The organism is Arthrobacter sp. N199823, assembly GCF_002929705.1.
Taxonomy (GTDB): Bacteria; Actinomycetota; Actinomycetes; order Actinomycetales; family Micrococcaceae; genus Specibacter.
This window is the reverse complement of sequence record NZ_PJIN01000006.1, coordinates 1-209,606: the sequence shown is the minus strand read 5'-3', so window position 1 is coordinate 209,606 and position 209,606 is coordinate 1. Positions and strand designations below refer to the sequence as shown.

The 209,606-nt window shown below is 60.9% G+C and carries 188 protein-coding genes, 1 tRNA gene and 2 riboswitches; of the genes, 93 read left to right on the top strand and 96 right to left on the bottom strand.

Annotated features, from left to right (window positions below; genetic code table 11):
* Positions 1 to 245: 245 nt before the first annotated feature.
* The 3 genes from CXQ93_RS14550 to CXQ93_RS14540 are packed head-to-tail and all read right to left on the bottom strand — an operon-like array spanning position 246 to position 5,657.
* The gene (locus CXQ93_RS14550) at positions 246 to 3,539 is read right to left on the bottom strand and encodes an ATP-binding protein (protein ID WP_104111141.1); all 3,294 of its coding nucleotides are present in this window, start codon (positions 3,537 to 3,539) and stop codon (positions 246 to 248) included.
* Entirely contained in the window at positions 3,540 to 4,202 is a 663-nt protein-coding gene (locus tag CXQ93_RS14545) for a DUF4194 domain-containing protein (protein WP_104111140.1), read from the bottom strand.
* Positions 4,203 to 4,208: 6 nt separating this feature from the next.
* The gene (locus CXQ93_RS14540) at positions 4,209 to 5,657 is read right to left on the bottom strand and encodes a DUF3375 domain-containing protein (protein WP_104111139.1); all 1,449 of its coding nucleotides are present in this window, start codon (positions 5,655 to 5,657) and stop codon (positions 4,209 to 4,211) included.
* A gap of 384 nt (positions 5,658 to 6,041) precedes the next feature.
* Here CXQ93_RS14540 and rpsF point away from each other — a divergent pair, with 384 nt between their 5' ends.
* The 4 genes from rpsF (at position 6,042) to rplI (ending at position 7,893) form a co-directional block, all read left to right on the top strand.
* A complete protein-coding gene (rpsF, locus tag CXQ93_RS14535) occupies positions 6,042 to 6,347 on the top strand; it encodes a 30S ribosomal protein S6 (protein ID WP_062286061.1) in 306 nt (101 codons plus the stop codon).
* A gap of 62 nt (positions 6,348 to 6,409) precedes the next feature.
* A complete protein-coding gene (locus CXQ93_RS14530) occupies positions 6,410 to 7,036 on the top strand; it encodes a single-stranded DNA-binding protein (protein ID WP_104111138.1) in 627 nt (208 codons plus the stop codon).
* Between the two features lie 152 nt (positions 7,037 to 7,188).
* The gene (rpsR, locus tag CXQ93_RS14525; protein ID WP_005273147.1) at positions 7,189 to 7,428 is read left to right on the top strand and encodes a 30S ribosomal protein S18; all 240 of its coding nucleotides are present in this window, start codon (positions 7,189 to 7,191) and stop codon (positions 7,426 to 7,428) included.
* Positions 7,429 to 7,443: 15 nt separating this feature from the next.
* A complete protein-coding gene (gene rplI, locus CXQ93_RS14520; RefSeq protein WP_104111137.1) occupies positions 7,444 to 7,893 on the top strand; it encodes a 50S ribosomal protein L9 in 450 nt (149 codons plus the stop codon).
* Positions 7,894 to 8,003: 110 nt separating this feature from the next.
* Here rplI and CXQ93_RS14515 read toward each other — a convergent pair whose 3' ends face one another.
* Complete coding sequence (locus CXQ93_RS14515; protein ID WP_104111136.1) at positions 8,004 to 8,471, bottom strand: DUF1801 domain-containing protein; 468 nt, start codon at positions 8,469 to 8,471, stop codon at positions 8,004 to 8,006.
* A gap of 1,081 nt (positions 8,472 to 9,552) precedes the next feature.
* On the opposite strand from CXQ93_RS14515, the gene dnaB reads away from it, so the two are divergent.
* Positions 9,553 to 10,917: a replicative DNA helicase gene (gene dnaB / locus CXQ93_RS14510; RefSeq protein WP_374953414.1), complete on the top strand. Its 1,365-nt coding sequence runs from the start codon at positions 9,553 to 9,555 to the stop codon at positions 10,915 to 10,917.
* Here the strand turns inward: dnaB and CXQ93_RS14505 are convergent.
* Positions 10,914 to 11,870, bottom strand: a complete 957-nt coding sequence (locus CXQ93_RS14505) for a DMT family transporter (RefSeq protein WP_258069016.1) — start codon at positions 11,868 to 11,870, stop codon at positions 10,914 to 10,916. The two genes, dnaB and CXQ93_RS14505, sit on opposite strands and share 4 nt — an antisense overlap.
* A 71-nt stretch (positions 11,871 to 11,941) precedes the next feature.
* On the opposite strand from CXQ93_RS14505, the gene CXQ93_RS14500 reads away from it, so the two are divergent.
* The 4 genes from CXQ93_RS14500 to CXQ93_RS14485 all read left to right on the top strand — a co-directional run bounded on the left by CXQ93_RS14500 (position 11,942) and on the right by CXQ93_RS14485 (position 15,325).
* Positions 11,942 to 12,889: a LysR family transcriptional regulator gene (locus CXQ93_RS14500; protein ID WP_104111135.1), complete on the top strand. Its 948-nt coding sequence runs from the start codon at positions 11,942 to 11,944 to the stop codon at positions 12,887 to 12,889.
* Positions 12,876 to 14,249: an MATE family efflux transporter gene (locus CXQ93_RS14495; protein WP_374953413.1), complete on the top strand. Its 1,374-nt coding sequence runs from the start codon at positions 12,876 to 12,878 to the stop codon at positions 14,247 to 14,249. Before CXQ93_RS14500 ends, CXQ93_RS14495 begins: the two co-directional genes overlap by 14 nt.
* 9 nt (positions 14,250 to 14,258) lie before the next feature.
* Positions 14,259 to 14,867: a hypothetical protein gene (locus tag CXQ93_RS14490; RefSeq protein ID WP_146073230.1), complete on the top strand. Its 609-nt coding sequence runs from the start codon at positions 14,259 to 14,261 to the stop codon at positions 14,865 to 14,867.
* A 74-nt stretch (positions 14,868 to 14,941) separates the two neighbouring features.
* Complete coding sequence (locus CXQ93_RS14485) at positions 14,942 to 15,325, top strand: hypothetical protein (protein WP_104111132.1); 384 nt, start codon at positions 14,942 to 14,944, stop codon at positions 15,323 to 15,325.
* Positions 15,326 to 15,362: 37 nt separating this feature from the next.
* Here the strand turns inward: CXQ93_RS14485 and CXQ93_RS14480 are convergent, their stop codons facing one another.
* Positions 15,363 to 16,454 carry an N-acetylglucosamine kinase gene (locus CXQ93_RS14480; RefSeq protein WP_181036172.1) on the bottom strand — a complete coding sequence of 364 codons (1,092 nt, stop codon included), beginning with the start codon at positions 16,452 to 16,454 and terminating at the stop codon, positions 15,363 to 15,365.
* A 92-nt stretch (positions 16,455 to 16,546) separates the two neighbouring features.
* Here CXQ93_RS14480 and CXQ93_RS14475 point away from each other — a divergent pair, with 92 nt between their 5' ends.
* From CXQ93_RS14475 to CXQ93_RS14455, 5 genes are all read left to right on the top strand, one after another.
* Positions 16,547 to 17,518, top strand: a complete 972-nt coding sequence (locus tag CXQ93_RS14475) for a MurR/RpiR family transcriptional regulator (protein WP_104111130.1) — start codon at positions 16,547 to 16,549, stop codon at positions 17,516 to 17,518.
* The gene (locus CXQ93_RS14470; protein WP_104111129.1) at positions 17,505 to 18,275 is read left to right on the top strand and encodes a sugar isomerase domain-containing protein; all 771 of its coding nucleotides are present in this window, start codon (positions 17,505 to 17,507) and stop codon (positions 18,273 to 18,275) included. Before CXQ93_RS14475 ends, CXQ93_RS14470 begins: the two co-directional genes overlap by 14 nt.
* A 142-nt stretch (positions 18,276 to 18,417) precedes the next feature.
* Positions 18,418 to 19,833: an N-acetylglucosamine/diacetylchitobiose ABC transporter substrate-binding protein gene (ngcE, locus tag CXQ93_RS14465; RefSeq protein ID WP_104111128.1), complete on the top strand. Its 1,416-nt coding sequence runs from the start codon at positions 18,418 to 18,420 to the stop codon at positions 19,831 to 19,833.
* 92 nt (positions 19,834 to 19,925) lie between these two features.
* Entirely contained in the window at positions 19,926 to 20,825 is a 900-nt protein-coding gene (locus CXQ93_RS14460) for a carbohydrate ABC transporter permease (protein WP_104111163.1), read from the top strand.
* The gene (locus CXQ93_RS14455) at positions 20,825 to 21,715 is read left to right on the top strand and encodes a carbohydrate ABC transporter permease (protein ID WP_258069019.1); all 891 of its coding nucleotides are present in this window, start codon (positions 20,825 to 20,827) and stop codon (positions 21,713 to 21,715) included. The genes CXQ93_RS14460 and CXQ93_RS14455 overlap by 1 nt, the downstream gene beginning before the upstream one ends.
* Positions 21,716 to 21,787: 72 nt before the next feature.
* On the opposite strand, the gene CXQ93_RS14450 is transcribed toward CXQ93_RS14455, so the two are convergent.
* Complete coding sequence (locus CXQ93_RS14450) at positions 21,788 to 22,360, bottom strand: CGNR zinc finger domain-containing protein (protein WP_104111126.1); 573 nt, start codon at positions 22,358 to 22,360, stop codon at positions 21,788 to 21,790.
* 72 nt (positions 22,361 to 22,432) lie between these two features.
* Here CXQ93_RS14450 and CXQ93_RS14445 point away from each other — a divergent pair, with 72 nt between their 5' ends.
* Positions 22,433 to 23,452 carry a DMT family transporter gene (locus CXQ93_RS14445; RefSeq protein ID WP_258069014.1) on the top strand — a complete coding sequence of 340 codons (1,020 nt, stop codon included), beginning with the start codon at positions 22,433 to 22,435 and terminating at the stop codon, positions 23,450 to 23,452.
* On the opposite strand, the gene CXQ93_RS14440 is transcribed toward CXQ93_RS14445, so the two are convergent.
* Genes CXQ93_RS14440 through CXQ93_RS14430 form a run of 3 tightly spaced genes read right to left on the bottom strand, consistent with a single transcriptional unit; the run spans position 23,426 to position 26,349 of the window.
* Positions 23,426 to 25,777, bottom strand: a complete 2,352-nt coding sequence (locus tag CXQ93_RS14440; protein WP_104111125.1) for a cation-translocating P-type ATPase — start codon at positions 25,775 to 25,777, stop codon at positions 23,426 to 23,428. The two genes, CXQ93_RS14445 and CXQ93_RS14440, sit on opposite strands and share 27 nt — an antisense overlap.
* Before the next feature lie 24 nt (positions 25,778 to 25,801).
* The gene (locus CXQ93_RS14435; protein WP_104111124.1) at positions 25,802 to 26,029 is read right to left on the bottom strand and encodes a heavy-metal-associated domain-containing protein; all 228 of its coding nucleotides are present in this window, start codon (positions 26,027 to 26,029) and stop codon (positions 25,802 to 25,804) included.
* 5 nt (positions 26,030 to 26,034) lie between these two features.
* Positions 26,035 to 26,349: a metal-sensitive transcriptional regulator gene (locus CXQ93_RS14430; protein WP_062286031.1), complete on the bottom strand. Its 315-nt coding sequence runs from the start codon at positions 26,347 to 26,349 to the stop codon at positions 26,035 to 26,037.
* A 161-nt stretch (positions 26,350 to 26,510) separates the two neighbouring features.
* On the opposite strand from CXQ93_RS14430, the gene CXQ93_RS14425 reads away from it, so the two are divergent.
* Both CXQ93_RS14425 and CXQ93_RS14420 read left to right on the top strand, forming a co-directional pair.
* Positions 26,511 to 27,629 carry a glycosyl hydrolase gene (locus CXQ93_RS14425; protein WP_104111122.1) on the top strand — a complete coding sequence of 373 codons (1,119 nt, stop codon included), beginning with the start codon at positions 26,511 to 26,513 and terminating at the stop codon, positions 27,627 to 27,629.
* Between the two features lie 10 nt (positions 27,630 to 27,639).
* Entirely contained in the window at positions 27,640 to 27,930 is a 291-nt protein-coding gene (locus tag CXQ93_RS14420; RefSeq protein WP_104111121.1) for a MoaD/ThiS family protein, read from the top strand.
* A 32-nt stretch (positions 27,931 to 27,962) separates the two neighbouring features.
* Here CXQ93_RS14420 and CXQ93_RS14415 read toward each other — a convergent pair whose 3' ends face one another.
* Both CXQ93_RS14415 and ptsP read right to left on the bottom strand, forming a co-directional pair.
* Positions 27,963 to 28,241 (bottom strand): HPr family phosphocarrier protein, encoded by a 279-nt coding sequence (locus tag CXQ93_RS14415; protein ID WP_104111120.1) that lies wholly within the window; start codon positions 28,239 to 28,241, stop codon positions 27,963 to 27,965.
* A 60-nt stretch (positions 28,242 to 28,301) separates the two neighbouring features.
* The gene (gene ptsP, locus CXQ93_RS14410) at positions 28,302 to 29,987 is read right to left on the bottom strand and encodes a phosphoenolpyruvate--protein phosphotransferase (RefSeq protein ID WP_104111119.1); all 1,686 of its coding nucleotides are present in this window, start codon (positions 29,985 to 29,987) and stop codon (positions 28,302 to 28,304) included.
* Positions 29,988 to 30,137: 150 nt separating this feature from the next.
* Between ptsP and CXQ93_RS14405 the strand changes: the two genes are divergently transcribed.
* From CXQ93_RS14405 to CXQ93_RS14380, 6 genes are all read left to right on the top strand, one after another.
* The gene (locus CXQ93_RS14405) at positions 30,138 to 30,857 is read left to right on the top strand and encodes a TetR/AcrR family transcriptional regulator (RefSeq protein WP_104111118.1); all 720 of its coding nucleotides are present in this window, start codon (positions 30,138 to 30,140) and stop codon (positions 30,855 to 30,857) included.
* A 66-nt stretch (positions 30,858 to 30,923) separates the two neighbouring features.
* On the top strand, positions 30,924 to 32,849 hold the full coding sequence (locus CXQ93_RS14400) for a PTS mannitol transporter subunit IICBA (RefSeq protein ID WP_104111117.1): 1,926 nt from the start codon (positions 30,924 to 30,926) through the stop codon (positions 32,847 to 32,849).
* Positions 32,849 to 34,006 (top strand): mannitol-1-phosphate 5-dehydrogenase, encoded by a 1,158-nt coding sequence (locus tag CXQ93_RS14395; RefSeq protein ID WP_104111116.1) that lies wholly within the window; start codon positions 32,849 to 32,851, stop codon positions 34,004 to 34,006. The genes CXQ93_RS14400 and CXQ93_RS14395 overlap by 1 nt, the downstream gene beginning before the upstream one ends.
* Before the next feature lie 100 nt (positions 34,007 to 34,106).
* Complete coding sequence (locus CXQ93_RS14390; protein WP_104111115.1) at positions 34,107 to 35,855, top strand: pyruvate dehydrogenase; 1,749 nt, start codon at positions 34,107 to 34,109, stop codon at positions 35,853 to 35,855.
* A gap of 39 nt (positions 35,856 to 35,894) precedes the next feature.
* Positions 35,895 to 36,278: a DUF1304 domain-containing protein gene (locus CXQ93_RS14385; RefSeq protein ID WP_104111114.1), complete on the top strand. Its 384-nt coding sequence runs from the start codon at positions 35,895 to 35,897 to the stop codon at positions 36,276 to 36,278.
* A 234-nt stretch (positions 36,279 to 36,512) separates the two neighbouring features.
* Entirely contained in the window at positions 36,513 to 36,704 is a 192-nt protein-coding gene (locus CXQ93_RS14380) for a hypothetical protein (RefSeq protein WP_104111113.1), read from the top strand.
* A gap of 124 nt (positions 36,705 to 36,828) precedes the next feature.
* On the opposite strand, the gene CXQ93_RS14375 is transcribed toward CXQ93_RS14380, so the two are convergent.
* Entirely contained in the window at positions 36,829 to 37,845 is a 1,017-nt protein-coding gene (locus tag CXQ93_RS14375) for a YdcF family protein (protein WP_181036171.1), read from the bottom strand.
* A 214-nt stretch (positions 37,846 to 38,059) separates the two neighbouring features.
* Between CXQ93_RS14375 and rlmN the strand changes: the two genes are divergently transcribed.
* A complete protein-coding gene (gene rlmN, locus CXQ93_RS14370; RefSeq protein ID WP_218713975.1) occupies positions 38,060 to 39,313 on the top strand; it encodes a 23S rRNA (adenine(2503)-C(2))-methyltransferase RlmN in 1,254 nt (417 codons plus the stop codon).
* A gap of 178 nt (positions 39,314 to 39,491) precedes the next feature.
* Here the strand turns inward: rlmN and CXQ93_RS14365 are convergent, their stop codons facing one another.
* A complete protein-coding gene (locus CXQ93_RS14365) occupies positions 39,492 to 40,151 on the bottom strand; it encodes a peptidyl-tRNA hydrolase (protein WP_146073229.1) in 660 nt (219 codons plus the stop codon).
* Positions 40,152 to 40,277: 126 nt separating this feature from the next.
* On the opposite strand from CXQ93_RS14365, the gene CXQ93_RS14360 reads away from it, so the two are divergent.
* Positions 40,278 to 41,495: an aminotransferase class I/II-fold pyridoxal phosphate-dependent enzyme gene (locus CXQ93_RS14360; RefSeq protein ID WP_104111110.1), complete on the top strand. Its 1,218-nt coding sequence runs from the start codon at positions 40,278 to 40,280 to the stop codon at positions 41,493 to 41,495.
* Between the two features lie 4 nt (positions 41,496 to 41,499).
* Here CXQ93_RS14360 and CXQ93_RS14355 read toward each other — a convergent pair whose 3' ends face one another.
* Both CXQ93_RS14355 and purB read right to left on the bottom strand, forming a co-directional pair.
* Positions 41,500 to 41,925 carry an acyl-CoA thioesterase gene (locus CXQ93_RS14355; RefSeq protein WP_104111109.1) on the bottom strand — a complete coding sequence of 142 codons (426 nt, stop codon included), beginning with the start codon at positions 41,923 to 41,925 and terminating at the stop codon, positions 41,500 to 41,502.
* Positions 41,926 to 42,174: 249 nt separating this feature from the next.
* Positions 42,175 to 43,617, bottom strand: coding sequence for an adenylosuccinate lyase (purB, locus tag CXQ93_RS14350; RefSeq protein WP_104111108.1), 1,443 nt, complete (start codon positions 43,615 to 43,617; stop codon positions 42,175 to 42,177).
* A gap of 206 nt (positions 43,618 to 43,823) precedes the next feature.
* Here purB and CXQ93_RS14345 point away from each other — a divergent pair, with 206 nt between their 5' ends.
* A complete protein-coding gene (locus tag CXQ93_RS14345) occupies positions 43,824 to 44,387 on the top strand; it encodes a WXG100 family type VII secretion target (protein ID WP_104111107.1) in 564 nt (187 codons plus the stop codon).
* A 111-nt stretch (positions 44,388 to 44,498) separates the two neighbouring features.
* Complete coding sequence (locus CXQ93_RS14340) at positions 44,499 to 46,058, top strand: hypothetical protein (protein ID WP_146073228.1); 1,560 nt, start codon at positions 44,499 to 44,501, stop codon at positions 46,056 to 46,058.
* A gap of 42 nt (positions 46,059 to 46,100) precedes the next feature.
* On the opposite strand, the gene CXQ93_RS14335 is transcribed toward CXQ93_RS14340, so the two are convergent.
* Positions 46,101 to 46,529 (bottom strand): phage holin family protein, encoded by a 429-nt coding sequence (locus CXQ93_RS14335; RefSeq protein ID WP_104111160.1) that lies wholly within the window; start codon positions 46,527 to 46,529, stop codon positions 46,101 to 46,103.
* 183 nt (positions 46,530 to 46,712) lie between these two features.
* Here CXQ93_RS14335 and CXQ93_RS14330 point away from each other — a divergent pair, with 183 nt between their 5' ends.
* The 4 genes from CXQ93_RS14330 (at position 46,713) to CXQ93_RS14315 (ending at position 51,743) form a co-directional block, all read left to right on the top strand.
* The gene (locus tag CXQ93_RS14330; protein ID WP_104111105.1) at positions 46,713 to 47,834 is read left to right on the top strand and encodes a histidinol-phosphate transaminase; all 1,122 of its coding nucleotides are present in this window, start codon (positions 46,713 to 46,715) and stop codon (positions 47,832 to 47,834) included.
* A 164-nt stretch (positions 47,835 to 47,998) separates the two neighbouring features.
* A complete protein-coding gene (pdhA, locus tag CXQ93_RS14325) occupies positions 47,999 to 49,279 on the top strand; it encodes a pyruvate dehydrogenase (acetyl-transferring) E1 component subunit alpha (RefSeq protein ID WP_104111104.1) in 1,281 nt (426 codons plus the stop codon).
* A complete protein-coding gene (locus CXQ93_RS14320; protein WP_104111103.1) occupies positions 49,276 to 50,250 on the top strand; it encodes an alpha-ketoacid dehydrogenase subunit beta in 975 nt (324 codons plus the stop codon). The genes pdhA and CXQ93_RS14320 overlap by 4 nt, the downstream gene beginning before the upstream one ends.
* An 11-nt stretch (positions 50,251 to 50,261) precedes the next feature.
* Positions 50,262 to 51,743, top strand: a complete 1,482-nt coding sequence (locus tag CXQ93_RS14315; protein ID WP_104111102.1) for a dihydrolipoamide acetyltransferase family protein — start codon at positions 50,262 to 50,264, stop codon at positions 51,741 to 51,743.
* Positions 51,744 to 51,840: 97 nt separating this feature from the next.
* Here the strand turns inward: CXQ93_RS14315 and CXQ93_RS14310 are convergent, their stop codons facing one another.
* Both CXQ93_RS14310 and CXQ93_RS14305 read right to left on the bottom strand, forming a co-directional pair.
* Positions 51,841 to 53,157 carry a PLP-dependent aminotransferase family protein gene (locus CXQ93_RS14310; protein ID WP_104111101.1) on the bottom strand — a complete coding sequence of 439 codons (1,317 nt, stop codon included), beginning with the start codon at positions 53,155 to 53,157 and terminating at the stop codon, positions 51,841 to 51,843.
* Between the two features lie 58 nt (positions 53,158 to 53,215).
* The gene (locus CXQ93_RS14305; protein ID WP_146073227.1) at positions 53,216 to 53,608 is read right to left on the bottom strand and encodes a GerMN domain-containing protein; all 393 of its coding nucleotides are present in this window, start codon (positions 53,606 to 53,608) and stop codon (positions 53,216 to 53,218) included.
* On the opposite strand from CXQ93_RS14305, the gene CXQ93_RS14300 reads away from it, so the two are divergent.
* Positions 53,592 to 53,906: a hypothetical protein gene (locus CXQ93_RS14300; protein WP_146073226.1), complete on the top strand. Its 315-nt coding sequence runs from the start codon at positions 53,592 to 53,594 to the stop codon at positions 53,904 to 53,906. The genes CXQ93_RS14305 and CXQ93_RS14300 overlap by 17 nt on opposite strands.
* A 173-nt stretch (positions 53,907 to 54,079) precedes the next feature.
* On the opposite strand, the gene CXQ93_RS14295 is transcribed toward CXQ93_RS14300, so the two are convergent.
* The gene (locus CXQ93_RS14295; RefSeq protein ID WP_104111098.1) at positions 54,080 to 54,469 is read right to left on the bottom strand and encodes a helix-turn-helix domain-containing protein; all 390 of its coding nucleotides are present in this window, start codon (positions 54,467 to 54,469) and stop codon (positions 54,080 to 54,082) included.
* Positions 54,470 to 54,505: 36 nt separating this feature from the next.
* Between CXQ93_RS14295 and CXQ93_RS14290 the strand changes: the two genes are divergently transcribed.
* The 3 genes from CXQ93_RS14290 (at position 54,506) to CXQ93_RS14280 (ending at position 57,782) form a co-directional block, all read left to right on the top strand.
* Positions 54,506 to 55,618, top strand: a complete 1,113-nt coding sequence (locus tag CXQ93_RS14290) for a Gfo/Idh/MocA family oxidoreductase (RefSeq protein ID WP_104111097.1) — start codon at positions 54,506 to 54,508, stop codon at positions 55,616 to 55,618.
* Between the two features lie 87 nt (positions 55,619 to 55,705).
* Positions 55,706 to 56,980 (top strand): MFS transporter, encoded by a 1,275-nt coding sequence (locus CXQ93_RS14285; RefSeq protein WP_374953416.1) that lies wholly within the window; start codon positions 55,706 to 55,708, stop codon positions 56,978 to 56,980.
* A gap of 109 nt (positions 56,981 to 57,089) precedes the next feature.
* Positions 57,090 to 57,782: a heme oxygenase (biliverdin-producing) gene (locus tag CXQ93_RS14280; RefSeq protein WP_104111096.1), complete on the top strand. Its 693-nt coding sequence runs from the start codon at positions 57,090 to 57,092 to the stop codon at positions 57,780 to 57,782.
* 158 nt (positions 57,783 to 57,940) lie between these two features.
* Here the strand turns inward: CXQ93_RS14280 and CXQ93_RS14275 are convergent, their stop codons facing one another.
* Together CXQ93_RS14275 and CXQ93_RS14270 are read right to left on the bottom strand one after the other, a co-directional pair.
* Entirely contained in the window at positions 57,941 to 59,380 is a 1,440-nt protein-coding gene (locus CXQ93_RS14275; RefSeq protein WP_104111095.1) for a DUF2079 domain-containing protein, read from the bottom strand.
* Positions 59,381 to 59,723: 343 nt separating this feature from the next.
* Positions 59,724 to 61,607 carry an HNH endonuclease signature motif containing protein gene (locus tag CXQ93_RS14270; RefSeq protein WP_104111094.1) on the bottom strand — a complete coding sequence of 628 codons (1,884 nt, stop codon included), beginning with the start codon at positions 61,605 to 61,607 and terminating at the stop codon, positions 59,724 to 59,726.
* 100 nt (positions 61,608 to 61,707) lie between these two features.
* Here CXQ93_RS14270 and CXQ93_RS14265 point away from each other — a divergent pair, with 100 nt between their 5' ends.
* Positions 61,708 to 62,208 (top strand): DUF456 domain-containing protein, encoded by a 501-nt coding sequence (locus CXQ93_RS14265; RefSeq protein WP_104111093.1) that lies wholly within the window; start codon positions 61,708 to 61,710, stop codon positions 62,206 to 62,208.
* A gap of 70 nt (positions 62,209 to 62,278) precedes the next feature.
* Here CXQ93_RS14265 and CXQ93_RS14260 read toward each other — a convergent pair whose 3' ends face one another.
* Positions 62,279 to 62,737: a hypothetical protein gene (locus CXQ93_RS14260; protein ID WP_104111092.1), complete on the bottom strand. Its 459-nt coding sequence runs from the start codon at positions 62,735 to 62,737 to the stop codon at positions 62,279 to 62,281.
* 133 nt (positions 62,738 to 62,870) lie between these two features.
* On the opposite strand from CXQ93_RS14260, the gene CXQ93_RS14255 reads away from it, so the two are divergent.
* The 4 genes from CXQ93_RS14255 (at position 62,871) to CXQ93_RS14240 (ending at position 68,132) form a co-directional block, all read left to right on the top strand.
* On the top strand, positions 62,871 to 63,365 hold the full coding sequence (locus tag CXQ93_RS14255; protein ID WP_258069012.1) for a thioesterase family protein: 495 nt from the start codon (positions 62,871 to 62,873) through the stop codon (positions 63,363 to 63,365).
* A 407-nt stretch (positions 63,366 to 63,772) separates the two neighbouring features.
* A complete protein-coding gene (locus tag CXQ93_RS14250; protein WP_104111091.1) occupies positions 63,773 to 64,207 on the top strand; it encodes a hypothetical protein in 435 nt (144 codons plus the stop codon).
* Between the two features lie 578 nt (positions 64,208 to 64,785).
* Positions 64,786 to 67,593, top strand: a complete 2,808-nt coding sequence (locus tag CXQ93_RS14245; protein ID WP_258069018.1) for an FAD-binding and (Fe-S)-binding domain-containing protein — start codon at positions 64,786 to 64,788, stop codon at positions 67,591 to 67,593.
* A 113-nt stretch (positions 67,594 to 67,706) separates the two neighbouring features.
* The gene (locus tag CXQ93_RS14240) at positions 67,707 to 68,132 is read left to right on the top strand and encodes a universal stress protein (protein WP_104111089.1); all 426 of its coding nucleotides are present in this window, start codon (positions 67,707 to 67,709) and stop codon (positions 68,130 to 68,132) included.
* Positions 68,133 to 69,567: 1,435 nt separating this feature from the next.
* On the opposite strand, the gene CXQ93_RS14235 is transcribed toward CXQ93_RS14240, so the two are convergent.
* A complete protein-coding gene (locus CXQ93_RS14235; protein WP_219817361.1) occupies positions 69,568 to 70,854 on the bottom strand; it encodes a glycosyl hydrolase in 1,287 nt (428 codons plus the stop codon).
* Positions 70,851 to 74,201, bottom strand: coding sequence for a glycoside hydrolase family 38 C-terminal domain-containing protein (locus CXQ93_RS14230; RefSeq protein WP_104111088.1), 3,351 nt, complete (start codon positions 74,199 to 74,201; stop codon positions 70,851 to 70,853). The genes CXQ93_RS14235 and CXQ93_RS14230 overlap by 4 nt, the downstream gene beginning before the upstream one ends.
* A 266-nt stretch (positions 74,202 to 74,467) precedes the next feature.
* Between CXQ93_RS14230 and CXQ93_RS14225 the strand changes: the two genes are divergently transcribed.
* Positions 74,468 to 75,586, top strand: coding sequence for a serine hydrolase domain-containing protein (locus tag CXQ93_RS14225; RefSeq protein WP_104111087.1), 1,119 nt, complete (start codon positions 74,468 to 74,470; stop codon positions 75,584 to 75,586).
* Between the two features lie 35 nt (positions 75,587 to 75,621).
* Here the strand turns inward: CXQ93_RS14225 and CXQ93_RS14220 are convergent, their stop codons facing one another.
* The 5 genes from CXQ93_RS14220 to CXQ93_RS14200 form a co-directional block, all read right to left on the bottom strand.
* On the bottom strand, positions 75,622 to 77,100 hold the full coding sequence (locus CXQ93_RS14220) for an NAD(P)/FAD-dependent oxidoreductase (RefSeq protein ID WP_104111086.1): 1,479 nt from the start codon (positions 77,098 to 77,100) through the stop codon (positions 75,622 to 75,624).
* Between the two features lie 10 nt (positions 77,101 to 77,110).
* Positions 77,111 to 78,055 (bottom strand): ABC transporter substrate-binding protein, encoded by a 945-nt coding sequence (locus CXQ93_RS14215; RefSeq protein ID WP_104111085.1) that lies wholly within the window; start codon positions 78,053 to 78,055, stop codon positions 77,111 to 77,113.
* Between the two features lie 39 nt (positions 78,056 to 78,094).
* The gene (locus CXQ93_RS14210; protein WP_373418321.1) at positions 78,095 to 78,769 is read right to left on the bottom strand and encodes an ABC transporter permease; all 675 of its coding nucleotides are present in this window, start codon (positions 78,767 to 78,769) and stop codon (positions 78,095 to 78,097) included.
* 101 nt (positions 78,770 to 78,870) lie between these two features.
* Positions 78,871 to 79,563: an ABC transporter permease gene (locus CXQ93_RS14205; RefSeq protein WP_104111083.1), complete on the bottom strand. Its 693-nt coding sequence runs from the start codon at positions 79,561 to 79,563 to the stop codon at positions 78,871 to 78,873.
* A complete protein-coding gene (locus CXQ93_RS14200) occupies positions 79,563 to 80,771 on the bottom strand; it encodes an ABC transporter ATP-binding protein (RefSeq protein WP_104111156.1) in 1,209 nt (402 codons plus the stop codon). Before CXQ93_RS14200 ends, CXQ93_RS14205 begins: the two co-directional genes overlap by 1 nt.
* Before the next feature lie 203 nt (positions 80,772 to 80,974).
* Between CXQ93_RS14200 and CXQ93_RS14195 the strand changes: the two genes are divergently transcribed.
* Entirely contained in the window at positions 80,975 to 81,979 is a 1,005-nt protein-coding gene (locus CXQ93_RS14195) for a glutathione S-transferase family protein (RefSeq protein WP_104111082.1), read from the top strand.
* A 320-nt stretch (positions 81,980 to 82,299) separates the two neighbouring features.
* On the opposite strand, the gene CXQ93_RS14190 is transcribed toward CXQ93_RS14195, so the two are convergent.
* Complete coding sequence (locus tag CXQ93_RS14190) at positions 82,300 to 83,001, bottom strand: hypothetical protein (protein ID WP_104111081.1); 702 nt, start codon at positions 82,999 to 83,001, stop codon at positions 82,300 to 82,302.
* A 238-nt stretch (positions 83,002 to 83,239) separates the two neighbouring features.
* A complete protein-coding gene (locus CXQ93_RS14185; RefSeq protein WP_104111080.1) occupies positions 83,240 to 83,887 on the bottom strand; it encodes an NADPH-dependent F420 reductase in 648 nt (215 codons plus the stop codon).
* Between the two features lie 138 nt (positions 83,888 to 84,025).
* On the opposite strand from CXQ93_RS14185, the gene CXQ93_RS14180 reads away from it, so the two are divergent.
* The 7 genes from CXQ93_RS14180 (at position 84,026) to CXQ93_RS14150 (ending at position 90,538) form a co-directional block, all read left to right on the top strand.
* Positions 84,026 to 84,520: a MarR family winged helix-turn-helix transcriptional regulator gene (locus tag CXQ93_RS14180; RefSeq protein ID WP_104111079.1), complete on the top strand. Its 495-nt coding sequence runs from the start codon at positions 84,026 to 84,028 to the stop codon at positions 84,518 to 84,520.
* Between the two features lie 210 nt (positions 84,521 to 84,730).
* Positions 84,731 to 85,786, top strand: a complete 1,056-nt coding sequence (locus CXQ93_RS14175) for an iron-siderophore ABC transporter substrate-binding protein (RefSeq protein ID WP_104111078.1) — start codon at positions 84,731 to 84,733, stop codon at positions 85,784 to 85,786.
* A gap of 164 nt (positions 85,787 to 85,950) precedes the next feature.
* Positions 85,951 to 86,949: an iron ABC transporter permease gene (locus CXQ93_RS14170; protein WP_104111155.1), complete on the top strand. Its 999-nt coding sequence runs from the start codon at positions 85,951 to 85,953 to the stop codon at positions 86,947 to 86,949.
* Positions 86,946 to 88,028 (top strand): FecCD family ABC transporter permease, encoded by a 1,083-nt coding sequence (locus CXQ93_RS14165; protein ID WP_374953412.1) that lies wholly within the window; start codon positions 86,946 to 86,948, stop codon positions 88,026 to 88,028. The genes CXQ93_RS14170 and CXQ93_RS14165 overlap by 4 nt, the downstream gene beginning before the upstream one ends.
* A gap of 1 nt (position 88,029) precedes the next feature.
* Positions 88,030 to 88,992, top strand: coding sequence for an ABC transporter ATP-binding protein (locus tag CXQ93_RS14160; RefSeq protein WP_104111077.1), 963 nt, complete (start codon positions 88,030 to 88,032; stop codon positions 88,990 to 88,992).
* On the top strand, positions 88,989 to 89,981 hold the full coding sequence (locus CXQ93_RS14155) for a siderophore-interacting protein (RefSeq protein ID WP_104111076.1): 993 nt from the start codon (positions 88,989 to 88,991) through the stop codon (positions 89,979 to 89,981). The genes CXQ93_RS14160 and CXQ93_RS14155 overlap by 4 nt, the downstream gene beginning before the upstream one ends.
* A gap of 143 nt (positions 89,982 to 90,124) precedes the next feature.
* Positions 90,125 to 90,538 (top strand): VOC family protein, encoded by a 414-nt coding sequence (locus CXQ93_RS14150; protein WP_104111075.1) that lies wholly within the window; start codon positions 90,125 to 90,127, stop codon positions 90,536 to 90,538.
* A gap of 14 nt (positions 90,539 to 90,552) precedes the next feature.
* Here CXQ93_RS14150 and CXQ93_RS14145 read toward each other — a convergent pair whose 3' ends face one another.
* Complete coding sequence (locus CXQ93_RS14145) at positions 90,553 to 91,122, bottom strand: TetR/AcrR family transcriptional regulator (RefSeq protein ID WP_256939772.1); 570 nt, start codon at positions 91,120 to 91,122, stop codon at positions 90,553 to 90,555.
* A gap of 134 nt (positions 91,123 to 91,256) precedes the next feature.
* On the opposite strand from CXQ93_RS14145, the gene CXQ93_RS14140 reads away from it, so the two are divergent.
* On the top strand, positions 91,257 to 92,291 hold the full coding sequence (locus CXQ93_RS14140) for an NADP-dependent oxidoreductase (protein ID WP_104111073.1): 1,035 nt from the start codon (positions 91,257 to 91,259) through the stop codon (positions 92,289 to 92,291).
* Between the two features lie 87 nt (positions 92,292 to 92,378).
* On the opposite strand, the gene CXQ93_RS14135 is transcribed toward CXQ93_RS14140, so the two are convergent.
* A complete protein-coding gene (locus CXQ93_RS14135) occupies positions 92,379 to 92,882 on the bottom strand; it encodes a MarR family winged helix-turn-helix transcriptional regulator (protein ID WP_104111072.1) in 504 nt (167 codons plus the stop codon).
* Between the two features lie 103 nt (positions 92,883 to 92,985).
* Between CXQ93_RS14135 and CXQ93_RS14130 the strand changes: the two genes are divergently transcribed.
* On the top strand, positions 92,986 to 94,866 hold the full coding sequence (locus CXQ93_RS14130; RefSeq protein WP_104111071.1) for an ABC transporter ATP-binding protein: 1,881 nt from the start codon (positions 92,986 to 92,988) through the stop codon (positions 94,864 to 94,866).
* Between the two features lie 46 nt (positions 94,867 to 94,912).
* Here the strand turns inward: CXQ93_RS14130 and CXQ93_RS14125 are convergent, their stop codons facing one another.
* A complete protein-coding gene (locus CXQ93_RS14125) occupies positions 94,913 to 96,292 on the bottom strand; it encodes an MFS transporter (RefSeq protein WP_104111070.1) in 1,380 nt (459 codons plus the stop codon).
* 88 nt (positions 96,293 to 96,380) lie between these two features.
* Here CXQ93_RS14125 and CXQ93_RS14120 point away from each other — a divergent pair, with 88 nt between their 5' ends.
* From CXQ93_RS14120 to CXQ93_RS14090, 8 genes are all read left to right on the top strand, one after another.
* Positions 96,381 to 97,184 (top strand): SGNH/GDSL hydrolase family protein, encoded by an 804-nt coding sequence (locus tag CXQ93_RS14120; RefSeq protein ID WP_256939773.1) that lies wholly within the window; start codon positions 96,381 to 96,383, stop codon positions 97,182 to 97,184.
* Between the two features lie 170 nt (positions 97,185 to 97,354).
* Positions 97,355 to 97,507, top strand: a complete 153-nt coding sequence (locus tag CXQ93_RS20695) for a hypothetical protein (RefSeq protein WP_181036170.1) — start codon at positions 97,355 to 97,357, stop codon at positions 97,505 to 97,507.
* Positions 97,508 to 97,969: 462 nt separating this feature from the next.
* Positions 97,970 to 98,206, top strand: coding sequence for a 50S ribosomal protein L28 (gene rpmB / locus CXQ93_RS14115; protein ID WP_044574618.1), 237 nt, complete (start codon positions 97,970 to 97,972; stop codon positions 98,204 to 98,206).
* Entirely contained in the window at positions 98,206 to 98,373 is a 168-nt protein-coding gene (rpmG, locus tag CXQ93_RS14110) for a 50S ribosomal protein L33 (protein ID WP_044574616.1), read from the top strand. The genes rpmB and rpmG overlap by 1 nt, the downstream gene beginning before the upstream one ends.
* A 4-nt stretch (positions 98,374 to 98,377) precedes the next feature.
* Complete coding sequence (gene rpsN, locus CXQ93_RS14105) at positions 98,378 to 98,683, top strand: 30S ribosomal protein S14 (protein ID WP_062285947.1); 306 nt, start codon at positions 98,378 to 98,380, stop codon at positions 98,681 to 98,683.
* A gap of 284 nt (positions 98,684 to 98,967) precedes the next feature.
* Complete coding sequence (locus tag CXQ93_RS14100) at positions 98,968 to 99,249, top strand: HU family DNA-binding protein (RefSeq protein ID WP_062285944.1); 282 nt, start codon at positions 98,968 to 98,970, stop codon at positions 99,247 to 99,249.
* Between the two features lie 312 nt (positions 99,250 to 99,561).
* Complete coding sequence (locus tag CXQ93_RS14095) at positions 99,562 to 101,766, top strand: cytochrome c oxidase assembly protein (RefSeq protein ID WP_104111153.1); 2,205 nt, start codon at positions 99,562 to 99,564, stop codon at positions 101,764 to 101,766.
* Positions 101,766 to 103,724 carry an NHL domain-containing thioredoxin family protein gene (locus tag CXQ93_RS14090; RefSeq protein ID WP_104111068.1) on the top strand — a complete coding sequence of 653 codons (1,959 nt, stop codon included), beginning with the start codon at positions 101,766 to 101,768 and terminating at the stop codon, positions 103,722 to 103,724. Before CXQ93_RS14095 ends, CXQ93_RS14090 begins: the two co-directional genes overlap by 1 nt.
* A gap of 148 nt (positions 103,725 to 103,872) precedes the next feature.
* Here the strand turns inward: CXQ93_RS14090 and CXQ93_RS14085 are convergent, their stop codons facing one another.
* From CXQ93_RS14085 to CXQ93_RS14065, 6 genes are all read right to left on the bottom strand, one after another.
* On the bottom strand, positions 103,873 to 104,922 hold the full coding sequence (locus tag CXQ93_RS14085; protein ID WP_104111067.1) for a hypothetical protein: 1,050 nt from the start codon (positions 104,920 to 104,922) through the stop codon (positions 103,873 to 103,875).
* A 40-nt stretch (positions 104,923 to 104,962) separates the two neighbouring features.
* Positions 104,963 to 106,558, bottom strand: a complete 1,596-nt coding sequence (locus CXQ93_RS14080) for a helicase HerA-like domain-containing protein (RefSeq protein WP_104111066.1) — start codon at positions 106,556 to 106,558, stop codon at positions 104,963 to 104,965.
* 83 nt (positions 106,559 to 106,641) lie between these two features.
* A complete protein-coding gene (locus CXQ93_RS14075; RefSeq protein ID WP_104111065.1) occupies positions 106,642 to 107,568 on the bottom strand; it encodes an AEC family transporter in 927 nt (308 codons plus the stop codon).
* 39 nt (positions 107,569 to 107,607) lie between these two features.
* Positions 107,608 to 108,195, bottom strand: a complete 588-nt coding sequence (locus CXQ93_RS20405) for a hypothetical protein (RefSeq protein WP_146073225.1) — start codon at positions 108,193 to 108,195, stop codon at positions 107,608 to 107,610.
* A 62-nt stretch (positions 108,196 to 108,257) separates the two neighbouring features.
* The gene (gene panD / locus CXQ93_RS14070) at positions 108,258 to 108,674 is read right to left on the bottom strand and encodes an aspartate 1-decarboxylase (protein WP_104111064.1); all 417 of its coding nucleotides are present in this window, start codon (positions 108,672 to 108,674) and stop codon (positions 108,258 to 108,260) included.
* A gap of 48 nt (positions 108,675 to 108,722) precedes the next feature.
* On the bottom strand, positions 108,723 to 109,583 hold the full coding sequence (locus CXQ93_RS14065) for a LysR family transcriptional regulator (protein WP_104111152.1): 861 nt from the start codon (positions 109,581 to 109,583) through the stop codon (positions 108,723 to 108,725).
* 144 nt (positions 109,584 to 109,727) lie between these two features.
* Here CXQ93_RS14065 and CXQ93_RS14060 point away from each other — a divergent pair, with 144 nt between their 5' ends.
* Positions 109,728 to 111,059 carry an MFS transporter gene (locus CXQ93_RS14060; protein WP_104111063.1) on the top strand — a complete coding sequence of 444 codons (1,332 nt, stop codon included), beginning with the start codon at positions 109,728 to 109,730 and terminating at the stop codon, positions 111,057 to 111,059.
* Between the two features lie 68 nt (positions 111,060 to 111,127).
* Here CXQ93_RS14060 and CXQ93_RS14055 read toward each other — a convergent pair whose 3' ends face one another.
* From CXQ93_RS14055 to CXQ93_RS14035, 6 genes are all read right to left on the bottom strand, one after another.
* Entirely contained in the window at positions 111,128 to 112,291 is a 1,164-nt protein-coding gene (locus CXQ93_RS14055; protein ID WP_104111062.1) for a N(5)-(carboxyethyl)ornithine synthase, read from the bottom strand.
* Complete coding sequence (locus CXQ93_RS21120; RefSeq protein ID WP_256939774.1) at positions 112,288 to 112,422, bottom strand: hypothetical protein; 135 nt, start codon at positions 112,420 to 112,422, stop codon at positions 112,288 to 112,290. The genes CXQ93_RS14055 and CXQ93_RS21120 overlap by 4 nt, the downstream gene beginning before the upstream one ends.
* A 117-nt stretch (positions 112,423 to 112,539) precedes the next feature.
* Positions 112,540 to 112,610 (bottom strand) — tRNA-Gly (locus tag CXQ93_RS14050).
* A 170-nt stretch (positions 112,611 to 112,780) separates the two neighbouring features.
* On the bottom strand, positions 112,781 to 113,074 hold the full coding sequence (locus tag CXQ93_RS14045) for an SHOCT domain-containing protein (protein WP_104111061.1): 294 nt from the start codon (positions 113,072 to 113,074) through the stop codon (positions 112,781 to 112,783).
* 166 nt (positions 113,075 to 113,240) lie between these two features.
* On the bottom strand, positions 113,241 to 114,419 hold the full coding sequence (locus CXQ93_RS14040) for a cation:proton antiporter (protein ID WP_104111060.1): 1,179 nt from the start codon (positions 114,417 to 114,419) through the stop codon (positions 113,241 to 113,243).
* Positions 114,420 to 114,428: 9 nt separating this feature from the next.
* A complete protein-coding gene (locus CXQ93_RS14035; protein WP_104111059.1) occupies positions 114,429 to 114,914 on the bottom strand; it encodes a cation:proton antiporter regulatory subunit in 486 nt (161 codons plus the stop codon).
* 154 nt (positions 114,915 to 115,068) lie between these two features.
* Here CXQ93_RS14035 and dcd point away from each other — a divergent pair, with 154 nt between their 5' ends.
* Complete coding sequence (gene dcd / locus CXQ93_RS14030; RefSeq protein ID WP_104111151.1) at positions 115,069 to 115,653, top strand: dCTP deaminase; 585 nt, start codon at positions 115,069 to 115,071, stop codon at positions 115,651 to 115,653.
* A gap of 284 nt (positions 115,654 to 115,937) precedes the next feature.
* Here dcd and CXQ93_RS14025 read toward each other — a convergent pair whose 3' ends face one another.
* Entirely contained in the window at positions 115,938 to 117,257 is a 1,320-nt protein-coding gene (locus CXQ93_RS14025; protein ID WP_104111058.1) for an MFS transporter, read from the bottom strand.
* Between the two features lie 221 nt (positions 117,258 to 117,478).
* Between CXQ93_RS14025 and CXQ93_RS14020 the strand changes: the two genes are divergently transcribed.
* The 6 genes from CXQ93_RS14020 to mnhG are packed head-to-tail and all read left to right on the top strand — an operon-like array spanning position 117,479 to position 123,984.
* Positions 117,479 to 120,460 (top strand): Na+/H+ antiporter subunit A, encoded by a 2,982-nt coding sequence (locus CXQ93_RS14020; RefSeq protein ID WP_104111150.1) that lies wholly within the window; start codon positions 117,479 to 117,481, stop codon positions 120,458 to 120,460.
* Positions 120,457 to 121,035 (top strand): Na(+)/H(+) antiporter subunit C, encoded by a 579-nt coding sequence (locus CXQ93_RS14015; RefSeq protein WP_104111057.1) that lies wholly within the window; start codon positions 120,457 to 120,459, stop codon positions 121,033 to 121,035. The genes CXQ93_RS14020 and CXQ93_RS14015 overlap by 4 nt, the downstream gene beginning before the upstream one ends.
* A 3-nt stretch (positions 121,036 to 121,038) precedes the next feature.
* Positions 121,039 to 122,667, top strand: a complete 1,629-nt coding sequence (locus tag CXQ93_RS14010) for a Na+/H+ antiporter subunit D (protein WP_104111056.1) — start codon at positions 121,039 to 121,041, stop codon at positions 122,665 to 122,667.
* An 11-nt stretch (positions 122,668 to 122,678) separates the two neighbouring features.
* Positions 122,679 to 123,353 (top strand): Na+/H+ antiporter subunit E, encoded by a 675-nt coding sequence (locus CXQ93_RS14005; RefSeq protein WP_104111149.1) that lies wholly within the window; start codon positions 122,679 to 122,681, stop codon positions 123,351 to 123,353.
* 5 nt (positions 123,354 to 123,358) lie between these two features.
* Positions 123,359 to 123,625 carry a monovalent cation/H+ antiporter complex subunit F gene (locus tag CXQ93_RS14000; protein ID WP_062285910.1) on the top strand — a complete coding sequence of 89 codons (267 nt, stop codon included), beginning with the start codon at positions 123,359 to 123,361 and terminating at the stop codon, positions 123,623 to 123,625.
* On the top strand, positions 123,622 to 123,984 hold the full coding sequence (mnhG, locus tag CXQ93_RS13995) for a monovalent cation/H(+) antiporter subunit G (protein ID WP_104111055.1): 363 nt from the start codon (positions 123,622 to 123,624) through the stop codon (positions 123,982 to 123,984). The genes CXQ93_RS14000 and mnhG overlap by 4 nt, the downstream gene beginning before the upstream one ends.
* A gap of 190 nt (positions 123,985 to 124,174) precedes the next feature.
* Here mnhG and CXQ93_RS13990 read toward each other — a convergent pair whose 3' ends face one another.
* Complete coding sequence (locus CXQ93_RS13990) at positions 124,175 to 124,435, bottom strand: DUF4235 domain-containing protein (protein WP_062285906.1); 261 nt, start codon at positions 124,433 to 124,435, stop codon at positions 124,175 to 124,177.
* A 249-nt stretch (positions 124,436 to 124,684) separates the two neighbouring features.
* A riboswitch (TPP riboswitch) is annotated at positions 124,685 to 124,802 on the top strand.
* A 46-nt stretch (positions 124,803 to 124,848) separates the two neighbouring features.
* Here CXQ93_RS13990 and CXQ93_RS13985 point away from each other — a divergent pair.
* The 8 genes from CXQ93_RS13985 (at position 124,849) to CXQ93_RS13950 (ending at position 133,772) form a co-directional block, all read left to right on the top strand.
* Positions 124,849 to 125,499: an ECF transporter S component gene (locus tag CXQ93_RS13985; protein ID WP_104111054.1), complete on the top strand. Its 651-nt coding sequence runs from the start codon at positions 124,849 to 124,851 to the stop codon at positions 125,497 to 125,499.
* A gap of 4 nt (positions 125,500 to 125,503) precedes the next feature.
* Positions 125,504 to 127,096 (top strand): ABC transporter ATP-binding protein, encoded by a 1,593-nt coding sequence (locus CXQ93_RS13980; RefSeq protein ID WP_374953411.1) that lies wholly within the window; start codon positions 125,504 to 125,506, stop codon positions 127,094 to 127,096.
* Positions 127,093 to 127,890, top strand: coding sequence for an energy-coupling factor transporter transmembrane protein EcfT (locus CXQ93_RS13975; RefSeq protein ID WP_104111053.1), 798 nt, complete (start codon positions 127,093 to 127,095; stop codon positions 127,888 to 127,890). The genes CXQ93_RS13980 and CXQ93_RS13975 overlap by 4 nt, the downstream gene beginning before the upstream one ends.
* A gap of 233 nt (positions 127,891 to 128,123) precedes the next feature.
* A complete protein-coding gene (locus tag CXQ93_RS13970) occupies positions 128,124 to 129,518 on the top strand; it encodes an extracellular solute-binding protein (protein WP_104111052.1) in 1,395 nt (464 codons plus the stop codon).
* On the top strand, positions 129,518 to 130,486 hold the full coding sequence (locus CXQ93_RS13965) for a carbohydrate ABC transporter permease (RefSeq protein WP_104111051.1): 969 nt from the start codon (positions 129,518 to 129,520) through the stop codon (positions 130,484 to 130,486). The genes CXQ93_RS13970 and CXQ93_RS13965 overlap by 1 nt, the downstream gene beginning before the upstream one ends.
* Positions 130,487 to 130,496: 10 nt before the next feature.
* The gene (locus CXQ93_RS13960) at positions 130,497 to 131,384 is read left to right on the top strand and encodes a carbohydrate ABC transporter permease (protein ID WP_104111050.1); all 888 of its coding nucleotides are present in this window, start codon (positions 130,497 to 130,499) and stop codon (positions 131,382 to 131,384) included.
* A gap of 62 nt (positions 131,385 to 131,446) precedes the next feature.
* Positions 131,447 to 132,697, top strand: a complete 1,251-nt coding sequence (locus CXQ93_RS13955; protein WP_181036169.1) for a glycoside hydrolase family 32 protein — start codon at positions 131,447 to 131,449, stop codon at positions 132,695 to 132,697.
* A gap of 121 nt (positions 132,698 to 132,818) precedes the next feature.
* Entirely contained in the window at positions 132,819 to 133,772 is a 954-nt protein-coding gene (locus CXQ93_RS13950) for an L-lactate dehydrogenase (RefSeq protein ID WP_104111048.1), read from the top strand.
* On the opposite strand, the gene CXQ93_RS13945 is transcribed toward CXQ93_RS13950, so the two are convergent.
* The 4 genes from CXQ93_RS13945 to CXQ93_RS13925 all read right to left on the bottom strand — a co-directional run bounded on the left by CXQ93_RS13945 (position 133,765) and on the right by CXQ93_RS13925 (position 138,739).
* Entirely contained in the window at positions 133,765 to 134,622 is an 858-nt protein-coding gene (locus CXQ93_RS13945; RefSeq protein ID WP_104111047.1) for a class I SAM-dependent methyltransferase, read from the bottom strand. The two genes, CXQ93_RS13950 and CXQ93_RS13945, sit on opposite strands and share 8 nt — an antisense overlap.
* A gap of 1,228 nt (positions 134,623 to 135,850) precedes the next feature.
* Entirely contained in the window at positions 135,851 to 136,375 is a 525-nt protein-coding gene (locus tag CXQ93_RS13935) for an AAA family ATPase (protein ID WP_104111045.1), read from the bottom strand.
* A 140-nt stretch (positions 136,376 to 136,515) separates the two neighbouring features.
* Positions 136,516 to 137,118, bottom strand: coding sequence for a DUF2785 domain-containing protein (locus tag CXQ93_RS21365; RefSeq protein WP_374953415.1), 603 nt, complete (start codon positions 137,116 to 137,118; stop codon positions 136,516 to 136,518).
* Between the two features lie 562 nt (positions 137,119 to 137,680).
* Entirely contained in the window at positions 137,681 to 138,739 is a 1,059-nt protein-coding gene (locus CXQ93_RS13925) for a LacI family DNA-binding transcriptional regulator (RefSeq protein ID WP_104111043.1), read from the bottom strand.
* A 235-nt stretch (positions 138,740 to 138,974) separates the two neighbouring features.
* Between CXQ93_RS13925 and CXQ93_RS13920 the strand changes: the two genes are divergently transcribed.
* Both CXQ93_RS13920 and CXQ93_RS13915 read left to right on the top strand, forming a co-directional pair.
* Positions 138,975 to 140,507: a UDP-N-acetylglucosamine 1-carboxyvinyltransferase gene (locus CXQ93_RS13920; RefSeq protein WP_104111042.1), complete on the top strand. Its 1,533-nt coding sequence runs from the start codon at positions 138,975 to 138,977 to the stop codon at positions 140,505 to 140,507.
* A 145-nt stretch (positions 140,508 to 140,652) separates the two neighbouring features.
* Complete coding sequence (locus CXQ93_RS13915; protein ID WP_104111041.1) at positions 140,653 to 141,108, top strand: hypothetical protein; 456 nt, start codon at positions 140,653 to 140,655, stop codon at positions 141,106 to 141,108.
* Here the strand turns inward: CXQ93_RS13915 and CXQ93_RS13910 are convergent.
* The 3 genes from CXQ93_RS13910 to CXQ93_RS13900 form a co-directional block, all read right to left on the bottom strand.
* Entirely contained in the window at positions 141,101 to 142,312 is a 1,212-nt protein-coding gene (locus tag CXQ93_RS13910; protein WP_104111040.1) for an O-succinylhomoserine sulfhydrylase, read from the bottom strand. The genes CXQ93_RS13915 and CXQ93_RS13910 overlap by 8 nt on opposite strands.
* Before the next feature lie 121 nt (positions 142,313 to 142,433).
* Positions 142,434 to 142,826, bottom strand: coding sequence for a rhodanese-like domain-containing protein (locus CXQ93_RS13905; protein WP_104111039.1), 393 nt, complete (start codon positions 142,824 to 142,826; stop codon positions 142,434 to 142,436).
* Complete coding sequence (locus tag CXQ93_RS13900) at positions 142,823 to 143,083, bottom strand: DUF1737 domain-containing protein (protein ID WP_062285879.1); 261 nt, start codon at positions 143,081 to 143,083, stop codon at positions 142,823 to 142,825. The genes CXQ93_RS13905 and CXQ93_RS13900 overlap by 4 nt, the downstream gene beginning before the upstream one ends.
* Before the next feature lie 88 nt (positions 143,084 to 143,171).
* Positions 143,172 to 143,292, bottom strand: a riboswitch (SAM riboswitch).
* A 113-nt stretch (positions 143,293 to 143,405) separates the two neighbouring features.
* Here CXQ93_RS13900 and CXQ93_RS13895 point away from each other — a divergent pair.
* Positions 143,406 to 144,062, top strand: coding sequence for a Pr6Pr family membrane protein (locus CXQ93_RS13895; protein WP_104111038.1), 657 nt, complete (start codon positions 143,406 to 143,408; stop codon positions 144,060 to 144,062).
* 11 nt (positions 144,063 to 144,073) lie between these two features.
* Here CXQ93_RS13895 and CXQ93_RS13890 read toward each other — a convergent pair whose 3' ends face one another.
* The 4 genes from CXQ93_RS13890 to CXQ93_RS13875 form a co-directional block, all read right to left on the bottom strand.
* Positions 144,074 to 144,985, bottom strand: coding sequence for an aminodeoxychorismate lyase (locus CXQ93_RS13890; protein WP_104111037.1), 912 nt, complete (start codon positions 144,983 to 144,985; stop codon positions 144,074 to 144,076).
* Positions 144,986 to 145,173: 188 nt separating this feature from the next.
* On the bottom strand, positions 145,174 to 145,716 hold the full coding sequence (locus CXQ93_RS13885) for a GNAT family N-acetyltransferase (RefSeq protein ID WP_104111036.1): 543 nt from the start codon (positions 145,714 to 145,716) through the stop codon (positions 145,174 to 145,176).
* Positions 145,717 to 145,763: 47 nt separating this feature from the next.
* A complete protein-coding gene (locus tag CXQ93_RS13880) occupies positions 145,764 to 146,294 on the bottom strand; it encodes a class IV adenylate cyclase (protein ID WP_104111035.1) in 531 nt (176 codons plus the stop codon).
* A gap of 125 nt (positions 146,295 to 146,419) precedes the next feature.
* Positions 146,420 to 147,034, bottom strand: a complete 615-nt coding sequence (locus CXQ93_RS13875) for an HdeD family acid-resistance protein (RefSeq protein WP_181036168.1) — start codon at positions 147,032 to 147,034, stop codon at positions 146,420 to 146,422.
* Between the two features lie 183 nt (positions 147,035 to 147,217).
* Between CXQ93_RS13875 and cls the strand changes: the two genes are divergently transcribed.
* Positions 147,218 to 148,696, top strand: coding sequence for a cardiolipin synthase (gene cls, locus CXQ93_RS13870; RefSeq protein WP_104111033.1), 1,479 nt, complete (start codon positions 147,218 to 147,220; stop codon positions 148,694 to 148,696).
* A gap of 89 nt (positions 148,697 to 148,785) precedes the next feature.
* Here cls and CXQ93_RS13865 read toward each other — a convergent pair whose 3' ends face one another.
* The 3 genes from CXQ93_RS13865 to CXQ93_RS13855 all read right to left on the bottom strand — a co-directional run bounded on the left by CXQ93_RS13865 (position 148,786) and on the right by CXQ93_RS13855 (position 152,255).
* Positions 148,786 to 151,068: a chorismate-binding protein gene (locus CXQ93_RS13865; RefSeq protein ID WP_258069011.1), complete on the bottom strand. Its 2,283-nt coding sequence runs from the start codon at positions 151,066 to 151,068 to the stop codon at positions 148,786 to 148,788.
* Positions 151,061 to 151,546, bottom strand: a complete 486-nt coding sequence (locus tag CXQ93_RS13860; protein WP_104111032.1) for a low molecular weight protein-tyrosine-phosphatase — start codon at positions 151,544 to 151,546, stop codon at positions 151,061 to 151,063. Before CXQ93_RS13860 ends, CXQ93_RS13865 begins: the two co-directional genes overlap by 8 nt.
* A gap of 88 nt (positions 151,547 to 151,634) precedes the next feature.
* Positions 151,635 to 152,255, bottom strand: coding sequence for a LysE family transporter (locus CXQ93_RS13855; protein ID WP_104111031.1), 621 nt, complete (start codon positions 152,253 to 152,255; stop codon positions 151,635 to 151,637).
* Positions 152,256 to 152,382: 127 nt separating this feature from the next.
* On the opposite strand from CXQ93_RS13855, the gene CXQ93_RS13850 reads away from it, so the two are divergent.
* A complete protein-coding gene (locus CXQ93_RS13850; RefSeq protein WP_104111030.1) occupies positions 152,383 to 153,867 on the top strand; it encodes a multicopper oxidase family protein in 1,485 nt (494 codons plus the stop codon).
* Here the strand turns inward: CXQ93_RS13850 and CXQ93_RS13845 are convergent.
* Positions 153,864 to 154,556, bottom strand: a complete 693-nt coding sequence (locus tag CXQ93_RS13845; RefSeq protein ID WP_258069010.1) for a TMEM175 family protein — start codon at positions 154,554 to 154,556, stop codon at positions 153,864 to 153,866. The genes CXQ93_RS13850 and CXQ93_RS13845 overlap by 4 nt on opposite strands.
* Positions 154,557 to 154,583: 27 nt before the next feature.
* The gene (locus CXQ93_RS13840) at positions 154,584 to 155,402 is read right to left on the bottom strand and encodes a methyltransferase domain-containing protein (protein ID WP_104111028.1); all 819 of its coding nucleotides are present in this window, start codon (positions 155,400 to 155,402) and stop codon (positions 154,584 to 154,586) included.
* A gap of 351 nt (positions 155,403 to 155,753) precedes the next feature.
* Between CXQ93_RS13840 and dnaK the strand changes: the two genes are divergently transcribed.
* The 4 genes from dnaK to CXQ93_RS13820 all read left to right on the top strand — a co-directional run bounded on the left by dnaK (position 155,754) and on the right by CXQ93_RS13820 (position 160,071).
* Positions 155,754 to 157,625, top strand: a complete 1,872-nt coding sequence (gene dnaK, locus CXQ93_RS13835; RefSeq protein WP_104111027.1) for a molecular chaperone DnaK — start codon at positions 155,754 to 155,756, stop codon at positions 157,623 to 157,625.
* A gap of 2 nt (positions 157,626 to 157,627) precedes the next feature.
* A complete protein-coding gene (locus CXQ93_RS13830; RefSeq protein WP_104111026.1) occupies positions 157,628 to 158,209 on the top strand; it encodes a nucleotide exchange factor GrpE in 582 nt (193 codons plus the stop codon).
* 145 nt (positions 158,210 to 158,354) lie between these two features.
* Positions 158,355 to 159,338, top strand: coding sequence for a DnaJ C-terminal domain-containing protein (locus CXQ93_RS13825; protein ID WP_104111025.1), 984 nt, complete (start codon positions 158,355 to 158,357; stop codon positions 159,336 to 159,338).
* Between the two features lie 256 nt (positions 159,339 to 159,594).
* Positions 159,595 to 160,071 (top strand): heat shock protein transcriptional repressor HspR, encoded by a 477-nt coding sequence (locus CXQ93_RS13820; protein ID WP_104111024.1) that lies wholly within the window; start codon positions 159,595 to 159,597, stop codon positions 160,069 to 160,071.
* A 122-nt stretch (positions 160,072 to 160,193) separates the two neighbouring features.
* On the opposite strand, the gene CXQ93_RS13815 is transcribed toward CXQ93_RS13820, so the two are convergent.
* The 7 genes from CXQ93_RS13815 to trmB all read right to left on the bottom strand — a co-directional run bounded on the left by CXQ93_RS13815 (position 160,194) and on the right by trmB (position 173,159).
* Positions 160,194 to 163,601, bottom strand: a complete 3,408-nt coding sequence (locus tag CXQ93_RS13815) for an SNF2-related protein (protein WP_104111146.1) — start codon at positions 163,599 to 163,601, stop codon at positions 160,194 to 160,196.
* A gap of 251 nt (positions 163,602 to 163,852) precedes the next feature.
* Positions 163,853 to 165,088 carry an MFS transporter gene (locus tag CXQ93_RS13810; protein ID WP_104111023.1) on the bottom strand — a complete coding sequence of 412 codons (1,236 nt, stop codon included), beginning with the start codon at positions 165,086 to 165,088 and terminating at the stop codon, positions 163,853 to 163,855.
* 73 nt (positions 165,089 to 165,161) lie between these two features.
* On the bottom strand, positions 165,162 to 165,908 hold the full coding sequence (gene narI, locus CXQ93_RS13805; protein ID WP_104111145.1) for a respiratory nitrate reductase subunit gamma: 747 nt from the start codon (positions 165,906 to 165,908) through the stop codon (positions 165,162 to 165,164).
* 3 nt (positions 165,909 to 165,911) lie between these two features.
* Entirely contained in the window at positions 165,912 to 166,580 is a 669-nt protein-coding gene (gene narJ / locus CXQ93_RS13800; protein WP_104111022.1) for a nitrate reductase molybdenum cofactor assembly chaperone, read from the bottom strand.
* Complete coding sequence (gene narH / locus CXQ93_RS13795) at positions 166,577 to 168,292, bottom strand: nitrate reductase subunit beta (protein ID WP_104111021.1); 1,716 nt, start codon at positions 168,290 to 168,292, stop codon at positions 166,577 to 166,579. Before narH ends, narJ begins: the two co-directional genes overlap by 4 nt.
* The gene (locus CXQ93_RS13790) at positions 168,292 to 172,005 is read right to left on the bottom strand and encodes a nitrate reductase subunit alpha (protein WP_219817360.1); all 3,714 of its coding nucleotides are present in this window, start codon (positions 172,003 to 172,005) and stop codon (positions 168,292 to 168,294) included. The genes narH and CXQ93_RS13790 overlap by 1 nt, the downstream gene beginning before the upstream one ends.
* Positions 172,006 to 172,379: 374 nt before the next feature.
* Positions 172,380 to 173,159, bottom strand: a complete 780-nt coding sequence (trmB, locus tag CXQ93_RS13785; protein WP_258069017.1) for a tRNA (guanosine(46)-N7)-methyltransferase TrmB — start codon at positions 173,157 to 173,159, stop codon at positions 172,380 to 172,382.
* Between the two features lie 698 nt (positions 173,160 to 173,857).
* Between trmB and CXQ93_RS13780 the strand changes: the two genes are divergently transcribed.
* Positions 173,858 to 175,612, top strand: a complete 1,755-nt coding sequence (locus tag CXQ93_RS13780; RefSeq protein WP_104111019.1) for a DEAD/DEAH box helicase — start codon at positions 173,858 to 173,860, stop codon at positions 175,610 to 175,612.
* A gap of 241 nt (positions 175,613 to 175,853) precedes the next feature.
* On the opposite strand, the gene CXQ93_RS13775 is transcribed toward CXQ93_RS13780, so the two are convergent.
* The 5 genes from CXQ93_RS13775 to CXQ93_RS13755 all read right to left on the bottom strand — a co-directional run bounded on the left by CXQ93_RS13775 (position 175,854) and on the right by CXQ93_RS13755 (position 179,200).
* On the bottom strand, positions 175,854 to 176,984 hold the full coding sequence (locus CXQ93_RS13775; RefSeq protein ID WP_104111018.1) for a cation:proton antiporter: 1,131 nt from the start codon (positions 176,982 to 176,984) through the stop codon (positions 175,854 to 175,856).
* 91 nt (positions 176,985 to 177,075) lie between these two features.
* On the bottom strand, positions 177,076 to 177,912 hold the full coding sequence (locus CXQ93_RS13770) for a PhzF family phenazine biosynthesis protein (RefSeq protein WP_104111017.1): 837 nt from the start codon (positions 177,910 to 177,912) through the stop codon (positions 177,076 to 177,078).
* A 5-nt stretch (positions 177,913 to 177,917) separates the two neighbouring features.
* On the bottom strand, positions 177,918 to 178,502 hold the full coding sequence (locus CXQ93_RS13765; RefSeq protein WP_104111016.1) for a HutD family protein: 585 nt from the start codon (positions 178,500 to 178,502) through the stop codon (positions 177,918 to 177,920).
* Positions 178,502 to 178,735 (bottom strand): hypothetical protein, encoded by a 234-nt coding sequence (locus CXQ93_RS13760; RefSeq protein WP_104111015.1) that lies wholly within the window; start codon positions 178,733 to 178,735, stop codon positions 178,502 to 178,504. Before CXQ93_RS13760 ends, CXQ93_RS13765 begins: the two co-directional genes overlap by 1 nt.
* A 63-nt stretch (positions 178,736 to 178,798) precedes the next feature.
* Positions 178,799 to 179,200, bottom strand: coding sequence for a YccF domain-containing protein (locus CXQ93_RS13755; protein ID WP_104111014.1), 402 nt, complete (start codon positions 179,198 to 179,200; stop codon positions 178,799 to 178,801).
* Positions 179,201 to 179,366: 166 nt separating this feature from the next.
* Between CXQ93_RS13755 and CXQ93_RS13750 the strand changes: the two genes are divergently transcribed.
* Both CXQ93_RS13750 and CXQ93_RS13745 read left to right on the top strand, forming a co-directional pair.
* Entirely contained in the window at positions 179,367 to 179,942 is a 576-nt protein-coding gene (locus tag CXQ93_RS13750; RefSeq protein WP_104111013.1) for a hypothetical protein, read from the top strand.
* Between the two features lie 9 nt (positions 179,943 to 179,951).
* On the top strand, positions 179,952 to 180,452 hold the full coding sequence (locus CXQ93_RS13745; protein WP_104111012.1) for a PspA/IM30 family protein: 501 nt from the start codon (positions 179,952 to 179,954) through the stop codon (positions 180,450 to 180,452).
* Between the two features lie 79 nt (positions 180,453 to 180,531).
* On the opposite strand, the gene CXQ93_RS13740 is transcribed toward CXQ93_RS13745, so the two are convergent.
* The 3 genes from CXQ93_RS13740 to CXQ93_RS13730 are packed head-to-tail and all read right to left on the bottom strand — an operon-like array spanning position 180,532 to position 184,057.
* The gene (locus tag CXQ93_RS13740) at positions 180,532 to 182,157 is read right to left on the bottom strand and encodes an exo-alpha-sialidase (protein WP_104111011.1); all 1,626 of its coding nucleotides are present in this window, start codon (positions 182,155 to 182,157) and stop codon (positions 180,532 to 180,534) included.
* Between the two features lie 56 nt (positions 182,158 to 182,213).
* Positions 182,214 to 182,840, bottom strand: a complete 627-nt coding sequence (locus CXQ93_RS13735; RefSeq protein ID WP_104111010.1) for a DNA-binding response regulator — start codon at positions 182,838 to 182,840, stop codon at positions 182,214 to 182,216.
* The gene (locus CXQ93_RS13730) at positions 182,837 to 184,057 is read right to left on the bottom strand and encodes a sensor histidine kinase (RefSeq protein WP_104111009.1); all 1,221 of its coding nucleotides are present in this window, start codon (positions 184,055 to 184,057) and stop codon (positions 182,837 to 182,839) included. Before CXQ93_RS13730 ends, CXQ93_RS13735 begins: the two co-directional genes overlap by 4 nt.
* Positions 184,058 to 184,201: 144 nt before the next feature.
* Between CXQ93_RS13730 and CXQ93_RS13725 the strand changes: the two genes are divergently transcribed.
* A complete protein-coding gene (locus CXQ93_RS13725) occupies positions 184,202 to 184,675 on the top strand; it encodes a hypothetical protein (protein WP_104111143.1) in 474 nt (157 codons plus the stop codon).
* Between the two features lie 70 nt (positions 184,676 to 184,745).
* Here the strand turns inward: CXQ93_RS13725 and CXQ93_RS13720 are convergent, their stop codons facing one another.
* The 4 genes from CXQ93_RS13720 to CXQ93_RS13705 all read right to left on the bottom strand — a co-directional run bounded on the left by CXQ93_RS13720 (position 184,746) and on the right by CXQ93_RS13705 (position 187,252).
* Positions 184,746 to 185,405, bottom strand: a complete 660-nt coding sequence (locus tag CXQ93_RS13720; protein WP_104111008.1) for a pentapeptide repeat-containing protein — start codon at positions 185,403 to 185,405, stop codon at positions 184,746 to 184,748.
* 82 nt (positions 185,406 to 185,487) lie between these two features.
* Positions 185,488 to 185,808 (bottom strand): cold-shock protein, encoded by a 321-nt coding sequence (locus tag CXQ93_RS13715; protein ID WP_104111007.1) that lies wholly within the window; start codon positions 185,806 to 185,808, stop codon positions 185,488 to 185,490.
* 59 nt (positions 185,809 to 185,867) lie between these two features.
* Complete coding sequence (locus CXQ93_RS13710; RefSeq protein ID WP_104111006.1) at positions 185,868 to 186,329, bottom strand: ASCH domain-containing protein; 462 nt, start codon at positions 186,327 to 186,329, stop codon at positions 185,868 to 185,870.
* A 50-nt stretch (positions 186,330 to 186,379) separates the two neighbouring features.
* On the bottom strand, positions 186,380 to 187,252 hold the full coding sequence (locus tag CXQ93_RS13705; protein WP_104111142.1) for a DUF4031 domain-containing protein: 873 nt from the start codon (positions 187,250 to 187,252) through the stop codon (positions 186,380 to 186,382).
* Between the two features lie 112 nt (positions 187,253 to 187,364).
* Here CXQ93_RS13705 and CXQ93_RS13700 point away from each other — a divergent pair, with 112 nt between their 5' ends.
* Entirely contained in the window at positions 187,365 to 188,054 is a 690-nt protein-coding gene (locus CXQ93_RS13700; RefSeq protein ID WP_104111005.1) for a ubiquinone/menaquinone biosynthesis methyltransferase, read from the top strand.
* A gap of 202 nt (positions 188,055 to 188,256) precedes the next feature.
* Here CXQ93_RS13700 and CXQ93_RS13695 read toward each other — a convergent pair whose 3' ends face one another.
* On the bottom strand, positions 188,257 to 189,036 hold the full coding sequence (locus CXQ93_RS13695) for a TipAS antibiotic-recognition domain-containing protein (RefSeq protein WP_104111004.1): 780 nt from the start codon (positions 189,034 to 189,036) through the stop codon (positions 188,257 to 188,259).
* 257 nt (positions 189,037 to 189,293) lie between these two features.
* On the opposite strand from CXQ93_RS13695, the gene clpB reads away from it, so the two are divergent.
* The gene (gene clpB, locus CXQ93_RS13690; RefSeq protein ID WP_104111003.1) at positions 189,294 to 191,903 is read left to right on the top strand and encodes an ATP-dependent chaperone ClpB; all 2,610 of its coding nucleotides are present in this window, start codon (positions 189,294 to 189,296) and stop codon (positions 191,901 to 191,903) included.
* 91 nt (positions 191,904 to 191,994) lie between these two features.
* Here clpB and CXQ93_RS21270 read toward each other — a convergent pair whose 3' ends face one another.
* A complete protein-coding gene (locus CXQ93_RS21270) occupies positions 191,995 to 194,085 on the bottom strand; it encodes a hypothetical protein (RefSeq protein ID WP_181036167.1) in 2,091 nt (696 codons plus the stop codon).
* Between the two features lie 326 nt (positions 194,086 to 194,411).
* On the opposite strand from CXQ93_RS21270, the gene CXQ93_RS13680 reads away from it, so the two are divergent.
* Positions 194,412 to 194,639: a DUF3073 domain-containing protein gene (locus tag CXQ93_RS13680; RefSeq protein WP_104111002.1), complete on the top strand. Its 228-nt coding sequence runs from the start codon at positions 194,412 to 194,414 to the stop codon at positions 194,637 to 194,639.
* 251 nt (positions 194,640 to 194,890) lie between these two features.
* Here CXQ93_RS13680 and purM read toward each other — a convergent pair whose 3' ends face one another.
* From purM to CXQ93_RS13645, 7 genes are all read right to left on the bottom strand, one after another.
* On the bottom strand, positions 194,891 to 196,039 hold the full coding sequence (gene purM / locus CXQ93_RS13675; RefSeq protein ID WP_104111001.1) for a phosphoribosylformylglycinamidine cyclo-ligase: 1,149 nt from the start codon (positions 196,037 to 196,039) through the stop codon (positions 194,891 to 194,893).
* 22 nt (positions 196,040 to 196,061) lie between these two features.
* Complete coding sequence (gene purF / locus CXQ93_RS13670; RefSeq protein ID WP_104111000.1) at positions 196,062 to 197,627, bottom strand: amidophosphoribosyltransferase; 1,566 nt, start codon at positions 197,625 to 197,627, stop codon at positions 196,062 to 196,064.
* 102 nt (positions 197,628 to 197,729) lie between these two features.
* Positions 197,730 to 198,053: a hypothetical protein gene (locus tag CXQ93_RS13665; RefSeq protein ID WP_104110999.1), complete on the bottom strand. Its 324-nt coding sequence runs from the start codon at positions 198,051 to 198,053 to the stop codon at positions 197,730 to 197,732.
* 55 nt (positions 198,054 to 198,108) lie between these two features.
* A complete protein-coding gene (locus tag CXQ93_RS13660) occupies positions 198,109 to 198,462 on the bottom strand; it encodes a sterol carrier family protein (protein WP_104110998.1) in 354 nt (117 codons plus the stop codon).
* Between the two features lie 198 nt (positions 198,463 to 198,660).
* The gene (locus CXQ93_RS13655; protein ID WP_104110997.1) at positions 198,661 to 199,665 is read right to left on the bottom strand and encodes an asparaginase; all 1,005 of its coding nucleotides are present in this window, start codon (positions 199,663 to 199,665) and stop codon (positions 198,661 to 198,663) included.
* Between the two features lie 34 nt (positions 199,666 to 199,699).
* A complete protein-coding gene (locus tag CXQ93_RS13650; protein ID WP_104110996.1) occupies positions 199,700 to 200,239 on the bottom strand; it encodes a hypothetical protein in 540 nt (179 codons plus the stop codon).
* Positions 200,240 to 200,373: 134 nt separating this feature from the next.
* Complete coding sequence (locus CXQ93_RS13645) at positions 200,374 to 202,869, bottom strand: LPXTG cell wall anchor domain-containing protein (protein ID WP_104110995.1); 2,496 nt, start codon at positions 202,867 to 202,869, stop codon at positions 200,374 to 200,376.
* Between the two features lie 408 nt (positions 202,870 to 203,277).
* On the opposite strand from CXQ93_RS13645, the gene purD reads away from it, so the two are divergent.
* The gene (gene purD / locus CXQ93_RS13640; RefSeq protein ID WP_104110994.1) at positions 203,278 to 204,570 is read left to right on the top strand and encodes a phosphoribosylamine--glycine ligase; all 1,293 of its coding nucleotides are present in this window, start codon (positions 203,278 to 203,280) and stop codon (positions 204,568 to 204,570) included.
* Positions 204,571 to 204,580: 10 nt separating this feature from the next.
* The gene (locus tag CXQ93_RS13635) at positions 204,581 to 205,501 is read left to right on the top strand and encodes a phosphoribosylaminoimidazolesuccinocarboxamide synthase (RefSeq protein WP_104110993.1); all 921 of its coding nucleotides are present in this window, start codon (positions 204,581 to 204,583) and stop codon (positions 205,499 to 205,501) included.
* A gap of 179 nt (positions 205,502 to 205,680) precedes the next feature.
* Here CXQ93_RS13635 and CXQ93_RS13630 read toward each other — a convergent pair whose 3' ends face one another.
* From CXQ93_RS13630 to CXQ93_RS13620, 3 genes are all read right to left on the bottom strand, one after another.
* On the bottom strand, positions 205,681 to 206,922 hold the full coding sequence (locus CXQ93_RS13630) for a helix-turn-helix domain-containing protein (RefSeq protein ID WP_104110992.1): 1,242 nt from the start codon (positions 206,920 to 206,922) through the stop codon (positions 205,681 to 205,683).
* 123 nt (positions 206,923 to 207,045) lie between these two features.
* Positions 207,046 to 209,040 (bottom strand): DUF6541 family protein, encoded by a 1,995-nt coding sequence (locus CXQ93_RS13625; RefSeq protein WP_104110991.1) that lies wholly within the window; start codon positions 209,038 to 209,040, stop codon positions 207,046 to 207,048.
* Between the two features lie 46 nt (positions 209,041 to 209,086).
* Complete coding sequence (locus CXQ93_RS13620; RefSeq protein WP_062285789.1) at positions 209,087 to 209,440, bottom strand: zinc ribbon domain-containing protein YjdM; 354 nt, start codon at positions 209,438 to 209,440, stop codon at positions 209,087 to 209,089.
* Positions 209,441 to 209,606: the final 166 nt, after the last annotated feature.

Sequence of the window (209,606 nt, the reverse complement as noted above, 5' to 3'; positions counted from 1 at the left end):
GCTAAGACCCACAGCGCCGATGGTACTGCATTCGTGAGGATGTGGGAGAGTAGGACACCGCCGGACAACACGTAAAAGAAGGGTAGAGGCCCCACACCAAACACGGTGTGGGGCCTCCCCGCATTTAACAACCCACACCACACACGGCCACCCCACCCAGGGTGGCCACAACTCTTTAAAACACATACCGCCAGCGCCCAACCAGACGGACGGCACCGGCATCGCCGGCACCGCCCACGTCTGCGCTAGCGGAGGATGATGTCGGTGGCGGTTGCTGGGGACTGACCCGTGGAGACAAAGCCGGAGACGTTGGCCTGTGGGTGCTTGATGATGTCCGTGACCGATCCTAGGTGCCTTGACAGGTCAACCTTGTCCTCAGGGGCAGCTAGCAGGAGCTGGAAGCCGAACTCCTGCAGCGCATTGATACCGGCTCCGGCGTACTCGGAGTTGGCCTGGATGAAGGCCTCATCGATCATGACGGTCCCGTAGGTGCTGTATCCCTGAACATCGATCCCCAGCTGGTAGGCCAAAGCTGCACCCATAATGAAGGACGTGAAGCGCTGACCCTCACCGCCGGAGAGAGTCCCGGGCTCGAGTCCCGTCTCAACCTCCCCGTTGGGCCGGTGTTCGTTGCAGCTGATGGTGACATGCTGACGCACGTCCAGAACGGTGTCGGACCAATGGGCCAACGCAGGGTCTGCCAAGGCATTGACCAGGCGCTCAAGTTGCTGATAACTGGAAGCCATGGTTTCCTCGGTGGCCTGAGTGTAAGCGTTGCCCAGGGCCTCCTTGAGTTCTTGGCGGAATACCCGGGCCTCGTCAGGAATGCTGGTCTTGACTTCCAACCGCAGTCTGCTTCCCTTCTCGAAGGGAACATCCTCCAGGATCTGGTTCAGCGGAAGGATGCGCTCCTCAATGGACCGGCGCTCCTCCTCGAGTAGCTGTAAGAGGTCAGAAAAGCGTTCATAGGAGCGGTTGTTGAAGTATTCCTTGAACTCGTCCTGGCGCTGCGGCAGTCCGTCGGACACGATGCGCGCATATAGCTCTTCGTAGTGAGGTGCGGCCTCGGCGCCCGTGCCATGGCTGGCGCTCATGGAGGGGCCAAACTGGCGGGCAAAGGCCTTAAAGATGTCGCTCAGTGCGCCTTCCGCGCGGAACTGGCGCTCCTTGATGGTGGCGATGCGCTCACCCAGGTCTACAGCGACATGGCTCAACAGCACCTCCAGCTCGTCCAAGGTGGCAGGGTCGCCATCGCTCAGATAGGGGGCAAAGGCCTCTTGGGCCCAGTCCTCGGCGGCGCTTCCTGGGGCGCCTCCCGCCAGAACACCCTGGGCGGACGCCAGCTCCTTCTCGATACTTGAGAGGTCATGGTGCAGTACCGCCACACGGCCCACCGCAGCCTCGAGTTCGGTTTGGGCGGCGGTAAGGGAATCCCTCAGCTGCGCCAAAGTGGTGCTGCCTGCAATGGTCTGCTCTAAAGTTGCCGTCAACCCCGCCAGAGATGCAGCAAGAGCAGCCGAATCCAGCTGCTCGAAGCTTCTGTCATCTTCGGCAATTCGCTTCAGGGTGGCCAACCTGCGTGCGGAGGCGTCCTTGGCCAAGCTGCTCTGCGTGGCCGACGCTTCAGCGGCTGCCTGCTCGGCAGCGAGGTGCCGCGCTTGCTCTTCCAGTTCAGCAATCTTGGCCACATTGTTGAAACCGAGCAAGTAATCGGAGGGATTGATGGTGCGGGTGTCGCGCTCAAACAGAGAGGAGCTGAGCTTGAGTGTCCCTGCCCTAGAAACCGCCTTCACCTGATCATGCAGCGCTGCATCGTCGTCCACACAGGTGAGGGCAAAGTCGCTGGCGATCTTCTCACGAAGCCAGGATCCGGCGTCGGAGGCGTGAAAATCAAGTTTCGTGACAAGATGCGTTCGTCCTGCCTTGGCCGGCTTCGCGGGAACGCCCAGGTTGATCCAGCGCAGCTTGCCATGTCCGTCAAGGGCGTTGATGGCGGCAGTTACGCTGTCAATATCGGTGCCGCGGACCAACAACGTGGTAGCCAGCGATCGGAGCACCTTCTCGGCTGCCGGCCGCCAAGCGCTGTGCTCGCTGCCAATATCCACCAGCTCGCCAGCAAACGGCATGTCTGCAATGCCCAAGCCGGTTGCGGCGCAAATGGCGCGGCGGGCGGCAGCACTGCGCGAGTCAATGTTGGAACCGCGGCGTTGGTATGCAGCAATTTCAGCCCGTAGTGCAGCCTCTTGCGTCTTGACGTTTACGCTGGTCGCCACAGCCTGGTACTCAAGGGCGCGTGCTGAGGCGGTCTCCTGCTGTTGAAGGTCGACGCCGGCCGCGGCAGCCGCGCGGGCGCCGGCAAGGCCCTGCACACTCCAGTCATAGACGAGTCCGGCACCGTCGAGATCATCCCGCACGGCAGCTTCAATGCGCGTCCGCTCTGCTAGTTCGCGCTTGCCAGCCCGAATGTCCTTTTCCAAGCCGTCAATAGCTTGACCGCCATGGCTGGCATGCTGGCTGGCCAGCATGGCCACGGAATCGCTCAAGGAATCCTTGGCGTGCGTGGCGGAGGCGATCTCTACCTGCTTCAGCGCCTGCGCTTCCGTCAGCGCAACCGCCCGAGCAGCCAGCAACTCGCCTTGGAACTGCTGACGCAGCAATGGCAACTGAATATTTTTTAGCTCAACTGTGCGGCTGTGCTGTTGGCCTAGCTCACGCAGTTTTTGGTGCAGTTCCGGTACGGGAGCCAGTGCGTCGCGCTGGCCGCGGGCGTCCTCGAGCTGCCGGTAGATTCCGCTCAGGTGGCTGAAGTCCTCAACGGCAGCAGCCGCCGCGCCTAGGGTGGCCGGCTTGTCCAGCACCTCGTAGCGGAAGAACCGATTCACACCCTTGTCCAAGCCCTTGCCGTTTTGCAGGGTACGTAGCAGGCTGAAGGCTTTGTCATTGTGGATGCCCAGCTTGCGCCGGAAGCGCTCTGCAAAGGTCTTATGGACATCGAAGGCCTCGGCTCCTGGCAGCGCGGCGTGCAGGGACGACGGCGAGAAGCGCCGGCTGCCGTGATTCTCCAGCGCCTCGGTGTCCAAGGGCTTGTTGTGAATCAGATAGTGCTTACCCACCTGACCCTCAAGTCCGTTCGCAGGCAGATCAAAGAGCGCCGCAATGGTGACGTGGCGGCCCAAACCGTCTTCAAACACCAAGGCTGTGGCACTCCAGGTGGCGCTGGGACGTTGGTACTCAACGCTATCGGCCGTCTTGATCTTGCGCCCGCGCATGTAGCTGAACGTGGTGCGGCGATCCTTACGGTTGGAGGCGTCGTGAGCAGACTCATTCAGCCGCGGAGCCGCATAAAAGATGTGCTGGATGCCATCAAAGAGTGTTGATTTTCCCACCCCTGGATGGCCAGTGAGCAAGGTGCCGGCGCGGTCCACATACATACTGTGGCGTCCATGGAAGGTGCCCCAGTTGATGATTTGGATCTGGCTTAGTCGGAACTGCCCGGGGTTGAGTTCTTCGCCGATGGGCAGGGTGGTTGCAATGCTCACTTAGAAGATCTCCTGCAGAGGTTGGTTCGTATCATCGGGCTGGTCGGGGTCCAGCTCAAACGGTTCGTTCTGGGTGCCCGCATCCAGGGCGGCCAAGTAGGCCGGAATCTGTTCAATGGAATCGAACGGCAGCGCCAGGGCAAGGGCGTTGCTGACCCGGTATTCGTGGGGGAGCTCGGTAGGCAGGATGAGTTTGAGGTTCAACAGCCTGGCCAGCGCAGCGTCGGTCTGCTCGTCCATGCGCTTATCATCAACGGCGCCGGGCTGGCGATGCTCGGCCAGAATCTCACGCGCACCATCGCGGGAAATGCTCACATCTGTTCCCGAACCGGCATGCCTGTCCAGTAAGACCCGCAGGCGCAGCGCCAGCAGCGTCTCCTCACGGCGCAGCGGCTTCCTGGCGACGATGGGCTGCGTGTGAACGGCATCCATCTCGGCGGGAGTGAGCAGTGCGATCTTACGCTCAGTATCAATGCTCAACAGCAAGAAGATCTCGCTTAGGTACTGCTGCAGCGAGACCGCGTGCGTGAGGATGGTTGTCCACAGCGCCGGATCGGCGGTCCCGTCAATGTACGGTCCGCGCAGCAGCCGCACCAGCGCCTGACGCATGTCCAGCGGGAAAGAGCCGGTGTCGCCTGGAAAGAGTGTGCGCTCGGTGCTCATGGTGCTTTAGTCCTTCGTGAAGGTGAACAGGGGGACGGTTGCAGTGCGCGTAGTCCCGTCAATCTGTGTGAATGTCAGTGTCTCGGTGTGGTCCGGGTCGATGCTGTTGCTGGAACCGCGCGCGGCCAGGATCAGCCCGCGAATGGTGTTGATGTGCTGAAGCTCCGCTGGCAGGGACGTGTAGACATCGGCCAAGGTGGCAGTACCGTTACGTGTTTCCCTGACATGTTCGACGGCGGCGCGCAGCTTGGGCATATCCGGCGCCGGTGTGGAGGGAGTGCGGTGGATATCGGCATCACTCAAGGCCGGCGGGGCGGCCAGCTTGGGTGGCGGCACGTGGTCCTCTGGGTTGAAGATTCCCAGCCCGGCCAAGGTTTCAAAGTTGGGGGAGTACAGCAGCGGCGCCACCACACCAGTCCGGGATCCCAGCGGCGCCGTGGCCACCGCCAGTTCTGCGGCATGGATGGCTTTACGCAGCAGCACTGATTCTTGGAACTCGGCGGACTGGACATACGCGTGCAGGCTCTCGGACAGGCGTCCGTAGATGGCATGGACTTCGCCAGCCTGCCGGCGCATCTCCCGAACCAGCGAGGCCAGGTTGTTGCGCTCCTCGGCAGTAAGCGCATCCGTGAAGTCCCGTTCCAGCACCTCATTGACGGATTGCCGGAACCGGGCCTGTTGCACCGGGTCATTGAGGAATTCGGTGAAGCCGCGGAACGTTTCACCTTCGGCGGTCCCGCGCAGGGCCTTATCGCCGGCCAGCACCTGACCCACGGCAACTCCCTTGGATAGGGAGGACTCCATGATTTCGGTGCGGATCGAGTGCAACATGACCTCGACGCCGTCGCGCATTCGCTTGAAATCCGCCGGCAGACTGGCTGCAAGGTCCAAGACGCTGCGCGTTGCGGCGACGGCGGAATCGTTGGACAACACTGCAGGGTTGGCGCCGTTGCGCAGCGCCGTGATCTCACGTTGACGATCCAGGATCTCCGCTTCGAGGGCGGAAATGCGCGACTCCGGATTGGGGTCGCTTTGCAATGACAGCGTCTCAATGCTGTTCAATAAGGTGCTCAGACGCGAGCTGTTTAAGTTGGTGTGACGCCCGCCTAAGGTGTCGATGAAGGCCAGCACGCGCGCCGTGGCCGCCGTGGGTTCGTAGTGGAACTTGCCATCCACCATGGGCCGGGCCAAGAATTGGCTGCGGACCCAGGAATCAGCGTAGTGGGAGGCCTGCCACGCCTCATTGAGGCTGAGGTTTTCCTCGCGCAGTTCCTTCATGAAATCCGCCAGATCGGCGTGGAACTCCTCAAGGGGCACGCGTTGCGTGGAGGCGGTGAACTCCGCTCGCAGGAATGCAAGAGTCCAGGGGGCGCCCTGAAGTAACTTCCAGGCCGGGCTCAACCGCAGCTGTTTTTGCGCATGCCACTGTGCAACGGCGTTGTCAGTGGAGCGCATAGCAGGGCCTTTCGGCAAAGGAGTCGGGATTACTCCCATTTTAAGGCATAGCGGGAGTGATGGTGGCGGCTGCGCTCCCGTGAGTTTGCCCTCCTGCGGCATCCATCCGTGAGAAAAGGTCGCTTTGATCCGCCAAAGCGACCTTTTCTCACGGATCGATGCGGGATCGACGCCGTGGAACCGGGGAGGGGCGGCGGCACCACAGCGTGTGGTGAGAGTTACGCGCACGAGGGGAGTGCCCGGCGTCGTACTTACGGTAGGATAGATAAGTCTGTGCTGGCAACGGGACCACTCGTTGAGTGACCGCGCCGCACAGGTAATGCAAATGAACCTCCTGTTACGGAAATGCCGTAACCGCCTAGACCAAAGGAGGTGGGTTCACATATGCGTCCTTACGAACTGATGGTAATCATCGACCCCGATGTTGATGAGCGTACCGTTGAGCCGTCGCTTCAGAAGTTCCTGAATGTCATCACCAACGATGGTGGAACCATCGAAAAGGTTGACATCTGGGGCCGTCGTCGCCTGGCTTATGACATCCAGAAGAAGTCTGAAGGTATCTACGCAGTGGTGAACTTCACCGCTGAGCCTGCTACCGCTCAGGAACTTGATCGCTTGCTTGGTATCAATGAGACCATCCTGCGCACCAAGATCACCCGTCCGGAAGAGCAGAAGGTTGTTGCCGAGTAATTTCGGTAATTTCTTTATAGCTTTTTCTTTGTAGGAAAACACCAAGCAGGAAGCAGGAGCAGATGGCAGGCGAAACCACTATCACGGTCATTGGTAATCTCACCAGTGATCCAGAACTTCGGTTTACCCCGAGCGGTTCAGCAGTAGCGAACTTCACCATTGCGTCGACTCCGCGGACCTTTGACCGCCAGTCAAACGAGTGGAAGGACGGCGAAACGCTGTTCCTCCGCGCGTCGATCTGGCGTGAAGCGGCCGAAAACGTTGCCGAATCCCTGACAAAGGGCATGCGTGTACTCGTTCAAGGCCGGCTGAAGTCGCGGACCTACGACACCAAAGAAGGCGAAAAGCGCACCGTCATGGAGCTTGAGGTCGACGAGATCGGCCCCTCGCTTCGTTACGCCAACGCCAAAGTTAACCGCACCCAGCGCTCCGGCACTCAGGGTGGGGGCAACTTCGGTGGCGGCCAAGGCGGTAACGCTGGCGGCCAGGGCGGAAACTTCGGCGGCGGCAACGCTGGCGGAGGACAAGGCGGCTTCGGCGGCGGCACTCAGGGTGGCGGAAACGCTCCTTGGGGCGGCGGTCAACAGCAGCAGCCACAATCCGCACCGGCGGCTGATCCCTGGGCTACGCCCGGTGGAACAACCGGCGGCTGGGGCGCGGGCCCGGATAGCTCCGAGCCTCCCTTCTAAAGCGCGCTGCACGCCCATTCGTTCCGGCCTCGCCGGCACGCAAAGGGAACCTCGCGCACCACGCAATAAAATTATTTGTGCGGCAACCGCCGTACGCACACCATCCCGCGGATTAATATCCACGGGCTCCACGAATACTAAGGAGCTCCACGATGGCTAAGGCTGAACTCCGTAAGCCCAAACCAAAGTCCAATCCCTTGAAGGCCGCTGACGTTACAGTCATCGACTACAAGGACGTAGCATTGCTGCGCAAGTTCATCTCTGATCGCGGAAAGATCCGTGCGCGCCGCGTCACGGGCGTCACCGTTCAGGAGCAGCGCAAGATCGCACAGGCAATCAAGAACGCCCGCGAAGTTGCACTGCTGCCCTACTCCGGCGCTGGCCGCGGTTAAGGGAGATAACTAAACATGTCAAAGCTCATTCTGACCCACGAAGTAAGCGGCCTCGGTGCCGCTGGCGACATCGTTGAGGTGAAGAACGGTTACGCACGTAACTTCCTTCTGCCCCGCGGCTTCGCACTGACCTGGTCCAAGGGTGGTGAGAAGCAGGTTGAAGCCATCAAGGCTGCACGTGCTGCTCACGCACACGCAAACGTTGAAGCTGCACAGGCGCAGGCAACTGCCCTCCAGGCCAACGCTGTTGTACTCAAGGTTAAGGCAGGCGCCTCAGGCCGCCTGTTCGGTACCGTCAAGGCTTCCGACGTTGCAAAGGCTGTTGCCGATGCAGGTCTCGGAACCATTGACAAGCGCAAGGTTGAACTGCCCGCCCACATCAAGTTGGTTGGCAAGCACACTGCGACTCTTCGTTTGCACGAAGATGTTTCAGCGACGATCACCCTGAACGTTGTAGCGAACTAGTCTCGCTGCACTGCTTTCAAAAAGCCCGGTCCCCTTTGTGGGGCCGGGCTTTTTGGTTTCGTTTTTTGTTCTGCGGCCCGTTGTTATGGGATCGCCGGGGCTAGTGGCGGCTACGTGCGTTGGGACTGCAAGGATTGAATATCTGTGGTGGTGGAGTGGGCATACGTCAGAGCAATGAGCTCACGGAGCACGGCCAGATCCACGTCCGCCAACTTGGTGATGTACACGCAGGCGACGCTTGCTTTGAACTTGCCCAGTTTCTCCAGTAAAGGTTCGGCTCTTGGTGGATAGCCGAGCCCATAGACCACCAAGTTGGCCTTTCTGGGTGAAAAGGCGACGGCGGGTGCGTCACCTTCCCTGCCCGAAGCGTACGTGTAGTGATACTCGCCGAAGCCAATGATGCTGGGCCCCCACATATACGGTGGTTGGCCCGTGACTTCCTGCATGAGTGTCATGAGCGTGAGTGCATCCGCCCGGCGCCCGGCGGTGGTATCGACCGTCTGGATGAACGTCACGGGGTCCGCTCCGGTGCGGATTGTCTTGTTGGCTGACTTTGCTGCGGTGGGTTTCGTTTCCATGGGAGCGTTCTCCTGTCCTTGCTCTCAGCATAGTGCTGGCGAATTCTTTTCAGACCTGCATTCCGCTGGGCATCGTGGGGTCTTTCTGCGTATGCGGCGTGAGGAGCTTCAGCTATGGATGTAGAGCGATTAAATGTCTTGGCGGGGACCACATCACCACTGCTAGCGTGGCAACTGGCTTTATCGGTGGATGATCCTCGGCATGGGGTGTTGGTTTATTGCCATCACCGCATTGGGTCATCGTCGATCTGGGGGTTCGCCTGCGGGCTTCATTCCTCTGACGGGCGTTTGCTCCTTTGCCGAAAAATGGATTGCCTGCGGAGAATTGGTAACCAGTGAACTGAACGGTGGTGCCTCCCCGACGGCAAGCGCGCCGCCAGCCGAGCCTAGGGCAACTAAGAGTGCTCATGGGCCGGTAGTGGTCCCCACTGCTGGCAACGCCGCAACTGCTCCGCGAACTGGTCCAAAAACTGCTCCGCGCCAGGGCGAGCTGCCTGACACTGGTGCTAGTGGAGCGGGCATGACGATGTTGCTGGGTCTCTTGACCCTGGCCATCGGTGGCTACCGGTGATTACCTGGTGGTCAGGGCCTATCGAAAGCACATACCTAGGCGGGCATAAACCGCTCAGGCCAGCTTGCTCTCCAAAGCACCGCAGGGATATCCACAGTGCGACATGTATCTGTGGATATCCCGGCGGCATATGTTCGCCTACCGCAGAGTACACAGTGTGATGTGAGAAGAAGCATCTTTCAAAAAATGTCGTAATCCACAGGCAGTGGATAGTGTTTGTGCAGGTCAGAGGCGGGTTTAATGCTTGTCCGAATAGTTGTCCACATGCTTGTCCCCATCCTGTGCACAAGCAGGGGCAGTTAATGCACCGGTTATCCACAGACAGGGTGGACAATGGGGTTGGTAGATGGCATTTGTGCGTCTAACGTTGCAAAGAACGCCTCCGCTTTTGACAACTTTGTCGGTATCAGCTGGTAAGTAGGAGCAGCAACATAAGAATGTGTCATCGCGAGATGATGAAAGGCCCGGCCAGCAGGGCAGAAAGTGGGCACCAACATGTCAGCTCCAGCCATGGACAAAAGGGATACTTCCCGCGAGCCGGACTTCGCCAGGACACCGCCTCAGGATTTGGTGGCCGAACAGAGCGTCTTGGGCGGCATGATGCTCTCCAAGGACGCCATTGCAGACGTTGTTGAAGTGCTGCGCGGCAACGACTTCTACCGGCCCGCGCACGAGAGCATTTACGAGGCCATTCTGGACCTCTACGGCCGCGGTGAACCCGCCGATGCTGTCACCATTGCCGATGAGCTGACCAAACGCGGCGAGATCACCAAAATTGGCGGCGCCGCCTATTTGCACCAGCTGATCCAGTCCGTACCCACCGCAGCTAACGCCGGCTTCTACGCTGAAATCGTGGCCGAGCGCGCGGTCCTCCGCCGTCTCGTCACCGCTGGCACCAAGATTGTCCAGATGGGCTATGCCCAAGATGGCGAAGTTGAAGATACCGTCAACGCTGCGCAGGCCGAGATTTTTGCTGTGGCAGAACGCCGCACCACCGAGGACTACGTGCTGCTCAAGGACGTCATGGAATCCACCGTGGATGAAATTGAGGCATCCGGCCACAAGGGTCAAGGCATGACCGGTGTGCCCACGGGATTCTACGAGTTTGACGAGCTAACTAATGGCCTTCACCCGGGCCAGATGATTGTTATTGCCGCCCGCCCCGCCGTCGGCAAGAGCACCTTCGCCCTTGACTGGGCGCGCTCGGCAGCCATTGATCACAACATGGCTACCGTGGTGTTCTCCCTGGAAATGGGCCGGAACGAAATTGCCATGCGCCTGCTGTCGGCCGAGGCCACCATCAGTTTGCAGGACCTGCGCAAGGGAACTGTCAAGGACGATCAGTGGTCCAAGATTGCCACCACCATGGGCCGAATGAACGATGCGCCGTTGTTCATTGATGATTCTCCGAACATGTCACTGATGGAAATTCGGGCAAAGTGCCGGCGCTTGAAGCAACAGCACGATTTGAAGCTGGTAGTTCTTGACTACCTGCAGCTGATGTCCTCGGGCAAGCGCGTGGAATCGCGTCAGCAGGAAGTTTCCGAGTTTTCCCGTGCCTTGAAGTTGCTGGCTAAGGAGCTTCAGGTTCCGGTGGTGGCCCTGTCACAGCTGAACCGTGGTTCTGAGCAGCGAACCGATAAGAAGCCCATGGTTTCTGACCTTCGTGAATCTGGTTCCATTGAGCAGGATGCCGACATGGTGATCTTGCTGCACCGCGAGGATATTTACGACAAGGAATCGGCCCGTGCCGGTGAGGCTGACGTGATCGTCGCCAAACACCGTAATGGTCCCACCAAGACGATCGTGCTGGGCTTCCAGGGTCATTACTCGCGCTTTGCCAACATGGCCAGCGAAAACAGTGGTGGCTTCTAACTATTGCTCACTTGAGCCGATCGGGCGGGGGTTGGCGCCCCCGCTCTGGCGCCACTGCTGCCACGGGAAACCCTGAAGCGCCGCTCGATTTTTTGCCCTGAATAACAGCCGGCAACGATCAGCATTGCCCCCAAGGCGCCCAGCCAGCCCAGAGTTTCGCCAGCCAGGCCGACGCCCACCAAGACCGCCCACACGGGTTCTGTGCCCATGAGCAAGCTGGCTCGGGATGCCGAGGTGCGCCGGACAGCCCAGAGCTGGACCAGGAACGCGAAGACGCTGCAGGCTAGACCCAGATACGCCAGGTTAAGCCACGTGGCGATTGAAAAGTGTGCGGCAGAGCCGAGGATCTCCGCCGGATTGACCATGATGGCCGCCAACGCACAGACGATGGATTGAATAAAGGTCACCGTGATGGAGCTGTAGGGCTTGTTAGCCGTCAATGAGCCTAGCAATGTCACGTGAGCCGCGCGCACGGCTGCGGCTCCGAGCATGAGTGCGTCACCCACAGTAGGCGTGCGGAAACCGCCGCCCGTGACCAAAAGGGCAACCCCCACTATGGAGACAGTCGCCGCAATGAAGAACGACGGCGGCAGCCACTTTCGCGACGCCGCTGAGTCGAGCAGGGGTGTGAAGATGACGGTTAAGCTGATGACGAGTCCGGCGTTGCTGGCTTGGGTATGTGCCACCCCAAAGGTTTCCAGAAACAGGACGGCAGCTTGAGTCAAGCCCAAAATGGCTCCTGTGCACAGTTCGGCACGGCCGGGCAGTCGGCGCACCCGCAGCAGCCACAGCACCCCGAGCGCCATTGAAGCCACGAGGAAACGCCAGCCAAGAACGGCCGGGACACTCATCACTGCCGTCAGATCCTTCGCCACAAGGTAGCTGCTGCCCCAGACAAAAGCCACGGCCAGTAGTGCAATATCGACATTCAGGCGATCCCAAGTTCTTTTCACCTTTCAATACTCTGCGTAAAAATACCGGCAAACCAGAGCGCACTTGACACCCAATGCATTAGTTTGAACTTATGGAAATTTCGCAATTGCGTGCGCTTAGAGAGGTTCATGACAGGGGAAGTATCGCCGCCGCGGCACAAGCGTTGGAGGTAACGGCGTCGAGCGTTTCTCAACAGCTCACTGCCCTCCAACGCAAAGCAGGGACGGCACTGACCTACAAGGTTGGCCGGCGAACGGCACTCACCCCTGCCGGCCTTGCCTTGTGTTCGGCCACCGTGGACGTGGAAATCGCCTTGGCGAAGGCCGATGCGGCCGTCAGTTCCTTTCGGGACAGCGCTCTGGAACCAGTCAGTGTTGCGGCCTTCCACAGCGCCGGACTTGCCTTCTTTGGCCCGCTAGAGCGCGCGCTTGCCGACAGTGACGGACCAGCTGTGCAGCTCTTCGACCAAGACGTAGCCCAAAAGGACTTTGCAACTCTGGCGGCAGACTACGATCTGGTGATCGCTCACCGGCTGCCCAACAGCGCGCCCTGGCCCGCAACCGTCAAGGCCACCGAACTGGCCTATGAACCGTTGGATGTTGCCGTCAGTTCTCGGCACCGTTTAGCGCAGCGCAAGAGTGTGAAGCCCGCAGATCTTCGGGGTGAACGCTGGATTTCGGTGCACCGCGGGTTCCCCTTGGAAGGGGCCATTGAAATGATCGGGACCATCGCGGGGGAGGAGGTGGAGGTGGCCCATCGCGTCAATGAATTCTTTGTGGCGGCTTCACTGGTGGAACAGGGTGACTGTGTTTCCTTGATGCCGCGCTATCTGCTTAGCCAGCGCTACTTTGCCGATTTGGTCCGCCTTCCGCTCCGGGATCCCAGACTCGGTAGGCGGATCGACATCTTGGCCCGGCCTGAATCTATGGAACGTGCTGCGGTGCTCCACGTCATCAACGTCCTACAGCGGGTGATGCGAGAACTGCTCGAGCCAGAGGTGCTCTCAGGGCCGATACTGTTGAATCATGTCCAGAACTGAAACGACGCCGGACGGGATGCGGGCGGCGCGGCGTTCCACCGCGAAAGCGATCCGTGGCCTGGCAATTCCGGCCTTTGGTGCCCTCATAGCTGAGCCACTCTTTTTGTTGGCTGACTCGGCCATTGTTGGCCATCTGGGCGTTCCTCAGCTGGCCGGGGTGGGGCTAGCCGCCACAGTCTTGCAAACCGTCGTCGGGCTTATGGTCTTCTTGGCATATTCCACAACGCCAGCCGTGGCGCGCCTCTTGGGTGCGGGCAGACATGCCGAAGCGCTCGCGGTGGGTCGGGATGGACTTTGGCTGGCGGCGTTCCTCGGAGTACTAGTTTCTGTGGTGGGTATATTGGCTGGCGGCCACCTACTTAGAGGAATGGGAGCCCAAGGCGAGGTATTGACGTATGCGCAGGAATACTTTCTGATCAGTTTGGCGGGGATTCCGGCCATGCTTCTGGTCATGGCGGCCATGGGTGTCCTGCGCGGACTGCAGGACACCAAAACGCCGCTGATCGTTGCTACGGCCGGATTCGGCGTGAACATTGTGATGAACTTTGTGTTCGTCTACGGCTTTGACCTCTCGGTGGGCGGTGCCGCAGCTGGCACCGTCATTGCCCAATGGGGGATGGCCGCCGTCTATCTGGTCATTGTGGCGCGCGCAGCCCGTCATTTTGAGGTGGGAATGCGCCCGAACTTGGCTGGCATCAAGGCGGTCTCGAAGGTGGGTAGCTGGCTCATGCTCCGCACACTCTCCTTGCGGGCCGCGATCCTGATGACAGTTGTGGTGGTGACGGCTCAGGGGCCCACCAACCTTGCCGCCCATCAGTTGGCCATGACGCTCTTTAGTTTTCTGGCATTCGCACTCGACGCGTTGGCTATTGCGGCACAGGCCCTGATTGGCAAGGAACTCGGCGCCGGAAATGCGTCCCAGGTGCGCCTGCTGACCAGAACCATGACTCGGTGGGGTCTGGGTTTTGGGGTGCTGACAGGGGCGGGGATCGCGGCCTTATCGGGGGTGGTTGGCTGGGCCTTCACCACCGATCCTGGTGTTCATGCGGCGCTGATGGCAGCGCTGCTTGTGATGGCGGTGGGGCAGCCGCTGGCAGGGTACGTCTTCGTGTTGGATGGGGTCCTCATTGGTGCCGGGGATGCCCGCTATCTGGCCCTGGCGGGGTTGGCCAACCTAGTGGTCTATTTGCCCTTGCTCTTCTGGGTCGCTCAGATGTCCTTGGGGGACACCGTTCCGGGGTTGTTTTGGGTGTGGGCGGCTTTCAGCGTGGGCTACATGGGCGCTCGAGGGCTGACGTTGGGCTTGCGTGCAAGAACGGGACGCTGGATGCAGCTCGGGGTTACCGGTAGCCACGGCTAGACTTGATGGGTGAGTGAAACTGCCCTTCCCCAGCCTGCCCAGCCCAGACTTTCAATTTCGGGACGCCACCTAGTGTGGCGGCCGGTGCTGTTGCGGGCGCTTATTACGCTTGCTTTCGGCCTAACCACAGTCTTCTGGGCAGCGCCCGGACCGCTGGGTCTGAGCCTGACGCTTGGCGCTTATTTCCTTGCCTCAGCAGCGGCGCAGTACGCAGTGGTGCGCACTTTGGCTTTACCGGCCGGGGACAACCGCAGATTTGTGCTTCAAGGGGCCGCCGGAATTCTGGCCGTAGGTGGCGTGGTCGTGGCGATTTCAGCCAACACCGCGATGGCCGCTTGGCTGGGTGGCGTGGCACTGGCCTTCCTTGGTGCTTCGGAGCTGATCGCAGGGCTGCGAAAGCCAGCGGCGGGCACCGAGAAGAAACTGGCTCTTGCAAGCGACTGGCGGATATCCGGTGTCGTGGGACTGGGAACGGGAATTTTGCTGCCTTTCTACGCTACGGCTGGACCTCATGCATTGATGGGTGTGGCTGGTGGCGGGGCCCTGATGACAGGTGCTCTCTGGATGCTATCGGCGCTGACACTGCGCCATGATGGCAGCAATCCAAAAGCCCAGTAAACTAAGAGCAAGATGTTCTACTTTGCGTAGAAACGCGTGGTGCGCGACACACCGACCAAAGCAAAGGATCAATCGTGGGCAGTGAAGAGCCGCAGAACCCCAAGTCAGCCAATTCCATCAAGCTTCCCCTCGGCTTTTCCGCTGCCCTGGCCGTTATTGCTGGCATTCTTACCTTGGTCTTTTCCTCTGGCGGAACGCAGTACGGGCTTCGCTGGGACCTTGCCGGCGTTGCTTTTGGCATTGCCTTCGTTGCCGCATTGCTGATTTCCTCACTGCTGGTCATGGGTCACAAGGAAAATGATGCCTCCCTGAGCGAAGGCTCGGGCGTACACCGTAAGTCCTCCGATCGGCTTGCTCAGGCAGCCGAGGTTGCCCGGAAGTCTGCACAAGCCAAAAAATCCACGGACGCCACAGGGGATGACGCCGCGCCGTTCAATGGAGACGGTGCCGCACAGTAATCCAACCGAGCTGCAGCTCGAGTGCACTGCAGGCCAATTAGCGCCGGCGCAGTGTAGCCAGGCTGTCTTGGATGCGAGCAAAGATGGCTGCATCCACCGTCACGCCGTTGCGTTTGAGCACCAGTACTGCGGCTCCCACCACGCCGTCGTCGACGAGCACCGGGCTGGTGGCCGTGGTAACTCCTTCGCTCATAGCGGGGCCGGCCGCCGTGCCCGAGCCAGTGGCAGCCAGTTGCTCCATTACTGCTGCCGCCACCCTCCCGCCTTTCGTCAGCACGCTGCCGCCAAAGATGAGTGGTTGGTTGGCGAGCTCGCCTGTAGTCCGCGCCAGCCCACCTGCACCGGCTTCCGCGTCGCCTAGCGGCCCGTCAACTGAGCTGCCCGCAACGGCCAAAAGTGTCTGGGCTAGATGCCGTGCTGCCTCGTCCACAATCTCACCCGCCACGGTGTCCTCGCCGGCTGCAAAGACCAGTGGGGCAAAGCGCGAAAGCTCGACAGGGCTCAGTTGATACGTCTTGAGGATGAGTTGCTGTTGGGCGCGCAAGCGGCCCTGGCTCCGCTGCGAAGTGTCCAGGGGTATGTCTAGCCTAGCCAGCAAGAGTTCCGTCAGTGCAGTGGGGTGCCCTCTGCCATCTAACGCGGCAGCCACTGCCCTCGCTACTTGCTGACCCAGCCAGAATCCCGAACCGTTATCGCCCAGCAGCCACCCCATGCCGTCGGCTACCGCAACCAATTGCGCGTGAGCAATGCGGGCGCCCACGGCGCCGGTGCCGGCTATCAATGCACACCCCTCGTCCTGATAGGTTCCAGAGTAAAAGGCTGCCAATAAATCAGATTCAATCATGACGTTTCCGGTTAGACCCAGTGTCATGAAGCGTTCGCGGAACAAATGTGTTGGCAATTCCATGGATGCACCGGCCATGGCCAGCAATGCTTGGGAGATGATCCGAGGAGTGCCACCCAGGGCGTTGCTCGATGCTTGCCAGAGTGCTTCCAAAGCGGCCGGAAATCCGCGAGAAACCGGGTTTCCGCCCCCGGCGGTCCCGTAGCCAAAACAGTGCCCTGAGGAGTCCAAAAGAACGGCCCTCGTGGAGGTCCCTCCGGCGTCAATTGCAAGGTAGTTGTGCATCGTTACCATTCTGTGTCTAGGTGTGACTTGACTTACATCCGCGGTGATAATAGTTTTCATTATGTACTCAACTAAAAGAAACGGATTTTCACATGTCAAGCTCCACGACTTCTCCCGCGGTGGTCTCTGCTGCCGGTGTCGTGAACCGCATTCAGGCCAAGCTACCTGACATGCCGGCGGCCATGGCGAAAATTGGTTCGTTTCTCTTGGAGCACCCACAGGCACCTTTGGAGCTCTCCATCATGGAGCTTGCGGAACAAACGAAAACATCCCCTGCAACCGTGACCCGATTCTGCCGGTTGCTGGGCTATGCAGGGTATGTGCCTTTCCGGGTCAGTATTGCCTCGGACCTTGGTCGCAGCGATGCTCGCGAATCCTGGAAGGCTGACATTGGCCGTGCCTTTGGCCCTGATGACTCGCCGCGTGATGTGCTGAGCACGCTGGTGAACGCCCATACGCGTTCGCTGGAGGAGACGGCGGCCGTGATGGATCTTGCGCAGATGAACAAGATTGCCCGCCGCATCGCCATGAGCCACCACGTGGACATCTATGGCATCGGTGGCAGTGCCGTGATGGCAAAGGAGTTGCAATCACGGCTGTACAGGATCGGCATCAACGCCCATCATTGGTCCGAGGTTCATGCAGGATTGACCAGTGCCGCCATTCAGGATTCCAACACAGTGGCCATTGGCATTTCAAATACTGGGCGCACCGAAGAAACCTTGCAGATGCTGCGCGAAGCAGGCGAAGCGGGGGCGCTGACCATTGCGCTGAGCAACAATCCGGGATCGCCGCTGGCAGAAAGCGCTGATGAATCAATCATCACCTCGGTACATGAGCAGTTCCTGCAGCCGGATGACTTGTCCGCCAAGCATGTCCAGTTACTGGTTCTGGACTTGATCTACTTACTGGTGGCCCAGGTAAATTTTGCCCAGACCACCTCGAAATTAGCAGCCTCAGCCATGGCCGTCTCTCCGCATCGTCGCCCCACTCGGGCTGCCCGGATCGAGTCCAGTGCCAACAGGGCGCTGCGGAACAGTGGAAAGGGTGATGGACATCTCTGATGCAATTGCGGCATACAGCCTTGAAGTTTCCTCGCGTCTTGACGTCATTACTGAATGGGCGCTGGCCGGTGGCGTAGCCGAGGCAGCAGCGGCCATGGCGGACACACTCACTAACGGCGGGGTCATCCAGACCTTCGGCACCGGGCACTCTGAGGCGTTCGCCATGGAAATCGCCGGTCGCGCCGGCGGGCTGATCCCGACCAGCAAGATTGCACTGCGCGATCTGGTCCTCCATGGTGATCGCGATGTTTCGGCGCTGGACTCCTTAGAGGGATCAGTGCTGGAGAGAGATACCGGGGTAGCAGAGGAACTTTTCAGACTATCCCTAGTGGACCCTCGTGACATCTTCCTCATCGCCTCCAATTCCGGGGTCAATGGTTCCATTGTCGGATTGGCGCTCGCCGCCAAGGAGCGTGGACACACGGTGATTGCCGTCACCAGTCTCGAACACACTAATGCTGTCGAAGCAAAACACCCTTCCGGGCTGCGACTCAGCGAGATCGCAGATATTGTTATCGATAACAGAGCGCCTTTCGGTGATACCACCCTCGAGGTTTCCGGCGGAGGAGGTGTTGGTGCTGTCTCATCGATCACCGCTGCGTATATTGCGCAGCTGCTGACCATCGAGACAGTCCAATGCCTGATCCGCGCGGGGAAGGAACCGCCTATTTATATTTCGGCAAATATCCCGGGCGGGGACGAACACAATACCGCACTGGTGGGCCAATATGTTGGCCGACTCAGGCGTGAGGCGTGATTCCAACGGCCACGAAGTTGACGCAAGCTACAGCGCGTGAAGTCAGCCGAGTGAATGGCAGTGAAATGCAATAACCGTACTGACAAATTACAAAGTAGTACCGAATTAACGCTCGTACCATCAATGGAAGGCAGTAAAACAAATGAGTATTCAGAACAAGCCGCTGCAGCGTCGTGGATTCCTTCGCGGTGCATTGGCCACCGCCGTGCTCCTGCCCCTGGGTGGAGCCTTGGCTTCCTGTGCAGGTGGCGGAACACCTGAAAAGTCCGCTGCCCCTGGTGGCGACGTTGATCCCACGAAGAACCCGTTTGGTGTAGCCGCTACCGGCAAGCTCGACGCTGTCATCTTCAAGGGTGGTTACGGTATTGATTATGTAGAGTTCGCTGGCGCCATCGTCAAGAAGAACTTCCCCGAGCTGGAAATCAGCATCAACCCCTCCACTGACATTGCTCAGGAAATGCAGCCTCGTTTTGCTGGCGGTACCCCGCCGGACCTGATCGATAACTCCGGTGCAAAGTCGATTGGCTTCAGCACCATCCTGGACCAGCTCGAGGACCTGCAGAGCGTTATTGATGCCAATAACCTCGAAGGTGAAAAGATTGCCGGCACCCTGTTCGACGGCGTCCTGGCGCCCGGTACCTTTGACGGCAAGCTCGCCGCCATCAACTACGTACTCACCGTGTACGCCTGGTGGTACTCTGCCAGCCTGTTCAAGGAAAATAACTGGAAGGTTCCCACCACTTGGGACGAGGCCTACGAGCTCGGCCTCGAGGCCAAGAAGAAGGACAAGTTCCTGTTCGTCTGGGGCAAGGAAGCTGCAACGTACTACCAGACCATGGCCATCGAATCAGCCATCAAGGAAGGCGGCGATGAAGTTCGCCTCGCCCTTGAAAACCTGAAGCCCGATTGCTGGTCACTTCCGGCTGTTCAGAGCGTCTTCACCGCCATGGAGAAGATCGTCAAGGCTGGCATGTTCAAGCCCGGTGGCTCCGGTACGGTATTCACCGCAGCCCAAGCCGCATGGTCCAACGGTCAGGACGCGCTGCTGTACCCGTCCGGTTCCTGGATTGAAAACGAGATGAAGGACCAGACCAAGGCTGGCTTCGAGATGACGGGCGCTCCGGTTCCTGTTGTTTCTGCAAGCCCGAAGATCGCCCAGACGGGCGTGCGCTCCGCAGGTGGCGAGCCCTTCATTGTCCCCACCAAGGGTGCAAACGTTGCTGCCGGCAAGGAACTGCTGCGCACCATGCTCTCCAAGGAAGCGGCAACCAACTTCTCCAAGACAAAGCTGGCCCCCACTGTTGTCAAGGGCACCGTCCCGGCTGACGGCTTCGGATCCACCGCGTTGGTCTCCCAGACCTCCATGCTGGATAAGGCTGGCAAGGACATTTTCACCTGGAACTTTGTTGACACCTACGGTATGAACCCCGACCAGCTGGTTCCGTGGAACTCATTCCTGGATGGCAAGTTGGATACTGCAGGCCTCACCAAGGCCCTGCAGGAAATCACCGACAAGGTTGCAAAAGACGACTCGGTCAAGAAGATTGAAGTGAAGTGACTCAAGTAACAAATGAAGTGCAATCGGGCGGTGGCGTTGTCGCCACCGCCCGGCGGCGCCGCAAAAAACTGACATTCGACAAGATCAGCTTCATGGCAGTCTTTCTGGGGCTGCCCTTGGCGATCTATCTGGTCTTTGTAATCTCGCCCTTCGTGCAGGCGGTGTACTACTCCATGACCAGCTGGGGCGGCTACGACAACAACATGCCGTTCGTGGGTCTCGCTAACTACGTCAAGCTATTCCAAGACGACATCTTCATGCTCTCTGTTCGCAATAGCGTTGTCCTCGCGGTGTTCCTTCCGGTCATCACTGTCATTTTGTCTCTGATTTTGGCCACCCTTGTCACCATTGGTGGCAGTAGCCGAGGTCAGATTAAGGGCATGAAGGGCGCCGGTTTCTATCGCGTCATCTCCTTCTTTCCTTACGTTATTCCTGCAGTTGTTATTGGTATTATCTGGCAGCAGATTTTCAACCCGGACAACGGCCTGCTCAACGGCATTCTGACAGGCATCGGGCTGAACGGATTTGAAAATTACCCGTGGCTTGGCGATGCTCGCACAGCCATGATTGCATCCATGTTCGTCATTGTGTGGGGCTTTGTGGGCTTCTACATGATCTTGTTCATTGCCGCCATCAAGGGCATCCCGGCCGAAACGTTTGAAGCGGCCCGCATTGACGGTGCTGGACGCTTCCGCACCGCCATTAGTATTACGATCCCGCTCATTCGCGACAACATCCAGACCGCCTACGTTTACATGGGTATCTTGGCACTTGACGCGTTTGTCTACATGTCAGTCTTGAACTCCACGGGTGGGCCCGAAAACTCCACTCTGGTGATGTCCCAGAAGCTGTTCAGCACAGCCTTTACCAAGAACCAGTTCGGCTTGGCATGCGCCATGGGTGTGGTGCTGGCAGCTATTACTTTGATTTTCTCGGCACTGGTATTCCTGGTGAACCGTTTGACTGGCGGCAGCAAGGATGTGTCTGAATGATGACCCTCAAAGTTACTAAAAAGCCCTCGCACGACCATGTGGAGCGCAAGGCATTAGACAGCAATGGTGACAAGACTGTAGCTGGCGTCTCGCACGTCATGCTCTCTCTCTGGGCCCTCTTGGTGTTGATTCCCCTAGCCTGGACACTCATGTCCTCATTCAAGAAGACCAGTGAAATCTTTGCCTCGCCGTTCTCATTGCCAGCTGACTGGCAGTTCCAGAACTACGTCGAGGCGTGGCAAACCGCCGGAATTGGCAAGTACTTCTTCAACACCGTGATTGTGGTGGGCTTTGCGCTGGTCATCGTGATGGTTCTCGGGGCCATGTGCGCCTACGTTCTAGCCCGTTACGTGTTCCCCGGCTCGCGAGCCATCTACATTCTGATGCTTGCCGGTCTGACATTCCCCGTCTTCCTCGCCATTGTTCCGCTGTTCTTTATCTTGAAGAACATTGGCCTCCTGAACACGCTGCCCGGATTGATCATTGTGTATGTGGCGTTCGCGCTCCCGTTCACCGTGTTCTTCCTCTTCTCCTTCTTCAAGGCTTTGCCCAGCGAAATTGCAGAAGCTGCGCAGATTGACGGTGCCGGTGAATGGCGAACCTTCTTCCAGGTCATGCTGCCCATGGCCAAGCCGGGTTTGGCCTCCGTTGCCATCTTCAACTTCCTTGGTTTGTGGAACCAGTACCTGATCCCGGTAGCCATCAACACCAACAGGGACAACTACGTACTGTCGCAGGGTATCGCCGCCTATGCCGGCCAGATGGGTTACGCCGTTAACTTCGGCGCCCTGTTCGCAGCCGCCATCATTGTGGTTGTGCCCGTGCTGATCATGTACATCCTGTTCCAGCGCCAGCTCCAGGGCTCGGTCTCTGCAGGAACCATGAAGTAGCGTTTTCCTCCGCGAAAGGGGAGTAGTTGCTAATGTTTCAGGCAAACATTAGCAACTACTCCCCTTTCGTTTCTATTTAAGCGTTGATTGACGACGCCGGTACGCGGCTACGTGGGCACGGTTTCCGCAGTTGCCGGTATCGCAATACCGCCGTGAGCGGTTCTTGGAAAGATCGATCACCACGGCGCAGCAATCCGGGGCGGCACATACCTTCAACCGTGAAAGTTCCTTGCTGCGAATCACATCAACCAACGCCATGGCGGCCTCCACCCCCATGCGCTCGGCAAGGGGTGCGGCGGGTGCCGTGGCATGGAGATGCCAATCCCATTGATCGTGTTTCACTAGCTGGGGTAGCGCCTGCGCCCGAGCAAGCAGCCTGTTGACCAGCTCCACAGCCGTTGCCTCGTCCGAGGTGAAGATGGTGCGAAGTTCCTGGCGTATCCCACGCACCGCGGCGACTTCCGCGTCAGTATGCGTCCGGGATCCGGAAAACTGTTCCCGCAGCACAAAATCGTCCAGCTCGGCTACGGTTTCCATCCCATCGGACCCGGTCGCGGACCCGTCCTCCGCAATCGAAATGGGGCCGGTGTTGATCAAGTTCACGGCAGAGAGCAGCGCCATTTCCGTGTCATGACTAAAGACCATGTTGACTCCTGACAAGTGGCGAGCGTAATGTCATTAGTCTAACGCCTTTTACTGCTGACAAATGGATCTGCCATGACAACTTCACCTGCAACTTTCACTGCACCCGCAACGGGCTCACGCACTGTGTTGGCATCGCCTGCGCTCATGCTGGCGCTCGTTTCGGCTGCGGCCTTCGCGCTGTCGGGACCCTTCGCGAAGTCGCTCTTTGACGTCGGGTGGTCTCCAGGTGCAGCTGTCGCCGTCCGCATTGGAGGTGCCGCCGTAGTCCTTCTGATTCCGGTGATTATCACCCTGGTGCGCCGATGGGCCAAGGTCAAAGGGTCCTTGGGGCGGATCGCGATTTACGGCGTGGTGCCTATTGCGTTGTGCCAGCTGTTCTACTTCAACGCCGTCCAGCACTTGTCGGTGGGGGTAGCGCTGCTGCTGGAATATCTCTCACCGGTGCTGCTGGTGGGCTGGGCGTGGATCATCACCCGGAACCGGCCGCGCGCGCTGACCATCATTGGTGCCGTGTGCGCCATGACCGGGTTGGTGTTGGTGCTTGACCTTGCGGGCAGCCAAAAGGTCAGTGTCGAGGGGGTCCTGTGGGGGCTGGCGGCAGCGGTGTGTTCGGCCGTCTATTTCGTGATGTCCGCCAGAGCGGACGACGACGTCCCTCCAGTTCTCATGGCCGGCGGCGGCATGGCTGTGGGGGCTGCACTCATCGTGGGGCTCGGCGCCGTGGGAATCCTGCCCATGGCGTTCACCTTCAACAACCCCGTGTTTGCCGGAAGTCAGGTGCATTGGCTGGTTCCGGTGCTGGGCCTGGTGCTGGTGACCACTGTGTTTGCCTACCTCATGGGCATTGTGGCAACGCGGGGGCTCGGCTCCAAGGTTGCGTCATTTGTGGCCCTGTTTGAGGTGCTTTTTGCCGTGATTTGGGCGTGGTTGCTGCTGGGCGAGATGCCCCGCATCATCCAGCTGCTCGGCGGGCTGGCGATCATGGGCGGGGTGGTGTTGGTGCGGCTGGACGAACTGCGCGGATCGCCCCGCAGGGGGCAATCCTACGCAGTCGACCTTGCCGAGCTACCGGCCAAAGCGCCGCAGCCGTAGCGAGTTCGCCACCACCAGCACAGAGCTGGCGGCCATGGCGGCGCCGGCAATCATCGGGTTCAAGAGACCGAACGCCGCCACCGGAATGCCAATAGCGTTGTAGAAGAAGGCCCAGAACAGGTTCGTCTTGATGGTGCCCAGCGTCTTGCGAGACAGGGCAATGGCTGTTGCCACCTGGCCCAGATCGCTCCCCATGACCGTCAGGTCCGCGGCGGCGATGGCCACATCCGTGCCGGATCCCATGGCGATGCCAAGGTCCGCCTGGGCCAGGGCTGCGGCGTCATTGACGCCGTCACCTGCCATGGCGACTGTGGCACCTTCCGCCTGCAGCTTCTTGACAGCTTTAACCTTGCCCTCCGGCAGGACATCGGCAAACACATCCTCTGCTGCGATTCCGACGGAGGCCGCCACCTGGGCTGCCACGGCGGCGTTATCGCCGGTCAGCAAGATGGGGCGCAGCCCGAGTTCCTTGAGCTTGGCAATGGCATCCTTCGACCCGGCCTTGATGGTGTCCTTGAGGGCGATCAGCCCGGCGGCTTCACCGTCCATCGCGACCCAAATGGCTGTGGTGCCGCGCTCCTGCTGCGCTGCCAGTTCAGCCCGAGCCGAAACGGAAAGCTCGACACCGTTTTCCTCCAGCCAGCCTGCGCGGCCGGCCAGCACGGTGCGGTTCCCAATGACGGCGCGCACACCGCCACCCGGTGCGGACATGAAATCGCTGAGCGGGGGGAGTGCCCCGGCCTCGCGGGCATGGGCGGTGATGGCGTGGGCGATGGGGTGTTCGCTGTGGGATTCCACGGCCCCTGCCAGTCGCAGGATTTCGGCGGCCGGCACCTGGGTGAGCGGAACGACGTCGACCACTGACAGGCGACCCTCGGTGACGGTGCCGGTCTTGTCCAGCACAATGGTGTCCACCGTGCGGGTGTCCTCGAGGACCTGCGGGCCCTTGATGAGAATGCCCAGCTGGGCCGCGCGTCCGGTTCCTGTGAGCAGGCCGACGGGCGTGGCCAGGCCCAGGGCGCAGGGGCAGGCGATGATCAGAACGGCGACGGCGGCCGTGAAGGCAGCTTGGATGTCGCCGCTGAGCAGCAGCCACAGAACGAACGTGATGACAGCGATCACGAGCACGATCGGCACAAAGACGGAGCTGATGCGGTCTGCCAGCCGGGCGATGGGGGCCTTGCTTGCCTGCGCGGCGCTGACCAGTTTGCCCATCTGGGAGAGCGTGGTTTCGCTGCCAATGCGGGTGGCCTTGATGAGCAGGCGGCCGGAGGTGTTGATCGTGGCACCCGTGACGGTATCTCCTGGCGCAACCTCGACCGGCATTGATTCGCCCGTGATCAGCGAGGTGTCGACGGCGGATGCGCCGTCGGTGACCACGCCGTCCGTGGCGATTTTCTCGCCGGGACGGACCACGAAGATTTCATCCACGGCCAGCTCTGCCGCCGGGATTTTGACCTCGACGCCGTCGCGCAGCACGGTGGCTTCCTTGGCGCCGAGGCTGAGTAGGGCCTTGAGAGCGTCGCCGGCCTTGGCCTTGGCCTTCGCTTCCAAGTAGCGGCCCAGCAAGAGGAACGTGACCACCACGGCGGACACCTCAAAGTAGAGGGGCGCGTGGCCCGCCATGGCGCTTCCGTGCGCTGTCATCATGGGGTCCAGCCCGAGTTCCACGGCGGAAAACAGGAACGCTGCGCTGACGCCGATGGAGACCAGGGTGTCCATCGTGGAGGCGAAATGTCGGGCGTTGATGGCTGCCGCGCGGTGGAACGGCCAGGCCGCCCAGGTCACCACGGGCAGGGTCAGGATGCCGGCAACCCAGCCCCAGTGCGGGAATTGCAAAGCCGGGAACATGGAAACCAGGAAGACCGGGATGGTCAGGATGGCGGCCACGATCAGGCGCGGTCGCAGGGTTGCCGCCGTGCCGCCATGGGCCATATGGTCCTCATGGCTGCCGTGGTCGGAGTGCTCCGCGTACTCCGGTGCGTGGTGGTTTTCGCCCTCCTGCGCGGCACCCGGGTGGGATTCGTGCGCAAGGGGGTGTCCGGCGTCGTGCTTCATGGCGGGGGGAGTGGGGGGATTCTTCAGGCGCGCCTTGTAGCCGGTGGCCTTGACGGTGTCGATGATTTGTTGGTCGGATATGCCGGCGGGGACCGTGACCTGGGCTGTTTCCAGCGGGAGGTTCACGGAAGCGCTGACGCCTTCGAGTTTGCCCAACTTGCGCTCAACCCGGCTGACGCACGAGGCACAGGTCATGCCTTCGATGTCAATCTCGACCATGCGGGGGCCGGGTGTGGCGGTTTGGGACAAAATATCTGAGGCGCTCATGGCGCTCCTTAATCTGTGGGCGAGTTACGCATTATTGGATACGACGAGGTAGCCGGCTTCGGCGACGGCCTCACCGATCTCAGCGGAATCCAGGGTCAGGGTTGAGGTGATGGTGACCTCGGAAAGTCCGCCGGTGTTGAGGTTGATGGCGACGTTTTCGACGCCCGGCAGGCCGCTCAGTTCCTCGGTGACGGAGCTGACGCAATGCCCGCAGGTCATGCCGGAAACGTTGACGGTGAAGGTGTGGCTCATGATGATTAGCTCCTGAGTAGACGTGAAATGGCGGATGTTGCTTCGGAAACCTTCGCTGCAACGATTTCCGGGTTGCCGGTTTCGGCGGATTCGTGGGCTGCATTGACCACGCAATGGGCAATGTGGTCCTCAAGCAGGCCAATGCTGACAGCGTGCAGGGCCTTGTTGACGGCGGCCATCTGGGTGAGGATGTCGATGCAGTATTTGTCCTCTTCAACCATCCGGGCGATGCCGCGGACCTGGCCTTCGGCGCGTTTGAGTCGGCGCAGGTAAGCCTGCTTCTCCTCCGAGTAACCGTGGGTGTGAGTTTCTGTTTCCATATCCTCAATGTATACCCCCATGGGGTATGCGTCAAGTACCCCTAGGGGGTATGGGGGTGGGTGCTGACTGAGGACCGCACGCCATCAGTGGGACGCCGCCGTGGAAAGTTACCGGCTCAAAACCCTTGCTGTCTCGGTGCTGCGGTGCTCGAATTGAAAGCATGAGCAATGGAGCTGAATCTGACAACGGAGCGTTGACGCTACTGGCCGTGGGCACCAAAAAGGGGCTTTGGCTGGGTACCAGTGAGGACCGGGAAAACTACACTTTCACGGGCCCGCATTTTCTGATGCAGGAGATCCCTAGCATCGGTATCGATACACGAGGTGGGCGTACCCGGATTATGGTGGGCCTGCGCAGTGAACATTGGGGCCCCACCGTGGCGCACTCTGACGACTTTGGTGCCACCTGGCAGGAGCCAGAGCTTGGTGCCATCACCTTCCCGGCGGACACCGGGGCCGCTCTGGAACGTGTGTGGCAAATTCAGCCGGACAGCGCCGAGCGCCCCAACGTGGTGTGGGCTGGTTGTGAACCCATTTCTGTGTGGAAATCCACCGACGGCGGCGAGCATTTTGAACTCAATCGAGGCCTCTGGGACCACCCGCATCGCAGCGAATGGGGCGCAGGTTTCGGCGGAGCAGCGGCACATACCGTTTTGCCCAGCCCTGCCGATCCGGACACCATTCATGTCGCCATGAGCACCGGCGGGGTCTACCGCAGCACGGATGCCGGAGGGTCCTGGATGCCACGGAATAAGGGGATTGGTGCCAGCTTCATGCCGGAGGAAACCCCGGAATTCGGCCAATGCGTGCACAAGATAGCCCGCGATCCCAACCATCCGGAAGTGCTCTTCGCGCAAAATCATGGCGGCGTTTATCGCAGTGCCAACAATGGCGACTCCTGGGATTACATTGCCGCCGGCCTGCCCGCGGACTTCGGCTTCACCATCCTTACCCATCCGCGGCGCTCGGACACGGCCTGGGTCATCCCCATTGCCGCCGATTATCAACGAATCCCGCCGGATGGGCAGCTTGGGGTGCATAGGACTGACGACGCCGGGGTGTCGTGGACATGCTTGACTGACGGCCTAGTGCAGCCCGAGTACAACGTGGTCCTGCGCGATGCCGCAGCAGTGGACACCTTCGAGCCGGTGGGGCTGTTCTTCGGCACCCGCGGCGGAACGGTCTACGCCAGCGCCGATGAGGGAGGGCATTTTGTTCCCGTCCTGAATCAGCTGCCAGATGTTTTGTGTGTCCGTGCGGCCGCCGTCGGGCTTGCCTAGGATGGCGCTCATGACAGGAGAAGTGACTCTACTGGTGCCCAGACTACTGCAGCCTTTGGTAGGGAACAGTGCGGAGCTGGCGCTGGATGTGGGCGACGGGGCAACTGTGGCCCAGTTGCTGGATGCCGTTGTCGCCGAGTTTCCCGTGTTTGGCCGGCGGGTGCGGGACGAAACTGGGGCGCTGCGCCGTTACGTAAATATTTACCTTGACGGTGAGGACGTGCGGCGGCTCGACGGGCTAAAAACGCGCATAGCGGCCGGCCAGGAACTGATGATTATTCAGTCCGTGGCCGGCGGCTAAGCGGCTTAGCTCAAGCTCAGCGGGTGCGTAACTTAGACGGCGTCGAGGTCCGTTTCGAGCATCTTGACCAGCGCGTCCAGTGCCGCGTCGGCGCCGTCACCTTCGGCCCGCAGGACAACTTCGCTGCCATGCTCGGCGCCCAAGGTCATCAGCGAGAGGATGCTGCTGGCATCCATGGCGTCTTCGGCGGGGGTGCCGGCCATGGCGATGGTCACCTCAACACCTGTTTCAGCGGCTGCTTCAGCGAAGAGAGACGCCGGACGGGCGTGCAATCCAGAGCTGCTGGCGACGGTTGCGGTACGTTCTGACATGGTTCCTCCTGGGGGAGCTGATGGTTGAATCTGCGGTCATGCGGTCTTGCTGGTGTGAATTTACAGCCCAAGCTCGGCGAGAATGGGCAGCTTTTCGCGCGCCAACTCCCGGGCTTGGGCTGGGCTCGTTGCGCGTAGGGCCAGTGTAGCGATTTCCTGTGCTTCCTTCAGGGTTACCGTGGCCAACACGGCGCCCACTGCTGCCAGCGACCGGGCGGTCATGGACAGTGTTGCTACGCCCAGGCCCACGAGTACGACGGCGAGAGCTGGGTCCGCGGCGGCCTCGCCGCAGACTCCCACGGGTTTTCCGCCGCCCTCGGCGATGGAGCCGGCCACCGTCAGGCGGACCAGTTGCAGTACGGCTGGCTGCCACGGGTTGTTCAAAGCGGCGAGTGGACCCAGCTGGCGGTCGGCGGCCATGGTGTACTGCGTCAGATCGTTGGTGCCGAGGCTGGCGAATGCCACCTCGCGCAGGATCGACTCCGACGTGACGGCAGCCGAGGGGACCTCCACCATGACGCCGGGCGTTTTCAGGCCTGCGGCTGAACAGAGCGATGCGAACCGGGCGGCCTCATCAGGTGTTGAGATCATGGGTGCCATGACCCACACATCGGCTGTGGTGCCTTCGGCGGCTGCCGCGATGGCCGCAAGCTGGCGTTCAAGCACACCTGGTGAGGACATATCCGTCCGGTACCCGCGCACACCCAAGGCCGGGTTCGGTTCCGTTGCATCGGTCAGGAAGGGCAGCGGCTTGTCTGCGCCCGCATCAAGGGTGCGGACCACCACTTTCTTGCCCGGGAAAGCGTCAAAGACGCCACGATAGGCCTCCACCTGCTCGTCGTGGCTGGGCTCGGTTTCCCGTTCCAGGAAGCAGAATTCGGTGCGCAACAAGCCAACGCCCTGGGCACCGGCGGCCGCTGCCTTGATGGCATCCTTGGCTCCGCCCACATTGGCCAGAAGCGGCACCAAGTGTCCGTCAGCTGTGGTTCCGGCTCCATCAAAGACGGCAAGGGTTGAGGCGTTGGCGGCCCAGGCAACCGCCGCGGCGCGCTCGTCATCACCGGGTTCGGTGGCGATGGTTCCGGCGGCGCCGTCGACATAGACTTCCGTGCCATCGGGGAGCGTGTCGACGCCGGCGGCGGCTACCACGGCGGGCAGGCCGAGGGAGCGGGCAATGATGGCCGTGTGCGACTGCGGCCCGCCCCCGGCCGTTACGAGGGCAATGACAATGGTGGGATCGAGCGTGGCGGTGTCGGCCGGGGCCAGATCTTCTGCCACAAGAATGAAGGGCTCCTCCGATGTGGGGATGCCGGGTGCCGGAACACCACGCAGTGATGCCACAATCCGGGCCCGAACATCGAGGACGTCGGTGGCACGCTCGGCCATGTAGCCACCGAGATTAACCAGCATCGCGACGACAGCTTCGGCGGCTTCCCACACGGCGCGTTCGGCCGAGGTTCCGGTCTTGATTAACTTGATGGCGGCCTTGATGAGCATGGGATCCGCAGCCATCAGCGCGGTGGCTTCCAGCACGGCCTTGGCATCGGCGCTGGCGCCAGCCGCGCGCTCACGTAGCTGGGACTGCACATCCTTGGCGGCTGCTTGAAGGGCCAGAGTGGCCTCTTCTGCGCTGATCCCTGAAGCCAGCATCTCCCCGGCGGGCGGATCAGCCAACGGTGCGGGCATCTGGCGAATGGTGCCAATGATTCGTCCGGGGCTGACCCCAACTCCTGGGAAATTCTGCATTGAAAGTCCTCTACTTCTTTAGATGTCGCTGTGTCTGTGGGCAGGGCGGCTGTGCCCCAAGTCATGCGCCTTGCGAATGCGGGGCCGTGCTAAAAGTAATTCCTGTGACGCTCTTCATATAGCGTTGCTATAGATGCTACGGTAGCAGTCATGAACATCGACGGCCAGCTTCCGGCCAAAACGAGGCTGCTTCAAGCTGCAGCTGAGTTGTTGGCTAATTCGGCGGGCAAGCCAGTTTCAACACGGCAAATCACCGAGTTGGCTGGTGTAACTGCCCCCACCTTGTATCACCATTTTGGGGACAAGGAGGGGCTCTTCAACGCGGTCATTGACGCTGGGTTTGAAGAGTATGTAGCCGGTGAGCACAACTTTGTGCCCACCGGTCACCCCTTGCAGGATGTGCGTCAGATTTGGGATAACCACCTCCAATTCGGTCTGGACAATCCACAGCTGTATTCGGTCATGTTTGGCAATATCCGTCCTGAAAGCCGCCCTGTGCGAGTAGCTGAAGCGGAAGGTTTCATGGAGGAAATGCTGGAAAAGGCGGCCGCGGCTGGCCTGCTCTGCGTTTCTCCCGTGGAGGCCTCCCGCAGCATTCTGGCGGCCAATGTTGGTGTCACCTTGATGCTCATTGCCGAACCGGCAGAGGGCAGGAATTTCGATTTGTCGGACATGACCAGAGAAGCCGTCATCACGGCGGTTTCCTCGGCGGCGGGTCTCAGCCCGGCGGCAACGCCGGTGGGCCCAACGTCGGTGGTGGTTGCTGCCATTGCTCTTAATGCCGCTCTGGAATCCTCGCATCCGGAGCAACTCTCCACCACCGAGTTAAAGCTTTTCCTCGAATGGCTTCACCGCATTTCTAAAACTTAAAGCAACACACACCATCATCCCCAGTTACTCCTGCAGAGGCGCAGGACTCACGGTAAGGAAACTCTCATGGCAACTCAAACAGTGGCCGCCCCGAAGGGTGGCGTGCGGGTAGGGGTGCAGAAATTTGGCACCTTCTTATCCGGCATGATCATGCCCAATATTGGCGCATTCATTGCCTGGGGCCTGATTACGGCTCTCTTCATTCCTGCGGGGTTCTTCCCCAACGCGACCGTGGGGGCCATGGTCGAACCCATGCTCTTCTTCATGCTCCCCTTGCTGATCGGCTATACCGGCGGCAAGATGATCCACGGTGTCCGCGGTGGTGTGGTGGGTGCCGTAGCGACCATGGGTGTGGTGGTGGGAACTGACATCCCCATGTTCATTGGCGCCATGATCATGGGCCCGCTGACAGCCTGGGTCATGAAGAAGCTGGACAAGGCCTGGGAAGGCCGCATTAAGCCCGGCTTTGAAATGCTCATTGACAACTTCTCCGCAGGTATTCTCTCCGGCATCATGGCTATTGTTGGCCTGCTGGTAGTGGGTCCATTGGTGACGGCGTTTAGCAACGGCGCAGGCCGTGTTGTTGAATTCCTAGTCAATAACGGGCTGCTGCCGTTGACCAGCATCTTTATTGAGCCCGCCAAGGTCTTGTTCCTGAACAACGCCATCAATCATGGCATCCTGACCCCGCTGGGCACGGAGCAGGCGCTGAACAACGGCAAGTCCATCCTGTTCCTGCTGGAAGCGAACCCCGGCCCCGGCCTGGGCCTGCTGCTCGCATACTCCATCTTCGGTAAGGGCCTAGCCAAGGCCTCGGCCCCGGGTGCGGCAGTTATCCAGTTCTTCGGTGGGATCCATGAGATCTATTTCCCGTACGTCCTGATGAAGCCGGCCATGATCCTTGCGACCATTGGCGGCGGCATGACAGGCATCTTCATGCTGGTTCTGACCGACTCCGGACTGGTAGCCCCGGCAGCACCAGGGAGCATTTTTGCCGTCTTTGCCATGACCGCCAAGGACAGCTACTTTGGCGTCGCGCTGTCGGTGTTTGCAGCGGCGGCGGTGTCGTTCCTGATTGGTTCGCTCATCCTCAAAATAAGCCCCATTCCTGCTGAAAGCGACGGTCTGGGCGACGCCACGGCCAAGATGGAAGCGCTCAAGGGCAAGAAGAGCTCGGTTGCGTTTGCCCTCGCCGGGGCCGGCACGTCCGGCCCCATCAGCACGGTTGTTTTTGCTTGCGACGCCGGGATGGGTTCCAGTGCCATGGGAGCCTCGGTGCTTCGCAACATGATCAAGAAGGCCGGTTTCCCGGAGGTGAAGGTCACCAACTCGGCCATCTCCAACCTGACCGACACGTACGACGTCGTTGTCACGCACCAGGACCTCGCCGCACGTGCCGCCCCTGTCACGGCAAGTGCCGTCCATGTGGCCGTGGACAACTTCATGAACAGCCCGCGCTACGAGGAAATTGTGGAGCTGGTCCGTACCAGCAACTCAACGGCCGGACAGGCCACTGCACCTGCGGCCGAAGAGCCCGTAGAAGCGCCAGCCTCAGGGGGCGGCACGGTTCTGGCCCGGGAGAGCGTGGTCCTGAACGGCACCGCCACCACTCGTGACGGCGCCATCGATGAGGCCGGTGCGTTGCTGCTGGCCCGGGGCGCTGTGAATGCCGCCTATGTTGCGGCCATGCATGAGCGCGAAACCTCGGTGTCCACCTACATGGGCAACTTCCTGGCCATCCCGCATGGAACCAACGAGGCCAAGGGAAACATCACCAGCTCTGCCGTCTCGATCATCCACTACCCGAACGGCATCGACTGGAACGGCAAGCCGGTCAAGTTCGTGGTGGGTGTGGCAGGAATCAACAACGAGCACTTGTCCATCTTGTCCTCTATTGCCCGCGTCTTCACCGACAAGGCGCAGGTGGCCCGGCTCGAAAACGCCACCACCGTGGATGAGGTCCTGGATATCTTTGGAAAGGTAAACGCGTAATGAAGGCTGTTCACTTTGGGGCCGGCAACATTGGCCGCGGATTTGTGGGCTTGCTCCTGCACAATGCCGGGTATGAGATTGTCTTTGCCGACGTCGCGGAGGCGCTCATCAACGAGCTAGCCGCGGCGGACAGCTACGACGTGCACGAGGTGGGCGAGAACGCCACCGTGCGTACCGTCAACAATTTTCGGGCGTTGAACTCCGCCGCTTCGGCGGACACCGTGGTTGCGGAAATTGCGACGGCGGACATTCTCACCACTGCGGTGGGGCCCAACATCCTCAAATTCGTGGCACCGCTCATTGCCCGCGGCATCGCCGCCAGGGATGCTGCGCTGGCTCCGTTGCAGGTCATGGCCTGCGAAAACGCCATCAACGCCACTGACATCCTTGAAGCTGCCGTCCGCTCGGACGACAGCGTGGATGAGGGCACAGTGAATTCCGCCGCCGTGTTTGCCAACACGGCAGTGGATCGGATCGTCCCGAACCAGGCGCCCGGACAGGGTCTGGATGTCACGGTGGAGACGTTTTTTGAATGGGTCATCGACAGGACCCCCTTCAAGGGCAATGAACCTGTCATTGACGGAGCCACGTTTGTGGATGATCTGGCCCCCTACATTGAACGCAAGCTGTTCACAGTGAACACGGGCCACGCATCCACGGCCTACTTTGGCTACGCGGCAGGAATCGAAAAGATCTCCGACGCCATGGCTGATCCCGGCGTTCAGGCCCAGGTGCGGGCCGTGCTGGAGGAGACCAAGGCGCTGCTGGTGCGCAAGCATGAATTCGCGCCGGCGGATCAGGAAGCCTATGTCCAAAAGATTCTGCTCCGGTTCGCCAATGAATTCCTGCCAGACACCGTGAACCGTGTGGGGCGTGCGCCCATGCGCAAGCTAAGCCGGCACGAGAGGTTCATTGGACCCGCCGCCGAACTGGCTGAAAATGGGCTCACTCCGGTGGCGTTGTTGGCGGCCATCGGCGCTGCGCTGCACTTTGATGATGCGGCGGATGCCGAAGCGGTGGAGCTGGCGGAGATCATCGCTACCAACACGGCGGAGGATGCCACGGCAAGGATTACCGGGCTTGCCGCGGAACATCCGCTATTTTCCGCGGTTAGCACCCTGATTGCGGCCAAGAAGTCGGAGCCGGCCAGCAACTAGTCTGCGCTCGACTAGCCACAGTAGCCCTCAGCGCCGCCCAGCGCAGGGGGCTATTGTGGCCAGTAACCGATGTAGAGCCAATTTGCAGCAGGAGGGTCTCATGGCCAAGGAACTTGCCACTCAGCTCATTGAACAATTGCAGTCCGCCGGAGTACGGCGCATCTACGGGATTGTGGGCGACAGCCTGAATCCGTTGGTGGACGCGGTCCGGAAAACAGGTGGGTCCAAGAACGGCGGAATCGACTGGATTCATGTCCGTCATGAGGAGGCGGCAGCCTTTGCCGCCGGTGCCGAGGCGCAACTGACAGGCGAACTTGCCGTCTGCGCCGGATCCTGCGGGCCAGGCAACCTCCACCTCATGAACGGACTCTACGACGCCAACCGCACCGGTGCGCCCGTGCTGGCCATCGCCTCACACCTGCCCAGCGTGCAAATTGGCAGCGGCTTCTTCCAGGAAACCCACCCGGACCGGCTCTTTGGCGAGTGCTCGGTGTACTCCGAAATGATCAGCACCTCGGACCAAGCGCCGAGAGTCCTTCACAACGCTATCCAGCATGCGCTCGGATTGCGCGGGGTGGCCGTGGTGACGCTGCCCGGGGACATTGCCAGCCTGCCAGCCACGGCACCCTCGCCGATGTCGCGGCCCGTGCGTCCGGCCACTCTGGTCCCGGCCACAGAAAGCGTCCAGGCGCTGGCAGACGCGATCAATGCTGCCACTAAGGTGGCCATCTTTGCCGGCGCCGGTGTGCAGGGCGCCCATGATGAAGTGGTGGCGCTGGCTGCGAAAATTAATGCGCCCATTGGCCACAGCCTGCGTGGCAAGGATTTCATCCAGTACCAGAACCCGTACGACATTGGGATGACAGGACTGCTGGGCTACGGTGCCGCGGCCGAGGGTATTGCGGATGCGGACCTGCTGATCATGCTCGGCACAGATTTCCCCTATGACCAGTTCCTGCCTGACACCCGCACCGCCCAGGTGGATAGGGCCCCGGAACATTTGGGGCGGCGTACCGACGTGGACATTGCAATCCATGGCGACGTCTTGCCCACCCTACAAGCGCTCATGCCCCTCATTGCGGCCAAAGAGAACTCCAAGTTCCTGGACGCCATCATGAAAAAGCATGACAGGCTCATGAACAAGGCCGTGGGCGCCTACACCCGCAAGGCCGACAAACTGGTGCCCATTCACCCGGAATACGCGGCGTCCCTGCTGGATGAGATTGCCGCCGCCGACGCAATTTTCACGGCCGACACCGGCATGTGCAATGTTTGGACGGCCCGCTACATCAACCCCCTGGGCACCCGCCGGCTCATTGGGTCCTACCTTCACGGCTCCATGGCGAACGCCCTTCCCCAAGCCATTGGCGTCCAGGCTGCCTATCCTGGGCGGCAGGTCATCTCGGTCTCCGGCGACGGCGGGCTATCGATGTTGCTAGGTGAATTAATTACGGCAGCGGCTCATAATCTGCCAGTCAACGTTGTGGTGTTCAACAACTCCACTTTGGGCATGGTTAAGCTCGAAATGCTGGTGGACGGTCTGGCCGACTTTGGGGTTGACGTCCCGGATACCAACTATGCAGCCATTGCCGCGGCGATGGGATTCCATGCTGTGCGAGTCAGTGATCCTGCCGGGATCGCTGATGCCTACCGTGCCGCGTTTGCCCATGACGGGCCATCGCTGGTGGAACTCATCACGGACCCAAATGCACTGTCCATCCCGCCAAAGATCAAGGGCGGGCAGATCCTGGGCTTTGCCACTGCCATGTCCAAAGTGGTGTTGAATAGGGGTGCCGGGGAGGCCGTCAATATGGCACGATCGAATCTGCGCAACATCCCGCGCGGCTAGCTTCCACCCCTAACGTCCACCACACACTCGAGGATTCCCATGCTGATCACTGCCCTTATTTTCGCTGGACTGGCCGCCCTGGTCCACGTCTACATCTTTGTGCTGGAATCCTTGCGATGGACGGACCCTTCGACCCGCAAAACCTTTGGAACCAGCGAAAGTGAGGCCCTCGCCACGAAGGAGCTGGCCTTCAACCAGGGTTTTTATAACTTGTTCCTAGCGCTCTTGGCCGCGGTAGGAATCGTTGCCGCGGCAACGGGCCACCACGAAGTGGGTGCTGCCCTGGTGCTCGCCGGTTGCGGGTCCATGCTGCTGGCCGGGCTGGTATTGCTTTTTTCATCCCCCAAGAAGGCCAAAGCGGCCCTGGTGCAGCTCACTTTCCCGCTCATCGCCGTCGTACTGACGGTGGTGTGGCTGCTCTAAAACGTTCACGCACGACGTCGGAGCCTGGGTTGCGCTGTTCCTACGCCGATGTGCGGCGAAGCCCCGTGGACACCACGGTCAGGCTGGCAATGCAGACCACGGCGACATTGCCAAGCAAGACTGGCCGTAATTGATAAATGCAACAGGACCTTGTGACTTTAACCCGTGATTTTAACCATTGAAGAGTCGCCGTGACAGGCATAACGTTGAAGAACATCCAAGGGGGTGGCCAGAGTGGAAATTCATCTGTGGTGGCTGGAGATCGAGCTACCGGCTAAACAGTGGCTGCGTGAGAACACGGGCGCCGGTGCGGTGCCCAGCCATGTGGTGGCGGCCGTGGAAACGGCCGGTGGCGCCATGACGAACGGAACGCTTACAGAACGCGAGTGGGAATTCATCGTGACACAGTCGGAATTTGTGGACTGAGTGCTTGCGCTCTGATGGGTTGCGGACCGTCCGGTTACGAACTGCGCAGTCATGGGCTGCGCGATCATGAATTGTGCGGTTGTGGACTGGGCGAACGCTCCTGCTGACCACCATCTGCTGGGCGCTAGCTGCTGGCCAGGACCAGCGCCGCGGTCAGGAATACCGTCAAAGCCAAGAACGGCAGGCACAGCAGCGCGTGAAGCACCTTGTGCTCGGTCAAGATGGCGGCATATTCGCGCAGGAACGCGCTCGGGAGAAAGTAGCGGGCGGTGGGGGAGCCCACCACTTGGGCGTCGAGCCCGAGCTTGCGAGACAGTAGAGCGGCGCGGAGTACGTGGTAGTTATTGGTGACAATCACCATGGCACCACCCCGTCCTTGCTCTTGCGCAACGGCCGCTGAAAACTGCAGATTCTCAGCCGTGGTGGTGGCCCTTTCCTCGGCAACTACGTGTTCGGAGGGCGCCCCCGCTGCGACCAGATAGTCCGCCATGGCGGCACCCTCAGGTCTGGATTCATCCGCTCCCTGCCCGCCGGAAGGAATCAGTAGCGGCGCCAGCTCTTCCTGGGCACTGGCCCCTCGGTACACTTCCAGCCCCTTGTCGAGGCGAGAGCGCAGCAGTGGCGGCACTTTTCCGTTGATGATTTGCGAGCCCAAGATGACAACGGATGCCGGAGTGATGGTGTGATTCATGCGCCCGTACACCACCGCATAGGCCAGGAAAACCACAAAGACCACGCCAAAGTAGCTACACAAGAAGAACAGCAACGCTGCCAGCCCAATAGCCACCGGATTGAGCGTGATCACCAGCAGTGCGGCAACAACCGGCAGGCCCAACAAGGCAAGGCCGGCAATCAGTGACAGCAAGTTTCCAAGGCTACGACCCTCGCGGTGCATCATGCGCACACCGTTACTGATCAAGAATCCGGCCAGGACAACCACTGCAAGAGGTGTCAGGGCGACTATTCCGAGCGTGATCCACTGTGTCCACGGGAACCATTGGGTTAGCACTTGAGACACACCTGTCACGGTAAACCAGCAGGCTGCAACCAGGACCAGCCCGTTGCGCAGCATGCGCGGGTCCTTGCGGCGAAGATAGACATAACTGCAGGCCAGGATGAAAGCCAAGATCAAGGAAAACATGCCTCAAGCCTAGGGGACCCAAACCGCCCCGGCATGCCGCCAGGGGCGGACGTTGCGCAGCCTCATGCGCCACCACGGCGGGAGATGTGGCCAGTGGCGCGAGGAGGGGCCGCCGTCGTACCCGTCCAAGAAAAATCCGTGTTACGAATAGTCAAAATGTGATCTTGGCGGTGAAGACGGGACAGGCTGGGGTAAGTAGGGGATGATGGAAAGGATGACTTCCCCCAAAAACATTCCCAGCCCCGCAGTCGCCTCTTCCGCGACCGCACCGAAGCGCCGTCCGGCCCGCCCGGCGCAGGTTATGCCTGCCACCGAGGGCTGGGATCAGGCCAAGAACCCTGAAGGCCGCCCGCTGCTGCAGTTCAAATCGCCGCGCGTTTCGCAGCCGCCTGTGCACCTGGCGGACCTGACGCTGGCCGAGCGTGAAGAAAAGTTCAAGGAGATGGGTCTGCCGGCATTCCGTGCCAAGCAGCTCTCCGTACACTACTTCCAGCACTACACCACCGATCCCGAGCGCATGAGTGACCTCCCCAAGGACCGCCGCGCCGAGATTGTGGACACCATGTTCCCCAAGCTCCTGACCGAGGTCAAGCGCCTCACCACAGACAACGGTGACACCGTGAAGTTCCTGTGGCGCCTGTTCGACGGTTCCCTCGTGGAGTCAGTCCTCATGCGTTACACGGGCCGCGTGACCCTGTGCGTGTCCAGCCAGTGTGGTTGCGGCATGAACTGCCCGTTCTGTGCCACGGGCCAAGCCGGTCTGACCCGCAACATGTCCACCGCGGAGATCTTGGATCAAATTGTTCAGGCCAACCGAGTCATCGCTGAGGGCGGCTTGGGTCACCTGCGCCGCGATGGCGGACACGATGCCGATCGCGTCACCAACATTGTCTTCATGGGCATGGGCGAGCCGCTGGCCAACTACAAGCGCGTCATGAACGCCGTGCACCGCATGGTTGCCGATGGTCCCGAGGGCTTGGGCATGTCCGCCCGCGGCATCACCGTCTCCACCGTTGGCTTGGCTCCGGCCATCAACAAGTTGTCGCAAGAGGGCCTGGCCATCACGTTCGCGCTTTCCCTCCACGCGCCGGACGATGAACTTCGCGACGAGCTCATCCCCGTCAACGACAAGTGGAAGGTGGACGAGGTTCTGGATGCCGCGTACAACTACTACAAGGTCACGGGCCGCCGCGTCTCCATCGAGTACGCGTTGATCAAGGACATGAACGATCACCCGTGGCGTGCCGAGCTCCTGGCGAAGAAGCTCAATCAACGCGGCCGCGGCTGGGTCCACGTGAACCCGATTCCACTGAACCCCACCCCGGGCTCCATCTGGACGTCCTCGGAGCCTGCCGTGATGCAGGAATTCATCGACACGCTGATCGAAAATGGCGTGCCTACCACGTTGCGCGACACTCGTGGCAAGGAAATCGACGGAGCGTGCGGCCAGCTCGCCGCAGCCGAGTAACGTTTGGCCTGCTTGGGCGCGCTTAACTGAAGCGGCACTCATGGAAGGACGACGCCGGAACTTGGGTTCCGGCGTCGTCCTTTGCGTTAAGCGGTGGCCAGCCGCCGTCGCATCGCGGCCAAGCTGGTGTGCGAGCTGGCGAGGGCGGATTCTGCAGGAAGGAATCCACCCTGGCGGGTTAGCGGGTGATCGTGCCGGTGGTGACGAAGGCCGTGGTGGAACCGGGTTCAATCTCCGTGCGGCCAGCATCTTGGATCACAGGACCCTTGCACTTGCGGGCGCCCTTTTTGAACTCCCTGGCCGCAAGTTCCTGCACGCCAACGGGGCAGCCGGCGTCCAGCCACCCCTGGACGGCGGCGGGCTTGGATTCGAGAACCCACGCGAAAAGTGCGTGGGCGGCCTGGGCGGCGGCCTTACCGGTGGACATCTCCAGGGAGCCATTGAGGACGATTGTCAACGGCTGCGGCGGGAGCTGCGCGCCGGGTGGCAGCTGGGTCCCGGAAACCTGAAGCTTGGACAGCAGCTTGGGTAACGCTGCGGCTGGCATGGGCGGCAGGCCAACGGCGCTGGCTTCTCCAACAGTGGCGAGCACATGATCGGGGAATGCCGTGAGTACCTTGGCGAACATCTTGGCATCGGCCCGGCGCACGGACTTGGCGAAGTGGCCCGCAGCCCAGATCCGCCAATCGGGGTTCTGGGGATCATGCAGGTACGCCTGAACTGATGCCAGGGCTGCTGCGGCAATGCCGTGCTGCTCACTGGCGGGTTCTTCCCGGTCCACGAGCAAGATGATGGGTTGGACTAGTTCTTCGGCAGCGCGTTCGCTAAATTCACTCACCCACCAAGCGTAGGGGTAAGCGCTGCAGCGTGTGACAAGCTGGAGGCTGTTCTCTTTTTCGCTGCGCACCGTGGACACGTCACCTTGGAGACTTCCACGTGCGCTCGGCACAGCTCAGGAGCTCCCATGCGTAAACCACTCACAGTAGCGGCCCGGGCTGCCGTGGAGCCCTTTGCCGTCATGGATATTCTGCAACGAGTGGCCAGTCTTCGCGCCGCCGGGCGGGACATCATTTCCCTGTGCGCCGGTGAACCCAGCGGCGGAGCCCCGAGTGCTGTCTCGGCCCGGGCCGCACAAATCCACACGTCAAAAATCCCGTTGACGTACACGCCGACCCTTGGTTTGCCGGAGCTCCGCCAGGCTATCGCGGGGCACTACAAGCGCTGGTACGGGATCGAGGTGCCGGCCAGGAATGTTGCCGTGACCACCGGTTCCTCCGGCGCATTCATGCTGGTCTTCCTTGCCGCGTTCAACCCCGGCGGCAAGGTGGCTTTGGCGCGTCCCGGCTACCCTGCTTACAAGAACATCCTGAAGGCCCTGGGTATTGAGGTGGTGGAACTCGACGCCGGATCAAGTTCCCATTTTCAGCCCACCCCGGAGTTGCTCGAGGCAGCCGTTGCCGAACACGGGCCACTGGCCGGGTTGGTGTTGGCATCACCGGCTAACCCCACCGGCACCATGGTTTCACGCGCAGAGTTGGCCGCTCTAAACCATTGGTGCGGTGCGAACGGTGTCCGATTGGTGAGCGACGAGATTTACCACGGCATCACCTATCCCGCCCCGGGTGATGCCGATCCCCAAGGAGTCTGCGCCTGGGAACTGGAGGCGTCCGGCGTCGTGATTTCCAGTTTTTCCAAGTATTGGGGCATGACCGGGTGGCGGCTGGGGTGGGCTCTGGTCCCGGATGATCTCATTGCGGGCGTCGATGCGCTCGCCGGAAATGTTGCCCTCTGCCCGCCAGCACCGGCGCAGTTGGCGGCCATTGAGGCATTCAGCGAGCAGTCCTATGCCGAAGCCGACGCCTTTGTGGCGGAATTCTCCCGCACCCGCGATTACATTCTGCGCAAGGTAGCTGACCTCGGCTGGATTGATGCTGCCCCGGCTGACGGCGCCTTTTACTTCTACGCCAACTTGGGCCCGGCGCTGGCCGGCTTTTCCGACTCCACAGAGTATTGCGCGGCGCTGCTGGAACGGGAAGGAGTTGCCTTGGTACCAGGCGGAGACTTTGACTCGGTGCATGGCAGTGCCACAGTCCGGTTGAGTTTCGCCGCCGGGTACGACGCCGTCAGTGAAGCATTAGTGCGGATCGAAAGGTTCCAAGCCGCCTCGCTGGGGGACGTTTAGCGGGCTAGCTCGCCAGCTGTTTTTGCGTCTTGGGGATGCGGTCGCGATCGTAGGTGATGGTGCTGTACCCGTGGGGCGCAGGTTTGCCGTCGTCCCCTAGGTTCACAAAGACGATGCTTTCAACCGTGAGGATTGATTCGCGGGTGAAGATATTGCGCACTTCGGCGCGCATGGTCAGAGAGGTGCGGCCGAACTTGGTCGCTGTCAGTCCCATCTCGATCAAATCGCCCAAGGCGGCCGAGGAAACGAAGTTAATTTCAGAGATATATTTCGTCACGGCCTTGCCGTTACCCAGCTGCACGATGGCGTAAATCGCGGCTTCTTCGTCAATCCAACGAAGCAAGCTGCCGCCAAAAAGGGTGCCGTTCGCGTTCAGGTCTTCGGGTCGAACCCATTTGCGGGTGCGGAAAGTAATATCGGCGGTGTCCATACAGTAAAACTTACCGGGCCAACGGGGCAGCTGTGCCATGAATGTTGCCGATAACACACCATGGTATGTACCACTAATGAAGCGTCGTGCAGCGGCTGCGCCGGGCACTCAAGAACCCTTTTCTGCTCGTGAAAGCAAGCAGCTGATCTAGAACGCAACGACGGCGGCACCCAAGGTGCGCTTGAAAACGCAACGTGAGTGCCGCCGTCGAACATCCCCAGCTGCTCCAGTAAGGGAGCGGTTTGGGACTTACTTGTTTAGGTGATCCACCAGGGACTCCGCGATGCCGATGTAGGTGCCCGGGGTCAGCGCCAGGAGGCGTTCCTGCGCACCGGCTGACAGGCCCAGCCCGGAGACGAATTCCTGCATGCGCGCAGCATCTACGCGGTGGCCGCGAGTGAGGTCCTTCAGGCGCTCATACGGGTCGGCCATACCGTCGACGCCGGCGATGGCCTCGGCGCGCATGACCATCTGGATGGCCTCGGCGAGGACCTCCCAGTTGTGGTCCAGATCCTCTGCCAGCACTGCTTCAGCGGTGTTGAGGCGGCCCAGGCCACCCAGCACGTTGTTGATGGCCAGCAGGGAGTGGCCAAAGGCGACACCGATGTTGCGCTGGCTGGAGGAGTCGGTGAGGTCGCGCTGCCAGCGGCTGGTGACCAGGGTTGCGCCCAAAGTGTCCAGCAGGGCGTTGGAGATCTCTAGGTTCGCTTCAGCGTTTTCGAAGCGGATCGGGTTGACCTTGTGCGGCATGGTTGAGGAACCCGTGGCGCCCGGGACAGGGATCTGCGCGAAGTAGCCGATGGAGATGTAGCTCCACACATCCGTGCACAGGTTGTGCAGAATGCGGTTGAAGCGTGCCATGTCGGCGTAGAGCTCAGCCTGCCAGTCGTGGGACTCGATCTGGGTGGTCAGCGGGTTCCAGGTCAGGCCCAGTGATTCAACGAAGTTCTTGGCAACATCTTCCCAGTCGGCTTCCGGCACGGACGCGTAATGTGCTGCGTAGGTTCCGGTGGCGCCGTTGATCTTGCCCAGGAATTCGGTCTTGGCAATGCGGTCCAGCTGACGGGTCAGGCGGTGTGCGGTGACGGCCAATTCCTTACCCAAAGTGGTGGGGGTGGCGGGCTGGCCGTGCGTGCGAGAAAGCATGGGGACGGCGCGGTTTTCCTCTGCCATCGCAGCGATCTTGGCCACGAGTGCGCGTGCGGCGGGAAGCCAAGCATCCTCCACGGCACCCTTGACGCCCACGGCGTAGGAGAGGTTGTTGATGTCTTCGCTGGTGCAGCCGAAGTGAACCAGCGGCTTTAGGTGATCCAGGTCCAGTGCGGCAAGGCGGTTACCGATGAAGTACTCCACAGCCTTGACGTCGTGGACAGTAACCTTCTCGATGTCGGCCAGTTCCTTGATGGAGTCTGCATCAAATTCGGTCACGATGGCGCGCAGGCCAGCCTGCTGCTCAGCGGTCAGCGGCTCGGTGCCGGGCAGGACATTGTTGCTGGTCAGGTGGATGAACCACTCAACTTCAACAGCGACGCGGTCGCGGTTCAGGGCAGCTTCGGAGAGGTAGTCAACCAGGGGTGCGACGGCGCCGGAGTAGCGGCCATCAAGGGGCCCCAAGGCGATGCGCTCGGAGGAAACGGCCAATGACTTGCGGCCGGAAGGGATGCGGGCTGTGGCATTTGCGGAATCAGACATGGCCTAATTCTTTCATGAACCGCCCATTCCTCCACAGCGGGGGTATCTAGCTGGACAAGCCACATTTCGCAGGGATGCTCTGGTGCAGCCTTTAGCTGGCGATCTAGGGTTGGCTTCTCAGGCGGCAGCGGCCAGCTATTTGGGAGCAACGCTGCCCGACGTGGGCAGGTCTACTGCGTGGATAGTGAAGGAAGGCGGTGCATCACATGACAGCAGCAGAAGCCTTCCGCGGTGGGCTTGGAGGACTCGGTGGGCTTGGGCTTGGTGGTGGAATCGGCCCTGGCCTAGGAGTTGGGGTTGGCCTAGGAGCGGGTGGCCGGGCCGGGTCGGATCCAGCGGCACTGGCTGCCATGGCTCAGCGGCTGGCTGGAATCTCACAAGAAATGGGGGCCTTGCGGCTACAGCTGGGACAGGTGGCACTTCTGGACTGGAAATCTCCTGCCGCAACCGCTTTCAGGGAGGAATTATCAGCACGGGATGCGGCAATGCAGGCGGTGGTTCGGGCCATTGACAGCGCAGTTAATGCGGTTGGCGCCTACGGATTCGCTGTGAGCGACAGCCCGGATTTTTGCTTCAACCCAGAGCTGCCGGGGCAAGGGGCTCCGTGGTTTGCCGGAGGGTCTGGACCTAGTTTTGGCCCGATTGTTGGCCTTGGGCTCAGCGGTGCAGGCGTCGGAGCCGACGGAGCCGGTTTTGCCGGGTTTGGACCAGGGTATGGCCTTGGGAACGCCGGGGTTGGCGGGGCGTTTGGCACCAGTAGTGGAGGGTAACGGAACTAGGCATCCAGGGTGGTTCGGTGGCAGTCGGGGGCGCAGGTGCGTGATTCTCGTGATTCGCCGGTGAAGAGCAATGGTGAAGTTTTCGGCGGGGAGGGTGGGAACATGAGCGACCAGGAAGGGGATTCCACCACGTTTTCCATAGAGGGTGGGGTGGGGTCAGTTAGTTACACCTTGGCGGAGATCGCCGGAGCTGGAGACCAGTTGGGAGCCTTGGCGCAACTCATGATCCCGCTCGTGAACAGTCTGCAAGCTGAAGGGTCATGGTTGGTGGGGGCTACAACAGCGGCCTCGCCGTATCCCTATGGAGCCGTCGAGGCCGTTCGTACTTCTGTGTGGACTGCTAGCCGGGCACAAGTAGATATCGCCGCGCTCGCCCGGAAGGCTCAACTGGCAAAGGCGAACTATGAAGCTGCGGAAGCGCACAATGTCGCCATAGTGGCGCGGATGGGCAGGCTTGACGCTCTGCGCAAGGGACTGAATGCCTGGAGCTGGGGCCCCCTCGCCCCCTTGGGGGTAGCGGCCGATGTGTCAGTTCTCCTTCGTCAGCCAGGGGCCGGGCTGCGTGAGGTGATGGAGAAGATTCTCAACAACGGGGGTGGCTATGTGGCAGGCCTGCTGGGGCCTGAATACGCGATGACCTATCTTCTGTCCCAGATCCGCAGGCAGAGAACGTCAGGGGTCATCCCGGCCATTGTCCTGAGGAAATTCTTCGACGAAGCGGGGTTGGCCCAGCCGGGAAAGGTGGCAGTACGTGCAGTTCCTGCGCAGGAATGGGATCCTGCGGAACCGTATTTCCCTCCCGGTCATGCATCCTCCAGCGAAGGTACTTCTTGGAAGGTCCGGGCCAGCATTGAGGGCCTCTTGGCTGGCAGCAGCGACGCTTACAAGTATCCGCCAGGGTCCATCGGTGTAGTCCGGATCGAACGCCCTGATGGAAGCAATGTGTGGGTGGTCCATCTGCCGGGAACTGAAGATTGGTCCACGGTAGACAGTGCAAACCCCTTTGACATGGAAGGCAATATGGAAGGGCTAACAGCGGCCCAACGGGAAGCGTTTAAGCAGCAGGACGTGGTGGTGCAACAGCTTATTAAAGAAGCATTGCGGGCCTCGGGTGCGCTGCCAGGCGAAGATGTACTCCTCACCGGACACAGCGGCGGCGGCATTCACGCGGCCGCGGCTGCGGCGGACCCGGCCTTCCGTGCCGAGGTAAACGTCAAGATGATTATTATTGCCGGGTCGCCAGCAAGGAATGCGGAGATTCCCGAGAGTATTGCCGTGGTGGATCTAGAAAATGAGCACGATATTGTCACGGCGGGTGACTACGGTCCACCAGAACCGGCACCGAACTGGGTGACGGTGACATCGCACCGCCCGCCCATGGCGAAAGGAGGGGATTTAGGCGACGTCATTGAGCAGGCGCACTCCTTGGACAATTACCTACTGGATGCTGCGGCACTTGATCAGTCTGACAACCCTGCAGTTGAGGCGTCCAGAGATACGCTGCGGACAATTTTGGCCGCGGGGGTGGGCGGAGCGGCCGTCGCTGGCACCAAATGGGTATACCAAGGACGGGACGTCAATGATCAATCCAAGCCGGCACCCAAACCACTTGAGATGCAAAAACCAACCCGGCGTTCAAGAAAGCCAACAAAGCTGGCATGAGCGGTTCGTCCGGACCCGGTATTCACAGGCCGGCAGTGGCCTCTAGCGGCGAGAGGCCGACTTGCCCACGTTGGAAGTCAACATTGAAACGACACTGATGATCAGGGCGGCCAAGATTGCCGTCCAGAAGAAATCGTCAATAGTGAAGTGGACGGGCGTGTAGGTGCTGAGCCATGCCGTCAACCACAACATGGCGGCGTTGATGACGATGGTGAACAGACCCAAGGTCAAGATGGTCACTGGCAGCGATAGCAACTTCACAATGGGCTTCACCAGCGCATTGACCACACCGAAAACCAAGCCGATGAACAAATACCCCAAGGCCGTGTTGATAGTGTCGCCTGTGCCGGAGGGCCCGCCAATATTGGAGCCAACAACCGAGGCGGAGGCAATGTGCATGCCGGGCAGGATCCAACTGGCAATCCAGAGGGCAACGGCATTGAGCACTATTTGAATGACGATTCTTCGCATGGCTCCATAGTTCCACAGTCCAGCCACGGAGGGCACTATGGAAATAGCCTTCTCGGCCATTAGCTCCTAATGTCCTCCCTGGTCTCGCTTCTCCCCACCCGCTCCCAGTGCTCGCGCGCTCGCATTGGGTCCCTCGCGGGCGTGGGCCCCCACCCAGGGCCCCTCGGCCATTAGGCTTAGTCCATGACCGAGACTCCTACTCCTTCCGATTCAGTTGTGCATCCCCGTCCGGCGGTTGGCCGCCTGCCCAAGTATGTTGCGGGGAAACCACCGGTGGATGTCCCCGGTCTGGAAAGTTTTAAGCTCTCATCCAACGAGAACCCCCTGGGCCCGGTACCGGCCGTCATGGACGTGTTGCGCAATGCCGCTGACATCCACCGCTATCCAGACGCGGGCAGCAGCCGCCTGTGCGTAGCCCTCGGCGAGTTCCTCGACGTTCCAGCTACTGACATTGTCCCGGGCGCAGGAAGTCTAGGGGCGCTGAACCAGATTCTGGCGGCTTTCGCAGGACAGAATGACAACGGTGTGCACGACGAGGTTATCTACGCGTGGCGCTCCTTTGAGGCCTACCCCATCTGTGTTGGACTTGCCGGTGCCACAAGCGTCCAGATTCCGGTACGCGCAGATGGCAGCCATGATCTGCCCGCCATGGCCGCCGCCGTCACTGCCAGCACGAAGGTAGTGCTGCTGTGCACGCCGAATAATCCCACTGGACCTGCCTTGGGTGCCGTGGAAACTGAAGAGTTCATCCGCAGCATGCCCCGGGACGTGGTCATTGTCATTGATGAGGCCTACCAAGAATTCGTGCGTGCAGCTGACGCCGTCAACGGTGTGGATCTATACCGCAAATACGCCAATGTCATGGTCCTGCGGACATTCTCCAAGGCGCATGGACTGGCCGGCCTACGCGTGGGCTACTCGATTTCGCAGCCCGAAGTCACCCAATACGTGCGCGCAGCAGCAACACCGTTCGCCGTCTCTGGAATTGGCGAATCGGCCGCTATTGCGTCGATGGAAAACTACAGCCAGGTTGTGGAAAGAGTACAAAGTCTGGTTGATGAACGTGACCGTGTCGTGGCCGGTCTGAAAGATCTTGGCTGGGACATTCCTGACGCCCAAGGCAACTTTGTGTGGCTGCCTTTGGGGAGCAACACCCAAGAGTTTGCCGCTCTGGCGCAAAGTCAAGGGCTCTCCTTGCGTGCCTTTGGGAACGACGGCGTCCGGGTGAGCATCGGTGAGGTGGTGGCGAACAGCCGGTTCCTTGAAATCTGTGCGTCCTATACAAAAGAGCCACGGCGTTCCTAGCGGTTAACAAAGGCAGTATTTGCCGGGCTGTACCGATACAGTTGTAAATCGAAAACGTATATATATGCACACCACGGAATGCATTCCGAAGGCGGCATATATCGGCACCAACGAGTCGTGACGGGGCATTTGAAACCCCGGGATTCGGCAGACGAGGAGACAGCATGGGCGCCGCCCAGCAAGCTGACACAGGCACATCAGGATCAGGTGCTCCGGCATCGCCGCGCCCGCAGGCAGGCAACCAAGCAGGCAACCCGCCGGCGGGGAGCCAGGCGCCGAGCTCAGCGGGAAACTCAGCCGGTGTGCTGCGCAACGCCGGGGTAGGCCCCGATGAAGCCGTCCAGCTCCTTGATGAGCATGGCGCCACCCATCACGATGCCACTTTCAGCTCTTACATTGAGAAGCTTGACCCGGACGTCCTGCGTGGTTTTTACCGCGACATGGCAACTGTGCGTCGCTTCGATACCGAAGCCACGGCACTCCAGCGCCAAGGTGAGCTGGCACTGTGGGTCCCTGTCATTGGCCAGGAAGCTGCACAAATTGGTTCTGGCAGCGCCATGAACAAGGCTGACTACGCGTTCCCCACCTACCGTGAACACGGCGTGGCGTTGACGCGTGGCTTGGATTTGGCGGATCTACTCAAGCTCTTCCGCGGTGTCACCAACGGTGGCTGGGATCCTCGCGAGACCAACTTCCACCTCTACACACTGGTCCTGGCCGCGCAAACACTGCATGCCGTGGGCTACGCCATGGGGATCTCACGTGATCTGGTGGCCGACCCCACAACCGAGCCAGCCGCCGTCGTTGCTTACTTTGGTGACGGGGCCAGCAGCGAAGGTGACGTCCACGAGTCCATGGTCTTCGCGGCTTCTTACGACGCCCCCGTGGTGTTCTTCTGCCAGAACAACAACTGGGCAATCTCCGTCCCGTTCGAAGTTCAGTCAAAGATTCCGTTGGTCAACCGTGCTGCAGGATACGGAATGCCCGGCATCCGAGTTGACGGCAACGACGTCCTGGCCGTGTACGCCGTAACGCAGTGGGCACTCGATCACGCCCGCAGTGGCCACGGACCCGTGTTCATTGAGGCCTCCACCTACCGCGTGGGCGCGCACACCACGGCGGATGATCCCACCAAATACCGGATGAACGCCGAAGAAGAGCTCTGGAAAACCCGGGATCCGCTGGCTCGTCTCGAGACGTATTTACGCGCCGAGAACCTTGCTGATGACGCCTTCTTCGAGCAGGTGAAGAACGACGGCGACGAGCTGGCTGCCCATGTACGCCGCACCACGCTGGCGTTGGGAAGCGCGGATATTCGCCACAAATTCGCCACGGTTTATGCCGAGGCACACCCTCTCGTGGCCGAAGAACTGGCCTGGTTTGAAAATTACGAGGCGTCCTTTGCTGACGTCGACACTGAAAACGCACAGGGCGGTGCCGCATGAGCACAATGACCATGGCCAAAGCCATCAACGAAGGCTTGCGCGCCAAGCTGGCGAATGACCCCAAAAGCTTCCTCATGGGCGAAGACATTGGGTCCCTAGGTGGCGTCTACCGCATCACCGAAGGCCTGAAGGCAGAGTTTGGCGCCCACCGCGTCATGGACACCCCGCTGGCCGAATCCGGAATTATCGGCACGGCACTGGGTATGGCGCTGCGCGGACACCGCCCGATCTGTGAGATCCAATTTGACGGCTTTGTGTTCCCGGCCTTCAACCAGATCACCACACAACTGGCCAAGATCCGCACCCGATCCGACGGTCAGCTCAGCGCACCGGTTGTCATCCGCATCCCCTACGGCGGCGGCATCGGCTCCATTGAGCACCACTCCGAATCTCCGGAAGCGCTCTTTGCTCACACGCCAGGGCTGCGCATCATCACCCCGTCTAACGCCAATGACGCTTACTGGATGATCCAGCAGGCCGTTGAATGCAAAGACCCCGTGATTTTCTTCGAGCCCAAGCGCCGCTACTGGCTCAAGGGTGAAGTGGACACCGAGAACAGCCCGGGAGATCCCTTCAAGGCCCATGTTGTCCGCGAAGGCAGCGATGCGACGCTGGTGGCTTACGGCCCGTTGGTGCCTGTGGCACTGGCAGCAGCCAACGCCGCCGCCGAGGATGGACACAGTGTGGAAGTCATTGATCTGCGTTCCATCTCGCCCATCGACTTTGACACCGTTGAAGCCTCCGTCAACAAGACCGGACGGTTGGTAGTGGCCCACGAGGCACCCACTTTCGGTGGCATTGGTGGAGAAATCGCCTCGCGCATCAGCGAACGCTGCTTCTACTCACTGGAGGCCCCTGCCATTCGCGTGGGCGGATTCCACATGCCCTACCCCGTGGCGCGTGTGGAAGAGCATTACCTGCCGGACATTGACCGCATGCTGGAGGCGTTGGACCGCGCCTTCGCATACTAGGAAGGCCCACCATGTCTACCCTGAACTTCTTCAAGCTGCCGGACGTCGGCGAAGGCCTGCTGGAGGCCGAAATCGTCACCTGGAAGGTCAAGCTCGGCGACATTGTCGCCGTCAATGACGTTCTCGTGGAGATTGAAACGGCCAAGTCACTGGTGGAACTACCCTCGCCGTACGCCGGTGTGGTGGCCCAGTTGATGGTTACTGAAGGCGAAACGGTGGATGTGGGAACCCCCATCATTGCCATCGGTTCCGAGGTTACCGGGGCCGCTGCCGCACCTGCGCCGGCATCCCCTGCGCCTGTCGCTGCTGAACCCGAAGCCGAAGTGCTCAAGCCGCTGGTGGGTTCTGGTCCCAAGGCCGACGCCGTCAAGCGCCGTCCGCGGATCAGCTCACCCTCCGCCGCACCCACCCGAGCCGCAGGGCCGAACCAAAGCGCGCCCGTCACCCCGGCGCCCAGTGCCGTGGCGCCTGCCCCGGCACCTGCTGTGCAGCCCGTTGTACCAACTTCCGCGGCAGCTGCCGCAGCGAAGGCACCTGGCCAAGATCCGGCGTCGAACTTAATCACGAACGCGGCGGCAACCGTCAGCCGCATGGTGGCGCATGCCAACCGGGTTCTGGCCAAGCCGCCGGTCCGGAAGGCCGCCAAAGACATGGGGATCGACCTGAGCGAGGTTTCCGCCACGGGACTCCGCGGCGAAGTGACCAAGAAGGACCTGCTCAGCTACCAGGATCAGCGCACGGCCGAGCACGACGGCGCCGGTACTTTCTGGGCGCCAGCGACAGGCACGGGGCTAGAAGATGACCCGCGCATTGAACGTATCAAGGTCAAGGGCGTGCGCAAGGCGACGGCCAAAGCCATGGTGGAAAGCGCCTTCTCCGCGCCGCATGTGAGCATTTTTGTGGACGTTGACGCCTCGCGCACCATGGAATTCGTCAAGCGACTGAAGGTCTCACGCGACTTTGAGGGCATCAAGGTCTCGCCGCTGCTGATCCTGGCCAAGGCCGTAATTTGGGCGGCAGCGCGTAACCCTTCCGTCAATGCGACGTGGACCGGCGATGAGATCATCATCAAGCACTTCATGAACCTGGGTATTGCCGCGGCCACCCCGCGCGGGCTTATGGTGCCGAATATCAAGGACGCGCAAAACCTCTCGTTGAAGGAGTTGGCCATTGCGCTGAACGCCCTCGCCACCACTGCTCGGGCTGGCAAAACGCCTCCGGCTGACATGCGCGGCGGTTCGCTGACTGTCACCAATATTGGCGCCTTGGGTATTGATACGGGGACGCCCATCATCAATCCGGGTGAGGTCGCAATCGTCGCATTCGGCACCATCAAGCAAAAGCCGTGGGTGCTGGACGGGGAAGTCATTCCACGCTGGATCACCACGCTGGGCGGATCGTTCGATCACCGCGTGGTTGACGGAGACCTGTCTGCCCGCTTTATGGCCGACGTTGCCGCCATCATGGAAGAGCCGGCGTTGCTGCTGGACTAGCCGCTTGCGCAAAAGTGCTGTTGTTTGACGTTTTCGCTAGGGTTCAAACCACCGCGAAATCGTCAAACAACAGCATTTTTGTGTTCCGGGGCTTCCGCTACTGCGCCGCAGCGATGGCCTCTGCCAAAACCGGGGCCAACCGCTTGACGCCTTCGCGCAAAGTTTCCGGAGGGACGGCGCTGAACGCCAAGCGCAACTTGTTGCTGGGACCCGGGGTGGCAGTGAAGGCGGCGCCGGGGACAAAGACCACCCCGGCATCAATGCCACGATGCAGCAACGGGTAGGTATCGATGTCATCGGGCAGGCTGAGCCAAACGAAGAAACCACCCTCGGGGCGAGTCCAGGAGACGCCGGCAGGCATGAACTCCTCCAGTGCCGCCAGCAATGCCGCGCACCGTTCGGCATACAGTGCACGGTAGGTGTCAATCTGGCCGCGCCAATCGTAATCGCGCAGGTAGGCGCTGACCAGCAGCTGATTGAACGTGGGCGGGCACAAGGTCACGGCCTCACTGGCCAAGTAGTAGCGCTGCTTGAGGTGTGCCGGCACCAAGGCCCAGCCAATGCGCAGTCCGGGAGCGAAGATCTTGGAGAACGATCCCAGATAGAGCACGTCATCCGGGTTGGCCGCGCGCAGGGGCTCCGGCAGGACGCCGTCGAACTTCAGGAGTCCATAGGGATTGTCCTCCAACACCAAGATATTCGCCTCACGGCATATGTCCACCACTTCCTGGCGGCGCTCTGGGGCCATGGAGACGCCCGAGGGGTTGTTGGAGTTGGGGATGGTGTAGAGCAGCTTGATGGATTTGCCCTCGGCCTGCAGGGTGGCGATCCGCTCCCGCAGCAACTGCGGAATGATGCCGTGCTCATCGCCAGCCACTGGTTGGACATCAACTTCATAGGCTTCGAACGTGTTCAGCGCGCCCACATAGGTGGGGTCCTCGAGGAGGATGACATCGCCCGGATTGCAAAACACCTTCGCGGCCACATCCTGGGCCGACTGCGAGCCAGCCGTGATCACCACATTCTCAGGATCGGCGTCCAGAATGCCCTCCGCGGCCATGACCTCACAAATTTGGCTGCGCAGCTCGAGCGTGCCCTGGCCGCCGCCGTACTGCAGCGCCTCAAGCCCGTGCTCGGCAATGATGGACGCGGCCGTGGCAGAGAGCCTGTCTAGGGGGAGAGATTGCAAATACGGGTTGCCACCAGCGAGAGATACGAGTCCGGGTTGCATTGAAATCTCAAACACATCACGCACGGCAGACTGCTTAATATTGGCTGCGCGCTCAGAGAGCAGGGCCTCGTGCCGGTGCGGTGGGAGGGGTTGGGCCTCCGCGGCGGCACGATTCAGGGCATCGAGGGCTTCTTCGGACAGTGTTTCGGCGGCGGCGTTGGCGCTCGAGGTTGGAGTATTCACGTGCTCAGGATATAACCAAAGTTGCTAAATAGGCATCAAAAGTTTTCTGAGATGTGGACTATTTCAAACTAAGCGCCTCAGTCAACGTCTTCCCGTTGATGGTGATGGCCACGGGAGTGCCGGCAGCTTGCTGTGCCGTCAGAAGTAGTTGTTGTTCAACGCGAGGGATATCGCATTCGCCGGCCAGACTCAGGGTGCCGCTTAAATGTGCAGTGGTGGTGGTTCCCGACCTGTCGACAGAGTCCACGGTGAGACGGGCGTCCGCCAGGGCGTTGCGCAGCCCGGACTGGCCAATGTGGGCGGCATGATTAGCCAATAACGTTCGCAGAGCGCCTTCCACAGGGTCCGTGTAGGTGACGGTCTGGCTGGTCACCGAAATGGCGCTGTCCCCGCAGCCCACCGCAGGGCCGGAGATGCCGGCGTCCCCTTCTGCAATGAAAAACAACGTCACCGAGGCAGAGGTTGCCATGACAGTGGGTTGTGGCGCGTTCGACGACGGAGCCTGGCTTGCGCTCCCACCGTCACTGGCCGTTGGGGCTGGGCCGGCGGCGGTTGGGTTGGCAGGGACGGTGGCAGCAGGGATGGATCCGGACGGGGCTGGGGCGCTGGGGGCCCTGGAGCTTGTTGAACTTACAGTGGTTTCAGGGCTGGTCGGGGGAGTGGACGTGCAGCCGCCTAAAACTAGGGACGCACCTGCCACGAGTGTCAAGAATGAAAGTCTGCCTGTGCGGCGCATGGCTACCTCCTAGTGTTCACTCTGGCGGCGGATTCCCGCGGCCACCTGTCCCATTACACCCAAGCTATGGCGGAATAGGGTGCCGGGATAGGGCGAGTGAACAAAGGGTGTTTAACCGTGACCACATCGCCGCACGGTCACGGTGGGGTGAGCTGTGTGCGCTTGCTAGTTGCCGCCGGCCGGGTGCTAACTTTCGGGACTCAGCGGTTCTGCGCTCTTTTGCTTGGCCAGCCAAGTTGTGATGTCTTGGCGTCTGATCCGGCGGTGCGAGCCGCGGTACTCCACAGCGATTTCGCCCCGGTCGGTGAGATTACGCAGGAAGGTGTGGGAGATGCCTGCCAGTTCAGCGGCTTGCGAGGTGGTGAGTAGCTCGGAGATGCTCGCTACGCTCACGGCCTCCCCGCGCGAGAGTCGTGCCAGTAGATCTAGCACCGCCTCCCGTGCGCCGTTATCTAGGCGGTGAGCTGTCCCGTCCACAAACATGGTGACATCGTCACTGTCGGAGAGGGTACGCGCCAAGGCGGCTTGTTCGGCGGGTTCCAGTGGGGAACTGATTTTGGGAGCATGCAACGTCATGGAACACATGGTAGCCCGGACTGTAAGGTATGACGCATGGCGCAAAGAATCCGCACGGCGGTCCTAGGGTACGGCTTGGCCGGAAGCGTCTTCCACGCCCCGCCGATCGCGGCATTGGAGCAGTTCAGTTTGGACGTGATTGTTACGTCGGACCCCACGCGTGCGGCCACGGCAAAGCTTGCACACCCTGACGCGCGGGTACTATCCCGCAACGAGTGGGAGCTGGCCCGCAGTCACCAAAACATTGATCTTGTTGTGGTGGGAACGCCGCCAGCCACCCATGCGCCACTAGCGGCGAGAGCCCTGAAATCTGGGTGTGCGGTGGTGGTGGACAAGCCCTTCGCCACCACGAGCGCGCAGGGCGAGGCGTTGATTGCCCTTGCACAAGAGAGCGGGCAGATCCTCACCACGTACCAGAATCGGCGCTGGGACGGGGAGTACCTGACGCTGAAAAAGATGCTCGACGACGGCGCCCTCGGCGAGGTTCGGCGTTTTGAATCCCGGCTGGAGCGATGGCAGCCCGTTATCACCAAACCTTGGAAGGCTCAGGCAACTGTGGCCGACGGCGGTGGGATCCTCTTCGATTTGGGTACACACCTTATTGACCAGGCTCTCCAGCTGTTTGGGCCCGTGGAACGTGCTCACGGAGAATTGGCGGCACGCCGCCCGGCAGAGATGGCAGACGATGATGCCTTCGTGGCTTTAGAGCATGCCAACGGTGTGGTTTCGCATCTGTGGATGAACCTCAACGCGACGCATAAGGGGCCGCGCTTGCGTGTCCTCGGGTCCGAGGCGGCCTACGTCAAGGCGGACGGCGATCAGCAAGAAGCCCAAATTCTAGCCGGGATCCTCCCCGGAAACCCGCGCTACGGCGTCGAACTTCCCGAACAGTGGGGAGAGCTATGGAGGGGTGGTCGGGCTCATCCGGTGCCCACGGAGCGCGGCAATTTCACGCGGTTCCATGAACTTCTTGCGGACGCCATTCTCTTCGGCGGCCCAGTTCCGGTTGATCCGGCGGATTCCGTGGCGGGACTGCGCATCGTTGAAGAGGTTCGCCGCAGCGCAACAGGGCAGGGCGGTCAAGCAGTCCTGTCCGGCGCAATAACTGGCCCCCGTGGGAGCAATGCCACAGTGGAAGTAGCGCCATAATGGGTGCGGCGTCAACGTTGGCACGTAGGCTGGGGCACAGGAATTTTGGGTAACAATGATCAGCACTACTGGGAGGGTGGCTCGATTGTGAGTTTCAACGATGCCAATACGGGCCTAACACCAGCCCCGGGGGGCTTGGCGTTGGCTGAGCCAACTGTCAATGTGCGCCACCGCTGGACCGCGTCGATTGTGCTGGTTAACGTTGGCATCAACGCCGCGTTCTTCGGCCCCATCCAGGTCCTGCTTGGCCAGCAGGCCATGCACTTCAGCCCCGAGGAAAAAGAAGGCATTCTGGCCCTGGTGACGGGTGCTGGAGCCGCTGTTTCCTTGGTGGCGAACCCACTTTTCGGTGCGTTTAGCGACAGGACCACTTCACGCTTTGGCCGGCGCGTCCCATGGGTATTCATTGGTGCGCTGCTGGGTACCATCGGCCTCGTGGGATTGGCTGGGGCACCCAGCGTAGCTGCCATGATGCTGCTCTGGTGCCTAGTGCAATTGGGTTGCAACGGGGCGCTCGCAGCCACCACCGCTGCCATCCCTGATCAGGTTCCTGTGCGCCAACGCGGCAGTATTGGCGGCATGGCGTCTATGGGAACCGTGCTGGGCATTCTCATGGGTGCGGCCATTGGTGCCGTGGTTGCCGGGAACTTCTCGTTGGGCTTCATCATCTGTGCCGTGGGCTTGGTGGTGGGTATGGTCCCGTACTTATTTTTTGCCAGTGACCCCGTGCTGGACGCCAAGGACAAGGTCCCGTTCACGTGGTTGAACTTCGTGTCTGGGTTCTGGATCTCGCCCCGGAAGTACCCAGATTTTGCGTGGGCCTGGATCACCCGCTTCCTCGTCAATGTGGGCAACCACCTTGTCACGTTGTACCTGCTATTTTTCCTCACGGACGCCGTCCACCACGAGGACCCGGCCTTCGGTGTCTTGGTTCTGACTGGAATTTACGCGATCTTGACGCTGATTACCGCCGTTATTGGTGGGCGCTGGACGGACAAGGTAGGCCGGCGAAAGCCTTTTGTTATTGCTTCCTCGGCAATTATTGCCCTGGCCGCACTGATTCTGGCCTTCTTCCCTACGTGGATTGGCGCCCTGGCCGGGGCAGCGGTTCTGGGCATTGGTTACGGCGTGTACTTGGCAGTGGACTTTGCACTGCTCACGCAGGTCCTGCCGTCGTCCGCCAGCCGCGGTAAGGACATGGGTGTGATCAATGTGGCCAACTCCCTCCCGCAGGTTATTGCCCCGATTATTGCCTGGCCGCTCGTCACCATTCTGGGTGGTTATGTGACGCTCTATGTGACGGCAGCCGTCATCGGCCTGCTGGGTGCCGTGTTTGTTGTCAAGATCAAGGGTGTCGATTAGGGAAAGTATCAATGTGAATTCATCGGGTGACACAGTGTCGTTAAGATCTTGACAGGTTGTCACCAACTTGATTAGCTAAGGTTACCTTTACCTAATTACGGAGTTCATCATGTCAGCACCCGCAGTTGAGTCAGTTGCCCCAGAAGTCTCGGCCGCCCTGTCGGAGGAACTCAAAAGTCATACCGCTGCGGCCCACTCGGCAGCCGAGGATTCCTCTTTTGTGGCAGAGCTGATGGGAGGTGCCTTGGATGCGGGCGCACTGGTAAGCCTGTTGGACCAGAGCCTGGTCATTTACCGGGCGCTGGAAACAGCCTTGGCAGCACATGTTGATCACCCCCAGTTGGGTGCTTTTGTTGATCCAAAGCTTGCCCGCGTCGCGGCGTTGGAAGCCGATATGGCCTACCATCACGGGGCCGACTGGGAAGCTCAGCTTGCCGATGGCCGCATCGCCATTGTGCCCGCCACCCGCGCCTACGCAGACGCGCTGGCCACCTTGGGTGCCGAGTCCATTGAATTCCTGCTGGCCCATCACTACGTGCGCTACATGGGCGATCTTTCCGGCGGTCAGATCATTCAGCGACTGGTCCAGCGCCACTACGGCATTGCCGACGAGGGCCTGAACTTCTACGCCTTCCCCGAAATTGAGAAGTCCAAGCCCTACAAGGACAGCTACCGGGACCTCATGGACACCACAGATTTCACTCGAGAGCAGAAGGACATCATCTTGGGCCACGCCTCGGATTCCTTCGAACTCAACCGCGCAGTATTTGTTGACTTGGCTGCAGATCGTAAGGCTGCTTAGCCGACGTCGTTCCCCAACCGCTCCCAGGGCTCGCAAGCTCGCGCTGGGGCCCTCGCGGTTGTGGCCCCACCATCACCGCTTGCTGGGCTCGCAAGCTCGCGCTGGGGCCCTCGCGGCCGCCGTCGTGACCCCACCATCACCGCACCCAGAGCGAGGAATTACTCCTTACGGGCCACCTGATAGCGGGCATCGGCGTAAACGGTAACAAAGCGGGTGCCAGGGAAGCGTTGCTCGGCTTCTTGAGCAATCGCGTTGGGGGCGAGGCCTGGCCGGCCGGACACGTCGAAGAGGACATACTCCGGGGACGGGTTCTTGTTGCCAATCCAAAATACTTCGGTACGGTCCGCAAGGTAGCTCATTAGCGAAATATCGGTTTCCACGGTGACGCCGTCTGGTACGGCGGCGAGGGCGCTTTGCGAGGACGCCACGGTGGTGAGCGGGAAACTCTTGGCAGGGTCAGCCAACTTTTCAAAAGCGTACTGGCTGGTCAAAACCACTGCGATGAGCATGACGGTGGTTCCCAAAAGCAGTCGTAGTCGAGGACCTGAGAGGACCTTCCTGCGGCACAGGGCATCGATTGCTGCGCAGAAGACCACCGGCATGAGGACCGCACTGTACTGCCATTCCTGACCCCAATAAACGGGCAAGTCAGAGAGGAAACGCCACGCAAGTGTGGGCAGCACAATCAACGTCAGCGGCGAGAAGAGGCACAGCCCGGCCGTGATGGCGACCAGCAAAAGTACCGTGGTGACCTTGTCAGGGTTGAAGAGGGACGCGGGGTCGCTCAGGAGCCCGGCGATGTTCAATTGGCTCTGGTAGGCCCACTCGGATCCGGGGTTCATGGCGGGCAGAATGACTTTGGTTGTCAGCACAAACCAACCAACACCCCAGACCGACAGCCACAACCCTGCGGCGGTACGGGCCCGCCAAGCCATGACTAGACCTATGACAAAAACCGTCAGTCCCAGGTCCTCTTTGACGAAGACCAATAGCGCGGCCCAGATCCAGGCTGAACGCCACTTCTCTTCCAGCAGCGCAGACAGTGCAAGTGCCAGCAGTGGGACGGCAAAGGCGATTTCGTGGAACTGGGAGTCGACGGCTGATTGCAGGCCCCAGCTCAGCGCGTAGCCAACCGCAAGGCAGGCGCCGGTGATTTTTCCGAGTCGCTTGATCGCCAGATGCGCAACCACCACAACCGAGGCGGCCAGCAGCACGTTTTGGACCACCAGCAGTGTGTAGGCACTGGGGAACAATCGGTAGAACGGTGCCAACAGGACCAGCAGAGGATGGAAGTGGTCGCCAAGAAGGTTGTAGCCATCCCCCTTAATGCTCACAATGGGCGGGCGGAAATCGGCGTAGGCCGTGGCCAATTGAGTGAAAATGCCAAGGTCCCACGAGCGGATGGTGAAGCTTTGCCACTGCAACCACGAAAATGCGGAGTACACGATGAAAGACACTGCGCCCACCAGTCCCGCGAGGGACAGGGGCGAGTTAGCAGCTTCCGCGAATCGGCTCTGCTGCCGGGAATTACCCTGCCGGGCGGTCTTGGTCTCCGAACGGGCGGGCGCCTGCGTTTTGATTTTCTGCACTGTGCTCACCGTGAAAGTCTAGGCCGGGGGCTGGGCAACCCGGGCATTGTGAAACGCCACCAACTTACTCCCTGTACGAAGATACTAGAGGCGAGGGCAGAACCGCGGTCCGGCCGGTAACGGCCCGGCCACCTGCAAGACGAGCGCCTAGTGCTGGAAATTGGGTGCCGCAGTAGCTTACCGAGTATCTTCGCGTGGAAGCTGAGCTTTGATCTGCTGCAACGGCATGGCCCGACGCAACCCCAACTCTTCCGTGCGGTTCTTCCGCATCGTTCATTATCGGTGCTGTCATTTGTCGGTGCGAGGTTCTTTCGATAGCTAAATCCTTGACCCTTCCGACAGAGCCGCGCTTTCAGCAGCGGTGGTTCTTGATGTAACTGACGATCAGCTGTTCAAAGAAGCTTTGTGGTTTTCCCGCTACCGCCCTGTGTCTCCCGGCGACTGGGTTGGGCCCGGGGCTCCAGTCTGACGTGGCTCGTGACCCTGACTTTGAGTCTGGTGCTGACTTTGGTGCTGGGACTGGCGCTGGTTCTGACGGGGGCGGATCTGTGGGGTCAGCTAGGCGCTTCTCGAGCCACGTTGGATAGCTCGGTGGATGGGGATCGTTGCCGGGAGCGCGATGTTTTGCGCCTGAGGGTGAGGTCCAAATGACTGACCCTTCGTTATCTAGGTTGGGAGTCCAGCCCCGTAGGCGTATATTGTGCCGATCGGGTTCCAGAATGCTGCGATAGATTCCGTGCCGATCCTTGTCGTCCTTGAAATGCCGGAGAGCGTGGTGGCGTTTACACGCCGGACGCAGGTTCTCCAAGATGGTTTGTCCGCCGGCGCCGTAGGACTTGAGGTGATCTGTTTCGGTATCCATTACCGGGTTGGGGCAACACGGGAAATAACAGCTGCCGGTCAGGGCCCGCAATACTGCCCTGTCCGAATCCCGCAGTTGGTACTTCTCCGGATGCAAACCCAAAGGTTCTCCGGTGACTGGATCGGTGAGAACTCGCAGAAAGCTACCAGTCTTGAGCATGAGCTTTCGGGCGATGTCTAGAGGGACCGGCCCCGAGCAGGTACTGGACCCCACCAGTTCCGCAGGTTCTTTGGTGATATCCAGCATTCCTAGCAAAGGGACCGTGACCAGAACGGTAGCCTCCGGAAGCGGCGGCTCGGCAATGAGCTTGTTGGACTGGAGTGCTTCGAGCTGGTCCAGGTAATCCTGAGTTGTGTTCTCGGCAATCCCATCCACCCGGCCCTGAGCGTAGCCGGAGCCGTTTCCTCGCCAATCGGCGGAAGATGTGGCTCCGTCCGAAGTGAACCCGGGCAGTGGTTGCTGCCCCAGCAGAAGAGCCGCGGCGACATCCACCCGTAGCTGCGTCAGCGTCCGGTTTTCAATCGGCGCATCAGGATCTCCGCCATTTTTGGGCCGATTCTTGATGGTACGGGCAGTCCTGGTGCATTTGACCCAAATCCCCTCGGCAGCGATCGATGGCACATGGAGGGTCAGCCACGACATTCCGTCCTTGCCCGGGCCTAGCGTCATTGCGCGCTGGGCTTGGGCAGCCTTGGTGCGAGTGCAGATTGTCTCTGGATGCGTAGCCTCCCTAGCTCTCCGAGCCTTGGGTGCAAAACTGTTGGCCGTGGTTCCGGGCGCCAGTCGCAATAGACGTTGTTCAAATGCTGCAGTTTGAGCGGCGGTGATGCCGGGCGTTTCTATTAACGTTTCCACTTCGTCCACGATGGTCCATGCGTGGCGGATGGAAATGGTGCCCGCTTGTAATTGCTGGAACGCTGCTTGGTGGTTGTTGACAAGTTCGGCGGAATGATGCGCCAACGTTGCGGCGGTGCGTTCGGGGATCTGTAGGGCCAACGCGAGTTCACTATGGGCGCTGGACTCGTAGATTCCGGCCTGCCACGCATCCAGCGACGTCGACTGAGCCTCAACGGTGGCTGCTCCCATAAGCCGAGCCACCAAGGCCGCCTTACAAGCAGAAACACGATCCTCGAGGCGTTTGAGGGCCACCAAGGCACTAACGGTTGAATCGTAGTTCTCCCGGGCCAATCCCAGCCTTGATTGAGGCTGGGGTTCCGGCATGGTTGCCGGGACATAGTCGGGCAGGTCCGCAAGAAGGAGATTGTCAGTACCAAAGGGTTCAATGGAAGGAAGAGTAATAGCGCTAAGGAGTACGACCACATCCTGCGTGGCTTCGTCGCCCCGGTCTCCGGGGACAATCTCCGGATTACTCATACCTCCATAATACGCTCGCCGTTATGAATATGATATAGGTACTCGCAAAAACATTCTAAGAAGTGTTCTCTTCGGAATCAGATGATGGCAGAATTGCCGCATGGATGCACAGATCGTTTGGACCATCGTTTGCGGACTGGCCATTGCCGTAGGTGCAGTGGGAGTGATTGTGCCGGTTTTGCCCGGGAGTCTGTTGATTGCTGCGAGCCTTCTGGTATGGGCAATTGTGGTTGGCGGACCTCTGGGCTGGATCATCTTCGGCATTGGTGTGGTGTTCGTGGCCTCGGGGATGGCATCCAGTGCCGTACTGACGGGCAAAGCCATGAAAGAACGGTCCATCCCAGGCCGATCAGTAGTCATAGGGCTACTTCTCGGAGTGGTGGGCTTCTTCGTAGTCCCGGTGGTAGGACTCTTGCTGGGGTTCGCCGTGGGCCTGTTCCTCTCGGAATATGCCCGCCAGAGGGAGTTCAAGCCCGCTGTGTCGTCGTCTGTCGCTGCCCTTAAGGCCACCGGTCTGGGAATACTGGCGGAGTTCGGGTTCGCTTCGCTCGCAGCAGGAACGTGGGTCGCCGGCGTGCTGATCTACTTCCTGAACCGGTAGGCGCCAAGGAACGGCCTTGCCGGTCGTCACCCAAGGAAAGGCCTTCCAAGTAGGTGCCTCAGGAAACGCCCTAAGGAACGTGAAGTACTACACCGATGGGTGCCATGTGTCCGCCGCAGCGTTCATTGCCCGAGACTCGCGTCCAGTTCAGAGCAGCTGATTGGGCTGCCACAACTTTCCAACTTTGATCGTAGACCCGGAAGCTGACGGATTTGGGCGGAGTCCCTGCTACATCGAAGAGCCAGGTTCCATCCTTTTGGGGGGTCAATACGCTGGGGCTCTCGGTAGCGTTTTTGGCAAAGGTGGGCGGCAAAGGCACGCAGTCCGTCCCTGAACACGCGGTAACGGCGGTGGCGTCTACATCGCCGGTAAGGGAGAGTGTGAGCTGATTTTTCCACGTCGGTGTGGGGCACAGGCCGGCGTCGCGATCAATGATGATGGCACCAATGATGAAGGCCATGCAAAAGGCGGCCACCAGTGGAACGAGGACCAGTTCCACGCGGCGGCGGGTTGAGGGGATAGCGCGCATGGCCACATGTTACCGAACCACTCTGACTGTTTGCCGCGAATGTCCGGCCGCCAGATTCCCCACTATTATCTGAACAGGGCCGCCGACGCATCCAAGATCGTGACGCAAGGCCAAAACCAGGAAGGTGGCACAAATGGTGACGGATTTTGAGATGAACCACGACGCCGGACGGCGGCTGACGCTGCATGTTCCCATGCGTTGGGGAGATATGGATGCCTACGGCCACATCAACAATGTGGAAGTGCTGCGAATTTTGGAGGAGGCGCGCGTTCACGCGTTTGGCCCGCCCGCTGGTACCGGGCTCCCCGGAGTCGAGGTGGCTCAACCAATATTTTCTGACCTTCCTCAGAACACACAGGCGCTCGTGGTGGAACACCGAGTCAAATACTTGGCGCCCCTGAATTACCGCAATATTGCCGCGGTGGTTCAGGTGTGGGTCAGCGCAATCAAGGGTGCCAGCTTCACGATTGCCTATGCCATTTTTGATCCGGTCACGCAGACCAAGTGCGTCATAGCCGAAACGGTTCTGGCGTTCTTCCATGAGCCGAGCGGCACCTTGGTGCGATTGGCAGATACCAAAAAGTCTCAACTTGAACCGCTACAGGGGCCTAAGAACTTCAAATCCTAGGAACTTCAATCCCTAAGGTGCTGGTGCACGTTTCCTCACGTGATAGTTCCTCAAGTGTCAGATTTCGATGCGAGGAAGCCGCCAGAGCTGGCGCTGTGAATTCGGCATAGAAAATTTCCGTGCGATGCTTCGCGTCATGAGTACCGGCTCGAGCTCGCTCTACTAGTGAACTGTTATTTCTCTAGTGGAGTGAGGCTATGGAGGACGGAAAGATTTTTGGACACAGTCGATGTAAAGCTTCCCTCGACTTCGCGCCGAAAAAGGGGTGGACAGCACAGAAGGCGTCCGGGCGAGCAGACTTCCCGGAGCGCTTCCCGGGGCTCTTGCTCGCCACATCGGCGCCGATGCCCGCTAGGTCGGCACCGATGCCGGCCCGTCCGAGGTCGACGCCTCGCAGGCCGGCACAGATGCCAGACGGCTCACTGGTGGTTCCGGGCAGAGGCGATGGACATGGACTGAAGCTGCTGACTTGCTGCTCCACAGCGTCGGCATCACAGGGTGAACAGATCATTGCGTCGATTTACATCCTCAATGTTGGGCTAGAAGTTCTTCAGGATGTCCGGTTGGTGCCCCGTCAGTTCAGCAACGCTGACATGACTGAGCTGGCTTACTCCAGCTTTCCCTGCGAAGAAGAGCTGAGCATTGGGACTATGTTGCCGGGAACTCACCGGGGTTGGATATGCCGTTACCAGGTCACTGCCGCAGATGTGTTGAGCGGCGGGCCCATCATCAGTTCACTGGCAGCCACGGCGATCACTTCAGATGGAGACGCGGTCCGTGATGAGTGCGACTTGATCCTGGAGGTGCGATGGTCCGGAGACGATGACTGGGACGGCAACTAAAGAGCTGGAAAACTAGAAAGCTAGTAAGAGAGCTGGATGGACACTGGAAACAGGAGCACCATCCTGGCCACGAAAAGCCATGGTTCAAGCCCACCACGATTTCCGCGGTGCGCTTCCGCTAACCCTCGAGTTTCACTGAACTCCTCCGCGAACCTCCGCGTTTCTCTGTGTTCTTCCGCTAACCCTCGAGTTTCACTGAACTCCTCCGCGAACCTCCGCGTTTCTCTGTGTTCTTCCGCTAACCCTCGAGCTTCACCGAACCTCCTCGAACCCCCCCCGCGTGCCGCCGTGAGGCACGCCCCGCCCCGGTTGGTGGCACCAATGAGGAGCCCCGATTAGTTGGACGGGGACGCAGCTCGTATTTGACCCTCACACAATGGAATACTCGGGGGATGCGTGGGCGTGCACCGGACATATGTGCAGCGGTGGCGCCAGGCATGCCGTCATCGAGGGTGACGATTTCGAGTGCGGCGAATTTTGGTACTGACAAAGGGGCAAAGATGGCGGCGCAAACAGGCGAAGTTGCAGGGGATGCAACGGTTTTGGGTGGAGCGTTGCTGCAAGAGGTGGGCGCAGCCATGGCCAGCCCAACTCAGACCAAGACCGGCGCGCTTGATCGCCACGCCAATGCGCACGACGCATCCCACTTCCTGCTGATCCCGCAAGCTGTCGCGGTCCCAAGCAATGCTGGTGAAGTGGCCAACTTGATGCGCGTCAGCGCTGCCCGCGGACTGCCACTCACTCTGCGATCCGGGGGTACCAGCCTCAGCGGACAGGCCGTCAGTGGCGGCCTTTTGGTCGATGTGCGCAAGAATTTCCGTGCCATTGACGTGTTCGACGGCGGCGCCCGGGTTCGTGTTCAGCCGGGAGTGACAGTACGGGAGCTCAATGCTCGGCTGGTTCGATTCGGCCGCAAGTTCGGCCCGGATCCGGCCAGTGAGGCCGCCTGCACCATTGGTGGTGTGGTGGCCAATAACTCCTCGGGCATGGCCTGCGGAACCACTGACAACGCCTACCGAACTCTTGAATCGTTGACGCTGGTGTTGCCCAGCGGTACTGTCATCGACACCGGGGCGCCGGATGCTTCGGCCCGCCTGCGGAATTTGGAACCACAGCTCTTCAAGGGGCTGGGTGAGCTTGCCGAAAGAGTACGCAGCAACTCTGCCTCACGCGCCACTATTGAACGCCAGTTCGCCATGAAAAACACCATGGGTTACGGGCTTAATGCGCTGCTGGACTTCGATGATCCCCTAGATATCCTGGCGCACTTGGTCATTGGCAGTGAAGGAACGCTGGGGTTTGTGGCCGAGGCTGTTTTCCGCACCGTTCCGCGTCTGGCCCATGCCACATCAGGGCTGCTGGTGTTCAAAAACCTGGAAGCGGCCAACACGGCCCTGCCCGCACTGGTGGATAGCGGGGCCGCGACGGTTGAGCTGATGGATGCACTGTCGCTGAAGGTCGGCCAGGGCCTGAGTCAAGTTCCCGGGATAGTGCGCGATCTGGCCGTAGATCAACACGCTGCGCTGCTGGTGGAATACCAGAGTGGGACCATCGAAGAACTGGTTGATCTACATATCAAGGCTGTGGCGTTGGCCGGATCGCTGGGACTTGATGAACCGGCTGAGTTCAGCACTGACGCCAAGGTTCGCGCCGAGCTATGGCACCTGCGCAAGGGGCTGTACACATCGGTGGCTGGCGCCCGTCCACAAGGCACCACCGCACTCCTGGAAGATGTGGTGGTTCCGGTCCCCGCCCTAGCCCGCACCTGCCTGGAATTAAACACTCTTTTTAATAAGTACAGTTATGCTAATTCCGTCATCTTTGGGCATGCCAAGGATGGAAACATTCACTTCATGCTGACGGACAAATTCGCCAGTGAGGATGAGCTAGGCCGCTACTCGGCCTTCACCGAAGACATGGTGGACGTCGTGCTCGGCGAGGGCGGGTCACTCAAGGCCGAACATGGCACCGGCCGCGTCATGGCGCCGTTTGTGCGCCGGCAATACGGCGATGAGCTATACCAGGTGATGCGCCGAATCAAGGAATTGTTCGACCCTGCCGGCATGTTGAACCCGGGTGTCATTCTCGACCAAGACCCCCTGGCACACTTGCGCCATATAAAGGCTGCGCCGCCCGAGGTGGATCCCGAAGTGGACCGCTGTGTCTCCTGCGGTTATTGCGAACCGGTCTGCCCGAGTAAGAACCTGACGCTGACTCCGCGCCAACGTATTGTCACGTTGCGGGACATAGAAACGGCCCGCCGCGCAGGCAATACCGAACTGGCTGATGCCCTGGCCAAGGATTATGAATACGCGGGCGTGGACACCTGCGCCGTTGATGGCATGTGCCAAACTGCTTGTCCTGTGGACATCAACACCGGAACGCTGGTCAAACATCTGCGTACCAAGGATGCAGGAAAGGTTGAGAGCGCAGTCTGGGGCACGGCAGCCAAGCACTGGGGCGCCGTCACCCAGGGGGCTGGACTGGCACTGGGCGTAGCCGCCAATGTGCCATCCGGCGTCGTCCAGCCAGTCAATAGACTCGGGCGAAAGATCTTGGGCGAGGATACGCTGCCGCTGCACTCCAAGGAGCTTCCCGCCGGAGGCAAGGCACGACGGCGGCCCGCGCCTGCCGGGGAAGCGGAGGCGGTGTATTTCCCCGCCTGTGTCAACGTCATGTTCGGGCCGGCAGGGGAGGGTTCCGCAGGGGTACAGGCGAGTTTCGAACAGCTGTGTGCCGCGGCGGGGGTTCACTTGCTGGTTCCGGAGGATATTTCGGAAGCGTGCTGCGGGACGCCGTGGTCCTCGAAGGGCATGGCGGCCGGGTTGGCGGACATGCATGCCAAGACCCTGAAGTTGCTGCGGGCTGCCACCCGTGATGGCGCCTTGGACGTCATTTGCGACGCCTCGAGCTGCACGGAGGGGTTGCTGCACACCATCGAAAGTGAAGTGCTGGCGCCAGGGCAGAAGCCGCTGCGCGTGGTAGATGCGGTCGCGTTTACCGCCCAGAAGTTGCTGCCGTTGTTGGGTGGGGAGTGGGAACGACTGGAATCGCTGGCGCTGCACCCTACGTGTTCTTCCGCGCGCATGGGACTCAACCCGGCGCTGGTTCAGGTGGCGGAGGCCGTAGCGGACGCCGTCCAGGTGCCCAATAACTGGGGTTGCTGCGGGTTCGCCGGAGATCGGGGCATGTTGCACCCGGAACTCACCGAGTCGGCCACGGCGGCACAGGCGGCGGAGGTAGCGGCGATGGGCGCCGTCGGCCACGCATCGTGTAACCGGACGTGTGAGTTGGGGATGACCCGGGCTACTGGGGAGGACTATCGGCATGTTCTGGAGCTGCTGGCAGACGCCGTTTCTGGCAAAGTTCCCGTAACAGGGGCGTAAGTTCGCCCACTTTTAGGCCTATTTATGCAGTTTTGTGGCTAAAGTAGGGATCAAGATATGGCGCCAGCGCGCAAGGTGCTGGTGTTTCAGGAGCAAGCATAAGGAAGAAACAAATGGCTGGAATTATCATTGTCGGTGTCGACGGCAACGCAACGTCCATGAAGGCTGCACGCGTTGCTGCGGAGCTGGCCAAGGCTACCGGCCGCACCCTGCGCGTTGTGACCGCGTTCGGCGAAGACAAGACCGAAAAGGTTGCCATTGGAAACGACGAATGGTTCCTCTCCACGGCAGATGAGGCTGAGCGTGTTGCGCAGCGCGTTGCCGAAGAGCTGAAGATCTCCGGCGTCAAGACCGAATACTCCTCTGCTCTGGGCAAGCCCGCCGACGTTCTGTTGGAAGAAGCTGCCAAGCTCGACGCCGAACTGATCGTTGTCGGTAACGTCCGCATGCAGGGCTTGGCCCGCGTACTGGGCTCGGTTGCCAACGCTGTCTCACACAACGCTCCGTGCGATGTTTACATCGTGAAGACCGACGGCTAATCACTTTCTGTTTACAAAACCCCCGCAGCGCCTGGCGCTGCGGGGGTTTTGTGCTTACTGAGGGTTAGTGCTTGGCCAGCTGGTCAATTCGCTGTGTCGACAAGCCAAGCGGCAGGCCGAAATCCCTTAGTGCTAGGCCCTTTCCCTCAGAGCTGTCGCCGCGAGGGGCTTTGGGTGCAGTGTTGTCTGAAGGGCCGAGCCCGGGGCCGCAGGGCGTCGCAGGAATTCGGGGACACGGATGGTGCTAAAAAGCACGGCCAAAAAAGAGCTGCCGGCGGGATTCAAAAGTTTATACTTTCAAATCCCGCCGGCAGCTTTGTAAATCAAATTCGAAAATTACAGGCCCAGTGAGCGCAGAAGAGCAATGAGGATGTCAAGAAGGTTGGTCAACATTTTGCGGTCCTTTCATAAGAGCGTGAAACTATTCAATTACAAAAAGAGAATTGAATTTAGAATAAGACCATTCCCGGTGGTAATGGAATTACGTACAGGATCAGCATACTAAATTTTTGATTGACCGCAACTAATTCTGATTCTGCTGCACCCGCAATGTTGCGATGGTGCGTAACAGTCATGAATTCATGATTCTCGTCTTTTCTGGAGCCACGGACATGGCCACGCGCACGGTGCTGGGACTGGTGCCTGGGCAGTGTGTGGATACCTGCAGCGCGGGGGCGGCCTGAGGCAATCCCACTAGTTTGCGCCATTTTATATCGCAGTTGAGGCCTTCTTTAGCTGCGACTGCGAGCCCGAAGCCGTGCTGTGCCGCGGTTTTTGCGGAGTGTTATTCCCGGCGAGAACCTCCTTCGCTGCGCTCCTGGTGGCAAGTTAGTCAATTCAAGGGATTATTTGCGGAATGTTCGATGTGGCCATTTGGACAGTATGTTATTGATTAACTAACAGGGAATGGAATGTGAATTTCACTGGCACCTGAGGGTCCGTCATTCGGCTAAATGATTCACCAGGTGGATAGCTTGGTGCTGGACGCCTGCCATTGTGCTGCACAGTGTCGCCAAAGGTATTTAGCCTCATGGGTATCAATGCCTAATGACTCGATTTATCCAATCAAAGGTTAAATTCAGAGATGCGGCATCGGTGGCCGAATGAGGTGTTAGCCTTTTGGTTAAGGCTGGTCTTTTGGATAGTTTTTCCGGAATGCGGCACTAATGTCACATGTGCTAGGGCTGTGGAGGTGGGAGCGATGCAGGATTTCCTGGCCAAGCGGTAGCCTACCGGCCAGCCATCACGTCGGGCGAGCCGCCTGCCGATGGTGTCAATTACGAACTCAGCCCCGGCCCGGCAGCTTAAACCATCATGGCCAAGCAGCCATTCTCGCCCAGCGCCTTCCATCCGTCTTCCTCAGCCTTGAAGATGGCCTGCTCCCAATGTTCCATTGCGGTGTCCAAGGCTGTGGTTTCCAAGTCTGCGGTTCTTGTCAGAGAACCACGTCGGTGATGCCGCGGGCGGCGAGGTATCCGGCGTCGGACGTCTTGGACGCACGCACTAAGGCGGGATTGGTACCTGAAGCGGCGCGGGCCAGCCAGGACGTGAACAGCTCGCCGGATGGGTCAGCCACCGAGCGGCCCATGCCAGTGGCCTCATCGCCCGGATCGAACGACAGGGCTGTGCTGCGCTGGGCTGGGGCCGTGGGGTTGGCCCGCTCGGCGGCAATCAGCTCGGCCAGGCGCCGGCCAGCGGGCTTGGGGCGGCGCTCGGAGTCCAGCAGCCCGAGGGTGTATTCCAGCTCGGGGAAGTCGGCCAGCTTCCGGCTGACATCGTGCGAGCACCACCACGTGACGCCCCACAAGTTTGGGGTGTCCAACACGGGTCGCAGGCTCTGCTCCAAGAAGTCGGCCGCGCCGTCGAACGGAACGGCTGGGTGCGGAGCCCCAATCTCCTGCAGCCAAATGGGCCGGGCCGGATCATCCGAATACGCATCAGCGAGCTGGATCAGATAATCGGCAAACAAGGTCCGGGCAGGGTGGCCTTCCGGGAACAAGTGCGCCACAGCAACAAACACCCACGAGTGCACGGTTGTGGCGTCGCCCAAGCTTGTAGCGTGGGCCGGCGTGACGGGGCAACTGTCTACAAACCAGGCGTTGTCATCAAAGCTGTGCTGGTGCATGCCCGTGGGCCAGGCCTTGCGGGCGGCGGCCAAAAGGGTATTGAACCAATCTCCCATCTCCGCCGGGGTAGTGAGCTGCTGGTCTGGATGGCGTTCCACGGCAAACTGGTTCGTCTCGTTGCCCAGCGTCATGCCCAAAACGTTGGGTCGGGAGGTGACCTCCTTGGCCAATGCCGTAATGAGCTGCGCTTCTGCCTCTATCACCTGTGGGTCCGTATAAATGTTGCGCCGGTGCCAGCTGGTCACCCAGGCCGGCAAGAAGTCGAAACTAGAAAGGTGCCCCTGCAGCCCGTCCACGGAAACATCCAAGCCAAACTCGGCAGCAGCATCCACCACCTTGCCCACGTCGGCAATGCCCGCGGGGCGAATGAGCGAGCGGTTGGGCTGCAGTAGGGGCCACAGCGGAAAAATCCGCACATGGTCCAGGCCCAGCGCCGCGATCGACTCAAAATCAGCCCGCACGGCATCAATATCAAAGTCCTGCCAGGAGTGGAACCAGCCCTCGCTTGGCGTGTAGTTCACGCCCCAGCGCAGCGGGTTCCTTCGTGGCGGGGTGGTATTGCCCAGCCACGCAGGAACCGGAGCCGGGAAGCTCATTTGCTGCCCCTCTGCAGGCGCAGGGTCAGGATTTGGAAGGGGCGCAGGGTGAGTACCATTGAGGGGTTTTCGGATTCTGAAGTGCCAGATTCTGAGGTGCCAGTGGCGCGAGCAGTGGTGCCGGCAACTGGAACGTCCGAGGCGCCCACGGTGAGGGATCCGGCGTCGTACGGCTGCTCGAGAAGGTTATTTTCCACCACGCTAACCACAGGGAACGACGCCGAGAGTGTCACCTTTGCCCGGGCGCCCAGCGGCTCGTACAGGCGCACGATCACGTCACCGCTACGGTCGTCGGCCAGCTTTACGGCCTCAATGATGGCGCCCTGCGAATCGGTGCTGATCAGCGGCTCGATAGGGACACCATTGGCCGGCACGCCGCGCCACGGAAGGTTCATGGCGTAGCCGGCGGCCACGGCGTCTGCCACCTCCGCACCAACCACCAGTCCGTATGTGAAGGAATGGTGCCCCTGGTCCGTCTCCGGATCAGGGAAACGCGGCCCGCGCAGCAGTGACAGCCGCACCGTGGTGAAGCTTGAACCGTTGGCGCCGGGGTGGCGGGAAACATCATGGCCGTACGTGGAATCGTTGACGACGGCGGCGCCAAAACCGGGCTCGCCCACATGGACCCAACGGTGCGCGCACACCTCAAAACGGGCGTTGTCCCACGAAGTGTTCTCATGCGTGGCACGCTGAATGTGGCCATATTGCGTCTCAAAACGGGCATGGTCCGCGTGCACATCGAGCGGGAACGCTGCCTTGAGTAACGTCTCCTGCTCATGCCAATCGACGTCTGTGTAAACCGTGATGGTCTTGGAGTCAGGGGAAATACGCACGCGCTGGGTGATGTGCGACTTGCGGAAACTGCGTTTGATGGTGATCTCAGCCTGACCCGACCCCATGGTGACGTCCATCGAGTCCAACTCGCGGAGGTCGGTCACGGTGTTCTTGTAGAACTCGTCAATGTCCCATGCATCCCACATATTGGGGAAATCCGCGTGCAGCTGAAGCAAGTTGGCACCTTGCCCGGCAGGCACCAGTTCGCGGTCCGCCGCCACGTCCACGATGGAATTGATGACGCCGTCTGCTCCGAACCGCACGCTGATGAGCCCGTTGCGCACGACTATTTCGCCGCTGTCGCCCCCGTCCCGATCAACGCTCACCTTGGAGGTGTACGGTGCCGCAACGCCGGCGCTGAGCGGGGCGATGCCGCGGCGGGGGTAGGGGGAGGCGTTGAAGAGTGTGGCGTTCTCGAAATCCTGCTCGGTCTCGGCACCGCGCGGCTCCACAAACGGGGCCAACGCGAGCAATGCCGGGCTGATGATCTCTTCGAGGTCGGCGGCGATCCGGGTGTAGCTTTCCGCAGCCTCGCGGTGCACCCAGGCGATGGAGGAACCGGGCAGGATGTCGTGGAACTGGTTCAGGAGGACCAGCTTCCAGATCCGGTCGAGCTCCTCGTACGGGTAGGCGATGAGCCCGCGCGTGGCGGCCGTGGCACTCCACAGCTCTGCCTCGCGCAGCAGGTGTTCGCTGCTGCGGTTGCCCTGCTTGGTCAGGGCCTGCGAGGTGTAGGTGCCGCGGTGCAACTCAAGGTAGAGCTCGCCCTTCCAGACAGGCGCGTTGGGATACTCGGCCTCGGCGGCTGTGAAAAACTGCGCCGGGCTCTGAATCGTGACCTTCGGAGAGCCCTCCAAATTCTCGGTGCGCTTGGCCCGGGCCAGCATCTCGCGCGTGGGTCCGCCGCCGCCGTCGCCCCATCCAAAGGGAATCAGTGAATTCTTGGCTGCACCCTTGTCGCGGAAATTGCTGACCGTGTGGGCTAGCTCGGCGCCGGAGAGCTGGGAGTTGTAGGTGTCGGCCGGTGGGAAGTGCGTGAAGACGCGGGTGCCGTCGATACCCTCCCAATTGAAGGTGTGATGCGGGAACTTGTTGACGGTATTCCAGGAGATTTTCTGCGTCAGGAACCATTTGGCACCGGCTTGCTTGACGATCTGCGGCAGAGCAGCAGAGTAGCCAAAGGAATCCGGTAGCCAGACTTCCTTGCATTCGATCCCGAAGTTTTCGCGGAAGAAGCGCTGGCCGTACGTGAACTGCCGGGCCATGGCTTCCGAGCCCACCATATTGGTGTCGGACTCCACCCACATGCCGCCCACAGGAATGAACCGCCCCTCCGCCACGGCCGCCTTGACCTTGGCGAACACCTCGGGACGGTGCTCCTTGAGCCATTCGTACTGCTGAGCGGACGACATGGCGAACTGGAAATCGGGGAACTCGTCCAGCAAATTCACCACATTGGACGTAGTGCGAGCCACCTTACGCACCGTTTCACGCACGGGCCAGAGCCATGCGGAATCAATATGTGCGTGCCCAATCGCCGTGATTTGGTGGGCGCTGGCGTTGGCAGGTTGGGACAAAACCTCTGCGAGGAGGGCGCGGGCTGCCCCGGCTGTGCCCACAATGTCTGAGAGCACGACGGCGTCAAGGGCCCGTTCCAGCGCATACAGGATGTCCCAGCGGCGTGGATTGCCCAAATCCAGCTCGGCTTGGAGCTGGTCCAGCACCTCAAAGTCCTGGACGAGTTCCCACACTTCGGTGTTGAAAATATTGATGTCGGCCCGGGCCATGGTGTAGCGCGGGGCATCCCCGGCCGTGAACTTTTCGCCCAGTTGTGTGGGGATGAAGGGGTTGTCAGTGAAGACGAACGGGTTGGCGGCGGCCTCCACGTACAGGTCAATGATTTCCCCGCCCTGCCCGCTCCCGCCCTGGGTAGACTCGCCCTGCCCGCTCCCGCCCTGGGCAGTCCCGCCCCGCACGTCTGCTGACACGGGAACCCAGGTATTGAGGGGGTTCAAGGCCTTCACGGTCTGTCCGTCGGGGCGGTAGACCAGACCTTCGGCTTGGAAACCAGGCCACGATTGGCTGAAGCCCAGATCCACCACCAGCTCAACCTTGTGGCCCCGAGCTTGCGGCGGAACCGTGCCGGTGACGTGAATCCAGCTGGTGCCCCAGGCCGGGCCCCACTGTTGGCCCACGGAGAAGGGCTGGTAATCAGGGGAGGTACCGCCAGCCGAGAGCGTGAGCTCCGCAGACTTCAGTGCCGTGTCGGTGAGGGGGGCACCTGCCGGTGTTCCGGCGTCGTCCGCGGTTTTCACAGGAGAAGTTCCTGCGGCAGACGTTGCTGCGGGAGCCAGGCCAAGCGCCACGGCGGGGTCAACGGGCTCGCCCTGCCCGCCTTCCACATGCCAAGCCGTCAGCTCCAGCGCCGCAACGGGCGTGTGGATAGCCGGGATGATCCGCTCCACCAAAACTCGTTTGAGGCGGTTCTGAATCAGGCCGTGTTTGTCATGCATGTGGGTGGACCTTCCCGTGGCGGACGGTAGAGGAGCTGAATTTTCAGTCTAGTGGGGTGGCTCACGCGCGTGGGGGATGAGGTGAAGTGTGCCGGTCAGTGAATGGGGAAACTTGGGTCGGGTGCAGGTACAGTTGCCGCCTGCCAACGCCTCCTCCGCGCCGGCAGCACCGAAACTGGCCACTGCTGCTTAGCCGCTGCGCGATTATTGCGGTGTGGGGAGTGAGTTGTTGCCCGCACCGACGCCGTAGTCCCTAGAGTGGAAGCATGAATGCATCTGCTCAAGGTTTTTCCGCGCCCCAGTTCGCCCCCGTCCGGGATCTTTTCGATGCCATGCTCGACGCAGATCCTCGGTACAGCGCGCAGCTGGGCGTCTACGTGGGTGGCGAACAGGTTCTTGACTTGGTGGGTGGGCCGGACTCCGCTGCAGACTCGATGACAGGCGTATTCTCCTGCTCCAAGGGTGTTTCCGCCTTGGCATTCGGCCTGCTGGTCCAGGACGGACTGGTGGATTTGGACGCCACCGTGGCCAGCTATTGGCCTGAGTTTGCCCAACAGGGCAAGGGGGCCGTGACAGTGCGTCAGCTGCTCTCGCACCAAGCCGGGCTAGTGGGCGTGCAGGGTGGCTTTGCCATGGAGGAATACAACGATCTGCCGGCCGTGGCAGACAGGTTGGCATCAATGGCGCCCCTCTGGCGCCCCGGCAGCGGCACCTTTGGCTACCACGCACTGACCATGGGCGTATTTCTCGAGGAATTGTGCCGCCGGATCACGGGCGAACGCCTGCAAGATGTGTACAACCGCCGCATCCGCGCGCCATTTGCGGCCGATATGTTCTTGGGCCTGCCCGAATCCGAAGAACCACGCTTCCGGCCCGTCCTCTTTGACGAGCAGCCGGCCCCGGACTTCTTCGAGCCGGGCTCCATCGCCGGGATGTCAGGAAATGTTCAGGCCGGAAACCTGCTGGAACTGCCCAATGTCCGCAGCGTACGCGCGGCCGGCAGCTGCAGCGGCGCCGGTGTGGGTTCCGCCGACGGCCTGGCGCGGGTCTACGCCGGAGCCATCACTGGAATCGGTGAGGTGCCGGCGTATCTACAGCCCGAAACCATCGCACTGATGAGCCAGGAACAGGTCTGGGGTCTGGACCGGGTGTTCTGCGAGATCTCCTCCTTCGCCGTGACCTTCATGAAGGCCAACCCGCGCATGGACTTTGGCAGTGCACAAGCCTTCGGGCACGACGGCGCCAACGCGGCTCTGGGCTTTGCGGACCCCCTGTACGGGGTTGGCTTTGGCTACGTCCCGGCCCGGGCTGAGGAGGGTGGCTCGGCTGGCCGGGCCATGATGCTCAGCGCCGCCGTTCGGAAAGTGATTCTTTCCGGGGCATAAGTAAGCGGGGGTGCACGGCTCTCCCTAGAGTGCTGCTATTTGAGCGCTCGCAGGGCTTCCGGGATGGCCCGGTGAAACGTGGGGTACGCGTAAATCATGCTCTGCAGCATGGCGACGGGAATGCGCGCATGCACGGCCAGTGCCAGCATGGACAGCACCTCCCCGCCCATGGGTCCCATGGACGTGGCGCCCACCAGAACACCGGAATCGCTGTCCTCCACGACCTTGATGAAACCCTGATTTCCTGATTTATGGACCCAGCCGCGGGTGGAGTCACCCAAGGCAGTGAAACCGGTCCGCACGGATAGCCCAGCGTCCCTCGCCTGCTTTTCCGTCATGCCGACCACACCGATTTCCGGATCGGTGAACGTTACCCGCGGAACCGCGTGATTGTCGGTGACGCCCCGCTCCGGGGTTCCTGCGTGCCGGGCAAGGATGTGTCCGGCCACAATATTGCCCTGATGCATTGACATGTGAGTGAAGGCGCCGGCGCCCACGGCGTCGCCAATCAGGTACAGGCCATCGGCCAGCTGCAGGTGCTCGTCAACGGTGGGGGCGCCCTTTTTCTTGACCTTGATGCCTGCTTTGGACAGCCCAATGTCAGCTAACGCGGGGGTGCGTCCTGTCGCCACTAGGAAGCGTTCAGCGGAAAGTCTAGGGGCTCCGGTTGCGGCGGAAGCGGCCGGACCAGCAGCGCCGGCTGAAGCTGCCCCGACAGTTTTCCCGTCCTCCGAATTTTCTACATGGACCCGGAAACGGCCGCGGGAATGCGAAACCGCGGTGACGTCCTTGTTCCGCAGGATCTTGATGCCCTCGTTACGGAATACCTCAGCCAGCAGTTCGGCGGACTCCGGCTCCTCTTTTGAAATGAGGTGGGAGCCACGCAACACCATGGTTACCTTGGTCCCAAAACGCGTGAACGCCTGCGCCAGCTCCACCGCAATCGGCCCGCCACCCCAGACAATTAACGACTTAGGTGCAGTCTGCGCCTGAACGGCCTCCCGGTTTGTCCAGAACGGTGTTCCTTCAAGCCCTGGCACGGCTGGCACCGCAGGGTTGGAGCCCGGGTTGAGCACCACGGCCAGGCGTGCACGGAAGGTGAGCTGGCCGCCGTCGGGCATGGAAACGGTGACCTCGCGTGGACCGGTCAACCGGCCCGTGCCGCGCACCAGCCGCCCGCCCGTGTCGGTGAAGCGCTTGGCGGCCACGGCATCATCCCAGTTGTCGGTTGCTTCCTTGCGGATGCGCCCTGCCACGGTGCTGAAATCTGGAGTGACCTCCACGGTGCCGGCAATGCCGGGAATGCGCAGCGCCTCGGCCACCACATTCCCGGCCCGGATCATCATTTTGGAGGGGATGCAGCCATAGTACGGACACTCGCCGCCCACCAGCCTGGCCTCCACGCCCACCACGGACAGGCCAGCGGAGGCCAGCTCTCCAGCAACCGATTCCCCACCCGGCCCCATGCCGAGCACCACAACATCAACAGTCTCCGGCTTGTTCGCGGCGGCCATAAAAAGCTCCTTACTTGGTGATGCCCTTGTCCTTGAGCCACGCCGCTGCTGCAGCCTTAGGGTCCATCTTTTGATCGCCCTCAACCTGGGTGCGCAAGGCAATCAAATCGTCAGTGGTGAGCTGCTTGGAGACGTTGTTCAAGGCAGTGGTGCCAGCCTCGTTGAGCTTGTCGGTCTTGATGATGGGCAGCACCTGCTGGGCGCCGATCAGACCCTTGGGGTCCTCTAGAACCACCAACTTGTTGGCAGTGATTTCCGGGGACGTTGTGAAGATATCGGCAACTTGGACTTCATTGTTGAGCAGGGCCTTCAAGTTCAAGGCCTCGCTGCTGGCGCTGAATGCCTTGAAATCCTTGGGTACACAGTTGTAGAGCTTCTTCAGGCCAGGCAAACCGTACGGGCGGGTCTGGAATTCCGAGGGAGCCGCGAGCGTCAACTCGCCGCACACTGGCGCCAGATCCTCGATGGAGCTCAGTTTGTACTTGGCAGCGATTTCAGGCGTCACCACAATGGCGTCCTTGTCCTCTGCAGCGGCGGCATCGAGCACGCTCAGACCAGCGGGCATTTTGGCCGGTAGTGCTGCCAAAATGCCGGGACCATCAACGATGGTGTTTGCCGTGTCCAAGTAGCCCAGCAGGTTTCCGGTGTATTCGGGCACCACATCGATGGAACCGTCTTCGAGGGCCTTCAAATAGACCTCACGTGCACCAATATTCAACTTGGTGCTGGCATTGACGCCGGCTGCGTTCAAGGCGCCAGCGTAAATCTCGGCAAGGATGGCGTTCTCGGGGAAGTTGGCCGAGCCCACCACAACAGAACCGGAACCGGATCCGCCTGCGGAGCTATTGGCGCCCAAAGGGTCGCCGCCGCCGCACGCCGTGACGGCGAGGGCGACGGACAGTCCTGCGGCTGCTCCAAGAATTGCGCGGCGGCTCGGCATGGAAATCTTGTTCATGGTGTTTCTCCTATAACTCGGGGAATCTCTAGACATCTTTTAGGAAATTGTTGGTACAGCAGAGGTGTTTTTCTCTGGGGACGCCTCGATGGACGGGGCCGCTTTGGCCGTCTGCAAGCCTGGTGAAACCGCGGCGCGCTGCAGCAGGGCCAGCACGCCGTCAATTGCGATAGCGAGGACCGCGATCACCACGGCTCCGCCTAACACTTGACCGTAATCCTGCACTGCAAGACCGTCAATAATGTAGCGGCCCAGCCCGCCAAGGCTGATAAACGCCACCACGGCGACGGTTGAGATGACCTGCAGCACGGCCGACCGGAGCCCGCCCAGCATGACCGCGAGCCCGTTAGGCACTTCCACGCCGAAGAGGATTTGCCGCTCCGTCATGCCCATGCTGCGTGCAGCGTCAACAATTTGGCGGTCGACGGCGGCAATCCCGGCATACGTTCCCGTCAAAATGGGTGGCACCGCCAGGAGCACCAGGGACCAAATAGCCGGCATGAGGGACAGCGAAGAGGTGGCAAGCAACGCAAACAGCGTCATGATGCCCAAGGTTGGCAGTGCGCGCAGCATGCCTGCCAGAGAAACCACGACGCCGCGTCCCCGGCCCGTGTGCCCAACGTACAGTCCGATGGGCACCGCGATGGCCACGGAGATCAGCAGGGTTAGCCCGGAGTAACCCAAATGTTCCACCACACGGACGGGAACCCCCATGGGACCCTGCCAATTTGTCGGGTCGGTGAGCCACTGCCAGCCTTGGCTAAAGGGGTCCTTGGTGGTATAGCTGGTGCTTGGCAGGAACGCTACGGAAAGGCTCATGCCGTCACCGCCGTCGTCCTCGTGCTTGAAGTGCTTGACGCGCCGCGAGTGGACTTAGTACTCCTAAGCCAGGGCGTCAACAGTTTTTGCAGAAGCACCAACACCACATCCATGAGTAGCGCCAGTACCAAGGTACCCACAATGCCCACCACAATCTCTGTTGGGAAGTTTCGTTGCAGCCCGTCGGTGAAGAGGAAACCCAGGCTGGGGATGCCGAGCAGTGACCCCACGCTCACCAGTGAGATATTGCTGACCGAGATGACGCGCAACCCGGCAAAGAGAACCGGGATGGACAAGGGAAGATCAACGCTGAGGAAGCGCTGCACAGGACGGTATCCCATGGCTGTGGCCGCCTGCCGCAGGGTGTCATCGACCGAGTTCAGGGCATCAAGGGTGGAGCGGACCAGCAGCGCCACGGCGTAGATGGTCAGCGCCACAATGATGTTCGTGAAGTCCAGGATTCTGGTGCCCAGGATGCTCGGAAGAATGACAAAGAGGGCCAGTGACGGCACCGTGTACAGCAATGATCCGACAGACAAAATGATGCCGCTGGCCACCTTGTTGACACGGGCGAGCTGCGCCAAGGGGACCGCGACGATGACGCCGAGCACCAGCGGCACTATCGCCTGAATCAAGTGGTAACCGGCGAGGTTGAGTACCTGAGGCAAATTGGCCAGAAACCACTGCATTAGCTGCGGCTTTCGCGAGTGGACTCGATGGCCGCTAGGACCTCTTGGGCATGGACGACGCCGGTCACGCGCCCCTCATTGTCCACGGCAACTCCCAGCCCGGACGGCGAGGATAACGCCGCGTCCAAAGCATTGCGCAACGGATCACCGGCGTGGAATAAGGAACCGCCGGGGATCAACTGTGGCTGGTCAGCTGCATTGCCTGAGCTTTGGGGAGTGCTGCTGGGAGGGTTGGCGTCCAGGTGTCGTTGGGTATCAGGGGCGAGCCAGCCCAGCGGCCGATTGTCGGCGTCCACAGCTAACGCCCACGTTGCCCCAGTGTTGCCAGCGATGGTGCCGGTTCCGGTGGAGGGGGCGGCAGCAACGGCGTCGTCCGCTGGGGGGAGTGAAGGGGAGAGCGGCTGGGGGTGTGCGTCCAAGCGCACCACAGGGGCCGCATGGATGGGCACGGATGCGCCATCGCTGAAGGAAAGGCGCCGGAAACCGCGGTCGCGGCCCACGAAGTTGGCCACGAAGTCGTCAACGGGGGCGCGGAGAATTTCTTCAGGGGGAGCGTATTGGGCAACGCGCCCGCCGCTGGCAAAAACGGCCACACGGTCCCCAAGGATGGTGGCCTCGTCGATGTCGTGGGTGACAAAAATGATGGTTTTGGCCAGCTCGCGCTGCAGCCTCAACAACTCCTGCTGGAGCTCGGCACGGACCACTGGATCCACGGCGGAGAAGGGCTCATCCATGAGCAAAACGGGCGGGTCGGCGGCCAGGGCGCGGGCAACTCCCACGCGCTGCTGCTGTCCGCCAGAGAGCTGATTGGGGTAGCGATCGGCCATGGAGGCAGGCAGGCCGACGGTGGCGAGCAGCTCGAGGGAACGCTTCTTGGCCTGCGTGCGGGGCACTTTGTTCAGGCGCAGCACGGTGGCAATGTTCTCGATCACGGTCCGGTGCGGGAGCAGCCCGGCTTGCTGCATGACGTAGCCCATGGAGCGGCGGAGCTGGTGGGCGGGGAGAGTGCTCACGTCACGCCCGTCCACTGTGATGGTGCCGGCGGTGGGTTCCACCATGCGGTTGATCATGCGAAGAGACGTGGTTTTTCCACAGCCCGAGGGGCCAACGAAGACTGTGATCTTGCCACGCTCAATGCTGAGATTGAGGTTTTCAACGGCTGCTTGGCCGGTTTGAAAAACCTTGCTGACACTTTGGAACTCGACCATGGCGTTGCCAACCTGGCCAGCCGTTTGGCGGTCAGAACGGCTACTGTCCTGGCGTGTGACGGTAAGCTTTTGGTCCGTCATGAGTGGATCCTCACTGTTGGTGGCGTTCTTGTGAATCGTTCACCTGGTGCCTGTTGATCATATGCAAGGTGTATTTGTCACGTAAAGCGCAGCACCGGTGTGTCGTGTCTTAGGCTAACCCTATGGACACTTTGAATTCGGAATTCAGCACCAAGGGCGCCTACATCACCGGGGCGGAGTACACGCGGGACACGAACTACATTGAAACCCGTATTACGCGCGGTGGCGAGGACGGCTACCCCGTGGAGGCTGGCCGCTACCGCCTGGTGGTTTCCAGGGCCTGCCCGTGGGCGCACCGCTCCACCATTGTCCGGCGGCTGCTGGGCCTAGAAGACGCCATCTCGATTGGCGTCACCGGCCCCACTCACGATGTCCGCTCCTGGACCTTCGACCTGGATGAGGGCGGCGTTGACCCGGTCCTGGGCATTGAACGTCTGCAGGAGGCTTACTTCAAGCGCACCCCTAACTACCCGCGAGGCATTACGGTTCCGGCCATGGTGGATGTGCCCACCGGCGCCGTCGTGACCAATAACTTCCCGCAGATCACGCTCGATTTCTCCACGGAGTGGACGCAATTCCACCGCGACGGCGCCCCGGATTTGTACCCGGAAGCTCTCCGTGAAGAAATGGCCGTGGTCAACAAGCGCATTTTCACTGAGGTGAACAACGGTGTGTACCGCTGTGGTTTTGCCGGCAGTCAGGAATCCTACGACGCCGCCTATGAGCGCCTGTTCATCGCACTGGACTGGCTCGAGGAACGCCTGGCTAAGCAGCGGTACCTCATGGGAGACTCCATTACCGAGGCCGATGTCCGCCTCTTCACCACCCTGGTTCGCTTCGACGCCGTCTACCACGGGCACTTCAAGTGCAACCGGAACAAGCTCATCGAGATGCCCGTCCTGTGGGCCTACGCGCGCGATCTGTTCCAGACGCCCGGATTCGGCGACACAGTGAACTTCGAGCAAATCAAGGCGCATTACTACATTGTCCATACCGACCTGAATCCCACTCAGATTGTTCCGCTTGGCCCGGATACCTCAGGATGGACGACGGCGCACGGCCGCGAGTCACTCGGTGGCTCACCTTTCGGAAACGGAAGCGCCCCCACACGTCCGGTGGACGCGTAGTCCCCAAGCGCTCCCACTGCTCGCTAGCTCGCAGAGGGTCCCTCGCGCTCGTGGGCCCTGCTGCCGGCGGAACCGGAATTTCCTCGGCGACTATCCGAACTACGGCCGCAGGCGGCCTTTAGTTCTCCTTTACGTCGCCTACGGAAAATCCGGCTCCGCCACCCGGTTTTTACGCGGGGTGGGCCAGGTGAAGTTGCTGAGTAATTTAGCGACGCTTGGTGAACGCGCCCACGCCGGTTAGGCCTATGACGATGATGGCACCGAGCATAATCATTGCTGGGCTGTCCATGGAGTGACTCCTGTGCTTGTGAGGCTGTGATTTAGAACGGGAGATTGTGCTTTTCGAGCGGAGAGACAATGAGCATGCCGGTGATCTTGCCGGAGCCGTTGTAAGCGACCCGGCCCAGCCAGTCTCCGGCCTCATGATTGAGCATTGTCTGCCCCACCAGACCGCCGGAAAGCAGTTGGTTGATCTGCTGCAAGATGACGTTCCGGCCATCGGAGGTTTGTGTCACGGTATCGGTGCATGAGGTCAAGGGCCCCGTGGCAGCAACCACCTGGTTCCACACTGCGGTGACCTTCTTCTTGGTGAGCACTCTGGAGCAACTAAAGGTCATGAGTTCTTTGACCCCTGCATAATTGTCCTCACTGAGCATCTGGAACACAGCCTCCGTGCGTGCCTGCAGATCTACGATCGGTTTGTTCATAATTTCTCCCCTTGAATCGTGAGTTTCCGGTGCGCCAAACCGCTTGTAGACTGCCTGCCTCGATACGCCAAAAGCGTCTCCGATCTGTTGCCATGAAGCCCCGCGTACTCGGGCTGTCTCGACAGAGTTGCGCAGATGACGGGCGGCGGCTTGCTCAATTTCAAGAGCGAGTTCAATGCCGGCCGTTTCATGCCCAGAGGCCTGCCCAGAATCATGTGTAGCGCTCCGATCGGCGTCCGTGCGGATTGCTTGACTGCTCGCTTGATTAGCGAGCTTCAAGAGCTTAGCCAGCGGGTCGAGCTCAGCTTCAGTCATGAATCGACTCTAACAAAAAAGCGTGATCTGTCAATCTAAATTTGACAGATCACGCTTTTGGAGTCGGAATGGGCCCACGCTTCTTGTGGGAGGACATGGGTGGGCCCACGCTCGCCAGGTTCCCGGGAAATCGCGCCAGTGGCTGTCCGCGCATCCGGAAGTGCGAATTTGGGCCCACAACTCCGAGGGGCCCGCTGTGTGGATCGCTTGCGATCCACACAGCGGGAGGAGTTGGGGACTAGCCGACGATCTTCAGGCCGGTGTTCCAGTTGAATGTCTCGAAGGCGGGGTTTGCCTGGAGGGTCATGACCAAGAACTGGAAGCCTTCCAGTTCACGGGAGCGCTTGAGTGCACCCACCACGAGGGGGCGCATGCCGCCGTCGGTCATGAGTGAGGCTACGGCTGCGGTTGCATCGGCGTTGTCGCCAGCAATGAAGCCATCGAGGATCTGGCCCTGAGTCTCACCAGCAACCAAGGCGCCAGCAAAAGTGGTGTTGAAGGCCTTGACTACATTGCCGGGCGTCAGTGCTGCAATTTCCTCAGCGGCGGAGGTGCCGGGAGCAACAACCAGGGAATCGAAGGTCTCGAAGTTCACGGGATTGGTGATGTCAACAACGGTCTTGCCGGCGAGGGCTGCGCCATAGGAGGCTACAACCTCCTTGGCGGCATCGAACGGCAAAGCCAAGACAACGATGTCGCCGGCGGGAGCCTGGCCTACGGTGCCCGAGGTGACGGTGCCGGACGCTGCAGTGCTGAGTTCTGCGGCCACTGCGGCTGCCTTATCGGCGTCGCGATTGAGAAGTTCAACGCTGCGTCCAGCCGCAAGTGCACGGGTTGCGATGCCGCGTGCCATGTTTCCGGTACCGATGATGGTGATGGTGTTCATGATGGTCCTGCTTTCTAATGAATGGCTGGAAGTCTTTTACTTGAAGCTACAACTAAAGTCTAAGCCCATTTGATTGAAGTGTCAAGTAAAAACATGAGAGTCCCTCGGTTTCGCTGGAATTCATGAAAAGATGGCGCCATGACTGACTTGGAGCCACGCTGGCTAAATGACGAAGAACGGGCCGCATGGTTGGCGCTGCTGGCCATCACGACTTTGCTGCCGGGATCTCTTGAAGCGCCGCTCCAGCAAGCTGCCAAGTTGTCCCTCTTTGAATACAATGTGCTTGCCATGCTGTCCGAGGCGGAGAGTGGCATCTTGCCGATGAGTGAGCTGGCCGCCCGAACCAGTGCCTCACTCTCGCGACTTTCTCATGTTGCAAAGAAGCTGCAGGCCCGCGGACTTGTGGAGCGTTCGGTCCATGCCGACGATGCGCGCGTGACGCAGACTGCCATTACCTCGGATGGTATGAAGTTAATCCAGGGCCTGGCGCCTGAGCACGTGGAGTCGGTGCGGGGGCTCATTTTTGATCAGCTGGATAACAAGGATGTGGCTGACTTGGCGCGCGTGGGGCGAAAGTTGGTCCAGGGTTTGGATGAGCGTCACTGGACGCTCCGCCCACCGGCTCAGCCCTAAGTTGCCCAAGATGCCCTTGCTGCCAAAAGTGATGCTGGCCACATTCTAGCTGTGAATTTCCCGATTTTTTGGGAGCCATTGCCTAGGAATGCTGGCCCGAGCGTCAAATAGGGCAGCAAAACGTTCCCTAATGAGCCCTTAATGCCGTAATGTAGCTAAGGCTTGCCTAACTGGGGCGAGTGTTCGCTGGGGTCACCGTTAGGAACTACATTGGAATTTTCACGTCGTCAGGGTCTGAAATTGGGCCTTTTTGCTTCCGTTGCAGCACTGGGAGTTGGCCTTGCGGGCTGCTCCACCGGCGCCACTGGCGGTTCGGTTGCACAGAATACGCAAGCCTCGACGGACACCTTCCCGGTCACCATCAAGCACATTTACGGCGAAACGGTCATTGAAAAAGCCCCGCAGCGCGTCGCCACGGTGTCCTGGGTCAATGACGACGTTGCCATTGCCTTGGGTGTCATCCCGGTGGGCATGCCCAAAAACGACTGGGGCGGAAACGCTCAGGGCTCCACCCCTTGGAAGGACGCCGCCTTGGAAAAGGCCGGCGCAGGTCTGGGCAGTGACAAGGCCCCTGTTCAGTACTCGGAGGTGGACGGCGTGAACTTCACCGAGATTGCAAAGACTACTCCGGACGTCATCCTGGCTGCCTACTCGGGGCTGACGCAGGAAGATTACGACAAGCTCAGTAAAATCGCCCCGGTCATTGCGTTCCCGGAGGCCGCTTATGGCACTGGGTGGCAAGATTCCACCACCATGATTGGTGCCGCGCTAGGCAAGTCAGCCGCCGCCAAGGAACTCATCACGGCCACGGAAAAGACCATTGCTGAGCAGGCCGCCAAGTACCCCTCCATCAAGGGCAAGACCTTCATTTACGGCAATCTGGAGCCGGCCAAGAGCGACGGCGTGAACGTCTACCTCTCCGGCGACAACCGCCCCAAGTTCCTCAGCAGTATCGGCATGGAGCTCGCGCCCGTTGTGGTTGAAGCGGAGAAGAAAGCCAAGGGGTTCTTCATGCCTTGGTCCGCCGAAAAGGCCAACCAGTTGGACTCGCAGGTGTTCATCAGCTGGGTTCCCGATCAGAAGACCAAGGGAGCCATTGTGGCCGACCCGCTGTTGGGTCAGATCCCCGCCGTCAAGTCCGGAGCCTTCGTTGCAGACTCGGACAACACCCTCACGCTGTCCATCTCTGCCGCCTCACCGCTGAGCCTGCCTTGGGCCTTGGATAAGTTCCTGCCTCTGCTCGGTGCCGCAGCAGACAAGGTCTAGGTCCCGTTTCTGTGTTTAGCGCACCAGCCGCTGCGAGGGAAGGTTCGACGCCGGTCACGGGGTCAGTGCCTTCCCTCGCTGTCTCCGGGGTGGCTGGCGATGCTGGCCGATCAGTATCCGCCCAGCTCCGGAAGGCCGGATCGGAGAAGTTCAGTGCTCAAAAGATGAGTGCTCGCCGCCGCTTTGCGTGGCTCGTGGTGCTCACTGCTGCCCTTTTGCTTGCTGTGCTACTTTCTCTTTCGGTTGGTGCGCGTAGTATCCCGCTGCCCACGGTGGTGGATGCACTGGTGAATTTTGACCCGGCCAACGGCGATCATGCCGTAGTTGCTTCACGCATTGTGCGGACCGTGGCGGGGCTTATTGTTGGCCTGTCTCTGGGGCTGGCGGGCACGTCCATGCAGGGCGTGGCCCGCAACCCTCTGGCAGATCCAGGCATTCTGGGCGTCAACGCCGGAGCAGCCTTGGCCGTGGTAGCTGGGATCTTCTTCTTTGGTGCCGCCGGAGTCTCGAGCTACCTGTGGTTCGCCTTCGCTGGCAGCGCCGTTGCCGCCGTTGTTGTGTACGCGGTGGCCAGTCTGGGCCGCAGCGGCGCAACTCCCGTGAAGCTGGCACTCGCGGGCGCCGCCGTGGCCGCTGGCATGGGCTCGCTCATGAGCGCCATGCTGGTCACGAGCCAGGATTCCCTGGAGCTGTTCCGCAGCTGGCAGGTGGGTGCGCTTGCCGGAAAATCGTGGGAATCCATCCTTTCGGTACTTCCTTTTGTGGCCGTGGGTGCCGTCATTTTGCTGGGTACCGGAAAGCTCTTGAACACTTTGGCGCTCGGCGATGACATGGCCCGCGGGCTCGGACACCGTCCCGGTCTGGGCCGTGCCATTTCTGCTATTGGCATTGTGCTGCTGTGCGGATCGGCCACGGCTCTGGCTGGACCCATTGGCTTTATCGGTCTCGTGGTTCCGCACCTGCTGCGTGGTTTGGTGGGCCCCGACTACCGCTGGCTGCTGCCGCTGTCTTTGCTGGCCGCACCCACCGTCCTGCTGGTGGCCGATGTGGTGGGCCGCGTGGTCCTGCTACCGGGTGAGGTGCCTGCCGGCATTCTTGCCGCGCTGATTGGCGCTCCCGTCTTCATCGCCGTGGTGCGCCGTGGAAAGCAGGCAGAGCTATGAGCGCCATGGCAGATGCCGTCCGGGAGTTATCCCGCACTACCAATACCAATGCTTCGGCCGCGACCGGAGCCTGGGTGCGCGAACAGCGCAAGGCCCCTCGCCGCCGTCGAACATTCCTCATGGGGGCCATGAGCCTCTTGGTCATCGCGTTGCTGGCCGTCAACGTCCTGCTGGGCAGCTATACGGTCACCATCCCCGATTTCTTCGCCATGTTGGGTGGGAAAACCATTCCCGGGGCCAGCTTTATCGTGATGGAAAATAAATTGCCGCAAGCGCTGCTTGGGCTGCTGGCTGGTGCGTCGTTCGGTGCCGCTGGCGCCATTTTCCAGACGATGCTGCGCAACCCGCTGGCCAGCCCCGACATCATCGGAATTAGTTACGGTGCCAGTGCCACGGCCGTTGCCGCGTTTGTCATTTTTGGCCTGCGTGGCGCGGGGCTGTCGGTGGCCGCCATCATTGGAGCGCTACTCGTGGCCCTGCTCATCTCCATTTTGGCTCGCGGGCGCGGCGGCACGGGACTGATTCTGATTGGCATCGGTGCAGCGGCGTTCATGCAGGCCACCATCACATTCCTGTTGTCGCGGGCAGACTTTACTAACGCTACGGAAATCATGGTGTGGTTGACGGGCTCACTGAACTCCGCGAATTGGGAACGCGTGGGCGTCCTGGCCGTGGTGCTGCTGGTGTTGACACCATTAGTAGCCGTTGGGGGCCGTGAGTTGGGCGGGCTGTCTCTGGGTGACGATACCGCCGCCGGGCTCGGCTTCAATGTCCAGCGCGCCCGGCTGTTGCTCCTCATTCTCGGCGTACTGCTGGCCGCGTTTCCCACTGCCGCGGCCGGTCCCATCGCTTTTGTGGCCTTCCTGTCAGGGCCCATCGCCAAACGGCTGAACGGGGGAGTGGCCAGCCTGCCGCTCGCCTCCCTTGTGGGCGCCGCGATTGTGCTGGCCGCCCACTATATTGCCGTCAATGCCATCCCCGGAACGTCATTGCCCGTGGGCGTGGTGACCGGTGCGCTCGGTGCGCCGTTCCTGCTGTGGCTGCTCATTTCCACCAACCGTGCCAACCAAGGAGGCTGAGATGCGCCCTGCGAACAGTCATGAAAACGCTGCTTCACCGTTTGCCGATGAGGCGTCCGCCAATGGATTATCCGCCAGCAAATTGTCTGCCCGGGACCTGTCGTTGGGATACGGCGACCGCTCCATTGTGGAGAACCTCAGCGTTGACTTGCCTGCCGGAAAGGTGACCATCATTGTGGGTGCCAATGCCTGCGGCAAATCCACCCTGCTGCGCGGCCTGGCCAGGCTGCTCAAACCCAGTTCCGGCGCTGTCCACTTGGATGGGACGGACATTCACAAGGTGCCCACGCGTGAGCTGGCCCGCAAACTCGGCATTCTGCCGCAGACTCCCACGGCGCCGGACGGCATCAGCGTGGCCGATCTTGTGGGGCGCGGCCGCAGTCCGCATCAGGGCTGGTTCCGCCAGTGGACCCCGGCCGACGACGACGCCGTGGCTGCGGCGCTGAATGTCACCGGCACTGCCGAGCTGGCCAATCGCAGTATTGACGAGCTCTCCGGCGGGCAGCGGCAACGTGTCTGGATTGCTATGGCCCTGGCCCAGGAAACTGATGTGCTGCTGCTGGATGAGCCCACCACCTACCTTGACTTGGCGCATCAGGTGGAGGTGCTCGATGTGGTCTCCGAGCTCAATGCGCGGCGCGGCATCACCGTGGCCATTGTGCTGCATGACCTGAATTTAGCCGCCCGCTATGCCGACCATTTGATCGCCATGAAGCACGGCGACATTGTGGCGCAGGGTGCCCCGGCCGAGGTACTGACCGCCGAGTTGGTGCAAGAAGTGTTTGGGCTCGAGTCCGTTGTGGTGTCCGATCCCGTGGTGGGCACGCCCATGGTGGTGCCGGTGGGGCGCAGGGCGGCACTGTTGGCCGACGCCGCGGCGCAGCGCCTATCTATCTCAGAGCCGCTTGAAGCGAAGCCCTCTGCAACAGAATTTTCCGCAGTAGAAGAAGGAGTACAAGCATGAGCTCATCAATCTTGGAAAATGAGGCCACCACGATCGAGGCCCTAGAGGCGGATCCCATCAAGCCCATGCGGGTTTTTGATTTGCAGGTCAGTGCCGTGCAGCAGTTGAGTAAGCACTTCCGGCGCATCACCTTCACGGGATCCGATCTCGATCTATTTGGTTCCAACGCTGCGGGTGAGACGCTGGATTTGCGGGTGAAGATCATGATTCCCTCACCGGGCCATGCGCTGCCGGAGTTCAGCAATATTCGCGGCTCGCTGCAGGATGATTGGTACCAAAGCTGGCGGACTTTGGATGAATCGGTGCGTGGGGTGATGCGTACCTACACCGTCCGTAGCCTGCGCCGCGCTGTTCCTGCCTCGGAGCAATCCCCTGCCGTCCCGGCCGAGATGGACATTGACTTTGTGCTGCACTTAGATGGTGGATCGGGGCCTGCCGCCGAGTGGGCGGCCGGCGCTTTGGTGGGGGATCCCTTGCTGCTGGTTGGTCCCTGCGCGCGATGGGGAGACTGCCTCGGTATCGAGTTTGCACCCGGCAACGCCGAACGCGTTCTGCTCGTGGGGGATGAGACGGCAGTCCCTGCAATTGCCGCCATTCTGGAAACCCTGCCGGCCCATATCAGCGGTCATGCCGTGCTGGAAGTCCCCACGGCCGCGGATTTCTTAGACATCTCCACACCAGCCAGCGTAGAAGCCGTGTGGCTTGCCCGCGGCAGCATGCCGCACGGTGAGGCTTTGTCCGCGGCAGTGCAATCGTTGATTGTTCCAGCGGCATGCGACGTGGGCGAGGAACCTGAGGAAGTGGATATTGACGCCTCAATCCTGTGGGAGACCCCGGCTGGCGCTGCTGGCCATGGCCTGTACGCCTGGATCGCCGGAGAGGCTGCAACGATTCGCGATCTACGCCGCTACCTGGTGCGTGATGTGGGCATGGACAGGAATGCCGTGGCGTTCATGGGCTACTGGCGCAAGGGGCAAGCGCTGGACTAGAACGGGGTTTTGGACCCGAGTTCTGGCCCCCGCTGGAGCAGTTTTTGCAGCTGCTTTCGAGAAACTGCTGACATGCGGGGCGGATCGGTGAATACTGACACTGATCCCATCCGTGATCAGTGTCTGACGCCAGGAGAAATGCCATGACGGTCCGTCTCACCCCGTATCTGAACTTTCGCGACACCGCCAAGGACGCTTTGGAGTTTTATCAGTCCGTCTTCGGAGGTGCCCTGGAGCTGAGTACCTACGCGGAACTTAGTATGTTTGATGACCCTGCCGAGTCCGGAAAAATCATGCACGGAATGGTGAACGGAGACCATGATGTGGTCATCATGGGAGCCGATGTGCCCAATTCAATGGAACTGGGGGTCAATTCCAGTGTTTGTCTCTCCGGCGATGACGAGGCTGTGCTGCGGGGCTGGTGGGACGGGCTGGCCGACGGTGCAACGGTGGCCGAGCCCCTGACAAAAGCGCCCTGGGGAGACACCTTTGGCATGCTGACGGACAAGTTTGGCGTGCCCTGGATGGTCAACATCGACGGCTCGCCCAAGCCCTAGCGCCGCAGCGGAGCCTAGTCCTGCAGCAGCGTTAGCGCTGTGTCCACGGTGGCCAGCGCCTGAGCATTATCGATGCGGGACAGTGTCATGGCGGCAATCACCAGCGAGCTGAGCACCGTGGCCAACTGGAGACGGGCGCCGGCGTTCATGTCCGGATGAAGGGCAGCGGCGCCCCTGCTGAGCGCGCTCTGTAGCTCTAACCGATATCCAGCGATGGCCTGGCTGACGGCAGTCTCGTTGGAAATCGGCGCGCCGGCCGCATTCAAGAGCAGGCAGCCGCTGTGGGACTGCAAGGAATCAGCCTGACTCAACGCCTCGCGCAGCCCGGTGAAGTAGTTAATGATCGCGTCTGGGGCCACGTTGGGGGAGTCCAATGGCTGGAGCCGGGGGCGGATGATCTCGCGGAGATAACTGGCCACTGCGGCGTCAAAGAGCCCGCGCTTATTGCCAAAGGCGTGGTAAATGCTGGAGCGGCTTAGCCCGGTGGCACGCTCAAGCTCGGGGAGGGAGGCCTCCTCGTAGCCGCGCTCCCAAAAAACTGCCCGCGCCGCGCGAACTGCATCGTCCGTGTCAAACGTTTGCATGCGTCCCAAGTGAGCCCCTCATTTTGTGAATCGTTCAGTCCACTATATAGTGGATCACTCATTCCATAATAGTTCACGTGCAGAGCGAAAGCTCCGCACAGATACTTTTTGCACCACCCAAGGGAGTTCACGCCATGTCCACCACAGTCAGCACCCAAATCCAACTCGCCGCCCGCCCCGTCGGCTGGCCCACTGCCGCCGATTTCACAACCGCACAGGTAGAACTTGGTGAGCTGGGGCCAGATCAGCTTCGGGTGGTCAATGAGTACATCTCCGTTGACCCCTACATGCGCGGTCGCATGAGTGACGCGAAGAGCTACGCGGCACCCTTTACTCTCGGGGAAACGATGACTGGCGGTGCCATTGGCCGGGTTGTCGAGTCAACGAGCAAGAGCATTCCGGTAGGTTCTGTGGTGCTGCACCAGTTCGGCTGGCGGGATGTTGTCCAAGAGGACGCCGCCGGGTTCAGGGTTGTTCCGGAACTGCCTGGCGTGCCGCTATCGGTGTACTTGGGCATTCTTGGCATGACCGGCCTGACCGGCTTCGTCGGCCTAACCGCCATTGCGGGTATGAAGCCCGGCGACACGGTCTTTATTTCCGGAGCAGCCGGAGCTGTCGGTACTGCCGCTGGCCAGATCGCCCGGCTCATGGGTGCTGGCCGTGTCATTGGATCCGCTGGCAGTGACGAGAAGGTAGCCCTGCTGAAAGAGAAGTATGGCTACGACGAAGCATTCAACTACAAGTCCGGGCCCGTTCGTGAGCTGCTGGCGGCCGCTGCGCCCGAAGGTATTGACGTGTTCTTCGACAACGTTGGTGGCGATCATTTAGAAGCCGCGCTTGATGTTTTCAACCCCGGTGGCCGGGCCGCTCTGTGTGGCGCCATTGCCGGTTATAACGTCACTGACCGCAAGGTGGGCCCGGACAATATGGTCAACATGATCACCCGCGGACTCTCGCTGAAGGGCTTCACTCTGGGCAGCTACCTTGACCTCGCCCCGGAGTTCAACGCGAACATGAGCAAATGGTTCGCAGCCGGGGAGATCGCCTTCGATGAAACAGTGGTTAACGGGATTGATCATGCAGTGGACGCATTCCTGGGCATGATGCGCGGTGCCAACACGGGCAAGATGGTGGTCCGCACGGCTGCCATGACTGATCTGATCGGCTAAGCGGCACGGTCCGCAGGGGGCTGCTGCGCGGCGTTCTGCGCCTAGCCGGGCTTCTAAGGCTGTGCCATCCGGGGTGGCGCAGGGTGGCTAGTCGCGGAGCTGGGAGAGGATTCTTGCCAGCTCGCCCTGGTCCTCTGCGTTGAGCCGGCCAAAGTATTCCTTGGATTTATCGCGGCGTTCCGCCTGCACCTCGCTAAACATTGTGCGCCCGGCGTCTGTGGGCACAATGAGCGTGGCCCGTCGATCGGAGGGGTCGGCCTCGCGACGGACCAGCCCCTTGGCCTCGAGCTGGTCGACCACTTCGGTGGCGGAGCGCGGTGCGATCCGCAGGCGCTCGGCCAGATCCTTGAGCCGAACATCGCCGGCAGCGGGTGCACAGTCTGCGTGTGGGCTGGTGATGGGCGGGGCGGCCTGCTTGCGCATCAAGGTCATGAGCGCCCGCCACTGATGCGGCGTCAGCTCCCAGGGAGCCAGCTGCTCAGCCCAGGTGCGCCGCAATCCGCGAAAAGCCGCGTGAAACAGCTCGCCGAGCTCGGGGGAGTCATCTTGAGGAGCCGTACCGCCGGGAGCCGTGCCATGAGGGGAAGCCATGCACCAAGCATACCCACTATTGACACGTAACCACATAGTGAGGTAACCTCTGTATTAGTTGGTGCGAGTCCCGCACCCCGCACACCATTTGGAGGTGGCGCATATGACGGAGAGTATCCGCACAAACAGACAAAAAACCAGCCGTGAGAATTCCGGCCCATCAGACTTCCCCGGCTCTCAGGATCAGAAGGGCCGCGGCCCGGCCCGTGTGAATCCGGCCGACAAGGTGCAGATCAAGCGCCACCCCGTCAGCCTCAATCGCATTGTTGCGCTGTTTGCACCGCACAAGGTGACCATAGCCGTCGTCGTCCTTCTTATTACCGCATCCAGCGTCATCAGCCTGGCGCAGCCGTTCCTGGTCCGCAGCATCATAGACACGGCTCTGCCCGCCAAGGACGTCCCGCTGCTGGCGTGGCTGGCCATCGCCATGATCGCCGTTGCCGCCGCCACCGCCCTGATTGGCGTGGTGCAGACGTGGATGACCACCTCAATGGGCCAGCGGATCATGCATACATTGCGCACCCGGCTCTTCACGCACCTGCAAAAGCAATCGCTCGCCTTTTTTACCCGCACTCGCAGCGGTGAGGTGCAGTCTCGCCTGAATAACGATATTTCCGGCATGCAATCGGTCATCACCTCAACGGCAACGGGCGTGGCCTCCAACGTCACCACCGCCGTTGGCACGGCCGTGGCCATGGTGGTCCTGTCCCCGAAACTGGCGCTGCTCTCACTCATCGTGATCCCGCCGGCCGTCTGGTTCTCCCGCCGCGTGGCCCTGCTACGCCGCGACATCACCTCAACCATGCAGGCCGAACTCGCCACCATGAACACCTACGTGGAGGAGGGGCTGAGCATCTCCGGCGTCCGGCTCGCCAAGACCCTCGGCACCACCGACCGTGACGCCACCCGCTACACCGAAAGTTCCGAACGCCTCATTGGGCTGGAACTGCGCTCGCAGCTGGCCGGCCGCTGGCGCATGGCCACCATGGGCATCATCTTCTCGGCCATCCCGGCGCTGATCTACTTTGCCGGCGGACTGCCCGGAAACACCATGAGCATCGGTACCATCGTGGCGTTCACGGCGCTGCAGGCCACCATTTTCCGACCCATCATGGGCCTGCTGAACCTCGGCGTCCAATGGGTCACGGCCATGGCCCTGTTTAGCCGTATCTTTGAATACCTCGACATGGTCCCTGAGATCACTGCCCCGGAAAACCCGGTTGCGCTGGACCCTGCGATGGTGCGCGGTGAGGTCCGCTTTGAGGGCGTCCATTTCGCGTACGACGGCGGCACTGATGTTCTGCGCGGAATCGACCTTGCGCTTCCCGCCGGCACCACCACCGCCGTGGTTGGCCCCACCGGTTCCGGCAAGTCAACGCTCGGGGCGCTGCTACCGAGGCTGCACGATGTCACCTCTGGCCGCGTCACGATTGACGGGGTTGATGTGCGGGATATTGCCCCGGAGGTGTTGGCCCGCATTGTGGGCGTGGTGTCCCAGGAAAGCTACCTAGCCCATGCCTCTATCCGCGAGAATCTCCTGTTGGCGGCACCGGATGCGGACGACGCAACTCTCTGGAAGGCCCTGGCTTCTGCACAAATTGCAGACCTTGTGGCCGGACTCCCCGAAGGCCTGGACACCCTTGTGGGTGCCCGCGGACACCGCTTCTCAGGAGGCGAGCAGCAGCGGCTGGCCATTGCCCGGACCATTTTGCGCAACCCGCGAGTCTTGGTTCTGGACGAGGCCACATCCGCGTTGGACAACACCACCGAAGCAGCCGTGCAGCTCGCACTGGACCACCTCGCGGTGGGCCGCACCACCCTGACCATCGCCCACCGGCTCACTACCGTGGAAGATGCGGATCAGCTGGCAGTACTGGCGGCGGGCGAACTGGCTGAGGTCGGCACGCCGTCGAACTTAAGAGATGCAGGCGGAGCCTACGCCGCACTTATCGCGGCTGGCGGTGAACTGGAACTGGCTTCCTAGGAGACGCAGCCTTCACCGGGGCGGATGGTGCCCAGGTAGTTCCCCGCTAGCCCTCCGCTGCCGCGGCCCGGCGCGACACTGACAACGTCGCAACACCTAGGGCGCAGGCCACACCAAAGGCCATGACGTAGCCGGCCTCGCCGAACCCTAGCAAGGCGGCGAACACGGCACCCACCACACCCAACATGGCAGCCGTCAGCAGTGTTTCACTCAGCTGCAGTGCAGAAGCGTTGGCGCCCTGCTCGCTCGGTTTGGACTCCCCCAGAACCAGCACCGATTGTGTCGGGTAGGCAATGCCAATGCCGAATCCGCCCGCAGCCCAACCAACCCAGGCAATCCACACGGGCCAGCCCGGCAGCAGCACCAGCGTCGCAATTAGCATGCCGAACAGCATGAATACGGCACCCCAGCGCAGCGATTGCGACGGGGTCAATGTGCCCCGACCCGCCAACCAGGCGCCCACGGCCCAGGTCACCCCGCCCACTGTCAGCGACAACCCTGCCAGCCAAGCCGGGAGCTGCCGTTGATCGATCATGAACAGTGGCAGGTACACATCGGCAATCGTGAAAGCCGTGCCCATGAGCCCACGCATCAAAATAAGCGAAGGTAGACCCCGCGCCGCACGCCAGATTCCCTTGGGTAGCAGGACATTGACAGCCATTGCAAGGAGTACCACGGCGGCACCCAGCTGGGCGGGCCACCACGGCTGCGCACGGGTGCTGGCATCGCCAAGCAGCAGCACCGAAACTGAAGCCACAACCGCCCACGCCGGCTTCCACCAGAGGCGGGCGGAAAGTCCCCGTCCGGTAGTCGCCGTCGGACTTTCATCGGATGTGGCAGGAACGTTCAGCCCTGATCCGCGACTGCCGAGCAGCAACAAGACAACCGCAACGATGGCCAGGACCGGGACTGTGCCAAACACCCATCGCCAACCAAAATGGTCGGTGACAATGCCGCTCAGCGCCGGGCCCACAATAGAGGGTAGTAGCCAGGCAGTGGCCAAGGCGCCAAACATTTTGGGGCGCAGGTGTGCGGGGAAAACCCGAGCGATGCCCACGTAGAGGGCCACGCCGTCCAGCCCTGACCCGAATCCAGTCAGGGCGCGGGCGGCCACCAAAAACTCCATGGTGGGTGCGGCAGCGGAGAGGAACATGCCCACCACGTAGATACCCACCCCGGTGAGCAGCGGGATTTGCGGGCCGGACCGGTCAATCCAGAGGGCGGCGATCGTCATCGAAACAACCGAGGTGGCCATGGTGATGCCGAAAGCCAAACCGTAGAGCGGGAGGCCGTCGAGATCGTTGGCGGCCGCCGGCATAGCAGTGGTGATGGCTGCGAACGAGTAGGCAACCATGAAGGCTAGGCCGAAAAATCCCAGCGTGGCCCCTCTGTAGTGGCTGCCCCAAATGGTGGCGGTGGCGTTCACGCGGGAACAGGCTGCAACGAAGTCATAGGATTAGCCTAATTAGTGGTTGGGGCAAAAATACCGCAATCAACTCTGGCGGTGTGCCAGGATGCGGCAAGGAGCAGGCGTGGAATTTTCAGCACGGTATGTGGCACTGGGCGATTCGTTTACCGAAGGTCTGGGCGACACCGACCCCACACGACCCAACCAAGTTTGCGGTTGGGCGGACAGGGCGGCCGAACAGCTCGCGCTGGCCCACCCGGAACAGTCCTGGGGTTATGCCAATCTCGCCATTCGCGGCAAGAAAATGAACCAGATCCTGAGCGAGCAAATTGCTGCCGCTGTGGCCATGAATCCCACACTTGTCACTATCTATGCCGGTATCAATGACATCCTCCGCCCCAAAGTGGACATTGACGCCATGATGGGGCGGTACTCCGACGGGCTCGCCACGTTGGCGGCCACAGGCGCACGCGTCCTGGTGTTTACCGGCTTTGACGCCAGTACCTCCAAAATCTTCGCCAGCATCCGCGGGCGAACTGCCATTTACAACGAGCTGCTCCGCGAAGTGGCGCAAGACCACGGTGCCGAACTGGTGGACTACTGGCGTTTCCGCGAGTACAACGATTGGCGGCTGTGGGGGATCGACCGCATGCACATGTCCACCGCAGGCCATATCAATATGGCCAACCGGGTACTGGAACAACTCGGTGAAACCGTGCGGATCTCCATGCCCGAGCTCCCTCCCCTTCCCGTGCGCACCACCAGCGAAACTCTCAAGGACAACGCCGCCTGGACCAAGGAATACGTGGGCCCCTGGGTCAGTCGCCGTCTGCGTGGGGTCTCTTCGGGCGATAACCTGAGCGCCCGCTGGCCCACCCTGCGATCCCCGCTGGCTCTAAATTCGCACTGACATAAAGCTCACGCTGCCGCAAGAGCTACTGCAAGAGCTGATCTAGGACCGGATCCCAAAAAACCTAGCCAAAAGATACGTAGCAACTACCGATGTTTTACTCCCGCACCATCCATACGCTCGGAGTAATGGCGTTGGGGTACGTCACGTTACAGGTGAAGGAATAGGACATGGTCTCGTTAGGCATAGCAATCTTGGATGTAGTGCAGGGGCAGGCGTTTGCAGTGGACGTGGCACCGGAACGGGTGGAGCATCAGAAACCTGAAGTCGTTCACCAAGACATTCGCGGGATTTGGCCTGTCCGGGCCGCCGTCACCGTGTAGGTGCAACTTTTTGGGGCTTTTTCTCGGGGCACGCACGGGGCACACACCCAACCCTCAGGCTGGTAGGTGGCCTCGCGCCGTCGGACATTCACTGACAGATTCACCCGGCAACAGTGCCGGGGGACTCAGCTGCAGGGCGCGAAAACATCTTTCACGCCCTGCGTGCGTGTTTAATGCAGGGCATGATATGGGCCAATTAGGGTAATCCGCTCCTTTGCAACTAGACTGGGTAGGCGCTAGGTAGCGCGGAGCGTGTGCAATTGCTCCGGTTTGCGGTGATTATCCTCCCGCCGGCCGGTAGTTAGGGGCTCAAGTTGCGTGCATTCGGGTATTCGCCGGACGGTCACCTCCTCATCATCATGTAAATGACTAAAGAGGAATCATGCTGTCCAAGGGCGGACGCTACCTCTTCGCACGGTTTGCACCAGTGAACCGTTTCCATTCATTTTTTTAGGAGTGATCATGGCAGCTCATTGCCAGGTGACTGGAGCCGAGCCGGGCTTCGGACATAGCATTTCGCACTCGCACCGCCGCAACAAGCGTCGGTTCGATCCGAATATCCAGAAGAAGCGCTACTGGGTACCGTCCTTGCGCCGCAACGTTACGTTGCAGCTTTCCGTCAAGGGCATCAAGACCATCGACGTTCGCGGTATTGACTCCGTCGTCGCCGACATTCTCGCTCGTGGGGTGAAGCTCTAGTGGCAAAAGACAAGGACGTACGTCCGATCATCAAGCTCAAGAGCACCGCGGGCACTGGTTTCACGTATGTAACTCGTAAGAACCGTCGTAACACTCCGGACCGTTTGGTTCTGAAGAAGTACGATCCCAAGATCCGTCAGCACGTTGAATTCCGAGAGGAGCGCTAAGACTATGGCTAAGAAGTCCATGATCGCGAAGAACGAGCAGCGCAAGGTCATCGTAGAGCGTTACGCCGAGAAGCGTCTCGCCCTGAAGAAGGCCCTCGTTAGCCCGACCTCCACCGACGAAGAGCGCGAAGCGGCCCGCCTGGGCCTGCAGAAGCTCCCCCGCAATGCATCGCCGGTACGTGTTCGTAACCGCGACGCCATTGACGGCCGTCCCCGTGGAACGCTCCAGAAGTTCGGCATCTCCCGTGTACGCTTCCGCAAGATGGCACACGCTGGCGAACTGCCCGGTATCAAGAAGTCCAGCTGGTAGCATCCAGTTGTAAAAAGGGCGGTGACCTTACGGTCGCCGCCCTTTTTGCTGCCCTTTAACGGCTCTGCTCGCGGTCACGCTGTTGCGGCCAGAACGGCCCGCCTCACCCCGCAAATAGCTGCGCAGGAGTTGGCTGAGAGCGAAATAACCCTAGAATCCGGGAAATTTGCCTCAAAATTCGTTCAAATTTACCGGATTCCCGCGGAAATGCTGGTAAGTTCGCTAGCAGTGGTTGACACGCAACCGCGTGGAATTGGATTCACTTTACGTCCAGGAGGACAAACATGGCTAAGAACCGTAGCGAATTGGTTGCTGAAGTTGCTGCAAAGGCTGAGACCAGCCAGACCGCAGTAAACGCTGTTTTGGATGCACTCTTCACCGTCTTCGAGAGCTCCGTTGCAGCTGGCGAAAAGATCACCATCCCGGGCTGGCTCTCCATCGAGCGCACCGACCGTGCAGCACGCACCGGCCGTAACCCGCAGACCGGCGAGACCATCCAGATCGCAGCAGGCCACAGCGTGAAGCTTTCCGCTGGCTCCAAGCTGAAGGCTGCTGTCAAGAAGTAATTTTCTGCACAGTTTCCCTTGAAGGCGGTCAGCATCAGCTGGCCGCCTTCAGGTTTTTAATGCCAAGGTGACCCTCCGTAGGCCACCCGCGGCATCTTGTTGGCAGTGGGTCCAGCGGTGGTATTTTGGCTGCCGGTCCTTTCCTGTGAGCTCCCTGATTCGCCCGATGTTCACTAGGTGCAGGACAATAGAAGGGTGCCACCCGTAGACTCTTCCCCCGCAGCCACAGTCCGCACCCCCGCTACCGCAAGGGGGCGCACCTTTGCCGACGGCATTCCCAGCCATTGGTGGTGGCTAGGGCTTGCCGCGACCATGGTCACAGTGGTGCTTGCGCTTCTGTGGACTGGGGCCACCGCCGTCCCGCTGCTTGCCGATCCGGGCGCATTTACGCGCTGGGGCTTGCCGCTGGCCACTGCCGTTCACAACCTGGCGCTGTCCGCGGTCATTGGAGCCCTGGCGTTCGCCGTAGTGATTCTTCCCAAGGATCTTAAGAAGCACCGTCCGCACTCCGGCCGTCAAAAGGACGACGCCGCCAAGCGCACCGCAGCGCTCGGGCAGCCCGAGCACCCGGCCTTCGCCCGAGCCATGACACTTGCCATGGTGGCCGGAGCGGTCTGGACCATCTCCGCGATCGCCGTGCTGGTGCTCACCTATTCGAGCATTTCAGCCCTGCCGTTGAGCGGTAACGCTGAATACACCAACATGCTGGTGTTCTTCATGACAGAGCTGCCAGCGGGACAGGCTTGGCTGACCATCACCATTGTCGCTGCCGTTGTCACCACACTGTCCTTTGGCTTACGCAACATCAGTGCCCTGGCAGTGCCCTTGGTTCTGGCCATGCTCTCCTTCATCCCGCAGGCACTGATTGGACACTCGGCCTCCAGCGCCGATCACAAGGGTGCTGTGAATTCGCTCCTGCTGCACATCAGTGGAGCTTCGTTGTGGGTTGGCGGCATCATCGTTCTGGTGGTTGTCTCGAGCGTGTTGGGTAAGATCACCGCCCAAACGCTCAAGCGTTTCTCCGCCTTGGCACTGTTTGCTTTTGTGGCTGTGACTGGCTCCGGCATCATCAACGCAGCCATTCGCATCACCAACTGGCATGATCTCTTCTACTCCTCCTACGGACAGCTGATCGTGGCGAAGTTTACGGCCACGGTGGTGTTGGGCGTGATTGGCTACATGCACCGCGAATGGATCATTCCGCGGTTGGAGGGCGGGTCAAAGAACAAGGGAAACGCCCGCCGTCTGCTCTGGCAGCTCATTTTCGTTGAACTGCTGATCATGGGTGTTGTCAGCGGCCTTGCCGTGGGTCTGGGACGTTCCGCCCCGCCGGAGTCACGCGAACAGGATGCAGCCGCTATGACGCCGGCGCAGATTCTCACGGGTTACCCGTTGCCTCCGGAACTGGAGTTTTCCCGCTGGTTCACGGAATGGCGCATGGATTGGCTGTGGGTAGCCTTTGCCGTTCTGGGTGGCGCCGCTTACTTCATGGGCATCAGGAAATTGCGCCAACGCGGTGACAAGTGGTCGGTGCTGCGCAGCGTCTCCTGGTTCGTTGGTTTGCTGACCTTGGTCTACATCACCTCCGGCGGCACGGCCGTCTACGGAGCAGTAACCTTCAGTGCCCACATGGTGGAGCACATGGCACTCATGGTGGTTGCGCCACTGTTCCTGGCCATGGGTTCGCCCATCTCGCTGGCGTTGCAGGCACTGACCCCCAGGCGTGACGGGTCCCGAGGCGTCCGCGAATGGATTCTGGTGCTGGTGCACTCAAGGTATTCCAAGGTCATCACGCACCCGCTATTCGCTGCGGCAAACTTCTCCGGCAGCCTGGTCCTGTTTTACTATTCACCAGCCTTCGGTCTGGCCATGAAATACCATGTGGCCCACGAACTGATGATTGTGCACTTCACCATCACGGGCTACATCTTTGTCCAGAGCATGATCGGCGCGGACCCGCTCCCCACCCGCGCCCCCTACCCTTTCCGGCTGTTGCTGCTGCTGGCCACCATGGCCTTCCACGCTTTCTTTGGCGTGTCCTTGATGATGTCCACCACCCTGCTCTCCGGCGAATACTTTGGCAACATGGGCCGGCCCTGGGGTGATGGTGCCTTGGTGGACCAGCAAACCGCCGGGGGCATCGCGTGGGGGGTGGGAGAATTTCCCACGCTGATGATCGCCATGGGTGTTGCCTACATGTGGGCAAAGTCCGACGCGCGGGAGACCAAACGTAAGGACCGGGCGGCAGACAGGAATAAGGACGCCGATCTAGGCGCTTACAATGACATGTTCGCCCAGCTGGCGGCCCGTGACGCCTCCATGGCAGAGCGGCCACCAGGCCCCCAACTTCCGCACGTGCAGCACGCGAAAGCCGCAGCCAAGACTGAGCGCACCCCCGAAGACAATTGGTCCGAAGGCGGCAGGCCTGAGAACAATGGACCTGCAGACAGCAAGCCCCAGAACAGCAAAACCAGTGAGTCGGAAACCCCGGCCGGAACGCAAGGAGAAGCGAACTAGTGGATTCCGCAACGAAAACCACCTCTGCCACAGCCAACCCGGTCAGGGTCAGAGCATCCGAGCTTGAAGGCCGCGGCTGGTTGAACACCGGCGGCGCCGATCTGAACCTAGAGAAGCTGCGCGGCAAGATTGTCCTTTTGGATTTTTGGACGTTCTGCTGCATTAACTGCCTGCACGTTCTCGATGAACTGCGCCCCTTGGAAGAGGAATACAAGGACGTACTGGTCACGGTTGGCGTACATTCGCCGAAGTTTGAGCATGAGGCCGATCCCGTGGCCCTGGCTGCGGCCGTTGAACGCTACGAGATCCACCACCCTGTTCTGGATGATCCTGAGTTGGTCACGTGGCAGGCGTACTCGGCCCGTGCCTGGCCCACACTGGTGGTTGTAGACCCCGAAGGCTACATCGTGGCGCACATGTCAGGTGAAGGTCACGCCGCTGGGCTGGCCACACTGATCCCCGAGCTCATCGCAGAGCACGAGGCCAAAGGCACCTTGCATCGCGGCGACGGCCCGTACGTTGCCCCGGAACCGGTTGTCCGCGATCTGCGTTTCCCCGGCAAGGTGCTGCCGTTAGCTAGCGGCAACTTCCTCGTCTCAGACACCGGCCACCACCGGCTCGTGGAAACCGGCCCGGACCTGGCCACTGTTGTCCGCACCATCGGCTCCGGTACCAAGGGCTACCTTGATGGTGCCGCTGACGACGCTCAGTTCAATGAACCTCACGGCTTGGCGTTGCTCCCGGCTGAACTGGCCGCCTCAGTGGGTTACGACGTGGTGGTGGCGGACTCGGTCAACCACCGCCTGCGCGGAGTCACCCTAGCAACCGGTGCCGTCCGCACCCTGCTCGGAAACGGTGTCCAGCGCCTCTTGGAGGCGGGTCCTGCCCGTGTGAATGACGACGGTGAAGCCGCCTCTGAGACCAACCTTGGCACCGCGCCGCTTGAGGTTGCGCTCTCTTCACCGTGGGACGTTGCCTACTCAACGGTCCTGAAAACAGTTGTCATTGCCATGGCTGGCACCCACCAGATCTTCGACTTTGACCCAAATACCGGCGCTGTGACCGTGGTGGCCGGTAACGGTCTGGAAGGGCTGTTGGACGGCCCCGCCGGGCAGGCATGGTTTGCCCAGCCGTCGGGCCTCACCGAAGATACTCAGGGCAACATCTGGGTTGCTGACTCGGAGACCTCAGCGTTGCGTGTTCTCAAGTTCAAGGCTGGCGGTGAGGGTGAGAACGGCCCCACACTGAGCGTTGAGACAGCCATCGGTGAGGGGCTCTTTGACTTTGGTTTCCGCGATGGCGAGGCCGATCAGGCGCGCCTGCAGCACCCCTTGGGTGTTGCCGTGTTGCCCGATGGCTCTGTGGCTATCGCTGATACCTACAACGGAGCCGTGCGCCGCTATGATCCGGCCACTAAGACCGTCAGCACTTTGGCTCGTGGCCTGGCCGAACCCAGTGACGTGTTGCTGGATGAAACCGGCGATGTGCCGTTGCTCATTGTGGTTGAGTCCAACCAGCACCAGCTGATCCGGCTTCCCCTGCCCAAGAACGCCTTGCAGGTTGATGAGGGAGCCGTCCAGACACAGCGCCCCAAGACTGACGTGGCCCCGGGTGAACTGAAGCTGAGCATCAACTTCTCCGCGCCAACAGGGCAGAAGCTTGACGACCGCTGGGGTGACCCAACTCAGCTGAAGGTTTCTTCAACACCTCCGGAACTGCTGATCAGCGGCGGCGGAACGTCCGTAGGTCTGCAGCGGACGCTGGTGCTCGCAGCCGATGTGCCCGAGGGAGTGCTGCACTTGACCGCTCGCGCAGCAGCTTGCGACGGCCCGGAAGATGCCAATGGTGAGATCCCGGACCATGCCGCATGCCACCTGTACCAGCAGGATTGGGGTATTCCAGTACTGCTGAACGCCGACGGCGCCACGGAACTGGCGCTGGATCTGCGCGGACTCTAACGCCGATTCTTAGGCATCAAACTAAATAAGTAACTCCGGGCGGATCCAGTGTCTCCCGGAGTTACCTATTTAAGTAGTACGTTGATTCGGTCAGGCCAGCTGCCCGGCCGCCAGTGGGTTCCATCCACGCGCACGTGGATCGGGAACCCTAGTATTCGACGACTGGGGTGACCACCACGTTGTTGCCAGTGATGGTCAGTTTGGCTGAGAAACTCACGTCCTTCGGGTCCTTGACGGGGGAGATGACGCCGGTGAAGAGGTTTTGTTCCTTGTATTCCACCTGTGCCTTGGCTTTCAGTGGTGCCAAGACCCATTGGCCACCAAACGGTGAGATGGTGATGGGCGGGTACTCCTGAATGGACCAGGTCACTGAGGAAACAACCCGGTTGTCTGTTGCTGCGGTCATGGGGCAGCCGGTGGGCATCAAGACTGCCTGCTTGGCGCAGGCATCCAGGTACTTCCTGATGGTGCCGTCAACCTGAGAAAGCAGTTCGCTGGTTGGTCCTGTCGCGAGACTGACATTTGCTACCGCCTCGGCGGATCCTGTCACGGTACGCGTTTCCGGTGGGGCGGCAAAGAGCGGTGAACGGTATTGAAGTTCGTAGCTGCCGGGGTAGAAGACGGCGAAGGAATTTCGGCCATCGGGCATGTTGGCGTCAGCGTCATTGATGCTGGCTTGGTTGGCATTGACCACAGAGGCATTAATGACTGGCAGAGTGCTTGGGACCATCGTCCAACTGTCAAAGAACAGCCAGTGCTTGGCACCGGGCTTAAGCAAGAAATCAGTGCTCAGCGCGGAATCGCCAACCGTGTAATTGACAGTGACTTTCTTCTGGTCATCAGGGGCGGAGACCGCCTCGGCGATGCTGACATCTTTCAACGCCTCTTGAGACTGTGCCAGCGCATCGCCATCCAGGGCTGCGGCATTAGCTCCGGGAACCTTGGCCTGCAAGATTCCAAGAGCCGTGGAGCCATCGCCTTCCCGCAACGCAGCCAAGTAGTTCGCCACGGTCTTTTCCGGACCAAAATCCTTGGTGTTGACAATGGTTATGGTCACGATGGAGGCGGCGATACCCAGTAGAAAAATCAGCAGCCACGCGGCGGCGATTTTGATGAGTTGCGTCCCGTTCTTCACGCCGTCAACTGTACCGGGTTCGGGTGCAGGGGTTTGAATCAGGGGTACTTGATCAACACTCATGCCATCTCCCTTCTAGGGCCCTTTGCGGCCCTTTGGCCGGCTATCGGCGGCGCTTTCGCGGTGCGGTACCGAAAATATCGCGCATCAAGTTCCGGCCCAGAGAGCTACCCATGGATCGGACCATGCTTTTCAGTCCGCCTCCCAAAGCCCCACCCAAGGCGCCGATGACATCGGAGGCCATGCCGCCGTCGTTAGTGGGAGCGGGGAGAGACACTGGTGGCGGCGGAGGAGGCAACGGCGTTCCCAGAGCCGGACCGGTGCTCGGTGTGGGCGCAGCCGGGGCAGCGGACGCCTCCAGCTTTTCGTAGGCGGACACGGGGTCCACGGCGGTCCCATAAGTCGGCAGCAGCGCGGAGGCGGCAATGACGGCCTTGACCGCGGCGTCGGAGCTAGGCCCCATCACGGAGCCCGGAGCGCGCAGGCGCGTCAAGGCAACCGGGGTGGGGGCACCATTTTCATTCATGACAGTGACAACGGCTTCGCCAATGCCTGCGCTGGTCAGGACCTCGGCCAGATCATAGTCATTGATGGGGAATGTGGTGACGGTGGCCTTGAGTGCCTTGGCATCCTCGGGGGTGAAGGCGCGCAAGGCGTGCTGGACGCGGTTGGCCAGCTGGGCGAGGACGTCGGCAGGGACATCCTTGGGGGTCTGGGTGACGAAGAAGATGCCGACACCCTTGGAACGGATGAGCCGCACGGTCTGTGTGATGGCGTTCAGGAAGGCCTTGCTGGCGCCGTTGAACAGCAGGTGGGCCTCGTCGAAGAAGAACACCAGTTTGGGCTTGTCAGCGTCGCCCACCTCGGGCAGCTCGCGGAACAAATCAGCCAGCAGCCACATGAGGAACGTTGAAAACAGCAGCGGCTTGTCCTGGATGCTGGGCAGTTCCAGACAGGTGATGACGCCGCGGCCGTCGGGTGCGGTGCGCAGCAGCTCGGCTGTATCGAACTCGGGCATACCAAAGAAATCACTCATGCCTTGAGCATCAAGGGTGATGAGATTACGCAGGATGACGCCGGCTGTGGCCTTGGAGAGCCCGCCCAGATCTTCGAGATCCGCCTTGCCCTCATCAGAGGTGAGGAATTGGATGACGGCGCGCAGGTCCTTCAGATCGAAAAGCTCCAGGCCCTTGGTATCCGCGTAGTGGAAGACCAATTGCAGGCTGGATTCCTGTGTCTCGTTCAGGTCCAGGATGCGGGCCAACAGAATGGGGCCAAAGGAGGTGATGGTGGCGCGCACGGGGACACCATTGCCGTTCCCGCCCAAGGCCAGGAACTCCACGGGGAACGCCTTGGACTCCCATTGCTGTCCAAGAGCCTGAGTGCGCGCGGTCAGCTTGTCGCTGCCCTCGGCTGCCGTGGCCAGGCCGGTCAGATCGCCCTTGATGTCCGCCATGAAGACTGGCACCCCGGCCGTGGAAAGCTGTTCGGCAATCATGTGCAACGTGACAGTCTTGCCCGTACCCGTGGCGCCAGCCACCAGCCCGTGCCGGTTCATCATGGCAAGCGGCAGGGAAACCTGCGCTTCCGGGTGAGTTTCGCCGTCGACCATGGCCGCACCCAGCGCGATCGAGGAACCGCTGAACGTGTAGCCTGCCTGAATTTTGGAGATCAACTCTGCCGAGGTTGTGGTAGCCATATCCACAGCGTACCGCGGCGCATAATAGGGACCCGGTAACTGCGCCAGATGACGGGCAGTGGCGTTGAGCGGCTTGGATCGGCTCAGCCGAGTAGGAACGCGACGGCAAACATGGCGGGGATGGCCAGCACGGTTGTCAGTAGTACGGTGTCCTTGGCCACCGCAACGCCCACCTGGTAGCGCTGAGCAGTCACGTAGACGTTTTGCGCCGCGGGCAGGGATGCGGCAACCACCACGGCGAACAGTGCGGCTCCGTCCATGCCCAAGGCAAAGTGCCCCAACAGGTAGGCAATGACCGGGTGCAAAATGAGTTTGAACCCGGTGGCCACCAGAATGTCGGGGCGCCGCCCGTCAGCCGGGTTCAGCGGCCTGCTGGTGCCTAGCGACATGCCAAAGGCGATCAAGATGGCCGGAATGGCTGCGCCGGCAATGAGGTGGAGAGGTTCAGCCACGAGGCTGGGCAACTGCCAGCCAGTTGAAGCCAGGACAAGACCTACGGCCGTTCCCAGGATCATGGGGTTGCTGATGATCTGGAGCAGGATCCGCCCGGGCGTGGCTCGCCGGCCGCTGGTGAGGCCGTCCAGCAGCATGAGGTAGACGGGGGTGTAGAACGCCAGTTGAAAGACCAGCACGGGTGCGATCAAGGCAGCGTCGCCTAGAACGTAGGCGGCGATGGGGATACCCAAATTCGCCGCGTTCGCTGTTGAGGATGACATGGCCGCCAAGAGTGACTCCGCCACGGACCGTTTGAGCCACAGCCGGGTGACCGTCATGAATATTGTGGCTGTAATGACGGCGCTGCTGGCAGCGACAAGGAGTGGTTGTGCAAAAACGGTGTGCAGATCCGCTCGGGCGAGGGTTTCCACCAAGAGGGCGGGGCTGGCTACAAAGAAGGACAGGCGGCTCAGAACCAGCTGCGCGTTCTCGCCCAGGAGCTTTCTCCGGCCAACAAACCAGCCCACCAAGATGACGATCCAGACAACGGAGAAGCCCTCGATAACGGCTAGCACGGGGATCCTTGGACGGTGGTGGTCATTGTCGGCACTCCATCAGCCTAAACAGAAGACACCGTATTCCGGCAATGGTGCCCGCCGCCATGACGTGGAAAGGCTGTCAGCTGCGCAAAAATACGTATAGGCGGCTGTGGTGAGGAAGTGCTCAACGATCCGCCACCAGTGCTGCTGTGATAGTTCGGCGTGTCCGCGGTTGAGGTCGAACCACTCGCCGGCAACCGCAGGTTCGGCGCTGCTGAGGACTAAGTGGACGGGGATGTGGGCCCATGGTGAGGGATATTTATAGTTCTCGTCCGGGGAGGGGACCACATTTCGGATGAATCCTACGCAACGTGTTGCCAGAGCGGTGTATCCGAATATTTCCCGTATGAGCTTCGCAGTGCCGTCTAGCGAGGATTCCTCGGCATGATCTGCCCGAAGGCATCGGGTGGGCAGATTTGCCCCTTTCGGCGATGGCACACAGAAGAACTCCAATGCGGAGCCAGAATTCCGTCGAACGATGAGCAGCCTGGTCACAATGACGGGTTCGCGCACCTGGCAGTCATGCCCCACCCACGTTTCCGCCGAGCTGCCCTGGGGCAGCCAAGGGGCTGGAGCTGTTGTCATTAGGCGGGCATCTGTCATGCGTCAATAGTAGGAGAGCGCAATGCCATTGATGCCCGGACGTTACGGGCAGTGGCTGAGTCCTAGCGGCTTTGGGCCAAGGCCGGGCGCAGCAGGCCCTCGGTGATGGCTTCTGCCGGGTCAGTGCCCAAGTGCACCATCTTGTTCTGCGCATCGACGTGAACCACTGTGGGCACAAAGCCCAGTGCTTCGGCGGTGGTCATCTGCGCGTAGGTCATGAGGATGACCAGGTCGCCAACATTAACGAGGTGGGCGGCTGCGCCATTGATGCCAATGACACCGGATCCGCGCTCGCCGGGGATGGTATAGGTTTCCAACCGGGCACCGTTGGTGATGTCCACAATGGAGACCAACTCGCCCGGCAGAATGTCGGCAGCGTCCAGCAGATCCGCGTCCACAGTCACGGAGCCAACGTAGTGCAAATCTGCGTGGGTGACGGTTGCGCGGTGAATCTTGGATTTGAATATTGTTCGAATCATAACGGGATAAGTCTACCGCCAGAGGGCAAGGGCTGGCTGTGAGTTCCCTTACGGTCTGCTGACCGGTGTGAGTTTGCGGCCCATGATGGCGCGGGTCAGGGCATCCACAACCTCGGTGTTAGCCAGGGGGTTGCGGATCAGGGTGAAGTCCACATCGCCCACTGGTGGCAGGTCATAACGCTTCGTAATGATCTTCAGGTCTTCTGGAACCAGCGACGTCGGCATCACGGCAATGCCGATCCCCGCCCGCAGCGCGGCCAGGACCCCGCTGATCTGCTTGGTGGTGCACGTGACGCGCCACGTGCGCCCGGCATTCTCCAGCGCTTCAAGAGCTAATTTCCGGCTCATGCTCGGTGCCGGATAGGCGATGACGGGAACGGGGGCGCCGGGCTCCAAGACAGTTTGTTCCAGACCCACCCACGCAAAGGTGTCCTGTTTAACCACTTCACCTTCCTGCGCGCCCGAAACCCACTTCACGAATACCAGATCCAAGGCGCCAGCCTTGAGGCGGCGGTGCAGTTGATCGCTTTGGCTGACTGTGAGTTCGAGGTTGATCTGAGGATATAGCTGCCGGAACTCACGCAGGATGCGCGGCAGACCCGTGATGGCCAAGTCATCGGCGGTCCCAAAACGCAGCCGACCGCGCATGGCGGCACCGGAAAAATAGCGGGTGGCGACATCATTGGCGGCCAGGATGGTGCGGGCGAAGCCTGTCATGGCATCCCCGTTGTCCGTCAGTCGAACCTCGCGGGTATCGCGGGTGACCAGGACCCGGCCTGCGGCTTGCTCTAGTTTGCGCACATGCTGGCTCACGGTTGGCTGACTGATGCCCAGCCGCTCCGCAGCGCGGGTGAAATTACGAGTTTCGGCCAACGCCAGGAAGCTCTTGAGCTGGACCGGATCAAACAGTGGGACATCCGACATGGCGGCACTCCTGTAGCTATTACGAAGCTCAATAGTATTTATAGGCACCATACCCTTTCATTATAAATTGGTGCTGCCTAGGGTTGAAAAGGTACACCCCGCTCACCTTCTACTCTCAGGACCCCCGCGTTGACGCCCCCAACAGCAGAACCGAATGCTGCCCTGACCGCCCCCATCAATCTAGTGACCACACGCCCTCCGTGGAGTCAGACCTTTTCCTCGCTGAAAATCCGCAATTACCGCATCTTTGCCTCCGCCAACCTCGTGGCAGTCATTGCCGTCTGGATGCAGCGAGTAGCGCAGGACTGGATGGTTCTTGAGCTCTCAGGTTCGGTGACAGCCGTGGGAATCACCGTATTCATGCAGTTCATCCCCTCCTTGCTCCTGATGCCACTGGGCGGAATCTTGGCGGACAGGTACTCCAAGCGGCTGATTCTCATGATCAGCCAAGGAGCTGCGGCCGTGTTGGCAACAATATTGGCTGTGCTGGCGTTGACCGATAATTTGGTGGTCTGGCACATTTACGTCATTGCCTTTGTCCTGGGTCTGGTGGTGGTGGCCGATCAGCCCGCACGCCAAGTGTTTGTCAATGAACTGGTGGGGCCGCGGCAGTTACGCAACGCCATCAGCCTAAACTCCTCGATTTTCCAGATGGGCGGCATGATTGGTCCGGCCGTCAGTGGCGTGCTCATCATGGCTGTGGGCGGTGGCTGGGCCTTTGCAGTGAACGCGCTGGCCTGCACGCTCACCGTGGGATCCCTGATGCTGATCCGCAAGAGCGAACTGGTGCAGATGCCTCCTGTGAAGCGCGCCAAGGGGCAGCTAATGGAAGGTGTTCGTTACGCCATGGGCAAGCCCACCATCTTCTGGCCAGCTGTCATGGCTGCCGTCTTCGCCGTGTTTGGTTTGAGCCTTGCGGTGTTGCTGGCCGCCTATGCCAACAACGTGTTCGACGCCGGTGCCGGCGGCTACGGTTTGCTCAATACTCTTGTTGCTCTCGGTGCTTTGTGCGGGGCCATTGCCTCCACCCGCCTTGCCACCTTGCGATTGCGCGGCGTCATGGCGGCGGCGGGTACTTACGGGATCGTGCTGATGATTGCTTCAGCTGCACCGAACATGGTCACCTTTGGTGCCGTCATGGTGGTGGCTGGGTTTGCTTCCCTGCTGTTCTTGACGAGCGCGAATCAGCTGGTCCAGATGTCAACGAATGTTTCCATTCGCGGGCGCGTCATGAGCCTGTACATCATGGTGTTGATTGGTGGCCAAGCCCTGGGCGGTCCGCTGATGGGCTGGCTGGCAGAAAATTGGGGCGTCCACGGGGCCACCCTTGTTGCTGGCGGTATGCCCGCCATGGCCGCAGTGGTGATCGGCCTGATCTTGGCCAAGCGCGGACAACTGGCGCTGCGCGTTAATCTGCGCAGCGCCCGTAACCCGGTGTTGATTGTGGCGAAAGCCGGCTGAGCGAGACGCTTGGCGACCGTCAGCCGGTCCGCCCTGCCTCACTCGGCCCTGCTGACTAACCCCCGGGATTAACCTTCGGCCAGCGGCAGGTGCGGGTAGTTTTCCTGACGGCGCTGGAACTCGAGGATCGCTGGGTTGACGATCACGCCGTCGGAAATTTCAATGGCGCGGGAGATGGTGTCAACGTCAGCCCAGGCGTCCCGCCCGGCCAACACGGGTTCGATGAACGGCATCAAGCCCTCGCTGATTTCCCACGTGGCCGAGTTCCACAGATAGCTGGGGCTGTGGTCCACCGCGTAATAGTTGATGTGGTTGCCCACAGTGAACATTGGATCAGTGAATGTTGTGTTGCGGGCCCAACTAAAGCCCATGCCCTCGTCACAGGAGACATCCACGATCAAGCTGCCGGGCCGGAACGCTTCAAGGTCCTCTTCCCGCAGATAGGTCATGGGTGCGTTGGGGTCCTGCAAGGTGCAGTTCACTACGATGTCGGCCTCGGCCAGGAAGGTGCTCAGCGGCATGTCGCCGTCCTCGAGCATGACAAAACCAATGTGCGGCGCATCGGGTGCAAAATCGAATTGAACCATTTCGGCCGAGTGAATGGGGGACGCTACGGCTGCCACATTGCGGCTGGTGAGGACCTGCACATCGTGGATGCCCAACGCATTCAGAGCCGTCACAGCGCCGCGAGCCGTGGCACCAAACCCAATGACCACGGCACTGAGCCGACGGCCATAATCACCCGTTGAACCTGTCAATCCGAGTGAATGCATCACGGAGGAGTAGCCGGCGAGCTCATTGTTCTTGTGGAAAACGTGAAGGCCGAATCCGCCGTCGGGGGCCCAGTGGTTCATGGCTTCAAAGGCTATGAGTGTCAGCTTCTTGTCAATGGCCAGCTGGGTGATAGCCCTGTCTTGGACGCAATGCGGCCAGCCCCAGAGGATCTGTCCATCCTTGAGGTCTGCAAGATCTGAGGCCTGCGGTTTGGGCAGGAGGACCACGTCGGAGTTCGCAATGACCTGCTCGCGGGGAGCGACGGCGCCCACCATGGTGGCGAGTACTTGGTCAGTGACGCCAAAACGCAGGCCGTAGCCTTCCTCAACCGTCATGCGGGCGCAGAGATCCGCTTCCATCCGGGAAAAATGCTCCGGGTGGATGGGTGCGCGCCGTTCATCAGGCTTGCGGGATTTCCCTAAAACTCCCAAGCGCAGCCCGGCTGCGGGGGTGTTCATTTCTTTTTCACAGGGGTTGGTTTATCAGCAGTGGCTGATGCGGAGTCGCCGGCTCGTTTGTCGGCGCGTTTTTCCTTGATTGACTTGCTGGACTTCTTCGACGCGGTTTGCCGTGGTGATTTGTCGCCCATGTCAGCTCCCTAAAGGAGGGGCAAAATAGCCCCGTAGCCCGACCCTACACGTAGGGCGGCGTTAACCAACTGTTGCCTCGGGACGCGAATCCAGAGGCAACAGTTGGTGCTACACAGAGCGGGCGACGGGAATCGAACCCGCGTATCGAGCTTGGGAAGCTAGCGCTCTACCATTGAGCTACGCCCGCATTGAATTACTGCGGCGAACCACAGCTTTTGTTCCGGTATTGATTCTAGCCCGATCACGGCAGTGATTTTGACCAGCGACACGGTGCGTCCCGTCCGGCACACGTGAGCGGTGGATGCCAGACGGCACAACCGGCCAGATGCCGGGTGCCTAGCAGGGAATGTCATCCAGCTAGCTGATGATGGATGCCTTGACTGCTACAAACTCGGCGTCGGTGAGGGCTCCGGATGCGTGCAGAGCGGCGAGGCGCTCCAACTTGCTGAGCAAATCATCTGCCGGTGCGGCGGCCGGGGCCTGAGCTACAGCAGGTACGGGGAGCATCTGGGCCTGCTGTGCGGCTGCCTGCTGGCCGGCGGCCTTGTTGTTGACAGCATTGCTGGCAGCGGTTGCGGTGCCTGCAATGACAGCTGTGCGGGCTGCGGTTCCCAGAAGGGAGGGGCGTCGATTACGTCGGCCGAATGCCATGGTTTTCTCCTTGAATGAGTAGCGCTCCGGGCAGCCAAACTGCCGGTATTCCCATCATACGGTGACCCCGGCGGCGACGGGCCTGACAGCGTCACACTAGCGACGACGTCGTGCCTTATGTGGGTGCGATTTGGGTTCGGCGACTTATCGGCGACCCCGCGTCAAGCTAAAAAACTGGTTCGGGCTTCTTGCCTTGGAAAAGCCGCACCACAGGCTCTACATAGCGAGCTGCGACCGGGCCGCTGATGGCCATGATCAGCACGTACGTTGTGGCCAGGGCTGCCAGTTCCGCGGGGACCGCTCCGGAGGCCACTGCCAAGCCAGCGATGACGATGGAAAACTCGCCGCGAGCAATCAAGGCGGCACCGGCTCGAGCGCGGCCCGGCACACCAATACCCTGCTGCCTGGCCGCCCACCAGCCGGTCACCAACTTAGTAATACTGGTGACCAAGGCCAGCAACAGCGCCACGCCGAGCACGGGCGGGATCTCGCGGGGATCGGTGTTGAGGCCGAAGAGCACGAAGAACATGGCCGCAAACAAGTCACGCAAGGGCTCCAGGACGCGGGTGGCGTTCTCGGCGGTACCACCTGAAATGGCGATGCCCAGCAGGAATGCTCCCACCGCCGCCGAGACCTGCAGGGCCGATGCCATGCCCGCCACCAGGAGCGCTGCACCGAGCAATTTCAGCAGGAATGATTCCCTGTCCGGGCTGTCCAAAACGTTGGACACCATGTGCCCGTACCGCAGCGCTCCCAGCAAGACAAGGGTGATCACGGCCAGGGAAATGCCCACTGCTGTGAGTCCGCCAAGGAAGGAGACCCCGGCCAATACTGCTGTCAAAATGGGCAAATAAGCGGCCATGGCCAGGTCTTCAATAACCAAAATTGCCAGGACCACTGGGGTTTCACGGTTTCCGAGCCGGCCAAGGTCGCCGAGGACCTTGGCGATGATGCCAGAGGATGAGCTGTAGGTAACGCCAGCCATGACGAGCGCACCGACGGGTCCCCAACCCAGAATGAGGGCCACGGCAACGCCCGGCAGCATGTTCAGCACAAGGTCCACCAGCCCTGCCATCCAGGACTGCCTCAGGCCCGTCACCAGCTCCTTTGCGGTATATTCCAAACCGAGCATAAGTAGCAGGAGGATGACGCCAATCTCGCTGGCAATGTGCGCAAATCCGTCTATGCCGCCCAGGTTCACCAAGCCGCCGTCACCAAAAGCCAAGCCGCCCAGGAGATAGAGCGGCACGGGGGACAGGCCAATCCGGCCCGCTAGACGACCCAGGAAACCGAGCCCGAAAAAGACTATGCCGAGCTGGATGAGGGAGAGGGTCGTCTCTTGCATGGGCGGGGCTTAGGGCCGAGACTGCAAAATCAGGGCAGCCTCCGCCAGTCCTTCATCGGTTCCGACGATAACCACTAGGTCGCCAACATGCAGCACCTCATCAGGACGTGGGGAGCCAACAACATCGCCGTCGCGCAGCAACGCCACAATGGAGGCTCCGGTGCGGGTGCGCATCTGTGTGTCGCCCAAGGTGCGCCCTGCAAAGGAGGAGCCCTTGCGGATCATGATTTGGTGCGTGCTGATGCCGGACACATTTTCCTGCTCGGCACTGAGCTGGGCAATCAGCTGCGCCGATCCCAGCAGCTGTCCCAGTCCGGCGGCCTCATCGGCGGTCAGCGGAATGGACGCCGCACACGCATCGGGATCGTCAACGCGGGACAGGATCAACTCTGTGTGGCCGTCACGGTGGGTCACAACGCCCACACGCCGTCCGGTGGCAAGCCGCAATTCCCTGCGCACACCAATGCCGGGAAGAGGGGTCTCTTCAATATTCATGATTCTCACCTTAGCTGCGCGGATGACTCTGCGCGCCTGTATATAACGCCGAAAAGGGTAAAAATAGTCCCGCAGCAGGAAATTGAGCCCAAGCCGGGGCCGAATCGGACGCATTCTTCGCCTCAGCTGCTCTCACATGCGCTATTTTTAGATGGTGCTGATCTCTGACCGCGATATACGTGCCGAAATTGCCGCCAAGCGCATTGTCTTGGACCCCTACACCCCTGACATGGTGCAGCCATCGAGTGTTGATGTGCGCATTGACAGGTACTTCCGGCTTTTTGATAACCACCGCTACGCCCACATTGATCCCGCGGAAGAGCAGCCCGATCTGACCCGCATGGTGGAAGTGGAGCCCGATGAGGCGTTCATTCTGCATCCGGGCGAGTTTGCTCTGGCCTCCACCTATGAAACTGTCACCCTGCCGGACGATGTGGCGGCGCGTCTGGAAGGCAAGTCCTCCTTGGGACGCCTGGGCCTGCTCACACACTCCACCGCCGGCTTCATTGACCCTGGATTCTCCGGGCACATCACCTTGGAACTTTCCAATGTGGCCACGCTGCCCATTAAGTTGTGGCCCGGCATGAAAATTGGCCAGCTCTGCTTCTTCCAGCTGTCCTCCCCGGCTGAGAATCCTTACGGCACCGGCACTCATCAAAACCGCTACCAGGGCCAGCGCGGCCCGACGGCGTCTAAGTCGTTCCAGAATTTCCACCGCACCAAGATTGAGCTTGGCTAAGTAGCTCAACGTCCAGCTGGCTAAGACCTGACAGACGCACGACGGCGGCCGGTACCTTCCCCACAGAAGGTAACGGCCGCCGTCGTACTTTCTCTTATGCGCTGAACTCGAGGTGAGTTTGGCGCCTGTGACGCACGGGCGTCGTCGTACTTTCTCTTATGCGCTGAACTCGAGGTGAGTTTGGCGCCTGTGACGCACGGGCGCACAAGCCAGGGCGAGTTCGGCGCATAAAAGAACTGAGCGGAGGTTATGCGCTGAATTCGCGAGGAGTTTGGCGCATAGGGTCAGCGTTCGTGCGGGGGAGCCTTGACCGGCAGCAAAAGCAGCAGGCCAGCCAGCAAAACCACCAGAATGCCGATGATTCCCCAACGCTGCGCCCCGAAGATCAAGATGGAATAGCCGAACAGTTGCGGGGCCAGGAATGAGACAGCGCGGCCCGTGGTGGCGTAAAGGCCAAACATTTCGCCCTCCTGCCCGTCCGGCGCCAAACGCCCCATGAACGTTCTGGCCGAGGATTGTGCCGGCCCCACAAAGAGGCACAGGATCAGGCCGAACACCCAGAACGCATTCTTGCCGTCGAGGAACAGCAGCGCACCGCCGGAAATCAGCAGGCCCACCAGGGAGGTGACGATGACGGCCTTGGGGCCAAATTTGTCGTCGAAGAAGCCAGCTGACAGGGCTCCGACGGCGGCCACCACGTTTCCGGCGATGGCGAAGATCAGCACGTCACCGGGCTTGAAGCCAAAGGAGCCCACGGCCAGTACGGCCCCGAAGGTGAAGATGGCGGCGAGACCGTCGCGGAAGATGGCGCTGGAGATCAGGAAATACACGGTGTGCCGGTCTGTGCGCCACAAATGCATGACAGTTCGGTAAAGCTCCTTGTAGGACTGGAAGAATCCCACTTTGGGCATATTCGGGTCGGGCTTCGATTCGGGAATAGCCAGCATCACCGGGATGGAGAAAATTAGAATCCACAGTGCCGAGAAGACGGCTACGGCCCGGTAGGTCATGCCATCGGCGCTGGTGATGCCAAAGATGCCGACATCCGGCTTGATCAAGGCAAAGTACACAATCAGCAGCGCGACGATTCCGCCCAGGTATCCGGCGGCCCAGCCGAAACCGCTGATGCGCCCGATGGTCTTTTTAGTGGAAATCTGCAACAGCATGGCGTTGTAGTTCACGCCGGCAATTTCAAAGAATACGTGGCCGGCGGCGATCAGCATGCAGCCAAAGAGGAGGAACGATTCCTGCGGCTGCACGAAGAAGCACGCACCCGTCAGCACCACCACAATGAGGGTGTTGATGCCCAGCCACAGCCTGCGGCGTCCGCTGTGGTCAGTGCGCTGGCCCGCAACAGGTGCAAAAAGCGCAATGGCAAAACCCGAAACTGACATGGCAAAGGCCAGCGTTGCTGTGGCCTTATCTGCGCCACCAAAATCGTCACCTGTCAGGTAAAGGGCCGTGAAAATGAAGGTGGTCATGACGGCATTGAAGGCTGCGCCACCCCAATCCCACAGCGCCCATGCGGTGATTTGCCAGGTGGTCCCGGTTGATTTGCTCGTGGACGCAGGCAGAGCAGCGGCTGCGGGAGGGTACTCAGTCATAGGGCACATGCTATCCGTCACTAGGCGGTGGCGCGGCAGGGGCGCGGAACATTAAGCCCCAACCTGCCCCTTAATGCATGGTTGGATCTTGTGCAAGTAGCATCGTCACCGGTGCAATGCGGGCCAGGAACTGGACTCGGTTAGGTAGGATGAAAGGGTCGGGAACCGACGTAAACCCCCGTGATTCGCTCATTTCCAGCCCGAAACATGTGGAGCCCTTAGTGCTTTTTGTCCTGTGTGCACACTTCATTGTTGCCATTTTTGCGCCCATTTTATTCTCCAAATGGGGCCGCTCGGCCTTTTATATTCTGGCCGCGGTTCCCGGAATCAGCTTTGTTTGGCTCGTGGCGCAATACAGCAATGTGTTTTCTGACACACTTCCCAGTCCGGCCCTGGACATCTCCTGGGTCCCTGTCATGGGCCTGGATCTATCCTTCAAAATGGACCAGTTGTCCTGGATGATGTCCCTGCTGGTTCTGGGAGTTGGCGCACTGGTGCTGGCCTATTGCGCCAGATACTTCAAGACTAACGACGCCGGACTGGGCGGCTTTGGTTCCCAGCTGCTCGCTTTCGCTGGCGTCATGTTTGGCTTGGTTACAGCCGACAATCTCATTCTTTTGTTTGTTTTTTGGGAACTGACAACCGTCCTTTCCTACCTGCTCATTGGCTACGCCCGCACCCGTATCGCGGCTAGGCGAGCAGCCCTGCAGGCCCTCATCGTGACCACTTTCGGCGGCTTGGCCATGCTGGTGGGCCTGATCATGGTGGGCGAGAGCGCCGGAACTTACAGCATTTCCGAGGTGCTGGCGAAGGCGCCCGAGCTAATGTCCGCCGTCGGAAGCCCCAAGATGGTGCTGGACATTGGGATTGCCTTGCTGCTGGTTGGCGCGGTCACAAAATCCGCGCTGTTGCCGTTCCACTTCTGGTTGCCGGGTGCCATGGCGGCGCCCACACCGGTGAGCGCCTACTTGCATGCAGCGGCCATGGTGAAGGCCGGAATCTACCTCATTGCCCGCTTGGCGCCGGGGTTCTCGCAGACCGAATACTGGCAAGTCATCATCGTGGTGCTTGGACTAGGCACCATGATTCTGGGTGGTTGGCGCGCCCTGCGACAGTACGACCTGAAACTAATTTTGGCTTACGGCACAGTTAGCCAGCTCGGCTTCATCGCCCTGGTGGTAGGGCTGGGCGGGCAGGAATCCGCCCTGGCGGGCATGGCCATGGTCCTGGCTCACGGATTGTTCAAGGCCGCGTTGTTCCTGGTGGTGGGCATCATTGACCACCAGAGCGGTACCCGTGATATCCGTGAGTTGTCCGGCGTGTTCAAATCCGCCCCGAAGCTGGGCATGGTGGCCCTGATTGGTGCCGCGTCCATGGCAGGGGTCCCGCCGCTTGCCGGATTTGTTGCCAAGGAAGGCATCTTCCAAGCATTCATCGCTTCTGCGATGCACGGACCTGCGGGGCCGGGAGTCGGCTGGACTGTTCTCGTAGGAATGGTCCTTGGTTCTATTCTGACCTTCGCCTACAGTGCGCGGTTCATGTGGGGCGGCTTTGCTACGAAGCCCAAGGGCATGGCGACCGTGTTCAAACCGGTTGGTTGGACGTTCCTTGCTGCCCCGGCATTTCTGAGCCTGTTGACGTTGGCCTACGGGATCTTCCCGCAGATCGTGGAAGGCTGGATCAAGCCCTACAGCGAACAATTCCCGGCATATGACCCGCACGGCATGCATCTGCTGCTCTGGCACGGCTTCACACCAGCACTGGGACTTAGCGCCATTGTGATTGCCGCTGGCATCACCTTGTTCATGCTGCGCCGCAAGATGGAGGCCTTCCAGGCGATGACGCCGTCGCCGATGGACTTTGAACGAATCTACAGGCAAGTCATTGTGCTTTTGGATACCGTCGCCATTTGGGTCACAGGCCGTACCCAGCGTGGTTCGCTCTTCTTCTACTTAGCTGTCATTTTGTCCACTGCCATCGCCTCCGTGTTGGCTGTGCTGTTCTTGACGGAACAGGATTGGAACCACGACGTTTACTTTGTGGATCCCACTTCTCCGTTCCAGATCGTTGCCGGCGCCGTCATTGTAATTGGCGCCGTCGCGGCAGCCAATGCCAGCAAGCGGTTCATGGCAGTACTGATGGTCTCGGTCACCGGGTATGGAATAGCGCTGATCTTTGCCCTGCAAGGGGCTCCTGACCTTGCCTTGACCCAGATGCTCGTGGAAACCATCATTCTCGTGGCCTTTGTGCTGGCCATGCGGTCACTGCCAGCGCGGCTCATGGAGCGCAAGCAGGCAGGCAGCCACCGCCTGGCCCGCATGATTTTGGGTGTTGCCTTCGGCGCAGTCATGGTGGTTGTAGCCATCATTGCAATGGGTGCACGCATTCACGATCCCGTCAGCTTGGCCATGCCACTCATGGCCTATGAAGGCGGCGGCGGGCTCAATGTGGTGAACGTGACGCTTGTGGATATCCGCGCCTGGGACACGTTCGGTGAAATTTCCGTACTGGCCATTGCCGCCACAGGTGTGGCCAGCTTGATCTTTGTCAGGGGGCGCGGTCAAAGGCTCCCACGGGCCATGACGGTGGAAAGCGGAAGTATTGGCAAGCTAAAAACGGTGCCCGGCTTCGGTCCCACCATTGAAATTGCCAAGAAATTCACTGCCTCACCCAGTAACCCATGGCTGGTGGCCGGGCGCACGCTGGCACCCGAACGGCGCTCCATCATCATTGAGGTTGTCACCCGATTGGTGTTCCACAGCATCATCGTGGTGTCCATCTACCTGCTGCTTGCCGGGCACAATGGGACCGGCGGCGGCTTTGCCGGGGGGTTGGTGGCCGGGCTCGCCCTGACCATCCGCTACCTTGCTGGTGGTCGTTTCGAGCTGGCAGAGGCAACGCGCATTTCAGCTGGAACGCTGTTAGGTGTTGGCTTGGCCTTGGCCGCCCTGACCGGAGTAGGACCGCTGTTCTTCGGTGGCGAGATTTTCCAGAGTGCCATCATCGCCTTTGATGCGCCCATCTTTGGTCACGTGAAATTTGTGACGTCTACCCTCTTCGACATTGGCGTTTATCTTGTGGTGGTGGGTCTGGTTGTTGATGTGCTGCGCAGTCTAGGGTCGGAGATTGACCAACATGAAGAAGGCGGCATGGCAGGTATAGAAATGATTGAGGACGACGAGCCGTTGGAGGTTGCTCGATGAGCGTCAATCTCACGCTGCTCCTGGTCATGGGCGTTCTCTATGCCGTCGGAATCTACTTGTTGCTAGAACGCAGCCTGACGCGGGTTCTGCTCGGCCTGATGTTGCTGGCCAACGCAACGAACCTACTCTTGCTGACCACCGGTGGATACGCCGGATTGGCTCCGATCTTCAACAAAGATATTCCATCAACGGAATATAATGATCCCTTGCCCCAGGCTTTCATCCTGACCTCCATTGTCATTTCCTTCGCCGTGACGGCTTTCATGCTCAGCCTGATCTACAGGTCTTGGCTCCTGAGCCACGCGGACCAAATCCAGGTGGATAGGGAGGATATTCGCGTTGCCAAGCAGGACCTGTACGACGACGAGGAAGACTCAGAGATTGCCGTTGAAGTCTCAGATTTCCATGAGAACACCCATCCTGTGGCTAAGCGAGAGACCATTCCAGGTATTGGCTACAAGAAGATAGCCCAGGTGCCGATCGCCGGCCCAGTCATACAGGTGGACCCCGAATCCCCCGTGCCGCACGACGATCACGATCAGCCCAACAAGACCGACAAGCCCGGAAAGGAGTAGGACATGAACATTGCCAGCTTTGCTCCACTCGCCGTTGTCCTGCCCTTCCTGGGTGCTGCCGTAGCTTTTGTACTGATCAAAAGGCCCAAGGCTCAGCGCCGAGTCAGCCTAGGCACCATCACGGTTACCCTCGGACTTGAAGTCTGGCTGCTGGCCAGCGTCTGGACCACTGGCCCTATCGCCGTCCATTTGGGCGGCTGGGCCCCGCCTTTTGGCATCGTCATGGTCGTGGATCAGTTCTCATCGCTGCTTCTGGTGATTTCTTCGGCAGTTTGCCTTGCAGTCCTCGCCTACGCCACGGGGCAGGGAGCTGCCGACAGCGAAGAAGGTGGCCCCGTATCCGTCTTCCACCCCACGTTTCTGATTCTGGTAGCAGGAGTGTCCAACGCCTTCTTGGCCGGTGACCTGTTCAACCTCTACGTTGGCTTTGAGATCCTGCTGACGGCTAGCTACGTTCTGATGACACTCGGTGGTACCGGGTCCAGAATCCGGGCAGGCATCACCTACGTGGTGGTCAGCGTCGTCTCCTCGCTGCTGTTCCTCATTGCCATCGCCATGATTTATGGCGCAACCGGGACTGTCACGCTGGCAGACCTTGCCATAAAACTCGGTGAGCTGGATCCTGGCACGCAGGGACTTTTGCACGTTCTGCTGCTCGTGGCCTTTGGTATCAAGGCGGCAGTCTTCCCCTTGTCCTTCTGGCTCCCTGACTCCTACCCCACAGCGCCAGCCCCGGTCACAGCGGTGTTTGCCGGATTGCTGACCAAAGTCGGCGTTTACGCCATCATCCGCACAGAGACGCTGCTGTTTCCCTCGGGTCAGTTCAACTCCGTGCTGCTGGTGGTCGCCTTACTGACAATGATTGTGGGGATACTTGGCGCTGTCGCCCAGACTGACATCAAGCGAATGCTGTCCTTCACTTTGGTGAGCCACATCGGGTACATGATCTTCGGCGTCGCGCTTTCATCGGTGCTGGGACTGGCAGCCACCATTTTCTACGTCATCCACCACATCACCATCCAAACCTCACTGTTCATGGTGACGGGTCTGATCGAACGGCGCGGCGGAACATCCTCAATCACACGTTTGGGCGGGCTGGCCAAGCTGTCGCCGATTCTTGCGGTGCTGTATTTCATCCCCGCCATGAACTTGGCCGGCATCCCTCCATTCTCCGGATTCTTGGGAAAGTTGGGGCTCCTGCAGGCTGGTGTGGCCGATGGGTCGCCGCTGGCGTACGCGTTGGTGGTTGGCGGCGTTGTTGCCAGCCTGCTCACACTGCTGGTCATGGCCCGCGTTTGGAACCGTGTGTTCTGGCGCAGTACGGCCGACGCCGAGGATCCTGACCCCGTGCTGTTGGCTACGGCTCCGGATGCCTCAGGTGCACAGAGCATGCGCGCGCTGCGCACGAGCAAGCACGTGGATGCCACCGAGGGGCGGTTCTCCGGCGATAACGAGGTCCCCATTCTGCCCAAGATGATGGTGTACTCCACCATGGGTTTGGTTCTTCTCGGTGTTGCCATGACGGTCTTTGCCGGGCCACTCTTTGAACTGAGCCAAGAGGCTGCCGCCGGCATGCTGGAACGTACGCCGTACATTGAAGCCGTACTCGGCAGTGGGGCCGGTGCACCGTGAGTGAATCCACCGTGGACGAGTCCAGCAAGGATGCGTCAAGGCACGATCGGCGCAAACTCAACGTGCTGCAAAAGCTGCCACTGCTTATTTGGTTAGTTGTTGTCTGGGGGGCCTTATGGCAGGACTTCAGCCTAGGTAACTTGGTCTTCGGGGCATTGATTGCACTTGCGGTTTCTCACGCTTTCTACCTGCCTCCCATTGAACTCAGCGGCCGCTTCAACGTGCCGCGTGCAGTTGTTTTCTTGGGGTGGTTCCTCAAGCAGGTCACCGTTGCTAGCTTCCATGTGTTGCGTTGGGCCATTGTGAAGGGTCCCAAAATTCGCAATGCAGTGATTGCCGTGCCCTTGCGCAGTCCGTCGGATTTGCTCATGACTGCCGTGGGCCATGTGCTCTCGCTGATTCCAGGTTCACTGGTGGTTGAGGTGGACAGGGGAGCGGCCACCCTGTATGTCCACGCCATGAATGCCCCAACGCCGGAATCCGTCGAGGAAGTTCGCCGCGGCATCCAGGACATTGAGGCCCGGTTGATCCGGATTATGGGTACCAGGGCGGAACTGTCTGCGCTGAATCGAGAACGGGCAGGTGCACCCATGGTGGCCCACATCGACACGGTACGGGCTCACATTGGACCGTTCAATAGTGCTGCCGGTGTAGAAAAAGCTGAGAGAGAACAGGGGGGCCAGTGAGCGCCATGGGTGTTGTTGTCATTATTGTTGCCGTGGTGCTCGCGCTGGCCGCTGCCGGAACCATCTACAGGATTGCCGCCGGGCCCTCGCTGCTGGACCGGGTGATTGCGGCCGATGTGCTGCTGGCCATCTTTGGTGCCTCGCTGGCCACGGAAATGGCCGTGAACAAACACACCGATAATTTGGCGCTCCTGGTGGTGCTGACGGTGATTGGATTCATTGGATCAGTAACAGTAGCCCGATTCGTGGCACATAAGAGGGACGACGGATGAACACGCTCATTGATGTGCTGACAGCTATCTGCCTTCTGGTGGGCGCCCTGATGAGCCTCGCTGCAGCCATAGGTCTGCTGCGGTTTCCGGACCTCATGAGCCGCATGCATGCCGCCACCAAGCCACAGGTTCTGGGTCTGCTGCTGATGTTGGCGGCCATTGGACTGCAAATGCGGGCATGGTCGCTGCTACCCATCCTCATTGTCGCCTGGCTGTTCCAGCTTTTGACCGTGCCGGTTTCGGCCCACATGGTGGGTAGGGCTGGTTACCGCACCAAGCATCGCCGCCCGGAAATGCTGAGTGTCGATGAGCTCGATCAAGTGGTTGCCGCCGTGGCCGAGGACGAGCCCAACCACTGAGGGCAGGCCGGCTGAGGGCCGCTAAGGGAACCCCTGCTGGAGTGCCCCGCGGCACGAGCCTGTCTGCCGGGGGGCCAAGCGCATTGCTGCCGCAGGGAACGCACAAGGCGCCATCCGCCGTCGTGCGTGATGAACCCTCGAGGGTTAAACGCGACGGTGAATGACGCCTTGGTGAGGGTGGAGTGCGCCCTTAGATCTCTTCCGGGTGCTTGTTGAAACGCGCAATGGCCTTCTGGGTGGTGCGCCCGGCAAGGGTCTGAATGATGGCCGCAACCACCGAGGAAACCAGCGCAAAGGTCAGCGCCGAACGCAGGCTATTTTCCAGATCTGCGCCATCCTTGGGCGGCTTGTTGCCGGTGCTCTTCTCCCAGATGGTGTCCACGAGCTTGCTGGCAGCAAAACCGGCTCCCAAGCTGACGCCGGTTCCGAGTAATTTGAAGACGATGTTCATATATGACTCCTGCGTATTTGACGGGTCTGTGGCCAAGAAATCCTTACGGCCAGCCTAGCCCTTTCGTCGCGGCAACCCCAGCTGCCCACTCGGTTCCCCGCGGTGTTGTGTAGTTCTCGCGCCACTTTGACGTTTTCGACACAGTTCAAACTAGGGCGAAATCGTCAAACAGCAGAGGTGGCGGCAGGGGAAGCGTTACAGGGTGCATTGGCTCCCGGCAGCGGCCGGGGGTAAACTAGAGCCGCAATTCAAACACGACAGGGGAGCGTCGTCCCATCCTGGGAATAGACGCTGAGAGTGCGGTTCACCGCAGACCCTCGAACCTGCTCCGGTTAGTACCGGCGAAGGGAGTCGAGTTCTCTTCGGCTGCGCGGAAATACCGCCGCGGCCGCCCCTCCTGAAAAGGAGGAAACATGAGCAAGTCATTCGCGGGCGAAAACGCCCCGCAACAAAGTACGCAATCTGCACAGGCTGCACAGGCGCGCAAGAGCACGTGGCGCGTGGTGGACATCGTTGTGGTGTCCGTCTTGGGTGTTGCCTTGGGTGTCATCTTCTGGCTATGGTCCGCCGGATACGGCCTGACCAGCGCCATTACCGTTGCCTTCCCGCCCTTGGGTGCGCTGTACGGTGGCGGCTGGTTGATCGCCGGCGTCTTGGGTGGACTCGTTATCCGCAAACCCGGTGCCGCACTGTACTGCGAACTCATCGCCGCCATGGTGGAAGGACTGTTGGGCACGCACTTCGGCTTTACGGTGCTGCTGTCTGGCCTGGTCCAAGGCCTAGGTGCAGAATTGGGCTTCGCACTCTTCCGCTACCGCAAGTTCAACCTCACAGTGGCTTTGATTTCCGGGGCTTTGGCGGGATTGGCCTTGGGCATCAATGACAGCCTTGTCTGGAACGTCGAGTGGGCTATGCAGTGGAAGCTCGTCTACGTAGTCCTGGCCATGATCTCCGGCGCCGTCATTGCCGGCTTGGTTTCCTGGTTGGCCGTCCGTGGCCTGGCCAGAACCGGCGCCCTGGCAAATCTGCCCTCCCGTGGAGCTGCCACCGAACGCGCGGTGTAGCCCGGTGACTATTCAGCGAAGCCGGGGAAGTACCCCGGCGCGGATCAGTGCGAAGGGCTGGGGCTGGCAGCATTCAGGCCGGCACACTCGCGCCGTTCATGATCTGGATTTGGAGATCGAACCGGGAGAGCGGGTTCTACTACTGGGCCCGTCCGGTGCAGGCAAGTCCACCTTGCTGCATGCCTTGGCGGGCGTGTTGGGCGACGACGAGGATGCCAACGAATCGGGCCAGCTGCTCATCGACGGCCGTCCCGTGGCGGAATCCCGCGGCCGTTCTGGACTCATGCAGCAGGACCCGGACTCTCAGGTAGTGCTCTCGCGCATTGGTGACGACGTGGCTTTTGGCGCGGAAAACCTCTCCGTGCCGCGGGAGGAAATCTGGCGCCGCGTGATTGCTGCGCTGGAGTCGGTGGGCCTGGACCTGCCACTCGATCACCCGAGTTCCTCCCTCTCAGGAGGCCAGAAACAGCGCCTTGGCCTCGCCGGAATGCTGGCCATGCGTCCGGGGCTGTTGCTTCTGGATGAGCCCACCGCCAATTTGGATCCGGCAGGTGTTGTTGAGGTGCGCGATGCCGTGCGCCGCAGCCTGGATGAATCGGGGGCCACCCTGGTGGTTGTGGAGCACCGGGTATCTGTTTGGCTGGATGTGGTGGATCGGATCGTGGTCCTGGCCCCGGCCCGGCTGGGTGAGCCCGGCGGCGTCCTCTTTGACGGCCCGCCGGCGCAAGTTATGGCGCAGAGCCGCGAGCTGTTGGCGGCGGCCGGGATCTGGGTGCCGGGCTACGTCCCGCACGTCCGGCCCCGGACGCTCCTGCCGCACGCCATGATCAACCCGGACGACGCCGGAGCGCACCTGTTGCTGGAAGCGGCGTCCCTTGCTGTCTCCCGCACCAAGGGACGCAAGCGCCACCCGGTGGTGCCGGCCGCCGTCGTGCCTTCTGTGCTGGTAAAGGCGGGTCAGGCGTTGAGCGTGACTGGCCCCAATGGTGCCGGAAAATCAACGCTTGCACTGACGCTAGGTGGACTGCTGGCACCTGTTGCCGGGCGCCTCACAGCGTTGCCTGAGCTGGCTCGCGGGGCCGGGCCTGCGCCGTTGAAATGGCGTGGGCGTGATCTGATCAGCAGGATCGGTACAGTTTTTCAGGAACCTGAGCACCAATTTGTGGCCCATAGTGTCCGGGAAGAGCTGCTGTTTGCACCGAGGATTTTGGGGCATGGAGGCGATTCTGTCGATGAGCTGCTGACTCGGCTCCGGCTGGAGCATTTGGCTGATGCGAACCCGTTCACGCTTTCGGGTGGCGAGAAACGCCGGTTGTCAGTGGCCACGGTGTTGGCGGCGAGCCCGCAGGTGTTGATTTTGGATGAGCCCACCTTTGGTCAGGATGCCAATACGTGGGCGGAGCTGGCGTCCATGTTAACCGAGCTATTGGATGCCGGAACGGCCGTTGTATCGGTAACGCACGACGCCGCCTTCACAGCTGTTCTTGGCGGAAGCCGGCTGGTTCTGGGCGACTCCGTGGAAGGTGCCGGGCCGCTTGCGGCGCAGCCGCAAGAGCTTGCGCAGCCGCAGCCAGCACAGAAGGCGGTGCAGCGATGAGTGTTGACATCATTGCCACACCGCGGTCCACCGCTTGGCTGGCGGACGCCAATCCGCTGGCCAAACTGGGGGCTGGCATGGTCCTGACCATCGTGTTGTTGATCAGCGTGGACTGGGTCTCGGCAACAGTGGCGCTGGTGCTTGAATGCGCGCTGCTGCCGCTGGCCGGTTTGAGTGCCGGGTTGCTCCTGAAACGGGGCTGGCCCATTCTGCTGGCCGCCATTGTGGGTGGATATAGCACCGCTCTGTTGGCGCCAAAGACCGGCGAGATTTTACTGTCACTGGGGCCTGTGGTGTTCACTACCGGATCGATGGAATCCGGTGTTGCCATAGCGTTGCGTGGTTTGGCTATTGCCCTGCCCGGAGTCATTGTGCTGGCCTCCACCGATCCCACTGATCTGGCCGACGCGCTGGCACAGAAGCTGCGGCTACCGCACCGATTTGTCCTCGGCGCGCTGGCGGCCATGCGGCTCGTGGGTTTGCTCGTGACCGAATGGCAAACCCTGGGTATGGCTCGCCGTGCGCGGGGCGTGGGCGGCGGAAAGGGCTTTTTCCGCGGCATTAAGGCCCAGCTGGGCCAAGCCATGGCGCTGTTGGTGCAAGCCGTGCGGCGTGCCACACGGCTTGCCACCACCATGGAAGCCAAGGGCTTCGGCGCGGGCCCACGCACCTGGGCTCGTGAGTCCACCTATTCACGGCGCGATCTGTGGGTGGCGAGTGGAGGTTTAGTGATGGCAGCGGTGTCGGTGACTGCCGCCGTCGTGCTTGGCACGTGGAATCCGGTGTTCGGCTAAAATCCCGCAATTTCTTGGATCGGGCTCCTACTGAATCGGGTTTTCCTGGCTCCGGGGGTCGTTATTACCATTCGCTGCTGGCAGGCCGGAGGCGAATGGTAATAACGACCCCCGGAGCCATAAATATCTCCTCGGGCGCCGAGCCTGGAATTGTGACACACCTCATGCTTGACACGAGTTAGGTACGTCTGTCATGATTCCTAACACGCGTTAGGTAGTTGCAAGGAGGCAACATGAGTGATGTATCAAGACGGGCTATGCTGGGTTTGCTGGGCATCGGTTCCGTGGGTGCTGTCGGGGCGAGTTGGCCAAGGCTGACGGGAGCGGACATCCCTGGCCGGGGATCGGATTCGCTCAACGTTGCCATCCTTGGCAATGCGCAGGATGCGGAGAGCCGGGCCAATCTGGTCAAGGCATTTTCTGCCGCACATCCCAACATCAAGGTGCGGATTCAGGCGATCCAGGGTGCGGACTGGGGCGATTTTTTCGCCAAGATTCTGACCATGGTGGCCGCCGGAACATCGCCGGATGTGGTGCTGGTGGCTACGGAAGGCGCACAGCTCTTTGCCGAACGCCTGGCTGAACCGCTGGATACGTTCGTGAAGCGGGATCAGTCGGAGGTGCAGGACTACTTCGACGATGTGCATCCTTCGCTGGTTGAGGCGTTCATGTACCAGGGCAGCCTGTTCCAGCTCCCGCTCGATTTCAACAGCGCCAACATGTATATGAACACGGGCGCCTTTGAAAAGGCCGGGCTGAGCCGACCCGGTGACAACTGGACCCACGATGACTTCTACAATTCGCTCACCGCCATGAAAAAAACTGGCGGCAAACAATTTGTTCCGTATTACTGGACCAACCGGCTCTTCGGTGGTGTGGTGCCGTGGCTGTATGTCAACGACACGAGTTTCCTGAAGGAAACTCGCAGCACGGGAGGCAACTGGTTTTGGGACAAGTTCTATGCCAACGATCCCACCCGCGGCATGCGTTCTGGCGGCTACCAGTGGCTAGAACCCAACGCCGAAGATCCACGGGTTGCCGAGAGCTTTGAGTTCCTGCGCACACTCGTGGCTGAAGGACTGGGCACCAGCCCGGCACAAGGCGGCGGCAATGAGCTGGTAGCCCAGTTCGCTTCTGGCCTCATTGGCACCACACCGGCTGGCGGCTATTGGGTGCAGGGTCTCCACGAGGCAGGCATGGCAGAAGATGCTTTTGACGTGCAGTTCTTCCCGAAGTGGCGCACGCAGCGGCACCAATTTGGCGCCGCTGGGTACGCCATCATGAAGACCTCCACCCGCAAGGATGAGGCGTGGGAGTGGATCAAGTTCTGTGCTTCCAAGGAAGCCATGGAGCTGGCCATACCCAATCCCAACACCACCCCCACCCGCCGCTCCATGGTCAACGAGGCTCTGTATTCAGGCAAGGGTCCGGCCCACTGGCAGGTCTTCTACGACACGCTCGACAAGTTCCCCAGTTCCGGACCCATTCCGGCACCGCCGCAGCAGGCCGCGGTGGAAAGTGCCCTGATCAAAAATGTTCTTGGTGCCGTCACAGGCTCCGCAGCCAATGTTCGGCCTGCCCTGTCCACGCTGCAGCGTGACCTCGAGCTGGCTCTGAGGAGGGTCTGATGTCCACAACCACCAAAAGTTCTCAGATACCCACAACGCCCGCCGGCTCGCGTGGTTCCCGCCGCAAGGACTTGGCACAACAGCGTTCCGGCAAGGAAAAGGGTGCCAAAGGATTGGCGGCACTTTTCCTGGCCCCCACCATCATCGGCATTGCCATCTTCACCTTGATCCCGATTGTGGCGTCACTGACGCTGGCGTTTTTCCGCTGGGACATCATCAGTGCCCCGGAATTTGTAGGTGTTGATAACTTTGTTGCCATCGGCGCCGACCCCACCGTCAGGACGGCGTTTCTGAACACCATGGGCTTTGTGGTGGTGGCCGTCAGCCTGCAGTTGACTGTCTCCATTGGCCTGGCAGTGCTGATCCAGTCGAAGATGCCCAACTGGTTGCGAACCTTCTTCCGCTCGGCATTCTTCTTCCCCCTGGTTCTTTCAGCCTCAAGCGTTTCCATCATCATGAGTTATTTGTTCAACCAGAACTTTGGTCTTGTCAACAAGGTCATTGGCATGATTGGTATTCCGGCAGTGCCATGGCTGACCTCGCAGGTCGGTGCCATGATCGTGATCATTCTGGTTTATGTGTGGCAGAACTTCGGTTTCACGTTCCTGCTCATCATTGGCGGCTTGAGTTCCATCCCCACAGAGATGTACGAGGCATCCTCCATTGACGGGGCTACGGGGTGGAAACAATTCAAAAACATCACGCTACCGCTGCTGAGCCCCACCCTGTTGGTGGCCAGTGTCATGGCGATCATTTCCGCCCTGCAGATCTTTGACCAGCCGTACGTCATCACCCGTGGCGGGCCCGGCGATTCAACCCGCACCGCCGTCATGGTCATCTATGAGACAGCTTTCAAGCAGCTGGACTTCGGCCGCGCCTTTGCCATCGGCATTGTGCTGACGCTGCTCATCATGCTGGTGACGGCCATCCAATTCCGCCTCTCACGACGCTTCGTGCACTACAACTAGGAGCCGTGCCATGACTACCATTTCCGTGAAAGAAAGCAGTTCCGCACCGGGCCGCACCCCTGCACCCCGCAAGAAAATCCACGTGTCCGGCCGTACCGCCGGACGGGCCGCCATTCTCATCGTGGCAACCTTCCTGACGCTGGGGCCCGTGGTCTGGACGATCCTGACCTCCATGCGTTCACCCACTGAATCGCTCGGAGCCGGCGGGTCCATCTTCTCCGGCGGCCTCGATTTTAGTTCCTACACCGATGTTTTCAAGCAAGTGAACATGTGGTTGTTGATCTGGAACTCAGCCCTTGTCACAGGCATCATCGCCGTAGGCCAAATGTTCACCGCGGCCTTGGCTGGTTACGTGTTTGCCCGCATCGACTTCAGGGGCCGCGGCGTGTTGTTCAGCATTGTCCTGGCCACCATGATGGTCCCCATGCAGGTCACCATTGTTCCGGTCTTCATGCTGATCCGCGGCATGGGACTCTCGGACACCCTTTTGGCCTTGATCCTGCCGGCTATTCCGACGGCGTTCGGCACCTTTTTGATGCGCCAATTCTTCGTCGGGTTGCCGGGCGAGTTGGCCGAAGCTGCCGCGATCGACGGCGCATCCCCCTTGCGCACCTTCCGTTCCGTTTATCTGCCGCTGGCCTGGCCCGGACTCGCCATTGTGGGCATCCTCGCCTTCAACTTCCACTGGAACGAATTCTTCCGGCCCCTGATCATGACCATCAGTGAAGAAAACTTCACCATGCCATTGGGCCTTGTGTCACTGCAGGGAAATATGGGCACCGGATCGGTGTCCACCGTGCTCGCCGGCGTGGTGCTCTCCATGATCCCGGCACTGGTGGTCTTCCTCTTTGGGCAGCGCTATCTGCGTGAAGGCTTGACCGCTGGCGTCAACAAGTGACCAGGCAGCAGAACCAACGAACCACCAGCAATTTCTTCAACCCCATTCAAGGAGCTTTAGTTGTGAGTACTACCGACCCCGCCTTCCCGGCATTGCATGGCCGTCCGGATCAGGGCTGGATTAACGACCCCAACGGCTGCATTTACGTTGACGGCACGTACCACGTGTTTTTCCAGTTCAATCCGGATGCCCCCATTCACGGCAATGTCCATTGGGGCCATGCCACCTCTACCGACTTGGTTCGATGGACGCAGCAACCCATCGCGCTGTACCCCCGCAAGGGTGCCGCGGACGCCGTCGGTGCTTGGTCCGGTGTCATCGCGCTGGACGGCGACGTGCCCACGGCTTTCTACACGGGCATCGCTGAGACGCCGGATGATTCACAGATCATGACGGCCACTTCTGACCGGACGCTGATCGGGTGGAAACAGGAGCAGCAGGGCATTGCGGGGATGCCGGATGAGGCAAATATTGGCGAAGTTCGTGACCCCTTCCTGTTCACTTTCAATGGCACTCAGTACGCCATCCAAGGCGCCGGTTACAAGGATGGCACCCCCGTCATTCTGCTCTACCGCTGCCACACCCTGACCAATTGGGAGTATCTGGGTCCGCTCGTCACCGGCGGTTCGGGCACTGCCCAGGAATGGGCGCCGGCACAGATCTGGGAATGCCCGCAGCTGTTCGAAATCGATGGCCAGTGGGTGCTGATGCTCTCGCTCTGGAACCGCGACGATCACGGATTGGACCGCGTCAGCTACCTGACAGGGGAGCTGAGCGAAGGCGGTGCCGGCCTGAAATTCCTGCCCACAGGAGGTGGCCTGATCGATGCAGGCCCCGATTTCTACGCCCCGCAGGTTGTGGTCGGCAGCGTCGATGAGCCGCGCACACTCATGTGGGGCTGGAGTTGGGAAAAATCAAGGAACGACGCCGACATCCTCGCCTCGGGCTGGGCTGGCGTGCTCACCTATGCGCGCGTGCTTTCCTTTAGCGACGGCCAGTTACGGTCGGAACCGGTGGCCGAAGTTGACACCCTGCGCAACGGTGTCATTTCTTCCGATACCGGTTCGTTCACAGTCCCAATGTCCACCAGGGCCTTTGACGTGATGGCTGACAGTGCCGTGGAACTGGTGCTGGTTGACGGTGAACAGGAGAGCGTTGTTGTGGCCATCGCGGCCGGACGCATCCTGGTGGACGGCTCGCTCGTGGAAGTCTTTGCCGATGGCGGCACCGCCCGCACGGTGCGGGCGTATCCCACGGCGACCTCAAACTTCGAACTCCGGGGTGCAGCTACCGTCCACGGTCTGGCTGTCTAGCCGAACGGCACGCCAACTACGGGGCCGCCGTTTGGCGTCCGCGCAGTTGGCGTGCCGTGAAACAACGGGAAATAATCCGTGCAGCACCCCGGGCCTGGGGGTTGACGGGGATACTGGGAACATGACAATTGCCCGCAGCACCAAGCTCACCATTGTCGGCGCCGGCAGCGTCGGCACCTCCCTCGCCTACGCCGCCTTGATTCGCGGTTCCGCACGCGAAGTGGTGCTTTATGACATCGCCACAGCCAAGGTAGAGGCGGAGGTCCTCGACCTAGCCCACGGCACACCGTTCGTTGGCTCCGCTCGGATCACGGGAGGCAGCGACATTGAGCTCGTGGCTGGCTCCGACGTCGTCGTCATCACGGCAGGTGCCAAGCAGGAGCCGGGCCAGACCCGACTTGAATTGGCGGCCGTCAACGTGGGGATCCTGGAGAAGATGCTACCCCAGCTTGTTGCTCTGGCGCCCCATGCGGTGTTCATCCTCGTGACAAATCCGTGCGATGTCCTCACCGCCGTGGCCGAGCGCCTCACGGACCTCCCGCCAGGGCGCATCTTCAGCTCTGGAACCGTGCTGGACTCTTCCCGGCTGCGCTGGCTCGTGGCGGAAGCTGCCGGGGTTGCCCCGCAAAGCGTGCACGCGCTGATCGTTGGCGAGCACGGTGATACGGAGTTTCCGCTGTGGTCCGCCGCGACCATCGGACAGACCCCGCTCCCTGATTGGACGGACTCCTCAGGGGGCCTGCTGTTTCCCCGGGAACGGCTTGAGACGCTCACGCATGACGTGGTCCACGCCGCCTACAAGGTCATTGCCGGCAAGGGGGCCACCAACTATGCGATAGGACTCTCGGGTGCACGCATCGTTGAGGCGGTGCTGCAAGACGAGCGGAGCGTACTCCCCGTCTCCAGCGTGCTCCACGGCTACCGTGGCATTGACGGCGTGGCCCTCAGCGTGCCTTCAATCGTCGGGGCGGGCGGAGTGCAGCGCATCATTGACACGCCTATGGACGACCGTGAGGCCGCTGCATTGCAGCACTCCGCGGAGACCTTGGCTGCGTCCATCGCAAAGTTCAGCTAGTCAAGGCTTGCTGGCTTGGGATTGCTTGTCCCGCACGTTGGTCCGGTTCCGGGTCGTGGAAAAGCTCAGCCAAACATTCGCTGCGAGATAGCTGTTGCAGGCGAAAGGCGGCCGTGATGTGGGGGAATCTAATAAGGCCTGTGTCGCGTGACTCTGCTTGTTCGCCCAAACGACGGATTTTCGCCAAGACTGCGCCTTGGTCGGATCTCTGTGCGACGAATGTCCATGAGCTGGCAAGCTGAACGAGATGGTCGACCGACAGCTCGTAATTGAAGGGGAAATCCTTGCGTTCAAAGGATGCTCGCCCAGCAAATTCTTCGGGTACGCCTCGGGTTTGGTCGGCGGGTTTTCCGTCTGGCTCAACGATTGCAGCGAGTACCTTCACCAACTCGCTGGTGCGGTCCCAAGTGTGCCAGGCCAGACCCATCATGCCGTTTTTCCTGAGCACGCGATCGCATTCAGACGTTGCCCGATCGGGGTCCACCCAGTGCCAGGCTTGGAGGCAAACAATTGCGTCCACACTCTCATTTCCTAGAGGTATGCGCTCCGCCGATCCGCTAGCGGTTGTGATGCGATCAGCAATTCCCGTCGGCAGCTCCTCACTGACCTTTCGAAGCACGGACAGCATGTCTTTGGCTGTATCGACTGCGGTGACGGCATGTCCGAGAGCTGCGATGGTCCGGGTTCCTAGGCCGGTGCCGGCTCCCAGATCCAGGACTGTCAGGCGGTGGCCCGGCACGGGTGACCCCAACAGCCACGAAATCACCTCCGCCGACCAGACAGGACGGACACCATCATGCAGAACAGCACTCTTGCTCGAAACTGTCGGGGCGCTATGGAACTGGTTCATGCCTGCCAGCCTAACGACTACCAGGTGGGTCCCGTCTTGAAGGCCCTGAATCAACTGACACCAGGAATGACGAGATCTGGGCTTTATCGTCAGCTCCGATAGCCAGACCTTCTGCAGGACGGTTCGATCACCTGGGCGTGTCCCGAAGATCAATGTCCCCTTGCGTCCATATGCTCGGGTGACGATTGACCGAGCAGGCGAGGCTCGGTCCGCCTTCGGCGCTGGCTCATCCAAGCCAGCGCTGGAAGTTACGGACTGACTTGAAATGAGGAAATTGTGCCCTGATAGAGTCCTCGCTATGGAACTTGTCTCCGATTCTTCGCATTATCGCCGGGTGAACCTCTGAGGAAATGGGATCCTGCCAACCCTGTTGTCATCATGGAAATCAGTCTCACCATCCAAAAGTGGAACGCGGCGGATGCGCTCATTCGTTTGGTGAACGACGAAGAACTGTCCTTGGAAGACCATTTGGCGTTTGGGCGTCTCAATTCATGGTGTGTTTTTGACTGGTGGGAACCACTCGTTCTTCTGCTGGACCACCCGCGAATTAAGCCCCGACACCTGGATTTCCTTCGCCTCTATGCGAAAGGCTTCCAGCCCCTCAACGGCCAAGCATGAATAATTGCTGGGTCAGAGCCTAAAGCGCCGAATCCCATTCCGTGGTTCGCCGCGGCGCGTACCAGCGGTGGCCTTGCTGCGAAGCTCCAGCCCTGATTCAGCTATCTACCTACCTGTTTAGTGTTCGAACGGGCATGCCGTAGGGACGCCACCGAAACCTCCCGCAAGACGGTCCGGCTCCGGGCCATTGAAGCTCCTAAATCAACAGTGACAGCGAGATCAAGGGGGCTCCCCGTAAGCCCAACGTCTACTGGGACGGCGGGAGCCCCGCTCAATTTTGCTGTCCTGTTCGTCTTATTGTTCGAATAGCACGCAAGACATACTCCGTCCGGGAACCAGGCACAACAACACAACTGAAAACAATATCGATCAGACAATGACTTGTATGGCGGGAGCTATGGGAATAAGTAGAACGTCGCTGTTGGCCTTGATGCTGACCATTCTTCTGGTCGTTTCCGGGGTGCTCGTCGTCACACGCAAAAGAGCAAAGCTTCAATGACAGGTCATTCACCGCCGTGTGACACCGAGTCGAAACGTCTGGAACGTTTCGCAACGGGAACCTTGAGCGGCCGGTCGTTTAGCTGTGTGGGCCACAACCAACATTGGCGAGCTACGAGGCATTGACGGAAGCTACGATTTCCGACGCGGCCTGTGCCGGTGTGATCGCGCTGGTATCGATGATGTGGGCTTCCCTTGCCAGCCAGCTTTGGAGTGCTTCGGTGTAGGGGGTCAGGTAGCTGAATCGAAAAGCCGAGGGGCCCATCACGGAGTCATCACGAATTCTCAGCCTAAGAGTGTCTTGATCGGCGTGAAGCACGAAATGGCGCACCGGAATTCCGTAAGCGGCCAAGCCGTGGCTGATCTCCCGCCAGTATGACTCAACCAGAACTGTCATCGGCATGACAAGGGTTCCCCCGGTGTAGTCGAGGATGCGGTGAGCCGTCTCGACGACGAGAGAGCGCCACGGTGGCCAGTTTTGAAAGTTGTCCGTGTCGGGGAGCTCTGGGTAGACGTCCATCAGCACCTCGCCGACCTTTTCGGCGTCGAACACACGTGAATCGGGGATCAGCTGCTGCACGAGGGCAGCGGTCGTCGTCTTCCCGACGCCATGAGTACCGTTTAGCCACACGATCATCGGCTCATACTAGCTGACCTGCCGAACGCGCCAGCAGGAGGAATGGCTTACGGCAAAATTCTTGGGTGTGGATTTAGGTGATACCGAGGTTAAGCGTCACTTTTGATCATTCGGGTCTCGAAGCTGACATCTGAGTCGTTTCAGGTTCGGGAGCCGAGACTCCACATCCACGGAGACGCAGAATGTAGAACCTCCCTGAGGCCTCGTTCGACGGCAGCAGAATGTTGAATCCTTATATTGTGTCCCTCGTATTCCATCGTGACACTCGTGAGTAGACAAACGACGCGTAAAGTACGGATCGAATTCGATACCGAAGCTGGCACTGGTCCAGGCTCACCTTGAGCAAATACTTGCATAAGTGGTTCCATCCACGCCGTTGCGTCGTACTGAGTCAGATGAGGATTGGAAAGCGTGACGGCGATAGCAAAACCCAGCCTGTCGTCCTCCTGATCGCGCCAGACAGTGCGAGAGGGGCTAAGCATTCTATTTGCAGCGAGATTGAGGGCGGTCCGTGGCGACTCTGGCCATGTCCAGCCGAAGGCTCCCAGCGCGTCGGCGCCATGCGCGACTGCGTGTAGCCATCCGCGTTTGGAGCTATAACCGGTCACCTCCTCCTCTGCCGCATACCAGGAGGCGAATTGTGGAAACCAGTCGGGTTCCGTGGCACCGCCAAGGACAAGCCGGGAGAGTATCAAAGCCGCAAAACTTCGTGCTTCCACGCGAGGATGCGTCAGTCGACCCATCAACTGCGCCCCCAGCGAGCCCACCTGTGCTTGTGAGAGCGCACCCGAATCAACCAATTCACATAGTCTGCCGAGCGAATCGCCATCCCTTACGGATGGGTCCGGCGAAGCTAGGTCATCGAAAAGCTTGACTAGCTCCAAATCTGAAATTTTTGCCGGTGGCTGTGACATTGTTTGAAGCTAGCACGAGGCGCTCCCGAGTGCACGTAGGCCACCGTTTCGAACCGGAGCGCGTGCAAACGACTTCTGAAATTGCCGAAACAGCGTGGTTCCACAGCTGTCACATTGCCGTATGCCCTGCACGCAAAAAGCCCTGTCTCGCGGGCGTTACACGGGACAGATTTTCAGGCACACATGAGCCCATTCATTTGGCTCCGACCATGCCAGCCCAGCGCTCGCTAATGCGCGCGTGCTTCCAAGCAGCTTGATCGTCACATTTGGAATCATGAACCGCTATTTTCATCGACAACGATGCGACTCTTAGGAAAGCGACAAGAAACTGGGAATCTACCCATCCACGCCCTGCCCATCCTCGTTCCTCGGCTGGGGCCCCTGATAGCGGTTACTGCGCCGGGGGTGCTACTGAGCCGCGAACCACCAAGGGGCAGGGAATGATGATTGTTTCACCGTGCTGATGTTCTGCTGCTGGGGTGGCCGCGCCATGACCCAAGTCTGCCAGCAGTAGCTCCACCGCCTTCTCTCCCATTTCACGGTGCGGCAGTGCCACGGTGGTGAGCCCTGGCACCGTGGTTCTGGCGAGTGGTTCGTCGTCGTCATAACCGACAATGCTCAGATCTTGGGGAACCCGCAGCCCCAACTGGCCGCAGGCCAACATGACACCCACGGCAACCCTGTCATTGGCGCAAACGATGCCCGTGGGGCGTTCGCGCTTGGGCGAGTGCCCGGCGTCGTCTGCCAGTAAAAGCATGGCGGCGGCGAAACCGTCATTGATCTCCCAGCCCGTTTCGCGGGCCTCGACGGGTGCCAATCCGGCGGCGGCCAGAGCTGTGTTGAAGCCCTGGGTTCGGCGTTCGGTCGCCACCAGCTCGGCTGTGCCGGACAGGTAAGCGATCTTGTGGTGCCCGGCGTCGAGTAGGACTTGAACCGCGGCCCCGCCTCCGGTGACCTCGTCGGGAATGATTGAGCGCAGAGTGCCGGAGGGGTCAAAGCTGTTGGCCAGCACCGCGGGCAGGCCGCTCATGCTCGGGTGGGGCTGGTGCGCGCGAAGGCTCATGGAGGCAAAGACCATGGCATCAACCTGGCGGTTGATGAGCGTGGTGAAGGCACTGTTTTCACGGACTTCTTCGCCTTGAGTGTCAATAACAAGGAGTAGATAGCCGGCACTAAACGCTGCATTGCTGGCACCTTGCAGCAGCTTGCCGGCAAACGGCCCGCCTGCAATGGAGTCAGTGACAACGCCTATGGTGTGGGTGCGCTGTGCCTGCAGGGAGCGGGCTACGGCGTTGGGCGTGTAGTTGAGTTCCTTGGCTGCGGCAAGAATGCGCAGCTGCTTGTCCTTGGCAATATTGCCATCGGCGCGTCCATTCAAGACAAAGCTCACGGCGCTGCGCGAAACTCCAGCGTGATTGGCGACATCCTGCGAGGTTGCCTTGCGAGCCATGGGGTCTCCTAAATCGTGTGAGGTTAGCCTATCGCGTGAATCTTCCGGCGTGGTTCCGCACTTGTTGAGAGCAGCGGCCTTCCGAGGGGTACCGTAGAGGTGGCGGCTAAGCCGTGAGCGGTAGAATGCATCTGATTTATCGCATGTAACGGTTAATTCTTATCCAAAGGGACAGTTGCTGGCGAATGGATCACACAAATCAAGATAAATATGCATCCCGTGATATAAATAATTCATGACTCAAATGGCTGCAGAAACCGTTGGCGTACTCGTGCGAGATGCGCGCACTGAAAAGGGCTGGACCCAAGGCGAATTGGCATCCCATTTGGGTACCAGTCAAAGTGCCGTTGCTCGTATGGAACAAGGCAAACAGAATCTGAGCCTGCGGATGATCCAGCGCATGGAAGCACTGCTCGAGGCCAATCTGGTCAGCGTTGGCGCGGTCAGCAAGAACGCTGTCACGCATCTGCGCGTCCACGGTGGCCGGGAACTCTCCGGCAGCGTCGAGGTCAACACCAGCAAGAACGCGGGCGTTGCCCTGCTCTGTGCGAGCCTGCTCAACCGCGGCACCACCACCTTGCGACGCCTGGCCCGCATCGAAGAAGTCAACCGCATTGTGGAGCTGCTGACCTCCATCGGCGTCGAGTGCACCTGGCTTGAGGACAACGATCTGCTGATCCGCCGCCCCGCAGTGCTGGATTTGGCCGCCATGGACATTGCCGCCGCCAAGCGCACCCGTAGCGTCATCATGCTGCTGGGTCCGCTGCTGGACGAAGAAAACACCTACCGCATCCCCTACGCCGGTGGTTGCGATCTGGGCACCCGTACCGTGGAGCCGCACATGCAGGCGCTGCGCGAATTCGGACTGGACGTCAACGCGCACGACGGTTTCTACCAGGTGCAGGCGCCGCTCTCCGACACTGCCGACCGCACCTTTGTGCTGACCGAACGTGGCGACACCGTCACCGAAAACGCCATCATGGCCGCCGCGCACCGCGAAGGCACCACCGTGATCCGCAACGCCAGCCCCAACTACATGGTCCAGGACCTCTGCTTCTACTTGCAGGGTCTCGGCGTCAGCGTTGAAGGCGTCGGCACCACCACCCTGACCATCAAGGGCAAGTCCCGGATCGACGTTGACATTGAGTACGCACCGTCCGAGGATCCCATCGAGGCCATGAGCCTGATTACCGCTGGCATCGTGACGAAGTCCGAGGTCACGGTGACGCGCGTCCCCATCGAGTTCATGGAAATTGAACTCAAGGTGCTCGAGCAGATGGGCTTCCGTTACCTGAAGTCCCCGGAATACATGGCCCGCAACGGCAAAACCCGCCTCGTGGACATCACTACCTTGCCGTCTGAGTTGAAGGCCGCGCAGGACAAGATCCATGCCATGCCGTTCCCCGGTCTGAACATTGATAACCTGCCATTCTTCGCCGTGATCGCCTCCTGCGCCGAGGGCACCACCATGATTCACGACTGGGTCTACGAAGGCCGAGCCATCTACCTCACGGAGCTGAACCGCCTCGGTGCCGGCGTCCGCTTGCTGGATCCGCACCGCATCGACATCAAGGGCCCGGTTGCCTGGCGTGCCGCCGAAATTGGCTGCCCGCCCGCACTGCGCCCGGCTGCCTGCATCCTGCTGGCGATGCTTGCCGCCAAGGGAACCAGCGAGTTGCGCAACATTTACGTCATTGAGCGTGGCTACGAGGATCTGGCCGAGCGCCTGAACACCATCGGCGCCGAGATCGAATACTTCCAGGACTAAGCTCCTTTCAAAGTACGACGGCGGCCGGTGACCTTTTACAGAAAGGTCACCGGCCGCTTTTGCTTGCGTAGGCGTGGCGTGGCTCGGTGAGTCTCATAGCGGCGCCCGATTGTGCGAATGCTTTCCTGGTTCGTAAGCTCGAGTCATGTTCCCCTGGACGAAACGCGACGCCGCGGCTGCCCTCTCGCCCACAGCAATCCCCCGTACCGGTGGCATACCGTGGCATGGCGCCGGGGTGAGCGCCGTCGACGTGGACCTGCCCTTCGGACGCAAAGGCACCCGCCGAGTGCACTGTGTGCAGCTTAACGTGGGCGAGTTCACGGTGGAGTTCATGTTCCAAGAGGTGCTCGATCTCCTCAACGGACGGGTCCACGTTGTTGACCCCATGGGGCGCGGCCACGACGTCTTCCTCTGCAACGCCCATGGTGTGGAAGCGGCCGCGACGGCCGGTAAGGCCTCCGAGGCCGGAGCCTGGATGGCGAACTTCCCCGCCGACGCGCTGGTCATTATGCGAGTGCCCGTGACCGAGCCGCCCGTCATCGTCATACCCGGCCACTCCGTGGCGAGTCTGTCCGCGTGGCTGCGGAAACAGCCTAAATAGCGGCCAGCGCCTGCGCTAGATCCTTCTTCAAATCCTCCAGGTCTTCCAAGCCCACGGACAAGCGCAAGAAGCCATCGGAGAGGCCAATGGCGGCACGCCCCTCCGGGCCCATGGCGCGATGCGTGGTGGTGGCCGGGTGGGTGATGAGGGATTTGGCGTCACCGAGGTTATTGGAAATATCGATGATGGCCAACGCGTTCAACAGCGCAAAGGCGGCGTCCTTGCGGGTCCCCTTGGCAGGTTCGGCCAGCTCAAACGTCAACACGGTGCCGCCGGCCTTCATCTGCTTTTTCGCCAGCTCATGCTGCGGGTGTGAGGGCAAATAGGGGTACAGAACGCGCGCCACCTGCGGGGCAGATTCCAAGAATTCGCCCAGCGCCAGCGCGTTGTTGCACGAATGGGTCACGCGCAGATTCATGGTTTCCAGGCCCTTGGTCAGAACCCAGGCGTTGAAGGCCGAGAGTGCAGGGCCTGTGTGGCGCATGAGGTTCTTGACAGGTCCGTCAATGAATTCCTTGCTCCCCAGGATGGCTCCGCCCAAGACCCGACCCTGCCCGTCAATGTGTTTGGTGCCCGAGTACACAATGATGTCTGCACCAAAGTCGCCGCATTTTTGCAGCAGGGGAGTGGCGAACACATTGTCGGCCACTACCTGTGCGCCCGCCGCGTGGGCCAGATCGCACACAGCCTGGATATCCACAATCTCTTGCATGGGGTTGGACGGCGACTCAAAGAATACGGCCGTGGTCGGCACCGAGAGGGCTTCGCGCCACTGTTCCAGGTCCGGGCCATCGACGAACACCGTCTCAACACCCCAACGGGGGAGCAATTCGTTCAGGATCACAAAGCAGGAGCCGAACAAGGAGCGCGAGGCCACCACCCTGTCCCCGGCAGCCAGCAAAGCGCCCAAGGCTGTGAAGACGGCGGACATGCCGGACGCCGTCGCAAAGCACGCTTCCTTACCTTCGAGTAGCCGCAGCCGTTCCTGAAACGTAGCTACGGAGGGGTTGCCGTAGCGCGAATACACAAAGCGGTCCACCTCTCCGGTGAAGGCCGCCTCGGCTGCTTCGGCGGATTCGTACACAAAGCCTGAGTTCAGAAATAGGGCCTCGGAGGTTTCCTGAAAGTTGGTACGGTCAAGCCCGCCGCGCACGGCCGCAGTGTCCGGCGCCCAGGTGGCGGCGTGCTCGTTAAAGTTGCTCAATTGCTTATCCTTGGCTTTCGTTTGTGCTTGAGATGGCTCAGCTGCCCTGTAACGCACGACGGCGGTCCGCTCGTCAGCGCCTCCGTGCACCTTTTCGAGGTGCCGGGTGTCGACGCGGGACTTAGTGCCAGGGCAGGCTGCGGTTTTTCCACCCGTTCAGGACGCGGTCACCGAAGCGGTCGGGTTGGCCTTCGAAGCCCTCCAACACGTTGTAGGCCGTGTAGCCGGCTGCGGTTGCCGCCTCGGCCGCGGCGATGGAGCGAACGCCCGAACGGCACAACAAAACCAGCGGTTTCTCGGCCGGCACGGCTGCTTGGAGTTGCGCCAAGAATTCCTGATTGTTGCTGCCATTGGACAAGTTCCACTGGATGAAGACGGGCTCGGTGTTCAATGAGGAAAGGTCAGGGACGCCAATATGCGCCCATTCACCCTCCGTGCGCACATCCACCAAGGTGGCTCCGGCGGCAACATGTTCCCAGGCAGTTGCCGGAGCCAGATCCCCTGCGTAGCTCACGCGATGCCCTCGCCGTCGAACTCCAGCTCGGCATCCAGATCATCCACGGCGTTGGCCACGGCGGCGTCACTGGTAGCAATGGCCTGAGGGAGGATCACGGCCTGGGCGCAGATGACGCTGGTGCCGTTGAATGTGACGGCGGGCCCGCCGTGGAGCACATAGCCCTCGGCGAGGGCTGCCGAGATGCGCTCGCAGAAGGAGCGGTCGTCGGGGCCGGTGATGAGCCGGTAGGCCAGGGGTGATTCGTCCGCGGACATGTTCTCTCCTCATTGCAAGTGGCCGTCAGGCTGCAAGCGAGAGCTGAGAGCGGTGCTTAAAAGTACTGACATTCAGTCCGAGCACCGGGGTTCACGCTTGCAAACTTCAGCCGTTGGAAGCTGGGTTTGCCGAGTACTCACCTGAGGCACCCCGCCGAAAAGAGGGTTGCCGGCCAGCAAGTCAGGGCTTAGTACTGGCACTCATTACTCCCCTTGAAAGTAACACATCAGCCCTCCGTTAGGACCCCGAAAAGCCTGTGTATGGCGCAACATGACGACAACACTGCCACCTGGCTGTCCCCTGAGATGGCAGTATGGACCCATGACTTTGAGCCGCGCCTTTGCCGCCGTCCGTTTCCTCTTTGGCGCGGTGACGCTGGTTGCCGTAGGGATTCAGCTGGGCATCCACATTGGACACGGCTTCAGCGTGCTGAACTTCTTCAGCTATTTCACCAACCTCTCCAACATCTTTGCCGCCGTGGTGCTGGTGGTGGAGTCGGTGCTGACGTGGCGCGGGAAGGATCTGGGCCCCGCATGGGCTTTGCTGCGTTGCATTTCAGTGGTGTGCATGGCGCTGGTGGGGATTGTCTTCAGTGCCCTGCTGCGCGATGTGGACCTAGGTGCGCTCCTGCCGTGGATCAACACCTGGCTGCACTACGTGATGCCCGTGGCCATTGTGGCCGACTGGCTCATCACTCCGCCCCGTCACGCCATCCCTTACAAGCGAGTGCTCATCGCCATCGCGTTCCCGCTGGCATATTTGGCGTACTCGCTCATTCGCGGCGCGGCCATCAGCTGGTACGCCTACCCCTTCCTCAACCCGGCCGACGGCGGATATGGTGCCGTCCTGCTGACCTGTCTCATCATCGCCGTGGCATTCGTTGCCATGACGCTGCTCATCATGGCGCTGGGAAACTGGCTGGGCAGGCGTGTCGCCGGCCGGCCGCAAACAGCGTCCGCAGCCGACGTCCGCGGCTAGGTCAGTAGTATCTAGAGAGTGTGTGCGAGCAGCGCCGAAAGCTCTGCTGTCAACGCTGAACGGATTTCCGGCGTGCCAATCTCCGTACCGTCAATGGTATTCACAGGAGCCAGCAGGCGCAGGCTGGAAATCAGCCACACGGCGTCGGCGTCCAGTAGATCAGCCGGTGTTACTGGTCCGTAGCCCAGCTCCCAACCCGCGGCCTTGGCGGCTGCGAAGAGAGCGCCTTGTGTGGTGCCCGGCAGGATGCCGGTGTCCAGATGGGGTGTGATGAGCCGCTTGATAGGGACCCCCGAGTCGTCGGAAATGTGCGCTAAAAGTACTGACGACGTCGGCCCCTCCAACACGAGCTCATCGCCGCTGGTGAAGATTACGTCATCGGCGCCCTGACTGTGTGCATGGCGCAGGGCCGCCATATTGACCGCGTACGACAGGGTTTTGGCGCCCATCAGCAGCCACGGTGCGCGTGCGGCAATGTCACTGTCGTAGCCGCGTTCCAAGAGCAGGACATTCAGGCCCTTGGCACGCTGTGCGGCTAGAGCGAGGGAAACAGGGTTGACCGTGACCCATGCTGTGGGGGAGTTGGTGCCTTCCGGGCCGCGCGTGACAACGAGCTTCACCACGCACTGACCTGCCTCGCCGGTAGCGGCAGAATCACTGACGGAGTAGGCCATGAGCGCCGTCGCAATTGCCGATTTCCACACGTTTGCCCCAGGAATCTGCAGGTCCATGGTGCGGGCCGAAATAGCCAGACGGTCAAGATGCGCATGGATTTTGCGGGGGGTTCCGTCCACGGCCAGCATCGATTCGAAAATTCCATCGCCGCGGGTAACGCCCTGATCCGTGGCCAGAATGCTGGGCTGGGTGGGATCTGCCAGTCGGCCATGCGGGTGGGCGGGGTCTAGAAACACCAAAACAGTCATGGCATAGAGCTTATCCCCACCCGCTCCCCAACCTTCGTGCCTCGGTTGGGGCCCCTCGCGGGCGTGGCCCCATCACGCCGCTGACGACTCGCTAGCTCGCCGCGGGTCCCTCGGGCGTGTGGCCCCACCCACGCCCTCCCACGACTCGCTAGGTCACCGAGGGGAAGCTGATCCACGGCTGCGGAATTCTAGACTTCGGGCTCCGCCCAATCGAAGTGGGTCACGGTGCCGGTTTCCCAGTCTTGGCGCAGGATTGCGTAGGCGATTGAGGCAAGGTGCCCGCCGTCGTTAGTTGGCCAAGCCAAACGGTAGTGAGCCTCCTTGAGGAAACCCGCCCGGATGAACGTCTTGCGCATGGCGATGTTGTCCTCTCGGGTTTGCCCCTCAAAGCGTCGCGTGTTCGGCATCGAGCGAAAAACCATGCCACAGAGTGCCCGCAGCACCTCCACTCCCAGGCCCTTGCCCCGCTGGGCTTCGTTGAGACGCAGATCGAAAAGCGGGGCGTCGTCCTCTTGTAAATCCTCCAGCGCAGCCATGCCTATGCGGCGCTCGTCCTGCAGCACCCAATAGCCCTGAGTGTCTTCATTCCAGAAGCGGCCCCGCTCAATCCCCGCGCGTATGTCTGGTGCTTGCGGCGCTGCCTGAACATGGAAGGGGAAACGATTGCCGGAGAGAAATTCGATGAGGTCTTCAGTATCGGCAGGTGTCATGGCAACGAAGGTGATGGACATGCTCTGACACTACCGGCAGGGGCGGATGCCGTCCTGACCGTGGACCGCTAGGGGACGGGCGTAGCGGATGCAGCGCTGAGGAGGTCCACATACGCGCCCTTGACGAGCATTGCTTCGGCTATTCCGAACGCAGCAATGAGGCGGTGCGCCTCGGAAACTGCTGCATCGGCCGGGTGCGCGTCGTGGACAGGGACTTCAAGTTCTACGAATTCGCCGAGGCCGTCAACACGGTCCAGATGCACCCTCGTTTGGCCTACGAGATACACCACGCGAGCTTTGCGTACACGGCCAACTTCACCGTAGGCAAGAGTCAGAACCGATCGGAGTCCGTCTGGATCCGAGGTTTCGCAATGAACAAAGAAGGATGGCTTCGGGCCGAGTCCGTTGTCCCTGCGGTAGAAGATCAGCACGCCATGCCCATCCGGAAAGACTCGGAGTTTAAGCCGACCATTCGGGCAGTCGAAGAACGTGTCGTCTTGCACCACATGGTCAGGTCCTTGGCCGGCCAAGGCGGCGACAACGTGCTTCAGCTTGTCGAGACTTTCCACGCGGGCTTTGATTTCGATGTTTGTCGGCATGAACTCACTCAATCATGGTGTTACAGGCGGCGGGACTTGCGAGGGAGACCGGGCTCGGGCCAAAGGACGCCACAGCGAAACGGCGGCACCCAGCGTGTGCCAAGTGCCGCCGTCGTACGTGGAAGTTAGCGTAGCTGGGCCAGCACCGACTTGCCGAAGGTGAAGGCGCGGATCAGGCCAAGGGCACCGAGCACGATCAGCGTGATGGCTGTCATGAGCAGCAGCCAGGCAGCCGTCCAGGTGGGAACGGCCAGCACCACGACGCCGCCAATGACGCTCAGTGCGCCGAAAATGATCGCCCACAGGCGGCTGGAGCTCTTGCCGGCCTCGACCATGGCGATGATGCCTTCGATGATCCAGCCGATGCCGATCATGATGACAGTGAAGATCAGCAGCGCCTCGCCCGTGGCAGCCGAATTACGCAGGGCGATGATGCCGGCAACCAGGATGAACAGGCCTAGGAGCACGTCCAGAATACGTGTTCCTGCCGAGAGGCTGTGGCTGAAAATGCCGATGGCAACCTTGACGGCGCCGGTGATCAGGAAGTTGATGCCAAGAAAAATGGCAACAACGGCGAGTGTTTTGGTGGGCCACAACAAGAGAATGACGCCCAAAACTAGGGCCGCTGCCCCGCTGACGCCGAACGCCAATCGCAGGCCCTTGATGGCCTTTTCAGTCAGTTTGTGCGGATCGATCGCGAAAGCGTCAAAAGTGACTTGCGGGCTGCTAGGAGTACTCACGGTCATAGTCCTTTATGTATAGGGTGAAATTACTGGCAAGTTTATCCGGATAGTAGCGTCCAGTACTCGATGTGTCTGGACGTTCCCAAGAGCGCTACGACAGGGCCAATTGCCTATAGGCTGTTGTCATTTGTAATTGCCGTGATGTGGCGACAATTGGGTCGGTGAAGAGGGGATGTCTGGATGATCTGGACAGCGTTTAGTTTTCCAACCGGCAGTGTCTGGCTGACGACGCTTCTGATGCTCGCCGACTTGGCCATCCGTGTTGTGATGCTGGGCATCATCCCCGGCAACCGCCGCCCCACCACGGCCATGGCTTGGCTGCTGTGTATCTTCTTCCTGCCCTACATTGGCCTGATCCTCTTCCTCATGTTTGGCAATTTCAGACTCTCACGACGGCGGCGGGAGACTCAGGACGCCGTCAACCGCCGGGTGGTTGAGGGAACCAAGGATATTGCAGACCTGGTCCCGGCGTATGAGGGCCCGGCATGGGTGAAATCCGCAATTGAGTTGAACCGCAATCTCGGTTCATTCCCGGCGCTGGGAGGCAACTCCGTCCGGCTCATTCCGGGCTATCAGGAGTCCCTGGATGCCATGGCTGATGAGGTCAGCAAGGCTGTCAACTTCGTCAACGCCGAGTTTTACATTATGAGCTCTGATCACTCCACTGACCGGTTGTTTAGCGAACTTGAAGCTGCTGCCGCGCGGGGCGTTCGCGTACGGGTCCTCTTTGACCATATTGGCTCGGCTCGGGTCCCCGGATATAGGGGGATGATTCGGCGCCTCAAGGCAAGTGAGATCGAATGGCGCCGGATGTTGCCGTTGCTACCAGTCAAGGGTCAATGGCGCAGACCGGATTTGCGTAATCACCGCAAAATCTTGGTGGTCGATGGGCGAGTGGGATACACCGGGTCACAGAACGTCATTGAACCCTCCTACCGTAATAAGAAGAACCGCAAGGTAGGGCGCGAATGGGTGGAACTCATGTCCCGTCTGGAGGGGCCCATCGTGGGAACCCTGAACGTCATGTTCACCACGGACTGGTCCTCCGAGACAGAAGAAACCTTGCTGGAACAGCTGGCCACCTACCATTGGGATTCCTACACGGGGGGTTCACTGTGCCAAGTGGTCCCCAGTGGTCCCGGGTTTGTCACTGAGAACAACCTCCGCTTGTTTAACACCCTGCTGTACTCGGCTGAAGAGTGCATCACCATCTCCAGCCCATATTTTGTGCCGGATGATTCACTGCTGTACGCCATCACCACGGCCGCTCAACGCGGCGTTGTGGTTGAACTTTTTGTGTCCGAAGCAGGGGATCAGTTCCTGGTCCACCATGCTCAGCGCTCCTACTATGAGGCGCTGTTGAAGGCCGGGGTGCGGATCTATTTGTACCCGAAGCCTTATGTGCTGCACGCCAAGCACTTCACAGTGGATTCTGATGTTGCGGTCATTGGCTCCTCCAATATGGATATGCGCAGCTTCTCGCTCAACCTGGAAGTCACTGTCATGATGATTGACCGCGACGTGGTGAAACGGATGCATGAAGTTGAGGATCGCTACCGGTCCGTCTCGCGCCAGCTGACCTTGGACGAGTGGGTCAAGCGGCCCGTGCTAGCCCGCTATGTGGACAACGTGGCACGCTTGACGGCAACGATTCAGTAGCCCGCACGCGGGATGTGCCGCTTCGTCAGCTGCACATCGAAAGAGTCAGCCGATTGCGCCGGTTCAGCCCGTTGCGCCCGCTCAGCGGTTCAGCCCGGAAAGTTGGAGCCCAACGTGGCTAAAACACCGTGCGCCTTGGCCTGAATCTCATCCCATTCCGCAGCGTCTTCGGAGTCTGCCGTGATGGCGCCGCCGATCCCCAGCGAAAGGTGCGTGCCGCCGTCGGCCGTGTCTTGGAGGACTAAGGTGCGGATCACCACCGATAGATCGGTGGCCGCATTGAGCGAGAAGTAGCCAATAGCGCCCGCATAAATTCCACGCGGGCCGGCTTCGAGATGGTCCAGGATGGCCATGGTGCTAATTTTCGGGGCACCCGTCATGGACCCAGCGGGGAAGGCGGCGGCCACGGCCTGCGCGCGCGAATTGCCCGGTGCCAGCTGCGCCTCGATGGTGCTGACCATTTGATGCACCGTAGCGTAACTTTCTATGGCGCACAGCCGCGGCACGCTCAGTGAATTCGGCAGGGCGAAGCGTGAGAGGTCATTGCGGAGCAGGTCCACGATCATCACATTTTCCGCCCGATCCTTGAGTGACGTGAGCAGATCGGTCTTGAGCGCGGTGTCAGTAGCCGGGTCGGCGTCGCGGCGGCGGGTGCCCTTGATCGGCTCGGCACGCATCAGCCCGTCCGAGTCAATGCGCAGGAAACGCTCAGGGGACGTGCTGGCAACGCTCAGTCCGCCCAGCCGCAGGAACGCCGCAAACGGAGCCGGGTTGCGCGTCCGCAGGGCCCTATACGTGATCCAGGGATCCCGCCGGTTGGGCGTCTGCGCGTCGAGGGAGGTGGTCAGGCAGACCTCGTAGGAATTCCCGTCGTGGATCTGGGCCTGCGCCGCCGCGATCATGTCCTTGTAGCGGCGCTCGCCGTCCCGTGCAGTGAAGACCGGGGCTTGAATGCGCGGAGCTTGATGACTCAGTGCTTGAGTGCTCAGGGCTTTATTGCCTGGGGTCGGAATGTTCGACGGCGTGGGGCCGGGTTCGCTGCTTGGGTTGGCGGTGGCGGTGGCGGTGGCGGTGGCTGTGGCGGTGGCTGTGGCGGTGGCTGTGCCCGCAAGCGCGGAAGCGTGTGCGGCTCGTGCCTCGGCAAGGAAATCCTGCGCTTCCCGATGCGATTCCAGGTGGTGGACGTCCGTCAACGTCAGCACGTAGAGGCAGTTGTCGCGGTGGTCCAGAACCAAGGCACGGCCAGCAAAGAGCAGAGCGGCATCCGGAACACCAGGTGTGCTGTTGCTCCTAGGGCGGGAGCGGTGTTCCGGCGTTGGTGAACCGCCCGTTTCAGCTTTGAGTTCGTACCCCAAATAACCCAGCCAGCCAAGGGTGAAATCGCCCGGGTAGTCTTCGGGAGCGCGGACTGCTTTGCGGCCCCAGACCGAATCCAACCAGTGGAAAAAGGGTCCACGGATGCGGGTGGTGACTTGGCCGCAAGACACTGTTGTTAGACCGGCCTCGTGGAGAGAAAGCTGGCCAAAGTGGCCGCGGTTATCGGCCATGATGGAGAATCGTGAGCGGTCAGCCGCGATGCTCGATGCGGCGTCAGATCCGGTTCCGATTCTAGTTCCGGATCCGGCGTCTGCTGCTGTCGCTGCCGCACCGGTTGCGGTTCGCCCTTCAGCAATGGAGCTGTCCAGCCACACTGCGTGCGTGGAGGTGCCGTAGAGGGCATGGAAGAGCTCGGCCGCAGCCGGTAATCCCTCGAGACGGGTGGCGGAAAATTCCAGTCCGCGGCGCCGGGCCAGCTCCGGGGTCAACACATTTTCCATGGCAGGAAGTTGGGTCAGGGCGTCCAGCACCAGTCTCGGAGCGTTGGCCACTCCGTGGGTCCCGTCAACAACAATGTCCGCCAGTTCTGGTACGCGGCTGCCTTCCAGTAGGCGTTCCTCCTGATCGGCCCACAGGTCCCAGAACGGCGCATACGTGTCGCCATCACGCTCAAGGGCACGTTCTTTCCTGTTTTGGCTTGGCGCATCCACCCAAATAGTGGCGTCCAAGAACGCCCCCGCGCCGCCGTGTGAGGAGCCCACACCCTCGACGATCACCACCGGGGCCAACTCAGTGGTGCGGGCGGCGCCGTCGTGCTCTGCCGCCCAATCCCACTGCGTCCATGTGGCGGGCAAACCCAAACTGAGGGGCGCCAAGACCGTTTCTATGTAGCGTGCCACGCCACCCGCCAGGCCGTCCCAGCCCGGGTAGATGTCCTCGAGGTGGAACAGTGAGACGCTGCGGTGGCGGCGCAAGAGCGCTGCCAATTCCACGGCAACAGTGGTTTTTCCGGCGCCGGAACGTCCGTCGACGGCAATGATCACGGGCCTAGCCACGGGCGTGCGCCACAATGCCAGGGAGGGCTGCCTCAATCAGATCCCAGCTCACGGCAAAGTCCTTGGCATTGCCGTACCAGGGATCGTAGATACCTTGTTGGGCGGGTTCGAGCTGGGCCACCGCCGGGTCAAAGGAACGTAACATGCGCACCTTCTGCGCGGTCGCGGTGTTTGGGGCCAGGGCGCGCAGATCCTCGTAATGATCAATGTCCAACGCCAGAATGAGATCCCGCTCGGCAAACCACTCCGGATTGAAGGTGCGTGCGGTGTGGCCGGTGGCTTCGATACCGTGGCGAGCCAGCTCGGCGAAGGCTCGGGGATCCATGGGATTCCCTATCTCCCAAGCGGAAGTTCCCGCGGAGTCCACCTCAACGTTGAGGCCCGCTTCCGCGGCGGCGTTCGCCACCATGAATTCAGCCATGGGGGAGCGGCAGATATTGCCGGTGCAAACAGTAGTGATCCGGTAGGGCGTGGTCATTCAATCAGTCTATCGGCGCCCTGATGCGGCACGCGCTTGCCGTGGAGATGCGCAGCTTGCGCGGGCCAGCACTGATCAACAAGAACTACTAAACGAGCACCAGCAAGATGCCCACAGCAATGAACAGCAGGCCGAAGATCCGGTTTAAAATCAGCTGCCCGCGCTCGCTGGCCGTCAGATGCTTGAGTTGCTTGGCGCCGGCGGCAAAGATGAACCACATGACGATGATGTCAATGACCACCACGGTGGCAGTCAGGATGACGTACTGCGGCAGGAGAGGTTCGCTGGGCCGGATGAACTGAGGCATGAACGCCAGGAAGAAAACGATCGCCTTCGGGTTCAGAAGATTGACCCACAGGCCTCGACGGAACATGGAGAAGCCGGATTCGACGGCGGCAGGTGCGGCATCGTCGTGGACCTTCTCGGCCTTGGCCAGCAGTTTTCGGACACCCAAATACACCAGATATGCCGCGCCAACATAGCGAATCAGCATGAACAAGACCGGTGAATTGGAGACGATGATCCCCACGCCCGCCGCCACGATGATCACGTGGATGATCAGCGCCAACTGCTGGCCCATGATGCCCCAAATGGAGCGGCGGAATCCTGCTGTCAGCGCATTGGACATGGTATTGATGGCGCCCGCGCCCGGGGTCAGGGAGATCATGGCGCCGGCGCCTACAAGGGCCAGCCAAAGGGAGAATTGCACCCGCTTAGCTTACGTGTCATGGACAGTGAGTCCGTCCACCTGCGGCTATCGAACTGGGTATGACAGATTCGACGGCGAGTACCCGCCGTCGAGGGTCCTCCCAGAAGCGGCAACTAGGATGAAGCAAATGAGCGCTCCAACAAAACGATTAGGTCTCAACCGCCGCCATTTTCTCCAATTGTCCACCTTGGGCCTCGGCGTGGGAACGATGGCCACGTTGGCGGGGTGCGGCGGCACGGCAGGACGGGAGCCACTGGACACCGTGGGCAAGGTTGATTTCCGCAACCCGCTGCATGTCCCGCCGCTGGCGAAGTCGAAGCTCACGGACGGGCAGCGCGTCTTTGACCTCGTGACCCAAGCCGGCCAATCGGAGATCGTCGCCGGTGGAAAAGCTGACACCTGGGGCGTCAACGGCGCTTTTCTGGGGCCCACGCTGAGAGTGCGCCGCGGCGAGCAGATCCTCCTCAATGTGAGCAACGAACTAGACGAAGCCACTAGCCTGCACTGGCACGGCGTGCGCCTGCCCGCCGCGGCCGACGGCGGTCCGCACCAAATGGTTGAACCCGGTAAGACATGGGCCCCCTCCTGGACTATTGACCAGACAGCGGCGACCCTCTGGTACCACCCGCATCCACACGGGCAGACGGAACGGCACCTGTACAAGGGGATCGGTGGGATGTTCATCATCGACGACGACGAAGAGGGCGCCCTAGATCTGCCCCGTAACTATGGCGTGGACGATATCCCCGTCATTGTTCAGGACAAGACGTTCTCCGAAAAGGGCCAGATCGTTGAAACCGGGCGGAGCGGGGTCGGCATGCTGGGCAGCACAGTGCTGGTCAACGGCACGGCAGCGCCAATGTTGGATGTGGTGGCGCAGCACACGCGGCTGCGGCTGCTGAACGCGTCGAGCGCTCGCAGTTACAACTTTGGCTTCTCCGATGACCGTAAATTCACCATGATCGCTAGCGACGGCGGCCTCCTAGGGGCACCCGTGGCGCTGAGCCGGATCATGCTCACCCCGGGTGAGCGTGCCGAAATCATCGTTGCGGTTCTCCCCGGTGAAACTGTAACGCTGCGCTCTTTTGCCCAGGACCTGGGTGTGGCCGAATCCCGCACGGCCGACGCCGGTGCGCAAGACTTGCTGGACATTCTCCAACTAAAGGCTGCCGCCACCCTGAGCCCAGCAACTCCGATCCCTGCACAGCTTGCCTCAATGGATTATCCGGATCCGGCCCTTGCCGGGGCCATGCGCATGTTCCAGCTCGGCGACAACGTCATCAATAACAAATCCATGGACATGGACAGGATTGACCTCTCGGTCAAGGCCGGGGCAACGGAAGCCTGGGCTGTGCTCAATGCCCACAATCAGCCGCACAACTTCCACATCCATGATGTCCAATTCCAGATTCTTACCCTGAATGAGCAGCCGCCTCCGCCGGAACTCGCGGGCTGGAAGGACACCGTTTATGCGCCGCCCGGTGTGACCATCCGGTTGCTCATGAAATTCGGTAAGGACGCCGACCCCATGATGCCCTACATGTACCACTGCCACCTGTTGTGGCATGAGGACATGGGCATGATGGGACAATTCCTCGTGGTGGACGCCTAGCCTGCTTGACTGTCCGGAACAGAGAAGCCTTTCACTTCACCCTCAGGGCGAAGTGCCCGTTCCATGCCGCGATCAGGTACCAGCCAAAGCGCTGCCACGATTGCGTAAGCGAGGAGACCGAACGCTGGGGCAATGAACGTCAGGGCGCAACCAGCAATGTAAATGACGGGGGAGATGCGCGCCTTGCGATTCTTCCCCAGTGCGGTTGCGAGCGGTCCGCTTGGCCCTTGCTGGCGGACAAAGCCGGCTTGGAGGATAGCGTAGGCGATCGCAGCCAGCATCAAATTGATGCCGTACATAAAGACCGGAACCATGGCGAATCCTGAATCGTCCATCCATCGGGTCATGAAAGGCACCAGAGATAGCCAGAACAGCAGGTGCAGATTGGCCCACAGAATGCCGCCGGTGACCCTATCGGCGAGCTTGATCATGTGGTGATGGTTGTTCCAGTAAATACCCACATAAATGAAGCTCAACAGATAGCTCAAAAGAGTGGGATAGATGCTTGCTAGCCCCGCCCAGTCTGCGGTTTCTGGCGTTTTGAACTCAAGCACCATGATGGTGATGATGATCGCCAGAACACCGTCGCTGAGTGCTTCGAGCCGGTTCTTTTCCACCGGGGTACCTCCAATGTGTGGTTTGGATTGCGTGGCGTGGAACGTTCCTGCAGGACCCTGTGGCTGACACATGACGCGACTATTAAGCCGCGGTTCTATTTAGGCCCGGGCGATGATTTCCCCGTTGGGCATCAGGAACCAGCCGTCTTCACTGGCACCCCACGCCCGCCAGCCTGCGGCGATTCGCTCAAGAGATTCAGTATTGGCCAGTCCATAAGCCACGGCTTGCTCTGCAAACGCTGAACCCACCGTTCTGTCCGCCCAGACCCCGGCAAGCCACGCTCGCTGTTCAACAGTTGCGTAGAGCCAATTGGCGCTGGAGGGTGCCACGTTGCTCAGACCAGCGGCCAGCGCCCAACTCAGCAGCCGCCTCCCCGCGTCTGGCTCCGCCTGATTGTGCCGCGCTACCTGCTGATACAACTCCATCCACTCATCAAGTTCGGGCAGTTCCGGATACCAGGACATGCCATGAAAATCAGCGTCCCGCACGGCCACAATGCCGCCCGGTTTCGCCACGCGCCGCATTTCCACAAGCGCCGCCACCGGATCCGTCAGGTGTTGCAGAACCTGGTGGGCGTGGACCACATCGAAGCTGTCATCTGAAAACTCGAGGGCGTAGACATCGCCGGTGTCAAAGTTCAAATTGCTCAGATGTTGCTCCCGAGCCAACGCGGTGGCGGCCGCAACTACCTCCGGAGAACGGTCAAGGCCCACTACGGCTCCGGGTGCTACGAGCCGGGCAAAATCGGCCGTGATGGTGCCGGGGCCTGAACCCACATCCAGCACGCTGCGCCCGTGGGTGAGGTGCGGGATCAAGTACGCCGCGGAGTTTCCTGCCGTTCGAGACGCGTGCGATCGCAGCACGCTTTCGTGGTGGCCGTGGGTGTAAATATCTCCAGATACTGGTAACTCGTTCATATCTGGAGCGTACGCCTAGAGGTGAAAGTGGCGCGAGAGCTTCCAGAATGTGGCCGGTTGAGCGACTGGACGATGTTTAGCCGCTAGGACGGTACTTAGCTGCCAAGACGGTAGCTACAAAGGGGCTTCCGTTGCTAACTACCGTCCAGATAGTGAGCGAGGTCCCAAAACCCGGCCATCCGGCGTCGTACTTGTTCGCCTAAAGTGAAAGTTGAGTCAAGTACGCTCAACTTCATTTGACATGGAAACGAGTCTGAGTAAAGTTGAGTGCAGAACGCTCAATACCGCTGGTTGAGCGAACCGCCACCCTGGCGGACAAGTTCACGCAGCGGCTCATGAAAGGAACCACTTATGTCACGTGCCGTAGGTATTGACCTCGGAACCACCAACTCTGTTGTATCCGTCTTGGAAGGTGGCGAGCCCACCGTTATTGCCAACGCTGAAGGCGGCCGCACCACCCCCTCAGTTGTTGCCTTCTCCAAGGCTGGCGAAGTTCTGGTTGGCGAAATCGCCAAGCGCCAGGCCGTCAACAACATCGACCGCACCATCGCTTCGGTCAAGCGCCACATGGGCACCGACTGGACCGTCGCCATTGACGACAAGAAGTACACGGCGCAGGAAATCTCCGCTCGTACCTTGATGAAGCTCAAGAACGACGCCGAAGCTTACCTGGGCGAAAAGGTCACCGACGCTGTTATCACCGTCCCGGCCTACTTCAATGACGCTGAGCGTCAGGCCACGAAGGAAGCCGGCGAAATCGCAGGCTTGAACGTGCTGCGTATTGTCAACGAGCCCACTGCTGCTGCTTTGGCTTACGGCCTGGAAAAGGGCAAGGAAGACGAGCTCATTCTGGTATTCGACCTCGGTGGCGGAACGTTCGACGTTTCCCTGCTCGAAGTTGGCAAGGATGAAGACGACTTCTCCACCATCCAGGTTCGCGCAACCTACGGTGACAACCGCCTCGGCGGCGACGACTGGGATCAGCGCATTGTTGACTTCCTGCTGAACCAGCTCAAGGTCAAGGGCATCGACCTGTCCAAGGACAAGATCGCACTGCAGCGTCTGAAGGAAGCTGCTGAGCAGGCCAAGAAGGAACTCTCCTCGGCTTCCTCCACCAGCGTTTCCCTCCAGTACCTCTCCGTTACTGCTGACGGCCCGGTTCACTTGGACGAGCAGCTGACTCGCGCCAAGTTCCAGGAACTGACCAGCGACCTGCTCGAGCGCACCAAGAAGCCGTTCAACGACGTCATCAAGGAAGCCAACATCAAGGTTTCTGACATCGATCACATCGTGCTCGTCGGTGGCTCCACCCGTATGCCTGCTGTTTCCGAGCTCGTCAAGGAACTCGCTGGCGGCAAGGAGCCCAACAAGGGTGTCAACCCGGATGAGGTTGTGGCCGTTGGCGCCGCACTGCAGGCCGGCGTTTTGAAGGGTGAGCGCAAGGACGTTCTGCTCATCGACGTCACCCCGCTGTCCTTGGGCATTGAGACCAAGGGTGGAGTGATGACCCACCTGATCGAGCGCAACACGGCTATCCCCACCAAGCGTTCCGAGACCTTCACCACCGCCGATGACAACCAGCCCTCGGTTGCCATCCAGGTCTTCCAGGGTGAGCGTCAGTTCACTCGCGACAACAAGCCGCTGGGCACGTTCGAGCTGACCGGTATTGCTCCGGCTCCGCGCGGCGTCCCGCAGGTTGAGGTCACCTTCGACATCGATGCCAACGGTATTGTGCACGTTTCCGCTAAGGACAAGGGCACCGGCGTCGAGCAGTCCATGACCATCACGGGCGGCTCCTCGCTGTCCAAGGATGACATTGAGCGCATGGTTCGCGAAGCTGAAGAGCACGCAGCCGAGGACAAGGAACGCCGCGAGGCAGCAGATCTGCGTAACTCCGCAGAGCAGCTGCACTACTCGGTGGACAAGGTTCTGGCCGACAACGATGACAAGCTCTCCGACGAGATCAAGAACCCCGTCAAGGAAGATGTCACCGCGCTGAAGACAGCCCTTGCAGGCGACGACGACGCAGCCGTCAAGACCGCGTTTGAGAAGCTGCAGGCTTCACAGTCCTCACTGGGCGAGGCAATCTACGCCGCAGCTGCTGCTGAGGGTGCCACGGCCGACGCCGGTGCTTCCGAAGGTGCCGCATCCTCCGATGGTGCTCCTGAAGAGGACATCGTTGACGCCGAGATCATCGACGAAGACGCAGACGAGAAGAAGTAAGCATGTCTGAGTCCGTAAACCCCGAAGAGATCCCGGAGAACGATCCCGCTGCGGCTGACGCAGCCGATAGCGCAGCTGCTGCTGAAGGCGACGCGCTCTCTCAGGCCGAAGAGATCCTCAACGGTGTTGAGGTTCCGGCCGAAGAAGCCGTGGCTCAAGGTTCCGCCACTGACGAGGCCGCCGAGTTGAAGAATGACCTTCTTCGCTTGCAGGCCGAGTACGTCAACTACCGTAAGCGCGTTGAACGTGACCGCGCAGTTGCTGGGCAGATGGCCGTCATTGGCGTCCTGAACGCCTTGCTTCCGGTCCTGGATGGCATCGATGCTGGGCGTGCCCACGGCGATATCGTCGACGGACCGTTCGCGGCGATTTCTACCAAGCTGGAAACGGCACTGGCCACTTATGGCTTGGAGAAGATCGACGCCGTTGACGTCGCCTTCGATCCGACCATTCACGAGGCGCTGATTCAGCAGCCTTCGGCCGACGTTGAGATTGACACTGTCAGCCAGGTGCTGCGCAATGGTTACAAGTCCGGCGAGCGTATTCTGCGCGCCGCACAGGTAATTGTGGCAGTACCGGAGTAGTCCCCAGTTCCTCCCAGAGCTCGCAAGCTCGCTCTGGGACCCTCGGAACTGTGGGCCCAAGCCGGTGGTGCTGACCCAGATCAAGTTTCTGGGTCAGCACCACCGGCCCACAGCATTAACCCACAAACTTTAGAAAGGAGACGTCTTGGCAAGTCAGGACTGGGCAGAAAAAGACTTCTACAAGATTCTTGGGGTATCCAAGGATGCTTCCGAAGCCGATATCAAAAAGGCCTACCGAAAGCTGGCCCGCAAGTACCACCCGGATACAAATTCGGGGGACCCGCAGGCGGAAAAGACCTTCAAGGACGTCTCCGAAGCGTATTCCGTGCTCTCCAGCAAGGATGATCGCGAGCAATATGACGCCATCCGCGCCATGGGCGGCGGAGCCCGCTTCAGCGCAGGCGGCGCTGGCCAGGGCGGTGGCGGCTTTGAAGACGTCTTCGGTGACCTCTTCGGCGGCGGCCGCGGCGCACCACGTGGCGGATCCCGCGGGAACCCCGGCTTTGGCAACTCTGGTCTGCCCCCGGAATTCGCTGACTTGTTCGGCGGTGGCGGCGGATTTGGCGGCTTCCAACCCACACCCACCAAGGGTGGCGACCGGACAGCCAGCACGTCCATTTCCTTTGGTGGTTCCATCAACGGAACCAAGATCGGCCTGCGCGAACCCAACGGCGAAGTCATTGATGTGCGCATCCCCGCGGGCATCAAGGACGGCCAGAAGGTCCGGGTCAAGGGCAAGGGCCAGAGCGGTGCTGCCGGCCCCGGCGACTTGATGGTCACTGTCAACGTTAAACCCCACGAATTCTTCATTCGTGACGGCAACAACATCCGCATCCACGTGCCAGTGAGCTTCCCGGAAGCTGCCCTGGGCGCCGATATTAGCGTCCCCACGTTGACCGGTGAAACGGTCCGCGTCCGCGTGCCTGCCGGCACACCTTCGGGTCGTACCCTGCGGGTCAAGGGTGCCGGCGTGAAGTCCAATAAGGGCGACGGCGATCTGCTCGTCACGATCGATGTGGCCGTTCCGCAAAAGCTCAGCAAGGAAGCCGAAGAGGCAGTGCGTGCCTTCGCGGCAGCCACTGCCGACGGTGATCCCCGCGCAGCACTAGCGGATAAAGCCAAGCTGTAGTCCCCGCACCGGGGACTCGTACCGCCCCTGACGCTCCCACTGCTCGCAAGCTCGCACCGGGCCCCTCGCGTCAGTGGGCCCACGCAGCGGGGACCGCGTCAGTGTCCCCCCGCAGCGGGGACCGCGGCGCCCAGCAAGCGCTCCGGGGACTCGTACCGGCCCTCGGGTCAGTGGCCACCGCAGCGGGGCCCTCGCGCTTGTGGCCCCAGGCCGGGGCCGGAAACGCACCAGCCACTTCCATGGAAAGGGAATTGCAATGATTATTGACCCGTACTCCCCGATCTTTGTGATTTCCGTGGCGGCAGAATTAGCCGATATGCATCCGCAGACCCTGCGCCAGTACGACCGGTTGGGGATCGTCAAGCCCAACCGGGCACCTGGCCGGGCCCGGCGCTACTCCCAACATGATGTCAGCATGCTCCGCGAGGTCCAGCGGCTTTCGCAGGAGGGCGTATCCCTTGAGGGTATTCGGCGCATCATGGAACTGCAGAACCAAGTTGATGCCCTGCGTTCAAAGGTGGTGGAACTGAGCGAAGCGCTCGAGGCCGTCACAGCTGAGATGGAATCGCGTCCGCCGCGTTCCAACAGCAGGGTGTTTGCCGCAGGGTTGCTGGGTGGGGACATCGTGGCTCTTGCCCGTGGCCAGCGTCCACGCCCGCGCAGCAACCAATCCATGGTGGTGTGGAGTCCGCGGGCGCTTACTGACAAGAAAAACGGCAACACCCCTCGCTAGCCGAGAGCTCTTGCCAGCGGCGCGTTCATCGACGGCGCACTAATGAGGCGAGGGCCCCGAAATATCGGGGCCCTCGCCTCATTAGTGCAATGTGAGCTTATCTGCTGCCCACGGCGCTGCCGCTAGTCGCGGAACAAACCGGCCAGATCCGTGGCCGAAAGCGCCCCGCCTGAGAGTGAATCCCCGCTCATCACATCCGAGAACAGCTGGGATTTCTTGGCCTTGAGTGCCATGACCTTTTCCTCGATGGTGTCCTTGGCAACCAGCCGGTACACCATGACGTTCTTCTTCTGCCCAATGCGGTGAGTACGGTCCACGGCTTGCGCCTCGGACGCCGGGTTCCACCACGGATCCAAAATGAACACGTAGTCCGCTTCGGTCAGGTTCAAACCGAAACCACCAGCCTTGAGGCTAATGAGGAACAAGGGATCGTCACCGTTCTTGAATGCATCCACCACGGCGGACCTGTTCCGGGTGCCTCCATCCAGATATTGGAATGGGATGCCCTCGGCAATCAACCGCTCACGGACCTTGCCCAGGAACCCGGTGAACTGGCTAAAGATCAGCGCTCGGTGACCTTCCTTGACCACGTCCTCCAACTGCTCAAAGAGCACATCCAGCTTCGAGGAACGCACACCCGCCTGGCCTTCATCCACCAAGGACACGTCCAGGCTGAGCTGACGCAGCAGCGTCAGTGACTGGAAAATGGTGAAACGGTTCTTATTCACATCCTCCAACAGGCCCAGAATCTTGGCCCGCTCACGCTGCAAATGCGTCTGGTAAATCTTTTGGTGCCGCGGATTCAGCTCCACCTCAAGAATTTGTTCCTGCTTGGGAGGCAGGTCGGCAATGACCTGTTCCTTGGTGCGGCGCAGCATCAGCGGCTTAACCCGTGAACGCAGCTTAGCGAGCAGCTCGGAATCGGCATTCTTTTCAATGGGGCGCTGGTAGAACTCGGCAAAACGCTTGGGGCTGGGGAACAAGCCCGGCGCCACGATGGACAGCAGAGCCCACAACTCCATGAGGTTGTTTTCCATGGGCGTACCCGTGACGGCCAGCTTGAACGGAACCTTCAGCTTGCGCACACACTGGTACGCCTTGGACTGATGGTTCTTCACAAACTGGGCCTCATCCAGGATCAGACCCGCAAACGGCTGCATGGCATACTCCGGGAAATCAATGCGGAATAAGGCATAAGAGGTGATGACAATGTCAGCCCCGGCAAAGAAGTCTGCCGATACAAACCCGCTCTTGGCGAACGTTTCTGACACCGTAACAACCTTCAGATCCGGTGCAAACTTCACACTTTCACTGGCCCAGTTACCCACCACGGAGGTAGGAGCCACCACCAGGAACGGTGATTTGAGATCCGGGTCTTCGGCCTTGACCTGGCTGACCAAGGCCAGGGTCTGCACAGTCTTACCCAAACCCATGTCATCAGCCAGCACGCCGCCCAGCCCGAAGCTGTACAAGAAGTGCAACCAGTTGAAGCCATCCAGCTGGTACGGGCGCAGGGTTGCGTGCAAACCTGCAGGGGAGGGCAGTGGCTCGGGCGGACCGCCGTCGAGCAAGCCGGTGACAGTCTTGCGCCACGCCTGAGCCTGTTCATCCACAATGCCCAGTGTGGCCAGTTCGTCCCACAATCCAGCTTGGAAACGGCTGATGCGCAGCTGCCCGTCCTTGCTGTCATTGAGGCTGCGGGCTTCATCGATCAAGGCGCGCAGTTGGTGCAATTCTGGGCGATCCAAGGAGAAGTAGGCGCCGCTGGGCAACAGCATGCGCGTGTTTCCTGCGGCCAAGGCGGAGAACACGGCTGCGAAGGAGACATACTGACCCTCCAGCGTGATCACAATGCCCAGATCAAACCAGTCACGCTCATCGGTTGCCTTGGTGGAAATGGTGACAATGGGAGCCTCGGTAACCTCGCGGTAGCTGGCAATGTCACCGCTGGTCTCCACTTTAAGGCCGGGCAGTTCCTGCAACCGGGGCAGCACAGTCTCGGTGAAGGTGAGTGTGTCCAGACCGCTCAAGGACGCCGAACCGGCCAGTGACGGCTCGCCCCACGCGTGGTTGGCCGCCACGCCCATGGCCGTGATGTCCTCCCACGGCGTACCTACGAGGTCAATGATCCGAGCCTCGGCGCCAGTGTCCCGGACGGCGGTTTCGCCCAGTTCCGGCCACAACGGCAGGGATGTCACCCGAGTTCCAACGGGGTAGTGCCATTCCCAGTGCAGACGCACGGTGTGATCGCTGCCGTACGCCGCCAACAGTGACAAGGTGGGTTCCACATAGGCCGGCAGTTCCACCGAATGATCTGCCGAGACCACCGGCGCAGCCTGCTTGAGCTGCGGGTAAAACTGAGTCAGGAACTTGTCTCTAGCCTCAGCTGGAATGTGGACAGTGTCCTTGTGAAGGGCAAATTCCAGCAGCTGCGGGGAGGTCCCGGCAGGCAGCGGCGCCAGCGTTACCCCGCCCCGGACCACGGCGTTGCGGCCTTGGGAGCTGGAGGTAGCCAACGCCCCGGGATCTATTTGATCGGAAAAGAACAGGCCATAGACAGGGGAGCCGATCTGGCCCACGATCTCGGCGGTGACGGGAGCGCCGTCGAGCTCTATCAGCGGGCCAACCGCCAACGCACCGGATTCACCCTGCGTGATATCGAGCTGAAGAGTTGCGTCCTGACTGCTGACGTGAATGGGGTCCCCGGTGCCGGACTGGATCAGCGCAATGCCGCTCTTGTGCGCTGTTGCCAGGAGCTGCCACAGGTTCCGGCCGGCATAATCGTTGAGCGACAGCCAGGCGCCCGCATTGCCGTGATTGAACTGGCGCGGGCTGTGCGAGGACAAGAACTCGGTGAGCCATTCGAGCTGGGTGCGATCGTGGGCGCCGCCGTAGGAGAGGTAGCCCAAGGTGGCCCAGCTGACGCCGGTCTTGACCCATTTGCCGCGCGTTCCCATGACCACGGGGCGTACATTCAACACCGGCTGTGAGGGGACGGTGCTGCCACGGCCCCGGTAGGAAAAGCGTGGCGGGGGCACATGAAGTTCAAATTGCAGAGCCAGTGCGGGGGTGTCCGGGCTGGGGGCGGAGGCGGCCGGCGGCAGGAGCGCCGACAGGGCTGCTTCCCACGAGTCAACAGCAGGGGCATCGGGACCCGGCTCCGGAGCGGGGGCAGACTTGCTGTCCTTGGCCTTGGCCAACAGGGTTTCCAAGAAGGTGGGTTCCCGCGGCGCTTCCTCGGGGACAAAGAAGTCGGTGAAGGAGGGGTCGTTTTCGGCCGCGGCGATCAACGCCACCACGTGCTTACAGTTTTGCCGCACCGGGCAGTTGCAGATGCCCACACGGCAGGCGATGACGCCGTCGTGCTCGCGAACTAATTTGGCCGTGGCCCGGTAAACATCGGACCCTGCCACCTTGCCGGAGAGCAGGCCGGTGGCCGGTTCCAGCATGATGTCGCTGACCCGGTCTTCATCGGCGTAGGCTCGGCCAGCGGCAATGGAATTCTCGGTGAACTCGGCGACCCGCGTCATCAAACGTGAGCCAGCGGAGGAGTGCGTCACTGAACTGTGCCACCTGTCGGTTGGGAGTGGCCCAAGGGGAGGAACCACATCTATCAATCCTACGCAGTATTGGCGGCAATTTTTACCCCTGTCGTCCCTGTGCCCAAAATGTGCTTCCCCAGAAAGCTCTTCCTTCGGGAAGCACGACGGCGGTGGGCTGGGCAATTGCCCAACCCACCGCCGTCGTGAGGTGCTTTATGCGTAGAGCTCCGTGGAGGGGATTACTCCGTGGCTGGCGTCAGCGCTTTCTTCATGGGGTCCTTGACGAAGAACAAGGCAAACAAGAGCGCCACGATGGCCGTGATCACCAGTAGCGAGAGGCCAATGGCGTATTTGTAGTTTTCGGCGTCCGGGTTATAGCTCATGCCCATGATCAGCGGTGGGAAGTAACCGCCCAGGCCGCCGGCGGCGCTGACAATGCCGCTGATGGTGCCCACCTTGCCGTCCGGGGACAGCGTCCCCACCCACGCGAAGACGCCTCCGGTGCCAAGCCCCAGAGCGGCAGCCAGGGCCAGGAATATCGGGCCAGCCTGGACATCGGCCGCTGGTTCAAGTGCCACGAGGAAACCCAGAATGGCGACGCCGGTGAAGGACGCGAGGACCACGGGTTTGGAACCAATCTTGTCTGACAGCACACCGCCGATGGGTCGGGCAATCACGGCGGCTAACGCGAATCCGGCCGTTCGTGCCCCCGCGGAGCTTGGATCGAACTCATAGACATCGCGCAGATACGTGGGCAGGTAGGTGGCGAAGGAGACAAAACCGCCAAAGGCCACGGCGTACAGGAAACACATCTTCCAGGTGACGGCCAGCTTGGACGCGTCAATCAACTTGGGCATCACCGGGGACTTGTTGGGTTCCCAGCCGGGGGCGTTCTTCATGAACACCCACACCACAACAGCCATGACGGCCAGAATGCCGGCGATCAGCAGGTGCGTGGGCACATAGCCGATCGATTTCACCAGCCGCGGGTTCAAGAAGGCGGCCAGCGCCGTGCCGCCCATGCCAGCGCCGAACACGCCCGTGGCAAAACCGCGGCGGTGCGGCGGATACCAGGCGCTGACAAACGGGATGCCGACGGCAAACACCGTTCCGGCAACACCCAAAAGGAAGCCGGCCGCAAGCACTATGACAAAGGAGTTCAGTGCCCCTCCCAACGCGACCAGCAAAACTGTGGGAATGGTTGCCACCAGGACAAAGGTGAACAAGGCCCGCCCGCCAAACCTGTCCGTCATGGTGCCCACCACAATGCGGCCCAGGGATCCCACAAAGATGGGCATGGCGACCAAGATGCCCATGGTCCCCGCGGAGAGTTCCATGGAGTTGGCGTAGTGCGTACTCAGGGTGGCGATGATGTTCCAGGCCCAGAAACCCACCACGGAGGCGGCGGTTGCCAGCGTCAGGTTCAGTGCCTGTCCCGCAAGCGGAGGCGGGTGCGGGGCTGTTGTTGAGGCCATGGTCTCTCCTGATTGTGGGTTAGATCCTGTGGGGTGGGGCGTGAGGGTCAGGGCCTGCTGGGGTTAGCGGGGCTTAGCGCTTGGTGGTGTCGCGGTCGCGGGTGCCCACTTCGGACCAACCGCTGCGGGGAGCCACGCTGGCGCCCTTGTCCCGTGAGCGGTACACAATGTAGGGCCGGAACAGGTAGTGCAGCGGCGCCGTGAAGGCGTGAACCAGCCGGGTGAACGGCCACACCATGAACAGCACCATGCCCACCAGCGTGTGGATGTGGAACGAGGTCGGTGCCGCGGCCATGGCTGCAATATCCGGCTGGAAGATGAAGAGGGAGCGGAACCACGGGGAGACGGTGTCGCGGTACGTCACGTCATGGTCGGGCCAGAACACGCTGGCCAGAGTGGTCCACAAACCAAACACAATGGCCGCCACGAGCACCACGTACATGAGTTTGTCGTTCTTGGTGGTAGCCATGAACACCGGCCCGGTTTTACGCCGTCGGTAGATCAGCAGCGAGATCCCGGCGAGCGTGCCCACCCCGGCAATGGTGCCCACAAACAGGGCGTTGAAGTGATAGATACTCTCCGTCATACCTACAGCTTCGGTCCATTCCTGTGGAATGATCAGCCCAAAGACGTGCCCGGCAATCACGGCCAGCAGGCCAAAATGGAATACCGGCGAACCAATGCGCAGCAACTTGGATTCGTAGAGCTGCGAGGAGCGGGTAGTCCAGCCGAACTGGTCAAACTTGTAGCGCCACATGGAGCCACCCACCAAGATGACCACCATGACGTAGGGCAACACGCCCCAAAGGAAGATGTCCATCACTCATGCCCCTTTCATGGGCAGCAGCCGAGGATCGTACGGGTCCAGCCCCACGGATTCGGTGGGCGGGCCATAGCCTGCCATCCGCATGACAGCTTGTTCATCGGCCGGGGATGCGCCCGGCAGGGAGTTGCAGATGGCTTGCACAATCTCAGAATGTGGCAAGGTGTCACGCAGCAGCCCAAACTTGATCAGTTCCAGGCTCGGCCGGTACTGCTGAAGCAATTCCTTGCCCGCGGACATGTCCACAGTGGCCGCATATTCCAGGACCATGGGCAGAAAATCGGGCAGCTCACCCCACGTGTCCACCAGGGTGTCAGAGCCCCGGTACACCTTCTTGAACGCGCCCAGCACTTCCCCGCGCCGCCGGGTATCGCCGTCGGTCCAGTAGGAGAGGTGCAGTGCGTGCCGCTTGCCGAGGTCAAACTCCTGAACGTATTGACCCTGAAGTGCCATCAATCCGGTGGTCTCCAGCATGTTAAGTACTGCGGCGAATGGCTGGGCTGCGCCGGCAAACTCACCCAGGGCGGCACGCATCATGGGTACCCGGTCCACGAGCTGCTCATCCGGGTACGACAAGCACCACGACGCCGCTAAAAACGTGATCTGGTCCTTCTTGCTGGTTGCCTTGCTGGTTGCTCTGGAGGCTGCTCTGCTGGTTGGAACGCTCATGAGCTGCCACCTTCCAAGGCGTCTTCCCGGGCGTCCACCGGAGGCTCGGTGGGATGCTTTTGCGGGAACATCCCGGCGGGTGCGCCATTGCCATCCCAATTCAGCAGGTTCACGCGGCCGGCCAGCGTGTCAGCGCCGGCCACGGAGTCTGAGGTTTGCCGGTCTCGCAGCGCGTTGAACGTTTCCAAGGCCACCGGGGTGGGCCGTCCGCTGGCCTCGCCGAAGGGTGAGGTGCCCATGGATGCCATGCCGGGTCCGCCGTCGAAATCCAGGGAGCAGCCCATCTCTTCCAGATCGTGCGCCTGCTCGGCGTGTGCCTTGGGGATCACATAGCGTTCGTCATACTTGGCAATGGCCATGAGCCGGTACATCTCATACATGGTGGCGCCGTCCATGCCCACGGACGCGGGGATGGACTCATCGGGATCATTGCCCAGCGAGATCCCGCGCATGTAGGCCCGCATGGCTGCCAGCTTTTGCAACACGCCGGTGACCAGATCCGCGTCACCTGCGGTGAACAGCTCGGCCAGGTACTCGACGGGGATGCGCAGGGCGTCAATGGCGCCGAACAACACGTCCTTGTCCTCGGCGTCGTGCCCCTGATCGCGCAGCAGATCAACCACGGGGGAGAGCGGCGGGATGTACCAGACCATGGGCATGGTGCGGTATTCCGGGTGCAGCGGCAGGGCCACCTTGTACACCTTGGTCAGGGCGTACACGGGTGACTTCTGCGCAGCCTCGATCCAGTCTTCCTGGATACCCTGTTCGCGGGCTGCCTTGATGACGGCCGGATCGTTGGGGTCCAGCAGCACATCCATCTGCGACTGGTACAGATCTTGGGGATCGGTGACCGAGGCAGCGGCGGTGACGGCATCGGCGTCGTACAGGAAAAGCCCCAGATACCGCAGCCGGCCCACGCAGGTTTCCGAGCAAACGGTGGGCAGGCCCACCTCGATCCGCGGGTAGCAGAACGTGCACTTCTCAGCCTTGCCGGTCTTGTGGTTGTAGTAGATCTTCTTGTACGGGCAGCCCGTCATGCACTGGCGCCAGCCGCGGCACTGGTCCTGGTCAACCAGTACGATGCCGTCCTCGACGCGCTTGTATATGGCGCCAGAGGGGCAGGAAGCCATGCAGGAGGGGTTCAGGCAGTGCTCGCAAATGCGCGGCAGGTAAAACATGAACGTCTGCTCAAACTCAAACTTGATCTTGTCCTCGGACTCGCGGCGCACCTTCTCCACGATCGGGTCCAGGTGGCCCATTTCTGAGGTGCCGCCCAGGTCGTCATCCCAGTTGGCGCTCCACGTGATCTTCGTGTCCTTGCCGGTGATCAGGGATTTGGGCCGGGCCACCGGGAAGTCATCGCCCAGCGGGGCATCAACCAGGGTCTTGTAGTCGTAGGTCCAGGGCTCGTAGTAGTCCTTGAGTTCGGGCTGGATGGGGTTGGCGAAGAGGCCGAACAGCTTCTTCACACGCCCGCCGGCCTTGAGCTTGAGGCGGCCGCGCTTGTTCAGCTCCCAGCCGCCCTTCCACTTTTCTTGGTCCTCGTAGCGGCGCGGATAGCCCTGCCCGGGGCGGGTTTCCACGTTATTGAACCAGACATATTCCACCCCGGCCCGGTTGGTCCAAGCCTGCTTGCACGTGACGGAACACGTGTGGCAACCAATGCATTTGTCCAAGTTCATAACCATGCCCATTTGAGCCATAACACGCATTAGTACTGCACCTCCTGGGAACGGCGACGGATGGTGGAAACGTTGTCCCGCTGGTTTCCGGTGGGGCCAAGATAGTTGAACGCGTACGTCAGCTGCGCGTACCCGCCAATCAGGTGGCTAGGCTTGACCAGCAGCCTCGTCACCGAGTTGTGGATGCCGCCGCGGCGGCCGGTGGCCTCCGACTTGGGTACGTCGATGGTGCGTTCCTGGGCGTGATAGATATACGCCACACCCTCGGGCATGCGGTGGCTGACCACCGCCCTGCCCACGAATACGCCGTTGGCATTGACACACTCAACCCATTCGTTGTCCAACACCCCGATGGAGCCAGCGTCCTGCGGGCTCATCCACACCGTGGGACCGCCGCGGGAGAGGGAGAGCATCAGCAGGTTGTCCTGGTATTCGGAGTGGATGGACCACTTGGAGTGCGGTGTCAGGTAGCGCACCACAATTTCCTTATCCCCGTTGGGGCCCAGCTTCGGCTCGCCAAAGAGCCTGTGCATATCCAGTGGTGGCCTGTATATGGGCAGCGCCTCACCAATATCGATCATCCAGTCATGGTCAAGGAAGAAGTGCATGCGCCCGGTCAGCGTGTGGAAGGGCTTGAGCCGCTCAATGTTTTGCGTGAATGGTGCGTAGCGCCGCCCGCCCGTCTCCGAGCCCGACCATTCCGGGGAGGTGATGACGGGCTGCGGCCCGGCCTGGGTCATGGCGAAGGAGATGTGTTTCTCCTCGCTGCCCTCGGCCAGGTCCACGAGCTTCATACCCGTTTTGCGTTCCATTTCCTTGAAGCCGGCCACGGCGAGCTGGCCGTTTGTGGTGCCGGAGAATGTCAGGATCGCCTCGGCCATTTTCGCGTCGGTATCGATGGCGGGGCGCCCGTGGGCGGCGCCGCCCATCATCACGCCGTTGGCTTTGGCCAGATGGTCCAGGGCCTTATCCAGCTTGTAGGTGATGTCCTTGACGGTGAAACCCAGCTTGTCCGCCAGAGGTCCGACGGCGGTGAGCTTGTTCGCGATGGCCGTGTAGTCCCGCTCCACCACGATGAAGTTGGGCATGTTCTGCCCGGGCACGCCGTCGATCCCGTCCTTGCGCCAGTCGCGGACCACGCCGCCGGGCTGGGCGATCTGGCCCACGGTGTCATGGATGAGCGGGACACTGACAAGGTCCTTGCGCGTGCCCAGATGCTTCACAGCTTGGCGTGAGAGTTCCTCGGCCAGTAAGTTGAACAGCTCAAAGTCCGTCTTGGTCTCCCAGGGCGGGTCGATGGCCGGGGTGAAGGCGTGCACAAAGGGGTGCATATCGGTCGAGGAGAGGTCATGCTTTTCGTACCAGGTGGCTGCCGGGAAGACCACATCGGAAAGCAGGGTGGTGCTGGTCATGCGGAAGTCCGCGGACATGAGGAAGTCCAGCTTTCCTTCCGGCCCTTCCTCATGCCATTTCACGTCCTGCGGTTTCAGTGATTCGTGGCTGTCCTGACCCATGACGTTGTTGTGGGTGCCGAGCAGGTTCCGCAGAAAGTACTCGTTGCCCTTGGCGGAGGAGCCGAAGAGGTTGGAGCGCCACAGCACCAGGGTGCGCGGCCAATTTTCCGGAGCGTCAATGTCCTCAATGGCGGGATTGATGGTGCGGTTCATGAGGGACTGGGCCACCCACGTCTTCTCATCCGGAGCCTCCCCGGCCGCCACCGCGGCGATTGCTTTGTCTGCAAGGTCCAGCGGGTTGGAATCGAACTGCGGGTAGAACGGCATCCAGCCCAGGCGCACCGACTGTGCCAAGGCGTCGGCCGTGTGCATGCCATCCAGGTTGCCTGTGGACAGCGGGGACTTGAGCGCATCCGCCGAGTACCCGTCCTGGCGCCACTGATCGGTGTGCATGTACCAGTAGCCGGTGCCAATCATGGTGCGGGGCGGGCGCGACCAGTCCAGGCCGTTGGCCAAGGACACCCAACCGGTGATGGGGCGGCACTTTTCCTGCCCCACATAGTGTGCCCAGCCGCCGCCGTTGCGGCCCATGCAGCCAGTCAGCATGACGAGGGCCAGAATGGCGCGGTAGGTAGTGTCGCCGTGGAACCACTGGCAGATGCCGGCACCCATGATGATCATGGAACGGCCCTTGGACTGCTCTGCGTTGCGGGCAAATTCGCGGGCCACTCGAATGCAGGCTTGGGCTGGGACGGAGGTGACTTCCTCTTGCCAGGCCGGGGTGTAAGGGACGGAAACGTCGTTGTAGTCCTTGGCCCACACGCCGGGAAGGCCGGGCCGGCCCACGCCGTACTGGGCCAGCATGAGGTCGTAGACGGTGGTGACCAGATGGCCGCCCACCATGGCCACGGGAACACCGCGGTGCATGATGGAGCCGGCGCCCTCGGGATCCTCAAAACAGGGGAGCAGGATCTCCACGGATTCCGTGGAGACCTCGGCCATGCTCAGGGCCGGCTCTATCCCCGTCAGGTCAAGGTTCCACTTGCCCTCACCGGTCTTGGAATACCTATGCCCCAAGGTTCCATTGGGCACCAGCCCGGAGCTGGTGACCTTGTCAAAGAGCAAGGTTTTGAACGCAGCGTCTTCCACAAACTCGCAGCCGGGGACGAACGCAGCGGTGAGGAATTTCCCGGGAATGTAAGTCCCGTCGTCGTGCTTCTCCAGACGGATGAGGAAGGGGAGGTCGGTGAATTGGCGGACGTAGCTCTGGAAGAACGGGACTTGGCGGTCAACGAAGAATTCCTTGAGCGTCACGTGGCCCATGCCCATGGCGAGGGCGGCGTCAGTGCCGGCCGCCGCGGGGAGCCATTCGTCGGCGAACTTGGTGTTATCGGCGTAGTCGGGGCTGATGGCGATGACCTTGGTGCCACGGTAACGGACCTCGGCCATCCAGTGCGCGTCCGGGGTGCGGGTGACGGGGACGTTGGAGCCCCACATCATCAGGTAGGTGGCATCCCACCAGTCGCCGGATTCCGGGACGTCGGTTTGATCGCCGAACACTTGTGGGCTGGCGGCGGGAAGGTCCGCGTACCAGTCGTAAAAGGAGGTCATGACCCCGCCAATGAGCTGCACAAACCGGGTGCCGATGGCGTGGCTGACCATGGACATGGCCGGAATGGGGGAGAAACCGGAGACGCGGTCGGGGCCGTACGTCTTGATGGTGTTCACGTGTGCGGCGGCGGCAATTTCCAGCGCCTCGGCCCACGAGGTGCGGACCAAGCCGCCCTTTCCGCGGGCGTTTTGGTATCTGCGGCGCTTTTCCGGGTCACCGGCAACTTCGGCGAATGCCAGGACGGGGTCCTTCAGGCGTTGCTTCGCTTCGCGGTACATTTCCACGAGCACGCCGCGGGCGTAGGGGAAACGGACGCGGGTGGGGGAGTAGGTGTACCAGGAGAACGCCGCACCGCGGGGGCAGCCGCGGGGTTCATATTCGGGGCTGTCCGGGCCAACGCTGGGGTAGTCGGTCTGCTGGGATTCCCACGTGATGATGCCGTCCTTGACGTACACCTTCCAGGAACACGAGCCCGTGCAGTTCACGCCGTGGGTGGATCTGACAACCTTGTCGTGACTCCATCTGTCGCGGTAGAAGATGTCACCGGCACGTCCGCCTTCGCGGAAAACGGCTCGGCCATCGTCCGTTTCATCCCACTTGGTGAAGAAACGCCCCAATTTCAACATTGCGTCCGATGCCGGACCATCGACGCCGGCGACAAAAGTTTCAGCAGTCATGGGCCCACCATAGGGGGCTTTGGTAGGCATCTCTACGGCCCGTCAAATAGTCAAGCTCAGGCTGTCCTAATTAGTTGCTAAAAGTTGCATATATTGTGCGACTTTTAACATTTGGGGACTGGAAAGGCGTCAAGGGCCGGGGACATTATTAAGGTCCGGCGGGTGATTGTTACGTTCGGTGGGGCAGGCTCGCCCCTCGCCCCAGACGCTCGCTCAGGTATGGCGGCTGTTTCCGCAGCGCTCGCGCACTTGGGCCCAGGCAGATGCCCGTTGTGGCTCAGAAAACACAAAAACCCTCCCCGCCGGCAGCTGAACGGTGATGCGTCGCTCAGCTGCCGGCGGGGAGGGTCAATTGCAGTGCTGCGTGTGGGCGTTTAGTTCTTGCGGAAAGCCAGATCGAAGATGACGCGCCCAGCCTTGTGAGCCTTGTTCTCAAAACTGGTCAGGATGCGCCCGTCAAAACGGGGAGCCCAGCCGCCAAGCTCATCCTGCTCATCACTTTGTTCGCAGTCCACTCCGCTGAGGCGTGCCGCGGTGAGGGGGCTTTCGGAACCGGTGCGCTCGCCGTCGTGCAGGTTAGTGAAATCTTCAGAGGCAATGCCCACGTGGAGCATCTGCTCGGCGTAGGTGGACCAGTCGGTGGCCAGGCGCCAGATGCCTCCGGGGGAGAGCACGCGCGATACGAGCGGGGCAAAGGTGTCCTTCACCATGCGGCGCTTATTGTGCTTGGACTTGTGCCACGGGTCGGGGAAGAAGACCCAGACTTCGCTCACGGAGCCGGCTGGGAGCATGGTGCTCAGGACCTCGGGTGCGTTCGCCTGGACGACGCGGACATTCTCGAGCTCGTTGGCGACAATCTTTTGAATGGTCTGAGCGAGTCCGGGGGTGTAAACCTCGACGGCGAGGAAGTCCTTGTCCGGGTTTTCCTTGGCGGCGTGGATGACGGCATCGCCCAGGCCCGAACCGATTTCCACTACCAGCGGGGCTGTGCGGCCAAACTCTGCTGCGGCGTCGAAGACGTAATCGGGATGCACTGAGGTATCCGCAATGTGGCGCGGAACGTCAACGGCCAGGGTGTCGGAGTGGTCATCCCAGGCCTGCTGGCGGCGACCCTGCAAGCGGGTTCCGCGGCGCACAAACGAGACCGGCTGCATGCGATAGGTGCCTTCGGCGGCCTGACTGCCCGGTGTGATGGGGCGTGCGGAGCCGTCCTCGGTGCGGGGCGCGCGCTCCTGTGCGGGCTCTGCATCCTGCAATCCATCCTGCAGGGAGGCATGTGCCGGTGCGGCGGGGTCGGTGGCGGGGGCGTCGGTAGCTGGGGTTTCACTCATCACTGTTAAGGGTACCGGTGATTTCGAGGCCGGTCTGGTTGGGAAATTTTGGCTCACCCTGGCCGGGAATCTCTCTTCCAGGTTCAAGCTGAACGCCATCGACCCGGGAGAAAAGGCTGCTGTCAGCTCCCAAAGCCGCCATTTCTCACGGGTCGATGGCGTGAGGAGCCTTGGCCGGGGCGGAAAGTGGGTCGTGGTGGCGCCAATGTGCAGATCATGTCGTTTAGAGCCGCTATGGAGGGATCAAAGCGACGTTATCTGGACACTCGCCGAGGTGGTGAAGGTGAGATGGGGCACTAAGGGGGTGCCCGGCGTCGTGCCGCTGATAGACTGACACTACTTAATGTGCGTTTCGCGCATTCTGCGTCGATGAACGCATGCAACTTGTCCCGCATAGATCTTGCCCAGTGAATTTGCACTGTGCAGACCGCGGTTGACACGCTCTGGCATTGAATCGGCGAACCCGCGGTCAAAACTGCCCGTGGGACGTTGAACCGCCTTACGAAAGATTCTCTCTTTACATGACAACTTTTGCTGCCCTTGGTGCGCCCAAGGAAATCGTTGCTTCACTCGCCGCTCAGGGCATTGAGGAAGCATTCCCCATTCAGGTCAAGACTCTGCCGGACACTTTGGCAGGCCGCGACGTGTTGGGTCGCGGCCGCACCGGCTCCGGCAAGACCATTGCCTTCGCTATCCCGCTCGTTGCCCGTCTGGCCGAGCGCGAAGCCCCGTACTTCCGCAAGCCCGGCCGCCCCATGGGCCTGGTCCTTGCACCGACTCGCGAGCTGGCAACTCAGCTGAACAACACCATCGAGCCCCTCGCCAAGGCCATGGGCTTGAACACCACTGTCATCTACGGTGGCGTCTCACAGGCCCGTCAGGAAAAGGCCCTGCGCGCCGGCGTCGACATCGTCATCGCCTGCCCGGGTCGCCTCGAAGACCTCATGAAGCAGCGCATCGTTTCCCTGGAAAGCGTTGAGATCACGGTTCTCGATGAGGCCGACCACATGGCTGACCTCGGCTTCTTGCCGGTCGTCAAGCGTCTGCTGGACACGACGCCGACGCAGGGCCAGCGCATGCTGTTCTCCGCCACCTTGGACAACGGCGTGGACAAGATTGTTCAGCGCTACCTCTCCAACCAGCTCACCCACTCGGTGGATGAGCCCAAGGCTGCTGTCTCCACGATGGAGCACCACGTTCTGGTTGTGAACGATCAGACCGTCAAGAAGCAGGTCATCGTTGAGCTCGCATCGGGCGCCGGCCGCCGCATCCTGTTCATGCGCACCAAGCACCACGCCCGCAAGCTGGCCAAGACCCTGACCGACGCCGGCATCCCTGCCGTGGACCTTCATGGAAACCTGTCACAGAATGCACGTGACCGTAACCTGGCCGAGTTCTCCACCGGCGACGTTCGCGTCCTGGTTGCCACCGACGTTGCCGCCCGCGGCGTACACGTTGATGACATTGAACTGGTCATCCACGTTGACCCGCCCACAGAGCACAAGGCTTACCTGCACCGTTCCGGCCGTACGGCCCGCGCAGGATCCGACGGCGTAGTTGTCACCTTGACGCTCCCCGAGCAGCAGGGCGACGTCAAGAAGCTCATGCGCGCAGCAGGCGTTGACGTGAACTTTGAGCGCGTCACCACCAGCTCACCGCTGATCGCCACCTTGGTTGGCGACGTTGCTGACAAGATTGACCCGCGCACCCGCGCAGCCTTGCTCGCCTCCAAGCAGCCTGCACAGGGCAGCGGCACCTCTAACGGTGCAAACGCTCAGCGCAAGCGTTCGGTCCGCTCCGGCGCAGCCCCCACAGCCGGTGGCCGTGGCGGTCGCGGAGGGCGCGGCCGCGTTTCGGCTGACTCCAACGAGCGTCCCGCAGCAGCAGGTAACCGTGGCGAGCGTCGTGAAGGCGCTGCCCAGGGTGCCCGCTTCGGTGGCGGCGAAAACCGTCGTCCGGCACGTGCAGCCGGTGAAGGCCGCCCGGTACGTTCCGGTGAAGGTCGTCCGGTACGTTCCGGTGAAGGCCGCCCGGCTCGCGACGGCGATGTTGCTCGCGGAAACCGCGCAGGCCAGGGTTCGGCCCCGCGCAGTTCTTCACACACCAACGATGCCCCGCGCAGCAACTCCCGCGGTGGCAGCCAGGGCGGCGCAGTATGGTCCTCCAACACCGGTGGTAACTCCGGCGGAAGCTACAACTCCAACGGTGGTGGCGCCCGCTCCGGCGGACCCCGCCGCGCAACGGCTCCGGCCTCGAACCAGCGCCGCAGCCGCTAGGCCCCACTCGCCGGCCCGATAAATCGCTGGCGCGATTTCCCCGGGAACCTGGCAAGCGTGGGCCCACCCAACGCAAAACGTACGACGTCGGCACCCACCTCGGGTGCCGACGTCGTACGTTTTGCGTTAACCACCACCGCAGACGCCAGTCCGTCGAGTCAGACGATGCGCGGCGTCTGACTCGACGGCTCTCCGTCTGACTCGAGGGACGGGACGTGTGGTGGTGCGGGAACGTTTGGCCTCAGAGGCTTTCCCGTGGCATCAGGCGGGTGCTCGCCAGCGTGGCAGCCGCCATGGTGACCAGCGCTCCTAGAACCAGTGCCGCGGGTTCGCCCGGGGCCAGTAGATTTTGTTGGATCCCGATGGTGGCCGCAGCGATCGGCACGCCCAGTTGTGCTGCCGAAAGAACTCCCAGCGGAAGCGGAAGGCCCAGCAAGCGCGTGAGTGAATGTACGCCAATCGCGCCAATCCCCAGGGCCAAGCCCAATAGGATCATCGTCGGGTGGCTGGCGAGTTCGCGCAGGTCCAAGGACGAACCGAGCCACAAGAAAAACAGCGGCCCCAAGAACCCCTCAGTCAGGGCAAAAAGTTGTCGCGCCAGTCGCCGCGGTTCGCCAACGGCTGACACCGCCAGCCCAAAGACGAAGCCGGCGAGCATGATGGACACATGACTCCACACGGCGAGTCCGGCCAGCGCAAAGAGGACAGTCAGCTGAAACCTGAGCTCCAGAGCAAATTTCCGCTTTTCAGAAACTTTGTGCAGACGTTGCCGTAACCCCTTCCGATCAGCCGTACGAAGGATCAGAAAAAGTGCGGTGGCACTGGTCAATACAGCCAGCGAGCCCAACGCCGCCGGCCCAGCTGTGGACGGGTTGAGTACTAAAGGAAGGGCAATGATGGCGAGGGTATCGGCGATAACCACCTGTGCTGTCATGGCCAAAACCTGGGGTCCGCGGAGCTGGAATGAGCCGATGATTGGCAGCACCAGCGCGGCGGATGACGACGCCAATAGGACCACGTAGAGCGATGCATGCCCGGTGCCAAACAGTCCCGCCACGGCGATACCAACTGCTGCGGCAGCCACGGACACCACCGCCAAGCGTGCCACACCACTTCCCAACGCGGACCGGATTCTTTGGTCTCTGACGGGCACATGGGAGCCAGCCACGAACATGATCAAGGCAAAGCCCAGATCGGCCAGGAAGGTAAAGGTCGGTTCCGCGGGATCGACAAGGTTCAGACCGCTTCGGCCAATGAGCATTCCTGCCGCCAGTTCACCGATGACCACCGGAATCTGCCACCGTCGCGGGAAGGCCAAGAGGGGACCCAGCAGCGAAGCGAAGCAGATGAGGGCAAGAACGTGGAAAGTCATGGCGTGGACCGCCGGGATTGGTCCAAAAGTTGCTGTTCCATGTGCTCATTGTGCACGGTGGACGGTGTGAGTTACAGGGCGGACCGCGCCCTTAGAGCCGGACGGTGCCTTCGATGCACGCGGTGACGTGTCCGCCAACCCAAATGCTGTCGCTTTCAATGTCGATATGGACCCGGCCCTCACGGCCCAGAACGGTCCCTTGCGATGCCACATAATGAGGTGGCGCCACCCCGGTATCGCTCATCCACCGGGCCAGACCCGCGTTGAGGCTCCCCGTGACAGGGTCCTCCCAAACGGCGTCGCCGCCGAAGAATGCGCGGACCTCGAACTGAGTGTCCGAGCCAGAAGGGTGCGGACCAACAACGCCGATCTCAAGATCGTCCAACAGGCTGGGGTCGGGGCGAAGTGCCAGCACTTGCTGCGCAGAAGCTAACCGAATGCCCATCCAACGAGGTCCGTTGACAAGCCAAGAGGAAGCGAGGATGTCATCACGCGCAATCCCCAGAACGCTGGCAACCCGCTGCAGACGTGCTTCCTCGATGGGCTCGTAACGGGTTAATGGCGGGGCCTGGAACGCGAACCGATCCCCTGCAATACGGATCGGGATGAGACCCGCCACGCATTCCTGCACAATCACACCGTCGGGGCCCACTGTTCCGCCGGCTGCCAACCAGGCCTTGACGGATCCCAGTGTGGGGTGTCCGGCAAAGGGCAGTTCCTCGCTGGCCGTAAAAATCCTGACCCGGTAATCCGCCCGCGGATCAGTTGGGGCCAATAAAAATGTGGTCTCGGCGAGGTTGGTCCAGTTGGCGAATTGCTGCATGTCCGCCGTGCTCAAACCCTCGGCGTCGTGAACCACGGCCAGCGCATTGCCGCGGTAGGCCGTCGCCGAAAACACATCGACCTCGCTGTATCGGCGCGGTTTCATGGTGTCTAGAGGACCGGGTCAATGCTGAGCACGGCCAGGAAGCCGCGGCCGGAAATCTCCGGAGCGGCATCGGAGCCCACCACGGTGTCAAACTTACCCAGCGCCTCGGGTGCGGGTGCGGGGGAGGAGGGTTCGGCGTCGTCCGTTGCAGCGGCAGAAACCGTGGCCGAGCCTTGCAGCAGCACGGCAAACTGGTCCGCGAAAACGGGGTGCGGGCGCTTCTTGGAGAGCTCGATGATGGCCGCGTAACCCTTGAAGGCGCCGCGGCGGGTCATGAGGTTCAGGTCTTTGAGCGTGCCGGTGGGCAGGCTGGCGGAGGTGTCCGAGTCGCCGGAAAATCGGAACGGGCGGAACTTTTCGAGCGCCTGCTCGGCACCGTCGATCGTCAGTGCAATCAGATCGCCCTCGACGACAGTGATGATCCGGTCAATGCCCGGCAGTGGGGAGAACGGGCCGGCCTTTGTCAGCTCGGCGAGGCTCACACGCCAGTCCCAGTTCTTGCCGTCGGGGCTGGCCGCAATCTGCCGCGTGACACCGCCGCCATTGGCCCAAGGAGTGCTTTTCAGGGAGGCGTAACGGATAATTTCCACTATTTTTCGTCCACATTCTTTTCGCTGTACACGTGCAGGCGTTTGAGGTCTGATGGTCGACGGCGGAGCTTGCGTTTGTAGTACGCCCACCCGCCCGTGATGGCTAGGGAAACGGCGAAGGCCAGCACGATCTTCAACGGCAAGTTCACACGAGCGAAGGTGAGCACCAGAATCATGGCGGCGAAACTGGCGAAGTTGACAATGATGTCTAGCCAATCGGTCTTATTGCGCATGACTCAAGCTTACGCGGCTGCTAGTCCAAGGGGTCACAGAGTCCACAGTGCGGCCCGCAACCGTTACCGGTAGTTACTGGCGAAGGGGCGGTTGGTTGGAACAATTTCCTTACCCAACGGCATGAGCGATACCGGGATCATCTTCAAGTTGGCGATGGCCAAGGGAATCCCAATGATGGTCACGGCCATGGCAATGGCCGTGGTGACGTGGCCTATGACAATCCAAATACCGGCAACTACGATCCAAATGATATTTCCCACGGCGCTGGCCACGCCTGTTCCACCCGGTTTATCCACCACCATCCGGCCAAAGGGCCACAGTGCGTACCCGGCAATGCGGAACGAGGCAATGCCCCACGGGATGGTGATGACCAAGATGCAGCACAGAATGCCGGCGAGGAAGTAGCTCATGGCTAGCCAGAAACCGCCAAATATTAGCCAGATGAGATTCAAGATTGTCTTCATCACCCCATTGTGCCCGCTGGCCCCGACAATCGCATCAGGGTTGACCCTGTACTACCCCTGATTTCACACCAACCGCCCAGTGTTCACGTGGTCTGCGGTGCTACGCTGATCAGCAACAACACCTCCCTCAATGGCAACGGCAACTGCTAAGGAATATTTCAGTTCTATGGACTTAGGCACAGTTTTTTTGATCCTCATGCTGGTGATCATTGCCATCGTGCTGGGTGTGGGCATCACCTTGGCGGTCCTGATTTCCCGTGGCGTGTTGGGGCTGGTCAAGATTGGCAAGCCTAAGTATGAGTCTGCCAAGCGGAGCGCCCTGAAGGCCCGGGCCGAATCCAGTACCGGTCCCGTCGCCGAGATCCTCAAGCAACGGGTGGCACTGGGAGAGGCCTTGGAAGCAACCGGCCGATCCCTTGCCGTGGCTCAGGGCGCCGGCCAGTACACGGGCAATCTGGAGCCCATTTTCGCCTCATTGCAGCAGGCCGGAAAGGTCACCGAACACCATCTTTTGGTGGCCCAGCAGGAGCCCGATCCCGCCGTCCAAGCCCTCTACGTCAAGACGTTGGGCACGCAGGTTGAGCAGATCACCAAGACCGCCACGGGTGTGCGCCAAGCCCTCGCCGGCACCGCCGCGCCTGCCGGTGATGTGGATCTGAGCGAGCTCACCCGGACTCTGGAAATTGAGGCCACCATGCTGAAAAAGTGGGCCCAGACGTACACTGAACTCGGTAACGACTAGCTCGCGTCCATGAGCATCTTTACCAGGATCGCAGCGTTTTTCCGTCCCAGACCTCCCCGCAGGAAGCACGACGGCGGCTCCTCCTCCGGTGGGCAGCTCACCTTGATCGAAGCCCGGAGCAAGCAGCAAGCCGCTGTGCAAAAGATGCGCCGTGGCGTGGCGGATGTCTCGGTGAGCCGGCAGCGGCTGGATCTGCAGGGCGAGGACCTGCAAAAGGCCATGGACAAGCTCGCCGGACAGGCCGAAAAGTCCCGCAGCGAAGGTGATGAGACCTCCGCCCAATCTGCCATGAACCGGCACCTGATCATGGGTGGACAACTCTCCGATCTCATGTCTCAGCGGGACGCTCTCGCCGAGCAGGAGACCATGCTGATTTCCGCGCTGACCCAGTTGCAGGCGCGGGTCTCAGGCTTCAATGTGAGCGTAGAAACGCTGACGGCAACACAAAAGGCAGCCTCAGCCAACCAGGCCATCGCCCAGGCGCTGCATGATTTCGACGCGGACCCCTAAGGGCCATCATCGATCCGTGAGATATGGCTGCTCTGAGCGCTCATAACAGCCATATCTCACGGATCGATGGGCCCGCGCACTAATGTTCCGCGATGTCCCCGGAAGCCATGTCGAAAGTGAAGCCGCGCAGTGCGCCGGAGGTGGCCATGCCGGCGTCGACCCCCATAGTGAACTCCAGCGTCAGTGCCCCTGCCGCAATATCTGCCTCGGTCACAGTGCACGTGGCCGTGAAGCTGCGCACGGCTCCGGTAAGCAGCGGCTCCCAACCGAGCAGAGCAACGATCCCTGCTGTCCTGCTTTCCAGGAACACGGCCACTTTCGGCGCAGCCGCGCCGGTATTGTGCACCCTGCCGGAGAAAGCCAGGACATCTCCTACCTTATAACCCGGAATGGGGGCACCGTAGTTGAGATCCTGCGATTCCCGGTTGGAAAGCACCTGCGGAGCATCCTCGGAGTAGCCCTGCCCCACCTCCTTCCACGCGGACGGATCCCAATCGCCGGCGGTTGAAGCCAGTACAAAACTCTCACCCACGCTCTCCCACACGGCAGGGCGGCCCGGTGTGATGGAACGCAGTACCACGTCGAAGGCGACGCTGCGCGAGGAGACGGTCCCGGAATCGTGCCGCAAATCGGCGCTGGGAGAAGCCAACAACTCCGCCGGATCGATCGCCACAAACACAATTTCCTGGTAGCCCTGACGCTCATAGAGCACGCCGATCCGGCCGTCCGGCAGGCGCGCAGCCGTGGAATATTGCGAGCTTCCACCGCACAGTTCGACGCCGAATGGCCAGGTTACCCCGTTGTCGCCCGAGAGCTTCAGGACAGTATTGCGGCGCAGGGCGGGATCGTGATTGTGGGTGGCGATGAGCCAGTCCACGGTCTCTGGATTCGCCAAGGTGGTGACGTTGGGCAGGCCGTCGAACCGGGCCACGGATCCATTGTCGCTGGGGTCAGGCAGCTCCAGATGAGGCAGGGCCGGGGTGTAGCTGTGGCCACCGTCAGCGGAGATGGCGGTCAGGCGGTGCGGAGTGGCGCGCGAATGCATCAACAGTGTGCCGTCAGCTAGGCACACCACCTTGTTTTCGTTGGCGGCTGCAATGAATTCGCCAAGAGCCCACGTCTCACCATGATCGTCGCTATACGCGCTGGCGGCCTTAATCACGCCCTCGTGCAGCAGCACAAACTGCTGCACTAAACGCCCGGTAAAAGGGCCGGTATGGATTTGAATACCGGCACCTGCGGCAGCAAAAAGGCCCGTGACGCCATCGCTCTTGAGCATGGAGGTGAGGCGGCGGTGGTGCCAAGTGACGCCGTCGTCGTCGGAGAAGCTGAGGTCCGCGTGCTGGATAGCATCCTGGTCTTCCAGACCTGCGGCGGCCTCGAAGAATCCGGCATGCGTTCCAGCGGCGTGGAACAGGAAGATCCGCCCGGTTGAGGTGTCGATGAGCAGGCTCGGATCGCCATAACCATCCAAGCCGGTGCCGGTGCGCACAGTTTGCTGGGGGCCCCACGTTGCGCCGTTGTCAGTGCTGCGACGGATGAGCAGATCGATGGGGTTGGGCAGATCATCGAGGTTGGGGCGGGCGTCGTAGGCGGCAAGGACGGTGCCCCGCGGCGACACTGCCAGGGCAGGGATGCGGTACTGGCGGTGCCCCGCGACGCCGCGGCGGGCAAGAACCGTTTCCAAAGATGTAGGACGTATCATCACAGCTTGAGCTTAGCCGGTTCGCAACGAATGCGGGAGACAGCTGTGGAAAAGTTCTAAATCCAGCCCTGCTGCCACGCTTTTTCGGCCGCTTCGTGCCGAGAAACAGCATTGAGCTTCATCATGGCCGAGGAGAGATAGTTGCGCACCGTGCCCGAGGCCAGATGCAGTTGCTTGGCAATGTCAGCCACGCTGGTGGTGGAACGGCTCACGCGCAATGCATCCAGCTCGCGGTCCGTGAGTGGGCAGCGCTCAGCGGTCAGGGCCGCCGCAGCAATCTCCGGGTCAATGTAACGTTTCCCGGCCGCTACATCCCGAATCACATGGGCAAGATCCTGTGCCGGGGTGGACTTGGGCACAAAGCCGGAGACCTTGGCGGCCAAGGCCCGGCGCAGCACACCCGGACGGGCATGCCGAGTCACAATGATGACGCGCGTATTGACGGTAGCCAGAATCTTCGCTGCCGCCTCAAGCCCGTCTGCCTGCGGCATTTCCAGATCCAGCAGGCAAATGTCCGGGGTTGTGGCCAAAGCCAGCTCGACGGCGGTGACGCCATTATCAGCGCTCGCCACCACTTCAATATCGGATTCGAGCCCCAACAGGGCCTCCAGCGCGCCGCGAATCAGGTGCTCGTCGTCGGCAATCAAGAGCCGAATGGGGGAGGTGTCCAGGGTTTCGGTCATGCGGGTATTCCTCTGGGGGGGATCCGCGCCTGCAACTCAAAGTGGCCGGTTTCCAGGGTGGTTTCAAGTGTTCCGCCGCTTGTCTCGAGCCGTCTCCGCAAGCCCAATAAGCCGGTGCCGGCCGTCAATGACATGGACGACGGCGTGCCGTTGAGTCCGTTATTGCGGATAGTCAGTGTTGCCTCAGCCTCGGAGGACGTCAGGGAGATGGTGGCGTGAGTGGCCTCGCTGTGACGCAGAATGTTCGTGGTGGCCTCACGCACAGTCATGGCCAGCGCCTGTTGTGCTGCGGGATCCGCTGGCAGTGTCTCCAGCGTCAGTTCACAGTCTGCCCCGGCTGCTGTGAGGACTTCCCGTGCATTCTCCAACTCGTCCGCGAGGGACGTTTCCCGGTATCCGGCCACGAGCGAACGGGTTTCCTCGAGAGCTTGCTTGGCAATGAGCCGAGTCTCATGAATGTTTTCACGAGCCGCCTCAGGATTGCTGTCAAGAAGCCGCTCGGCCAGTTCGGATTTCAGTGCGATGACCTGCAAATGGTGGCCCTGAATATCGTGCAGGTCCGCGGCGAAGCGGAGCCTTTCCTGGGCCACAGCCAATTCCCCGGCCATGACCCGGTGCCGATCAAGCTCCACTACCACCCGCCACCACCACAGGCTGCTGATGAGCAGCAGTGGCATTCCTGCCGAATAGGCCAGCAGCATGCGGGAGGCGGAATCTTCTGGAAGTGAATCTGACTGCCCCATCCAGAAGTGACGAATAGCGGCAAATGCCAGTAGCGAGAGGACACCGGCTGCCACTGTTAGCCAGCGAGTCCTTGTGGGTAGCAGGCTGGCCACGAGGGACACGGCCAGCCACAGCGGAATCGCAGCAATCCACCCAGCGTCCGAGGTGATCAGACCCAAAACCCACACAGCACCGGAGGTAACAACCATGGCCGTGGTCCAGACGGGACGGGGCAGTCCACCGCCCAAACCAGCCCGCAGGAACCAGCAATAACGCACCTGGAGGGCCACAGCGAGAACCAGGGCCAGCAGCAACAGCCCGGAGACGGCGTCGTTCTTGGCAGTGAAAGTACTGGCCGCGAAGCTCAGCAGCATGAAGTGCAGGACCACCAAAATGAACACGATAGAGCCTAAGGTGTACGTCCACGTGCTGCGCACGCTGCGGCCCAGACTGGCGGTGGGGCGCGGAATTTCCGGGGACGAGACTGCAGGCATGGGCTTCAGTCTAGGGCAATGACATTTGTCATGGATTCCCTGTGCGAAAGTGCAGGTCAAGGCGTGACAGCAGCTCACTACTGCGGCTTGGGATGCTGCGAAAGGATTGAATTATCAACGTTTCCGCCCATGAAAGTAGACCTCATGATTGAATCTCTGCAGTCCTTCGCCGCCTCCCTCCCTGCCATGCTGCAATGGGTGGGGGTGCTGCTCATAGCGGCAATTCCTTTTGTGGAGTCCTACTTTGGCGCGGTGGTGGGGGTGGTCATTGGCCTGAACCCGGTGCTTGCCATCGGAGTTGCTGTGGTGGGCAATGTTCTCTCCATGCTGATCTTTGTGCTCAGCGCACACGGGGTGCGGAGCAAGGTTTCCGCTGGCAAGCCGGCGAAGGAGCTTTCTCCTCGGCGGGCCAAGCTGCGCAAGGCTTTCGATAAGTACGGTGTTGCTGGTGTGAGCCTGGCGGGTCAGGCGATCCTGCCGAGTCAGATCACCTCAGCCGCCATGGTGTCCTTTGGTGCACCGAAGAACGCTGTGATCCTGTGGCAGCTCATTTCCATCATCCTGTGGGGCACCGCGTTTGGTGTGGCCGCAACGTTCGGTGTCTCGCTGATGGGCTAGGTCTGATGGGCTAGGTCTGGTGGGCCAGGCGTCTGCCTCGGGAGTGTGTAGTGCAGGATGGTCAGACTCATCAGGCTACGGTGATGCCCAAGTGTGCTGCGAAGATCGGCGCCAGCAGGCCCATCTGGTAGTCGTCAATAATTGCCCCTGACATGGAACCGACGCCATTGAGCGTGCGGAAGTCACTGGTCCGCAGATCTACGTCCTTCAGTGTGGCCTGCTGGAGGTCTAGGGTTCCGATCCGGCAGTTCTTCAGTGCCAAGCGCGTGACATTGGCCCCGCCCAGATCCAGTTCATCAATGATGCAGTCACTGATTTGCAGGTCAATGATCTTTGAGGCGCGCAGGTTCAGGAAATCGATCTTGCCGCCATCGATCCGGACCGACTGCCAGCTGCTGTCATAGAGCTCGGCCGATCCCCAGCGCGGTGAGGTGACTTCGGTATCACGCCAGCTGGTCCGGGCACCCTTCATGATGGGCGCGAAGCTGTCCTTAATAAGGGAGCCGCGGAAACGCACGCCGCGGAGCTCGGCGTCATTGAGCATGGGTCCGTTGAGCTCGCATTCCAAGAAATCCGACGACGTGAGATTTGCGCCGTCAAAACTGGGTCGGTCGAAGCGTTGACCGTCATAAGTGTCACCGGGGCCGAAGAAGGCATCCTCGTTGTCCACCAGGTCATGCAGCGTTAGCGGAGTGAGTCGGGGTGCGCGGGGCGCATTCTTCGAAGCCATGCTTCTAGGTTATCCGCCTGCGGCCGGGGCAATATTCTGATAGTCATCCGCCGTCGGTTCGGCTGTGAAGCCACGGGTCGGCTCAGCTGTCGAAGTGGATTATCATGCTGGATGTGTAAGCGCTGGTTGTTTCTTCCATGGGGGCATTGGGGCCGGGCTCGGGGCTAGGAGCAGCGTCGAGCTCAACGCTGGCCGGCCACGCCTGGATTGCCCGGAAACTGTAGCCGTCCTGCTCGGCAGTCTCCCAGTCAAACGTGACGCTCTGGCCGGGCTTCAAGGTGCGATACCCTGGGCCGACAATGTGGGAAAAATGGGCCCAGCAGCCACCCGGCGTCGAATCCGAATCAAGGATTCCCCAGCCTTCTTCGTCATGCCAAATGCGGACTGCGCCTGTGGTTGCCATGATTTCAGGCTACGCAGTCTCCGGCCGGGATTCTAGAGTCGGGAGCCTAGCGCACGTGGCTAAGGCACCTGAGCTATGACTTTGAAGCGTTGCAGCACCAGCATGGTGGTGGCGTCCACGGTGAAGTGGGGATCACCCAAGGCCTCCCGCATCTCAGCAGAGTGCCAGAACTCTTCATGGCCAGCCCGCCATTGAGCCACCGATGTGAAGCCTTCGCCTTCATCAATGGCATGCTGCAGGTCCACATCGGACAGCGGCGCAGTGTGCACCTGCGTCATTTCAATGACGGCTACCCCGCGGCCAGCAGAGTCAATCACCACTTCGCGCTGGCCTGGCTGTGGCAGCTCTTCGTGGTCCACCTCAAATTCAATGAGCGTGCACGTGGTGGATGTCTTGGAACCGTCAAGAATTGCTGCCACCAACTGCTCCCGCAAGGGACCGGGAAAGGCAAACTCACCTAAGGGAAGGCCAGCGAATTCGGGTGCAGTTGTCAGATCAATGGCGGCATCATGGGTAGGCATCTAGTTATCCTACGTTGCCCGTCAAACGTTTTGGTACAGTTGCATTATTATCAGTTAGACAGGAGGGTGGCGAGTTCCTCGGTGAGATTGTGGTGCGCCTGATCCGCCCACAGTTCGCGCCCTTTTGGCGTGCGGAAGAGGGGGTCCAGCGTCAATAAGCGACGCAGAACGGCGGTCCGTCCTTTCGAAAAATCAGCCTCCGAGACGTGGCCATAGTCCCGCCGGACTCCGGCTACATACCGCGAGTATTCGCTATCTGGACCGCCTAGAATGGCGAGGTCAGCATCGCAGAGGAGGTGTCCGGCGCGGTCTTCGGGGGAGGGGGAGTGGTTGGTGGTCAGTCGAACCAGCCGGGCCACCTCGGCGACTTCCCAGGTCTCCACAAGGCCATTTAAGCACGACTGTGCCAAAATGGCCGAGTCCTCTTCGTCGGACGGTGTTCCGTTGTAAACGGCGTCGTGAAACCAGGCCGCCAGAGCCACCGGCCGGGGGACATCCCTCCCGGTGAGCGCGTCCAGCGCCTCCAAAACGGCCAGCAGATGCGTCGCGGAATGGTAGTGCCGGTGCGGCTCATTCCACCGGTTCAGCAAATCCGTGCCAAGCTCCGGGTGCCCCGGCATGAGAGCATTCCAGCGCCGTTCCAGCACCGAGGCGACGGACTTCACCCGGTATTTAGCCTTGATCCGCAGGCCTGACGCCATGAGGGTGCGGGCCAGTTCCTTGCCGGTCAGTGGCACCGCCCCGGCCATGATGAGCTCATCGTAGAGGCGCTCGGGAACGTCGTAGTGATCAAGGTCAAACGCCCTGTCGGTGACACCATTGCTTGCGGCAAATGCATGGAGTTCCGCCAGCGAGGTATCGGAGATTAAGTGCGAGAACACGGTCCCGTGGGCCGGCCAGAAGGGCGGATCGATAAAGATCATGGCCCCAGTGTAGGCCCGGGCAGCCAAGAGCCTCCAGTGCGTGTGGTGACAGGAACCTGCTCATCCCACATAGACTTTCTTCGACCACCACATCAACGGAAAGCCGGCGGTAATGCGCAACGAAGACTCCAGCGTCCAGGCCACATTCAACAGCATTGCCCGGCGCTATGACCTGATGAACCGGCTCATGACGCTGGGTTCCCACAGTCGCTGGTGCAAGGAAGTTGCTCAAACCGTCACCGCCGCACCGGGAGTCAATTACCTGGATCTGGCCACTGGAACGGGCGTCATCGCTAGGGCTGTTCGCGCGCAGAGTCCCGACAGCACCATAATCGGAGCCGATTTTTCCGAGTCCATGCTCGATGTTGCTCGCGGCGTGCAAGGCAACTCCGGCATCGTGTGGCAATTTGCCGATGCCCATGAGCTGCCCTTCGCAGACAACGCGTTCGACGGCGTGACGCACGGTTATCTGCTCCGTAACGTCAGCGATCTGGATAAGGTCTTGAATGAACAGTTCCGTGTCCTGAAGCCCGGCGGTGTGGTGTCCGCCTTGGAATCGTCCCCGCCCAGCGGAGTTCTTGCTCCGTTTATCCGTCTCGGCATGAAGGTTGTCATCCCCACGCTGGGGACCGTGATTGGGCGCGACCGCGAGGCCTATAAGTACCTGGTGAGCTCGACCCTAGGATTCCTGACCCCGGCAGCCCTGCGGCTCAGGTTTGAGCAAGCCGGTTTTGTGGACGTACAGCTCAAGCCCAAGTTCATGGGCACCAATATGATTTGGACGGCACGCAAGCCGGGCTAATTCGGGTCGGGCTAGTTCGGCACAAGGGAGCCCGCGGCGTGTTTTTTGAGCTTATGCGCAACGCTGCCGGCCGCGTCTGCGTATAAACAAAGTTCACTTACTTTATACGCAAGCCACGCCCGAGCCGGCTGCGGTGGAATCATTCCTACGCACGCTGGCTGGCCGCGCCTGCGTAGAAACAAAGTTCCATCCGGCTAAACGGTTATATCTCCCGCTCTGCATAGAACGTCAGGGCATCCCGCACGAACGCTGCCCCGTCCTGGCCGCCGTAGTTCGCGGCGAAGCGGAGATCGGCCACGTACATGTCCGCCAGTCCCAAAATGTAGCCGCGGACGTCCCCGCCTGGCGCTGCAGCCGGTGTTCCCGGAATGCTGCGAAGCCAAGAAACGTGACGCAAAGCCAGCTCCTGCGCCGCTGTCGACGAAGCCGTGGCTCTGCTTGACCAGACAGCGATCCAGTCTCGGTTCAACGAATTAACGTTTTCCTTCCAGCTGTCCCGTTCGGTGGAGTTCATACCGCGCCACCATGCATCGCTGCGGGCGTAAGCCTCCTTGCCCCACCGTTGTTCAACCTCGTCCTTGTGGTGGGTGTGGTCAAAACCGTCCAGCATGTCCTTTGCCATGATTTCCTCTCCCGCAGCCTCCGCCGCAATGGTTTTTTCTACAGATGTGATCAGCCGCGACAGGCGAAGCTGTTCGTCCCGCAGCCAAGCAACATGAGTGCGCAGGGCCGAAGTTGCTGAGTTTTCCCGCGCCAACACAGCAGCGATCGACGGCAAGCCCAGCCCCAGTTCGCGCAGCAATAGGATGCGTTGCAGCCGTATTAAAGCGGCCTGGTTGTAGTGCCTGTAGCCGTTGCTTGCAATCCGGCTCGGCGCCAGCAGCCCAAGGGAGTCGTAATGCCGCAAAGTTCGGCTGGTGGTTCCCGCCAGGACTGCAACTTCCTGAATCGACCAGTCCGCCGGAACGTCTTCGATGCTCATGAATGCAACTGTAAAGCTTGACGTCGCGTCAAGGTCAAGGATGAATCTCGGGGAGACCGGCAGAAAGGTGCGATAGCGTTCTACAAAACACACCATTTGCTGCAGGAGCGTTGGTGGGAGGGGATAAAGCGGCCTGACCTTGATTTTCGCCCACCGAAAATCCCTGGAATAAGTTCCACAAGACGTAAGTTGAGCGTAGTAGACTCAACTTTATAAACGTAAGTCAGAATCTAAAGAACCCAACGAAAGGACCTCTCTTGGACGCCAAATTCACCACAAAGAGCCAGGAGGCTCTTTCCGCCGCGGCCATGAACGCCTCCACCGCCGGCAACCCCACGGTTGAGCCCGCCCACCTGCTCAAGGCCCTCATGGACCAGCGCCAAGGTGTGGCAGTTGCGCTTCTGAAGGCCGCCGGGGTCGACCCGGATGAGGTCAGCGTCGGTGCCAGCGCAGCCATTCGCAACCTCCCGTCGTCGTCCGGCACCTCCGTTGCGCAGGCCCAACTCAGCCGCAACACGCTGATGGCGGTTCAGGCCGCCCAGCAGGCCGCCGAGCGCATGGGGGACAGCTACGTTTCCACCGAGCATTTGCTGCTGGGCCTGACGGACGACGCCGGAGCAACAGGAAGTGCCTTGCGGCAAGTGGGTGCCACTCGGGCCGCGCTCGATGCTGCGCTGCCTACCGTGCGTGGGGACGGCAAGGTCACCACTCCGGATCCCGAGAACACCTTTGAGGCCTTGGCGAAGTTCGGCGTGGACATGACGGCCATTGCCCGCACCGGCAAGCTTGACCCCGTGATTGGCCGCGACGCCGAGATTCGCCGCGTCATTCAGGTGCTGAGCCGGCGCACCAAGAACAACCCGGTACTCATTGGCGAGCCCGGCGTTGGCAAGACTGCCGTGGTGGAAGGCCTGGCCCAGCGCATGGTGGCAGGGGATGTGCCCGAGTCGCTGCGCGGCAAGACGCTCATCAGCCTGGACATGGCTTCCATGGTGGCCGGGGCCAAATACCGAGGCGAATTCGAGGAGCGACTCAAGGCCGTTCTGGAGGAAATCAAGGCATCCGACGGGCAGATTGTCACGTTCATTGATGAGATCCACACCGTTGTCGGGGCAGGCGCTTCCGAGGGCGCCATGGACGCTGCCAACATGCTCAAGCCCATGCTGGCTCGTGGCGAGTTGCGCCTGATCGGCGCCACCACGCTGGATGAGTACCGCGAAAACATTGAAAAGGATCCCGCCCTGGAACGCCGTTTCCAGCAAGTATTTGTGGGGGAGCCCAGCGTGGACGACACCATTGGTATTCTGCGCGGGCTCAAGGAACGCTATGAGGCGCACCACAAGGTGGCCATCGCGGACTCGGCTCTGGTCGCTGCCGCCACACTGTCCAGCCGCTACATCAGCGGCCGCCAGTTGCCGGACAAGGCGATTGACCTGATGGATGAGGCCGCATCCCGCCTGCGCATGGAGATTGACTCGGCACCGGAAGAGATTGACCAGCTGCGCCGTGCCGTGGACCGTTTGACCATGGAAGAACTGGCCCTGGCAGGTGAAACCGACCCTGCTTCGATTGAGCGGTTGGAGGCCCTGCGCGCCGACATGGCCGACAAAAAGGAGGAGCTCTCCGGGCTAAACGCACGCTGGGAGGCTGAAAAGGCTGGGCTGAACCGGGTGGGTGATTTGAAGGCCAAGCTCGACGAGCTGCGATCGGTGGCCGACAAGGCTCAGCGCGACGGCGACCTTGAGCAGGCTTCTCGCGTACTGTACGGCGAAATCCCGGCCCTGCAGCGTGAGCTGGAGGCGGCCGCTGCCGAGGAGCAGTCCACGGACAAGCCTGAGCTGATGGTGGCCGAAGAAGTCACCGCCGATGACATTGCCGAGGTCATTTCCGCGTGGACCGGCATCCCCGCCGGGCGCATGTTGCAGGGCGAGAGCCAGAAGCTGCTGCAGATGGAGCAGGTCTTGGGCTCTCGGCTGATTGGCCAGTCTGCGGCCGTCACCGCGGTTTCCGATGCCGTCCGCCGCGCCCGGGCTGGCATCAGCGACCCCGACCGACCCACGGGATCCTTCCTGTTCTTGGGACCCACCGGTGTGGGTAAGACCGAGCTGGCCAAGGCCCTGGCCGACTTCCTCTTCGATGACGAGCGCGCCATGATCCGCATCGACATGAGCGAGTACTCCGAGAAGCACTCGGTCTCGCGGCTGGTCGGTGCCCCTCCGGGCTATGTGGGCTACGACGAGGGTGGGCAGCTGACTGAGGCCGTGCGCCGTCGTCCGTATTCCGTGGTGCTGCTGGATGAGGTAGAGAAGGCACACCCGGAGGTCTTTGACATCCTGCTTCAGGTGTTCGACGACGGCCGGCTCACCGATGGGCAGGGCCGCACGGTTGATTTCCGCAACGTCATCATTGTGCTGACCTCCAACTTGGGCTCGCAGTTCCTGGTTGATCAGTCACTGTCAGAGAAGGAGAAGCACGCGGCCGTCATGAACATTGTGGAGGCCTCCTTCAAGCCGGAGTTCCTGAACCGGCTGGATGAGATTGTCATGTTTGATGCGCTCAATATCGAAGAGTTGTCGAGGATTGTGGATCTGCAGGTGCAGTCGCTGGCTGCTCGGCTGTATGAGCGGCGCCTGACGCTCGAGGTCAGTGATGCTGCCAAGGCGTGGCTGGCGATGACAGGCTACGATCCGGCATACGGCGCCCGGCCGCTGCGACGGCTGGTGCAACGTCAGATTGGTGACCGGCTGGCCAAGGAGATTTTGGCCGGAACCATTGTGGACGGGGACACTGTTCTGGTGGACACGGCCGCCGATTTCGATGAGCTGGACATGGATTCTGCCGCAGGGCTGACGGTAAGCCGCAAGTAGATCCATGAGTTAACCAGCAGGGGCTGTGATGGTTGGTTGATTCCAATCATCACAGCCCCTGCTGGTTTAAGGCCGGTCCAACTGCCCTTGGCTAATTGGTCAGTGAGACTTCCAGCGGGTTTCCGCTTCGCGTGTCATGGACTAGGCAGTCCACTCGGCGGTCAGCCGACTCATTCCAGGTGTTCTCAGAAGGGTAGGCTGTGGACTTTTTCAGCGTCGACATCTCAGCAGCATCCGTGGTGAGATCAACGGCATCACAGACCTCGCCAGCCTTGGCCTTGAGTACCTCGGCGCCGGGGTACTCATCGGAATCGCTGTAATAGAAGGTGCCCACAAGCTGCGCGTTGTGGGGTGCGCTGCAGACCACGACATCTGCCTCTGTTGAAGCGTTGTTGAAGCCACGGAGGCAGTCGCCTTCGAGCCATTTCAGGGGTGAGACGCTGGGTAAGATCAAACCTTCATCGAAGGATTCATCTGTTGCCGATTCGGTGTCTGGATCAAGTGATTCTTCCGCCACGGCACTTTGCGACTGCGACTGAACAGTGGGTTCTACGGGGTTTGGGTCCTGAGCGATGCTGTTAGACAGAAGGCTGACTACCAGCCAGATCAGCAGGCCCAGCAGGATTGCTCCCACGAGCGCAACACCCAAGATGATGAACAGTTTCTTGTTCCCGCCGCCCTGAGGGGAACCGGGGCCACCTGGGCCGCCGCCGTAGCCACCCGGCCCCTGAGGCCCACCGGGGCCGCCGGGGCCGCCGGGAGCGCCACCGAACTGACCGGGGCCCTGAGGTCCACCATAGTTTCCGGGACCACCGGGACCACCGGGACCCTGAGGTCCACTACCAAACTGACCCGGGCCCTGAGGCCCGCCGAACTGGCCCGGCACAGGGGGAATGCCCGGTGTGGACGAGGCGCCGGACTGGGGTCCGCCTGACTGGGGAGGTCCGCCAAACTCTGGGGCGCCGTGCTGGGTGGGTGCGCCGTAGGGAGCTTGTGCTGCTGCAGCTTGGCCGTACGGCGCCGGGGAACCGTAGGCGGGCTGAGCGGGAGAGTGAGCGGAGGCGGATGCCTGATCGCCTGCCGGGCCAGCCTGCTGGTCGTACGGGTACTGCTGGCTAGCGGCAGGCGTCTGGCCGTAAGAGACCGTTTGTTCCGGTGCTACAGGAGTCTGGCCGAAGGGGTTTTGCTGACCTACGGCCGGGGGCACCTCAGGGGCAGACGGCGCTGCGGCTGCTGCAGCTTCTGCGGCCAGGGCTGCATCGGCTTCGCCGCGGGCCATCTGGGCAGGTGACTGCCAGGCGTTGGCCTTGGGCTGCCACGGTGTTGCCGATTGCTGCCACTGGGCGTCCGGGCGATGCCAGCCGTGGCTGTCAGAAGTGCCGGAGCCTACGCGGGGAGCCGCATCCGGAGCGGGAGTTGCTGAGGAGCTGGCATCCGTGGCGGCGGTGTATGAGGCACTGCTGTCCGCGCTGGTCTGCGCTGCTTCTGATTCCGGAGCTGCCAGTGATTCCGAGGCTTCCGGTGCCTGCCCATCATAAGGGGGCTGGAACGGCGCCTGCTCCGGCGCGGGTGGCGCTGAAGGGGCCTGAGAGGGAGCTGGGGGTTCGAAGCCGAAAGGGGCGGCCCGCGGAGTCTCAGTCCGATTCAGGGAAGCAGCTGGCTCGGCTGCAGTCTCCGACGGCTGTGACCACGGCTCTGCGGCTGGTTCAGAATCTTGCTCGGCCGCAGGCTGCGACTCCAGCTGGGCATCGCGCTGGGGCTCCGTTGGCGACTCCTGCTGGGACTGCTGCTGTGGCTGGGACCAGGGGTTGCTGGAGACGGGAGGTTGGCTAAAGTCTGTGCGCAATACGGTAGTCGCGCTGTCCCAATCGATGGGCTCGGGCGCAGCAGACGGGTTTTGGAAGTCTGGGGCGGGCGGTGCATCCTCACCCAAACCCGAGGAAACGGTACGGGCTGCCAACTCGGCTTCATGTTCTACTCGGGCTGCTTCGGCCGCGGCGGCTTTGAGATCGACGCTCTCTGCCACGTCGTCGCTGATTTCCGCAGCACCTAGCTGCGGCTCCGCAAACTCGTAGTCAGAGCCGGAGAAACTCTCTGAGGCGTCCTGGGCTTGGGGCACGTCGGGCCCAGTGGGAGGACCTTGTTGAGCGCCTTTTTCGTTGGAGTTGCTGCTCTCGTTCATGGGGACAAACCTTCCGCGCTGCGTCCTGAAATGGCACAAAGTCTCTGGTGAGAGGTGGAAATGCGCGTTCCCAATAGTCGCCTATACGAGCATTCAGGCACCCCAGCCCCGCGGACATGTGCTCCGTCTACAGGTGACTCTACCGAACATTGATCCTGCGTCGAGGCTAATTTGTGGTTTGGCTATGGGCAGAACAACCCATAGTGGGACGCAAGAGGTCCAGAACTAATGTAATCTAGGACTACGACAAACTGACCGAATATTCCGGAGCCTCGCTCTTAGCCCGAGCGACCACCTCCGGTCCAAGTGTAAAAGGGGGTCACGCCATGGGGCGCGGCCGTCAAAAGGCGAAGGCAACCAAGCAGGCTCGGGACATTAAGTACTACTCCCCGAGCACTGACTATTCAGCTCTGCAGAAAGAGCTCGGTGGAACCACTCGGCGAGCCCCGAGCCATCACACCGAAATTCCGGCAGAGCCGGACTATTCGGCGTACGAAGATAAGTATGCGGATCAGTTTGGGGACGACGACGTGGACTCCCGCCGAATTGGCTAGGACCGTCTGACAGATCTAAACTCGACAAACCCTGCACGACGCGAAAGCGACGTGTGGGGATTTTGTTGTTCCCCAATCGCTCCCTAGCCTCGTCCCTCGGCCAGGGTCCCTCGCGATCGTGGCCCCACCCAATCGCTCCCCAACCTACTCGGCCTGGGGGATGCAAAAAGGACGGCGTTTACGTAAAAAGACGGTCGTCTAGCACCCTCTTTTTACGCAAACGCCGTCCCTTTTCGAAACGTCGTGTGAAGCTAGGACGCGTAGTTGCCCACCAGGCGAACAGCGCCGCCGTTGACGCCCTTGGCGCCCTGGGTGTAGTCAGAACCGGTCTTATCGGAGTCCGATGCTTCGGCCGTGACCGTACCCATGACCCAGGACGGCAAGCCGCGTGAGTTCAGGCGGGCAATAGCGTCATCGGCAGCATCGGCGGAAACTACAGCGACCATGCCCACACCGAGGTTCAGGGTGCGCTCCAGATCGGCCAACGGCACATTGCCCAGCTGCGAGACAACGTTGAAGATGGACGGCAGGCTCCAGGTGGAGCGGTCCACAGTGCCGATGAGGCCCTGCGGCAGAACGCGTGCCAAGTTGGCGGCGAGGCCACCACCGGTGACGTGGCTGAAGCCGTGAACGGCCTTTTCCTGCGTGACAGGGAGGTAGCGGGTCAGGTCCAGGCAGTTTGCGGCGTATACGCGGGTGGGTTCCAGGAGTTCCTCGCCCAAGGTACGGCCGAAGTCGGCAACCTCACGGTCCAGGGACCAACCAGCGTGGTTGATGACGCGGCGAACCAAGGAGTAACCGTTGGAGTGCAGGCCCGAGGAGGCCATGCCGATGATGACATCGCCAGCGCGTACCCGTTCCGGACCCAGCAGCAAATCAGCCTCGACGACACCCGTGCAAGCACCTGCGACGTCGTACTCGTCAGGAGCCAGCAGGCCGGGATGCTCAGCAGTCTCGCCACCCACCAGCGCGGTTCCGGCAACCTTGCAGGCCCCGGCGATGCCGCGGACAATATCGGCCACGCGCTGCGGGACAACCTTGCCGGTGGCGATGTAGTCGGTCATGAAGAGCGGCTCGGCGCCAACTACGACGATGTCATCGACAACCATGCCGACGAGGTCGTAACCAATGGTGTCGTGGATGTCCATGGCCTGCGCGATGGCGACCTTGGTACCCACTCCATCGGTCGAGGTGGCCAGCAGCGGCTTCTTGAAGGTCAGCAGCTTGGACACGTCATACAGGCCGGCGAATCCGCCGAAACCACCAACCACGGACGGGCCGTGGGTGGCCTTGACGGCTTCCTTCATCAGCTCAACGGCGAGGTCGCCCGCTTCGGTGTCGACACCTGCGCTGGCGTAAGTAATTCCCTGGGTAGCTGACTCATGGGAGGCGTTGGTCATGGCGTCTCTTTCTTACGAGTTCTTAAGAACCGGTGGCGGCGGTGCGGTCTTGATCGGTCAGGACAGTTTCCAGCTCCGAATCAGGACCCGGATCGCAGCCGGTGGAAGGGGTGGCATTGCCCGGCTTGGTGCGCTCGAGCAAGTTTTTGCCCAAACGGTCGCTGCTGGGAAGTTCAATCGGGTAGGTACCCGTGAAACATGCTGTGCAGAGGCGTTCGCGCGGCTGCATCGTGGCGTCAATCATGCCGTCTTCGGAGATGTACTCCAGCGAATCGGCGCCAATGGATTTGGCGATCTCGTCAATGGCAGCACCGTTGGCGATCAGTTCCGCACGGGAGGCAAAATCGATGCCGTAGAAGCACGGCCAGCGAACGGGCGGAGAAGAAATCTTGACGTGAACTTCCTTGGCGCCGGCTTCCTTGAGCATGCGCACCACGGCGCGCTGCGTGTTGCCGCGGACGATTGAATCATCCACCACCACAATGCGCTTGCCGCGAATGACGGATTCAAGGGCGCTGAGCTTGAGCTTGATGCCCAGCTTGCGCAAGGTATCGCTGGGTTGAATGAAGGTACGGCCAACATAGGCGTTCTTCACGAAGCCGTGAGCAAAGGGGATACCGGACTGCTCGGCATAGCCAATGGCTGCCGGGGTGCCGGATTCCGGAACCGGGATGACCAGGTCAGCGTCGTAGTGGCTTTCGCGGGCCAACTGGCGGCCCATTTCCACGCGGGACTCGTACACTGAACGGCCAGCAATGGTGGCGTCGGGGCGGGCCAAGTAAACGTACTCGAAAACGCAACCGGCTGGCGTTGCCGGGGCGAATTTCTGGGTGCGCACGCCGTCTTCATCGATGGCGATGAATTCGCCGGGTTCGATTTCACGGATCAACGTGGCGCCGATGGTGTTCAGGGCGGCGTCCTCGGAAGCCACTACCCAGCCACTTTCCAGACGACCCAGAACCAGTGGGCGGACGCCGTGCGGGTCACGTGCGGCGTACAGGGTGTGTTCGTCCATGAAGACAAAGCTGAACGCGCCGTGGATCTTGGGCAGCAATTCCATGGCGGTCTCTTCAAGAGAACTGCCTTCTTTGCCACGCAGCAAGGTGGTGACCAGCGCAGTATCGGTGGTGTTTCCCTGGGCCATTTCGCCATCAGTGGGAACGCCATACTGGGCAATGACCATCTCATGCAGTTCAGCAGAGTTGGTCAGGTTGCCGTTGTGGGCCAGAGCGACGGTGCCGCTGCCAGTTGCACCCAGGGTCGGCTGAGCGTTAGCCCAATTGGCCGCACCTGTGGTGGAGTAGCGACAATGGCCCACAGCCATGTGTCCGGTCAGGGTGTTCAGTGTGGGTTCGTCAAAGACCTGGGATACGAGTCCCATGTCCTTATACACACTGATCCGCTTGCCATCGCTCGTTGCGATGCCAGCAGACTCCTGACCACGGTGCTGTAGTGAATACAGTCCGTAATAGGTTAGTTTTGCAACCTCTTCACCGGGTGCCCAGATGCCCAGAACGCCACAAGCGTCCTGAGGTCCCTTTTCGCCGGGTAAAAGATCATGGGATAGTTTTCCGTCTCCGCGTGCCACGAGAAAATTATCTCATGTAATGGCGCACACCACGACCTGCTGTGATGTGGGTTATATCCATACGATCTCGGTGGTGAAGCAGCTGGACCGCAGGCGGTGCGTTTAGGCGATCTCTGCTTCAGGGTTGGTGCCCTCATCAGGGAGAGGCTGCGCAACGATGGTCTTGCTCCGGCGTATACTCCGCTTGTCCAAAATCAGGGCGAGCGCTGCGCCGAGGATCACGCCCGGGACCAGTAGCAAAACAGTGAAAAATCCGAAGATGGATGAGGTTGTAAATTGTTCGCTGGGCGGGGCCATAGAGGTGAAAATGGCTGCTGCCACAACGCCGACCAAGGCGCCGGCGATCAAGAACGGGACGTACTTCGGGGCGCGGCGCACATTGAGTTTGCGCGGCTCTCCGGCAGTGGGTTCAGGCTGGGAAGTCATCCTTCAAGGGTACCCGGCCCAGCTTGGAGTCCCCTGCGAAGGTAAGAAAAGTTCGCTACAGGGGCAGTTCGGCGGAGAGGTCCGCACGCAACCCAGAGGCCGCCACCAGACCGCGTTCCACGGCGTCGCCCCAGTCCAAGGTGCCGGTCACCAGCTCCAGCCAAGTCCCGGCGTCGCACTCCACCACATTGGGAGGGGTGCCGCGGGTGTGCCTGGGTCCGGGGATGCATTGGGTGACGCCGAAGGGTGGCACGCGCACTTCCACGGAGTTTCCCGGGGCACGCGCGGCCACTTCTTCCAAGGCGTAGCGCACGGCCATGGCTGTCACGGCCCTGCCACGTTCTCCGCCGCGCCAGGCGGCCAGGGCGGCGCTTCCCTCGGCAATGTCGATGCGGCGCCGGGCGACCATGTGCACTCCTACAGTTGTTGATGGGGATGTTCGACGCCGGATGGCTGGCTTGGATGGGCTGGGCAGGCTGGGTGGGCCCACGCTTGCCAGGTTCCCGGGAAATCGCTTCAGCGATTGTTTGGTCGAGTAAGTTTGGGCCCACGCTTGCCAGGTTCCCGGGAAATCGCTTCAGCGATTTATCGGGCCGGCAAGTGGGGACTAGTTCAGGAGTGCGCTGACCGCCTGGCCTAGCCGTAGGCTGCCGGCGCGGTGGCTGCCTCCGAGAACGGGAGGAACCACCTTGCTGAGTACCTCGGCCACGGCGGGAATGTCGAGGGCGCCACTTGCCGCCAACAGCGTTAGGCCCACGAGAGTTGCGGCGCGGCCATTGCCGTCAAGGATTTTCACGGCGACACTGGCCCCCGTCGGGGCAGCCATGGCAAGAACACCTTCAGCGCCCAGTTTTGCCAGGACGCCGAGTTCATCCATGACCACTGTGTTGGGGCGGCCGTGACCTTCTACTGCCCACGGGTAGTCCAGCATGGAGGTGGCGATGGTGGCGGCCCGGGCGTTGGCGTTTTTATCGGAGGGAGCCTTGGCCAATGCGGTGAAGGCCCTGGCGAGTCCAGTGAGAGTCACGGCCATGACGGGGGCGCCACAGCCATCGGTGCCTGTGTGGTGCACCGATTCTTCGGTGAACTCCTCCAGAGTTGTTCGTACGGCTCGCTGCATGGGGTGGTTGAGTTCCAAATAGCCGTCCAGATCCCAGCCGTTTTCCGTGCAAGCCCACAGAAAAGCCGCATGCTTGCCGGAGCAGGCCATGGCCAGCTTGGACTTGCCGCGGCCAGATCGGACCAGCCAAGCACGGGCTTCCGGGTCGCTGGGCCAATCCGCCGGGCAGCCGAGGTTGGCTTCCTTGAGGCCTGCCGCCTTCAGCATCCCTTCGACAACATCCATGTGCTCCAAGGAACCTGTGTGGCTTCCAGCTGCCAAGGCAACCTGCGCCCCGCGAAGGGGGACGCCTGACTGCATGGAGGCGAGAGCCTGGAAAGGTTTGGTAGCAGAGCGCGGGTAGATGGGGGAGCTGATGTCTCCCAGAGCTGTCACGACAGAGCCATCGCCGGCCAGGACAACGGCCGAACCTATGTGCCGGGATTCTATGAAGCCGCTGCGTTCAAGGACGGCAAGTTCGACGGCGTCGTCCGCCCGGAATGTATGGATCATGGTGTCATCTTATCGAGCTGAACGGTGGCGAGTGCTACAGAGCGGTGGCAAGTCCGGTGGATTCTTTGAAGAGCAGTGGTACGTCTCCGGCAGGCTTGTCCGTGGCTGCGGATTTGGCGACGGCGTCTAGTTGCTCGGGGGCAACAAAGACTGTGACGGTTCCCGTGCGTCCGTCGGGGATGACTTTGTGGATGGCTGCGCCTTGTTCTGTGGGCAGTGAGCTGCGCCAGGCCATGACAGCTTGCAGTGCTGTTTCAAGTTGGGCCGCGTCCAAGGTGACGAGGTGTGAAATCGCCCCGGCAGCCTTCACGATCGCGGCGGCGGGTTCCGTGGTCACGGCAACGTGCAGCTGGTTCCCCTCGATCCAGGAGTCGGCGTAGGCGTCTCCGAGTTCACTCCGTAGTGAATCATTGAGCGCCAACATGGTGTTGGTCTGCTCGTTACTAGCTGACGGGCTGGCGCTCTGACTGGCTGCAGGTGTTTCGGGGTCTTGGGTGGGTTTGCATGCGCTCATGCCGAGGGCTCCTGTCAGGGTGGCGGTGAGGACGATTGCCGAAATCTTCTTGCTGTTCATTGTGCCTTCCGTTTACCTTCCATTTAACGGCAGTGGGTCCCGTCCAAAGTGAACGGGACCCACGCCTTACATTCGCACCCGCGGGGGTCCGTCAGTATTTGTACTTCATTGACAATCTAGTATCCGGGTGGATCCTAGACAGTGGTGTTGCGGCGGCGGATTAGCAAAAATACCGCTCCAGCCAGGAGCAGCAATCCACCGGCTCCACCGAGCACCAGCAGCGAGCTGGATGCGCCGGTGTTGGCCAGGTTGTTATCGGTCGGCGCTTTGGTGGGAGCTACCGTCGGAGCCGTGGTGGGCTCGGTGGTGGGTGCAACCGTGGGAGCTGTGGTGGGCTCCTGCGTTACCGGGGGAGTGGTCGGTTCCGGCTTGGGTTCAGCCAGAACGGTGAACGCTGAGGTGGTGGTCAGTGAATCTACGCCGTCAACAGTCTGTACCGCTGTGACGGTGTACTTACCGCTAGCCAGCTTGGCATCCAGAGCCACGCTCCAAGTACCGTCAACAACAGTGACTGTCTGGGCCTTGCCGTTCAGGGTGACCGAGAGTGTTGCGCCTTCAATGTTGGTACCTGAGATTGCAGCAGGGCCCTGATCGAAGGCGAATTCCTGGCCGTTGCTCGGCGTTTTGATGGCCGGGGCAGCTGGAACAACTGTGAACTTGCTGGTGGTGTTGGTGGAAGCGTTCCAGTCGATCAACGTCTGCTTGGCAGTGACCGTGTACGGGCCAACTTCCAAGCCCGGTTCGATAGCGAAGGACCACTTGCCGTCGGCGCCAACAACTGCGGTGCCGGTGACGCCGCCGGTCAATTCAACGGTGGCACCGGCCTTGCCGGTACCGGAGATGGTGGTGACGGGGGCGCCAACGGTGGAGTTGTTGGCAGGGGTGGTGATGGCCGGGGCGGCCAGCGTCTCCTTGATGACCTCAATGGAGGCTTTTGTGGTTTCCGAGGTGCTAAAGCCGTTCTTGGTCGTCGCGGTGACGGAGAAGGTGCCGAACTCATTCGGGGCCTTGGTACTCCACTTGCCGTCGGCGCCAACGGGGGCTTCGGTGGTCACGGCTTCGGTGGTCACGCCGTCAATGACGACGGTGACCGTGGTGCCAGCAGGTGCACCGGCAACGGTGCCGGTGACGGCGCCTTCACGGTAGAGCGGTGCAGTGGTGGTGACCTTGGGGGCTTCCAGGAAGATCTTCACGGTGTACCCGTCGGTGTGCTTCAAAGCGTCTGTGAGGCTGACACCGAATGAAACGACGCCCGGAGTACCAGCGCTGATCATGCCCACTGCCCGCTCGCCTGCAATGATCGATCCTCCGGAGTCGCCGCGGTCGGCTACTAGGTCTGGCGAAGAAAAGCCTTGCACAGCACGGAGGTCAGTGGGGTCCGTGGCGAAATTAGTTCCCTCGACCATGAAGTAGCCGATTGCGTCGACGGTGCCGCAGGACCAGCCGGTTGTGCGGCCAGATTTGCAGATGGGGGTGCCCACGATGGCATCGGCAACTCCGGTGACCGTGGGGCCCGAGGCCTTGGGGTTCTCCGGGGTGGACCAGTCAGTGACTTTGGCCAGCTGGTTCAGACCCGGGGTGAGATTGTCAATGACGGCTACATCTGTGCCGACAACATTGGCAGCGTTTCCGGGCCCCCCGAACTGTGAGTCTCCGAAGTCGCCCAGAAGTTCACCATTGAGCGGTATGAAACCGGGGCCGCCCACTGCGGGGTCCTTGGTGGGGTCGGTAAGCTTGGTGAGGGTTGCCTTGCCGTCGTCAGCGCAGTGGCCGGCGGTGACGATGGCCGGATCGCCGGTGGCGTTGAAGCCGTTCCAGCCGATGGAGCAGGCGGAAGTAGCCTCGCCTGAGAGCAGAGCGTAGCCCTGACCGTTTGTCACGTCGGTAGCGTACGCGGCGGCGGGGCCTGATGCGGCCTCGATCTTCACATTGTTGTACTTGGCAGTGAAATCGCTGATCGAAGGGGCTGCAGCTGCCGAGAAAGTACGGGACTTCATTGCTGTGCCGCCGTTTGCCGGGCCGCCTTTGGCAGCTTCGCCGGTGCGGATGACAACCTCACCGTTGCTGTTGACCATGATCGACTGCAGCTTTGCCGTGCCGAATGTGGAGACATAGTCAGCGAACAAGGTGTCAACATTTGCTGCGACCACCTTGGTGGAGGGGGAAGCTGCTGGAGCGGTGGTGACAGCCACCTTGGCACTGCCGGCGGCAGCCTTGGCTGCTGCAGCGACGGCGGGGGAAGCCTTGACCTTGATGGTGTCCCCAGCAACCGAGACCAGCGCCTTAGGGTCGGCCTTGGTAATAGCGGTCTGCACCTCTGCGGCGGTAGCGGCAAGTTCACCCTGGGCGTTGAATTCCTCAACGCTCAAGTTCAAATCGCGGTCTATTGCCTCGGCAAGGCCGTCGGGCAGCGGTGCTGCGCTGGAGGGGGTGGAGGAAGTTGCGGAAGGTGCGCTCGTGGGAGCGGCTGAACTGGTGGCCTCTGCAGTGACGGAGGCAACGGTCGGAGCAATCGTCGGATCGGATGAAGGCGCTGCCGTGGCGACAGTGAAGCTGCCGCCCAGCAGGACGGCAGCTGCGGCGCAGGCCGCACCTCCGCGCTTGATGAAGGCGCGTGTGGATGCTTGCATGTAAGTGGTTCCCCCTGGAGAAGATGAAAAGATCCTGATGAGTTGAAGCTACCTGAAGGCGCGAATGATTGCTGTGAGTGAACAGCCCAACCCAAAGGTAAAGCTATCAAATGGATTAACTGACCGCAACGCAAATGATGACAACACTTCACAAACTGCCGTGGATCCCTGATTTAGCAGGGGTGGAAGAGCTACCCATTGACATGGTTGAGCGACTGTGCATGTTATTTCGCTGCGGATTCTGTGCACTTTGTGCATAAAAGTGAGTTGAATTGTTACGGTGAACGGTTGCCCTTCCGGGGTGCCTGCGGCTGGTTCCTGATGTGCTGTGGCTGCGTGGCCCGGCCCAGTGTGGACAGAACTCCCGCAACATGCGGCACCGGCACCGAAGCAAAGTACCCTAGAGGGGTGAAGGTTTTAGTGATTGGCCCCGGAGGCCGCGAACATGCCATTGTCCGCTCGTTGCTCAGCGACCCCAACGTCAGTGAAGTGCAGGCCGCACCTGGCAATGCCGGGATCGCGGCCATCGTACCAACCCATGAGATCAATGCCAGTGATCCTGCCGCTGTGGCAGCCCTGGCGCTGAAGTTGGACAGCGATCTGGTGATCGTGGGCCCCGAGGCACCCTTGGCGGCAGGCGTGGCTGACGCCGTGCGCGCCGCAGGTATCCCGGTCTTTGGGCCCAGCAAGGAAGCCGCACAGCTTGAAGCGTCCAAGGCATTCGCGAAGACCGTGATGGCAGAAGCCCAGGTTCCCACGGCCATGGCCAAGGTTGCCGTCAATGCCGAAGAAGCTGCAAATGCCCTCGACACTTTCGGTGCACCGTATGTCGTCAAGGACGACGGGTTAGCAGCAGGCAAGGGCGTGGTGGTCACCGACGATCGCGATGAGGCCCTAGCCCACGCCCAGTCCTGCTTTGACGTGGGCGGCACAGTTGTCATTGAAGAGTTCCTTGATGGTCCCGAAGTTTCCCTCTTTGTTCTGGCCGATGGCCGCACAGTCGTGCCGCTGGCCCCGGCCCAAGATTTCAAGCGCATTTTCGACGGCGACGAAGGCCCCAACACCGGTGGCATGGGCGCATACTCCCCGCTGGAATGGGCCCCCGCCGGTCTTGTTCAGGAAGTCATTGATCGCGTAGCCCAGCCCACCATTGACGCCATGGCCCACCGCGGCACCCCCTTCACGGGCGTGCTGTACTGCGGACTGGCACTGACCAGCCGCGGCACCCGCGTCATTGAGTTCAACGCCCGCTTTGGCGACCCGGAGACGCAGGCCGTCCTGGCCCGCCTGAAAACCCCACTGGGCGGCGTCCTCATGGCGGCTGCCAAGGGTCAACTGGACGAAATCGATGAGTTGCGCTGGGCACCCGAGACTGCTGTCGCCGTCGTACTTGCCAGCGAAAACTACCCCGATGCCCCCCGCACGGGCGATAAGATCCGTGGCTTGAAGAAGGCCAACAGGCTCGACGGCGTGCACGTGCTGCATGCGGGCACGGGAACGGACGACGACGGCAATACCGTCAGCGCCGGAGGGCGAGTCCTCGCCGTGGTGGGCCTGGGTGTGGATCTGGAAGACGCCCGTGAAAAGGCGTACGCCGGCATTGAGGAAATTTCTTTGGAAGGTGGTCAGTTCCGCAAGGATATTGCGGCCAAGGCAGCCCGCGGGGAAATTACCGTGACCACGAACTCTTCACAGGCATAGGACTCTCTTCATGACTTCAGCAATTCCCGCTGCCCCCGCTCTGCCCGGCTGGACCCACATTTACTCTGGCAAGGTTCGAGACCTCTACCAGCCAGCCTCCACGGGCGGCCCGTTCGCAGGGCGTAACGATGTGGTTCTGGTTGTTGCCAGTGACCGGATCAGCGCCTTTGACCACATTCTCAGCACCGAAATCCCGGACAAGGGCCGCATCTTGACGGGCCTGAGCCTGTGGTGGTTCGATCAGCTCAACGTGCCCAACCACCTGCTCGCCACCACGGTAGAAGACGGTGTTCCGGCGGCAGTAGCCGGCCGGGCCATGGTCTGCAAGAAGCTGGAGATGTTCCCCATTGAGTGCATTTCCCGTGGATACCTCACCGGTTCAGGATTGATCGAATACCGCGCCTCGCAGACAGTATGCAGTCTGCCGCTGCCCGCCGGTTTGGAGGACGGATCGCGTCTGGAGGAAGCAATCTTCACGCCGTCGGCCAAGGCGGAAGTTGGCGAACACGATGAAAACATCAGCTTTGCGCAGATGGTTCAAACGGTCGGCGAGAAATCGGCAGAAGCACTGCGCACGCTGACTTTGGAAATTTACTCGCGCGCCGAGGAAATTGCCCGCGAACGCGGCATTATCTTGGCTGATACCAAGGTGGAGTTCGGCACCGATCCAGCCACGGGCGTCATCACACTCGGCGACGAGGTCCTGACTCCGGATTCCTCCCGTTTCTGGGATGCGGAGCTCTGGGCCCCGGGCCAAGCGCAGCCTAGCTTTGACAAGCAGTACGTGCGGGACTGGCTGGCCAGCCCGGCATCTGGCTGGGACCGCGCCTCAGACACGGTGCCACCGGCACTGCCTGCCGACGTCGTGGAGCGCACTCGCGCACGGTATGTCGAGGCCTTTGAGCGCCTGACGGGCGCCACGTTCGTGTAATACCGCGACAAAATTGCACAGAAAAAGACCTGCACAAGGTGGCCTTCAGTCCACTTTGTGCAGGTCTTTTTATTGTTCGGATTCCGGTGCGCCCACGTCCGGTGCCAGGGCATGCACGCTTGGAGCGCTGTTGCGGCGCTTGCGCGCTGCTTGCGCGCTGCTTGCGCGCTGCTTGCGCGCTACGCGCCAGAAAGTTCCAGTTGTGCCAAGAAGTCCTGCGCCGCGGCTGCTCGGTCTATGGCGCCGGCCTGTGTGTACCGCGCCTGGGCGTTGGTGTAGGCCGTGAAGGCTTCTGCGTTGCGATCGGCCGCTTGCAGGGCATTTCCCAGCAGGAGCGCTGAGTCTCCGGCAATGTGCGGGGCAAGCTGGTCCTTTTGTTCCTCGATCGTCTCCAGCAAGGTCAATGCCTCAGGCAGTTCGTTGTTGAGATAGTGCCAGCGGGCGCGCAGCATAGACACCTCAAGAGTTTCCGCGGGCGTTGCGCCGACCACTGAGTGGGCCAGTTCGCTGCGTTCAATGGCCTGCAACGTGGCTGGTTCCACCACACCAGCCATGAGCCGAACCCAGGCCGTTGCCTTGTTGAACTGAGCCCAACGTGAGAGGTCTGAGGCGGGTGAGAGCAACCTGCTGGCTTGGGCGTGATGTTCGAGCCCGGTGCGGATGTCCTGACGGATGAAGGCAACATTGCCGATGACCCAGTGGATTTCGCCTGCCATCTGCGCCGGTGTCGATTCGGTGACGGCGTCGGCCAGAGCCATGGTGTGGATCCAGGCCTCGTCGAGCCGGCCCGCTTCGGTGAGGCTACCAATGAGGGTTTGCAGCGCCATGAGGTAGGAGCCGAATTCTTCCGCGCTGTCGCCGGACCCAATACTGACGGCGAGGATTCCGTGTTCGATTGATTCCTGTAGGCAGCCCTGTGCCAACATTGCTGCCGCCATGACCTGATGGGCTCGAAGCGAGAGTGCGTCGCTTTCAAGGGTGAGTGGGTGATCCAGCAGCGTTTGGAGCACCGCGATTGCCTCGCAATTATCGCCATGACGCAGAAGTGAGTTCGTCGCCAGGAACGTCATGTTCCACCACGTGACTTGGTCCTTGTTGGCTTGGGCCAGCGCGGCGGCAGCCTTCGCATTGGTGGCCGCACCCAAATAATCGCGGGTGTCCCACGATTGTTGTGCGCACAGAGAAAGTCGCAGGGCGCCACTGTCCTCCGCGGTGGAGGAACCCACCCAGTCCGCAACGGATGAGGGTGTCAGCTGAAGTTGCCGCGCCAGCTGTTGGATGATGTCCACAGTGGGCTCGCGATGAGCATTTTCCAGCAGTGAAATATAGCTGGCGGAGTACAGATCCCCGCCGAGTTCGGCCTGCGTCAAATGCCGTGCCAGCCGCTCCTGCTTGAGCCGGTCACCAAAACTGCTGCCCATGGAAGATTCCCTCACTTGCCGGTCACCAGATATTGGCTCAACTCTATTGTGTTGGCAACGAATAGTCGCGTAAACATGACAAAAACTGTCAAATAGATTGTCAAATACCACAATGTGTTGCGGTTACAGCTTCACTCCGCCGCATGTGGTGAGTTTGTAGAGCTTGGCGTGCCCCTCACTGGCCACGAGGGTGAAGGCCTCTGAGTCCGCAGCGAGCGTGATGCCTGGATAGAGCGAGCGGGGATCATTGAAGGCTGGAATGTAGTCGGTGCCGAAATCCAGTAGATAAGTCACGCCCTGGCGTTTGGCCGCGGCACACACGTCCTGATCACTGCCTACTCGGTTGAGCCAGAAACGCAAGGTGTAGAGGTCAGAATTCAAATCCCCTTGCGAGCTGTAGGGGAACAGCATGTGCCGTCCCGCCAGTACCATGGCCAGCGCCGAGCCGTTGTAAGGATTGTTGGCAATGACGTCATCGGCTGTGGTGTAGTTGCCGAGCCGGTGAATCAAGGCCAGCTCCTGCGCATCAATCTGGGCCAGACCGTTGGGCTCAGGCGGGACCTCATACATGATTTCCACCTGCCCCTTCATCTGCCAGAGCCCAGGATTACTGAAGGCGAGTACGACGGCGAGACTTGCCGCCGCGGCCACCTTCCCCTTGCTCTGCCAGAGAGCAGGCGAAAGATTGCGCGCCCGGCCTTTGGTACCCAGCCAATCCACGAGTCGCACGAGTCCCAAGGCTGCCAGCGGAACGGCCAGCAGCGGCATGAGAGCGGCGATGCGTTCCGGGTTATCCCACCAAGGAGCCATAACAATGTTCGCCGGAGTGAAGTTTGTGCCAGCGCTCAGTGGGTACGTCAACGCCAGTAGCACCAAGGCGGCTGGCAGCCAGCGCAGCCCCGGGCGGCGGAACCCGGTTCGGAGGCCTATCAGGACCAGGGCGGTTAGGGCCAGGGCCGGGAACCAGATGGGTGCCGGTGCATGGGTGAAGTTGCGGATCAGTGCCAGCGGAAAGAAAAGAAAAGCCGGACTGGTGTAAGAAAAGAGGCTGCGAATTTGCGGCAGCGTCAACAAGGCGGCCGTAGCGGCAGCTGCAGCGAGCAGCAACAGCGCTATGCGCAACCAGCCGGTGCGGCGGCTACGGCCGAACCCTGCGCGGAGCCACGAATAGGTGAGGTAGGCCAGCAGGGGAGTCAGCACCAGCAGAACGCTGAAAACGCCGTTGGGCTGGGCCGTGATGGCGCCGGGAAGAAACAAGATCACCAAGGTCAGCGCCTGGGCGGGCTCCAAGCCATGATGGTTGGCTGGGCGGAGGATCAGCAATACTAGAGCGATCCCCACCGGGACCAGGGCGTTGGAAAGTGCGTTGGGGTACGCAGAGCCGTACTGCAACAACAACCACGGGAAGGCGGGGAAGGCTGCGGCCAGCGCGCCTGCACTGACCAGCAGCAGAGGGCGCGCACCGAAGAGCACTCGTGTGAGGAACATGCCGCTGAGCGGCCAGACAAGCCCGGCCACAGCCAGCCACATGAGGTTAGTCGCCGCAGGGACGCTAATGCCAGTCACAATAACCAGCAGGCTCACCAAGCCGTGCCACGCGCCGGGGTAGAACGAGGACTGAATGGTGGGCAGAATGAAGCTGGAAACCGCAAAGGAGGATGCATTGCCGGTCTCCACGGCGTGGGCTGTTGCGTTGAGGTGGAACACGGAATCGTAACCCTGAGTGAACTGCTCGGGGGTAGGCGCCACCAACATCAGCAGCAGAGTGGTGATGGCCAACGCAGTCAGGGCGCCGATGGTTCCGGCCGTGAGGCCAACGCGAGACAGAGGTCCTGACGCAGCCTCGATGGAGTTCAGCGCTGGAACATATCGACGTGCTGCCCACGCGGCACCAGTGGCGATGGCAGTGCCCAGAAGCACAACGGCAATGCCCCATCTCAGGTGGATCATGGGCGCCACAATGGCACTAACGGCCAGCACGGAGACGGAGACAGCCGGTGCAAGGCACAGAGCAATGAGGCCCCGGATCCGAAGCGCCGCCAAGACAGCGGTTCCGGGCACGGCAAGAATCAGCACGGCTACGGCGAATGCTGGCACTGCCTCAATCCAAGAAGTCACCCAACGTTCCTTGCTGTAGGCGCAGTGTCTGCCAGCTGGCCAGGGATCAAACCTTTTTGACGATGCTGGATTTGAGCTTCATGGGCCCGAATCCGTCAACCTTGGCATCGATGTCATGGCCGTTGACTGGGGTGATCAGACGAATATTGCGGACCTTGGTGCCGATTTTCAAGTCTTGGGGGCTGCCCTTCACCTTCATGGTCTTGACGATGCTGACGGTATCGCCAGTGGCCAAAACGTTGCCTACAGCGTCTTTGACAACGCTCTCTTCCTCGGCGGCTGATTCGCCCTCTTCGGAAGGAGCCCATTCGTGCGCGCATTCTGGGCACACTAAAAGTTCACCCAATTCATAGGTGTATTCGCAGTCGCATACGGGGCACGGTGAAAGTGTGTCGCTCATGGCTTCCATCCTAGCTGTTGAGGGAAAATCAGTTAAGAAAAAGCAGCGGTATCCAGTGGATACCGCTGCTTTGATTGGTCGGGGTGACAGTGTCTGGTTTCAATACATCGTTGACAGCTGTGTCGGGACATCCTTGACTCTGGTGGCGGCCCCGGTGTTAGTAGGG

Bases quoted from the DNA above. Each gene is read 5' to 3' on its own strand.
- CXQ93_RS14135 (WP_104111072.1), bottom strand. From the start codon at position 92,882: ATGGCTTCCCCTCATGGCACGGCTCCCGGCGGTACGGCTCCTCAAGAT.
- CXQ93_RS14230 (WP_104111088.1), bottom strand. From the start codon at position 74,201: ATGCATGACAAACACGGCCTGATTCAGAACCGCCTCAAACGAGTTTTG.
- CXQ93_RS14260 (WP_104111092.1), bottom strand. From the start codon at position 62,737: ATGCGCGCTATCCCCTCAACCCGCCGCCGCGTGGAACTGGTCCTCGTT.
- CXQ93_RS14500 (WP_104111135.1), top strand. From the start codon at position 11,942: ATGGAAATTTCGCAATTGCGTGCGCTTAGAGAGGTTCATGACAGGGGA.
- CXQ93_RS13650 (WP_104110996.1), bottom strand. From the start codon at position 200,239: ATGAACAGCAAGAAGATTTCGGCAATCGTCCTCACCGCCACCCTGACA.
- CXQ93_RS13715 (WP_104111007.1), bottom strand. From the start codon at position 185,808: ATGGCAACCACAGGCGCAGTCCGCATTTGGCATGACGAAGAAGGCTGG.
- CXQ93_RS14040 (WP_104111060.1), bottom strand. From the start codon at position 114,419: ATGCAAGAGACGACCCTCTCCCTCATCCAGCTCGGCATAGTCTTTTTC.
- CXQ93_RS14440 (WP_104111125.1), bottom strand. From the start codon at position 25,777: ATGAGCGCCTCAGATATTTTGTCCCAAACCGCCACACCCGGCCCCCGC.
- CXQ93_RS13885 (WP_104111036.1), bottom strand. From the start codon at position 145,716: ATGTCCATCACCTTCGTTGCCATGACACCTGCCGATACTGAAGACCTC.
- CXQ93_RS13970 (WP_104111052.1), top strand. From the start codon at position 128,124: ATGAGTGATGTATCAAGACGGGCTATGCTGGGTTTGCTGGGCATCGGT.
- CXQ93_RS13745 (WP_104111012.1), top strand. From the start codon at position 179,952: ATGAGCATCTTTACCAGGATCGCAGCGTTTTTCCGTCCCAGACCTCCC.
- CXQ93_RS14205 (WP_104111083.1), bottom strand. From the start codon at position 79,563: ATGCAGTGGTTTCTGGCCAATTTGCCTCAGGTACTCAACCTCGCCGGT.
- CXQ93_RS13630 (WP_104110992.1), bottom strand. From the start codon at position 206,922: ATGGGCAGCAGTTTTGGTGACCGGCTCAAGCAGGAGCGGCTGGCACGG.
- CXQ93_RS14330 (WP_104111105.1), top strand. From the start codon at position 46,713: ATGACCGAGACTCCTACTCCTTCCGATTCAGTTGTGCATCCCCGTCCG.
- CXQ93_RS13645 (WP_104110995.1), bottom strand. From the start codon at position 202,869: ATGCAAGCATCCACACGCGCCTTCATCAAGCGCGGAGGTGCGGCCTGC.
- CXQ93_RS14515 (WP_104111136.1), bottom strand. From the start codon at position 8,471: ATGGAAACGAAACCCACCGCAGCAAAGTCAGCCAACAAGACAATCCGC.
- CXQ93_RS13815 (WP_104111146.1), bottom strand. From the start codon at position 163,601: ATGACGCGGGTCGCCGAGTTCACCGAGAATTCCATTGCCGCTGGCCGA.
- CXQ93_RS13620 (WP_062285789.1), bottom strand. From the start codon at position 209,440: ATGAGCGACACACTTTCACCGTGCCCCGTATGCGACTGCGAATACACC.
- CXQ93_RS14200 (WP_104111156.1), bottom strand. From the start codon at position 80,771: ATGGTCGAGTTCCAAAGTGTCAGCAAGGTTTTTCAAACCGGCCAAGCA.
- CXQ93_RS14400 (WP_104111117.1), top strand. From the start codon at position 30,924: ATGGCAACTCAAACAGTGGCCGCCCCGAAGGGTGGCGTGCGGGTAGGG.
- CXQ93_RS14015 (WP_104111057.1), top strand. From the start codon at position 120,457: ATGAGCGTCAATCTCACGCTGCTCCTGGTCATGGGCGTTCTCTATGCC.
- CXQ93_RS14025 (WP_104111058.1), bottom strand. From the start codon at position 117,257: ATGACTGAGTACCCTCCCGCAGCCGCTGCTCTGCCTGCGTCCACGAGC.
- CXQ93_RS14340 (WP_146073228.1), top strand. From the start codon at position 44,499: ATGAGCGACCAGGAAGGGGATTCCACCACGTTTTCCATAGAGGGTGGG.
- CXQ93_RS13920 (WP_104111042.1), top strand. From the start codon at position 138,975: ATGACTCAAATGGCTGCAGAAACCGTTGGCGTACTCGTGCGAGATGCG.
- ngcE (WP_104111128.1), top strand. From the start codon at position 18,418: ATGAGTATTCAGAACAAGCCGCTGCAGCGTCGTGGATTCCTTCGCGGT.
- narJ (WP_104111022.1), bottom strand. From the start codon at position 166,580: ATGAGCGTTCCAACCAGCAGAGCAGCCTCCAGAGCAACCAGCAAGGCA.
- rpsR (WP_005273147.1), top strand. From the start codon at position 7,189: ATGGCTAAGGCTGAACTCCGTAAGCCCAAACCAAAGTCCAATCCCTTG.
- CXQ93_RS14160 (WP_104111077.1), top strand. From the start codon at position 88,030: ATGCGCCCTGCGAACAGTCATGAAAACGCTGCTTCACCGTTTGCCGAT.
- CXQ93_RS13760 (WP_104111015.1), bottom strand. From the start codon at position 178,735: ATGCGCAATAAGACCGATTGGCTAGACATCATTGTCAACTTCGCCAGT.
- CXQ93_RS14180 (WP_104111079.1), top strand. From the start codon at position 84,026: ATGACTGACTTGGAGCCACGCTGGCTAAATGACGAAGAACGGGCCGCA.
- CXQ93_RS13810 (WP_104111023.1), bottom strand. From the start codon at position 165,088: ATGGCCTCAACAACAGCCCCGCACCCGCCTCCGCTTGCGGGACAGGCA.
- CXQ93_RS13695 (WP_104111004.1), bottom strand. From the start codon at position 189,036: ATGAGCATCGAAGACGTTCCGGCGGACTGGTCGATTCAGGAAGTTGCA.
- CXQ93_RS14455 (WP_258069019.1), top strand. From the start codon at position 20,825: ATGACCCTCAAAGTTACTAAAAAGCCCTCGCACGACCATGTGGAGCGC.
- CXQ93_RS13890 (WP_104111037.1), bottom strand. From the start codon at position 144,985: ATGACTGTTTTGGTGTTTCTAGACCCCGCCCACCCGCATGGCCGACTG.
- CXQ93_RS13915 (WP_104111041.1), top strand. From the start codon at position 140,653: ATGTTCCCCTGGACGAAACGCGACGCCGCGGCTGCCCTCTCGCCCACA.
- CXQ93_RS14035 (WP_104111059.1), bottom strand. From the start codon at position 114,914: ATGAATATTGAAGAGACCCCTCTTCCCGGCATTGGTGTGCGCAGGGAA.
- CXQ93_RS14270 (WP_104111094.1), bottom strand. From the start codon at position 61,607: ATGAGTAATCCGGAGATTGTCCCCGGAGACCGGGGCGACGAAGCCACG.
- CXQ93_RS14155 (WP_104111076.1), top strand. From the start codon at position 88,989: ATGAGCTCATCAATCTTGGAAAATGAGGCCACCACGATCGAGGCCCTA.
- CXQ93_RS14265 (WP_104111093.1), top strand. From the start codon at position 61,708: ATGGATGCACAGATCGTTTGGACCATCGTTTGCGGACTGGCCATTGCC.
- CXQ93_RS13700 (WP_104111005.1), top strand. From the start codon at position 187,365: ATGCGCAACGAAGACTCCAGCGTCCAGGCCACATTCAACAGCATTGCC.
- CXQ93_RS14470 (WP_104111129.1), top strand. From the start codon at position 17,505: ATGGACATCTCTGATGCAATTGCGGCATACAGCCTTGAAGTTTCCTCG.
- CXQ93_RS14225 (WP_104111087.1), top strand. From the start codon at position 74,468: ATGAATGCATCTGCTCAAGGTTTTTCCGCGCCCCAGTTCGCCCCCGTC.
- CXQ93_RS14190 (WP_104111081.1), bottom strand. From the start codon at position 83,001: ATGACTGAAGCTGAGCTCGACCCGCTGGCTAAGCTCTTGAAGCTCGCT.
- CXQ93_RS14335 (WP_104111160.1), bottom strand. From the start codon at position 46,529: ATGCGAAGAATCGTCATTCAAATAGTGCTCAATGCCGTTGCCCTCTGG.
- panD (WP_104111064.1), bottom strand. From the start codon at position 108,674: ATGATTCGAACAATATTCAAATCCAAGATTCACCGCGCAACCGTCACC.
- CXQ93_RS13665 (WP_104110999.1), bottom strand. From the start codon at position 198,053: ATGACTTCCCAGCCTGAACCCACTGCCGGAGAGCCGCGCAAACTCAAT.
- CXQ93_RS13935 (WP_104111045.1), bottom strand. From the start codon at position 136,375: ATGATCGTGTGGCTAAACGGTACTCATGGCGTCGGGAAGACGACGACC.
- CXQ93_RS13900 (WP_062285879.1), bottom strand. From the start codon at position 143,083: ATGTCCGCGGACGAATCACCCCTGGCCTACCGGCTCATCACCGGCCCC.
- purM (WP_104111001.1), bottom strand. From the start codon at position 196,039: ATGACCAACGCCTCCCATGAGTCAGCTACCCAGGGAATTACTTACGCC.
- CXQ93_RS14375 (WP_181036171.1), bottom strand. From the start codon at position 37,845: ATGTTTTCCTTGATCTTGGCTTTCATCCTGGCCTGCAGTTATGTCTAT.
- CXQ93_RS14385 (WP_104111114.1), top strand. From the start codon at position 35,895: ATGCTGATCACTGCCCTTATTTTCGCTGGACTGGCCGCCCTGGTCCAC.
- CXQ93_RS14420 (WP_104111121.1), top strand. From the start codon at position 27,640: ATGACAGGAGAAGTGACTCTACTGGTGCCCAGACTACTGCAGCCTTTG.
- rpmB (WP_044574618.1), top strand. From the start codon at position 97,970: ATGGCAGCTCATTGCCAGGTGACTGGAGCCGAGCCGGGCTTCGGACAT.
- CXQ93_RS13720 (WP_104111008.1), bottom strand. From the start codon at position 185,405: ATGGCTTCGAAGAATGCGCCCCGCGCACCCCGACTCACTCCGCTAACG.
- CXQ93_RS13895 (WP_104111038.1), top strand. From the start codon at position 143,406: ATGACTTTGAGCCGCGCCTTTGCCGCCGTCCGTTTCCTCTTTGGCGCG.
- CXQ93_RS14165 (WP_374953412.1), top strand. From the start codon at position 86,946: ATGAGCGCCATGGCAGATGCCGTCCGGGAGTTATCCCGCACTACCAAT.
- CXQ93_RS14315 (WP_104111102.1), top strand. From the start codon at position 50,262: ATGTCTACCCTGAACTTCTTCAAGCTGCCGGACGTCGGCGAAGGCCTG.
- CXQ93_RS14415 (WP_104111120.1), bottom strand. From the start codon at position 28,241: ATGTCAGAACGTACCGCAACCGTCGCCAGCAGCTCTGGATTGCACGCC.
- CXQ93_RS13960 (WP_104111050.1), top strand. From the start codon at position 130,497: ATGACTACCATTTCCGTGAAAGAAAGCAGTTCCGCACCGGGCCGCACC.
- narH (WP_104111021.1), bottom strand. From the start codon at position 168,292: ATGCGTGTTATGGCTCAAATGGGCATGGTTATGAACTTGGACAAATGC.
- CXQ93_RS13965 (WP_104111051.1), top strand. From the start codon at position 129,518: ATGTCCACAACCACCAAAAGTTCTCAGATACCCACAACGCCCGCCGGC.
- CXQ93_RS14405 (WP_104111118.1), top strand. From the start codon at position 30,138: ATGAACATCGACGGCCAGCTTCCGGCCAAAACGAGGCTGCTTCAAGCT.
- CXQ93_RS13740 (WP_104111011.1), bottom strand. From the start codon at position 182,157: ATGATACGTCCTACATCTTTGGAAACGGTTCTTGCCCGCCGCGGCGTC.
- CXQ93_RS14300 (WP_146073226.1), top strand. From the start codon at position 53,592: ATGAAAAACAACGTCACCGAGGCAGAGGTTGCCATGACAGTGGGTTGT.
- CXQ93_RS14145 (WP_256939772.1), bottom strand. From the start codon at position 91,122: ATGCAAACGTTTGACACGGACGATGCAGTTCGCGCGGCGCGGGCAGTT.
- CXQ93_RS14425 (WP_104111122.1), top strand. From the start codon at position 26,511: ATGAGCAATGGAGCTGAATCTGACAACGGAGCGTTGACGCTACTGGCC.
- rpsN (WP_062285947.1), top strand. From the start codon at position 98,378: ATGGCTAAGAAGTCCATGATCGCGAAGAACGAGCAGCGCAAGGTCATC.
- CXQ93_RS14100 (WP_062285944.1), top strand. From the start codon at position 98,968: ATGGCTAAGAACCGTAGCGAATTGGTTGCTGAAGTTGCTGCAAAGGCT.
- CXQ93_RS14540 (WP_104111139.1), bottom strand. From the start codon at position 5,657: ATGCGCTCCACTGACAACGCCGTTGCACAGTGGCATGCGCAAAAACAG.
- CXQ93_RS14045 (WP_104111061.1), bottom strand. From the start codon at position 113,074: ATGGCATTCGGCCGACGTAATCGACGCCCCTCCCTTCTGGGAACCGCA.
- CXQ93_RS21120 (WP_256939774.1), bottom strand. From the start codon at position 112,422: ATGGGCGACAAATCACCACGGCAAACCGCGTCGAAGAAGTCCAGCAAG.
- CXQ93_RS13845 (WP_258069010.1), bottom strand. From the start codon at position 154,556: ATGTGTCAGCCACAGGGTCCTGCAGGAACGTTCCACGCCACGCAATCC.
- CXQ93_RS14055 (WP_104111062.1), bottom strand. From the start codon at position 112,291: ATGAACACCCCCGCAGCCGGGCTGCGCTTGGGAGTTTTAGGGAAATCC.
- CXQ93_RS14360 (WP_104111110.1), top strand. From the start codon at position 40,278: ATGCGTAAACCACTCACAGTAGCGGCCCGGGCTGCCGTGGAGCCCTTT.
- CXQ93_RS13775 (WP_104111018.1), bottom strand. From the start codon at position 176,984: ATGACTTTCCACGTTCTTGCCCTCATCTGCTTCGCTTCGCTGCTGGGT.
- CXQ93_RS13985 (WP_104111054.1), top strand. From the start codon at position 124,849: ATGAGCAAGTCATTCGCGGGCGAAAACGCCCCGCAACAAAGTACGCAA.
- CXQ93_RS14345 (WP_104111107.1), top strand. From the start codon at position 43,824: ATGACAGCAGCAGAAGCCTTCCGCGGTGGGCTTGGAGGACTCGGTGGG.
- CXQ93_RS13770 (WP_104111017.1), bottom strand. From the start codon at position 177,912: ATGAAACCGCGCCGATACAGCGAGGTCGATGTGTTTTCGGCGACGGCC.
- mnhG (WP_104111055.1), top strand. From the start codon at position 123,622: ATGAACACGCTCATTGATGTGCTGACAGCTATCTGCCTTCTGGTGGGC.
- CXQ93_RS20695 (WP_181036170.1), top strand. From the start codon at position 97,355: ATGGTCTCGTTAGGCATAGCAATCTTGGATGTAGTGCAGGGGCAGGCG.
- CXQ93_RS13975 (WP_104111053.1), top strand. From the start codon at position 127,093: ATGAGTGTTGACATCATTGCCACACCGCGGTCCACCGCTTGGCTGGCG.
- CXQ93_RS13655 (WP_104110997.1), bottom strand. From the start codon at position 199,665: ATGATCCATACATTCCGGGCGGACGACGCCGTCGAACTTGCCGTCCTT.
- CXQ93_RS14435 (WP_104111124.1), bottom strand. From the start codon at position 26,029: ATGAGCCACACCTTCACCGTCAACGTTTCCGGCATGACCTGCGGGCAT.
- CXQ93_RS14445 (WP_258069014.1), top strand. From the start codon at position 22,433: ATGACAACTTCACCTGCAACTTTCACTGCACCCGCAACGGGCTCACGC.
- CXQ93_RS14000 (WP_062285910.1), top strand. From the start codon at position 123,359: ATGGGTGTTGTTGTCATTATTGTTGCCGTGGTGCTCGCGCTGGCCGCT.
- CXQ93_RS14280 (WP_104111096.1), top strand. From the start codon at position 57,090: ATGTCAGCACCCGCAGTTGAGTCAGTTGCCCCAGAAGTCTCGGCCGCC.
- CXQ93_RS14150 (WP_104111075.1), top strand. From the start codon at position 90,125: ATGACGGTCCGTCTCACCCCGTATCTGAACTTTCGCGACACCGCCAAG.
- trmB (WP_258069017.1), bottom strand. From the start codon at position 173,159: ATGCAGCCGGTCTCGTTTGTGCGCCGCGGAACCCGCTTGCAGGGTCGC.
- CXQ93_RS14010 (WP_104111056.1), top strand. From the start codon at position 121,039: ATGAACATTGCCAGCTTTGCTCCACTCGCCGTTGTCCTGCCCTTCCTG.
- rpsF (WP_062286061.1), top strand. From the start codon at position 6,042: ATGCGTCCTTACGAACTGATGGTAATCATCGACCCCGATGTTGATGAG.
- CXQ93_RS14245 (WP_258069018.1), top strand. From the start codon at position 64,786: ATGGCCAGCCCAACTCAGACCAAGACCGGCGCGCTTGATCGCCACGCC.
- CXQ93_RS14120 (WP_256939773.1), top strand. From the start codon at position 96,381: ATGCGGCAAGGAGCAGGCGTGGAATTTTCAGCACGGTATGTGGCACTG.
- CXQ93_RS14220 (WP_104111086.1), bottom strand. From the start codon at position 77,100: ATGGCCGCCGCGAACAAGCCGGAGACTGTTGATGTTGTGGTGCTCGGC.
- CXQ93_RS14320 (WP_104111103.1), top strand. From the start codon at position 49,276: ATGAGCACAATGACCATGGCCAAAGCCATCAACGAAGGCTTGCGCGCC.
- purB (WP_104111108.1), bottom strand. From the start codon at position 43,617: ATGTCTGATTCCGCAAATGCCACAGCCCGCATCCCTTCCGGCCGCAAG.
- CXQ93_RS13755 (WP_104111014.1), bottom strand. From the start codon at position 179,200: ATGAAGACAATCTTGAATCTCATCTGGCTAATATTTGGCGGTTTCTGG.
- CXQ93_RS13925 (WP_104111043.1), bottom strand. From the start codon at position 138,739: ATGGCTCGCAAGGCAACCTCGCAGGATGTCGCCAATCACGCTGGAGTT.
- CXQ93_RS14235 (WP_219817361.1), bottom strand. From the start codon at position 70,854: ATGAGCTTCCCGGCTCCGGTTCCTGCGTGGCTGGGCAATACCACCCCG.
- dnaK (WP_104111027.1), top strand. From the start codon at position 155,754: ATGTCACGTGCCGTAGGTATTGACCTCGGAACCACCAACTCTGTTGTA.
- CXQ93_RS14080 (WP_104111066.1), bottom strand. From the start codon at position 106,558: ATGGCTACCACAACCTCGGCAGAGTTGATCTCCAAAATTCAGGCAGGC.
- CXQ93_RS13820 (WP_104111024.1), top strand. From the start codon at position 159,595: ATGATTATTGACCCGTACTCCCCGATCTTTGTGATTTCCGTGGCGGCA.
- CXQ93_RS21270 (WP_181036167.1), bottom strand. From the start codon at position 194,085: ATGAACGAGAGCAGCAACTCCAACGAAAAAGGCGCTCAACAAGGTCCT.
- CXQ93_RS14495 (WP_374953413.1), top strand. From the start codon at position 12,876: ATGTCCAGAACTGAAACGACGCCGGACGGGATGCGGGCGGCGCGGCGT.
- CXQ93_RS14450 (WP_104111126.1), bottom strand. From the start codon at position 22,360: ATGGTCTTTAGTCATGACACGGAAATGGCGCTGCTCTCTGCCGTGAAC.
- CXQ93_RS13840 (WP_104111028.1), bottom strand. From the start codon at position 155,402: ATGAACGAGTTACCAGTATCTGGAGATATTTACACCCACGGCCACCAC.
- CXQ93_RS14430 (WP_062286031.1), bottom strand. From the start codon at position 26,349: ATGGAAACAGAAACTCACACCCACGGTTACTCGGAGGAGAAGCAGGCT.
- CXQ93_RS20405 (WP_146073225.1), bottom strand. From the start codon at position 108,195: ATGACAGATGCCCGCCTAATGACAACAGCTCCAGCCCCTTGGCTGCCC.
- CXQ93_RS13860 (WP_104111032.1), bottom strand. From the start codon at position 151,546: ATGACCACGCCCTACCGGATCACTACTGTTTGCACCGGCAATATCTGC.
- CXQ93_RS14250 (WP_104111091.1), top strand. From the start codon at position 63,773: ATGCCAGACGGCTCACTGGTGGTTCCGGGCAGAGGCGATGGACATGGA.
- ptsP (WP_104111119.1), bottom strand. From the start codon at position 29,987: ATGCAGAATTTCCCAGGAGTTGGGGTCAGCCCCGGACGAATCATTGGC.
- CXQ93_RS14085 (WP_104111067.1), bottom strand. From the start codon at position 104,922: ATGAGTGTTGATCAAGTACCCCTGATTCAAACCCCTGCACCCGAACCC.
- CXQ93_RS13945 (WP_104111047.1), bottom strand. From the start codon at position 134,622: ATGAACCAGTTCCATAGCGCCCCGACAGTTTCGAGCAAGAGTGCTGTT.
- CXQ93_RS14195 (WP_104111082.1), top strand. From the start codon at position 80,975: ATGGACACTTTGAATTCGGAATTCAGCACCAAGGGCGCCTACATCACC.
- CXQ93_RS13880 (WP_104111035.1), bottom strand. From the start codon at position 146,294: ATGCCGACAAACATCGAAATCAAAGCCCGCGTGGAAAGTCTCGACAAG.
- CXQ93_RS14140 (WP_104111073.1), top strand. From the start codon at position 91,257: ATGTCCACCACAGTCAGCACCCAAATCCAACTCGCCGCCCGCCCCGTC.
- CXQ93_RS13705 (WP_104111142.1), bottom strand. From the start codon at position 187,252: ATGATCTTTATCGATCCGCCCTTCTGGCCGGCCCACGGGACCGTGTTC.
- rplI (WP_104111137.1), top strand. From the start codon at position 7,444: ATGTCAAAGCTCATTCTGACCCACGAAGTAAGCGGCCTCGGTGCCGCT.
- CXQ93_RS13950 (WP_104111048.1), top strand. From the start codon at position 132,819: ATGACAATTGCCCGCAGCACCAAGCTCACCATTGTCGGCGCCGGCAGC.
- CXQ93_RS14210 (WP_373418321.1), bottom strand. From the start codon at position 78,769: ATGGGGGTTCCCGTCCGTGTGGTGGAACATTTGGGTTACTCCGGGCTA.
- CXQ93_RS13710 (WP_104111006.1), bottom strand. From the start codon at position 186,329: ATGCCTACCCATGATGCCGCCATTGATCTGACAACTGCACCCGAATTC.
- narI (WP_104111145.1), bottom strand. From the start codon at position 165,908: ATGGACATCTTCCTTTGGGGCGTGTTGCCCTACGTCATGGTGGTCATC.
- pdhA (WP_104111104.1), top strand. From the start codon at position 47,999: ATGGGCGCCGCCCAGCAAGCTGACACAGGCACATCAGGATCAGGTGCT.
- CXQ93_RS14545 (WP_104111140.1), bottom strand. From the start codon at position 4,202: ATGAGCACCGAGCGCACACTCTTTCCAGGCGACACCGGCTCTTTCCCG.
- CXQ93_RS14480 (WP_181036172.1), bottom strand. From the start codon at position 16,454: ATGCACAACTACCTTGCAATTGACGCCGGAGGGACCTCCACGAGGGCC.
- cls (WP_104111033.1), top strand. From the start codon at position 147,218: ATGATCTGGACAGCGTTTAGTTTTCCAACCGGCAGTGTCTGGCTGACG.
- CXQ93_RS14185 (WP_104111080.1), bottom strand. From the start codon at position 83,887: ATGAACACCATCACCATCATCGGTACCGGAAACATGGCACGCGGCATC.
- CXQ93_RS13735 (WP_104111010.1), bottom strand. From the start codon at position 182,840: ATGACCGAAACCCTGGACACCTCCCCCATTCGGCTCTTGATTGCCGAC.
- CXQ93_RS14530 (WP_104111138.1), top strand. From the start codon at position 6,410: ATGGCAGGCGAAACCACTATCACGGTCATTGGTAATCTCACCAGTGAT.
- dnaB (WP_374953414.1), top strand. From the start codon at position 9,553: ATGGACAAAAGGGATACTTCCCGCGAGCCGGACTTCGCCAGGACACCG.
- CXQ93_RS13730 (WP_104111009.1), bottom strand. From the start codon at position 184,057: ATGCCTGCAGTCTCGTCCCCGGAAATTCCGCGCCCCACCGCCAGTCTG.
- CXQ93_RS14215 (WP_104111085.1), bottom strand. From the start codon at position 78,055: ATGAACAAGATTTCCATGCCGAGCCGCCGCGCAATTCTTGGAGCAGCC.
- CXQ93_RS14255 (WP_258069012.1), top strand. From the start codon at position 62,871: ATGGTGACGGATTTTGAGATGAACCACGACGCCGGACGGCGGCTGACG.
- CXQ93_RS14290 (WP_104111097.1), top strand. From the start codon at position 54,506: ATGGCGCAAAGAATCCGCACGGCGGTCCTAGGGTACGGCTTGGCCGGA.
- CXQ93_RS13990 (WP_062285906.1), bottom strand. From the start codon at position 124,435: ATGAACATCGTCTTCAAATTACTCGGAACCGGCGTCAGCTTGGGAGCC.
- CXQ93_RS13750 (WP_104111013.1), top strand. From the start codon at position 179,367: ATGGACTTAGGCACAGTTTTTTTGATCCTCATGCTGGTGATCATTGCC.
- CXQ93_RS14390 (WP_104111115.1), top strand. From the start codon at position 34,107: ATGGCCAAGGAACTTGCCACTCAGCTCATTGAACAATTGCAGTCCGCC.
- CXQ93_RS14170 (WP_104111155.1), top strand. From the start codon at position 85,951: ATGAGTGCTCGCCGCCGCTTTGCGTGGCTCGTGGTGCTCACTGCTGCC.
- CXQ93_RS14475 (WP_104111130.1), top strand. From the start codon at position 16,547: ATGTCAAGCTCCACGACTTCTCCCGCGGTGGTCTCTGCTGCCGGTGTC.
- CXQ93_RS14095 (WP_104111153.1), top strand. From the start codon at position 99,562: ATGGTCACAGTGGTGCTTGCGCTTCTGTGGACTGGGGCCACCGCCGTC.
- CXQ93_RS14295 (WP_104111098.1), bottom strand. From the start codon at position 54,469: ATGACGTTGCATGCTCCCAAAATCAGTTCCCCACTGGAACCCGCCGAA.
- CXQ93_RS13780 (WP_104111019.1), top strand. From the start codon at position 173,858: ATGACAACTTTTGCTGCCCTTGGTGCGCCCAAGGAAATCGTTGCTTCA.
- CXQ93_RS13660 (WP_104110998.1), bottom strand. From the start codon at position 198,462: ATGGTCGCCCGGCGCCGCATCGACATTGCCGAGGGAAGCGCCGCCCTG.
- CXQ93_RS14395 (WP_104111116.1), top strand. From the start codon at position 32,849: ATGAAGGCTGTTCACTTTGGGGCCGGCAACATTGGCCGCGGATTTGTG.
- CXQ93_RS21365 (WP_374953415.1), bottom strand. From the start codon at position 137,118: ATGGGTCGACTGACGCATCCTCGCGTGGAAGCACGAAGTTTTGCGGCT.
- CXQ93_RS13635 (WP_104110993.1), top strand. From the start codon at position 204,581: ATGACTTCAGCAATTCCCGCTGCCCCCGCTCTGCCCGGCTGGACCCAC.
- CXQ93_RS13725 (WP_104111143.1), top strand. From the start codon at position 184,202: ATGATTGAATCTCTGCAGTCCTTCGCCGCCTCCCTCCCTGCCATGCTG.
- rlmN (WP_218713975.1), top strand. From the start codon at position 38,060: ATGACTTCCCCCAAAAACATTCCCAGCCCCGCAGTCGCCTCTTCCGCG.
- CXQ93_RS14355 (WP_104111109.1), bottom strand. From the start codon at position 41,925: ATGGACACCGCCGATATTACTTTCCGCACCCGCAAATGGGTTCGACCC.
- CXQ93_RS14240 (WP_104111089.1), top strand. From the start codon at position 67,707: ATGGCTGGAATTATCATTGTCGGTGTCGACGGCAACGCAACGTCCATG.
- CXQ93_RS14130 (WP_104111071.1), top strand. From the start codon at position 92,986: ATGACGGAGAGTATCCGCACAAACAGACAAAAAACCAGCCGTGAGAAT.
- CXQ93_RS14460 (WP_104111163.1), top strand. From the start codon at position 19,926: ATGGCAGTCTTTCTGGGGCTGCCCTTGGCGATCTATCTGGTCTTTGTA.
- CXQ93_RS13790 (WP_219817360.1), bottom strand. From the start codon at position 172,005: ATGACTGCTGAAACTTTTGTCGCCGGCGTCGATGGTCCGGCATCGGAC.
- CXQ93_RS13830 (WP_104111026.1), top strand. From the start codon at position 157,628: ATGTCTGAGTCCGTAAACCCCGAAGAGATCCCGGAGAACGATCCCGCT.
- CXQ93_RS13680 (WP_104111002.1), top strand. From the start codon at position 194,412: ATGGGGCGCGGCCGTCAAAAGGCGAAGGCAACCAAGCAGGCTCGGGAC.
- CXQ93_RS13850 (WP_104111030.1), top strand. From the start codon at position 152,383: ATGAGCGCTCCAACAAAACGATTAGGTCTCAACCGCCGCCATTTTCTC.